General features: G+C 58.9%; 225 protein-coding genes, 2 tRNA genes and 5 pseudogenes (1 of these 232 only partly in view). 93 read left to right on the top strand and 139 right to left on the bottom strand.

Annotated elements, in window-relative coordinates; translation table 11 throughout:
• Positions 1–78 precede the first annotated feature (78 nt).
• Positions 79–843, bottom strand: coding sequence for an SDR family NAD(P)-dependent oxidoreductase (locus QPJ95_RS12705; RefSeq protein WP_270917878.1), 765 nt, complete (start codon positions 841–843; stop codon positions 79–81).
• 208 nt (positions 844–1,051) lie between these two features.
• Between QPJ95_RS12705 and QPJ95_RS12700 the strand changes: the two genes are divergently transcribed.
• Together QPJ95_RS12700 and QPJ95_RS12695 are read left to right on the top strand one after the other, a co-directional pair.
• On the top strand, positions 1,052–1,510 hold the full coding sequence (locus tag QPJ95_RS12700; protein WP_270917879.1) for an NUDIX hydrolase: 459 nt from the start codon (positions 1,052–1,054) through the stop codon (positions 1,508–1,510).
• A gap of 105 nt (positions 1,511–1,615) precedes the next feature.
• Positions 1,616–3,097 carry an inorganic phosphate transporter gene (locus tag QPJ95_RS12695; protein WP_270917880.1) on the top strand — a complete coding sequence of 494 codons (1,482 nt, stop codon included), beginning with the start codon at positions 1,616–1,618 and terminating at the stop codon, positions 3,095–3,097.
• Positions 3,098–3,389: 292 nt separating this feature from the next.
• On the opposite strand, the gene argF is transcribed toward QPJ95_RS12695, so the two are convergent.
• Complete coding sequence (argF, locus tag QPJ95_RS12690; protein WP_270917881.1) at positions 3,390–4,316, bottom strand: ornithine carbamoyltransferase; 927 nt, start codon at positions 4,314–4,316, stop codon at positions 3,390–3,392.
• A gap of 76 nt (positions 4,317–4,392) precedes the next feature.
• Entirely contained in the window at positions 4,393–5,592 is a 1,200-nt protein-coding gene (locus QPJ95_RS12685; RefSeq protein ID WP_270917882.1) for an aspartate aminotransferase family protein, read from the bottom strand.
• A gap of 223 nt (positions 5,593–5,815) precedes the next feature.
• Here QPJ95_RS12685 and QPJ95_RS12680 point away from each other — a divergent pair, with 223 nt between their 5' ends.
• Positions 5,816–5,950 (top strand): hypothetical protein, encoded by a 135-nt coding sequence (locus tag QPJ95_RS12680; RefSeq protein ID WP_286018115.1) that lies wholly within the window; start codon positions 5,816–5,818, stop codon positions 5,948–5,950.
• Positions 5,951–5,977: 27 nt separating this feature from the next.
• Positions 5,978–6,904, top strand: a complete 927-nt coding sequence (locus QPJ95_RS12675; RefSeq protein ID WP_270917883.1) for a DMT family transporter — start codon at positions 5,978–5,980, stop codon at positions 6,902–6,904.
• Here QPJ95_RS12675 and QPJ95_RS12670 read toward each other — a convergent pair.
• On the bottom strand, positions 6,870–7,682 hold the full coding sequence (locus tag QPJ95_RS12670; protein ID WP_270917884.1) for an ABC transporter permease: 813 nt from the start codon (positions 7,680–7,682) through the stop codon (positions 6,870–6,872). The genes QPJ95_RS12675 and QPJ95_RS12670 overlap by 35 nt on opposite strands.
• A 159-nt stretch (positions 7,683–7,841) precedes the next feature.
• Here QPJ95_RS12670 and QPJ95_RS12665 point away from each other — a divergent pair, with 159 nt between their 5' ends.
• Positions 7,842–8,426, top strand: coding sequence for a GcrA family cell cycle regulator (locus tag QPJ95_RS12665; protein WP_270917885.1), 585 nt, complete (start codon positions 7,842–7,844; stop codon positions 8,424–8,426).
• A 93-nt stretch (positions 8,427–8,519) separates the two neighbouring features.
• On the opposite strand, the gene QPJ95_RS12660 is transcribed toward QPJ95_RS12665, so the two are convergent.
• Complete coding sequence (locus tag QPJ95_RS12660) at positions 8,520–9,032, bottom strand: YHS domain-containing (seleno)protein (protein ID WP_270917886.1); 513 nt, start codon at positions 9,030–9,032, stop codon at positions 8,520–8,522.
• A 290-nt stretch (positions 9,033–9,322) separates the two neighbouring features.
• Here QPJ95_RS12660 and yghU point away from each other — a divergent pair, with 290 nt between their 5' ends.
• A complete protein-coding gene (yghU, locus tag QPJ95_RS12655) occupies positions 9,323–10,198 on the top strand; it encodes a glutathione-dependent disulfide-bond oxidoreductase (protein WP_270917887.1) in 876 nt (291 codons plus the stop codon).
• Positions 10,199–10,282: 84 nt separating this feature from the next.
• On the opposite strand, the gene QPJ95_RS12650 is transcribed toward yghU, so the two are convergent.
• Positions 10,283–11,074 carry an SseB family protein gene (locus tag QPJ95_RS12650; protein ID WP_270917888.1) on the bottom strand — a complete coding sequence of 264 codons (792 nt, stop codon included), beginning with the start codon at positions 11,072–11,074 and terminating at the stop codon, positions 10,283–10,285.
• On the bottom strand, positions 11,071–11,688 hold the full coding sequence (locus QPJ95_RS12645; RefSeq protein ID WP_270918039.1) for a uracil-DNA glycosylase family protein: 618 nt from the start codon (positions 11,686–11,688) through the stop codon (positions 11,071–11,073). Before QPJ95_RS12645 ends, QPJ95_RS12650 begins: the two co-directional genes overlap by 4 nt.
• A 271-nt stretch (positions 11,689–11,959) precedes the next feature.
• On the opposite strand from QPJ95_RS12645, the gene QPJ95_RS12640 reads away from it, so the two are divergent.
• From QPJ95_RS12640 to QPJ95_RS12625, 4 genes are read left to right on the top strand one after another with little or no spacing between them, the layout of a single operon-like run.
• Entirely contained in the window at positions 11,960–12,619 is a 660-nt protein-coding gene (locus QPJ95_RS12640) for an ABC transporter ATP-binding protein (RefSeq protein WP_270917889.1), read from the top strand.
• Positions 12,597–14,333 (top strand): capsule biosynthesis protein, encoded by a 1,737-nt coding sequence (locus QPJ95_RS12635; RefSeq protein WP_270917890.1) that lies wholly within the window; start codon positions 12,597–12,599, stop codon positions 14,331–14,333. Before QPJ95_RS12640 ends, QPJ95_RS12635 begins: the two co-directional genes overlap by 23 nt.
• A gap of 4 nt (positions 14,334–14,337) precedes the next feature.
• A complete protein-coding gene (gene kdsA, locus QPJ95_RS12630) occupies positions 14,338–15,171 on the top strand; it encodes a 3-deoxy-8-phosphooctulonate synthase (protein ID WP_270917891.1) in 834 nt (277 codons plus the stop codon).
• 23 nt (positions 15,172–15,194) lie between these two features.
• Positions 15,195–16,691: a phosphomannomutase/phosphoglucomutase gene (locus QPJ95_RS12625; RefSeq protein ID WP_270917892.1), complete on the top strand. Its 1,497-nt coding sequence runs from the start codon at positions 15,195–15,197 to the stop codon at positions 16,689–16,691.
• Between the two features lie 129 nt (positions 16,692–16,820).
• On the opposite strand, the gene QPJ95_RS12620 is transcribed toward QPJ95_RS12625, so the two are convergent.
• Both QPJ95_RS12620 and QPJ95_RS12615 read right to left on the bottom strand, forming a co-directional pair.
• The gene (locus tag QPJ95_RS12620; RefSeq protein WP_270917893.1) at positions 16,821–18,758 is read right to left on the bottom strand and encodes an AsmA family protein; all 1,938 of its coding nucleotides are present in this window, start codon (positions 18,756–18,758) and stop codon (positions 16,821–16,823) included.
• A gap of 68 nt (positions 18,759–18,826) precedes the next feature.
• On the bottom strand, positions 18,827–20,176 hold the full coding sequence (locus QPJ95_RS12615) for a hypothetical protein (protein WP_270917894.1): 1,350 nt from the start codon (positions 20,174–20,176) through the stop codon (positions 18,827–18,829).
• Between the two features lie 239 nt (positions 20,177–20,415).
• Here QPJ95_RS12615 and rimO point away from each other — a divergent pair, with 239 nt between their 5' ends.
• The 3 genes from rimO to QPJ95_RS12600 all read left to right on the top strand — a co-directional run bounded on the left by rimO (position 20,416) and on the right by QPJ95_RS12600 (position 23,094).
• Positions 20,416–21,819 (top strand): 30S ribosomal protein S12 methylthiotransferase RimO, encoded by a 1,404-nt coding sequence (rimO, locus tag QPJ95_RS12610; RefSeq protein ID WP_270917895.1) that lies wholly within the window; start codon positions 20,416–20,418, stop codon positions 21,817–21,819.
• The gene (locus tag QPJ95_RS12605) at positions 21,816–22,535 is read left to right on the top strand and encodes a hypothetical protein (RefSeq protein WP_270917896.1); all 720 of its coding nucleotides are present in this window, start codon (positions 21,816–21,818) and stop codon (positions 22,533–22,535) included. Before rimO ends, QPJ95_RS12605 begins: the two co-directional genes overlap by 4 nt.
• Positions 22,536–22,851: 316 nt before the next feature.
• The gene (locus QPJ95_RS12600; protein ID WP_270917897.1) at positions 22,852–23,094 is read left to right on the top strand and encodes a CDGSH iron-sulfur domain-containing protein; all 243 of its coding nucleotides are present in this window, start codon (positions 22,852–22,854) and stop codon (positions 23,092–23,094) included.
• 282 nt (positions 23,095–23,376) lie between these two features.
• Here the strand turns inward: QPJ95_RS12600 and QPJ95_RS12595 are convergent, their stop codons facing one another.
• The 3 genes from QPJ95_RS12595 to QPJ95_RS12585 form a co-directional block, all read right to left on the bottom strand.
• Positions 23,377–23,652, bottom strand: coding sequence for a DUF6455 family protein (locus tag QPJ95_RS12595; protein WP_270917898.1), 276 nt, complete (start codon positions 23,650–23,652; stop codon positions 23,377–23,379).
• A gap of 364 nt (positions 23,653–24,016) precedes the next feature.
• Entirely contained in the window at positions 24,017–24,442 is a 426-nt protein-coding gene (locus tag QPJ95_RS12590; RefSeq protein ID WP_270917899.1) for a YigZ family protein, read from the bottom strand.
• Between the two features lie 3 nt (positions 24,443–24,445).
• Positions 24,446–25,159: a M48 family metalloprotease gene (locus QPJ95_RS12585; RefSeq protein ID WP_270917900.1), complete on the bottom strand. Its 714-nt coding sequence runs from the start codon at positions 25,157–25,159 to the stop codon at positions 24,446–24,448.
• A 150-nt stretch (positions 25,160–25,309) separates the two neighbouring features.
• Here QPJ95_RS12585 and QPJ95_RS12580 point away from each other — a divergent pair, with 150 nt between their 5' ends.
• Positions 25,310–25,549, top strand: coding sequence for a hypothetical protein (locus tag QPJ95_RS12580; protein ID WP_270918040.1), 240 nt, complete (start codon positions 25,310–25,312; stop codon positions 25,547–25,549).
• On the opposite strand, the gene QPJ95_RS12575 is transcribed toward QPJ95_RS12580, so the two are convergent.
• The gene (locus QPJ95_RS12575; protein WP_270917901.1) at positions 25,525–25,812 is read right to left on the bottom strand and encodes a DUF167 domain-containing protein; all 288 of its coding nucleotides are present in this window, start codon (positions 25,810–25,812) and stop codon (positions 25,525–25,527) included. The two genes, QPJ95_RS12580 and QPJ95_RS12575, sit on opposite strands and share 25 nt — an antisense overlap.
• Positions 25,813–25,989: 177 nt before the next feature.
• Here QPJ95_RS12575 and QPJ95_RS12570 point away from each other — a divergent pair, with 177 nt between their 5' ends.
• A complete protein-coding gene (locus QPJ95_RS12570; RefSeq protein ID WP_270917902.1) occupies positions 25,990–26,568 on the top strand; it encodes a nitroreductase family protein in 579 nt (192 codons plus the stop codon).
• Positions 26,565–27,257: an EI24 domain-containing protein gene (locus QPJ95_RS12565; protein ID WP_270917903.1), complete on the top strand. Its 693-nt coding sequence runs from the start codon at positions 26,565–26,567 to the stop codon at positions 27,255–27,257. Before QPJ95_RS12570 ends, QPJ95_RS12565 begins: the two co-directional genes overlap by 4 nt.
• Before the next feature lie 46 nt (positions 27,258–27,303).
• Here QPJ95_RS12565 and QPJ95_RS12560 read toward each other — a convergent pair whose 3' ends face one another.
• Positions 27,304–27,579, bottom strand: a complete 276-nt coding sequence (locus QPJ95_RS12560; RefSeq protein ID WP_270917904.1) for a DUF1467 family protein — start codon at positions 27,577–27,579, stop codon at positions 27,304–27,306.
• A 36-nt stretch (positions 27,580–27,615) separates the two neighbouring features.
• On the bottom strand, positions 27,616–28,020 hold the full coding sequence (mce, locus tag QPJ95_RS12555; protein WP_270918041.1) for a methylmalonyl-CoA epimerase: 405 nt from the start codon (positions 28,018–28,020) through the stop codon (positions 27,616–27,618).
• Positions 28,021–28,196: 176 nt separating this feature from the next.
• Here mce and QPJ95_RS12550 point away from each other — a divergent pair, with 176 nt between their 5' ends.
• Positions 28,197–28,916 carry a response regulator gene (locus QPJ95_RS12550; protein ID WP_270917905.1) on the top strand — a complete coding sequence of 240 codons (720 nt, stop codon included), beginning with the start codon at positions 28,197–28,199 and terminating at the stop codon, positions 28,914–28,916.
• A 253-nt stretch (positions 28,917–29,169) separates the two neighbouring features.
• Here the strand turns inward: QPJ95_RS12550 and QPJ95_RS12545 are convergent, their stop codons facing one another.
• The 5 genes from QPJ95_RS12545 to QPJ95_RS12525 all read right to left on the bottom strand — a co-directional run bounded on the left by QPJ95_RS12545 (position 29,170) and on the right by QPJ95_RS12525 (position 35,666).
• Positions 29,170–30,384 (bottom strand): DUF1501 domain-containing protein, encoded by a 1,215-nt coding sequence (locus QPJ95_RS12545; RefSeq protein ID WP_270917906.1) that lies wholly within the window; start codon positions 30,382–30,384, stop codon positions 29,170–29,172.
• Between the two features lie 15 nt (positions 30,385–30,399).
• Complete coding sequence (locus tag QPJ95_RS12540; RefSeq protein ID WP_270917907.1) at positions 30,400–31,782, bottom strand: DUF1800 domain-containing protein; 1,383 nt, start codon at positions 31,780–31,782, stop codon at positions 30,400–30,402.
• A 188-nt stretch (positions 31,783–31,970) separates the two neighbouring features.
• Complete coding sequence (gene aspS / locus QPJ95_RS12535) at positions 31,971–33,824, bottom strand: aspartate--tRNA ligase (RefSeq protein WP_270917908.1); 1,854 nt, start codon at positions 33,822–33,824, stop codon at positions 31,971–31,973.
• Positions 33,825–33,906: 82 nt separating this feature from the next.
• On the bottom strand, positions 33,907–34,578 hold the full coding sequence (locus QPJ95_RS12530) for an aminotransferase class IV family protein (protein WP_270917909.1): 672 nt from the start codon (positions 34,576–34,578) through the stop codon (positions 33,907–33,909).
• Positions 34,533–35,666 (bottom strand): aminodeoxychorismate synthase component I, encoded by a 1,134-nt coding sequence (locus QPJ95_RS12525; protein ID WP_270917910.1) that lies wholly within the window; start codon positions 35,664–35,666, stop codon positions 34,533–34,535. The genes QPJ95_RS12530 and QPJ95_RS12525 overlap by 46 nt, the downstream gene beginning before the upstream one ends.
• A gap of 185 nt (positions 35,667–35,851) precedes the next feature.
• On the opposite strand from QPJ95_RS12525, the gene carB reads away from it, so the two are divergent.
• Positions 35,852–39,211: a carbamoyl-phosphate synthase large subunit gene (gene carB / locus QPJ95_RS12520; protein WP_270917911.1), complete on the top strand. Its 3,360-nt coding sequence runs from the start codon at positions 35,852–35,854 to the stop codon at positions 39,209–39,211.
• A 339-nt stretch (positions 39,212–39,550) separates the two neighbouring features.
• Positions 39,551–40,675: a beta-ketoacyl-ACP synthase III gene (locus tag QPJ95_RS12515; protein ID WP_270917912.1), complete on the top strand. Its 1,125-nt coding sequence runs from the start codon at positions 39,551–39,553 to the stop codon at positions 40,673–40,675.
• Between the two features lie 48 nt (positions 40,676–40,723).
• Here QPJ95_RS12515 and QPJ95_RS12510 read toward each other — a convergent pair whose 3' ends face one another.
• Entirely contained in the window at positions 40,724–41,182 is a 459-nt protein-coding gene (locus tag QPJ95_RS12510) for a hypothetical protein (RefSeq protein WP_270917913.1), read from the bottom strand.
• 374 nt (positions 41,183–41,556) lie between these two features.
• Between QPJ95_RS12510 and QPJ95_RS12505 the strand changes: the two genes are divergently transcribed.
• Positions 41,557–42,159 carry a thymidine kinase gene (locus tag QPJ95_RS12505; protein ID WP_270917914.1) on the top strand — a complete coding sequence of 201 codons (603 nt, stop codon included), beginning with the start codon at positions 41,557–41,559 and terminating at the stop codon, positions 42,157–42,159.
• A 74-nt stretch (positions 42,160–42,233) separates the two neighbouring features.
• Here the strand turns inward: QPJ95_RS12505 and QPJ95_RS12500 are convergent, their stop codons facing one another.
• The 5 genes from QPJ95_RS12500 to QPJ95_RS12480 form a co-directional block, all read right to left on the bottom strand.
• Positions 42,234–43,184 carry a 2-hydroxyacid dehydrogenase gene (locus QPJ95_RS12500; protein ID WP_270917915.1) on the bottom strand — a complete coding sequence of 317 codons (951 nt, stop codon included), beginning with the start codon at positions 43,182–43,184 and terminating at the stop codon, positions 42,234–42,236.
• Positions 43,184–43,522 (bottom strand): tRNA-binding protein, encoded by a 339-nt coding sequence (locus QPJ95_RS12495; RefSeq protein ID WP_270917916.1) that lies wholly within the window; start codon positions 43,520–43,522, stop codon positions 43,184–43,186. Before QPJ95_RS12495 ends, QPJ95_RS12500 begins: the two co-directional genes overlap by 1 nt.
• Positions 43,515–44,330 (bottom strand): pyrroline-5-carboxylate reductase, encoded by an 816-nt coding sequence (proC, locus tag QPJ95_RS12490; RefSeq protein WP_270917917.1) that lies wholly within the window; start codon positions 44,328–44,330, stop codon positions 43,515–43,517. The genes QPJ95_RS12495 and proC overlap by 8 nt, the downstream gene beginning before the upstream one ends.
• Before the next feature lie 39 nt (positions 44,331–44,369).
• The gene (locus tag QPJ95_RS12485) at positions 44,370–44,870 is read right to left on the bottom strand and encodes a type III secretion system chaperone family protein (protein WP_270917918.1); all 501 of its coding nucleotides are present in this window, start codon (positions 44,868–44,870) and stop codon (positions 44,370–44,372) included.
• A 315-nt stretch (positions 44,871–45,185) separates the two neighbouring features.
• The gene (locus tag QPJ95_RS12480) at positions 45,186–45,434 is read right to left on the bottom strand and encodes an accessory factor UbiK family protein (RefSeq protein WP_270917919.1); all 249 of its coding nucleotides are present in this window, start codon (positions 45,432–45,434) and stop codon (positions 45,186–45,188) included.
• 97 nt (positions 45,435–45,531) lie between these two features.
• Here QPJ95_RS12480 and lgt point away from each other — a divergent pair, with 97 nt between their 5' ends.
• From lgt to QPJ95_RS12450, 6 genes are all read left to right on the top strand, one after another.
• Complete coding sequence (gene lgt / locus QPJ95_RS12475; protein ID WP_270917920.1) at positions 45,532–46,455, top strand: prolipoprotein diacylglyceryl transferase; 924 nt, start codon at positions 45,532–45,534, stop codon at positions 46,453–46,455.
• Positions 46,452–47,519: a class I SAM-dependent methyltransferase gene (locus QPJ95_RS12470; RefSeq protein ID WP_270917921.1), complete on the top strand. Its 1,068-nt coding sequence runs from the start codon at positions 46,452–46,454 to the stop codon at positions 47,517–47,519. The genes lgt and QPJ95_RS12470 overlap by 4 nt, the downstream gene beginning before the upstream one ends.
• Entirely contained in the window at positions 47,516–48,271 is a 756-nt protein-coding gene (pgeF, locus tag QPJ95_RS12465; RefSeq protein WP_270917922.1) for a peptidoglycan editing factor PgeF, read from the top strand. Before QPJ95_RS12470 ends, pgeF begins: the two co-directional genes overlap by 4 nt.
• Before the next feature lie 276 nt (positions 48,272–48,547).
• Positions 48,548–48,715, top strand: a complete 168-nt coding sequence (locus QPJ95_RS12460) for a hypothetical protein (protein WP_270917923.1) — start codon at positions 48,548–48,550, stop codon at positions 48,713–48,715.
• 318 nt (positions 48,716–49,033) lie between these two features.
• Positions 49,034–49,822 (top strand): Hint domain-containing protein, encoded by a 789-nt coding sequence (locus tag QPJ95_RS12455; protein WP_270917924.1) that lies wholly within the window; start codon positions 49,034–49,036, stop codon positions 49,820–49,822.
• Between the two features lie 179 nt (positions 49,823–50,001).
• The gene (locus tag QPJ95_RS12450) at positions 50,002–50,430 is read left to right on the top strand and encodes a group III truncated hemoglobin (RefSeq protein ID WP_270917925.1); all 429 of its coding nucleotides are present in this window, start codon (positions 50,002–50,004) and stop codon (positions 50,428–50,430) included.
• 50 nt (positions 50,431–50,480) lie between these two features.
• Here QPJ95_RS12450 and QPJ95_RS12445 read toward each other — a convergent pair whose 3' ends face one another.
• The 3 genes from QPJ95_RS12445 to QPJ95_RS12435 are packed head-to-tail and all read right to left on the bottom strand — an operon-like array spanning position 50,481 to position 53,337.
• Positions 50,481–51,470 carry a YcjF family protein gene (locus QPJ95_RS12445; protein WP_270917926.1) on the bottom strand — a complete coding sequence of 330 codons (990 nt, stop codon included), beginning with the start codon at positions 51,468–51,470 and terminating at the stop codon, positions 50,481–50,483.
• Entirely contained in the window at positions 51,467–51,925 is a 459-nt protein-coding gene (locus QPJ95_RS12440) for a GNAT family N-acetyltransferase (protein WP_270917927.1), read from the bottom strand. Before QPJ95_RS12440 ends, QPJ95_RS12445 begins: the two co-directional genes overlap by 4 nt.
• On the bottom strand, positions 51,922–53,337 hold the full coding sequence (locus QPJ95_RS12435) for a YcjX family GTP-binding protein (protein ID WP_270918042.1): 1,416 nt from the start codon (positions 53,335–53,337) through the stop codon (positions 51,922–51,924). Before QPJ95_RS12435 ends, QPJ95_RS12440 begins: the two co-directional genes overlap by 4 nt.
• Positions 53,338–53,460: 123 nt before the next feature.
• Between QPJ95_RS12435 and truA the strand changes: the two genes are divergently transcribed.
• Positions 53,461–54,228, top strand: coding sequence for a tRNA pseudouridine(38-40) synthase TruA (gene truA, locus QPJ95_RS12430; RefSeq protein ID WP_270917928.1), 768 nt, complete (start codon positions 53,461–53,463; stop codon positions 54,226–54,228).
• Here the strand turns inward: truA and QPJ95_RS12425 are convergent.
• Together QPJ95_RS12425 and QPJ95_RS12420 are read right to left on the bottom strand one after the other, a co-directional pair.
• Complete coding sequence (locus tag QPJ95_RS12425) at positions 54,204–54,689, bottom strand: hypothetical protein (RefSeq protein WP_270917929.1); 486 nt, start codon at positions 54,687–54,689, stop codon at positions 54,204–54,206. The genes truA and QPJ95_RS12425 overlap by 25 nt on opposite strands.
• A gap of 162 nt (positions 54,690–54,851) precedes the next feature.
• Positions 54,852–56,087: an acyl-CoA dehydrogenase family protein gene (locus tag QPJ95_RS12420; protein WP_270917930.1), complete on the bottom strand. Its 1,236-nt coding sequence runs from the start codon at positions 56,085–56,087 to the stop codon at positions 54,852–54,854.
• 441 nt (positions 56,088–56,528) lie between these two features.
• Between QPJ95_RS12420 and QPJ95_RS12415 the strand changes: the two are divergent.
• A pseudogene (locus QPJ95_RS12415) lies at positions 56,529–56,714 on the top strand (IS5/IS1182 family transposase); the annotation flags it as partial.
• Between the two features lie 31 nt (positions 56,715–56,745).
• Here QPJ95_RS12415 and QPJ95_RS12410 read toward each other — a convergent pair.
• Positions 56,746–57,120, bottom strand: a complete 375-nt coding sequence (locus tag QPJ95_RS12410; RefSeq protein ID WP_270918046.1) for a cupin domain-containing protein — start codon at positions 57,118–57,120, stop codon at positions 56,746–56,748.
• Positions 57,121–57,377: 257 nt separating this feature from the next.
• Positions 57,378–57,608 (bottom strand): AraC family transcriptional regulator ligand-binding domain-containing protein, encoded by a 231-nt coding sequence (locus QPJ95_RS12405; RefSeq protein WP_286018114.1) that lies wholly within the window; start codon positions 57,606–57,608, stop codon positions 57,378–57,380.
• A 392-nt stretch (positions 57,609–58,000) separates the two neighbouring features.
• Between QPJ95_RS12405 and QPJ95_RS12400 the strand changes: the two genes are divergently transcribed.
• From QPJ95_RS12400 to QPJ95_RS12380, 5 genes and pseudogenes are all read left to right on the top strand, one after another.
• Positions 58,001–59,398 (top strand): metal-dependent hydrolase family protein, encoded by a 1,398-nt coding sequence (locus QPJ95_RS12400; protein ID WP_270917932.1) that lies wholly within the window; start codon positions 58,001–58,003, stop codon positions 59,396–59,398.
• Positions 59,399–59,484: 86 nt separating this feature from the next.
• Positions 59,485–60,498 carry a metallophosphoesterase family protein gene (locus tag QPJ95_RS12395; RefSeq protein ID WP_270917933.1) on the top strand — a complete coding sequence of 338 codons (1,014 nt, stop codon included), beginning with the start codon at positions 59,485–59,487 and terminating at the stop codon, positions 60,496–60,498.
• Positions 60,499–60,521: 23 nt separating this feature from the next.
• Positions 60,522–61,721: a carbohydrate porin gene (locus QPJ95_RS12390; protein WP_270917934.1), complete on the top strand. Its 1,200-nt coding sequence runs from the start codon at positions 60,522–60,524 to the stop codon at positions 61,719–61,721.
• 269 nt (positions 61,722–61,990) lie between these two features.
• Positions 61,991–62,482: pseudogene (locus QPJ95_RS12385) on the top strand (TolC family protein); the annotation flags it as partial.
• A 30-nt stretch (positions 62,483–62,512) separates the two neighbouring features.
• Positions 62,513–62,789: pseudogene (locus tag QPJ95_RS12380) on the top strand (hypothetical protein); the annotation flags it as partial.
• 149 nt (positions 62,790–62,938) lie between these two features.
• Here the strand turns inward: QPJ95_RS12380 and gcvH are convergent.
• From gcvH to QPJ95_RS12365, 3 genes are all read right to left on the bottom strand, one after another.
• Entirely contained in the window at positions 62,939–63,298 is a 360-nt protein-coding gene (gcvH, locus tag QPJ95_RS12375; RefSeq protein WP_270917935.1) for a glycine cleavage system protein GcvH, read from the bottom strand.
• A gap of 103 nt (positions 63,299–63,401) precedes the next feature.
• Positions 63,402–64,865: a glutamine synthetase family protein gene (locus QPJ95_RS12370; RefSeq protein WP_270917936.1), complete on the bottom strand. Its 1,464-nt coding sequence runs from the start codon at positions 64,863–64,865 to the stop codon at positions 63,402–63,404.
• Between the two features lie 25 nt (positions 64,866–64,890).
• A complete protein-coding gene (locus QPJ95_RS12365; RefSeq protein WP_270917937.1) occupies positions 64,891–66,207 on the bottom strand; it encodes an aromatic ring-hydroxylating dioxygenase subunit alpha in 1,317 nt (438 codons plus the stop codon).
• A gap of 153 nt (positions 66,208–66,360) precedes the next feature.
• Here QPJ95_RS12365 and QPJ95_RS12360 point away from each other — a divergent pair, with 153 nt between their 5' ends.
• Positions 66,361–67,137: an IclR family transcriptional regulator gene (locus QPJ95_RS12360; RefSeq protein WP_270917938.1), complete on the top strand. Its 777-nt coding sequence runs from the start codon at positions 66,361–66,363 to the stop codon at positions 67,135–67,137.
• Positions 67,138–67,240: 103 nt separating this feature from the next.
• Here the strand turns inward: QPJ95_RS12360 and QPJ95_RS12355 are convergent, their stop codons facing one another.
• On the bottom strand, positions 67,241–67,588 hold the full coding sequence (locus QPJ95_RS12355) for a hypothetical protein (protein ID WP_270917939.1): 348 nt from the start codon (positions 67,586–67,588) through the stop codon (positions 67,241–67,243).
• 189 nt (positions 67,589–67,777) lie between these two features.
• Between QPJ95_RS12355 and QPJ95_RS12350 the strand changes: the two genes are divergently transcribed.
• The 3 genes from QPJ95_RS12350 (at position 67,778) to QPJ95_RS12340 (ending at position 70,142) form a co-directional block, all read left to right on the top strand.
• Positions 67,778–68,599, top strand: a complete 822-nt coding sequence (locus tag QPJ95_RS12350; protein ID WP_270917940.1) for a bifunctional allantoicase/(S)-ureidoglycine aminohydrolase — start codon at positions 67,778–67,780, stop codon at positions 68,597–68,599.
• A 108-nt stretch (positions 68,600–68,707) separates the two neighbouring features.
• Entirely contained in the window at positions 68,708–69,022 is a 315-nt protein-coding gene (locus tag QPJ95_RS12345) for a hypothetical protein (RefSeq protein WP_270917941.1), read from the top strand.
• Between the two features lie 133 nt (positions 69,023–69,155).
• Positions 69,156–70,142: a type I glyceraldehyde-3-phosphate dehydrogenase gene (locus tag QPJ95_RS12340; RefSeq protein WP_270917942.1), complete on the top strand. Its 987-nt coding sequence runs from the start codon at positions 69,156–69,158 to the stop codon at positions 70,140–70,142.
• Positions 70,143–70,279: 137 nt separating this feature from the next.
• On the opposite strand, the gene QPJ95_RS12335 is transcribed toward QPJ95_RS12340, so the two are convergent.
• From QPJ95_RS12335 to puuE, 3 genes are all read right to left on the bottom strand, one after another.
• Positions 70,280–71,713: a uracil-xanthine permease family protein gene (locus QPJ95_RS12335; RefSeq protein ID WP_270917943.1), complete on the bottom strand. Its 1,434-nt coding sequence runs from the start codon at positions 71,711–71,713 to the stop codon at positions 70,280–70,282.
• A 63-nt stretch (positions 71,714–71,776) separates the two neighbouring features.
• Positions 71,777–72,262: an ureidoglycolate lyase gene (locus QPJ95_RS12330; protein ID WP_270917944.1), complete on the bottom strand. Its 486-nt coding sequence runs from the start codon at positions 72,260–72,262 to the stop codon at positions 71,777–71,779.
• Positions 72,259–73,677, bottom strand: coding sequence for an allantoinase PuuE (gene puuE, locus QPJ95_RS12325; RefSeq protein WP_270917945.1), 1,419 nt, complete (start codon positions 73,675–73,677; stop codon positions 72,259–72,261). Before puuE ends, QPJ95_RS12330 begins: the two co-directional genes overlap by 4 nt.
• A 155-nt stretch (positions 73,678–73,832) precedes the next feature.
• On the opposite strand from puuE, the gene uraH reads away from it, so the two are divergent.
• A complete protein-coding gene (uraH, locus tag QPJ95_RS12320; protein ID WP_270918043.1) occupies positions 73,833–74,189 on the top strand; it encodes a hydroxyisourate hydrolase in 357 nt (118 codons plus the stop codon).
• Positions 74,190–74,565: 376 nt separating this feature from the next.
• Here uraH and QPJ95_RS12315 read toward each other — a convergent pair whose 3' ends face one another.
• Positions 74,566–74,952, bottom strand: coding sequence for a DUF1761 domain-containing protein (locus QPJ95_RS12315; protein ID WP_270917946.1), 387 nt, complete (start codon positions 74,950–74,952; stop codon positions 74,566–74,568).
• A gap of 228 nt (positions 74,953–75,180) precedes the next feature.
• On the bottom strand, positions 75,181–76,122 hold the full coding sequence (locus QPJ95_RS12310) for a LysR family transcriptional regulator (protein ID WP_270917947.1): 942 nt from the start codon (positions 76,120–76,122) through the stop codon (positions 75,181–75,183).
• A 98-nt stretch (positions 76,123–76,220) separates the two neighbouring features.
• Between QPJ95_RS12310 and QPJ95_RS12305 the strand changes: the two genes are divergently transcribed.
• The 3 genes from QPJ95_RS12305 (at position 76,221) to QPJ95_RS12295 (ending at position 82,892) form a co-directional block, all read left to right on the top strand.
• Entirely contained in the window at positions 76,221–77,450 is a 1,230-nt protein-coding gene (locus tag QPJ95_RS12305) for a urate hydroxylase PuuD (RefSeq protein WP_270917948.1), read from the top strand.
• A gap of 208 nt (positions 77,451–77,658) precedes the next feature.
• On the top strand, positions 77,659–79,470 hold the full coding sequence (locus QPJ95_RS12300) for an autotransporter assembly complex protein TamA (RefSeq protein WP_270917949.1): 1,812 nt from the start codon (positions 77,659–77,661) through the stop codon (positions 79,468–79,470).
• Complete coding sequence (locus tag QPJ95_RS12295; protein WP_270917950.1) at positions 79,467–82,892, top strand: translocation/assembly module TamB domain-containing protein; 3,426 nt, start codon at positions 79,467–79,469, stop codon at positions 82,890–82,892. The genes QPJ95_RS12300 and QPJ95_RS12295 overlap by 4 nt, the downstream gene beginning before the upstream one ends.
• Before the next feature lie 79 nt (positions 82,893–82,971).
• Here QPJ95_RS12295 and QPJ95_RS12290 read toward each other — a convergent pair whose 3' ends face one another.
• Positions 82,972–83,916 carry a glucokinase gene (locus tag QPJ95_RS12290; protein ID WP_270917951.1) on the bottom strand — a complete coding sequence of 315 codons (945 nt, stop codon included), beginning with the start codon at positions 83,914–83,916 and terminating at the stop codon, positions 82,972–82,974.
• Between the two features lie 338 nt (positions 83,917–84,254).
• On the opposite strand from QPJ95_RS12290, the gene QPJ95_RS12285 reads away from it, so the two are divergent.
• Together QPJ95_RS12285 and QPJ95_RS12280 are read left to right on the top strand one after the other, a co-directional pair.
• On the top strand, positions 84,255–84,941 hold the full coding sequence (locus tag QPJ95_RS12285; protein WP_270917952.1) for a 4'-phosphopantetheinyl transferase family protein: 687 nt from the start codon (positions 84,255–84,257) through the stop codon (positions 84,939–84,941).
• Positions 84,942–84,953: 12 nt separating this feature from the next.
• Positions 84,954–86,822 (top strand): hypothetical protein, encoded by a 1,869-nt coding sequence (locus QPJ95_RS12280; RefSeq protein WP_270917953.1) that lies wholly within the window; start codon positions 84,954–84,956, stop codon positions 86,820–86,822.
• 70 nt (positions 86,823–86,892) lie between these two features.
• Here QPJ95_RS12280 and QPJ95_RS12275 read toward each other — a convergent pair whose 3' ends face one another.
• The 3 genes from QPJ95_RS12275 to QPJ95_RS12265 all read right to left on the bottom strand — a co-directional run bounded on the left by QPJ95_RS12275 (position 86,893) and on the right by QPJ95_RS12265 (position 90,951).
• Positions 86,893–87,903 (bottom strand): AraC family transcriptional regulator, encoded by a 1,011-nt coding sequence (locus tag QPJ95_RS12275; RefSeq protein ID WP_270917954.1) that lies wholly within the window; start codon positions 87,901–87,903, stop codon positions 86,893–86,895.
• Positions 87,904–88,319: 416 nt separating this feature from the next.
• Complete coding sequence (locus QPJ95_RS12270) at positions 88,320–89,333, bottom strand: helix-turn-helix transcriptional regulator (protein WP_270917955.1); 1,014 nt, start codon at positions 89,331–89,333, stop codon at positions 88,320–88,322.
• Between the two features lie 499 nt (positions 89,334–89,832).
• A complete protein-coding gene (locus tag QPJ95_RS12265; RefSeq protein ID WP_270917956.1) occupies positions 89,833–90,951 on the bottom strand; it encodes a THUMP domain-containing class I SAM-dependent RNA methyltransferase in 1,119 nt (372 codons plus the stop codon).
• A 263-nt stretch (positions 90,952–91,214) separates the two neighbouring features.
• Here QPJ95_RS12265 and QPJ95_RS12260 point away from each other — a divergent pair, with 263 nt between their 5' ends.
• The 9 genes from QPJ95_RS12260 to QPJ95_RS12220 all read left to right on the top strand — a co-directional run bounded on the left by QPJ95_RS12260 (position 91,215) and on the right by QPJ95_RS12220 (position 99,774).
• Entirely contained in the window at positions 91,215–92,948 is a 1,734-nt protein-coding gene (locus tag QPJ95_RS12260) for an ABC transporter substrate-binding protein (RefSeq protein ID WP_270917957.1), read from the top strand.
• Between the two features lie 143 nt (positions 92,949–93,091).
• On the top strand, positions 93,092–94,156 hold the full coding sequence (locus tag QPJ95_RS12255; protein WP_270917958.1) for an ABC transporter ATP-binding protein: 1,065 nt from the start codon (positions 93,092–93,094) through the stop codon (positions 94,154–94,156).
• 9 nt (positions 94,157–94,165) lie between these two features.
• Entirely contained in the window at positions 94,166–95,251 is a 1,086-nt protein-coding gene (locus tag QPJ95_RS12250; RefSeq protein WP_270917959.1) for an ABC transporter ATP-binding protein, read from the top strand.
• A complete protein-coding gene (locus QPJ95_RS12245) occupies positions 95,248–96,111 on the top strand; it encodes a carbohydrate ABC transporter permease (protein ID WP_270917960.1) in 864 nt (287 codons plus the stop codon). The genes QPJ95_RS12250 and QPJ95_RS12245 overlap by 4 nt, the downstream gene beginning before the upstream one ends.
• 14 nt (positions 96,112–96,125) lie before the next feature.
• On the top strand, positions 96,126–96,923 hold the full coding sequence (locus tag QPJ95_RS12240; protein WP_270917961.1) for a carbohydrate ABC transporter permease: 798 nt from the start codon (positions 96,126–96,128) through the stop codon (positions 96,921–96,923).
• A complete protein-coding gene (locus QPJ95_RS12235) occupies positions 96,923–97,201 on the top strand; it encodes a DUF2160 domain-containing protein (RefSeq protein WP_270917962.1) in 279 nt (92 codons plus the stop codon). The genes QPJ95_RS12240 and QPJ95_RS12235 overlap by 1 nt, the downstream gene beginning before the upstream one ends.
• Positions 97,202–97,359: 158 nt before the next feature.
• Entirely contained in the window at positions 97,360–97,755 is a 396-nt protein-coding gene (locus tag QPJ95_RS12230; protein WP_270917963.1) for a BlaI/MecI/CopY family transcriptional regulator, read from the top strand.
• Positions 97,745–98,878 carry a M56 family metallopeptidase gene (locus QPJ95_RS12225; protein WP_270917964.1) on the top strand — a complete coding sequence of 378 codons (1,134 nt, stop codon included), beginning with the start codon at positions 97,745–97,747 and terminating at the stop codon, positions 98,876–98,878. The genes QPJ95_RS12230 and QPJ95_RS12225 overlap by 11 nt, the downstream gene beginning before the upstream one ends.
• Positions 98,879–98,940: 62 nt before the next feature.
• Positions 98,941–99,774, top strand: a complete 834-nt coding sequence (locus QPJ95_RS12220; protein WP_270917965.1) for an amidohydrolase family protein — start codon at positions 98,941–98,943, stop codon at positions 99,772–99,774.
• 34 nt (positions 99,775–99,808) lie between these two features.
• Here QPJ95_RS12220 and QPJ95_RS12215 read toward each other — a convergent pair whose 3' ends face one another.
• Positions 99,809–100,309: an Lrp/AsnC family transcriptional regulator gene (locus QPJ95_RS12215; RefSeq protein WP_270917966.1), complete on the bottom strand. Its 501-nt coding sequence runs from the start codon at positions 100,307–100,309 to the stop codon at positions 99,809–99,811.
• A 225-nt stretch (positions 100,310–100,534) separates the two neighbouring features.
• On the opposite strand from QPJ95_RS12215, the gene trxB reads away from it, so the two are divergent.
• The 3 genes from trxB to QPJ95_RS12200 all read left to right on the top strand — a co-directional run bounded on the left by trxB (position 100,535) and on the right by QPJ95_RS12200 (position 105,285).
• Positions 100,535–101,479 carry a thioredoxin-disulfide reductase gene (gene trxB, locus QPJ95_RS12210; protein ID WP_270917967.1) on the top strand — a complete coding sequence of 315 codons (945 nt, stop codon included), beginning with the start codon at positions 100,535–100,537 and terminating at the stop codon, positions 101,477–101,479.
• Positions 101,480–101,661: 182 nt separating this feature from the next.
• A complete protein-coding gene (locus tag QPJ95_RS12205) occupies positions 101,662–103,374 on the top strand; it encodes an adenylate/guanylate cyclase domain-containing protein (RefSeq protein WP_270917968.1) in 1,713 nt (570 codons plus the stop codon).
• A gap of 195 nt (positions 103,375–103,569) precedes the next feature.
• Complete coding sequence (locus QPJ95_RS12200; protein WP_270917969.1) at positions 103,570–105,285, top strand: bifunctional sulfate adenylyltransferase/adenylylsulfate kinase; 1,716 nt, start codon at positions 103,570–103,572, stop codon at positions 105,283–105,285.
• A 113-nt stretch (positions 105,286–105,398) separates the two neighbouring features.
• Here the strand turns inward: QPJ95_RS12200 and QPJ95_RS12195 are convergent, their stop codons facing one another.
• Positions 105,399–106,067, bottom strand: coding sequence for a sulfotransferase family 2 domain-containing protein (locus tag QPJ95_RS12195; protein ID WP_270917970.1), 669 nt, complete (start codon positions 106,065–106,067; stop codon positions 105,399–105,401).
• A 478-nt stretch (positions 106,068–106,545) separates the two neighbouring features.
• On the opposite strand from QPJ95_RS12195, the gene QPJ95_RS12190 reads away from it, so the two are divergent.
• Positions 106,546–107,166: a sulfotransferase family 2 domain-containing protein gene (locus QPJ95_RS12190; RefSeq protein WP_270917971.1), complete on the top strand. Its 621-nt coding sequence runs from the start codon at positions 106,546–106,548 to the stop codon at positions 107,164–107,166.
• A gap of 41 nt (positions 107,167–107,207) precedes the next feature.
• On the opposite strand, the gene QPJ95_RS12185 is transcribed toward QPJ95_RS12190, so the two are convergent.
• Positions 107,208–107,432, bottom strand: a complete 225-nt coding sequence (locus tag QPJ95_RS12185) for a DUF1150 family protein (protein ID WP_270917972.1) — start codon at positions 107,430–107,432, stop codon at positions 107,208–107,210.
• On the bottom strand, positions 107,432–107,848 hold the full coding sequence (locus tag QPJ95_RS12180) for an Hsp20 family protein (protein WP_270917973.1): 417 nt from the start codon (positions 107,846–107,848) through the stop codon (positions 107,432–107,434). The genes QPJ95_RS12185 and QPJ95_RS12180 overlap by 1 nt, the downstream gene beginning before the upstream one ends.
• A 177-nt stretch (positions 107,849–108,025) precedes the next feature.
• On the opposite strand from QPJ95_RS12180, the gene QPJ95_RS12175 reads away from it, so the two are divergent.
• Together QPJ95_RS12175 and QPJ95_RS12170 are read left to right on the top strand one after the other, a co-directional pair.
• Positions 108,026–108,250 (top strand): YdcH family protein, encoded by a 225-nt coding sequence (locus QPJ95_RS12175; protein ID WP_270917974.1) that lies wholly within the window; start codon positions 108,026–108,028, stop codon positions 108,248–108,250.
• A gap of 135 nt (positions 108,251–108,385) precedes the next feature.
• Positions 108,386–109,318, top strand: coding sequence for a sterol desaturase family protein (locus QPJ95_RS12170; RefSeq protein WP_270917975.1), 933 nt, complete (start codon positions 108,386–108,388; stop codon positions 109,316–109,318).
• Between the two features lie 27 nt (positions 109,319–109,345).
• Here the strand turns inward: QPJ95_RS12170 and QPJ95_RS12165 are convergent, their stop codons facing one another.
• Positions 109,346–109,600, bottom strand: coding sequence for a hypothetical protein (locus tag QPJ95_RS12165; protein ID WP_270917976.1), 255 nt, complete (start codon positions 109,598–109,600; stop codon positions 109,346–109,348).
• Positions 109,601–109,912: 312 nt separating this feature from the next.
• On the opposite strand from QPJ95_RS12165, the gene purE reads away from it, so the two are divergent.
• Together purE and QPJ95_RS12155 are read left to right on the top strand one after the other, a co-directional pair.
• Positions 109,913–110,401 carry a 5-(carboxyamino)imidazole ribonucleotide mutase gene (gene purE, locus QPJ95_RS12160; protein WP_270917977.1) on the top strand — a complete coding sequence of 163 codons (489 nt, stop codon included), beginning with the start codon at positions 109,913–109,915 and terminating at the stop codon, positions 110,399–110,401.
• A complete protein-coding gene (locus QPJ95_RS12155) occupies positions 110,394–111,470 on the top strand; it encodes a 5-(carboxyamino)imidazole ribonucleotide synthase (RefSeq protein ID WP_270917978.1) in 1,077 nt (358 codons plus the stop codon). Before purE ends, QPJ95_RS12155 begins: the two co-directional genes overlap by 8 nt.
• An 87-nt stretch (positions 111,471–111,557) precedes the next feature.
• Here the strand turns inward: QPJ95_RS12155 and QPJ95_RS12150 are convergent, their stop codons facing one another.
• From QPJ95_RS12150 to QPJ95_RS12125, 6 genes are all read right to left on the bottom strand, one after another.
• Complete coding sequence (locus tag QPJ95_RS12150; protein WP_270917979.1) at positions 111,558–112,379, bottom strand: esterase/lipase family protein; 822 nt, start codon at positions 112,377–112,379, stop codon at positions 111,558–111,560.
• 84 nt (positions 112,380–112,463) lie between these two features.
• Positions 112,464–113,312 (bottom strand): DMT family transporter, encoded by an 849-nt coding sequence (locus QPJ95_RS12145; RefSeq protein WP_270917980.1) that lies wholly within the window; start codon positions 113,310–113,312, stop codon positions 112,464–112,466.
• Between the two features lie 164 nt (positions 113,313–113,476).
• A complete protein-coding gene (locus QPJ95_RS12140; RefSeq protein WP_270917981.1) occupies positions 113,477–113,707 on the bottom strand; it encodes a hypothetical protein in 231 nt (76 codons plus the stop codon).
• Positions 113,708–114,297: 590 nt separating this feature from the next.
• Positions 114,298–115,944 carry a chaperonin GroEL gene (gene groL / locus QPJ95_RS12135; protein WP_270917982.1) on the bottom strand — a complete coding sequence of 549 codons (1,647 nt, stop codon included), beginning with the start codon at positions 115,942–115,944 and terminating at the stop codon, positions 114,298–114,300.
• Between the two features lie 64 nt (positions 115,945–116,008).
• Positions 116,009–116,296, bottom strand: coding sequence for a co-chaperone GroES (locus QPJ95_RS12130; protein ID WP_270917983.1), 288 nt, complete (start codon positions 116,294–116,296; stop codon positions 116,009–116,011).
• Positions 116,297–116,444: 148 nt separating this feature from the next.
• Complete coding sequence (locus QPJ95_RS12125; protein ID WP_270917984.1) at positions 116,445–117,122, bottom strand: DUF2161 domain-containing phosphodiesterase; 678 nt, start codon at positions 117,120–117,122, stop codon at positions 116,445–116,447.
• Positions 117,123–117,269: 147 nt separating this feature from the next.
• Between QPJ95_RS12125 and QPJ95_RS12120 the strand changes: the two genes are divergently transcribed.
• The 7 genes from QPJ95_RS12120 to QPJ95_RS12090 all read left to right on the top strand — a co-directional run bounded on the left by QPJ95_RS12120 (position 117,270) and on the right by QPJ95_RS12090 (position 123,385).
• Positions 117,270–118,190 carry a manganese-dependent inorganic pyrophosphatase gene (locus QPJ95_RS12120; protein ID WP_270917985.1) on the top strand — a complete coding sequence of 307 codons (921 nt, stop codon included), beginning with the start codon at positions 117,270–117,272 and terminating at the stop codon, positions 118,188–118,190.
• A 196-nt stretch (positions 118,191–118,386) separates the two neighbouring features.
• Positions 118,387–119,262 carry a TIGR01459 family HAD-type hydrolase gene (locus tag QPJ95_RS12115; RefSeq protein ID WP_270917986.1) on the top strand — a complete coding sequence of 292 codons (876 nt, stop codon included), beginning with the start codon at positions 118,387–118,389 and terminating at the stop codon, positions 119,260–119,262.
• Positions 119,263–119,362: 100 nt separating this feature from the next.
• Positions 119,363–119,806 carry a MaoC family dehydratase gene (locus tag QPJ95_RS12110; protein ID WP_270917987.1) on the top strand — a complete coding sequence of 148 codons (444 nt, stop codon included), beginning with the start codon at positions 119,363–119,365 and terminating at the stop codon, positions 119,804–119,806.
• A 162-nt stretch (positions 119,807–119,968) separates the two neighbouring features.
• Positions 119,969–120,478, top strand: coding sequence for a hypothetical protein (locus QPJ95_RS12105; RefSeq protein ID WP_270917988.1), 510 nt, complete (start codon positions 119,969–119,971; stop codon positions 120,476–120,478).
• A 473-nt stretch (positions 120,479–120,951) separates the two neighbouring features.
• Positions 120,952–121,884 (top strand): bifunctional riboflavin kinase/FAD synthetase, encoded by a 933-nt coding sequence (locus QPJ95_RS12100; RefSeq protein WP_270917989.1) that lies wholly within the window; start codon positions 120,952–120,954, stop codon positions 121,882–121,884.
• Positions 121,881–122,351 (top strand): YcgN family cysteine cluster protein, encoded by a 471-nt coding sequence (locus QPJ95_RS12095; protein ID WP_270917990.1) that lies wholly within the window; start codon positions 121,881–121,883, stop codon positions 122,349–122,351. The genes QPJ95_RS12100 and QPJ95_RS12095 overlap by 4 nt, the downstream gene beginning before the upstream one ends.
• Positions 122,351–123,385, top strand: a complete 1,035-nt coding sequence (locus tag QPJ95_RS12090; protein ID WP_270917991.1) for a threonine aldolase family protein — start codon at positions 122,351–122,353, stop codon at positions 123,383–123,385. Before QPJ95_RS12095 ends, QPJ95_RS12090 begins: the two co-directional genes overlap by 1 nt.
• 113 nt (positions 123,386–123,498) lie before the next feature.
• Here QPJ95_RS12090 and QPJ95_RS12085 read toward each other — a convergent pair whose 3' ends face one another.
• Both QPJ95_RS12085 and QPJ95_RS12080 read right to left on the bottom strand, forming a co-directional pair.
• Entirely contained in the window at positions 123,499–124,314 is an 816-nt protein-coding gene (locus tag QPJ95_RS12085; RefSeq protein WP_270917992.1) for an alpha/beta fold hydrolase, read from the bottom strand.
• On the bottom strand, positions 124,311–124,913 hold the full coding sequence (locus QPJ95_RS12080; RefSeq protein WP_270917993.1) for a 2-hydroxychromene-2-carboxylate isomerase: 603 nt from the start codon (positions 124,911–124,913) through the stop codon (positions 124,311–124,313). Before QPJ95_RS12080 ends, QPJ95_RS12085 begins: the two co-directional genes overlap by 4 nt.
• A 108-nt stretch (positions 124,914–125,021) precedes the next feature.
• Here QPJ95_RS12080 and QPJ95_RS12075 point away from each other — a divergent pair, with 108 nt between their 5' ends.
• A complete protein-coding gene (locus QPJ95_RS12075) occupies positions 125,022–126,044 on the top strand; it encodes a ribose-phosphate pyrophosphokinase (protein WP_270917994.1) in 1,023 nt (340 codons plus the stop codon).
• 85 nt (positions 126,045–126,129) lie between these two features.
• Here the strand turns inward: QPJ95_RS12075 and QPJ95_RS12070 are convergent, their stop codons facing one another.
• From QPJ95_RS12070 to QPJ95_RS12035, 8 genes are all read right to left on the bottom strand, one after another.
• Positions 126,130–126,978 (bottom strand): LysM peptidoglycan-binding domain-containing protein, encoded by an 849-nt coding sequence (locus QPJ95_RS12070; RefSeq protein WP_270917995.1) that lies wholly within the window; start codon positions 126,976–126,978, stop codon positions 126,130–126,132.
• Positions 126,979–127,090: 112 nt separating this feature from the next.
• Complete coding sequence (locus QPJ95_RS12065; RefSeq protein ID WP_270917996.1) at positions 127,091–127,441, bottom strand: H-type lectin domain-containing protein; 351 nt, start codon at positions 127,439–127,441, stop codon at positions 127,091–127,093.
• Positions 127,442–127,671: 230 nt separating this feature from the next.
• The gene (locus tag QPJ95_RS12060; protein ID WP_270917997.1) at positions 127,672–128,088 is read right to left on the bottom strand and encodes a F0F1 ATP synthase subunit epsilon; all 417 of its coding nucleotides are present in this window, start codon (positions 128,086–128,088) and stop codon (positions 127,672–127,674) included.
• A gap of 11 nt (positions 128,089–128,099) precedes the next feature.
• The gene (atpD, locus tag QPJ95_RS12055; protein ID WP_270917998.1) at positions 128,100–129,524 is read right to left on the bottom strand and encodes a F0F1 ATP synthase subunit beta; all 1,425 of its coding nucleotides are present in this window, start codon (positions 129,522–129,524) and stop codon (positions 128,100–128,102) included.
• Between the two features lie 20 nt (positions 129,525–129,544).
• Positions 129,545–130,420, bottom strand: coding sequence for a F0F1 ATP synthase subunit gamma (locus QPJ95_RS12050; RefSeq protein ID WP_270917999.1), 876 nt, complete (start codon positions 130,418–130,420; stop codon positions 129,545–129,547).
• Between the two features lie 15 nt (positions 130,421–130,435).
• Positions 130,436–131,974 carry a F0F1 ATP synthase subunit alpha gene (gene atpA / locus QPJ95_RS12045; RefSeq protein WP_270918000.1) on the bottom strand — a complete coding sequence of 513 codons (1,539 nt, stop codon included), beginning with the start codon at positions 131,972–131,974 and terminating at the stop codon, positions 130,436–130,438.
• The gene (locus tag QPJ95_RS12040; protein WP_270918001.1) at positions 131,975–132,535 is read right to left on the bottom strand and encodes a F0F1 ATP synthase subunit delta; all 561 of its coding nucleotides are present in this window, start codon (positions 132,533–132,535) and stop codon (positions 131,975–131,977) included.
• A gap of 377 nt (positions 132,536–132,912) precedes the next feature.
• A complete protein-coding gene (locus QPJ95_RS12035; RefSeq protein ID WP_270918002.1) occupies positions 132,913–133,659 on the bottom strand; it encodes a class I SAM-dependent methyltransferase in 747 nt (248 codons plus the stop codon).
• Between the two features lie 62 nt (positions 133,660–133,721).
• Here QPJ95_RS12035 and gloB point away from each other — a divergent pair, with 62 nt between their 5' ends.
• The 3 genes from gloB to QPJ95_RS12020 all read left to right on the top strand — a co-directional run bounded on the left by gloB (position 133,722) and on the right by QPJ95_RS12020 (position 137,943).
• On the top strand, positions 133,722–134,489 hold the full coding sequence (gloB, locus tag QPJ95_RS12030) for a hydroxyacylglutathione hydrolase (protein WP_270918044.1): 768 nt from the start codon (positions 133,722–133,724) through the stop codon (positions 134,487–134,489).
• A gap of 179 nt (positions 134,490–134,668) precedes the next feature.
• Complete coding sequence (gene clpA / locus QPJ95_RS12025; RefSeq protein WP_270918003.1) at positions 134,669–136,990, top strand: ATP-dependent Clp protease ATP-binding subunit ClpA; 2,322 nt, start codon at positions 134,669–134,671, stop codon at positions 136,988–136,990.
• A gap of 65 nt (positions 136,991–137,055) precedes the next feature.
• Entirely contained in the window at positions 137,056–137,943 is an 888-nt protein-coding gene (locus QPJ95_RS12020; RefSeq protein WP_270918004.1) for a M23 family metallopeptidase, read from the top strand.
• Between the two features lie 7 nt (positions 137,944–137,950).
• On the opposite strand, the gene QPJ95_RS12015 is transcribed toward QPJ95_RS12020, so the two are convergent.
• The 3 genes from QPJ95_RS12015 to QPJ95_RS12005 form a co-directional block, all read right to left on the bottom strand.
• Entirely contained in the window at positions 137,951–140,368 is a 2,418-nt protein-coding gene (locus QPJ95_RS12015) for a peptidoglycan -binding protein (protein WP_270918005.1), read from the bottom strand.
• Between the two features lie 3 nt (positions 140,369–140,371).
• Positions 140,372–141,568 carry a biopolymer transporter ExbB gene (locus QPJ95_RS12010; protein WP_270918006.1) on the bottom strand — a complete coding sequence of 399 codons (1,197 nt, stop codon included), beginning with the start codon at positions 141,566–141,568 and terminating at the stop codon, positions 140,372–140,374.
• 73 nt (positions 141,569–141,641) lie between these two features.
• Positions 141,642–142,172 carry a gamma-glutamylcyclotransferase gene (locus QPJ95_RS12005; protein ID WP_270918007.1) on the bottom strand — a complete coding sequence of 177 codons (531 nt, stop codon included), beginning with the start codon at positions 142,170–142,172 and terminating at the stop codon, positions 141,642–141,644.
• Between the two features lie 66 nt (positions 142,173–142,238).
• Between QPJ95_RS12005 and QPJ95_RS12000 the strand changes: the two genes are divergently transcribed.
• The gene (locus QPJ95_RS12000; RefSeq protein ID WP_270918008.1) at positions 142,239–143,240 is read left to right on the top strand and encodes a DUF2125 domain-containing protein; all 1,002 of its coding nucleotides are present in this window, start codon (positions 142,239–142,241) and stop codon (positions 143,238–143,240) included.
• 322 nt (positions 143,241–143,562) lie between these two features.
• Here the strand turns inward: QPJ95_RS12000 and QPJ95_RS11995 are convergent, their stop codons facing one another.
• From QPJ95_RS11995 to QPJ95_RS11975, 5 genes are all read right to left on the bottom strand, one after another.
• Positions 143,563–144,315, bottom strand: a complete 753-nt coding sequence (locus QPJ95_RS11995) for an extensin-like domain-containing protein (RefSeq protein WP_270918009.1) — start codon at positions 144,313–144,315, stop codon at positions 143,563–143,565.
• A complete protein-coding gene (locus QPJ95_RS11990) occupies positions 144,312–145,274 on the bottom strand; it encodes a prephenate/arogenate dehydrogenase family protein (RefSeq protein WP_270918010.1) in 963 nt (320 codons plus the stop codon). The genes QPJ95_RS11995 and QPJ95_RS11990 overlap by 4 nt, the downstream gene beginning before the upstream one ends.
• On the bottom strand, positions 145,271–146,356 hold the full coding sequence (hisC, locus tag QPJ95_RS11985; protein WP_270918011.1) for a histidinol-phosphate transaminase: 1,086 nt from the start codon (positions 146,354–146,356) through the stop codon (positions 145,271–145,273). Before hisC ends, QPJ95_RS11990 begins: the two co-directional genes overlap by 4 nt.
• A gap of 88 nt (positions 146,357–146,444) precedes the next feature.
• On the bottom strand, positions 146,445–148,088 hold the full coding sequence (locus QPJ95_RS11980) for a peptidoglycan-binding protein (protein WP_270918012.1): 1,644 nt from the start codon (positions 148,086–148,088) through the stop codon (positions 146,445–146,447).
• A gap of 157 nt (positions 148,089–148,245) precedes the next feature.
• The gene (locus QPJ95_RS11975; protein ID WP_270918013.1) at positions 148,246–149,670 is read right to left on the bottom strand and encodes an aminotransferase class V-fold PLP-dependent enzyme; all 1,425 of its coding nucleotides are present in this window, start codon (positions 149,668–149,670) and stop codon (positions 148,246–148,248) included.
• 102 nt (positions 149,671–149,772) lie between these two features.
• On the opposite strand from QPJ95_RS11975, the gene QPJ95_RS11970 reads away from it, so the two are divergent.
• Positions 149,773–150,234 carry an Lrp/AsnC family transcriptional regulator gene (locus tag QPJ95_RS11970; protein ID WP_270918014.1) on the top strand — a complete coding sequence of 154 codons (462 nt, stop codon included), beginning with the start codon at positions 149,773–149,775 and terminating at the stop codon, positions 150,232–150,234.
• A gap of 112 nt (positions 150,235–150,346) precedes the next feature.
• Here QPJ95_RS11970 and QPJ95_RS11965 read toward each other — a convergent pair whose 3' ends face one another.
• The 9 genes from QPJ95_RS11965 to QPJ95_RS11925 form a co-directional block, all read right to left on the bottom strand.
• The gene (locus QPJ95_RS11965) at positions 150,347–150,919 is read right to left on the bottom strand and encodes a PA14 domain-containing protein (protein WP_390922029.1); all 573 of its coding nucleotides are present in this window, start codon (positions 150,917–150,919) and stop codon (positions 150,347–150,349) included.
• Positions 150,920–151,128: 209 nt separating this feature from the next.
• Positions 151,129–151,749: a 30S ribosomal protein S4 gene (gene rpsD / locus QPJ95_RS11960; protein ID WP_270918015.1), complete on the bottom strand. Its 621-nt coding sequence runs from the start codon at positions 151,747–151,749 to the stop codon at positions 151,129–151,131.
• Between the two features lie 284 nt (positions 151,750–152,033).
• The gene (locus QPJ95_RS11955) at positions 152,034–153,095 is read right to left on the bottom strand and encodes a Hint domain-containing protein (RefSeq protein WP_270918016.1); all 1,062 of its coding nucleotides are present in this window, start codon (positions 153,093–153,095) and stop codon (positions 152,034–152,036) included.
• A gap of 101 nt (positions 153,096–153,196) precedes the next feature.
• Positions 153,197–154,201 carry a lipid A-modifier LpxR family protein gene (locus QPJ95_RS11950; RefSeq protein WP_270918017.1) on the bottom strand — a complete coding sequence of 335 codons (1,005 nt, stop codon included), beginning with the start codon at positions 154,199–154,201 and terminating at the stop codon, positions 153,197–153,199.
• 587 nt (positions 154,202–154,788) lie between these two features.
• Complete coding sequence (locus QPJ95_RS11945; protein ID WP_270918018.1) at positions 154,789–155,688, bottom strand: NAD-dependent epimerase/dehydratase family protein; 900 nt, start codon at positions 155,686–155,688, stop codon at positions 154,789–154,791.
• A 496-nt stretch (positions 155,689–156,184) separates the two neighbouring features.
• Positions 156,185–156,715, bottom strand: coding sequence for a hypothetical protein (locus tag QPJ95_RS11940; RefSeq protein ID WP_270918019.1), 531 nt, complete (start codon positions 156,713–156,715; stop codon positions 156,185–156,187).
• 226 nt (positions 156,716–156,941) lie between these two features.
• Positions 156,942–157,103, bottom strand: coding sequence for a hypothetical protein (locus QPJ95_RS11935; RefSeq protein ID WP_270918020.1), 162 nt, complete (start codon positions 157,101–157,103; stop codon positions 156,942–156,944).
• Positions 157,104–157,458: 355 nt separating this feature from the next.
• Positions 157,459–158,475 (bottom strand): DUF1254 domain-containing protein, encoded by a 1,017-nt coding sequence (locus QPJ95_RS11930; RefSeq protein WP_270918021.1) that lies wholly within the window; start codon positions 158,473–158,475, stop codon positions 157,459–157,461.
• A gap of 58 nt (positions 158,476–158,533) precedes the next feature.
• The gene (locus QPJ95_RS11925; RefSeq protein WP_270918022.1) at positions 158,534–159,556 is read right to left on the bottom strand and encodes an AraC family transcriptional regulator; all 1,023 of its coding nucleotides are present in this window, start codon (positions 159,554–159,556) and stop codon (positions 158,534–158,536) included.
• 1,044 nt (positions 159,557–160,600) lie between these two features.
• Here QPJ95_RS11925 and QPJ95_RS11920 point away from each other — a divergent pair.
• The gene (locus QPJ95_RS11920) at positions 160,601–162,052 is read left to right on the top strand and encodes a methyl-accepting chemotaxis protein (RefSeq protein ID WP_313851471.1); all 1,452 of its coding nucleotides are present in this window, start codon (positions 160,601–160,603) and stop codon (positions 162,050–162,052) included.
• 711 nt (positions 162,053–162,763) lie between these two features.
• On the opposite strand, the gene QPJ95_RS11915 is transcribed toward QPJ95_RS11920, so the two are convergent.
• The 5 genes from QPJ95_RS11915 to QPJ95_RS11895 form a co-directional block, all read right to left on the bottom strand.
• Entirely contained in the window at positions 162,764–163,030 is a 267-nt protein-coding gene (locus QPJ95_RS11915; protein ID WP_270918023.1) for a hypothetical protein, read from the bottom strand.
• A gap of 222 nt (positions 163,031–163,252) precedes the next feature.
• Positions 163,253–163,534, bottom strand: a complete 282-nt coding sequence (locus tag QPJ95_RS11910; protein WP_270918024.1) for a hypothetical protein — start codon at positions 163,532–163,534, stop codon at positions 163,253–163,255.
• A gap of 160 nt (positions 163,535–163,694) precedes the next feature.
• The gene (locus QPJ95_RS11905; protein WP_270918025.1) at positions 163,695–163,868 is read right to left on the bottom strand and encodes a hypothetical protein; all 174 of its coding nucleotides are present in this window, start codon (positions 163,866–163,868) and stop codon (positions 163,695–163,697) included.
• A 150-nt stretch (positions 163,869–164,018) separates the two neighbouring features.
• On the bottom strand, positions 164,019–164,171 hold the full coding sequence (locus QPJ95_RS11900; protein ID WP_270918026.1) for a hypothetical protein: 153 nt from the start codon (positions 164,169–164,171) through the stop codon (positions 164,019–164,021).
• Between the two features lie 21 nt (positions 164,172–164,192).
• Positions 164,193–164,465 carry a hypothetical protein gene (locus tag QPJ95_RS11895; protein WP_270918027.1) on the bottom strand — a complete coding sequence of 91 codons (273 nt, stop codon included), beginning with the start codon at positions 164,463–164,465 and terminating at the stop codon, positions 164,193–164,195.
• Positions 164,466–165,429: 964 nt separating this feature from the next.
• Here QPJ95_RS11895 and QPJ95_RS11890 point away from each other — a divergent pair.
• The 4 genes from QPJ95_RS11890 to QPJ95_RS11875 all read left to right on the top strand — a co-directional run bounded on the left by QPJ95_RS11890 (position 165,430) and on the right by QPJ95_RS11875 (position 170,679).
• Positions 165,430–165,636, top strand: a complete 207-nt coding sequence (locus QPJ95_RS11890; protein WP_127747873.1) for a cold-shock protein — start codon at positions 165,430–165,432, stop codon at positions 165,634–165,636.
• A 108-nt stretch (positions 165,637–165,744) separates the two neighbouring features.
• Entirely contained in the window at positions 165,745–165,966 is a 222-nt protein-coding gene (locus QPJ95_RS11885) for a hypothetical protein (RefSeq protein ID WP_270918028.1), read from the top strand.
• A 504-nt stretch (positions 165,967–166,470) separates the two neighbouring features.
• On the top strand, positions 166,471–166,761 hold the full coding sequence (locus QPJ95_RS11880; RefSeq protein WP_270918029.1) for a helix-turn-helix domain-containing protein: 291 nt from the start codon (positions 166,471–166,473) through the stop codon (positions 166,759–166,761).
• A 3,030-nt stretch (positions 166,762–169,791) separates the two neighbouring features.
• Positions 169,792–170,679 (top strand): hypothetical protein, encoded by an 888-nt coding sequence (locus QPJ95_RS11875; RefSeq protein WP_270918030.1) that lies wholly within the window; start codon positions 169,792–169,794, stop codon positions 170,677–170,679.
• Positions 170,680–170,832: 153 nt separating this feature from the next.
• On the opposite strand, the gene lysC is transcribed toward QPJ95_RS11875, so the two are convergent.
• The 31 genes and pseudogenes from lysC to QPJ95_RS11725 all read right to left on the bottom strand — a co-directional run bounded on the left by lysC (position 170,833) and on the right by QPJ95_RS11725 (position 195,066).
• Positions 170,833–171,036 carry an Rz1-like lysis system protein LysC gene (lysC, locus tag QPJ95_RS24460; protein WP_449301417.1) on the bottom strand — a complete coding sequence of 68 codons (204 nt, stop codon included), beginning with the start codon at positions 171,034–171,036 and terminating at the stop codon, positions 170,833–170,835.
• Positions 171,017–171,319, bottom strand: coding sequence for a hypothetical protein (locus QPJ95_RS11870; RefSeq protein ID WP_270918031.1), 303 nt, complete (start codon positions 171,317–171,319; stop codon positions 171,017–171,019). Before QPJ95_RS11870 ends, lysC begins: the two co-directional genes overlap by 20 nt.
• Entirely contained in the window at positions 171,316–171,954 is a 639-nt protein-coding gene (locus QPJ95_RS11865) for an N-acetylmuramidase family protein (RefSeq protein ID WP_270918032.1), read from the bottom strand. The genes QPJ95_RS11870 and QPJ95_RS11865 overlap by 4 nt, the downstream gene beginning before the upstream one ends.
• A complete protein-coding gene (locus QPJ95_RS11860) occupies positions 171,951–172,184 on the bottom strand; it encodes a hypothetical protein (protein WP_270918033.1) in 234 nt (77 codons plus the stop codon). The genes QPJ95_RS11865 and QPJ95_RS11860 overlap by 4 nt, the downstream gene beginning before the upstream one ends.
• 144 nt (positions 172,185–172,328) lie before the next feature.
• Entirely contained in the window at positions 172,329–172,757 is a 429-nt protein-coding gene (locus QPJ95_RS11855) for a hypothetical protein (RefSeq protein ID WP_270918034.1), read from the bottom strand.
• On the bottom strand, positions 172,754–174,043 hold the full coding sequence (locus QPJ95_RS11850; RefSeq protein WP_270918035.1) for a hypothetical protein: 1,290 nt from the start codon (positions 174,041–174,043) through the stop codon (positions 172,754–172,756). The genes QPJ95_RS11855 and QPJ95_RS11850 overlap by 4 nt, the downstream gene beginning before the upstream one ends.
• Before the next feature lie 12 nt (positions 174,044–174,055).
• On the bottom strand, positions 174,056–175,870 hold the full coding sequence (locus QPJ95_RS11845; protein ID WP_286018113.1) for a fibronectin type III domain-containing protein: 1,815 nt from the start codon (positions 175,868–175,870) through the stop codon (positions 174,056–174,058).
• On the bottom strand, positions 175,860–176,285 hold the full coding sequence (locus QPJ95_RS11840; protein WP_270921161.1) for a DUF6950 family protein: 426 nt from the start codon (positions 176,283–176,285) through the stop codon (positions 175,860–175,862). The genes QPJ95_RS11845 and QPJ95_RS11840 overlap by 11 nt, the downstream gene beginning before the upstream one ends.
• Entirely contained in the window at positions 176,282–176,869 is a 588-nt protein-coding gene (locus QPJ95_RS11835; RefSeq protein WP_270921160.1) for a hypothetical protein, read from the bottom strand. Before QPJ95_RS11835 ends, QPJ95_RS11840 begins: the two co-directional genes overlap by 4 nt.
• Complete coding sequence (locus tag QPJ95_RS11830; RefSeq protein ID WP_270921159.1) at positions 176,866–177,528, bottom strand: hypothetical protein; 663 nt, start codon at positions 177,526–177,528, stop codon at positions 176,866–176,868. Before QPJ95_RS11830 ends, QPJ95_RS11835 begins: the two co-directional genes overlap by 4 nt.
• Positions 177,528–179,507 (bottom strand): hypothetical protein, encoded by a 1,980-nt coding sequence (locus QPJ95_RS11825; RefSeq protein WP_270921158.1) that lies wholly within the window; start codon positions 179,505–179,507, stop codon positions 177,528–177,530. Before QPJ95_RS11825 ends, QPJ95_RS11830 begins: the two co-directional genes overlap by 1 nt.
• Positions 179,507–179,788, bottom strand: coding sequence for a hypothetical protein (locus QPJ95_RS11820; protein ID WP_270921157.1), 282 nt, complete (start codon positions 179,786–179,788; stop codon positions 179,507–179,509). Before QPJ95_RS11820 ends, QPJ95_RS11825 begins: the two co-directional genes overlap by 1 nt.
• An 11-nt stretch (positions 179,789–179,799) precedes the next feature.
• Positions 179,800–180,144 carry a GTA-gp10 family protein gene (locus QPJ95_RS11815; protein ID WP_270921156.1) on the bottom strand — a complete coding sequence of 115 codons (345 nt, stop codon included), beginning with the start codon at positions 180,142–180,144 and terminating at the stop codon, positions 179,800–179,802.
• A complete protein-coding gene (locus tag QPJ95_RS11810) occupies positions 180,144–180,563 on the bottom strand; it encodes a phage tail tube protein (RefSeq protein ID WP_270921155.1) in 420 nt (139 codons plus the stop codon). Before QPJ95_RS11810 ends, QPJ95_RS11815 begins: the two co-directional genes overlap by 1 nt.
• Positions 180,556–180,948 carry a tail completion protein gp17 gene (gene gp17 / locus QPJ95_RS11805; RefSeq protein ID WP_270921154.1) on the bottom strand — a complete coding sequence of 131 codons (393 nt, stop codon included), beginning with the start codon at positions 180,946–180,948 and terminating at the stop codon, positions 180,556–180,558. The genes QPJ95_RS11810 and gp17 overlap by 8 nt, the downstream gene beginning before the upstream one ends.
• Positions 180,949–180,951: 3 nt before the next feature.
• On the bottom strand, positions 180,952–181,413 hold the full coding sequence (locus tag QPJ95_RS11800; RefSeq protein ID WP_270921153.1) for an HK97-gp10 family putative phage morphogenesis protein: 462 nt from the start codon (positions 181,411–181,413) through the stop codon (positions 180,952–180,954).
• Positions 181,410–181,694 carry a head-tail adaptor protein gene (locus QPJ95_RS11795; RefSeq protein WP_286018112.1) on the bottom strand — a complete coding sequence of 95 codons (285 nt, stop codon included), beginning with the start codon at positions 181,692–181,694 and terminating at the stop codon, positions 181,410–181,412. The genes QPJ95_RS11800 and QPJ95_RS11795 overlap by 4 nt, the downstream gene beginning before the upstream one ends.
• A 36-nt stretch (positions 181,695–181,730) precedes the next feature.
• The gene (locus QPJ95_RS11790) at positions 181,731–182,309 is read right to left on the bottom strand and encodes a head-tail connector protein (RefSeq protein WP_286018111.1); all 579 of its coding nucleotides are present in this window, start codon (positions 182,307–182,309) and stop codon (positions 181,731–181,733) included.
• A gap of 18 nt (positions 182,310–182,327) precedes the next feature.
• The gene (locus tag QPJ95_RS11785; RefSeq protein WP_286018110.1) at positions 182,328–182,768 is read right to left on the bottom strand and encodes a hypothetical protein; all 441 of its coding nucleotides are present in this window, start codon (positions 182,766–182,768) and stop codon (positions 182,328–182,330) included.
• Between the two features lie 69 nt (positions 182,769–182,837).
• A complete protein-coding gene (locus QPJ95_RS11780) occupies positions 182,838–184,142 on the bottom strand; it encodes a phage major capsid protein (protein WP_270921233.1) in 1,305 nt (434 codons plus the stop codon).
• A gap of 98 nt (positions 184,143–184,240) precedes the next feature.
• Positions 184,241–185,164 (bottom strand): S49 family peptidase, encoded by a 924-nt coding sequence (locus tag QPJ95_RS11775; protein ID WP_270921232.1) that lies wholly within the window; start codon positions 185,162–185,164, stop codon positions 184,241–184,243.
• Positions 185,161–186,438 (bottom strand): phage portal protein, encoded by a 1,278-nt coding sequence (locus QPJ95_RS11770; RefSeq protein WP_270921231.1) that lies wholly within the window; start codon positions 186,436–186,438, stop codon positions 185,161–185,163. The genes QPJ95_RS11775 and QPJ95_RS11770 overlap by 4 nt, the downstream gene beginning before the upstream one ends.
• Positions 186,435–188,102, bottom strand: coding sequence for a terminase large subunit (locus QPJ95_RS11765; RefSeq protein ID WP_286018109.1), 1,668 nt, complete (start codon positions 188,100–188,102; stop codon positions 186,435–186,437). The genes QPJ95_RS11770 and QPJ95_RS11765 overlap by 4 nt, the downstream gene beginning before the upstream one ends.
• Entirely contained in the window at positions 188,089–188,529 is a 441-nt protein-coding gene (locus QPJ95_RS11760) for a phage terminase small subunit P27 family (protein WP_270920481.1), read from the bottom strand. The genes QPJ95_RS11765 and QPJ95_RS11760 overlap by 14 nt, the downstream gene beginning before the upstream one ends.
• A gap of 53 nt (positions 188,530–188,582) precedes the next feature.
• Positions 188,583–189,020: an HNH endonuclease gene (locus tag QPJ95_RS11755; protein ID WP_270920480.1), complete on the bottom strand. Its 438-nt coding sequence runs from the start codon at positions 189,018–189,020 to the stop codon at positions 188,583–188,585.
• 367 nt (positions 189,021–189,387) lie between these two features.
• On the bottom strand, positions 189,388–190,140 hold the full coding sequence (locus tag QPJ95_RS11750; RefSeq protein ID WP_270920485.1) for an alpha/beta hydrolase: 753 nt from the start codon (positions 190,138–190,140) through the stop codon (positions 189,388–189,390).
• Between the two features lie 363 nt (positions 190,141–190,503).
• Positions 190,504–192,204 (bottom strand): annotated as a pseudogene (locus tag QPJ95_RS11745) (ABC transporter substrate-binding protein); the annotation flags it as partial.
• A 458-nt stretch (positions 192,205–192,662) separates the two neighbouring features.
• Complete coding sequence (locus tag QPJ95_RS11740) at positions 192,663–193,340, bottom strand: hypothetical protein (protein ID WP_270920479.1); 678 nt, start codon at positions 193,338–193,340, stop codon at positions 192,663–192,665.
• A complete protein-coding gene (locus QPJ95_RS11735; protein ID WP_270920478.1) occupies positions 193,337–193,921 on the bottom strand; it encodes a hypothetical protein in 585 nt (194 codons plus the stop codon). Before QPJ95_RS11735 ends, QPJ95_RS11740 begins: the two co-directional genes overlap by 4 nt.
• Positions 193,922–194,104: 183 nt before the next feature.
• Complete coding sequence (locus tag QPJ95_RS11730; RefSeq protein ID WP_270920477.1) at positions 194,105–194,743, bottom strand: hypothetical protein; 639 nt, start codon at positions 194,741–194,743, stop codon at positions 194,105–194,107.
• Complete coding sequence (locus QPJ95_RS11725) at positions 194,743–195,066, bottom strand: hypothetical protein (RefSeq protein ID WP_270920476.1); 324 nt, start codon at positions 195,064–195,066, stop codon at positions 194,743–194,745. The genes QPJ95_RS11730 and QPJ95_RS11725 overlap by 1 nt, the downstream gene beginning before the upstream one ends.
• 259 nt (positions 195,067–195,325) lie before the next feature.
• Here QPJ95_RS11725 and QPJ95_RS11720 point away from each other — a divergent pair, with 259 nt between their 5' ends.
• Positions 195,326–195,997: a S24 family peptidase gene (locus tag QPJ95_RS11720; protein WP_313860125.1), complete on the top strand. Its 672-nt coding sequence runs from the start codon at positions 195,326–195,328 to the stop codon at positions 195,995–195,997.
• Between the two features lie 193 nt (positions 195,998–196,190).
• Here QPJ95_RS11720 and QPJ95_RS11715 read toward each other — a convergent pair whose 3' ends face one another.
• Together QPJ95_RS11715 and QPJ95_RS11710 are read right to left on the bottom strand one after the other, a co-directional pair.
• Positions 196,191–196,514: a hypothetical protein gene (locus QPJ95_RS11715; protein WP_270920474.1), complete on the bottom strand. Its 324-nt coding sequence runs from the start codon at positions 196,512–196,514 to the stop codon at positions 196,191–196,193.
• 91 nt (positions 196,515–196,605) lie between these two features.
• Positions 196,606–197,997: an SIR2 family NAD-dependent protein deacylase gene (locus QPJ95_RS11710; protein ID WP_270920473.1), complete on the bottom strand. Its 1,392-nt coding sequence runs from the start codon at positions 197,995–197,997 to the stop codon at positions 196,606–196,608.
• Positions 197,998–198,386: 389 nt separating this feature from the next.
• On the opposite strand from QPJ95_RS11710, the gene QPJ95_RS11705 reads away from it, so the two are divergent.
• The 5 genes from QPJ95_RS11705 to QPJ95_RS11685 all read left to right on the top strand — a co-directional run bounded on the left by QPJ95_RS11705 (position 198,387) and on the right by QPJ95_RS11685 (position 201,375).
• On the top strand, positions 198,387–198,656 hold the full coding sequence (locus QPJ95_RS11705; protein WP_270920472.1) for a hypothetical protein: 270 nt from the start codon (positions 198,387–198,389) through the stop codon (positions 198,654–198,656).
• 447 nt (positions 198,657–199,103) lie between these two features.
• The gene (locus QPJ95_RS11700; RefSeq protein ID WP_270920471.1) at positions 199,104–199,376 is read left to right on the top strand and encodes a hypothetical protein; all 273 of its coding nucleotides are present in this window, start codon (positions 199,104–199,106) and stop codon (positions 199,374–199,376) included.
• Positions 199,377–199,433: 57 nt separating this feature from the next.
• The gene (locus tag QPJ95_RS11695) at positions 199,434–200,090 is read left to right on the top strand and encodes a hypothetical protein (protein WP_270920470.1); all 657 of its coding nucleotides are present in this window, start codon (positions 199,434–199,436) and stop codon (positions 200,088–200,090) included.
• Positions 200,087–200,335 (top strand): DNA-binding protein, encoded by a 249-nt coding sequence (locus QPJ95_RS11690; RefSeq protein WP_270920469.1) that lies wholly within the window; start codon positions 200,087–200,089, stop codon positions 200,333–200,335. Before QPJ95_RS11695 ends, QPJ95_RS11690 begins: the two co-directional genes overlap by 4 nt.
• A gap of 38 nt (positions 200,336–200,373) precedes the next feature.
• Positions 200,374–201,375, top strand: a complete 1,002-nt coding sequence (locus QPJ95_RS11685) for a tyrosine-type recombinase/integrase (RefSeq protein WP_270920468.1) — start codon at positions 200,374–200,376, stop codon at positions 201,373–201,375.
• 26 nt (positions 201,376–201,401) lie between these two features.
• On the opposite strand, the gene QPJ95_RS11680 is transcribed toward QPJ95_RS11685, so the two are convergent.
• The 3 genes from QPJ95_RS11680 to QPJ95_RS11670 all read right to left on the bottom strand — a co-directional run bounded on the left by QPJ95_RS11680 (position 201,402) and on the right by QPJ95_RS11670 (position 202,455).
• Positions 201,402–201,479, bottom strand: a tRNA-Arg gene (locus QPJ95_RS11680).
• 187 nt (positions 201,480–201,666) lie between these two features.
• On the bottom strand, positions 201,667–202,143 hold the full coding sequence (locus QPJ95_RS11675) for a GNAT family N-acetyltransferase (RefSeq protein WP_270920467.1): 477 nt from the start codon (positions 202,141–202,143) through the stop codon (positions 201,667–201,669).
• Positions 202,144–202,455, bottom strand: coding sequence for an ETC complex I subunit (locus QPJ95_RS11670; protein WP_270920466.1), 312 nt, complete (start codon positions 202,453–202,455; stop codon positions 202,144–202,146).
• Between the two features lie 173 nt (positions 202,456–202,628).
• Between QPJ95_RS11670 and uvrB the strand changes: the two genes are divergently transcribed.
• The 3 genes from uvrB (at position 202,629) to QPJ95_RS11655 (ending at position 206,282) form a co-directional block, all read left to right on the top strand.
• On the top strand, positions 202,629–204,824 hold the full coding sequence (gene uvrB, locus QPJ95_RS11665; protein ID WP_270920465.1) for an excinuclease ABC subunit UvrB: 2,196 nt from the start codon (positions 202,629–202,631) through the stop codon (positions 204,822–204,824).
• A gap of 226 nt (positions 204,825–205,050) precedes the next feature.
• Positions 205,051–205,674, top strand: coding sequence for a hypothetical protein (locus tag QPJ95_RS11660; protein WP_270920464.1), 624 nt, complete (start codon positions 205,051–205,053; stop codon positions 205,672–205,674).
• A 137-nt stretch (positions 205,675–205,811) separates the two neighbouring features.
• Positions 205,812–206,282, top strand: coding sequence for an aminoacyl-tRNA deacylase (locus QPJ95_RS11655; RefSeq protein WP_270920463.1), 471 nt, complete (start codon positions 205,812–205,814; stop codon positions 206,280–206,282).
• Between the two features lie 149 nt (positions 206,283–206,431).
• On the opposite strand, the gene QPJ95_RS11650 is transcribed toward QPJ95_RS11655, so the two are convergent.
• The gene (locus tag QPJ95_RS11650; RefSeq protein ID WP_270920462.1) at positions 206,432–206,839 is read right to left on the bottom strand and encodes a universal stress protein; all 408 of its coding nucleotides are present in this window, start codon (positions 206,837–206,839) and stop codon (positions 206,432–206,434) included.
• A gap of 391 nt (positions 206,840–207,230) precedes the next feature.
• Positions 207,231–207,551, bottom strand: coding sequence for an antibiotic biosynthesis monooxygenase family protein (locus QPJ95_RS11645; RefSeq protein ID WP_270920461.1), 321 nt, complete (start codon positions 207,549–207,551; stop codon positions 207,231–207,233).
• 164 nt (positions 207,552–207,715) lie between these two features.
• Between QPJ95_RS11645 and QPJ95_RS11640 the strand changes: the two genes are divergently transcribed.
• Both QPJ95_RS11640 and QPJ95_RS11635 read left to right on the top strand, forming a co-directional pair.
• Complete coding sequence (locus QPJ95_RS11640) at positions 207,716–208,381, top strand: hypothetical protein (protein WP_270920460.1); 666 nt, start codon at positions 207,716–207,718, stop codon at positions 208,379–208,381.
• Between the two features lie 25 nt (positions 208,382–208,406).
• Positions 208,407–208,889, top strand: a complete 483-nt coding sequence (locus tag QPJ95_RS11635) for a HugZ family pyridoxamine 5'-phosphate oxidase (protein ID WP_270920459.1) — start codon at positions 208,407–208,409, stop codon at positions 208,887–208,889.
• Here the strand turns inward: QPJ95_RS11635 and QPJ95_RS11630 are convergent, their stop codons facing one another.
• The 7 genes from QPJ95_RS11630 to QPJ95_RS11600 all read right to left on the bottom strand — a co-directional run bounded on the left by QPJ95_RS11630 (position 208,890) and on the right by QPJ95_RS11600 (position 217,102).
• Positions 208,890–211,175, bottom strand: a complete 2,286-nt coding sequence (locus tag QPJ95_RS11630) for a glycosyl hydrolase family 28-related protein (RefSeq protein WP_270920458.1) — start codon at positions 211,173–211,175, stop codon at positions 208,890–208,892.
• 110 nt (positions 211,176–211,285) lie between these two features.
• Positions 211,286–212,845, bottom strand: coding sequence for a long-chain-fatty-acid--CoA ligase (locus QPJ95_RS11625; protein WP_270920457.1), 1,560 nt, complete (start codon positions 212,843–212,845; stop codon positions 211,286–211,288).
• 283 nt (positions 212,846–213,128) lie between these two features.
• Positions 213,129–214,007 (bottom strand): glycosyltransferase 61 family protein, encoded by an 879-nt coding sequence (locus QPJ95_RS11620; RefSeq protein ID WP_286018278.1) that lies wholly within the window; start codon positions 214,005–214,007, stop codon positions 213,129–213,131.
• A 165-nt stretch (positions 214,008–214,172) separates the two neighbouring features.
• Positions 214,173–215,102: a UDP-glucuronic acid decarboxylase family protein gene (locus tag QPJ95_RS11615; RefSeq protein WP_270920456.1), complete on the bottom strand. Its 930-nt coding sequence runs from the start codon at positions 215,100–215,102 to the stop codon at positions 214,173–214,175.
• 953 nt (positions 215,103–216,055) lie between these two features.
• Positions 216,056–216,316 (bottom strand): hypothetical protein, encoded by a 261-nt coding sequence (locus tag QPJ95_RS11610; RefSeq protein WP_270920455.1) that lies wholly within the window; start codon positions 216,314–216,316, stop codon positions 216,056–216,058.
• 67 nt (positions 216,317–216,383) lie between these two features.
• Complete coding sequence (locus QPJ95_RS11605) at positions 216,384–216,728, bottom strand: hypothetical protein (RefSeq protein WP_270920454.1); 345 nt, start codon at positions 216,726–216,728, stop codon at positions 216,384–216,386.
• An 80-nt stretch (positions 216,729–216,808) separates the two neighbouring features.
• Positions 216,809–217,102: a hypothetical protein gene (locus QPJ95_RS11600; protein WP_270920453.1), complete on the bottom strand. Its 294-nt coding sequence runs from the start codon at positions 217,100–217,102 to the stop codon at positions 216,809–216,811.
• A gap of 252 nt (positions 217,103–217,354) precedes the next feature.
• On the opposite strand from QPJ95_RS11600, the gene QPJ95_RS11595 reads away from it, so the two are divergent.
• On the top strand, positions 217,355–219,661 hold the full coding sequence (locus QPJ95_RS11595) for a caspase family protein (protein ID WP_286018273.1): 2,307 nt from the start codon (positions 217,355–217,357) through the stop codon (positions 219,659–219,661).
• Between the two features lie 156 nt (positions 219,662–219,817).
• Positions 219,818–220,021 carry a peptidoglycan-binding domain-containing protein gene (locus QPJ95_RS24190; protein ID WP_390923743.1) on the top strand — a complete coding sequence of 68 codons (204 nt, stop codon included), beginning with the start codon at positions 219,818–219,820 and terminating at the stop codon, positions 220,019–220,021.
• Positions 220,022–220,164: 143 nt separating this feature from the next.
• On the opposite strand, the pseudogene QPJ95_RS11590 reads toward QPJ95_RS24190, so the two are convergent.
• Positions 220,165–220,294 (bottom strand): annotated as a pseudogene (locus QPJ95_RS11590) (IS5/IS1182 family transposase); the annotation flags it as partial.
• A 750-nt stretch (positions 220,295–221,044) separates the two neighbouring features.
• Complete coding sequence (locus QPJ95_RS11585) at positions 221,045–221,329, bottom strand: hypothetical protein (protein WP_286018272.1); 285 nt, start codon at positions 221,327–221,329, stop codon at positions 221,045–221,047.
• Between the two features lie 103 nt (positions 221,330–221,432).
• Between QPJ95_RS11585 and QPJ95_RS11580 the strand changes: the two genes are divergently transcribed.
• Positions 221,433–222,562, top strand: a protein-coding gene (locus QPJ95_RS11580) for an IS3 family transposase (protein WP_390922490.1) whose coding sequence is annotated in 2 segments (ribosomal slippage) — positions 221,433–221,676 and positions 221,676–222,562 — 1,131 coding nt in all. Because the reading frame shifts where the segments join, the coding sequence is not laid out codon by codon here.
• Here QPJ95_RS11580 and QPJ95_RS11575 read toward each other — a convergent pair.
• On the bottom strand, positions 222,480–223,154 hold the full coding sequence (locus QPJ95_RS11575) for a hypothetical protein (RefSeq protein ID WP_286018271.1): 675 nt from the start codon (positions 223,152–223,154) through the stop codon (positions 222,480–222,482). The genes QPJ95_RS11580 and QPJ95_RS11575 overlap by 83 nt on opposite strands.
• Positions 223,155–223,246: 92 nt before the next feature.
• Positions 223,247–223,332: transfer RNA gene (locus QPJ95_RS11570), tRNA-Leu, on the bottom strand.
• Positions 223,333–223,692: 360 nt separating this feature from the next.
• Between QPJ95_RS11570 and lipB the strand changes: the two genes are divergently transcribed.
• Complete coding sequence (gene lipB / locus QPJ95_RS11565; RefSeq protein ID WP_286018270.1) at positions 223,693–224,346, top strand: lipoyl(octanoyl) transferase LipB; 654 nt, start codon at positions 223,693–223,695, stop codon at positions 224,344–224,346.
• A gap of 21 nt (positions 224,347–224,367) precedes the next feature.
• Here lipB and QPJ95_RS11560 read toward each other — a convergent pair whose 3' ends face one another.
• A protein-coding gene (locus tag QPJ95_RS11560; protein ID WP_286018269.1) for an alpha/beta fold hydrolase crosses the window boundary here: on the bottom strand, positions 224,368–224,736 show its 3' portion. 1,083 nt of this gene lie beyond the right edge of the window; only the last 369 of its 1,452 coding nucleotides appear in the window; its start codon lies beyond the right edge, outside the window; it ends in the stop codon at positions 224,368–224,370.

Below are 224,736 nucleotides of genomic sequence, written 5' to 3'. Positions count from 1 at the left end.
GGACACCAGAACAACGGTGCCCTGACACTGGGCCCTGACACTGGGCCCTGACACTGGGCCCAGTCTCTCTGCCGGATATCAGCTTTCTTGCGCCGCCGCCCTCAGCGCTGGCAAGCCGATGCCCACGGCCTCAAAGCCGCCATCCACCGCCAGAATCTGGCCGGTGATGAAACTGGCCTTGTCAGACAGCATAAAATTGATCGCGGCGGCGATCTCGTCTTCCTTGCCATAGCGGTTCAGTGGCAGAGCATCGTGATAAGCGGCGATGATTTCAGGCGAATGCACTGCCATCGCCAGCTTGGTGGCCACCGGCCCCGGCGCCACTGCGTTGACGCGAATGCCCAGCTCACCCAGTTCCGCAGCCTGTTGCAATGTCAGCTGTGCCAGCGCCGCCTTGGAGGTGCCATAGGCCACCCGCAAAGTGCTGGCCCGCAACCCGGAAATCGAGGTGATATTGACCACCGCGCCACCGCCATCCGCTGCCAGCAGATCGGTAAACCCCTGGGTCATCAGGAACGGCCCGTCCAGATTGGTCCGCATCACCCGCTGCCAGCGCTCATATGTGGTGTCGCGGATGGGGCCAAAATCAGCCACACCGGCATTGTTCACCAGCCCGTCAAGACGGCCAAAGGCCTCGGATACCTCAGTAACGGCCCGTTCGACGTCCCCAGGGATGGACACATCCACATCCAGCCCAACTGCGCCCGGAAGATCCGTCAGTGCAGCGGCCAGTGCCTCGCTGTCCCGATCCAGGATCGCAACCTGCCAGCCCTCGGCCAGCAATCCCCTAGCGGTGGCAAATCCAATGCCCCGCGCGCCACCGGTGATCAGTGCAGATTTCATCGGGCTCTCCTATGCCTGTCAATATTTCGCGCATGGCGCCCCAGTCTTCCGGGATTGTCAATGCCGAAGCCCCCCTGTCGCCCGAACCGTCGAAAATGTAACAATCCGGAGCGTTCGCCCCAGCCCACATTGCATATTCCGACCTAGCCACTATGTATGCGACATCCAATTCCAAACTTAAGGCAAGCCTCAAAGGCTGCGAATAGACATGACCCCCTCCTTATCCCGGGCCTGGGAAGAAATTCTCAGGCCGATGCTCTTTCGACCCAAACGCCTGCAGGTGGCCGCCCTGTGTTATCGCGAAACCGACAATGGCATTGATGTGCTGATGGTCACCAGCCGCGGCTCCGGACGCTGGATTCTGCCCAAGGGCTGGCCGATCAGCGGCAAAGACGGCGCAGAATCGGCCCTGCAAGAAGCCTGGGAAGAGGCCGGCGTCAAGACGGCCACCATTCAGGGGGCGCCGATCGGTCATTATGAATACCTAAAAAACCTGGGCAAGGGACGCGCTGAAACGGTGCAGACGCTGGTCTATATTGCCAAGGTGACCAAATTATCCAAGTCCTACCCCGAGCGTCACCAGCGCAAGCGGCGATGGTTTCGCGCCGATGAGGCCGCCAATCTGGTGCAGGAGCCGAAACTGCGGGACCTGTTGCGCCAGTTGTAACCCTGCGCGCACAGAGACCTCGGGCAGAGACCTTGGACAAATCCCTTGCACCAAAGCCGGTGACGGTCTACCCGGCGTCCTATCCTTGGAACCGGGACTAAAACGATGACCGATGAACCGCAGCGCAGACAATGGAAGACACTTGATCGCGATCTGAACCGGATTGCGATTCTTGAAAATGCCACCGGCTATGTCTCAAAACCGATGGTCGGCCCGGGTATTGCGCTGGTCTTTATCGTGCTGGCGGGTCTGGCTGCCGCCATTCTTCTGGGCACCACGCCAATCAATTATGTTGTGGTCGCGGCGGCGGTCTTTGGCGCCTATATGGCGGTCAACATCGGCGCCAATGACGTGGCCAACAACATGGGGCCGGCGGTGGGGGCCAATGCGCTGACCATGGGCGGCGCCATTCTGATTGCGGCCATTGCCGAAAGCGCCGGTGCTTTGCTGGCCGGCGGCGATGTGGTGTCGACGATCTCCAAGGGGATCATTGACCCCAGCATCATGGCAACCACCGATATCTTTATCTGGGCGATGATGGCGGCGCTGATCTCTGCTGCGTTATGGGTCAATCTGGCGACCTGGCTGGGTGCCCCGGTCTCCACCACCCATTCGGTGGTTGGCGGCGTCATGGGCGCGGGTATAGCCGCTGCCGGCCTGGCCGCGGTGAATTGGCCAACCATGGCCAAGATTGCCGCCAGCTGGGTGATCTCACCGGTGCTGGGCGGCATTATTGCGGCGCTGTTTCTGGCGCTGATCAAATCCCGCGTCATCTATCAGGACGACAAGATTGCCGCTGCCCGCCGCTGGGTACCGATCCTGGTCGGCGTGATGGCGGGCGTGTTCTCGGCCTATCTGGCCCTGAAGGGTCTGAAACGGGTGATCAAGATCGACATGCAAGATGCATTGATCATCGGCGCTGCCATCGGGGCACTGTCCTATGCCATCACCCTGCCGCTGATCCGGCGGCAATCACAGGGCATGGAGAACCGCAACAAGTCGCTCAAGGTGCTGTTCCGGCTGCCGCTGGTGATCTCTGCCGCGCTGCTGTCCTTTGCCCATGGCGCCAATGACGTCGCCAATGCGGTGGGTCCCCTGGCCGCCATCGTGCATGCCACCGAATTTGGTGATTTCGCCGCCAAGGTGGTGATCCCAACCTGGGTGATGGTGATCGGGGCAATGGGGATCTCGTTTGGCTTGTTCCTGTTCGGCCCCAAGCTGATCCGCATGGTGGGCAGCCAGATCACCAAACTGAACCCCATGCGCGCCTTTTGCGTGTCCCTATCGGCCGCGATCACGGTGATTGTCGCCAGCGGGCTGGGCTTGCCTGTGTCGTCGACCCATATCGCCGTTGGCGCGGTCTTTGGCGTCGGTTTTTTCCGCGAATGGCATATGGAGCGGCGGTTGCGTAACTCCTCGGCCAAGCGGCCCCAGAAAAAAGCCCTCGCCCCGGAAGAGCGCCGCCGTCGCAAACTGGTCCGTCGCAGTCACTTCATGACCATCCTTGCCGCCTGGGTCATCACCGTCCCTGCCGCTGCCGTGATGTCCGCAGGCATCTACCTGCTGCTCACCACCCTGGTCGGATAAGCCGCCCTCAAGCGCGCTGCCTTTAGCGCTCCAACCTGCCTCGCATCAAATCCCCTGTTGCGAGGCAGGTTGGACCGCTCAGACCGCCGACGGCCAGCGCATGATGACATTCTCTGAGCGCCACAGCGGCCCTTTATCAAGGCTTGTCGCCACCGGGATCAAGGCTTGTCGCCACCGCAAGCGCGGTAAAAGCCAAGCGCAGAGAATGACGCCCCATGCCAAACCCGCTATCCGCATAGTCCCCCTGCATTGGCCGCAGCAGCAATTTCGGCTCGGTTATCGCAAAGCCGCCTTAGACCTCCAGACACCAGCGCATGATGGCCTTTTGCGCGTGCAGGCGATTTTCGGCCTCGTCAAAGATCACCGACTGCGGACCGTCCATCACCTCGGAGGTGACTTCTTCTTCGCGGTGGGCGGGCAGACAGTGCATGAACAGCGCGTCTGGCTTGGCATGGCGCATCAGCTCGGTGTTGATCTGGTAGCCGCGCAGCATGTTGTGGCGGCGTTCCTTGGAGGATTGGCTGTCGTGCATCGACACCCAGGTATCAGCCACCACCAAGTCGGCGCCTTCGACGGCTTTGCGCGCGTCGCGTTCGATCACCACCTTAGAGCCCGCCTTGCGGGTCAGGCCGACAAATTCATCCTCGGGGTCCAACTGGGCCGGGCCAGTAAAGGTCAGGTCAAAGCCAAATTGTCCGGCAGCATGCAGGAATGAGGCACAGACGTTGTTGCCATCGCCGGCCCAGACCACTTTTTTGCCTTTGATCGGGCCACGGTGCTCCTCGTAGGTCAGGATATCCGCCATGATCTGGCAAGGGTGGGTGCGGTCGGTCAAGCCGTTGATCACCGGCACCGAGGCGTATTCGGCCATTTCCATCAGCACTGTTTCGTCAAAGGTGCGGATCATGATCATATCCACATAGCGCGACAGCACCCGGGCGGTGTCGGCGATGGTTTCGCCATGGCCCAGCTGCATATCATTGCCCGACAGCACCATCGACTGGCCGCCCATCTGGCGCACGCCGACGTCAAACGACACCCGGGTCCGGGTTGAGGGTTTCTCAAAGATCAGCGCCACCATGCGGCCCGCCAGCGGTTGATCATCGTCCGGCGCGCCCTTGGGGCGGGTCAGACGGGCCTGCTTCATCGCACTGGCCTGGTCGATCATGCAGCGCAGCTCATCAGGGTTTGTCTTATGGATGTCTAGGAAATGATTCATAGTGTTTTCGCTTATTGTAGGGTCGGGGCGGGGGCGCTGCCCCCGGACCCCCGAGGTATTTTCAACAAGAAGAAGATCAGGCGACCGTGACCTGGACGGTGACCTGGGCTGCGACCTGGGTTGCAGCCTTGTCGAGGCGGATCACCGCCTCTGCGATGTCACCGTCGCTGAGGGTCAGCGGCGGCAGCAGGCGGATGACGTTATCGGCGGCGGGGACAGTAATGACCTGATTGTCGTAGCCCGCATTGACCACGTCAGTATTGGGAGCCTTGCATTTGAGACCCAGCATCAGGCCAGAGCCGCGCACCGACTCAAAAACCTCCGGGTGGCCATCGATCAGACCTTCGAGCTTTTGCCGCAACAGACCTGCCTTGCGGTTCACCTCCTCCAGGAACTCGGGGTTGGTGACATGGTCCATCACCGCACAACCAACCGCGCAGCCCAGCGGGTTGCCACCATAGGTGGAGCCATGGGTGCCGACGGTCATGCCCGAGGCGGCCTGTTCGGTGGCCAACACCGCACCCAGAGGAAAGCCGCCGCCGATGCCTTTGGCGACCATCATAATATCCGGGGTGATACCCGCCCATTCATGGGCAAACAACTTTCCGGTCCGGGCTACCCCGCATTGGACCTCGTCGAGGATCAGCAGTAAACCGTGCTCATCGCAGAGCCTCCGCAGCGCCTTCATTTCCGCGTCAGGAACCGCGCGGATGCCGCCCTCGCCCTGGATCGGTTCGATCATGATCGCCGCCGTCTGGTCGGTGATCGCATTGCTAACGCCGTCGAGATCGCCAAAGGTCAGATGCACAAAGCCAGGCAACACAGGGCCGAAGCCTCTGACCATTTTCTCGGAGCCAGCGGCGGCGATACCGGCCGACGAGCGGCCATGGAAAGAGCCGTCAAAGGTGAGGATCTCGATCCGCTGCTCTTCGCCTTTGTCGAAGAAATATTTGCGCGCCATTTTCACCGCCAGTTCGCAAGCCTCGGTGCCCGAATTGGTGAAGAACACAGTGTCGGCGAAAGTATGTTCGACCAGCCTGTCGGCCAGCGCCTGTTGCTGCGGGATCTGATAGAGGTTGGAGACATGCCACAGGTTTTGCGCCTGCTCGGTCAGCGCGGCGACCAGTGCCGGATGGGCATGACCCAACACATTCACCGCAATACCGGCACCAAGATCCAGAAAACGTCGGCCGTCCGCCTCGATCAGCCAGGCGCCTTCGCCTTTGATAAAGTTCAAAGGGGCGCGGTTATAGGTTGGCAGAACGGAAGCGATCATCAGGATCATCCTTTTCGGAAATAGAGGCCCAAGAAGTGCATTAGGTTGGGCAGTTGGTCAACGATGTTGATCGGGCTTTGCGCAGATATCAAGGCGCAAGGATCAAGGGGCCGGAACGCTAAATTAGCGTCGGCGTCGCAGGGCCGCAATTTGGCGGGTGATATGTGCGAGTTTGATCATAAGCGCAGCGCATATCGGAAGTTTATGGAAAAGGAAAGCCTTTTTGCGCAGCCTCACCCATCAATCCGGCAAGGCCCCGGTGCCGACCCCGAACAGCCGCCCCAAGGATCCCCTGTTCATCTGGCTGACAATATCCCGGGGTTTGGGGCAGAGCCCCAATAGCTTTGGTCTTGCATAAGCTGGCTAGCTATCGCATCGCAGAGTGATGAGCACAGCAAACACCGACAACCCCGCGCTGGCTGCCAGCTTTATTCTGGTGGCCACCACCTTCATTGCCGGCACCATGCTGATGGCCAAGACACTGGGCACTGATTTGCTGGGCCCGGCCTTGCATCCACTGCAGGTCAGCCATGGACGTTTTGTCTTTGCCTTTCTGGCCATTTCCTCGGTTGCGGCGGTGATGCGGCCGCGCCTGACGCCGCCTAGCTGGAGATTGCACATCGGCCGGACATCCTTCGGCTGGGCCGGGGTATCGCTGATGTTTGCCTCGGTGGCTTTCATCCCGCTGGCCGATGCCACTGCGATCACCTTTCTGAACCCGGTGTTTGGCATGATGCTGGCAATTCCACTGCTGGGCGAGAAGGTGGGCCGCTGGCGCTGGGGCGCTGCGGCTGTCGCGCTGATTGGCGCCATGGTGTTGCTGCGCCCGACCCCGGCCAGCTTTCAGCCCGCGGCGCTGCTGGCGCTGGCGGCAGCGATGATCATGGGGCTGGAGCTGATTTTCATCAAGAAACTGGCCAACCGTGAGCCACCACTGCAGGTGCTGCTAATCAATAATGCCATTGGCATGCTGATCGCCTCGGTGGCTGTGCTGCCGGTCTGGCAGATGCCCAGCCCGGCGCAATGGGCGGCGCTGGTCGCTTTGGGACTGTTGATGGCCTGTGCCCAGGCCTGCTTTATCAACGGGATGGCCCGTGCCGATGCCTCGTTTGTGGCACCGTTCAGCTATGCCACGCTGATTTTTGCCGCCCTGTATGACTTCCTTGGCTTTGGCGTCGCACCGGATGCGGTGACGATCCTTGGCGCCACCATCATCCTGACCGGAGCCGCCGTGCTGGCCTGGCGCGAAGGGCGGCAACGCCGTAGGGCCGCGCCTGTCACGCCTTCAGACGATAGCCCGAGCGCAGCATAGCCCAGCCCAGCAGCCAGATCACAGCCGTCGCGCAACTACAGACCAGCAGCCCCAGCCAGGGAGAGCTGTCGGAGGTGCCAATCATACCGAATCGCACGCCGTCAATCAGATAGAACACCGGATTGAGATGGGTCAGCGTCTTCAGAACTGGCGGCAGCGCCGCGACCGAGTAGAAGGTGCCAGACAGAAAGGCCAGTGGGGTTATGATGAAATTGGTGATCGCCGCCATCTGATCAAACTTGTTGGCATAGATGCCGGCAATGACCCCCAGCCCGCCCAGAAACGCCGCCCCCAACACCACAAAGACCAAGGTCACCGCTGGGTAGGTCGGCCAGATGCCCAGCGCCAGCCCAAGCCCCAGCGCAATGCCCAATGCGATACAGGTTCCGCGCAGGACTCCCCCCGCCAGATAGCCCAGCAAAAGTTCAAGTCCGGACAGCGGCGGCATCAGCGTATCAACGATATTTCCCTGTATTTTCGAGATCATGATCGACGAAGATGTGTTTGCAAAGGCGTTCTGAATCACCGTCATCATCATGATGCCCGGCGCCAGAAACGTCAGGAATGGCACCCCCATGACATCGCCACGACGCGGCCCAATGGCGATGGTAAAGATCAGCAGAAACAGCGCCGAGGTGACCAAAGGCGCCAACAGAGTCTGGGTCCAGACCACCAGAAACCGTTGGACTTCACGCCCTGCCATCGTGCGCAGCCCCAGCCAATTGACCCGGCCAAAGCGACGCTCGCCCAAGCCGATGCGATACCCGGTGTCTGACATAGCTACCTCCAGTTGCTGTGTCCGGCCTGCATAACCGCTGAGCCGTCAGGTGCAAGATGGCTTGTATCTCGCGGCGCAGTGACTAGAATAGGGGCAGATATAGAATACTATGGCGGCCGCAGGTTTCTTGGGGCCGCTTTTAGCTTGGAAAGGCAAGATATGTCCTGGACAGACGAGCGCGTTGAATTGCTCAAGAAAATGTGGGGCGAGGGTCAGTCGGCCAGCCAGATCGCCAAAGAACTTGGCGGCGTCACCCGGAACGCGGTGATCGGCAAGGTGCACCGGTTGGGCCTGTCCAACCGCAATTCCACCGGCGCTGCCAAATCAGCCGAGCCCAAGGAAAAGCCGGCGGTCGTGGCCAAGCCCGCCGTCAAGCCCAAGGTGCAGCCCAAGACCGAGCCCGCCCGCCCGATCCCGCCGGCTCAGCCCAAATCCGCAGACAGCAGGCCCAATCTGCCGGTGCGCAAGCAGATCATTCCGGCAGGCCAGCCGCTGCCACCGCAGCCCTCGGCCAATGAAATCAGCCCCGAGGCGCTGGCCAAGGTCAACGAGATCGAGAAGAAGGCAAAGCGCCTGTCGCTGATGGACCTGACCGAGCGCACCTGCAAATGGCCGGTTGGCGACCCCGCCACCGAGGATTTCTGGTTCTGTGGCCTGACCGTGCAACAGGGCAAACCCTATTGCGAAGCCCATGTTGGCGTTGCCTTCCAGCCGATGAGCGCGCGCCGCGACCGGAAACGGTAAGCCGACCAGCTTGGCAAAAATCCAACGCCCCGAACCCTGCGGTTCGGGGCGTTTTCTATTGGCAGCAGTCACATCTGCGTCTTTCAATCACCCCTAGTCAGGGGCCGCAGAGGTGAAGTTGGGGATCTTGTTGCCCGAGGCATCATCGCCCTCGATTCCCGGCCAGTTGCCCTCGGCCAGGTTGATATTGCCGGGAATGTCTTCCTCCCAGAAGCCAACCACCACCTTGGTAATGTTCAGGTACAGCTTGTCATCCACGATGCGCCAGAGGTTGGGATTGCCGGGCACCTTGCCGCCCTTGGAGACACCATAGGCGCAGTGGCCGTCATATACCGGCGCATAATACTCTGGGTTGTCCAGGAATTTATCCCGGTTCTCCTCACTCGCAAAGGCAAAGGTCGCGTCGTTGTATTCGGCGGTGATACCGGCCTGCCCTGCCACCCCCAAGGTCTGTTGGCTGCCCACCGCATTTGACGTCAGGCCACGGTAAGCCACCACATCATAGCCCGAGACGGCAAAGCCGGTGCCATCTATGTATTGCTCGCCGGCAAAGGCAGGCAGGCCAAGGGTGATTGCCGTGGCCGCCGCCAGAAAAAAACGTGTCATAAAGTCATCCTCTCGCAGATATCAGGTCTCAACTTCACCGACATTGACGTCGGGTTGCTGAGCACAATATGCACTCTGGCGGTGATGCGAAGGGGGTCTCACGCGGCTGTGTCCATCCATTAGGCGATGTGATCAAAATCCGCTAAATGTTTCAATTCGGGTTTTTAGTCATTGGAATTTCCAAAATGCATCTTAAGTCTGGCAACAATGCAAAAGACTGGCAACGATGCAATTTTCTGCAACACTGCTATAACTGCCCCAAACAAGACAAATAGGACAAGGCCCAACAGATGAGCGACACCTCTTATACACCGGCAAAAGTCTGGACCTGGTCACAGGAAAGCGGCGGCAAATTTGCCTCGATCAACCGTCCTGTGGCCGGCGCCACCCAGGATAAGGAGCTGCCGGTCGGCAAGCACCCCATGCAGCTCTACTCGCTGGCGACACCCAATGGGGTCAAGGTCACTGTGATGCTCGAAGAGCTGCTGGCCCTGGGCCACACCGGCGCCGAGTATGACGCCTGGCTGATCAACATCGGCGAGGGCGACCAGTTTGGCTCCGGCTTTGTCAACGTCAACCCGAACTCAAAAATTCCGGCCCTGATGGATCACAGCGGTGACAGCCCGCAGCGGGTGTTTGAATCCGGCTCCATCATGATGCATCTGGCCGAGAAATTTGACGCCTTCCTGCCCAAGAGCGGGGCTGAGCGCACCGAAGTGATGAGCTGGCTGTTCTGGCAGATGGGCAGCGCGCCCTATCTGGGCGGCGGCTTTGGCCACTTTTACGCCTATGCGCCAGAGAAATGGCAATACCCGATTGATCGCTTCTCGATGGAGACCAAGCGGCAGCTGGATGTGCTGGACCGTCAGCTGGCGGAGCACCAGTATATCGCTGGCGGCGATTACAGCATTGCCGATATGGCGATCTGGGCCTGGTATGGTCAATTGGTGCTGGGCCGCCTGTATAACGCGGCTGAATTCCTGGACGTGGAAAGCTATAGCCATGTGATGCGTTGGGCCAAGGCCATCGATGCCCGCCCGGCTGTCAGCCGTGGCCGCATGGTAAACCGTGCCTTTGGCGAGCTATCGACCCAATTGCGCGAACGTCATGATGCGTCGGACTTTGACAACCGCACTCAGGACAAGCTGGAAACAGCCGCCGAATAAATCCCTGTTGCCCGGCGACACCGCCGGGCAACACTTTAATCGACTAAGGCGCTGGCGCCTCTTTCAACACCCAGGCGCTGGCGCCTATTTCAAAACTGGCGGCTTGTCCGGGTTGCTGCCGGGAATTTCCGGCTGATGGAGTTTTGGCGCTTCCACCTGCGGCAAATCAAATCGCAACCCGACCTTGTCCAGTTTCGCGGTCATCACATCGGTGCTGGCAAAGAACCCCACATCCATCGCGCCAGCTTCGATCCCCGAAAAGGTCAGCGCCTCGCCCGCCGCCTTGGCCAGGGCCGATTGTGCGGCTGGCGAGGCGTCGATAAAGCCCAGCAAATGCCCCTGGCCGCCCCCGGCATAGCGAACGCTGACCAGATAGGCCGCGGTTGCCAGCCCAGCGGCGGTGGCCAGTTTACTGTCCAGCGCGGTCAACAGAACCTGCGGAAGGCCGGTCGGCGCGGCAACTTCGACCAGCGCCGCTTCGACCTGCTGCGGGCTGTGCTCCAGAGTCTGCTGCAGCCAGTTAACGGCTTCGGCTGGGATCAGGATTGACGACGGGGCCACCTCAAGGTTCAGCCCCAGGCCAATGCCCTGCCCCGCCAGCATCTGCACCACCACCCGGCCCGACAGCGCCGCATAGGGCACCGGGCGGTCGGCAAATTGTGCTAGCCGCTCTTCGCGATCAAACAGCAAGACAAAGGTGCCATCGGCCAGATCAAACATCTCGGGCGAGATATTGCCGTCGTCCACCTCTTTGGTGAGCATCATGAACAATTCGCAATCCGCCAGACGTTCATAAAACCGCAGCCGAGCGCCGGCATCTTCGGGCGCTTCGGTCATCGCGGCATGGGCGCGGTCCAGCGCGGTGATCTCGGTCATTTCAACACCTCTTTCACCCTGGCCCGCAGCTCCGGCAACAGCTCGGCCTCGAACCAGGGGTTTTTCTTCACCCACCCGGTATTGCGCCAGGACGGATGTGGCAAGGGAAACAGCTGCGGCGCATGATCCCGCCAGCCGCGCACCAGATCAGTGACCGGCTGTTTTGCCCCCAGATGAAAGCGCTGCGCATGGGTCCCGACCAGCACCGTCAGTTCGATGTTCGGCAAATGCTCCATCACCCGATGATGCCATGTCCGGTGACACAAAGCCGGCGGCGGCAGGTCACTGCCCTTGGCATTGTAGCCGGGAAAGCAGAACCCCATCGGCACCACGGCTATGCGGTCCTTGTCGTAAAATACGGTCTCATCAATCCCCAGCCACTGCCGCAGCCGATCCCCCGAGGCGTCGGTAAAGGGTCGGCCACTTTCCTGCACCCGCGCCCCCGGTGCCTGGCCGGCAATCAGCAGACGGGCAGAGGCTCGAAACCAAACCACCGGGCGCGGGACATGGGCCGTTGCGGTGGCGGCAAACCGGTCCGCACAGAGTCTGCAGCCCCGGATCTCGGCCTTCAAGTCACCACTGCTGTTCACTTCTTCGCGCTCCACTATGCCCATTATCGCCCCATCGGAAACAATCAACCGCGCCCGCTCCAGCGCCCTCACCCGGGAAATATCCTTACGGGCGTATCTTTTCTCTCATTGTGGCGATGATAATGGTTAATAGCCCATTGATAAACTATGCCGTAATTCGACATAATATGGCCAAATTGGCCGCGTAAGCCGTTAACACTCCTCTGTTATGGAGGGACAAGGTGCCACGTCACCTGATATATCATCCGTGAGAAGAGCCCAAACCAAGGGCCGTGCGGGCAGTACCGGAAAAACGATGCTTGAGTTTCACAATGTCAGCAAGTCCTTTTGGACCGGAAGCCAATACAAGGTGATCCTGGACAAGGTCTCCTTTCGTGTGGAGCTGGGCAAATCGCTTGGGGTGCTGGCCCCCAACGGCACCGGCAAGACCACTCTGATCAACATGATGGCCGGGCTGGAAAAACCCGACGACGGCGAGATCCTGCGGTCCAGCAAAGTGTCTTTTCCGCTGGGATTTATGGGCGGGCTGGTCACCCGGTTGTCGGCCTTGGAGAACGCCCGTTACATTGCCAAGCTTTATGGGCTGGATCCGGACTACGTCGAGGCCTATTGCCGCTGGCTCTGCGGTTTGGGTGAATATTTTGACCAGCCTGTCGGCACCTATTCCTCCGGTATGCGGGCGCGTTTCAGCTTCTCGTTGATGCTGGCGCTGGATTTCGATATCTATTTGATCGACGAAGGCATGCCAGGCACCACGGATGTTGAATTTAACAAAAAAGCAGGCGCGATCCTGGAAGAACGGTTGCAGACCACCACCATTATCATCGTCTCACATCAGGCCCAGACGCTAGAGAAATTTGCCCGCTCGGCCGCCGTATTGCTGGATGGGCACTTGCACATGTTTGAAACCTTGGAAGAAGCGAAACAGCTCTATGACTACGAAACCCAAGGCTAAAAAATTCCGCATCCGCCGCAATCCGGGCGCCCCCGGTGGCGGCCAGGCGGCGCCAACAGCGGCGGAACCGGACACCCGTCCGGCGGGCACTGCCAATGTGCAACCGGCCCGCGCCCGGTCGGTGCCCGGCCCAAGAGCCGAGGCCGCTGCCGCTGCCGCTTCGGCCCAGATGCAGACCAGCCCCGAGGCGCAATCACCGGTCCGCGGTCAGGCACCGGTCAGTGATCAGGCACCGGTCAGTGGTCAGGTCAGTTCAGCGCGTGAGACCGGTGTTGAAAATGATATCGCCTCGATCCGCCATGAGGGGCTGACAGGTCGTCAGCTGCGTATGGCCCGCCGGGTGGCGCAAAAGCACAATCTGCCTGCGACCTCGGATTTTGATGCGGTTCGGCTGCTGCGGGCAAAGGGCATCGACCCGTTCAAGCGCTCCAACATGCTGGAACTTGTGGTGCCACAGAACAGGGCCCGGGCCACCGGCAGCCCGGACGCGCCTGAAACCGTCCAGCTGCCGCAGACCATCCCCGCCGCCAGAACAAACCTTCCCTCAACCGAGATGAGCCCGGCAGAGCGGCGCAACCGCGACATCCAAACCATCCAGCGCGAGATCAGCAATCGCCGCCGCCGCAAGTTGGTGCTGCTGATGGGGCGTCTGGCCTTTTTTGTCATGCTGCCGACGCTGCTGGCTGGGTATTATTTCTACAGCGTCGCAACGCCGATGTATGCCGCCAAATCCGAGTTTCTGATCCTGAAAGCTGACAACACCAGCGGCGGCGCAATGGGGCTGCTCACTGGCACCCAATTTGCCACCAGCCAGGATTCGATCGCTGTGCAAAGTTTTCTGCAATCGAAAGAGGCGATGCTGCGGCTGGATCGGGACATCGGCTATAAATCCCATTTCACCCAGGCGTGGATTGATCCGATCCAGCGGTTGAACGACAATCCCAGCAATGAAGAGGCCTATAAGACCTACACCCGCTATGTCAAAGTTGGCTATGATCCAACCGAGGGGTCGATCCGAATGGAGGTCACCGCGGCGGACCCCGAGGTCTCGGCCCAGTTTTCACGCAGCCTGATTGCCTATGCCGAGGAAATGGCCAACAACCTGTCCATCAACAAGCGTGGCAATCAGATGATAGATGCCGAGTTGGCCATGGAAAGTGCCGAAAAAGCACGTCGTACGGCACAGGTGGCTCTGGTTCAATTGCAACAGAAAGGTTCCGTGCTGGACCCCGAAGGGGTGATCGTGTCGCTGCGCTCGCAGATCAGTACATTTGAGATACAAGTGCAGGAAAAGGAGCTGGAACTGGCAGCCCTGCTGGACAATGCGCGCCCCAACAAGGCCAAGGTCGCTGGCACCCGCGCCGACATCGCCCGGCTGCAGGCGGTCATTGACCGGCTTAATCAACGCATGATCAGCGCCTCGGCCGGCGAAAACTCGCTGGCCAGTCTTAGTGTGCAGATCCAAATGGCTCAGGCAGATCTGGCCACGCGTGATCTGATGCTGCAATCCGCCCTGCAACAGGTTGAACAGACCCGCATGGAGGCCAACCGGCAGGTTCGCTACCTTACAACCTCGGTTCAGCCTGTTCCCAGCCAGGAAGCCTCTTATCCACGGAAATTCGAAAATACGATTTTGGCTTTTCTGATTTTTTCCGGTATCTATCTGATGTTCTCGCTCACAGCGTCCATCCTTCGCGAACAGGTCTCATCGTAAGCTCATGAAAAATATTCAAATCGCCAACCTCACCATCGGCAACGACCGTCCCCTGACCCTGATTGCCGGTCCGTGCCAACTGGAAAGCGCCGATCACGCGCAGATGATCGCAGGCAAAATGAAAGAGGCCTGCGATGCCGTCGGGGCACAATATGTGTTCAAGGCCTCCTACGACAAGGCCAACCGCACCTCGATCAGCGGTGTCCGTGGTCCGGGCATGGAGGAAGGTCTGGCGATGCTCGACAGCGTCAAGCAGGCCATCGGCGTGCCAGTGCTAACGGATGTCCATACCGCCGAGCAATGTGCCCCCACCGCTGCGGTCTGTGATATCCTGCAGATCCCGGCGCTGCTGTGTCGGCAGACCGATCTGCTGCTGGCAGCGGCTGCAACCGGCGCCGCGATCAATGTCAAAAAGGGCCAGTTTCTCGCCCCCTGGGACATGGCCAATATCGTCACCAAAATCGAAAGCGCCGGCAACCATCGCATCCTGCTGACGGAACGCGGCACCTCGTTTGGTTACAATACCTTGGTCACCGACATGCGCTCACTGCCACAGATGGCGGCCACCGGCTATCCGGTGGTGATGGATGCCACCCACTCGGTTCAGCAGCCGGCGGCGCTTGGTGGCTCCACCGGTGGCCAACGTGAATTTGCCCCGGTGATGGCCCGTGCCGCCGCCGCCATTGGTGTGGCCGCCATTTTCATTGAAACCCATGAAGATCCGGACCGCTCGCCTTCCGACGGCCCCAACATGATTTATCTCGACCAGATGCCGCAACTGATCGAAACTCTGATGGCATTTGATGCTTTGGCCAAGGCCAACCCAATGACCTTTTGATTTAACGTAAAAGAGTTTTCCCGATGACCAGACCAACCACCTCAGTGACGCCCAACAGCTGGAATTTTCTGCGTGATCCGATGATCGTTCCAACCGGTTTTCGCGAGTATGACGCCCGTTGGAAATACCCGGACGAGATCAACCTGCCCGGCATCACCGCGCTTGGCCTTGGCCTCGCCACCCAGATGTTTGCGCGTGGCATCGACCCGGTGATCGCGGTGGCCAACGACTACCGCGACTATTCTCTCAGCATCAAAAACGCGCTGATGCTGGGGCTGATCCAGGGCGGAGTGCGGGTCAAGGACATTGGCCCGGCGGTGTCGCCGATGGCCTATTTCGCCCAGTTCCACCTGGATGTGCCCGCCGTCGCCATGGTCACCGCCAGCCACAACCCCAATGGCTGGACCGGGGTCAAGATGGGCTTTGAACGCCCGCTCACCCACGGCCCCGATGAAATGAGCGAGCTGCGCGACATTGTACTCAACGGCGAGGGCATCGCCCGCCCCGGCGGCGCTTACGAATTTGTCGACGGTGTCAAAGAGGCTTACCTTGATGATCTGGTTGGTGATTTCAAAATGACCCGGCCGCTCAAGGTGGTCTGCGCCACCGGCAACGGCACCGCCGCCGCCTTTGCCCCGGAACTGTTCGAACGCATCGGCGTCGAAGTGGTGCCCAGCCATAACGAGCTCGACTATACCTTCCCCCATTACAACCCCAACCCCGAAGCGATGGAAATGCTGCATGACATGGCCGACAGCGTGCGGGCCTCAGGCGCCGATTTTGCATTGGGCTTTGACGGCGACGGCGACCGCTGCGGCGTAGTCGACGACGAGGGCGAGGAAATCTTTGCCGACAAGGTGGGGGTCATCATGGCCCGCGACCTGTCCAAGATTTACCCCAATGCCATCTTTGTGGCCGACGTGAAATCCACCGGGTTGTTTGCCTCTGACCCCGAATTGCAGAAAAACGGCGCCAGCGCCGACTATTGGAAAACCGGCCACAGCCACATGAAGCGCCGCGTCAAGGAACTCGGCGCCCTGGCTGGATTCGAGAAATCCGGTCACTACTTCCTCGCCGAACCCCTTGGTCGCGGCTATGACTGCGCCATGCGGGTGGCGGTGGAAATCTGCAAGCTGATGGACCGCAATCCAGAGATGAAAATGTCGGACCTGCGCAAGGCCCTGCCGAAAACCTGGGCCACCCCCACCATGTCGCCCTATTGCGCCGATACCGAGAAATACCAGGTGCTAGAGCGTCTGGTCGCAAAACTGGTTGCCAAACACCAGGCTGGAGAATCTCTGGCCGGGCGCGCCATCAAAGAGGTGGTCACCGTCAATGGCGCCCGCGTCATCCTCGACAATGGTTCCTGGGGCCTGGTGCGCGCATCGTCGAACACCCCCAATCTGGTGGTGGTCTGTGAAAGCTCACACAGCGAGGCGGAAATGCGGGCGATCTTTGCGGATATCGATGCGGTTATCCGCAGCGAACCCTTGGTCGGCGACTACGACCAAAGCATCTGATGACTCCGTCGCGCCAGCTCCCCCCGGCGCGACCCCGCCTGTCAAACCACCGGATCCGAAACTTCATCTGGCCAAAAATATCCCGGGGTCTGGGGCAGCGCCCCAGCTTTACCCCCAGCCTCCCCCACATCAATTCCCCTGCAACAGCCGCAACAAACTATCCTTGGCCCGCTGCTCCAGTCCATCCTGGATCGCCTCGCCCAAGTCCTGTTCTGGCGCCATCTCAACCTCCAACTCTTCACTTAATTTCTGAAGCAACTGCTCAGTGGCTTGATCCTCGATCCCGTCGATCTCTGCCTCCAGCACCATGCTCAGGTCAGGGCGGATCTTGGGATCAGACCAGGGGCCTGTGATCCGCAGCGGAATCGACAGCCCCTGCCCCCCATTCGCCGCCGTCGCAGTTGGCGTGAACAGGTAATCCAAATCCTGCGCCCCCAAACCAATTCGTCCTTTCCCGTCAGCCCGCACCGCCTTCAGTGAAATCAGCAGATCCTGATTGTCCAGATTGCCATCCTTCAGGGTGTAGCTGGCGGTCAGCCCATCAAACACGGTGCTACCGCCATTGCCACCGCCAGACCGCATCAGCCCCTCCAGGTCAAATCCGGTAAGGAACCCCTTGCCGATCTCCAGCCAGCCCTTGCCGCTCAGCGAGCGCATGATGGCATCCTGCGTATTGCCAATGCCGAGAAACTGCACCTCGCCCAAGGCCTCACCGTGCAGCCGGTCATAGCCCGCCAGCTGCCCCAGCGCCTGCTCCAGACGGATGCCCGCATAGGTCAGCTTGCCGCCAACAGACAGGCCATTGCGATTGTTGGCCACCAGTTGCCCCTGCACCGTGCCGCCAAAAACCGAGAGTGGCAGAAAGCTCAGCACCGCGCGCGCATTGTCAATCGACAGGGTCAGCTTGCTGGCCCCCAGCTTGACACCGCCGGTATCCAGACTGGCGACGCTCAACTCCAGCGAGCCATTTGCCAGCGTCAGCCCCGAGGCATCAATGCGGTCCTGTGACCAGCCAGACCCCGCCGGGCTGGCAGCGGCATAGGCGCCACTGGTCGCGGTCAGCGCCGAAAAGTCCAGATCCTGCGCCTCTAGCTTGGCGGTGAAATGGGGCACCGCGCCCAGGGTCAGATCCACCGCGCCGGTTAGCAGATTGCCCCCCAGATCTAAGGTAAGATCCCGCAGCGTCAGACGTCCATCCGGAGTGTAGGTCAGGTCACTGCCCGCGGTTATGCGCTGTCCCAGCCCGCGCGGCAGCGAAATGCCCGCCAGTCCTGCCGCCCGCAGCGCCGCTGCGATGTTCTCACTCTTGACTGTCAACCGCCCCGAGGCCTCGCCATTGATCCCACCCCGACCGTCAAACCGCGCGACGTCCTTTGCCATAGTCACTGTCGCGCCAACCGAGGCCACCTGGCCATCCAGAAACGCCGCAAAGGTGCCAATCTCGCCTTTGATCTGCACCGGCGCTTCGGATTGATGCAGTGTAACCAGAAAATCAACGGTGCCATTGGGCTCCGGCCATTTCAGCTGCAGATCGATATTGCGCAGCTCGACCAGCGCTTCACCATGCGCGGCATAGCTGACACTGGCGCCGCTCAGCACCAGCGCCTCGACACTCAACGCGGCCCCAACGCCTTCGGCTGCCCCTTCCGCCTCAGCACCGAGTGATTGAGCGGCGTCAATGGCGGGTGTCAGCACCCAGTTGCCCTGACCACTGGCATCGGTGCTCAGGTTCAGATGCGGCGCCTTGGCAGTGATTGATTTGATCCGCACGTCACCATTCAGCAGGTCCGGGGCCGAGATGCCAATCGACAGGCTCTCGGCTGTCAACATCGGCTGATCCGCCGCCCAATCAGCGTTTGACAGGCTGACCCCATGCGCCTTGACGCCCAGCACCGGCCAGACCGACAGGCCCACCTCGCCGCTGACCGCCAACTTGCGCCCGGTCTGCGCCTCCAGCTGGTCCGAGACCAGCTCTGCCAGCTTATCCCCCGGCAGCAGCAACAGCCCGCCAATCACCACCACCACCGTGATCACCAGCGCCACAAATACCCGAAACAACAACCGCATGGCCCAATTCCCTGTCTGTTTGGACCTAGATTAACGCGCTGAGAGGTAGGTGCAATGTCTTGCGAGGTTCAACGCAGGCGAAACCGTTGTCGCAGCCCAAGGCCGAGGAAGAACAGCAGAGGCAGGCTGATGATGGTTTGCAGACCCGAAAGAACCGCCAGCGAGGTTGGAAGGTTTGGCAAGATCTCCCTGAGAAACGTGCGGCCAAAACCAAACAGCGGGAACAGGTTGGAAAAGCTAAGCGCCATGGCCGATCCCATCGGGTGATCTGTGACCTCAGCCGGAAAAGGAACGCAACAACTGGCCAGATAGCCCCAGAAACAAGCGAAGCCAAAGGTCCAGATAATGGCTAACCCTATCAGCGGCCTCGCGATGGAGTGGCCATAGTCGGAAATCAAACCAAACGCCCGATACGGCAGTTGCTGCCAGAATGAGCCGATTTCTCCTGAAATTTGCATTTCGCGGCGGAAGAAGAAGTGTTCATCCTCAGGGAGGCTTTGTTTGGCGAGAATGTGACGAACTGCGGAGCAGGTGTTCCGAGCCTGTTCTAATCGTTGGCTTGTGTGCTTGGGCCAGTATTCATTCCCAGCTGAAAACAGAGTGCGTTCATGAAGAACTACGCCATGAAAATCCGGGTAAAAACTCTTGAAAGTCGTCGATCGAAAATTCGTTGGGGCGTGAAACTCACAATTTTGAAACAAGCAATCATGGTCAGACTCACCGTGAGTTTGAAGAAACCTCGAACCTTCAAAATTGACTGCTCCTTTGAAACGAATATTAGAAAATGCAGCTTCACTCTTATAAGTATCGTGAAAGCTCGTCATCGCACTGTTGAACACGGCGGACCGAAAGTTCGCACCATGGCAGTATTCGTTTCCAGCTGCATAATACTCACCCAAAAATTTTGTGGAATAATAAGCTGCCTGTGTAAGAAACTTATTGTCCTCTAGCGTTAGCAATTTTGCAAAAATGGCTGCGCGAGCAGAGAAACTTGCGAAGGTGCACCCAGCGAGAGTAACCGGCTGGCAGAACAAGTAGCCCGTCAAGTTTAAGCCAAATGGGATATCCAACTTAGACAACCTAATCTCAGTTTCATGGGTTGGGACATCTGCCTGAGGGAATCCCCTTCTGGTGCATTCAGTACGGAAAAGCTTCTCCATTTCTGTTGACCAACGCAAGGGACAGAAACGGCCCAGCCAGTCAGAATTCCAGTGGGGTTCCATCTCGTCCGAGAGTTTTATTGAAATCCGGCTTGCCACCCAAGCGTTCCAGGCATCCCTATTCTTCTTTTGCAGGCCAGTATTTTTTGAGTCTTCATCCTGCTCGCCATACAGCGTCATCAGCACATACCAGGGGTTCGCGTTTGCGGGTTTCAGGTCGGATTTCGGCGCTGGCGCCCCCAGGGTCTCGTCACGCATGAATTCATCTCGTCATCAAAATGGCTTTGGCTACACGTTAAGGGTGAAAGCTGTTGCCTATCAACACATAACTGAGGGTCGCGCTTGACCTTGGGAAGGTGCAAAGCGCCTTCGCCGTTTTGCCAGAGGCAAACCTTCGGTTTGGCGGGAAGGTCAGGCGCGGCCCGCTGTGCCACTGGGCAGGTGCCATGCAAATTCCTCCATTCCCAAACGCGCCCAGCCATACTATATGGCCCCTCATGACCAGCAATCCGCCAGAGCTCCGCCCCGACCTTGCCCCGAAACTGCAAATCGGTGATGCGCCACGTGCCGGCCAGCCGACCATTGGTATGGTCAGCCTCGGCTGCCCCAAGGCGCTGGTGGACAGTGAACGCATCCTGACCCGGCTGCGCGCCGAGGGCTACGGGATCTCGCCCGATTACACCGGGGCTGATGCGGTGATCGTCAACACCTGCGGTTTCCTCGACAGTGCCAAGGCCGAAAGCCTGGAGGCCATTGGCGAGGCGCTGAAGGAGAACGGCAAGGTGATTGTCACCGGCTGTCTCGGCGCTGAACCCGATTATATCCGCGAGCACCACCCGCGCATTCTGGCGGTCACCGGCCCGCATCAATACGAACAAGTGCTGGACGCGGTGCATGCCGCCGTGCCGCCAGATCCCAACCCCTTTGTCGACCTGCTGCCCGCCACCGGCGTCCAGCTGACGCCGCGCCATTTCAGTTATCTGAAGATCTCGGAAGGTTGCAATCACCGCTGCAAGTTCTGCATCATCCCCGATATGCGCGGCCGTCTGGTGTCGCGCCCGGCCCACGCCGTTCTGCGTGAGGCCGAGAAGCTGGTCGCTGCCGGGGTGCGCGAACTGCTGGTAATCTCGCAGGATACCTCGGCCTATGGGATGGACCGCAAGCATGATCTGAACCCGTGGAAGGGCGCTGAGGTGCGCAGCCATATCACCGATTTGACCCGCGAACTGGGCCGCCTGGGCTCTCCGCAGGACCTGTGGGTGCGGCTGCACTATGTCTACCCCTACCCATTCGTGCGCGAGCTGATCCCGCTGATGGCGGACCCTGACACCGCAGTGCTGCCCTATCTGGATATCCCGTTCCAGCATTCGCACCCGGATATGCTGAAACGCATGGCGCGGCCGGCGGCGGGTGCCAAGACCCTGGACGAGATCGCCGCCTGGCGCGCCACCTGCCCCGACATCACCCTGCGCTCGACCTTTATTGTCGGCTACCCCGGTGAGACTGAGGCAGAGTTCCAGCACCTGCTGGACTGGATGGACGAGGCGCAGCTGGACCGTGTTGGCTGCTTTAAGTACGAAAACGTCGCGGGTGCGCGCTCCAACGCGCTGCCGGAACATGTCGCAGAAGAGCTCAAGCAAGAGCGCTGGGAGCGGTTCATGCAAAAGGCGCAGGCGATATCCGAGGCGAAGCTGCAGGCCAAGGTGGGTCAGGTGATGCAGGTGATCATTGATGACATCGACGAAGACGGCATCGCCACCTGCCGCACCAAAGCTGACGCCCCCGAGATTGACGGCAATCTGTTCATTGACGAGGGGACCGAGGGGTTGTCGGTCGGCGATCTGGTTACCGTTGAAGTTGATGAGGCTGGGGAGTATGACCTGTGGGGACGAACTGTTTGAGTGATAACTTTCCACCCTTTGAATTCTTGGGATTCGCAAATACTCTTAGAGATTCTCTTGGAGACGAAGAAGCCAATGTTGAAAAAGAGTTTCAGGTTTCGGAAGGACACTTAATAACGGCCTTTGACCTCTCCCTATCAGCATGTGGGTCCGTCATTTCTAGAGATGCAGCGTGTTTACGCTCACAGATATTACTCGACGACCAAAGGCGGGCCGCCATTCAGACCGCGATGTTACAGATTGCTCCGCTAACATTTTCTCTAATTGTAAAAGGTCACTACATCGCTGCTTCGACGCTGGTTAGACAATCTATTGAGGGGATTGAAGCTCTCCGAGGGATTCGACAAAACCGCCAAAAAGACGGTGAAACTCCTCGGTTAAAGGCTCTCCGCCATATTGGAAAATTATACGGTCAACTCTCCGGAATCGCCCATCTTTCAAAACACAATCTCCTAAGCACACTTCTGGGCAACATCCCGTTCAAAATCGAACCCGTTTTCAGTAAAGACACAGCTAGGCTTCTTGCTGGAGTTCACATTCAAACGTCCATATTTTTAGCGTTAGACATGGCAGAAATGGTTCCTTATTCGCCCACCGAATTCCTGTCTCCCGACGAAGGGAATGCCTGCTCTTCGAGCTTAGGCATTTTAGTGGCCGAAGGTATATTGGCATTCAAAAATCAGGATGAAACCTCAACTGCTCACCCCAGCGCCTGACCCTGGGTGGGTGCAAAGCGCCCTCCCGTGGGGAGGGTCGGGCGCTGACCAAATCGAAGATTTGGATTGTTAGTTAATTTTCCTTCCCAGAACCATCCCCCGCGGCTCCACTGCCCAATCAACACAACTGCCAACGCTGTTATCCCTACCGCCCGGATGCGCTCCCCGGTTTCAAACATTGCCACCGCGCAGGCACTGCCGGTGCAGCCCCCCTGCCGCCGAGGGCGACGAAAACCAAAACACCCGGCTTGACGTACCGGCCCCGCACCGCAAGGCTAAATCAACCCAACCAAACCAGCCAGGGAGACCCCAAGCCATGTCCGACGCCCCCAATATCGCCCAGAAAGCCCCCTTCCCTGTCGAGGTGACCGAGGGAAAGAGCTATTTCTGGTGTGCCTGTGGCAAATCCAGCAAGCAGCCGTTCTGCGATGGCTCTCACAAGGGAAGTCCCTTTGAGCCAGTCAAATACACCGCGCAGGCCACCAAAAAACTGTTCTTCTGCGGCTGCAAACACTCAACCAAGGCACCACTTTGCGACGGCAGCCACAGCAAGCTCTGATCCCTGAACCAATATCTCCCGCCCGCTGTCGGGCATCCAAGATGCCTCCAGCGGTTGGGCCAAGCGCCGCTGCGCGGCGCCGGGCCCAACGCCGCAACGGGGATTGGCGCAGCCAATGTCTGGCGCGGGGGCGGGAGAATTTGGGCGGCATAGGGGACGCAGAGCATGTCTGGCCGGTATTGGGCCTGAACAAAGACGCGCCAGTCTAGGGCTCTGGGATCTCCGGTCCATGACGCAGCAGATCTTCGCAAACGGCGCACAGAGGCGCCGAGGCATCCGTTGCTAGGGCTTCAGCCGCTCCAGGGCCTCTTTGTTGGCGCATAGGTCTGGCGGGCTGTTGGCTTGGCCCTGGTTCTTTGCCTGCCAGAGAACACAGGCTTTGTCACATCCGCCAAAGCGACATCCAGTCACCATCTGGCTGTACTCGGCCACCCCTAGGGTACCTTCAGCCATCGCCTGTGTCAGATCCACGCCTACTGCGTTCGCCATTGTTTTCAACAACCACAGGTGCCGGTAGATATCCCCTGTCGGCGCAGGTTGGGTTGCCCAGTCTTTCATAAGTTTGGTCCATTTTCATTCTTTTCTGAGCGTCATGAGCCTCATGAGCGGCTCTGTGTTTTACCCCATGGGCTGGGCAATTGATCATTTCATGCCCCTGAGACCCTGCAGGGCGCAGAGACGTCGCAGGGGCGCAGGACCGGCAGCTTGCGCCCGTCGCCATCCAAACGTCACGGTCGATCAATCCAGTCGTGAAAACCGGAACCGGTGTCGGGTTCACAGCACAGCTCATCCGGTCCGGCGGCCGCGCGGCAGTTGTGGCTCACAATGGCTATCAAGGCGGCCTCCCGATCCGTTGAGATGCCGGTGCAGGTAAACAGCTTAAACCAAACTCACTTTGATGTAGGTCAAGCTTTTTAGCAGGTTACCCCTCCTGCCTCTGACTGTGACTGTGACTGTGACTGTGACTGTGACTGTGATCCTCCAAATAGGCGCGGACAGCCTCCTGCACCCGCCGAAACCTGTCGCCGCCCAGTTTCTTGCCACCATACCATCGGGTGACGATAATAACGTGGCTTTGCAGCTCAGCCCGCTCCAGCATCCGCAGGATCACCATGCCGGCGCCGCTTTCGCCGTCATCCGCCTTGAGCCCGCCAGTGGGCAGCAGCGCCCCCCAGGTGTTGTGGGTGGCCTTGGCGTATGAGCGGTCCCGTTTCAGATCCTTCAGGACTGCGTTGATCTCATCCCGTGTTGTCACCGGCGCACCGGAGACCGCATAACGCGAGCCGCGATCGGTCAGGATTACACCCAGCTGAACAAGTTGTGGTTTGGCGAGGGAAGATTGGGGCATGGGTCAGTTCAGATTGTATCGGTGAATGGTCTGCTGCACGATTTTTACCCGGTCGTGGTTGGCCGGGTGGGAGCCCAGAAATCTGTCGCCGGGGTCAGGCAAGCGAGCAAAGAACATCACCCCGACGCTGGGGCGAAATCCTGCCTGGTGGGTGATAATGGTCCCCAGCTGATCGGCCTCTAGTTCGAAATCCTTCGAGTAGCTGCGGGCGCCCACCATGGCGCCCAGGTCCTGCGCATCAACGATATCACTGGCGCTGGCGCCCGCCATGGTCGCCAGTCCGGCAAAAATGATGGCGCCGGAAATGGCGTTTTGTTCCTGCCGGGCCAGGTGACCCCGGATGTGATGGGCCGCCTCATGCGACATCACAAAGGCCAGTTCATCCGGGTTGGCAAGCTCTGCAAGCATCTTGCGGGTAAAGGTGATCACCGGACGCCCTGAGCGGTCCAGGCTTTGATAGGCATTTGCGGGGGCTTTGGGGTCCGGGTCGATGCGGATCAGAAAATTGCAGTTCCGCGCCTGCGTTCGGGATCGACATTCGCGCTCGGCCACCGGTTCGACGGACCGGGCTACGGGCCCAAAGGCCGCGCTGGCCGTGCCACCGGCCAGGCCCTTTGTCCGGGCTTGCGGCACGCCGACACCCGGACCCGCAACTGGCGGTACGTAGATCTCGCACCCGGCAAGGGACAAGACCAACACTAGCAGAAAACGGTGCATGACACTCCCCCGGATCACTTTGCTCCATACTAGAGGATGTTTTGCTTTGGGATCAATTGCCCAGCGTCGCCCCGCCCTTGGTATCGGGCAAAAGATACCGGGATGTTGCAAAGCCTTGCCAGCGCGGCAGTCCCGGGGCAAGCTGATCTCATGTTTACCATCGAACATGAGTTTGACGCCACGGTGATCACCCTTCTGGATGAAGGCGAAGCGCCTTTGCAGGAAGATGTCACCATCAACTCCTTTGCCGAATGCGTCACCATTGAGCAATATGATCCACGCACTGACCGGGTGCATCTCATCACCCTTTCGCAGGACCAACTGCGCGATCTGTCGGTGGCGCTGGACCTGCCTGAAGGGGTGTATCAGCTGCGCGACGGGCCCGAATAGATAAACAGTTTCTCGCGGGCGCTGTGGCCGCGTTTCAGCTGCAGCTGAGAAGGCGCCACCCCCATCGCGGTGGACAATAGCCCTTGGACAGCCCCGTTGGCCTTGCCATTCTCGGGCACCACGGTCACCGAGACCCGCAGCTGTCCATCCCGCAGTTCAATAGCATTGCGCGCCGCTTTGGGGGTAACCCGCACCGCAATTTCCGCCCCGGTCTGGGCCAGGTGTCCAAGGTCCGGCAGGTTTTTGCGTTTTGGCTTTGCCATAAAATCAGTGTTGCCCTGCACTGAGAGGGATTGCCATGGTTTTCAGGCCTCCGGCGGAGATATTTTCAGCCAGATGAAGCGGATCCTCAAAAACGCCGAGGTGATTTTGCTTTTTGCCTTGAATTTCCCGCCCGGTCTGCCGAAATGGGAGAGATAGAATGTAAAAAGGCTTTACATATGCCCCGACAGAACTCTGCCGCGCTGAATTTTTTGCTTAACCGGCGGTCGCGCCCCGCCAAGACGCTGGTAGCGCCGGCCCCGACCCGGGCGGAACTGGCGCAGCTGCTGACGGCGGCGGCGCGCTGCCCGGATCATGGCAAGCTGGAACCCTGGCGGTTTATCGTGGTGGAACGCGGCGCAATGGCGCGACTGGCGGATCTGACCTCGCAGGCCGGAGAGCGGCTGGGCAAAGCTCCGGCGGATATCGCCAAGGGCCGCAGCCAGTTTGAACTGGGCCATCTGGCCGTCGTCGTTGTTGAGGTGCAGACCCCGAGCGAGAAGGTTCCACCCATCGAGCAGACCTATTCGGCGGGTGCCGTCTGCCTGAGCCTGTTGAACGCCGCCCTCGCAGCCGGTTGGGGCGCCAACTGGTTGTCGGGCTGGGCCAGCCATGATGCGGAGTTCTGCCGTGAAGGATTGGGGCTGGCGGGTAATGAACGCATTGCCGGGCTGATCCATATCGCCACCGAGAGCGCCCAGCCGCCCGAACGGCCGCGGCCCGATCTTGCCAGCCTCACAACCTGGGTAAGCGAATGATTTTTGAGTCCTTTTTCAAGGCCGTTGCGCAGGCAGGTGATCCAAGGTTCCGCCGGGTTTTGACCCTGGGCGTTGGCCTGACCCTAGCGTTACTGATCGCGGCCTATGCCGGGTTTCTGGTGCTGATCCAGTGGTTTGTTGGCCCGGACGCAACGGTTCCGGTGCTTGGAGACGTGCGTTGGCTGGATGATCTGCTGTCGATCGGGTCGCTGATTTTCATGCTGATCCTGTCAATGTTTCTGATGGTTCCGGTTGCCTCGGCGATCACCTCGATGTTTCTGGATGAGGTGGCGCAGGCGGTTGAGGACAAGCATTTCCCCTATTTGCCTGCGGTGGGCAAAACACCGTTTTGGGCGGCGCTGAAGGACACGGTGAATTTCCTGGGCCTGTTGATCACCGCCAATGTTCTGGCGCTGATCCTCTATGGCCTGATGCCACCGGCGGCACCGTTCATTTTCTGGGGGCTCAATGGATTTCTGCTGGGGCGGGAATATTTCACCCTTGCCGCGGCCCGTCGCATTGGCCTGCCTGAGGCCAAAAAGCTGCGCCGCAAACATCTGGGCTCCATTTGGCTGGCGGGCACGCTGATGGCAATGCCGCTGTCGATCCCGCTGCTCAACCTGGTGATCCCGATCCTGGGCGCCGCCACCTTCACCCATATCTTTCACGCGCTACAGAGGCGAGGCTGACCCTGATTTCGCCTTCACAGCAATAGCGCCGCAAAGACCTGCAGGATCATTCAGGGTCCGGATAGACATCCAGCCAGTCAAGGTCATTGATGCTGATCACCTCGGACAGGATGATGCCGACAATCAGCGCCCAGAGCAGCGCCGCCACCGCTGTGGTGATGAGGGCCTTTTGCTTGAGATAATGGGTTTCGGGCGCACTGGCGTGGGTGCCGGGCACCACGGTCCCCTTGTCGGCCTGGGTTTCCAGTCGGATCGGGATGATCACCAGAAAACTCAGGAACCAGATCACCGCATAAAGCACCAGTCCAGAAGTGATTGCCATGTCGCGCACCTTTCTTCAGTTTCGAGCTGTCTAACGTCAGACCTGTTCGAGTTCCACCAGGCAGCCGGTGAAATCTTTCGGGTGCAGGAATAGCACCGGTTTGCCATGGGCGCCAATTTTGGGCTCTCCCGAGCCCAGGATCCGGGCGCCCTTGGCCAGCAAATGATCGCGGGCGGCCAAGATGTCATCGACCTCATAGCAGATGTGATGGATGCCACCGGAGGGGTTTTTCTCCAGGAAACCGGTGATCGGCGAGCCCTCCCCCAGGGGAAAGAGCAGTTCGATCTTGGTATTGGGCAATTCGATGAACACCACAGTCACCCCATGGTCGGGTTCATCCTGTGGCGCGCCGACGCTGGCCCCCAAAGTATCACGATATTGTGCCATCGCGGCCTCGAGGTCTGGCACCGCAATCGCCACATGGTTCAACCGGCCAATCATCATCACATCTCCTGTCTGGGCTTTTGTGGCGTTTATGCCGGCTGTCAAAGGCCGCGGCAAGGGCGCCAATGCGCCCAGTCCCGCGAATTGTACCCCAGCCGGACCATTCGCGGCGTTAACCCGGAATTAGCTTCGATTCCATAGCCTCGGGGCGTCTGCCGAAAGGAGCAAGTGTTATGGACGATTCGGACCTGTTTGCCGCCGCACACCGCCAACCCACCACCCGGCGCCCCCTATTGGGGCTGACCATTCTTGTTATTGAGGATAGCCGCTATGCCTGCGAGGCGATGCGCCTGCTGTGCCTGCGCAGTGGCGCCCGCATTCGCAGGGCTGATTGTCTCAAATCGGCCCGACGACATTTGCAGGTCTATCGCCCCTCGGTTCTGATTGTCGATCTGGGATTGCCCGATGGGTCTGGTGTTGATCTGATCGAAGAAACGGTGACCGCCAGCCCCCGCGTCAGCGTCGTACTTGGCACCTCGGGGGATGACACCGGCCATGATGCGGCACTGGCTGCTGGTGCGGATGGGTTTCTGGCAAAACCAGTGACCTCGCTAGCCGTCTTTCAACAGGCCATTCTGACCCGCCTGCCTGCGGATCGCCAACCGATGGGCGCAGTGGATCTCCCGGATGAGGTGATCCACCCGGACCTGCTGGCCTTTCAGGATGACATGGCACATGTCGCAGACGTGCTGAATGTCTCGCAGGAAGACAAAATGCTGAACTATGTTGCCCAGTTTCTCGGCGGGGTTGCGCGCAGTGTTGGCGACAGTTCGCTGGCAGAGGCCGCTACCGGTTTGGCCCAGGCCCTGTCGACGGGACGTCCGGTGACCTCAGAGGCCGCCCGGATCGCTGGCTTGGTTCAGGAGCGCCTGAACCAGAAACTCGCGATCTGACGTGCTGGAAACCGTACTGATCGTTGGCGTCACCCTGGCTTTTGTCCTATACGGGCGGGCCAGAAACGCGGCGGATAAAATCCGCCGCAACAGATCTGAGAATGATCCGGATGGGTCCGAGTCTTTACTGGTCCTGCCATCAGACAACTGATCCGGTTTTCTGGCGGCTGCACCTCTGGCGATAACCAGGTATTACCGTCGTATGTTCAGGGCTCGGTGGCCCCATCGCGGATCGGCTTATCGGTATGCTCGGTCACCACAACAACCCCGGATCATCGCCCATGTCGAGCCCCGGAAACACGACCTGTTCCAGCTGCGCCCGGTCCACCCCAATCAGCCCCCGCAGGATCCAGGCCGCCTGTGACCGCACATCCGCAGTGGGCATCAGATCGCGGCGGTCAAACAAATCAACCTCGGCCAATCCCGGCCAGCGCCCATGAACCCGGCCACCGCGAATGGCGCCGCCCGCCAGCAGCATGGCGCCGCCGGTTCCGTGATCGGTGCCCCGAGAGCCGTTCTCGCGCACGGTGCGACCAAATTCAGTCATCGCCAGTATAGCCGTCTTGCCCCAGATCGCATCGCCAACCCCGCCGCGCAGGGCTAAAATCGTATCAGACAGCCGCCGAAAGGCCGTCCCTAACCCCTTTGCCTGATTGGCATGTGTATCCCACCCATTGATCGAAAAAGCCGCCACCCTAGTGTCGCCGCGCAACATTTCGGCGGCAAATTCAGCAACTTTCAAATGCGACTTGCCGCGCGTGGGCACAGGCATGGTCATGTCCTCCATGCGGCCGTCACTCGCGGGCAGCCCCAGCATCATGGAGCCGTCTTGCGACAGCTCCAGCGCCTCGGCCAGGGCGCCGTGAAACAACGGGTCATTCTGCATCATCTGCTCAGCCAGCAACTTGGCTTGGGGGCTTAGGGTCAATGCCGCGTCCGGGCTCCAGTCCGAGACCCGTGCGGCCCCGTGCAACAGTTTCATCTCGCCCTGGCCGATGGCAAATGCGGTACGGTTTTCGACGCCACCCATGTTTTGCAACATGCGGTTCAACCAGCCATCACCGCCCTGCCCCAACCCCGACGTTCCCGCCTCCAGCAGATCCTGGCCGTCAAAATGGCTGCGCCGGTTGCGGTACGGGGTCGAAACCGCCTGCACAAAGCCCAGGTCCTGCTGTTTCCACAGGGGCATCAGCGGTGCCAATCCACGGTGCAGCGCATAAAAACCGTCCAGATCCAGACCGCCGTTGTCAGGGCCGCCCGCCAGCGTCGGCCTTAGCCCGGCATAATTGACGTCGCCATAAGGCTGCAGCATATCCAATGCATCCAGACCGCCGCGCAAAATGATCACAACCAGCCGACTGTCCCAGGGCGCGGCGGCAAAACTGACCGGGCTCAGCAGCGGGCTGGCGGCGGCCGAGCATCCGATAGCGGCGGAACGGGCCAGAAAATGACGACGGGACAATGGCATCGATTTACCCTCCTGTTAACGGCGCTGAAAGGCGGGAGAGGACAGCACCAGTCCGATCGCCTCGGCCTGAGTTTCCGCCGCGCGCGCCGCAAACCGCACCGGCCCATCGGCATAACCGCCCAGACTGGTCTCGACAAATTTTTCGGGGGGTGGCAATCGGCCAGCCAACTGTCGGGGGGCTAGCATGGCCCAGCGCATCCGGGCGGCCAGACCCTGCGGCGTGATCCAGGCCGCGTCCTCTTCTGGCCAGCCATCGGGACCATTTGAGCGTTCCCAGGGTTGCCCCATCAGCACCATTGGCAGCAGCAACCCTTTGGCAAGCCGTTTGGGAGCCATTCGGTTCAGATGCGCCGGTCGCAGCGCCAGGGCGCGGCAGGCACTGGCGATAAAATCCAGTGGCGGCTTCACATTGCGCAGCTCTGGGCGCCAGGCGGCAGGATGTTCCAGCAGGGCTGCATAGACCTGGGCCAGATCGCCATCGGTGTCACGGAACCGCGCTGCAACGTGGCCCACCAGCACCGGGTCAGGCCTGTCCGAGACAAAGTGTACCACCAGTTTGCGGGCAACATGCTGGGCTGTCGCCGGGTGTAGCGCCAGATCTGCAAGCACCATATGGATAGCCTCCAACTGCGCCGGATCGCCGCCATATTCCGTCCCCAGCACCGTCTCAGGCCCCGGCTCGGCCATGTTGGGTTTGAACTGGAACCCTGTTTTGGGTTTGAAACCAAGCCCGGTGAACAGTTCCGCCAGTTGCCGTACATCGCGCTGAGTATAAGGCCCGCCGACACCCAATGTATGAAGCTCCATCACTTCACGCGCCAGGTTTTCGTTCAACCCCTTCTGCCCACTGGATTTTTCTGCAACCCGGCTATTGGGGCCAATAGATTTGTGCTGGTCCAGATAGTGTAACATCAGCGGATGGGTGACGGCCGAAATCAACAGATCGGCAAACCGTCCTGACACATAGGGCCGGATCGCCGCATCCACATATGGCGCACCCATCCGTTTCGCCAGGCCACTTTTGCCCTGCGCGGTAAAATGGTCGCCCCAGAACAGCGCCAATCTCTCGCGAAATCCGTCTTCGGTCTGGCTGTGGCGCAGAATGATCTGGCCAAACCAGCGGGTGTGTTCAAAACGGGCCTCTCGTCGCATCGCTTTATACTGAGCATTCAGATCGTCATAGGCATCGGTTCCCTCGGCGAGACCCCGCTTTTGACGAAGCGCCTTGAGCGCCGTCGATTGAGGCCAGAAACTGTCGAAATCCGCGGTCGGATGGGCTATAGCCATGTGGTCGGGACCGGCAAGCCTGTGCAGGATATCCTCGACCGAGCCTTTGGGCTGCAGATCAGGTGACAATCCACAGCCAAACCGGATCTCTGCCAGCACAGGTGAAAACATTCGGGTTTGCTCCCAAGCAATCAACGTCCGTGCTTCAGCCGACCTGATCAACGCCGATACGGATCACTTAGGGTTATACGCGCAGTTTCCCATATTCTGCCGGTTTTTTTATGGTCGGCTTATCTTTGCCCATGAAAAAGGCCCGGGAATTCCCCGGGCCTTTGTTCGTTTGGTCCATTTGGGCAGGATTACTGATCCTTTGGGATCAGCCGCAGGCCCAGTTCCATCAACTGATCCGAGGTCGGATCGCTGGGGGCGTTCATCATCTGGTCTTCGGCGCGCTGGTTCATCGGGAACATCACCACTTCGCGGATGTTGGCCTCGTCTGCCAGCAGCATCACGATACGGTCGACACCGGCGGCACAACCACCGTGTGGCGGCGCACCGTACTGAAAGGCGTTGACCATACCGCCAAAGCGTTTTTCGACCTCGTCTTTGCCGTAGCCAGCAATTTCAAACGCCTTGAACATGATTTCCGGGCGGTGATTCCGGATCGCGCCCGACACCAGCTCGTAGCCGTTGCAGGCCAGATCATACTGATAGCCCAGCACCTTGAGCGGATCACCCAGCAGTGCGTCCATGCCACCCTGCGGCATCGAGAACGGGTTGTGCTCAAAATCGATCTTGCCGGTTTCTTCATCCGCTTCGTAGATTGGGAAATCGACGATCCAGGCAAAGGCAAACCGGTCTTTGTCGGTCAGACCCAGCTCGTCACCAATGGCGGTCCGGGCACGGCCGGCAACCGATTCAAACGCTTTTGGCTTACCACCAAGGAAGAAGGCCGCATCGCCGACTTCCAGACCCAGCTGCTGCCGGATCGCTTCGGTGCGCTCAGGCCCGATGTTTTTGGCCAGTGGGCCTGCGGCCTCATTGCCCAGAACGATCTCGCCCGCTTTGACCATAGCGTTGACGTCTTTAACGGTGATCCCGCGCTCTTGCGCAATGGAATCCGCCGACTGCTTGCGCCAGAAGATATAGCCCATGCCCGGCAGACCTTCGCCCTGAGCGAATTTGTTCATCCGGTCACAGAACTTGCGGCTGCCGCCTTTGGGGGCCGGGATGGCACGGATCTCGGTGCCCGCATTCTCCAGCAGGCTGGCGAAGATGGCAAAGCCGGAACCACGGAAGTGATCCGAGACCACCTGCATCTTGATCGGGTTGCGCAGGTCTGGCTTGTCGGTGCCATACCACAGCGCCGCGTCCTTGTACGAGATCTGCGGCCAGACATCATCGACCTTGCGGCCCTTGCCGAACTCTTCGAACACGCCCTGCAGCACCGGCTGGATGGTGTCGAACACGTCCTGCTGGGTGACAAAGGACATCTCTAGATCAAGCTGGTAGAAATCGGTGGGCGAGCGGTCGGCGCGCGGGTCTTCGTCGCGGAAACAGGGCGCGATCTGGAAATACTTATCAAAGCCGGCCACCATCATCAGCTGTTTGAACTGCTGCGGTGCCTGTGGCAGCGCGTAGAACTTGCCGGGATGCTGACGCGATGGCACCAGAAAGTCACGCGCGCCTTCGGGGCTGGATGCGGTGATGATCGGAGTTTGATACTCGCGGAAGTCTTTTGCCCACATGCGCTTGCGCATCGAGGTGACAACGTCCGAGCGCAGCTTCATGTTGTCCTGCATCGCCTCGCGGCGCAGGTCCAGATAGCGGTACTTCAGGCGGGTTTCTTCCGGGTATTCCTGATCGCCGAACACCATCAGCGGCAGCTCTTCGGATTTGCCCAGCACCTCGAGATCGCGAATGAACACCTCAACCTCGCCGGTTGGGATCGCCTTGTTGATCAGGCTCTCGTCGCGCGCCATCACGGTGCCGTCGATCCGGATACACCACTCCGAGCGCAGCTTTTCCAGCTCGGCAAACACCGGGCTGTCGGGGTCGGCGATGATCTGGGTGATACCGTAGTGGTCGCGCAGATCGATGAACAGCAAGCCGCCATGATCGCGGACACGATGGACCCAACCGGACAGGCGAACGGTTTCGCCGACATTGGCAGCAGTCAGGGTGGCGCAGGTATGGCTGCGATAGGCGTGCATGATTTGACCTTTCGTCACTCGGGATCGGCGCTGCAAAGCGCGGAATTCGTCCGGGCCGATACACAGGGTTGCGACGCTATTGTCAAGCAAACTGGGCGAATTGACTGCACTGAGGCGCCCAAATCGCCTGGGTTGCCCCGCGCAGCGCGTTGACCAGGTAGATACTGTGGGCCTGTTTCAGATCCGCAAGGGTCAAAACAGCCTCGCGCAGCCCGCCCATATTCAGCTGGCTCTGCCGATAGACCCCCGGCAAACAGCCCGAGGTCAGCGGCGGCGTCAACTGGTCGCCGTCATGCGTGGTGATCACGATATTGGTGATCGTCCCCTCGCATACCTCATCCCGCTCATTCAGAAAGGCAGCCTCATCTATGCCCCTGGGCAGGGCCGCCCGCGCCCGGTCAAAGATCTCGCGACGGGTGGTTTTATGGCGCAGCAGCGCATCATCCGAGTGCAGCCGGGTGGCGGCAATCACAAACCGCATCCGCTCCAGTTTGGCGGGCATCGGCGCGGTGGTCAGCTGCAGATCCCCGGCCCGACCCAGCGTCAGCCGACAGCGCAAGCGCACATCTGAGGTGAGCCCCTGCATCTGCTGCACCACCGCGCGCCGATCGAAATCAAACCCCAGCGCGGCAGCCGAGGCCTGTAGCCGCTGCACATGCAGCGCGGCACGGGCAATGCCCTGATCAGGGCAATAGCCAAAGGTCTCAATCAGGCGAAAGTCGGGGTCATCTGGCGGGCAAATCTGGTTTTCCATAGGGCCTCCTCATACTCGGATTCGGCGGTGCTGTCCCAGACCACGCCGCCGCCGACATTTAGTGTGGCCTTGCCGCTCTCGACCATCAGGGTGCGGATCGCCACATTGAAACAGGAGCGCCCATCCGGGGCGGCCCAGCCAATGGTGCCGCAATAGATCTCGCGCGGGTCGGGTTCCAAATCGGCCAGGATCTGCATGGCACTGATTTTCGGCGCCCCGGTGATTGAGCCGCAGGGGAACAGCGCCGTCAGGATATCACCCAGCCCAACACCGGGCCGCAACTGCGCCCGCACCGTCGACACCATCTGATGCACCGTCGCGTAGGTCTCGACCGCAAACAGCTCAGGCACAGAGACCGACCCGGTCTGTGCCACCCGGCTGATATCATTGCGCAGCAGATCGACGATCATCAGGTTCTCGGCGCGGTTCTTTTCATCGCGCTGCAGAAAATCCCGCCGGGCGGCATCCTCAACCGGATCAGCGCTGCGCGGCTGGGTGCCCTTCATCGGCCGGGTTTCAATCATGCCGTCCGCATCGGTGCGGAAAAACAATTCCGGCGAGCGGGACAGCAGATCTGGCAGATCATCCTGCTCGACCAGAACCCCATGCCCCACCGGCTGAACATCCATCAGCGCCGCATAAAGGGCGTCGCTGTCGCCCAAAACCACCGCATCCAGCGGAAAGGTCAGATTGGCCTGATAGATATCGCCGGCGCCGATGGCTTGCTTCACCTGCGCAAAGGCGGTGGCATAGCGGTCAAAATCCCAACGCGGCGTCAGCCGCTGCAATCCCACTTCGCCCGGCACTGCAAGGCAGCGCCTGACCCTCCCCACGGGAGCATCATAGACACCAAAACAAATCAACGGCAGTCGCCGATCGGCGGGCATCAGCTCTGCCAGCTTCGGCTCCAGCGCATATCCCAGCTCGTAGCTGGCATAGCCTGCCAGCCACTTGCCGGCGGCGCGCATGGCATCCAGATCCGCTAGCGCCGCTGGCACCTGATGCGGCTGATCCGCCCGGATCACCCGCTGTGGGGAAGCAAAACAAGTCCCCGCCCCCTTGGGCCCCTGATCAAAGCGGATGCGCACTTTGGCTTACTCCATGTGTCGATAATCGGCTATATAGACGTTCACTATGCGAACAAAAGCGATTTTTGCGGCATTTTTGAACTCAGTTCCGATCCCCCTTGCACCTTTCCTCGCGGGGCCTATAACCCATGACAATTTGGCGCTTTGGGGGCGCCACGACTCGCGCACATCAAAGGAATATGGCCATGCCAAAAAGAACCGACATCCAATCGATCATGATTATTGGTGCGGGACCGATTGTTATTGGCCAGGCCTGCGAATTTGACTACTCCGGCGCTCAGGCTTGTAAAGCTTTGCGTGAAGAGGGCTACCGGGTCATTCTGGTCAACTCAAACCCCGCCACAATCATGACCGATCCCAATATGGCTGATGCCACTTATATTGAGCCGATCACCCCCGAAGTGGTCGCCAAGATCATCGAGAAAGAACGCCCCGACGCGCTGCTGCCCACCATGGGCGGACAGACCGGGCTGAACACCTCTCTGGCGCTCGAAGAGATGGGCGTGCTGGAGAAATTCGGCGTCGAGATGATCGGGGCCACCCGCGATGCCATTGAAATGGCAGAAGATCGCAAACTGTTCCGCGAGGCGATGGATCGTCTGGGCATTGAAAACCCACGCGCCACAATCGTCACCGCCCCCAAGCTGGACAGTGGCAAACCCGACCTGGACGAAGGCGTGCGCATGGCGCTCGAATCGATCGAAGACATCGGCCTGCCGGCCATCATCCGCCCCGCCTTTACCATGGGCGGCACCGGCGGTGGCGTCGCCTATAACCGCGACGATTACATTCACTTCTGCCGCACCGGCATGGATGCCTCGCCGGTCCACCAGATCCTGGTTGACGAGAGCCTGCTGGGCTGGAAGGAATTTGAGATGGAGGTGGTGCGCGACAAGGCCGACAACGCCATCATCGTCTGCGCCATCGAGAACATCGACCCGATGGGCGTGCACACAGGTGATTCGATCACCGTGGCCCCGGCGCTGACCCTGACGGATAAAGAATACCAGGCCATGCGCACCGCCTCGATCAATGTTCTGCGTGAAATCGGTGTCGAGACCGGCGGCTCCAACGTGCAATGGGCGGTCAACCCCGCCGATGGCCGTATGGTGGTGATCGAGATGAACCCGCGGGTCAGCCGCTCCTCGGCGCTGGCCTCCAAGGCGACCGGCTTTCCAATTGCCAAGATCGCTGCCAAGCTGGCGGTGGGCTATACGCTGGACGAGCTGGACAATGACATCACCAAGGTGACACCGGCCTCGTTTGAACCCAGCATCGACTATGTCGTCACCAAGATCCCGAAATTTGCGTTTGAGAAATTCCCCGGCGCCGAGCCCTATCTGACCACCGCGATGAAATCGGTGGGCGAGGTGATGGCGATTGGCCGCACCATCCACGAGTCGCTGCAAAAAGCTCTGGCCTCGATGGAATCCGACCTGACCGGATTTGACGAAGTCGACATCCCCGGTGTCTCGGTGGGCCTGTGGGACGATGCCGGTGCCGACAAGGCTGCGGTGATCAAAGCGATCAGCCTGCAGACCCCCGACCGCATGCGCACCATTGCCCAGGCGATGCGGCATGGCTTGTCGGATGATGAAATCCACCGCGTCACCATGTTTGACCCCTGGTTCCTGGCCCGCATCCGCGAAATCGTCGAGACCGAGGCCGAGATCCGCGCCAATGGCCTGCCCACCGACGAACGTGGGGTCCGCAATCTCAAGATGCTTGGCTTTACCGATGCGCGTCTGGCCAATCTAACCGGAACCAGCGAAACCACCGTCCGCAAGGCCCGCCGCGCCCTCGGTGTCACCGCCGTGTTCAAACGCATCGACACCTGTGCCGCCGAGTTCGAGGCGCAGACGCCTTATATGTACTCCACCTACGAGGCACCGATGATGGGCGAGGCGGAATGCGAAGCACGCCCAAGTGATCGCAAGAAAGTGGTCATTCTGGGCGGAGGTCCCAACCGCATCGGCCAGGGGATTGAGTTCGACTATTGCTGCTGTCACGCCTGCTATGCGCTGACCGAGGCGGGGTATGAAACCATCATGATCAACTGCAACCCCGAGACCGTCAGCACCGATTATGACACCTCGGACCGGTTGTATTTTGAGCCGCTGACCTTTGAGCACGTGATGGAGATCCTGGAGACCGAGAAGCAGAACGGCACCCTGCACGGTGTTATCGTGCAGTTTGGCGGCCAGACACCGCTGAAACTGGCCAACGCGCTAGAGGCCGAAGGCATTCCGATCCTCGGCACCACCCCCGACGCCATTGATCTGGCCGAAGACCGCGAGCGGTTCCAGGCCCTGGTCAACGAGCTGGGCCTGAAGCAGCCGATCAACGGCATCGCCTCCACAGACGCGCAGGCGCTGGAGATTGCCAAAGAGATTGGCTTCCCTCTGGTGATCCGCCCGTCTTATGTGCTGGGCGGTCGGGCGATGGAGATCGTCCGCGACATGGCGCAGCTGGAACGCTACATCGCCGAGGCGGTGGTGGTGTCTGGCGACAGCCCGGTGCTGCTCGACAGCTACCTGTCCGGCGCGGTGGAACTGGACGTGGATGCCATCTGTGATGGCAAAGACGTGCATGTTGCAGGCATCATGCAGCATATCGAAGAGGCCGGGGTGCACTCGGGCGATAGCGCCTGCTCGCTGCCGCCCTACTCGCTGTCGGATGACATCATCGCCGAGATCAAGACCCAGACCTATGCCCTCGCTAAGGGCCTGAACGTTGTTGGCCTGATGAACATCCAGTTCGCCATCAAAGACGGCGATATCTACCTGATCGAAGTCAACCCGCGCGCCAGCCGCACGGTGCCCTTTGTTGCCAAGGCCACCGACAGCGCCATTGCCTCCATCGCCGCCCGTGTGATGGCGGGCGAACCCCTCAGCAACTTCCCGCTGCGCGCGCCCTATAAGGAAGACGCCAAATATGACGACGTGTTGCCCTTGGGCGATCCGATGACGCTGGCCGATCCCAACATGCCGTGGTTCTCGGTCAAAGAGGCGGTGCTGCCCTTTGCCCGCTTCCCCGGCGTTGACACCCTGCTGGGGCCGGAAATGCGCTCCACCGGTGAGGTGATGGGCTGGGACCGCGATTTCCCGCGCGCCTTCCTCAAGGCCCAGTTGGGGGCGGGCATGGTGCTGCCATCAACGGGCAAGGCCTTCATCTCGATCAAGGACGCCGACAAGGGCGCGCTGATGCTCGAGGCGGCACAGGTGCTGGTGGCGCAGGGCTTTACCCTGATCGCCACCCGCGGCACCCAGACCTGGCTGGACGGTCACGGAGTGACCTGTGAGCGGGTCAACAAGGTCTATGAGGGTCGCCCGCATGTGGTTGATCTGCTGAAAGACGGCCATGTGCAGCTGCTGATGAACACCACCGAAGGTGCACAGGCGGTTGAGGACAGCAAAGAGATGCGCTCGGTGGCGCTCTACGGTCGGATCCCCTACTTCACCACCGCCGCCGGCGCCAACGCCGCCGCCCTGGCGATCAAGGTCCAGGCCGAGGGCGAGATCACGGTGAAGGCCCTGCAGGGGTAAGGCGCGCCCGGAAAACAGTCTGGCAGACTGTTGTCAGCGCCGAACGGGCGGAGCCCCGGATGTTAGAACCAAAGAACCCCGGTCCAAGTGGCCGGGGTTTTTCATTGCCGTCTTCAGGCCAATACCCACCCGGCAGCACCTGACCTGCGGATCTTCAGGCCAAAGCCGCAAAGCTGCGGAATGCTCTCTTCTTCTTGTTAAAAATACCTCGGGGTCCGGGGCAGCGCCCCGGCCACCTGCCCCGGCCACCTGCCCCTGCGGCACCCAGCCTCCACCTTGACCTCCCTCCCTGAAAATGACCAAATCACAGGCACCGTGAAAAACCCGGAGCCAAAGCCCATGCACACGCCCGCCATTACCGGTACCGGGGTCTTCACCCCGCCTCACATCATCACCAACGCCGAACTGGTACAGGCCTTCAACGCCTATGCCGACCGCATCAACGGTGAAAACGCCAAGGCCATAGCCGCCGGTGAGATGGAACCGATGGCGCAGTCCTCGGTGGAATTCATCCTCAAGGCCAGCGGCATCGAACAGCGCTATGTGATGGACAAGACCGGCATTCTGAACCCCGACATCATGTACCCGCAACTGCGCCAGCGCCGCGACGATGAGCCCTCGATCATGGCCGAAATGGCGCTGGATGCGGCTCATAAGGCGCTGGAGCAGGCGGGACGCAGCGCGGCAGATGTCGATCTGGTGATCTGCGCCGCCTCAAATCTGGAACGCGCTTACCCGGCGGTGGCGATCGAGATCCAGCAGCTGCTGGGCGCTCAGGGCTTTGCCTTTGACATGAACGTCGCCTGCTCCTCGGCGACATTTGGCATTCAGGCCGCCGCCGACATGGTGCGCGCGGGCTCGGTCCGCACCGCGCTGGTGGTCAACCCCGAGATCTGCTCGGGCCACCTGGAATGGCGTGACCGCGACTGCCATTTCATCTTTGGCGACGTCGCCACCGCCACCCTGATCACCCGCCAGGAGGACGCCACTGGCGCCCATTTCGAGATCCTCTCGACCCGCTGCGCCACTCAGTTTTCCAATAATATCCGCAACAACAACGGCTACCTGCGCCGCTCGCGCCCCGACGGGGTCAAGGATCGCCGCGACATGCAGTTCATGCAGAACGGCCGCAAAGTGTTCAAGGAAGTGCTGCCGATGGTCAGCCAGCACATCGCGGCTCATCTGGCAGACAATCACATCGCCAACACCGATCTGAAACGGCTGTGGCTGCATCAGGCCAACAAGGCGATGAATGATTTCATTGGAAAAAAAGTGCTGGGCCGCAGCCCGGACCCCGACGAGCAACCCAATATCCTGCAGGATTACGCCAATACATCCTCAGCCGGCTCGATCATTGCCTTCTCGCAGCATAGTGACGATCTGGACGCCGGCGACCTCGGTCTGATCTGCTCCTTCGGGGCCGGCTATTCGGTCGGCTCGGTGATCCTGCGCCGCCACCGGTAGCCCGTGCCGTGCCCGCCGCAAGCTGGCCGCCCGATCAGGTCAGCGACCTCAGGCGCTCTCTTCTTCCAGATGCAGCTTCATGTCGATCAGGACATGTTGCAAATTCACCGTTTCCCGCAGCAGCCGCTTGGCTTCATTGACGGTGATAATACCGTCCTCCATCGCAGTCTGGTATTCGCCCATCAGCATGGCGAACCGCTGGCTCAGGGCAATGACATCCGAATTGACGCCACCGCTGCTCGGCGCGTTGGGCCTGCGGTGGTCATAGGACAAGGCAATGTTCTTGAGATCAGCCAGCCCGGATGTCACATGCGGAAAAGACGATTCCTGCTCCAGCTTGGCCACCGCATCGACCGGCATAAACCGGTCCGCATGTTCCACATTGTCCGAGTAATACCGCCCCAGTGTCGCCTTGGATTTCCCGGTGATCTGGCAGGCTGCCTCGATCCCGACATCCTTAACGAGGGCTTCAGTATGCTTTTTTAGATAAGTTCCAATATCCGCCATCAATCACGCCCCGGCTTATAGTCCGGCGTTCCATGGGGAACCACCCGATCTTTTTCCCATTATCGTCTTCTATTCGAAATGCAATACCTTTGCTATCCCTCAGGTTTCAGGGACCTTAAAGAGTATAATAGTGGAATTTTCCCATTTGGTACCCAATGGGGACCAGGAGTGAGTGAGCATCCTGATCCTTGGCCGATTTTCGGCCATAAGCGTCGCTTGTATTGTCTCTATCCATCCATCCCCAGGGCTGTTCCGCCCGGTATGGAAAAAGCAGACAGGCGGCGCTTTATTTGCCGGGTCATAGGCTGCGCAAAATTTGATGCTGCGCTGCAATAATGGTTTCCACCCTGCCCCCCAGACGCTAAACCTCGCAAATGGCAAAACTCTACTTCAACTACTCAACCATGAACGCCGGCAAATCGACAGTGCTGCTTCAGGCCTCCCACAATTACCGCGAAAACAACATGGACACCTACCTGTTGACCGCCCGGGTTGACGACCGTGCCGGCGCAGGTCGCATTGCGTCGCGCATTGGCATTGGCGCCGAGGCGGATGTGTTTGTGCCGGCAGACGATCTGTTCGCCATGGTCACTGCGCGTATAGCGCAGGGAAAAATCGCCTGCGTTTTTGTCGACGAGGCGCAGTTTATGTCCTCTGATCAGGTCTGGCAGCTGGCCCGTGTGGTCGATGATTTAAACCTGCCGGTACTGTGTTACGGGCTGCGGGTTGATTTTCAGGGTCAGCTGTTTCCCGGCTCGGCGGCGCTGCTGGCGCTGGCCGACGAAATGCGCGAGGTCCGCACCATCTGTCGCTGTGGCCGCAAGGCCACCATGGTGATCCGCCAGGATGAAAACGGCAAGGCCATCACCAAGGGCGCGCAGGTGCAGATCGGCGGCAATGAAACCTATGTGTCTCTCTGCCGCCGCCACTGGCGCGAATCAGTTGGCGACCGCCCCCCCAGACATGCGGAAAAATAAGCCCGCCACGCCGCCCCCAGAGACGTTATAAAAAGGCCCCAATCCAACGCCCCAATCCAACACCCCAACTCGGATCAGACCGGATTGGGCAGCACCCGCCCGGCGGCAAAGGCGGCGACATTATCCAGCACCATATGCCCCATGTCGCTGCGCACCTCTTGTGTTGCAGTGCCCAGATGCGGCAACAGACTAACATTGTCCAACACCATCAAGGCCTGGGGCACCACCGGTTCGAACTCATAGACATCCAGACCGGCGCCGCCAATCTGGCCGCCCTGCAAGGCGGCAATCAGCGCCGCCTCGTCGATCACCTCACCCCGGGATATATTGATCAGATGGGCGCTTGGCTGCATGGCCTCCAGTACCTCCGCATTGATCAAATGTCGCGTTTCAGCGCCACCGGGCACCGCGACAACCAAAATGTCCACCTCAGAGGCCAGGGCAATCAGGCTCGCAGCGCGGTCAGCCGCAAAATCCAGCTCTTTGGCACTGCGGGCCAGATAGCTCACCCGCATACCAAAGCCATAATGACAGCGCCGGGCAATCGCCTGGCCAATCCGCCCCATGCCCACAATTCCAACCTGTTTGCCGCTCAGATGCAGGCCCAGCAATTGGGTCGGATGCCAGCCCTGCCACTGCCCCGAGCGCAGCAGCCGCTCGCCCTCACCGGCGCGGCGCGCCGACATCAGCATCAGCGTCATGGCAATATCTGCGGTGGCATCGGTCACCGCGCCGGGGGTGTTGCTCACCTCAATGCCCGCCGCCCTCGCCGCCACCACATCGATATGGTTGATGCCAACGCCAAAATTGGCCAGCAATTTGCAGCGCGGATCTGGAACCTTTGAAAACACCTGCGCGTCAAAGGCATCGCCCAGCGTTGGCATCACCACATCAAATTGAACCAAAGCCCGCTGCATTTCATCGGCAGACATCACCGCAGTGCTGCTGCGGATCTCGACATCAAACTCAGCCCGCGCCCGCGCCTCAACCTCAGCCGTCAGTGGCCGTGACAATAATACCCGCATCAATGCATCCTTCCGCCCAGTGGCACCGGACCATCAGGACCGATCAGGCGGATCTCGCCGCTGTCGTCCGGCAGCCCCAGCACCAGCACCTCCGACATGAATTTGCCAATCTGACGCGGCGGGAAATTCACCACCGCCATCACCTGTTTGCCCGCCAGCGTCTCGGGCTGGTAATGTTCAGTGATCTGCGCCGAGGTCTTTTTCTCGCCAATCTCACCGCCAAAGTCGATCCACAGCTTGATCGCCGGCTTTCGTGCCTCCGGATAGGGCTCTGCACGCAAAACCGTGCCCACCCGCACATCCACCTTCAAAAACTCATCCATTGAAATCTCAGCCACGCGACAATTCCTCAGATCTGGTGGTTGCGGCCCCGACAGCCCTGCTCAACAGCGCCGGAAAACCAGACTTTTCATCCATCAAGACCTCAAGTGCTGCCTGCGTGGTGCCGTTGGGGCTGGTGACATTGACCCGCAGCTGGCTGGGGCTGTCCTCAGATGTCTCGGCCAGCGCCCCGGCGCCAGCCACCGTGGCCTTGGCCAATTGCATCGCCAGCTCGGCTGGCAGCCCCTGCGCCACGCCTGCCGCCGCAAGGGTTTCGATCAGGTGAAAGACATAGGCCGGGCCAGAGCCACTGACCCCGGTCACCGCATCCATCTGCGCCTCGCTGTCCAGCCGCACCACCTGCCCCACCGCCGACAACAACAGCTCGGCAGCGTCCAGATCCGCCGCAGTGGCGGTCTGATTGGCGATGATTGCGGTGATGCCACGGCGGATCGCAGCGGGGGTGTTGGGCATGGCGCGCACAATCGGCGTGCCCGCGCCCAGAATATCTTCAAAAGTGGCAATCGAGGTGCCCGCAGCGACTGAGACAAACAAAGTCCCCCCACCGCCCAGCAATTGCAGATTGGGCAGCGCCGCGCCCATCATCTGCGGCTTGACCGCGATCAGCACAATGGCCGGTGCGGCGGGCAGCGGCTGATTGATCAAAACGCCACTGCTCTGCAGCCAATCAGACGGATAGGGATCAATCACCGAGACCGACGCCGCCGGCAATCCGCCATCCAGCCATCCGGCCAACATCGCCGATCCCATTTTGCCACAGCCCAGCAGCACCAGCCCCCGCGCTGCAATATCCGACATATCCATCTGCTCGCCCTTCCCTGACACTCAGTTCAGAGCCGAGTGTTACGCGCGACCATAGGCCTCTGCAATGGCCACCTGCATCGCATCCTCGGGTGAGCGGTCGCCCCAGACCATCAGCTGAATCGCCGGATAATAGCGCTCGGCACTGCTGACGGCGCAGTTGATCATGGTGTCGATCTGCTCCGGGCCTGCGATCTGGCCGCCGGTCAGCACCAAACCATAGCGATAGACCATCAGCTTTTGCTTGGCCCAATAGGTAAAGGCGCCCGTCCAACACTGGTCATTCATCTTGTTCAGCAGCTCATAGAGCTTGGGCAGCTTCGCCTCAGGCGGATCCATCTCAAAACTGCACACCATGCGCAATGTCTCGTCATAGCTTGACCAGGCCAGGATCAGCGCATAGGTCCGCCACTGGGCCTCGACAGCCATGGAGATCTGGTCATCGCCCACCCGGTCAAACTCCCAGTCATGATGCGAGGCCAGGGTCTCGACGATATCGATAGGGTGAAGATCATCGTCCAGGTGATGCTCGGAAAGGGTCACGGTGCCACCTCACAAAATCTCTAGTTGCAGAGGCCCGTTAGAACCCCATGACTAGTTGATTGCACAATTGACCGGGGAATTGCCCCCGTATCCACACCAAATATGGTGGGACTGAAGCGGCGCCGTGGCAACCCTTATTTTGGGGATAACTGCAATAAGTTGTGGATGAAAGACATCTAACCCCAAAATACAGGGCCTGTGTCCAGATCCTTGGCGTGATCCGCGGGATCTTCATCTTGTTTAGAATACTCAAAAAGCGACCCCGCAACCACGGGGCCACACCGGTGTGAGCAAACAGCCAGCGTCAGGGCGCTGTCAGTCTTTGGAGGGCTGCTCCAGCGCCGCCAGTCGAACACTCAGCGCCTCATTCTCTTCACGCGCCTTTTGCGCCATCGCCCGCACCGCGTCGAACTCTTCACGGGTCACAAAGTCGCGATCAGCCAACCAGCGGTCCATCAGACCTTTCATCGCGGTTTCGGCCTCGTCCTTGGCGCCCTGCGCCACGCCCATAGCGTTGGTCATAAGCTGAGAAATATCGTCGAGGATCTTATTTCGGGTTTGCATCATCTTCTCCATGGCTGGCTTGCTCCCTATATGGGCAAGCAATTGGTCGGCGGCAAGACGTTGACTTTATATCCTCAGCACGGGCATTCAGATTTACATGTATGCAATGATCCAATTCCCCGACCTCTCGCCCGATATCTTCTCGATTTCCATTGCCGGGTTCGAGTTTGCCCTGCGCTGGTATGCGCTGGCCTATATCGCTGGCATTGTCCTGGCCTGGCGGCTGGCCGTTGCGGCCCTGAAACGCCCAGCGCTCTGGCCCGGTCAGACCCCGCCCATGCGCCCCGATCAGGTCGAGGATCTGCTCACTTGGATCATTCTCGGCGTTATCCTCGGCGGGCGGCTGGGATATGTGCTGTTTTACCAACCCGGCGTCTATCTTGATGACCCGCTGCAAATCCTGCGGGTCTGGGAGGGCGGCATGGCCTTTCACGGCGGCTTGCTCGGCGTTATTGTTGCCAGCTGGATCTATGCGCGGCGCCATAACATCCCAAAACTGGGCATGGCGGATCTGGTGGCCCATACGGTGGCGCCTGGATTGCTGCTGGGCCGACTGGCCAACTTCGTCAACGCCGAGCTCTGGGGCCGCCCCACCGATCTGCCCTGGGGGGTCGCCTTTCCGGGCTATGCGGCACAGGATTGCGGTCAGGCCCTGGGCGAGATCTGCGCCCGCCACCCCTCGCAGCTCTATGAGGCGCTGCTAGAGGGGCTGCTGCTGGGCACCCTGCTAATATGGCTGGCCTATCGTCGCGGAGCCTTTCACAAACCGGGTCTGGTGCTGGGCACCTTCCTGTCAGGCTACGGCGCCGCGCGCTTCCTTGTTGAGTTTGTCCGCCAGCCAGACGCTCAGTTTGTCTCGCCCGGAAATCCTCTGGGACTGGCCTGGCAAATCGACGGGATCGGCCTCACCCAGGGCCAGATGCTGTCGCTGCCGATGATCATACTGGGCGTCTTCTTCATCCTGCGCGCCCAGGCCAAATCACAGGTCAAAACACAGTCAAAAACACCGGCCAAGCCATGAGTCTGCGGGATCACCTGATCGCACGCATCGACGCCGATGGGCCGCTGTCGGTCGCTGACTACATGGCCGAGTGCCTGCTGAACCCAAAATATGGCTATTATACCACCCGCGACCCGCTGGGCGCGGCGGGTGATTTCATCACCGCCCCCGAAATCAGCCAGATGTTTGGCGAAATGCTGGGCCTGTCACTGGCGCAAAGCTGGCTCGATCAGGGCGCCCCAGCGCCGTTCACTCTGGCCGAGCTCGGCCCCGGACGCGGCACCCTGATGGCCGACCTGCTGCGCGCCACCAAATCTGTCCCCGGCTTTCACCAGGCGGCACAGATTATTCTGGTCGAGGCCTCACCCACACTGCAAGCCAAGCAGCAACTCGCGCTAAGCGGCTACCCCGTGCAGTGGCAGGACACCGTGGATCTGCTGCCGGATCAACCCCTGTGGCTAGTCGCCAACGAATTCTTCGACGCGCTGCCCATTCGCCAGTTCCTGCGCGAGGACAAGCAGTGGCGGGAAAAGCGGATTGGACGCAAACAGGGTGAATTGACCTTTGGTCTGGGGCCACTAACCGCGCAACCGGCGCTTAACCATCGCCTGGCCGACACCGACGACGGCGATCTGGTCGAGATCTGCGAGGCGGCGACCCCTATCATAGCCTTGATCGCCCAGCGCCTCGCCAGACATGGCGGCGCGGCGCTGATTGTGGATTACGGAGATTGGCGCGCCCTTGGCGATACCCTGCAAGCCCTGCGCGGCCATGAATTCGCCGACGCGCTGACCGACCCCGGACAGCTGGATCTGACCGCACATGTGGATTTTGAGGCGCTGGCCCTGACCGCCAGAGCCGCCGGCTGCGCCTATAGCCGCGTCACTCCACAGGGGATCTTTCTCGACCGTCTTGGCATCACCACCCGCGCCCAGACTCTGGCGGCGTCCCTGTCAGGCAGCGATCTGGACAGCCTGATCGGTGCACATCAACGCTTGACGCATCCACAGGAAATGGGAAACCTGTTCAAAGTACTGGGTCTCTACCCAGATCAGGCGATTCCGCCACCGGGACTGAACGCATGACGCTGGAAATTCTCACCTCTGACGCCCTCTCGCCGATCCGGCACGGCTTCTTCACCCGTCGCGGCGGCGCCTCTTCGGGTATATTTCACGGGCTCAACTGCGGCACAGGCTCCTCCGATCAAACCGAGGCGGTGAGACTGAACCGCGCCCGTGTAGCCCAGGCCATGCAGGTCGCGCCCACCGCCCTGGCCGGGGTTCATCAGGTCCACTCGCCAAATGTGGTGACAGTCACAGCCGCCACAGCAGACCGCCCCCAGGCGGATGCCATGGTGACCAATGTTGCCGATATCGCCCTGTCGATCCTGACCGCCGACTGCCAGCCAGTGCTGTTTGCCGATACCCAGGCTGGTGTTATAGGCGCCGCCCATGCCGGCTGGCGCGGCGCTCTGGATGGGGTGCTCGAGGCCACTCTGGACGCGATGGAGGCCCTGGGCGCCGACCGCGCCAACACGGTTGCCGTAATCGGGCCCACCATCTCGCAACGCGTCTATGAGGTCGGCGAGGAGTTCTTTGAGGATTTCATGATGCAGGACCCGGGCCACGCCCGGTTCTTTGCCAATGGAGAGGCCGGAAAATACCTGTTCGACCTGCCGGGCCTGGGCCTGCAAAAGCTGCTCCAGGCCGGCATCGGTCGCGCCGAGTGGACCCGCCACTGCACCTATTCCGACCCAGACCGATTCTACTCCTACCGCCGCGCCACCCATTCCAAAGAAGCCGACTACGGCCGCCTGATTTCCTGCATTCGCCTGTAAGGCCCCAATCGAGCCCCCTGTTTAAACACGGTCCCCAGCGCCGCGCTCAGATTGCGGCTGCTTTGCAAAACCACCGCCACAATTGCCGCTGCCGACCGCGCCAAATTGCAACTGAGGCGGAAATAAATGTTTGTTTTCAGCGCCTGCCCGCCCGAAACCCTGGCTCCCTCAACTTAATGTCAAATTCCATCTATCAGCCACATTGGCGGCGCATTGCCGCTGCATAACGGAACCAGTCACAGCAACGGGTCCTAAAACCCCGGCAGGAGAAGCACCATGACCGCCAAGACCAGGTTTCTGAACTCAATCATCGCAGCGGCACAGAATCACCACGTCGCCATGCCCTGGACCCGTGGTCCGGCCCGGCAGGCCTCTATTGCCCGCCGCCGCAACCCGCGCGACACCACCGCCGACACCACCACCGCAGCAGTCAAAAGCGCCTGATCTCTGTCGGTCTCTGCGGTGCGAATTATTTCGGTGCTTCAACCCGACAGCTCCGTCGCCAGCCAGCCGTTGCGCCAGCGAAACACCGCCCGCGCCGCGCTTACCCGATATTAGGACATTATCGCGATATTGGCGCCAACGCGGGACGCCGTCCGGCGGTCACAGGGAAGCGGAACACATGTAAACTATATTTCTGCAGTGCTTTTGAAACATTGATGTAAATACCCCCGTTTTATCATCACAGCGATTTCAATCTGAGCATTCAGGGTTTCGGTGGGGGCCGGCCCAGATGCGTAACTGAAAAAGGTCTGACCACAAATGGCGATCCCTCACTCGTTACAGCGTGCAGCCAATAACGTGGCGAAATCCAGTGCCATTCTGCAGGATCCTGCCACCCTGCGGGCCTCCAACCGGCCCCAGTTGCGACGGTTTGAGGTTGCCAGCCTGCTGCCCAATGGCAATATTGCTGAAACCCACCACATCGCGCCAGCCCTGCCCCTGTTCGAAGAAGCCTTCAGCGCCTTTTGCCGTGGCTCGCTGGTGGACACCGAATCTGGCCCGATTGCGGTAGAGGATCTATTGCCAGGTGATCGCCTGATCACCCAGGATGGCAGTCCCCAAACTTTGATGTGGAAGGGCAGTACCAGCCTGATCCCCGGCCGGGCAAGCACCCGCGGGCGCAGCCACAGGCTCACCAGCTTCATGGCCGATTGTTTTGGCCTGCAGGGGCCAATGTCCTGCGTGATCACCGGACCTGCGGCGCGACTGTTGCGCACCCCGCCTCACCTGTTGGCGCTCGCAGGCACAGCACCACTGCTGACCCCGGTCCATGAATTCCACGATGGCATGAGCATCGTGGAAACGGCACCGCCCACCCCCGTCGAAGTGTTCCACCTCAGCCTCGACCGTCATGCGGTGATCAAAATTGGCGGATTGGAGTTTGAAACCTATCACCCGGGACCAAAGGCGCTACAGCTGACCAGTCACGCCATCCGAACCCTGTACCTGAACATGTTCAGCCACATCAATCAGTTGGGAGATTTTGGCCCGGTGGCCTATGCACGCGCGGGCGAAGGTCAGATCGCCGCAGTCCCATCCGGGCGCTGACAGCGCAAACGCGGTCCGCTCTTCATCTGGCCAAAAATATCCCAGGGGTGAATTGGCCGCATGGCCAAGAGGGGGCAGCGCCCCCTTACGCGGCACTTTGTGCCTTTTCCTCCGTCAATCAGACCTCTATCTAGGCTGCACAATACCAACCCCACCAAAAGTCACATACAGGCCCTGCCATGCCCGAAACCACCCCGGACAATCCGCTGAAACGCTTTGACATCACGGCTGATCAAATCACGCACGTGGTGAGCGTATTTTACGCGCAAATCCGGCGCCATCCGGTATTAGGCCCCATTTTCGCCGATCATATCAACGACAGCGACTGGCCCGCGCATGAAGACAAGATCGCTCGTTTCTGGCGCAATGCGATCCTGCGCGAAAAATGCTATAGCGGCAATCCAATGCGCCAGCACCTGACTCGCCCCGATATCAAAGCCGAGCATTTCCCGCTGTGGCTGGCGCTGTTTCATCAGGTGTTGCAGGCAGAATTACCCGCCCATCTGGCGCGCAGCTGGGCAGCGCTGGCCGATCGCATCGGCGAGGGGTTTCGCGCTGGCATCGTGTCGATGCGCCAGCCCAAGGATGCACCACCAAAGCTATTTTAGGCGCGCGGCCCTCTGCTCCCAGCCGTACCGCCCCCCGGTCAGTCCCCCAGTCAGTCCGCTTTGCCAAACAGCCCGGTCAGCGCCCGCTGGACCACCGCCCGCACCTTGGGCTTGCGGGTGGCGCCAAACGGCATCGGCCGGCAGACCTCCATCGCCGCAATCCCCACACGGGCGCTCAGCGCTCCGTTGACCAGCCCCTCGCCAAACCGCCGCGACAATTTCGAGAGCACCGTTCCGCCCAACACCGGCTCCAGCAGATCATCGCCCACCGCAACGGCGCCGGTGACCACCAGATGGGACAGCACCGCACGGGTCAGCCGCCATGAGCTAAAGAAACCGCCCCGGCCACCATAGATCTCGGCCACCTGCCGGATCATCCGCATCGACGAGACCAGCGCCGTCACCACATCTGCCAGCGCCAGCGGCACCAGCGCGGTCACCGTCGCCACCTGCCGCGCCGCCGCTTCAACCGCCCGCAGGGCTTCGGCGTCCAGCGGCGCCAACAGCTCGGTCTCGGTCAGCAACAGCACCGCATCCGCGTCCAGCAACTCCCCCCGCCGTTCAGCCAGCCGCGCCCGGCCCCAGGACAGTTCGGCCCGCCCGCCATAGAACCGCTCTATCCGCGCGGCAAAGGCATTTGCCGAAGCCAGATCATCGCCCACAGCCTCGGCCCCACGGCGCAATCCGTCCACCCGCCGCAGCCGCGCCAAGGCCGCCACCTCGCGCAGGCCCATCAGCAAGGCCAGCCCCAAAGCCACCCCCAGCCCAAAAGTCACCGCCCAGCCCAGCAGCGGCATCCGGACAATCAAACCACTGGCAAAATCCCATGCGGCAACCGAGACAACAGCGCCAATCAGAGCCAGCACAAGACCCCAGAACCACCGCGCCAGCCGCGACGGCTTTTGCGCTGCCAGTCGCGCCGCCTGTTGCATCGCCGCGCTTGGCGCCGCCTGTGTCAGCTCAGGCACCGCATCTGCCGCCGCCACATCCGGCGCCGCCTCGGTGTCCTCGATATCAAACAGCACCGGTTTGTTGCTCATGCTTGGTCGCCTTCCGGGCCAGCCGCCCATTGCAGGAATACATCTGGCAGCGATTCCTCGTTGGTTGATCCATCACTGCGGCCGATTTCGATAAACCCCTGCCGGTGATAAAACCGCCGCGCCGCTTCGTTGGCCACAAAAGTACGCAGCACCAAACGCGGGCTGGCGCCCTTGGCATTGGCCAGCAAAGCCCGCCCATAGCCATAGCCGCGCCTATGAGACAGCAGGTAGAGAGAGCAGACCTCTTCGCGATCGCGCGCCAGAAAGCCCACCACTCGGCCCTGATCCTCGGCCACAGTGACCCAGCCGCGATCAATCATTATTCGGCAAAGTCCGACCACCTCGCCCAGCGTGTAGAGTTTTGGCATCCAGACAGTGTCCTGCTGAAACTGGTACACGATTTCGCCGGTGGCCTGCACGTCGCTGCTGCGTGCCGCCCGGATCGTGACGCTCACAACAGATCTCCGATCAGAAATTCGGCGGCCCGGTCCAGCCGGATATGCGGCGGCCCATCGCCTGGTTTCATGCTCAGCCTGGCCGGCGCAAAATTCATCGCCCGGTAATCGCCATTCAGCCATTTGTCCGCCCCGGTCCGCGCCGGTCCCAGAAGATGCGCCGGATCATCAGGCAAGGCGCCCGGGTAAAACGCCGCCTGTTTGCCACTGTCCAACAAGGTGCCGCGCACGCAGCCCAGATCGGCGCCATCGTGGCGCCGCATCTCTTCGGTTGTGGCCCGCAACGCGGCCAGAGCAAGCGCCGAGGTCTTGGCCCCGGCGAACCTGGCCCGGTCCTGGGCTTCGCGAGTCAAAGCCTCAATAATAGCGGTCATCTGCGGGTGCTGACTGTGGTGCAAATGGTCTGCCTTGGTGGCCGCAAACAGAATTTTCTCAACCCGTTTGCCACGCAGAAGCCGCGACAGCAAACCGTTGCCACCGGGACGGAATGCACCCAGGATATCGGCCATCGCATGGCGCAGATCCTCTAGTGCGCGCGGGCCAGAGTGGATCGCACTCAGCGCGTCCACGAGCACCACTTGCCGGTCGATACGGGAAAAATGGTCGCGAAAGAACGGCATCACGACCTGGCGCTTATAGGCCTCAAACCGGCGCTGCATCTCGCGGTGGAGCGAACCGCGCTGTGATTTGCCCTGAAACGGGATCGGCGCAAAAGTCAGCACCGGCGAGCCCGCCAGATCCCCCGGCAGCAGGAACCGCCCCGGGGTGCAATCATAAAAGCCATCCTGCCGCGCAGCGTTCAGATAAGATGCGAATGTGCGGGCCAGATCCTGTGCCACAGTCTCGCCGTGGGCAGCACTCGCATCGACCGCCAGCGCCTGGGCCAGAAATTCGCGCGCACATCTGCGGCTCCTGATCCGCGCCAGCACCTCGGCGGACCAGCTGTCATAGGTTTTGTCCAGCAGCGCCAGATCCAACAGCCATTCGCCGGGATAATCGACGATATCGATATGCACTGTGCGCGGCCCCTGCAGCCCCGATAGCAATCCGACAGGCGCCACCCGCAGGCTCAGCCGCAGCTCTGATATGGCGCGGGTGCTATCGGGCCACTGTGGCGCCGGTCCGGTCAGCATCGCCAGATGGGTCTCGTAGTCGAACCGCGGCACGGTATCATCCGGCTGCGGCTGCAGGAACGCCGCATCAATCCGGCCGTCGCGCACTGCAGCCAGCTGCACCATCCGGCCCCGATCCAGCAGATTGGCCACCAGAGCGGTGATGAACACCGTCTTGCCCGACCTCGCCAGACCGGTCACGCCCAGACGGATTGTCGGCTCGAAAAATCGCTCCGATACAGAATCGCTTAGCCGCTCAACCCCGCGCGCAACTCCGTCGGCCAATGAAGAAATCATCAAAATCACGCCCCGTCTCAATACTATATCGCAAAATATAGGTAGCCAGTGGCACCGTTACCAGTCCGAACTTTGCCGCAAAGACAGGGCTTGTGCGAGACCTCTTGTCGCGTTAGGTGCGCCGCCATGCCGCGTTATGCTTTAAAAGTCGAATATCAGGGGGCGCCATTTTCCGGATGGCAGCGCCAGAAAGATCAGCCCTCGGTGCAGGGCGCGATTGAACACGCCTTGGCGCGGCTGGAACCCGGCCCCCATACCATCGGTGCGGCCGGCCGCACCGATGCCGGTGTGCACGCGCTGGGACAGGTCGCACATTGCGATCTGACACGCGACTGGGACCCGTTCCGGCTGTCCGAGGCGCTGAATTTCCACCTGAAACCCGCGCCAGTGGCCATCACCGCCTGTGTTCAGGTGGCTGACGACTGGCACGCCCGATTTTCGGCCCTGGAGCGGCAATACCTGTTCCGCATCATGGCCCGCCGCGCCCCTGTCACCCATGAGGATGGTCGGGTTTGGCACGTAAAGTCCGATCTGGACATCGTCGCCATGCAGGCCGCAGCAGATCGGTTGATCGGGCAGCACGACTTTACCACCTTCCGCTCAACCATCTGCCAGGCCAAAAGCCCGGTCAAAACCCTGGACGGGTTGCGTATTGAACGGGTTGATGGCTTCTCAGGCCCGGAAGTCCATTTCCACGTCCGCGCCCGCAGTTTTCTGCACAATCAGGTGCGCAGCTTTGTCGGCACCCTGGAACGGGTCGGCGCCGGGTCGTGGTCGCCGCAAGATGTCAGCGAGGCGCTGGCAGCCCGTGATCGCGCCGCCTGTGGCCCGGTCTGCCCCGGCCACGGATTGTATCTGGCGCGGGTGATCTATCCCGAACCGCTGTTCGACTGATCGGCCCTTATCACCCGCAAGGCCCGCCCCAGAAACAGCCCTGAACTGATCCCCAGCACCAGCGTAAACGGCAGCACAAACGACAGCTCGGCCAGCTGTCCGGGCGCCACAGCCTGCAGCACACCGCGCAGGAAATTCGCCCAGAACACCACCATGATGGTGATTAGGGTCAGCCACTCCCCGGCCAGCATCACTGTGTTTCCCTGACGATTGAGTATCCAGCGCCCTTGCAACCGGAACCCCAACAGGGTGGCCAAAGCATAGCCCGCCAGAAACCCGGCCCAGATCGACAGGCCAACCGGCAGCGCCAGCACCGTGCGCAGCCCCAGCAGCCCCAGTAGCGGCAGGATACAGACCAATTGCACCCTGGTGCTGCGCTCTCGGGTTGATTGCAGCCCCAAGAGAGTCAGCCCGGCCAACAGCGGCCAGACCCAGACCGGGGCACCGGTGAGAAATTCCATAAATCCAGTCCCTATGTTCAGATTGGTCAGCAACACCCCTTACCGACCTCGCTCAGGCTGCGCCAGCGCACAAAGCCCGCCCGGTCTCTGGAACCAAGCGGGCCTTTTCTAAGTGAGTTCAGCCAACACCAGCCGGGATAGACCCCAACTACAGCCTCACGGCTAGATCTTTTCCTGAGTGTATTTCTTCAGCTCAACCCGCGCCACCTGACGTCGGTGCACCGCATCCGGGCCATCGGCCAGTCGCAGGGTCCGCACATGGGTCCAGGCCTGCGCCAGCGGGGTGTCCTGCGAAATCCCCTGACCGCCAAACATCTGCACCGCCTCGTCGATCACTTTCAGCGCCACCCGAGGCGCCACCACCTTGATCTGGCTGATCCACGGCGCAGCGGCACGGGCATCGCCCTGATCCATATACCAGGCCGCCTTCAGACACAGCAGCCGCGCCATCTCGATCTCCATCCGGCATTCGGCGATGATATCGTAATTGGCTCCCAGCTGCGCCAATGGCTTGCCAAAGGCCTCGCGCGCCAAGGACCGGCGACACATTTGCTCCAGGGCAATTTCAGCCTGACCCACCGCCCGCATACAGTGATGGATGCGGCCCGGCCCCAAACGGCCCTGGGCAATCTCAAAGCCACGCCCTTCGCCCAGCAGGATACTCTCGGCCGGCACCCGGACATTGGTGAACCGAAGATGCATATGGCCATGCGGCGCGTCATCATGCCCATAGACCTGCATCGGCCGCAGCACCTCGATGCCCTCGGCATCCGCAGGCACTACAATCATCGACTGGCGCTGGTGCTTGGGCTTTTCCTCACCCGCCGTCTTCACCATGACAATATAGACCTTGCAGCGCGGATCACCGGCACCACTGGCCCACCATTTCTCACCGTTCAGCACATAACTGTCACCATCGCGCACACAGGACATCGCGATATTGGTGGCGTCTGAGCTGGCCACATCAGGCTCGGTCATCAGATAGGCCGAGCGGATCTCCCCCGCCAGCAACGGCTGTAACCACTGCTGCTTCATCGCATCCGAGCCGTAGCGCTCGAACACCTCCATATTGCCGGTGTCCGGAGCCGAGCAATTAAAGACCTCAGCCCCCAGTGGTGTCTTGCCCATCTGTTCGGCAAAATAAGCGTATTCCACGGTGCTCAGGCCAATACCCCGGTCACTGTCGGTCAGCCAGAAATTCCACAGACCTGCGGCCTTGGCCTTGGCCTTCAGCCCTTCCAGGATCTCGGCCTGACGAGAGGTATAAGTCCAGCGGTCGCCCTTGCCGATTTCAGCGTGATAGGCGTCCTCCAGCGGCATCACCTCGTCCCGGATCATTGCGCTCACCCGATCCAGCAAGGCGCGGGTTTCCTCCCGCATGCCAAAATTCATATCCATTGAACCTGCCTCCAAACAGCCGCTTGTTTCTCACCTGAAATCATGTCTCAGACCAGCGCCGCTTGTCCAGCGGGGTGACGGCACGTAACAGCAAATTTCAAACCAAACCCGCGCCGCTTCATCTGGCCCTAAATATCAACGCCAGCCCAAAAAAACCCATTGTGCGAAACCAAAGAAAGCCCTTACAGCGCAGTGCTATAAGCCGGGTTTGGCGTCAATTTTGATTCGGTGCAATTACCGGGGATTGTGGCAAGAATAGGTAGCAAGAACACGATGGCGCAGCCGAGTGTGAAAAACCTATTGTCTCCTCGGGTAGGGTGTCTCGTAACCGAAATCGAATGATTGGACATGAAAACCTCCTTTCGCTGGATTGAGAAGGTCCCAATTCAACGACAGTCGTGCCCATCCACAAGATCAACGGTCCAAATGACGCGCTACCAGAGCAACAGGACGAAATTCTCAGTTCGTGTCCGTGTCGAGCATGTGTTCAGCGCGCAGGCGAACGACATGGGTGGCACGCTGGTGCGAACCATCGGCCTGGCGCGGGCCAAGGCCAAAATCGGAATGAAAAACCTCGTCTACAACATCCGCCGACTTGGCCAGTTGCACCGCCTGAATCCGTTCCCGGCAATCACATTGCAGGGATTTAAAACGCACTTTATCCTTCAAGCTGAACGACCATCAGGTGTGCTGGCGCGTCGCTTGCAACGGACATGGTATATGTCGAGCAATCGGCTTTTTTCAATCGCGCAACGTTCCCGGGCACCAGATCTTGGGTGTCACCATCATCTGTGGAAATGCGCAACTTGCCAGATAGGCACACTACCATCTGGTCGATATCAGTAGATCGCGTCTCGCTGAAAAATCCAGGGGTCAACTCGATGAAAACCAGTAGTTTACAGTTTTCATGTGTCGACATTCTGGGCATTCCTTCAACCAGAGCATGGTCCCCAGATCTGAATTTTACCAATGCTTTATCAAACTGCGGAAGCCCATCTTCCCCTTTCAGAATTTCCAGAATGCTTAAGTCCAATATCTCTCTCCCTAATGTAGACCACTCGGTTGGAGTGGCTTGCTTGACATTGAAATGATCCGGCGACCTGGGCGGGTTCAGACTGTGCTATATGCCCCTTTGGCAATCTTCCAACGCCGACTTGTGCCAGCAACGGGATTGTCACGGTGCGAATGGTGGAAACGAGTGATGGTCTGGTTTCCGAAGCAAGCGAAGAATTTACTTTGGAGGCGTCGAATGCGAGATCCGCGAACAGAACTTCGGTAGGAAACTCGATTTCAAACGTCGCATTCGAATGAAATTCTATCGTCGCCTACCGTACGTGACGTTTCCAATGAGATCGCCAGAACTGGCCAACTATCCAAGCCCATGTCTTCTGCCACGTGCAGCCCCAAAAACGGGTCTTGTGCGGCGCGGGCCAGTTCATTCATCAATCCGTAAAAGACTTCAGAATGCACAAAGACATCCGGGTTTTCGGCCATGTCAGAAGTCAGGCCGAGTTGTTTCAAGGATTTTCCAGTAGAAATCCCTAAAGATTTTAGCCGCTCAAGAAACGGAGCGATCAACGACAATCGTATGAGCGGATAATGGGAGCAATTCGATGTTTCGAATATGCTGGGTGTGGGCATTCTGACACGATAGCACGCTTTGGCGCTGTGCAATTGTCACCTGGCGCCAAATTTTAGGTGACGCTTTGACCAAAAGTGACAATTTTTCGAGCCGCCATGGAGTATGCTAAGTTGCTTTCTTCGAAAGTACTCGCAAACGGCATATCTAGATCTACTTTACTGTTTTTGGCGGAAACTTAAGCCCATTGCAGCTGAAGATCACAACCTTCGAATGTTAATACGCATGCGCTTTTCTGGCACCAAAAATTCTCAGTCGAAAGGAAAATGACATAATGACGAACGTCAAAACCCTCGCCGCGGCTGCAGCCCTCACGCTGTCGGCTGGCGGAGTGTTGGCTCAGGAAGAGCCACGCCAAGTTCTGTTCACCAACGTCAACGTTTTCAACGGCGTGGATGACGGGTTGATGGAAAATGCAAATGTGTTGGTCGTAGGCAACCTGATAAAGACTGTTTCAACCGATACAATCAGTGCCGAAGGAGCGTATGTTGTTGACGGCGAGGGACGCACCCTGATGCCCGGCATGATCGACATGCATTCGCATCTGTGCCTGCGCGACGGCATGCTGACCTTTCGCGACAACTATGACCAGATGACGGCGGGTGCCAATACTGCTCATGTCCTGTTGGAATACCTCGATCAGGGGTTCACGACTGCGCGCGATGCAGGGTGCAATGTCCTGTCAATTGCCAAATCCGTGAACAACGGCATGTTCCCCGGTCCGCGCATATTCCCCAGCGGCGCGTTCCTCAGCCAGACCGGCGGCCATGCTGATACTGGCAGATTCAACGACCGGGTGGGAGAAGTGGACCCACTTGAGCATGTGGGCTTTGGCTACATCGTCGATGGTGTGCCAGAAGTTATAAAAGCGGCACGCCATAACCTGCGCGCCGGCGCGACCCAGATCAAGATCATGGCAGGCGGTGGCGTCGCCAGCGAGTTTGATCCGCTGCACATGACGCAGTTTACGCCGGAAGAAATGAAGGCGGCTGTCGATATTGCCGCCGATTACGGCACCTACGTGATTGCCCATGCCTATCATGATTCCTCGGTCAACCGGGCGATTGACGCTGGCGTACGTATGATTGAACACAATTTCCTTGTGTCCGAAGAAACCGTTATTCGTATGAAAGAGGAGGGTGTCGGACTGGACATTCAGGCTGTTATGTCGTTGCAGGCATTTGGCAATCCTGAGGCCATCACGTTCTTCAACGCAGATCAGAAAGCCAAGGCGACGCAGGTGAACTCAGGTGCTGCGCAAATGATGAAATGGGCGGTCAAGCATGAACTTCTCATGGTCACGGGCGGTGATATGTTTGGCCCTGACCTAGGTCGGCAGGCTGACAACATCATCTGGTTCAATGACGAAATTGCCAATAATCCGTATCTGTCTTTGAAAACCGCAACAGGAAACGCCGGCGAAGTGCTGGCTTGGAGCGGTGGGATGAGCCCCTACAAAGAGGGCACAATCGGAACAATTGTCGAAGGCGGTTACGCAGACATCATCCTGATCAACGGCAACCCTCTTGAGGACATTCACACTCTTGGCCGCAATACCGTTGATTTCGTGATGAAAGACGGATTGGTCTACAAAAACTGGCTGCCCGATGATGCGGCACCACACTTCCAACGACCCGGGCCAAAAGAGGGCGAAGTACATCTGCCTCTCTAAGAGTCTTGGCAACAAGATGTCCTCGACAAGAGCACTATCAACTTTTGTCGAGGACGTTTTCAACTCAACGGCGAGGGGTAATGTTGATGTCAAAAAACAGTATACTTGCTGGTGTGCTTGCTTTTGCTTTGGTGGGTCAAAGCAACGCCGGTGAACTCGACTTTGCACCCGGACCTGTGGCTGGTCCGTTACCATGGACTCACGAGAATTTTGACTCTGATCCACAAAAGTTCACCTTTGCTATCCACTCCGATCTGACCGGTGGAGAACGTCCGGAGATATTTGCGACAGCGATGGCGCAGCTTGCTCTGTTGCGGCCCGAATTTTTGATCAGCGTTGGTGACCTGATCGACGGCGGCGGCGATCGAGATGAGCTGATTGGCGAATGGGAGAGCTATGACGCTCGTATCGAAGGGGCACGTTTTCCAGTGCTGTACGTCAGCGGAAATCATGATGTCTCCAGCGAGCTGGAACGGGAGTTATGGGGGGAACGGTATGGTCCCATTTACTATCACTTCCGATACCGGGATGTGCTGTTCCTGGTGTTGGACAGCGAAGACATGACATCGGAACGACGGGTGGAACTCGTCAAGCAGCGGTTGGACGCGATTGAAATACATAAAACCCAAGGTGCTGAGGCGGCGCTGACAACGCCTTATGGTCAAAGTGCCGAGAAACAATCGGGGGCAATCAGCGAAGCGCAGGCTGACTACTTCGTGAAAGTTCTGGCTGATAATTCGGATGCCCGCCACACTTTTCTGTTCGTTCATAAGCCCGTCTGGGAAGCAAGTAGTAGTCCATATGCACGAATTGAAGGCACTCTGAAGGCCCGCCCTTTCACGGCCTTCAATGGGCATGTGCACGCCTATGCCTATACTCAACGGATGGGACGCGATCACATTCAGCTCGCGACAACGGGTGGTGGTTTTTTCCCCGATCTTGGCATGTCCGAGGATCATGTGACGCTGGTCACGGTTGGTGGTGAAGATGAGGTTAGCATCGCCAATCTGATGCTGGCAGGAATACGCGACAAAACAGGCGCCATTCCAAACAATGGGGACGCGCTGTGTTTTTCCGCCGCAGCCTGTGAAAGTAAATGACCGTGTTCCCAAGGCTTACTTTTATGGGTGAAGCAACCGGCATGCTTGCCGGGTTTCTTCTCATTGTAGCTTCACTGGCCCCATCAAATCTTTCAGCTCAGGGCCTTGGTGGCCCGTCTTCCGTCCAGGCGGACCTTGATCCCGGCGACGGCTTGACTGACCCGCGTTTCCGCTCCAACTTTCCACGCAACATCGCGCCTGAGTATTTTGCCTGGAAGGATCGCTTGGCGACCGATCACGGGTTTAGGTTCAACTTCGACTACCTTGCACTCGGCCAGTCATCGAATGCTGACATAGGGCAAGGTCAGGCCAGCGGCGGGATTGCACGGATCTATGGCAGCTGGCAGGCCACGGAAAACGGATCGCTGACTTTCAAGATTGAAAACCGCCATGCTTACGGCGCAGTGGCTCCGCAGTTCTTCGGGCTTGATGGCGGGGCATTGTCAATCACCGGAACGGCCTTTAACGATAATGGCACTCTGCTGACCAACCTCTACTGGACTCAACGCGCCGTCGACGGATCTTGGACGTTTCAGGCCGGTCAGATCGACGTGACCGACTTTGTCGATACCTATGGGCTGGTCAGCCCCTACAGCGGTTTTCAGAACCTTGCCTTCAACACCAACCCAACCATCAATGCCCCAAATCAGGGACTTGGGGTCGCGGCGGGGGCGAAGCTCGGGTCGAACTTCTATGCAGTTGCCAGCCTTGCTGATGCCAACGCTGACCCGGCCCACCCTGACCTGGATGTGTTCTCGGATGGGGATCTCTTCAAGTCTGTGGAAATCGGCTACACAAGTGGCTTTGACCGGCTGTATTTCGACAATGTCCACCTGACGCTCTGGCATGGAGATGCGGCAACAGACGGCAGTCGGGCTGAGGATTACGGCGCGTCCTTTTCGGCCGCCTGGTTTATTGACAACAAATGGATGCCCTTCCTGCGCGCCGGTGCGTCCAAAGGAACAGCGGCGCTTTATGACCGGTCAGTGTCTGCTGGCGTCGGATATTATGCTCGCAACACAGATTTGGCTGGTGCCGGTCTGAACTGGGCCGAGGCAAATGGCCTCCCAGGCAGTCAGGCGACACTGGAAATGTTCTATCGGTTTTCCATCTCACCCGGGCTGCAGGTCACGCCCTCGCTGCAATTCATCGACAACCCACTTTTGAACCCTGCCCAGTCGAGCATCACGTTGCTTGGGCTAAGGGTCAGGATGATCTTTTGAGAATGCTGGAAATAATCTGCGCCTTGTCACCGTTGCGGGCTCCACCCGAACGCACTGACGCTGGTGTGCAATGCCTTAAAGGCTCTGGCTGTAACGCCGACGATCTACCTTCTTTTGGCCTGAGTCTAAGGTTCAACCTGTGATGACCGCAATGAAACGAAGAGACTTCGCAGTTGGTTCCCTGGCATTTCTTGTACCGGAGTGCGCAGTGGGCCCTGAGTTCACAAAGCCGAACATGCAGATTGCAGATTGCAGACCAGTATGATGGTATGCGGGTATCTCCAACCGTCACAGTTACGGATGCCAAATGGTGGTCTGCGTTTCAGGATCCTGTGCTTGATAGACTCGTCGATGTTGGACTTAGCCAGAATCTCGACATTCGACGTGCTGTGGCACGGATCAAGCAAGCAGATGGCCTGTCAGCGGCTTCTGGTTACCCGATTATCGGTGCTGTTCGCGTGGGCGAAGGTAAAATCAGCAACCAAACTGGAGTTCCCGCAGATCTCATCCGAAACCGACCTGACATCAAACGCGCGGAAAAACGCTTAGAGAGCGCCCTGGCGGGTGTCGGAGCCACGAAGGCCGAACTCTACCCAGGTATCGTGCTGACCGGCAAAATCGCTTTGAACGGAAATTCAACCGGCCCAGCCGTAAACGCGGGGGTCTTTCGTGTTGGATTTGATCTGCCCATTTTTGACCGCCCCGTTCGAAAAGGGCGCCTGAAAGCATCTCTTGGTATTGCAGAAGAAAGGCCTGCCGAATGGGAAAAGGACGTTGTGCTTGCCGTTCAGGAAGTACGCAATGAAATCCTGAGAGCTGCCAAATACCTCGGGCGGGCCATTTGGCGAAGATTGAGTGGCTATCATCGCAGAAGCCTCGTCGAGACAACCCTCTCGGGATCATGCTTCGCATAACCCTGCCGGGCAGTGAATGCGCTGTGTCAAACTGCTGGGCGAGGGCATTATGGCGCGGGAGTTCAATCGCCAGGTCTCCGAGCTACAAGTTCGGGCCGCCATGCTCAACGGCTTCACCGCGCTTGGCATTCCCCAAACCCATCCCGTAGGATAACTCCGTCCGGGGAAAGGGGCGGCACGCCTTCAGGCTGAGTTGTGCAACAGAGCCCCGCCAGAGGCAAAGCGGCCATAAACACAGCGGCGGGCCCGCTTGGGCCCGCCTCCATTCTTTAACCCTGATCCGCCTGAGGACCCGCCGACGGCTCAGCCGATAAACTTCTGGTACTCGGCCTCGTCCATATAATCATCCATCACCGACAGATCCGAGGCTTTGATCTTGAAGAACCAGGCACCGCCCTGGGCATCCTCGTTGACCAGTCCCGGTGTGTCAGCCAGGCTCTCATTGACCTCAACAATCTCGCCGTCCAGCGGCGACAGGATGTCCGAAGCGGCCTTGACCGATTCAATCACCACAACCTCTTCGTCCTTGGTCACTTCCATGCCGGCCTCCGGCAATTCGAGAAACACAACATCGCCCAGTTGCTCGGCGGCATGCGCGGTGATGCCAACGATAATCAGATCGCCTTCAGGCAGCAGCCATTCATGTTCTTCAGTGAATTTCATCTTTGGTTTCCCTTTGACCCAAGGATTTTACTTTTGCGACAGGCTATCAATCGCGCCGCCCCCGATCAAGCCGCAAACGTCGCGAGCGCGCGGCACCCCACCCTCAATAAAGGTTGAAATATTCCGCCTGCTCCCACTCACTGACGGTGTTCAGATAGCGGTTCCACTCAAAGTGTTTGAGATGCAGCAGATAGTCGGCGAACTCATCCCCCAGCGACTGGCGGAACAGCTTTGAGCCCTCAAATGCCTGCAGCGCATCCCCCAATGAGCGCGGCAGTTGCAGATCGCTCCCCTCATAAGGCGACAATGTGGGGGCCGGTGCGACACGGCCATTGGCAATGCCCTCGGCGCCGGCAATCAGCTGCGCAGCAAGCGCATAATAGGGATTGGCCGAGGTATCCGGTGCCCGGTTCTCGATCCGGCTGGCAGGATCGCCCTCTTGCAGCAGCGCCCGCAGCATCGCACCACGGTTGTCCTGTCCCCACTGGATCCGGTTTGGCGCCAGCTGGAACGGCAGATAGCGTTTGTAGCTGTTCACACTGGGCGCAATCAGCACCGAGGCGGCGGCGGCGTGCTTCAGCAACCCGGCGATCCAGCCGCTGGCCTGCGGCGTCAGCCCGCCGCCCTCGTCCGGCATGAACAGGTTGCGGCCAGTGGTCAGATCCAGCAACGACTGATGGATGTGCCAGCCATTGGCACAGGTGTTTTCCAGCCGCGGCTTGGCCATGAAACTGGCATGCAGCCCCTGCGCCGCGCAGACCTGTTTGACCATGCTGCGAAACATCACCATGGCGTCGGCCTGGGTCATCGGATCCGCCGGGTCAAAGGTAAATTCAACCTGACTGGGGCCCATCTCCACCTCAACCGAGCGCACCGCCAGCCCCAGCCCCTGCGCCGCGCGCCGCAGGGTGTCGAGTATCGCCTCCAGCTCGCCATAGCGGGCCTCGGTCAGAAACTGATAGCCCTGCGCCAGATTGCGGGTCTCAACCGGGGTGCCCGGCATGCCGGACTGCTGATGCCCCCGGGCACTGTCAAGGCGCTCGAAGATGTGAAATTCAACCTCCAGCCCGATCACCGCTGCCATGCCCTGATCGGCCAGCTGGTCCATCGCCGAGCGCAGCACATGCCGCGAGCCGAACGGCACCGGGCGGCCATTGCGAAACACCACGTCACAAAAGATCCAGGCCGAATGCGGTGACCAGGGCAGCACCCGAAAGGTATCGGGACAGGGCACCAGCAGCACATCGCCGGCCCCCTGCATCGGCCCGGCGTCACAGGCACTGGAACTGGCACTGGCGGGGGACCACACATCAAAGGCGGTGCGGTGCGAGGTGTCTTTCAGCAACAGGGTCGAGGGCACCGCCAGCCCGGCGCCAAACACCGAGTCAAAGGCGCTGGCGACAATGGTTTTACCGCGCAGAATGCCGTGCTGATCGACAAACAGCACCCGCACGGTTTCAATACCCTCGGACCGCACCTGCGCCACAAGATCTGCCGCCTTGGCCCGGTCATCGTCAGACAACAGCCCCATCTGGGCCAGTTTCCCAGCCCTAAAATCATCACGCATGCTGCGCTCCCAGCGTTAGGTTGGCTTAGACAGTGGCGTCCCAGGGGCAAGCCGCACGGCGTGCCGCATCCGCCACGGCCGTGGCCTTGCTCCAGTCGCCGTCTTTGGCAATCGCATCATTGGACACTGGGCCAAACAGGGTGGTGAGGTCCAGACCCTTCTGCATCGGCAGGTCCTGATAGCGGCCCTCTTTGACCGCCGCAATGGCTGCGCGCAGCATTCGACGATAGCGAATAATGGCGATATCCGTCTTGCCAAGATGCTCCTGCGTGCGATCCTGTATCGCCCCCAGGCTCTCCACCGCCCACTGGTCGTGGACGTTGATATCCAGCCCCATGCCAGTATAGGTCTCGGTTGCCTGCTCAGCCGCATCATAGCCGTAATTGTTCGAGGCATCTTTCAGGGGTGCATAGTCGGGCAGCCGGTGTTCCTTTAACCGCTGTTGCCGCATCAGGTCTTTGTCGACCGGATCGGTGTAGCTGGTGAACATCGAATACCAATAGCAATTTTCGTCGTCGATCGGCACATGCCACTGGGTGATGATCATCTCACGCGACATCGGAATACTAATCGCTTCAGGGAAGATCTGGTTGGTGACACGCACATGGGTCTGGCCATTGTCCAGGTGACGCAGCGCGGTCAGCCGCAGACCATAGTCGGTCTCGTCAACACTGATATCCGGGCGCGGATAGTCGCGCAGCACCTTGGTGATCGGAATGCCGCTATCCGCCGCCGTGTCGCGAAACTGCTTGCCATAACTGTCAGCGCTGTCTTCGTCTTGCAGGAATCGGTGCAGAAACGAGGCATGCGCCGGGTCGATGCCAACCTCCAAGGCCTGCAGCCAGTTGCATTTCCACAGGCCCTTGAAGGCAAACACATGGCTGCTGGGGGCGCGAAAACAGTCGAAATTTGGGAAAGCCGGCGGCTCTCCCGGTCCCATATAGGCCCAGACAATGCCGTTCTTCTCAACCACCGGATAAGACACCGATTTGATCTTCTCGTGCATGCGGCTGCCTTCGGGCTCTCCCGGTTGCTCAACGCACTGGCCGTTGCGATCAAAATGCCAGCCATGAAACGGACAGCGCAGCCCGTTGTCTTCAAGTCGGCCGAAACACATATCAGCGCCGCGATGGGGGCAGTGACGGCCGATCAGCCCCAGTTCGCCCTCACTATCGCGGAACAACACCAGATCTTCGCCCAGCAGCCTCACCGGCACCACCGGGCGGCCCTGTTCCAGCTCGTCCAGCAATGCCGCGGGCTGCCAGTAACGGCGCAACACCTCTCCGGCGTCGCTTCCTGGTCCCACCCGGGTGAGACTATCATTCATTTCCTGGCTGATCATGGCTACCCCTGTTCGCTGGCAAGTCGAAAATGCTGGCTTGACGTTGTTCGTATGGCGAACTATTGGTCGTACCTTACGATCAAACTGCAAGAGCATTGCAAGGCTGTCAAGCATGGTCGGGCGTTTTTTACGGGGAAAGTTACGGGGACACTGATGTCAAACAACGGCCAAGATCGAAATATTTCATCCAGCTTTGCCAAAGGCTTGGCTGTATTGGCCGTTTTTGACGCCGCCAGCCCAAGCATGAGCCTGGCCGAGATCGCCCGCCGAACAGGTCAGGATCGGGCCACCGCACGGCGTGGCGCCCTGACCCTGGTACAGGCCGGCTATCTGCGTCAGGACGGGCGGATGTTATCGCTGACACCCAGAGTGCTGGAACTGGCCGGCGGATTTTTGCAGGCCAATCAATTTGGCCTGCGGGTCCAGCCGGTGCTGGATCACCGCGCCAGCAGCCTCGGCGCCGAAATCACCCTGGCCATGCTGGACAACGAGCAGGTGCTGCTGCTAGCCCAGTCTACCGTGGGTCACAGCCCAGTGACCTATGGTTTTACGGCCGGCGCCCGCATCCCGCTGATCCACACCAGTCTGGGCCGAATGCTGATGGCCTGCCTGCCGTCCGAGCAGGCTGCGGCTCTGGTCAAAAAAGACCCCAGCCCCGGCCACACAGATCTGTCGATTCAGGACCATGCCACCATCATTGAACGGATTGATCAGGCCCGTCAGGATGGGCTGGTTGTCACCGACAGCGAATTTGAATCGGGGATCATTGGCTATGCGGTTGTGGTGTCGCGCCCCGGTGACACGCCAGTGGTTGTCGGCAGCTCGGCGCCGCGCGGCTTGGGCGACCAACACCGACCAGAGAAAATCCTGCGTGAGCTCCAGTTATGCGCCGCCGAACTGCGCCAGACAAAAGCCGTCGTCGGGCTGTAACCGCCTGACCTGTAGTCACATAGCTCTGCCCAGGGCCCTGGCTAGGCTTCACCCCTCGAAGCCACGCTAGATCAGCTGCAGCTGCGGCTCGGGCTGCGGCCCATCAGGGCTGCAGCAGCCAGAGACCATCGGCGTTCTTGCAGCGCCGCACATGGATCAGCACCGGCTTGTCCTTGCCAGCCGCCATTGCCACGTGGCGCAGCGACACGCAATTGCCGCTGATCGCATCCAATGTCACCTTGCCCGAAGCGCCACTGCTGTCATTGGACCACTGCGCCACTGCCCCCACCCTGGGCGCGCCGCGCTCATACAACCCGCCAGCATACTGCCCCATCATGTCAAAATCTTCGCTGCTCAACCCCGAGTCAGCCAGCATCCGCGACAGCGGTTTGGCCTCGGCAACGCCGCTCATGGCAACCAGAATGGCACAGGCGCTCAGAATTTTTCTCATATTGGACCCTCGGAAATACAATGCCACCACGGCAGCTCTGCCTCTGCGATACACCGCGCCCCGCGTTTTGTCCAAAGCCAGCTGCGCGATATTCAAATAATTGCGAAGAATGCTATTGGCCAAGACCATCTTTCACCCACCCGGCGGCGCGGCCATAGTTACCGCAGACTCACAGAAAAGGATCTGCCAATGGCACAGCCCAGCTACCACACGCCTCAGGGCGGCCATCCGGGGCAAGACCAATTGCTGACCGACCGGGCGATGTTCACCGATGCCTATGCGGTGATCCCCAAAGGCACCATGCGCGACATCGTCACCTCGTTCCTGCCCGGCTGGGACGGCATGCGGATGTGGGTGATTGCCCGCCCGCTCAGCGGTTTCGCCGAGACCTTCTCGCAGTATATCGTCGAGCTGCAACCGGGCGGTGGCTCAGACGCACCAGAAAGCGATGCAACCGCACAGGCGGGGCTGTTTGTCACCCAAGGTACCCTGCAACTGACCATCGACGGCGCCGCCCACACATTGACCCCCGGCAGCTTTGCCTATCTCCCCGCTGCCAGTGACTGGTCTATCCGCAACAGCAGCGCCGACACCGCCGCCTTCCACTGGATCCGTAAACAATGGCAATCGGCCCCCGGGGTGCAAAAACCCGCCGCCTTTGTGGTCAACGAACAGGACATTGCCCCCAATGTGATGCCCGACACCGAAGGCCGCTGGTCCACCACCCGGTTTATGGATCCTGCGGACATGCGCCACGACATGCATGTCACCGTGGTCAACTTTGAACCCGGCGGCGTCATTCCCTTTCTCGAAACCCATGTGATGGAACACGGGCTGTTCGTGCTCGAGGGCAAGGCTGTCTACAAGCTGAACCAAGACTGGGTCGAGGTCGAGGCCGGCGACTTCATGTGGCTGCGCGCCTTCTGCCCTCAGGCCTGCTATGCCGGCGGGCCGGGCCGGTTCCGCTATCTGCTGTACAAGGACGTCAATCGCCACATGCCACTCGGCTAAAGGGGCTGGGCTAAAGGGGCTGGGCTAATTGAACTGAACCGTTAGCCATTGCATGTGCCGCAACCTGCGTTAGAGTTGCGGCACAGTGATTTTATGCGGAGAATTGGTATGTTGAAGCCCCTGATCCTGGCCGCCACATTGGCCCTGACGATGACCCCGCTGGCACAGGCCAAAGAGGCCGAGGGTAAGCAAGTCTCGATATTGGGCCGCATTTGGGTTGTGACCCCGGTCAAAGACGCACCGGGGCGGTTTCGCGCCACCCGGCTGAACGAGGAGCTGCTCCCGTTCCGCCCACCCGCCATGATCGGCTCCCGCCAGGCCGTACGCGCCTTCAAGGCGGCCACCGGTTGCAGCGCCAATATTGATACGATGGTGAAATCCATTGATGGCTCTTACGCTGCGCAGATGATCTGCCCCCGGTAAAGCCCATTCAGGCTCGGCTCGACTGTGCCCGACTGGGCTTTGGCAATGTTGAAACATTTGCCGCCCCAAAATGTGATCAAATTTCACCTCAAGGTGGATTGAGCCAGACCCTATCCCCTGCCATAGCTATCAGATGAAAATTGCAATCAACGGATTTGGCCGCATTGGCCGCGCCATCCTGCGCCAGCTGCTCACCACGCGCCGCGGCGAAGACATCGACGTGGTGCTGATCAACGACATCGCCCCCCTGGAGATGTGCGCCTACCTGTTCCAGTACGACAGCACCTTTGGCCCCTTCCCCGCACCGGTGGAGATGGGCAACAATACACTGCAGGTGATGGGGCGCTCGATCCCTGTCAGCCAGTTTGCCGACCTCACCCAGGCCGATCTGAGCGGCGTTGATGTGGTGCTGGAATGCACCGGCATTGCCCGCAGCTCGGACGTGGCCGAGCGCGGCCTGGCAGCGGGGGCCGGTAAGGTCCTGATCTCAGGTCCCTCACCCGCTGCCGAGCAAACGGTGGTGCTTGGCGCCAATGACGCAGCGCTGACAGGCGCCCGGATTGTCTCCAATGCCTCCTGCACCACCAATGCGCTGGCACCGCTGCTCAGTCTGGTGGACCAGATTGCCGGCATCGAAACCGCCCATATGACCACCATCCACTGCTATACCAACTCGCAGCCCATGGTGGATGCTCCGCGTGGTGATTTTGCCCGCTCCCGTGGCGGCGCCTTGTCGATGGTGCCGACTTCTTCCTCGGCGACCCAACTGATCGACTTGGTATTGCCCCATCTGGCCGGCCGCATCAGCGGCTCCGCAGTGCGGGTGCCCAGCGCCTCTGTCTCCGCCGTGGATCTGGTGGTGCAGCTGTCACAGCCCAGCCGCGAAAAGGAATTTCTGGCCACCTTGAAAGAGGCCGTTGCCGCCTCCCCCGTACTGGGCTGGACCGAGATGCCACTGGTGTCGTCCGACCTGCGCGCCCGCCCTGAATCGCTGATCATCGCCGCGCCGGAAACCCGCATGGTGGGAGACCATCAGCTGCGGCTGTTCGGCTGGTACGACAATGAGTGGGGCTTTTCCGCCCGCATGCTGGATGTGGCACAGCGGATGGCGGCTCAATAACAACGCCCGCTTAGCGCCAAAAAACAAGGGCCGCCTCCAGCAGCAACGCCCAGTCTTCCCCCAGTCTTCCCCCAGTCTTCTTCTTTGTCAAAATACTCCGGGGAGCGCGAGGGGCTGGCCCCTCGCACCCTCACTTCCTATTCGCCAGGCAGCGATCCTTCCCCCTGGCCCGCATGTCCACCGGACACTTCATCGGTGGCCTCATCCGGCAGCTCCTGTGGCAACACCAGGTTCAGCACAATCGCGAGCAGCGCGGCCGGCAACAGGCCTGAGGTCATCAGAATGCGCAAGCTGTCTGGCAGATGCTTCACCGCATCGGGCTCCAGCTGCAACCCCAGACCGATCGACAGCGAGATGGCAAAGATCACCATGTTGCGGCGGTTCCAGTCCACATCCGACAGCATCGAAATACCAGCGGCAACCACCATGCCAAACATCACGATGACACCGCCGCCCAGCACTTCGATCGGGATGGTGCGGATGATGGCGCCCACCTTGGGCACCAACCCGCAGATGATCAGAAAAATGGCGCCGATGGTCACCACATGGCGGCTCATCACACCGGTCATGGCGATCAGCCCGACGTTCTGGCTGAACGAAGTATTGGGCAGCCCGCCAAACACCCCGGCAAGTGCAGTGCCAAACCCATCCGCATAGGTCGCACCAGTGATTTCCGCGTCCGTCGCCTCACGACCCGCACCGCCCCGAGTGATGCCACTGACATCGCCAACGGTCTCAACCGCCGAGACAAAAGCCATCAGGCAAAAACCCAGGACCGCCGCCAGCGAGAACTCAAAGCCGTATTTGAACGGCATCGGCAGCGCAAAGACAGCGGCCCGCGACCAGCTGCTGCCAATCGCCTCAACCGAGACCATACCCATCATCAGCGCATAGCCATAGCCCACCACCAAGCCCAGCAATACGGCCGAGATCGACAACATGCCACGGGTAAAGAACTTGAGCCCCAGAGTGACCACAATCACCACCAGTGCCGCCGACCAGTTCAGCAACGAGCCATATTCAGCAGCGCCGGACATTTTTGCCGGCACCCCACCGGCAGCATACTGGATGCCAACCTTGACCAGCATCAGCCCGATCATCGTCACCACCAGTCCGGTCACCAATGGCGGCAGCGCAAAGCGGATCTTGCCGATCACCAGCCCCAGTGCCGCATGGAAAATACCGCCGATAATAACGCCGCCATACAGCGCCGCCAGCGCATCGACGCCGCGCCCCGCCACCAGCGGAATCATGATCGGCAAAAAGGCAAAGCTGGTGCCCTGCACAATCGGCAGCGCTGCCCCCACCGAGCCAATAGTCACCGTCTGCAACAGCGTCGCGACACCGGCAAACAGCATCGACATCTGGATCATATACAGCAGCTCGGGGAAATCGGGCGAATTCGAGCCAAAGCCAAAGCCCGCCGCCCCGGCGACGATAATGGCAGGTGTTACGTTTGATACAAACATTGCCAGCACATGCTGGATGCCCAGCGGGATCGCCCGCGACAGGGCGGGGGTGTAATTGGGGTCGCGCAATTGCTGCGGCGTCCCGATGCTTCCATGACTCATGTCTTTGTCCCTCTTGTTGGTTGGAATATTACCAAGCCACCTCTTTGGCGGGCAGCTTTGGTGTTAAATGCGTGATATGGTAAATGGAGCCTCGAACCAGTGCTCTTCCAGATTCATGCCGGGACCAATCCGGTCGACAACGGCAAACAACCCCGGCGCCGACAGCGGTGTCAAAACCCCGTGCCAGGTGCCCCTTGCCAAGTTGATCGCCTGCCCCGGCGTGGTCTCAAACGCCAGCGGTCTGCCCGGCTTGCCGCCCTCATCCGGCGCGACAATGACCAGAAAGCTGGTCTGCGACATCGGAATAAACGCCTGACTGCCATCTGGGTGACGCTCGACCATCTCCAGCTTATACGGCAGGCTGCGCGGTTCAGCATCAAACAGCGAGATCCCGGCCCGCCCTCCTGAGAAGGCCAGCGCCGCCAGATCGTGATGACGCCCACATAGCCCCTGATTGATCAGCTTGTCGGGCTGCGCTTTCAGCTCCAGCACCTCGCCAAAGCGAGCGAATTTTTCGGCACTCAGCGGTTGGATGATTATTTGGCTCATGACGGCAACACATCGCGCAGACGGAATTCGGCAATTCGCTCCACCTGTTTGCAGGCCTCGGCAAATTCCACCTCACGGCTGTTGTTGATGCGGCTGTGAAACGCTGCCAGAATACTGGGTTTATCGTAGTCGCGCACCGCAATGATAAAGGGAAAGCCGTGCTTGGCGACATAGTCGCCATTCATTCGGGTAAACGTCTCACGCTCATCGTCGGTCAGCAGGTCCAGCCCCGCCGCCGCCTGCTCGCCCGTGCTTTCCGCCGTCAGCCGCCCCGCCGCCGCCAGCTTTCCGGCCAGATCCGGGTGCGCCATCAATACACCCAACCGCTCCGCCTGACTGGCCGAGCGGAACATCCGCGCCAGCGCATTGTGCAGCCCGGTGGCAGTGTCATGCGCCGGGCCCAGCTCCAGCTCAAAGGCTCGCTCGGCAATCCAGGGCGAATGCTCAAAGATCGAGCCGTAATTGCCGACAAATGTCGCGCGGTCCATCCGGGTGGGGCGTGCGTAACGCTGATGCGGGTGGGTCTTGGCCCAATGCTCAGCGATCTCAATACGACGCGGACACCAGACCCCGTCAAAGCCCTGAATATAATCAATGAACCGCTTTAGCCCGGCGATCTTGCCGGGCCGGCCGATCAGTCGACAATGCAGCCCGATCGACATCATCTTGGCAGCGCCGGCCTCGCCCTCGGCATATAAAACATCAAAGGCGTCCTTCAGATACGAGAAGAACTGCTCGCCGGTGGTATAGCCCGGCGCGGTGGCAAAGCGCATGTCATTGGCTTCCAGCGTATAGGGGATGATCAGCTGATCGCGCTCGCCCTGCTCGCGCCAATAGGGCAGATCGTCGTCATAGGTGTCCGAGATATAATCAAACCCGCCCGCCTCCGTCACCAGCCGCACCGTGTTGACACTGCAGCGCCCGGTGTACCAGCCGCGCGGGCGGCTGCCGACCACCTCTGTGTGCAGACGCACCGCCTCGGCGATTGCGGCGCGTTCTTCATCCTCACCCATGTCCTTGTGCTCGACCCATTTCAAGCCGTGACTGGCGATCTCCCAATCTGCCGATTTCATCGCCGCCAGCTGATCGGGGCAGCGCGCCAATGCGCTGGCAACCCCGTAGATGGTGACCGGGATCTCCGCGCCGGTGAACAACCGGTGCAGCCGCCAGAACCCGGCCCGGGCGCCGTATTCATAGATCGACTCCATGTTCCAGTGCCGCTGCCCCTGCCAGGGCGCCGCGCCGGGAATATCGGACAGAAAGGCCTCGGAGGCGGCATCGCCATGCAGGATATTGTTCTCGCCGCCCTCCTCGAAATTCAGCACAAACTGCACCGCCACCTTGGCGCCGCCGGGCCACTGCGCATTTGGTGGCGTGGCGCCGTATCCTATCATGTCGCGCGGATATCTGGTCATAGTGCCTGGCCTTTCAACCTATGAGATCACCCCTTACTATGGCAGAAGATGAGAGCGGTTTTTCAAATTTTCCCGAAGACACTGTCAAAGCCGCCACGTTTGCAACTACTGCCGGTCTGCGTCAGGGGTTGGATCAGGCAAAAGGAGACCCCAAGATGACCGGTTATCTGACCACTCATGTTCTGGATACCGCCCAGGGCTGCCCGGCAGCAGGGCTGAAAATCACGCTCTTTCGCATTGAGGGCGACAGCCGCAGCCAGCTGGCTGAGATGCAGACCAACAGCGACGGGCGCACCAACACGCCGATCCTGCCGCAAGATGGGTTTGCCATTGGCACCTATGAGCTGGTGTTCCAGGCCGGAGATTACCTGCGTGCCAGCAGCCAAACCCTGCCCGAGCCGCTGTTTCTGGATCAGGTCCCCATCCGCTTTGGCATCAGCGACGCCAGCGCCCACTACCACGTGCCACTGTTGCTGTCGGCCTTTGGCTACTCCACCTACCGCGGCAGCTGACCCGCAAACCAGCGGTGTTCTCCCGCCCGGCAGGTGCGCATCAAAGATGCAACCCTGCCCGTTGGGCGTGGCACCTGCGGTGCCCGAAGCTTAATGCACCTGCGGTGCCCAAAGTTATCGTACCTGCCGTGCCCGGCACTGCGGCACCTGCGATGGGCAAAACCCTGGCAACCTGTCCACAGCGCGCGGCACGCGCGCTGCCACGCCCAACCCGGTAGGGGCAGGAGCCCCCCCTTTTGGCCTCTCCATCAGCTAGCACCCACCGGCAATCACCCGTCTTCAGTCAGTCATCACCCACCCGTCATCACGGGGGTGGCTTTCATCACCGAGCCCAGTTCCGCTGCGGCCAACCCGCAGGACCGCAGCAACCCCTGGGTCAGAAAATTCCCTGACAAATCACCATGACCACAACACTGGCCAGCCAATAACCGGCATCCACCCGGCGCGCATAGCGGCCGTTGTTGCGAAACATCCCGCCGGCATAGCCCATTACGGAAAACGCGACCACAGCCAGAATAATGGTCGCCAAGGCCTCCGAGACAGCGGTGACCCCAACCAGCCAGCTCACCAGAAACAGGCCCAGAACTTGGACCCCCATAGCGGCTTTGGGCATCTCATCAGCCGCGCCCATCCGGACCCCGACACCTTCGGCCCATTTTGCTCCAAACAGCTTCGGCGAATACCACAGCCAGCCCAGCAGGAACGCCGCAATAGCCCCTGAAACAACCCCCGCCCAGCTCACACCGTCAAAAAGCTCTGCCATAAATCATCCCCTTTTTAGTCACACCAAAATATCGCGCCGATCGCACCGTTTCATAATTAACCACGCCGTTAACAATGCAGTCAACCAATAGTTAACTCAGCCTGCCAAACGCCGCGCCCTTCAGTCCAATGACCGCAACAGAGTGCCGACGTTTCAGGATCTTGCACTGTCCCGCAGCGCGCCTGCGCGGTGCCATGCCCAAACTCTGCACGGGGCCGTCAGGCACCGTCAGAGGCGGGAGATCATCTTTGCCACCCGCGCCTCGGCCTCGCGAATGGTGCGCGCCATATGCTCGGTCATGAAATCCATGAACAGGCGGGTTTTGGGATCCTGGTGACGACGATGAGTATAGAGGCAGGCCATTTGAACAGGCAGCGGCGGTGTCTGGGTCGCCACCGGGATCAGCCGCCCCTCACAGAGATGATCCGCCACCTCGAACACAGGTTTCAGCGCAATGCCCTGGCCGCTCAGCGCCCAGTCGGTCAGAACATCGCCATCATCACATTCATACCGCCCCGAAACAGCATAGCGCTTTGGCCCCTCTGGGGTGTCCAGCATCCACTGAAATTCCGCCGCGCCGGGAAATCTCAGATTCAGACAGACATGGTTGCCACCGACCAGATCTGCACCATTGTTAGGCATGCCCTGTCGCGCCAGATAGCCCGGCGAGGCACAGAGAATGCGCTGACAATCCGCGATCTTGCGGATTCGCAGGTTGCTGTCCTCGGGCTGACCCAGGAAAAAGGCCAGATCCAGCCCCTCGGTGGTCAGATCCACCGACCGGTCCGTCAATCGCAGCCGAATGCTCATCTCGGGGTACTCGGCCAGAAAATTTGGCACCTGAGGTGCCAGCAATCTCCGCCCGGCCCCAAGTGGGGCCGCCACAAACAACGAGCCGCGCGGCACCTCGGTCAGATGCATCACCTTGGCCTCGGCGGCGTCCACGGTTTCCAGCACCGTCACCGCGCCGCTATAGAACGCCTTGCCCTGCTCGGTTGCAGTCAGATTGCGGGTGGTGCGCTGAAACAGACGCACCCCAAGATAATCCTCAAGCTGCGATATCCGCGCCGAGGTCACCGCCGGCGAAATCCGCAGATCCCGGCCGGCCGCAGACATCGAGCCCAGCTCATAGACCCTTACAAAGGTCCGAATGTTATCGAGATAAGACATTGTTCCATTTTTTTTGATACAGTTTGATAATATGCGGGAATACCGAATAATGCATGTCTTGCCTAGTGTGCAGACAAACAACAATGATGGGGCCTCCAATGTTTGAACTTCTGATGATGTGGGATTGGCTGGGCTTTGCCCTGCGCTGGCTGCATGTGATTACCGCCATCGCCTGGATCGGCTCCTCGTTCTATTTCATTGCTCTGGACCTTGGCCTGCGCAAGGCAGCCGATCTGCCCGCCGGCGCCCACGGTGAGGAATGGCAGGTGCATGGCGGCGGGTTTTACCATGTGCGCAAATACCTGGTGGCGCCATCTGAGATGCCCGAGCACCTGACCTGGTTCAAATGGGAGAGCTATTCGACCTGGCTCAGCGGTGCGGCGCTGCTGATGGTGGTCTATTGGGCGGGCGGAGAGCTGTTCCTGATTGATCAGTCCAAAGCCGACCTGATGCTGTGGCAGGGCATTGCCATCTCGGCGGCCTCGCTGTCGGTGGGCTGGCTGATCTATGACCGCCTGTGCAAATCCGGTCTGGCCGAGCGCCCGACCCTGCTGATGGTGCTGCTGTTTGTGCTGCTGGTGGTGATGGGCTGGGCCTTAAATCAGGTGTTCACCGGCCGTGCCATGATGCTGCATCTGGGCGCCTTTACCGCCACCATCATGACCGCCAATGTGTTCTTCATCATCATGCCAAACCAGCGCATCGTGGTGGCCGACCTGCAGGCGGGGCGCACCCCAGACGCCAAATACGGCAAGATCGCCAAACTGCGCTCGACCCATAACAACTACCTCACCCTGCCAGTGATCTTCCTGATGCTGTCGAACCATTACCCACTGGCCTTTGCCAGCCAGTACAACTGGCTGATTGCAGCCCTGGTGTTCCTGATGGGAGTGACCATCCGCCACTATTTCAACAGCCGCCACGCCCGCAAAGGCAACCCGACCTGGACCTGGCTGGTCACCGCCCTGCTGTTCCTCGGCATCATCATCCTGTCCACCCTTGGGCTGGAAAATGACGGCGACGGAGAGGACCAGGCGGCGCTGCGCGGCACCGCCCTGGTGATGGCGCGGGCCGATGGTTTTGAGGAGGTCCACGAGCTGGTATTGGGCCGCTGTTCCATGTGCCACGCGCGCGAACCGTTCTGGGACGGTATCCGCCGCGCGCCCAAAGGCGTGCTGCTGGAAAGTGAGGCCGATGTGGCCCGGCAGGCGCATGCCATCTATCTGCACGCCGGGGTGACCGATGCAATGCCCCCCGCCAACGTCACCTTCATGGACCCCGAAGACCGCGCCGCTATCCGCCGCTGGTACCGCGCAGCGCAGATGTAACCGGCGCCGATGTAACCGGCGCCGATGAATGGCCTGATCAATGCCCCAGCAATAGTCAGGCGCGGGTGCTGCTGCGGCTGAACAGGACCTGCATGCAATTTCACGCCTTCTACCGCATCCGCTGCTGTGCTAACGGTTATACCACCGCATAATCTCTGATATTTACCAGGGAGGTCGGTTTTTATTCAGGCAGCCCCGGAGCCCGCCGATGTTTTTGTTTCGTCGCCTGTGTCCCATCACACGCGCCTTGTTTGTCAGCCTTTGCGGCATTGCTCTGTCTCTGCCTGATACGGCAATCTCCGCCAGTACCAGCCTCACCGCTCCGGGCGCCGATGAAGACCTGACGCAACGGCTGCGCAGCGCCTCGGCGGTTCTGTCACTGCAACCGGATACTGATGTGCAGGGGCTGCTGGCCACCGCCCTGTCGGATTACCGCAGCTTGGTGCAGGTTCTTTACGACACCGGGCATTTCTCGCCGCAGGTGCATATCCGGCTCGACGGTCGCGAAGCCGCCTCTATCCAGCCGCTGTATCCACCGCGCACTATCACCGCCATCACCATTACCGTCACTCCGGGGCCAAAATTCACCTTTGGCAGCGCCAGCGTCACCCCGATGCCCGATCCCAGCGAAGTGGATATTCCCGACGCCTTTGCCCCCGATCGACTCGCCAGCACCGGCGCGATCCGCGATGCCAGCATGGCTGGCCTAAAGGCCTGGCGCCAGGCCGGCCACGCCAAGGTGGCGCTGCAGTCTCAGGACATCACCGCCAACCATGTGCAGGCCCGCATCAACGCCGCGATCCACCTGAACCCCGGCCCGCACTTACGCTTTGGCCAGCTGCATCAAACCGGCGAAACGGCGGTAAAGCCCGAGGCGATCCGCCGGATTGCCGGCTTTCCCAGTGGTGAGCCCTATCACCCGGATGATCTTGCCAAAGCCGCAACCCGGTTGCGCCGCACCGGCACCTTCTCCTCTGTCTCGCTGACCGAAGCCCAGCAGGCCAACCCCGATGGCACCCTGGATTTCACCGCCCGTTTCGAAGACCAGCCCCAGCGCCGCCTGACCTTCGGGGCCGAGCTGAGTTCCAGCGACGGGTTAGAGCTGACCGGCACCTGGATGCACCGCAACCTGTTTGGCAACGCCGAAAAACTGCGCTTTGAAACCCGTCTCAGCGGCATTGGCAGCAGCAGTGATCTGGATGGCCGTATCAGCCTGCGCCTGGACCGCCCCGCCACTCTGGGCCCCGACGACAATACCTATTACCTGCTCGAGGCCGAGCGGCTGGACGAAGAGCACTATACCGCCACCCACGGATTGGGTGCCATTGGTGTGCGGCGGGTGTTCTCGGATACGCTGTTTGCCGAAGGCTCAATCGGGTTTGACTCGATCCTGGCCGAGGACGTGTTTGGCAAACGCCGGTTCAAATATACCCTGGCCAACCTGCGGGTTGAAAAAGACGCACGCAACAACCGGGTCAGCGCCACCGACGGCTACTACCTGAATGCACGCCTGCTGCCGTTTGCCGGCATTGACGGCAGCAAATCCGGCGCTCAGGTCAGGTTGGACGGGCGCATCTTTTACAGTCTGGGCAGCTCGAACACGGTGGTGCTGGCGGCGCGGATGCAACTGGGGTCGGTCATAGGTCCTGACCTCAGCGAGGTGTCGCCGACGATGTTGTTCTTCTCAGGCGGCGCTGGATCTGTGCGCGGTCACGAATACCAATCGCTGGGGGTTCCGGTCACTGGCGGCATCGCCGGGGGTAAGGGTTACCTGGCCCTGTCCGGCGAGATCCGGGGCAAAGTGAGCGACAAAATCTCGCTGGTTGGATTCTATGATCTGGGGCTGGTGGACGAAAGCAGTTTTGTGTCTGGATCGTCACAACATCACTCGGGTGCCGGGCTGGGCCTGCGCTATGATGTGGCCGGGATTGGCCCGCTCAGGCTGGATCTGGCCTATCCCGTCGACGGCGGCAGCAGTGACGGGCTGCAGTTTTACATCGGCATAGGACAGGCATTTTGAACAGGCTCTTCGGATATATACTGGCGGGAACTCTGGCCACGTCCCTGGCCGCCACACCTCTGGCCGCACAGAACACCGATAGCGAAGAGGCCGGCGGATTTCTGGTTGGCTTTCTTGAGGACAGCCTGTCAGGCGACAACCGCCAGATCAGCGTGATCGGCATGCAGGGCGCCCTGTCCTCCTCGGCCACCATCAGGCAGATCACCGTCTCGGACGATGACGGCATCTGGCTGACCATCGACAACGCGGTGCTGGACTGGAACCGGCTGGCGCTGATCCAGGGCAGGTTTTCGGTCAATGCGCTGACCGCCGAAACCATCCGCATTGAGCGCAGCCCCACGCCCACAGCTCCAGACCCCGAACTGCCAATCCCCGAGGCCACCCCGTTTCAACTGCCAGAGCTCCCCGTCGCGGTAGAGCTGGGCGAAATCCGGGTGAGCCGGATCGAGTTGGGCAAAGACCTGCTGGGCAGCGCCGCCAGCCTGTCGCTGAACGGCGCGCTGCAACTCTCCGCAGGCGCTCTGGATCTCGACCTATCGGTGGCACGGCTGGACAAGCCCGGCGATCTGCTGCGGCTGGATGCGTCATTTGTCAATGAAACCAGCGTGATCACCCTGGATCTGGCGCTCAAAGAAGCGGCCAATGGGCTGGTCACCTCACTGCTGGATCTGCCGGGCCGTCCAACGGTGCGATTGTCCGTGATGGGCACCGGCCCGGTTGATGACTTCAACGCCAATCTGGAGCTCGACACCAATGGCACCCGACGTCTGGGCGGCCAGTTGGTGCTGGCGGCGCTGCCTTCAGGCGACTCGGAAACCCCGAACAGCATATCTTTTTCGGCGGATCTGAACGGCGATATCGACCCGCTGCTGCCGCCACCCTACCGGCCGTTCTTTGGGGCTGGCCTTCGCGCCAACCTAAAGGGTCACAGCGACCCGGACGGGCGTATCACTCTGGATAATCTGGTGTTGCGCAGCCGGGCGCTGCAGTTGACTGGCGCCCTGGCGCTGGCCCCCGGCGGCGTGATTGAGAGCGCCAATATCAAGGCCGCAATCACCCCGCCCAAGGGTCAGGCAGCGGTTCTTCTGCCCATTGCCGGCGGTGCCACCACATTGGCCGGGATTGAACTCACGGCGCAGAAAACCGCCGCTGGGGACTGGCAGGTCAAGGCGCTGCTGGACCGGCTGAGCCACCCGGGCCTGTCGCTGTCACGGGCTGACCTGACCGCCGCCGGAACGCTGGATCAAAGCGACGGCTTTGCCATCAGTGGTGACATCAACGCGACCCTGACCGGTGTCAAACCCGCCGATCCAGCCCTGGCGCAGGCGCTTGGCGATCAGGTCAGTTTTGCCGGCACTCTGGCGACGCAGGGCGACCTTGGGTTGACGATCCGTAACATGGCCCTGCGCGGCAGCGACTACCGCGCCAGCGGCGATGCCCGGATCGAGGGGCTGGACAGTGGTTTGAAAATCACCACCGATCTGCATCTGGAGGCCGCCGATCTGGCGCGGTTCTCGGGGTTGGCGGGACATCCCATCGGCGGCGCTGTCACGGGTGACATCAAGGGGTTCGCAGCGCCGCTGTCAGGCATATTCGATGTCGATCTGACAGTTCGGGCCGACCAGCTGACCACCGGCATTGCCGAAGTAGACCCGCTGATATCCGGTATCACCAGCCTGACCCTGCAGGCTGCGCGCGGTAGCGACGGTCTGCGCATCGACCATTTTGAGCTGTCCAACCCGGCGCTGTCGGCGCAGGCGCAGGGGCGGTTGGACAGCCGAGCGGGGTCGCTGACCCTGAGCGCCCGCCTGAACGACACTGGGCCGCTGCTGCCGCAGACCTCGGGGCCGCTTGAGCTGAGCGCCGATGTCACCCGTGACGGCGACACCCTTACCGGCTCTGCGCAGCTGCGGGGCCCGAATGCCTCGCAGGCCGTGCTGGAGGGATCCATTGACCGCAGCGGCACCGCCGATCTGACCTTCGATGCAACCCTGATGGATTTGCAACGCTTTCTGCCGGAACTGGCGGGCCAACTGGCGGCACAGGGCAGCGCCAGCCGCCGCGCTGGCCTGTGGCAGATCGACAGCAATGTCACCGGCCCGGCGGGCATCGACGCCTCCATCACCGGCAGCTGGGACGAAGCCCGGGCCAGCGCCGACCTGCGCGCCAATGGCCAGTTGCGTCTGGATGCCGCTAATCTGTTCATCAAGCCCAACTCGGTCCGGGGCCTGGCGAAATTCGACATGACCCTGATTGGCCCACCGGCGCTGGCCTCGCTCAGCGGCAGCATTTCAACCAGTGGCACCACATTGGCCATTCCAGCGGCCAAGCAACAGATCGAGGCGATTGCCGCCACCATTTCGGTGGCCCAGTCCAGCGCCCATATTCAGGTCTCGGCGCAGCCGCGCGCAGGCGGCGCCATTCGCATATCCGGCCCGGTCTCGCTGACCGCCCCCTTTGACGGCAATGTACAAGTGGCGCTGGACAGTGTGGTGCTAACCGACAACCTGATCTACAACACGGTGCTGACCGGCGCGCTTGGCTATAGCGGCCCGCTGGCAGGCAATGGCCGACTGGCCGGGCACATCAATGTCGGCGAGACCAATATCAACCTGGCCGCCGCTGGTGGCTCGGTGACCTCGGCGCCGATCCCGCCGATGCGTCACCTGAACGAACCCACCGCCTCGCGCCGCACTCGCGCCCGCGCCGGGCTGATAAACCAAGCCCCATCCGGCAGCGGCCCCGACATCGCGCTGGATATCATGATCAACGCCCCCGGCCATATCTTTGCCCGTGGCCGCGGATTGCAGGCGGAACTGGGCGGGCAGATCCATGTCCGTGGCAGCACTGCCAATCTTGCCCCCTCAGGGCAAATCGACCTGATCCGTGGTCATTTCAACCTGCTGGGCCGCAAATTGGAGCTCGATGAAGGCAGGGTCACCCTGCAGGGCAATCTGGTGCCCTATCTCGATTTCAAATCCACCGCCAGCACCTCCGAGGGATCGGCCACCCTGGAAATCTCCGGCTTGATCGACGCGCCAGTGATCAAGGTCCACTCGGACCCGGCCCGCCCCAGCGAAGAGGCATTGGCGCTGCTGTTGTTCGGCGAGAATATCGAGGATCTTTCACCCCTTGCACTGGCCCGCATGGCTGGCTCACTGCGCGAACTCAGCGGTCGTGGCGGCAATACCGAAGGCGCGCTGCGCGATGGAACTGGCGCCGACGAGGCGGCGCTGAGCTTCGATGGTCTGGGTCTGGGCGGCTATGTCGCCGACAATGTCTACACCGATTTCAACGTCAACACCCGGGGCGACAGCGAGTTGAACATTAACCTGGATATCTCCAGCAACGTGACGGTCACCGGCACCGTCGAAAGCGACGGCGACACCGGTGTTGGGCTGTTTTTCAAAAAGGATTATTAGCGCCGGGCCCCGCCCCTAAAGCCGGGCAAAGTCAGGCCAAAGGTCAGGCCAGGGATCGGGTCAGGGATCGGGCCAGAGGTCAGGCCCCCACCGCCTCCAGCGCCACCCGTGCCGAACCGCTGACACCGGCGGCATCGTCAGTGATCACCCACAGCGGGATCTGTCGGCACTGCTCTTGCAGCAAGCCGCCCCCCTGCGAGAACCCCTCAAGGAACTGCGTCTGTGCAGGCGAGCCCAGCACGGCCCGCGCCACGCTGCCTGCAAAGAACAGACCCTGGCCGGGCATATAGGTTGGCACCAGATTACACGACAGCAATCCCAGCAATTCGGCCCAGGTCTCAACCGTGCGGGCGGCGGCGCTGTCTGTATCGGCCAGATAGTCCTCCATCAGTTGCGCCCCGCCGGCAATCGCCACTCCGCTCATCGCCTGATGAAAGCGAACCAGGCCATGCCCCGAGAACAGATCTTCATTGGTGTTGAACCCCGTTGGGTCGCGGCCCAGTGCGGCCTGCAGTCTTTTGTAGACCGAAGCTGGCAGATCCGCATGGCCCATTTCCGCCCCGGCGGTATGTGTCCCGGCCACCAGCGACACGTTGAACCCGGTGCCAAGACCAACCACCAGCGACTGATCGCCCAGCTGCACCCCCGCCCGCAGCGAGGACAGCTGGCCGGGGCTGAGCACTGGCAGCGCATGACCCAAAGCCGCCAGATCATTGATCAGATCCATCCGCGCGCCCTGCGGCAATTGCAGCCGCGCCGCCAGACTGCTGGCATCGCCCTGCCAGGCCCGGTTGGTCAAACGATATTCATCCCCGTAAACAGGTCCGGCAACCGCGATACAGGCGCCCTGAAACGTCGGCAGGTCGGGCTGGGCACGATAGGCACTCAGCACGTCCTCAAGGCTGGTAAAGCTGTCGTTGTCAAAGGTTCGCAACCCGGTGACGCCGATTTCTGCTCCAGCCAATGCCAGCCGAGTATTGCTGCCGCCAACATCGCCGACCAGTACCGTGACATCCGTGTTCATTCAGCTGAGCCCTCATTCATTCTGTTTTCGCGCAAATGGTGCTGTAAAACGGTCCCAATTGCAAATACTCAAGGGATAGATGTTTGCGCTCACAGGCCATTTGCCCAATTTGACCACACTAGTCAACAACCGCCGGGCGCGGCGATGGCCCCATGAGGACAGCAATCGCGCGGCCAGGCCGGGCAATCAGGTCGGGCAATCAGGTCGGGCAATCAGGCCGGACAGCCAGGCCGGGCGGTCAAAGGGGTTGACCGCCGAGGGGACAATGGCCGAAGACCGCCCTATCGACAGCAAGTCACACACCGCGCCATGCGGTTAAGCCGCAAAGCAAGGACCGGATGAGCAACAGCAGGACGACACTGACAGCTGACCGGCAGGCCCTGATCCGCCCCTTGTTGCAACCGGATGTGGCCCTGGCGGTGACCGACCCGCAGGGCAGGCTGGCGGTGCCTTTTGCAACCGAGCTGGCCTGTCTGTCAGCCAATGCGGTGGCCAAGCGACAGCGCGAGTTTGCCGCTGGTCGCGCCGCCGCCCATGCCGCAATGGCGGACCTGGGCCACAGGCCACAGGCCATTGTGATCGGTAAAAACCGCGCCCCCCTCTGGCCCGAGGGGCTGACCGGATCCATCACCCATAGCCGCAGCTGCGCCATCGCCATTGTCGCCCGCAACCGCGATGTTCTGGCGCTTGGCATCGACGTCGAGGAAGACAGACCGCTGGCGGATAAATTACTGCCGGCGATCTGCTCGGATGCTGAACAGGAGTGGCTCATGGCTCAGGCCAATCCCGGCCAGCTGGCCAAGCTGATATTTTCAGCAAAAGAGGCCGCTTACAAATGCCAGTACAGCGTAAGCCAGCGCTACTTTGGCTTTGACGGTCTGGAACTGGCGCTGGATTTGGCGCAGGGTGGTTTTCAGGCCCGCTTTACCGCCGACCAATTGCCTTTCGTGCGGGGCGACGTGATTGACGGGCGGTTTGCCATCGGCGCCGGGGTGATTGTCACCCTGGCTGAGCTGCGCCCCTAAGGAGACACCGGGATGAGTTGGATCACAAGTGTTGGCTCGGTTGTCATGATCGGGCACAGCCTGTTTGGTCTGCAGCCCCCGCAGATGCTGGACCAGCTGGTGCAGGCCAACAGCGACACCCCGGTGACGGTCGAGGTGCAGACCCTCAATTATCCACTGCCGCCTGAGCCGGCGCCGTTGCCGGATGAGCCGCAAATGACGCGGCTCAACAGCCCGGCTATGGACCTGGCCGCCGCAGCGCCGGTGCTGTCACCCCAACCCGTTGCCATCAATCTGGCCGCGATTGCCGACTGGAGCCCGCAGGCGCCGTTTCTGGACCATTTCAAGACCGCCCGCCCCTGGATTGGCCATCTGGCAGGTCAGTGGGGCGGCGCCGGGCATTTGGATCTGGCGACGGCTGGCTATCTTGATCCCAACGGCTGGCCCACCGCCATGCCCCCCGAGCTGGGCTCCATTGGCACCCTGATCCTCACCGATCTGCCGGACACAGCCCACTCGCTGGCGGGGCGCTACCTGTTGCGCTTTGACGGCGACGGCATTGTCGAGGTGTCCGGCCGGGCTCGCAACGTGCGCTACCGGGATGGCGAGATCTGGTTTGACTTCACCCCCGGCCCCGGCTCGGTTGACATCCGCATCCAGCGCACCGACCGCGACCATAGCAATGACTATGTGCGCAATATCACCGTGGTCAAACAACAGCATCTTGAGGCCTATGCCCAGGGCGCCCTGTTCAACCCGCAGTGGCTAGGCCGGTTGCAGGGGTTTGCCGCGCTGCGGTTGATGGATTGGATGGCAACCAATGGCTCCACTCAGGTCACCTGGCAGGACCGGCCGCAGGTCACCGATTACACCTGGGGCCGCAATGGCGTGCCCGCCGAGATCCTGCTGGCGCTGGTCTCCCAGCTGGGCACCAATCCCTGGTTCACCATGCCCCATGCCGCTGACAACGCCTATTTCCGCCAGTTTGCCCAACTGGTAGCCAAGCAGCTGCAGCCCGGCCAAAAGGTCTATGTGGAATACTCAAACGAGGTCTGGAACCGCCAGTTCCCGCAGGCCCGATGGGCCGCTGATCAGGCCCTCGCCCGCTGGGGGGACGCCGAGCTGTGGATGCAGGTCTACGGCGGTCGCGCCGCCGAGATGGCGCAGATCTGGAGCCGGGTCTTTGGCGATCGCGCCGCCGATCAGCTGGTGCGGGTCATAGCCACCCAAACCGGATGGTTGGGGCTGGAACAACAGATCCTGCAGGCTCCGCTATGGGTGGCCGAACACCCTGCCTCCCCCGATCGCGCACCGCCTGCCAGCCAGTTTGATGCCTATGCGGTGACCGGCTATTTTGGCGGCCTGCTGGGCTACAAGGAGCAGGCAAATGTGGTGCGGGCCTGGATCGCCGACAGCACCGAACGGGCCATGGCTGAGGCCCGCCGCAGAGGCCTGAAAGGCGCCGCGCGGCGGGCATTCATCAAAGCCCATCGTTATGACATTGCCAGTGCTCAGGCCGGTCTTGAACTGCGCGACGGGCTGATTTCAGGCGACCCCACCGATACAGTGGAGGATCTTCTGGAACGGGTATTGCCCTACCACGCGGAGATTGCCGCTGCGCAAGGGCTGGATCTGATCATGTATGAAGGCGGCAGCCACGTGGTTGGCATCGGTCCCATGGTCGAGGACAAGGCCCTGACCGGCTTTTTCACCCATCTCAACTATACCCCTGAAATGGGCGCCCTCTACGCCGAGCTCTTGGCCGGGTGGCAGGCTCTGGGCGGGCAAATGTTCACCGCCTATGTGGATGTCGCGACGCCGGCCAAATGGGGCAGCTGGGGGACATTGCGAAGCCTCGACGACAACAACCCGCGTTGGAATGCGCTGGTCGAAGCAAAATGACCAATCCGTAAAGCCGCCACAGGTGGTGTTATACTGTCGGCGTTATACTGCCGGGATCATTCTGCCGCAGTCATTCTGTACGAAACTGTCCGGGGCTATGGCCGGTCCAGCGCTTGAACGCCTCATTGAAGCTCCCCAGCCCCGAATAGCCCAGCAGGAAGGCAATCTCCGCCAGCACCAGATTGGTATCACGCAGATAGCTTTTTGAGAGGGATTTGCGCAGGTTTTCCAACAGCCGGAAAAAGCTGGTCCCTTCGGCTGCCAGCTTGCGCGACAGGGTGCGCGGGCTCATCCCCATGCCGCTGGCAACACTTTCCAAGGTCACGGTTCCGGCCCCCAGCTGTTCGGATATTGCCCGTTCCACCGCGATCACCAGCCCCGGGCTTTGGCGCGCGATGTCCGCCAGCACCTGGTCGCCATATCTCTGCAACACGCTCAACAATTGCTCGTCGGCCGAGGTCAGCGGTAGATCCAGATCTTTCGGGTCAAAGGTAAAGCCGTTGGTGGCGGCGCCAAACTCCACCTTGCAGCCAAAATAAGTCTCTATTTCATTCAGCTGACTGCGCCGGTTGTGCTGGAACCTGACCAACCGCGGCGAGATCGGACCAATGGTAAACCGGCGCAGCGTGAACAACAGGCTTGCCGCCGCAAACTCGACATATTGGCGGCGTTTCAGACTGGGGGAAATCGCATAGTCCCAGCTGATCACCCCGCCCTGCTGCAAGTGGGACTTATCAACCTCCAGCGCCGGGCTGGCCACCCGTGAATAGCGGGCAAAATTGGCCAGAAAGCCTCCGGCCGTTGGCGCCGCCAATCCAACATAGCAAATCAGTCCAGCCCGCCGAATATCCTGTTCCATGCCCAGCTGAAAACCCAGATTTTCGTTCTTGGTCAACACCGCAGCCCGCTCAAAAAACTTGACGGTTTCAACCAGCGGATAGGTCGGAGCCTCTTCGGCCAGCAAGTTGGCATCAAAAGCGGTGCCGTGAAAAATATCCTCCACGGCATAGCCACGCTGTATCAGTTGATTGGCCAGCATACTGGCAAAAACTGCAGAGTGCTGTCCGGCGGCGCCTGCCATCTTAGATAGTCTCCTTAAAAAATCAGCCGTTCCGTCGTATGGTGATTTTCAAATGCATAGTCTGTCCTAAGTGTTCACCTGACCCGGGATTTTCAAGGCACTGGCATTCACCTAACGAGACAAAAGATCAGCACTCTGGACAGGGCCTATAAATAAGCTTTCAGGCAGGTCAACATGTTTGTCGGCCAGCCGGTCAGAAAATCCTACAGAGGTCTATTGCAGATCTGACGCCTAGAAGGAGACTCATTTAACGGAGAAAAATCAAGGGTTGATCGGCACCGCCCTCAATACCCGCAATCAGACGCGGCCTGTCGGGGGGGGGGGCACTGTCGGGGCCAGGATCGGGGCCACTGTCGGGGCCTGTTCCCAGCCACGCCCTTGCCCGTCCAGCCTCACTGGCGGCCTCACTGGTAGCCTCACTCGGCGCGGTACTGTCCGGGGCTGCAACCAGTCCACCGTTTGAACGCGTCATTAAAACTGCTAAGCCCAGAATAACCAAGCAAAAAGGCGGTATCGGCAAGCGTAAGGTCGCTGTCCCGGAGATAGCTTTTGGACAGGGATTTGCGCAGGTCTTCCAGCACCCGGAAAAAGCTGGTTCCTTCGGCGGCCAGCCTGCGCGACAGCGTACGGGGGCTGATCCCCATCGCGGCAGCAACATGATCCAGCGTTGCCGTCCCACGGGGCAGCATATCGGCGATAACGCGCTCGACCTCACAGACCACCCCCGGCAAGGCGCGGCCTTTTTTTTCCGCCAGCACCCGGTCAGCATAGCTCTGCAAGACCTTAAGCAACTGGTCGTCAGCAGAAATCAATGGCCGTTCCAGATCGCTTGCATCAAATTCAAAACTGTTTCGCGCAGCCCCAAAAGATATGTCGCAGCCAAAAAAGGCCTCCAGTTCGTCATTGTTTTTGCGCCGGTGGTGCTCAAAGCTTAGCTTTCGCGGCCGCATGTCAGAGCCGGAAAAATGGCGCAGGGTATTCAGGAAAACCGTGCTGGTGTATTCCACATACTGGCGCCGCGGCACGCTGGGGGAAATGCGGAACTGCCAGCCAACCAACCCGTTGTCCTGCAGGTGGGAATAGTCCAGCTCCAGCACGTCACTGTAGATCCGCGAATAGCGTGTATAATTGGCCAGGAAGGCCGCCACATTGGCCGCCGCCAACCCGACATAACACACCAGCCCGATGCGGCGACTGTCCTGGCCCTGCGCCAGATGAAACCCAAACAGATCATCCTGGGTCAGCAGGGCTCCCTGTTCAAAAAAGCTCATGACATCTGATGCCGCGGCAACGGGAGCCTCCTGTTGCAACAAAGAGCCGTCAAACGCCGTTCCGCGAAACACAGCCTCCGGGCCGTAGCCTTGCTCAATCAGACTGCGCGCCACCATTTTGGCAAACACTGCAGTATGTTGCTGGCCGACATCTGCCATATTGATACTCTCTTTCCATAAATCACCTGTCGCCCCATGCCTGCGGCGCCAGCCATCTCGGCTCCGTTGGTCCTGAACCGGCAACGGTGTCGGCGAAACAACCAACAGGCCGAGGACACAGCCACGGCGGCGGAAACGGGTTGACGCCGCCGGTCAGGATACCATTTAGGTCCGTTTCCCGCGTCGGCTGGCGCTTTTTCTGCCGCGCGGTGCCTGAAGACGGTTTTATCACCGCGAAATGGTGCAACCGATATCCACCCAGCGGCCGAACAGGCCGCACCGGAACCACCGCGTCCCTGCCGAGCCGCTGGCGATCACAGCCCGCCTCAGAGTCTCCCGCCCGTCGCCAGACATCCAGCGATGTCCGGCTCCCGTTGGGCCCGGCGCCGCGCTTGCGCGGCGCCGGGCCCAAGACCGCAAGGGAGATCTGCGACAGCAGATGCACCGCGCGGGCGCGGGAGCCTTTGGGGAACGACCACTAAGTCCTGCCCCTTTTAGTTTAGCGCAGCGGCGCGGTCTGGAACAAACGGATCTTGATGCCGCCATGAGCCACGGCGGCCCCTGTCGGCAGGAACGGCAGGTCGGTGGCCTTGGCCAGTCCGGCCTCGCTGGTGACAATGCCCACCCGCCAGCCGGAAAACCGGGCGCTCAGGGTTTTGCCCAGCGCGCCATACAGCGCATAAAGCAGTTTTTTATTGCCGATCCGGGCGCCATAAGGCGGGTTGACGATCACCAATCCCGGCGGCCCCTCTGGCGGCATCAGGTCACTGACCGCCTGATGGGTGAACAGCGTGCACCCCTCAACCCCGGCGCGCTCGGCATTGGTGGTGGCGGCCGCGACCACTCCGGCATCGCGGTCAGAGCCGTAAAACCGCAGCGCGGTCAGAGCCCCCTGCCCGGCACCACGCATCTGCTGCCAGGCTGCGTCGTCGAAATTGGCCAGTTGTTCAAAGGCAAAGCTGCGGCTGCGGCCCGGGATCAGCCCCATGGCGAGCTCGGCCGCTTCGATCACAAAGGTGCCAGAGCCACACATGGGATCGACCACCGGCTCACTGCCATCATAGCCACATTGGCGCAGGAACATCGCTGCCAGGTTTTCCCGCATCGGCGCCTTGCCCACCGAGGGTTTATGACCGCGTTTGTGCAGCGCCTCGCCCGAGGTATCGACACTGATGATACAGAGATTGTCGTCAATGCGCACCTTGATGCGCACCTCGGCCTCGGCCGAGATCGGCGCCCCCAGCTCCTCGGTAATGGCCTTCTCAAACCGCTGGATCGCGGCGCCTGCGTGATAGATTTTGGACTTCTTGTTGGTGACCACTTCGACCTTGACCGGCACATCCGGGCGCAGCACATCGCCCCAGGGAAACTTGCGGGCGCGTTTGTCCAACTGGGCCAGATGAAAGGCCCGTATCTCACCGATGCGCGCCAACACCCGCGCCGCGCCGCGCAGCTGCAGATTGGCCCGCCAGACCTCCTCCCAAGTGCCCCGTATGGTCACACCTCCGGGCAGGATAGAGGGCGATTTAAAGCCCTTCTCACGGGCTTCATCCCGTAGTGCCAGCTCGGTTCCCGGAGCCGCTACGAGGAAAATATCGAATTCTGTCTCTGTCATCATGGCCGCTACATAGACCTTAACCTGCAAGACAGCGACCGCTTTTTTGCAAGACCTGACTGTGACGCCCCCTCAGAGAATCCAGCCGTTCACTGTCGCGCGCCTTGTTTCCACCTTCGCAAGGTTGCGAAATTTAACATTTAAAAACAATAGAATAACAGAAACTAAAGAATTAGTTTGACAAAAACGAAGATCAAAGGAAATCTAAGAGACAGTCAGGTGCCGCAGAGCACTTCTGACATAATATACCTTAGGGAGGTGACAAGATGCGCAAGTATCTTCTCTCCGCTGTTGCGGCGACTGCTGTAACTGCGGGATCAATAGGGCATGCCGACGAGGCCGCTGCCAACAAATGGATTAACGAAGAATTCCAGCCCTCAGTTCTGACCAAGGACGAGCAACTGGCGGAAATGCAGTGGTTCATCGATGCGGCTGCGCCTTTTTCCGGCATGGAAATCAACGTGCTGTCCGAGGGCATTCCGACCCACAGCTACGAGAGCGAAGTGCTGACCAAGGCCTTTGAAGAAATCACCGGCATCAAGGTCAACCACCAGATTCTGGGCGAAGGCGAAGTTGTGCAGGCGGTTCAGACCCAAATGCAGACCCAGCGGAACCTGTACGACGCTTATGTCAATGACTCGGACCTGATCGGCACCCACTCGCGGCTGCAACTGGCCTATAACCTGACCGACTTCATGGCAGGCGAAGGCGCCGACGTGACCAACCCCGGTCTCGATCTGGACGACTTCATGGGTATCCAGTTCACCACTGGCCCGGATGGAGATCTGTACCAGCTGCCCGATCAGCAGTTCGCCAACTTGTACTGGTTCCGCAAGGACTGGTTCGACCGCGCCGACCTGCAGGAGGCCTTCAAAGCCAAATACGGCTATGATCTGGGAGTTCCGGTTAACTGGTCGGCCTATGAGGACATCGCCGAGTTCTTCTCCAAGGACGTCAAGGAAATCGACGGCACCACCATCTATGGTCACATGGACTATGGTAAGCGGGCGCCGGATCTTGGCTGGCGGATGACCGATGCCTGGCTGTCAATGGCCGGTGCCGGTTCCAAAGGCGAGCCAAACGGGGTTCCGATCGACGAATGGGGCATCCGCATGGAAGCCGGCTCCTGTAACCCATCGGGCGCAAGCGTCACCCGTGGTGGCGCTGCAAACGGTCCGGCTGCGGTCTATGCGATCCGCAAGTGGGACGAATGGCTGCGCGCCTATGCACCACCCGGTGCGGCCAGCTTTGACTTCTACCAGTCGCTGCCAGCCCTGTCGCAAGGCAACGTAGCTCAGCAGATCTTCTGGTACACTGCCTTTACCGCCGACATGGTGAAGCCACAGTCCGAAGGCAACAACACCGTTGACGAGAGCGGTACACCGCTGTGGCGGATGGCCCCCAGCCCACACGGCCCATACTGGGAAGAAGGCCAGAAGATCGGTTATCAGGACGTTGGCTCCTGGACCATCCTCAAGTCGACCCCACTGGACCGTGCCAAGGCGGCATGGCTGTATTCGCAGTTCGTCGTGTCGAAGACTGTGGACGTGAAGAAAAGCCACGTTGGTCTGACCTTCATCCGCGACAGTTCGGTCAACCACGAGAGCTTCTCGGAGCGGGCTGACAAACTGGGCGGTCTGGTCGAGTTCTACCGCTCGCCCGATCGTGTTGCCTGGTCGCCAACTGGCATCAACGTGCCTGACTATCCAAAGCTGGCCCAAATCTGGTGGCAGCAAATTGGCGACGTCAACTCGGGTGCCTTCACTCCACAACAGGCGATGGATCGTCTGGCCGAAGAAATGGACATCACCATGGGCCGCATGCAGCGCGCCGATGAGGCTGCCAATGTCTACGGTGGCTGTGGCCCACGTCTGAACGAAGAAAAAGACGCGGCCTGGTGGATGGCCAACGGTGGCGCCAAGCCAATGTTGGACAACGAGAAGCCACAGGGCATGACCGTCAACTATGACGCTCTGGTTGCCCGCTGGGCGTCTGAATAATCAGGCTCTTTCCTGATGGGCTGAACCCAGCAAGTTGTTCAGCCCTCCTAAGCCCCGGTGATCCTCTCGATCTCCGGGGCGCTTTTCCCCAAGACCGCGCGGCATCGCGCGCAACTGGCTGCTTGCCGGAAAGCCTCACCACGATGGCACTCGAACTAAAATCTGTGACCAAGCGCGTCGGCGCCAATCTGCACATCAAGGAAACCTCCCTGACCCTGCACACCGGTCACTTCAATGTCCTGTTGGGCGCAACCGGATCTGGTAAGACCTCTCTGATCAAACTGATGGCTGGGCTGGACCCGCTGGCCAGTGGCGAGATCTGGATGGATGGTCAGAACGTATCCAAGCTCAACACCCAGAAACGCAATATCAGCCTGGTGCACCAGTTTTTCATCAACTACCCGCATATGACCGTCTATGAAAACATTGCCTCGCCGCTGAAAGTCGCGGGCATGGCGAAATCTGAAATTCAGGGCCGCGTCGAAGAGGCCGCCGATATTCTGCAGCTGCGGCCGATGCTGAACCGGATGCCGCATGAGCTTTCCGGTGGCCAGCAGCAGCGCACCGCATTGGCCCGCGCCATTGCCAAGGAAAGCAAGGCGGTGTTCCTGGATGAGCCGCTGGCCAACCTCGACTATAAACTGCGCGAAGAGCTGCGCGATCAGCTGCCCGAGCTGTTTGCCGGCCGCGGCGCGGTGGTGGTCTATGCCACTTCGGAACCCGAAGAGGCCCTGTTGCTGGGCGGCCAGACCGCGCTGATGGAGGATGGTCATGTGACCCAGTTTGGCGTCACCGCTGACATCTACCGCAACCCGGCCAATGTTTCCGCCGCTGCGGTGTTCTCCAACCCGCCGATCAACACTGCAAAGATCACCAAGCAGGGCAGCAATGCCACCTTGGGATCAGGCGTCAGCTGGGATCTTCCCGGCGCGGCTGCGGGGCTGGCGGATGGCAAGTACACCATCGCCATCCGCCCCCACCATGTGCTGCCGCTGGCAACCGATAAAAACACCGTGCGCCTGTCAGGCAAGGTGCAGGTGACCGAGCTGTCCGGCTCGGAAAGCAGCGCCCATTTTGACATGGGGCACGGCAGCTGGGTGTCGCTGGCATCTGGCGTTCATCCCTACCATGTGGGTGAAACCCATGATTTTTATATGGACCCATCCGCGTGCTACGTTTTTGCACCCGATGGCTCCCGCGTGGCATGAGGCGCATCAATGGCTAAAATAACTCTCTCCAAACTGCGTCACAGCTATTACCCGAACCCGTCGACCCCTTCGGATTATGCGCTCAAGGAAATCGACCTCGACTGGAACGATGGCGGTGCCTATGCGCTGCTGGGGCCGTCGGGCTGTGGCAAATCCACCCTGCTGAACATCATTTCCGGCCTGCTAGTCCCGTCCGAGGGACGCATTCTGTTCGACGATAAAGACGTCACCGACCTGCCGCCAGACCAGCGCAACATCGCCCAGGTGTTCCAGTTCCCGGTGATCTACGACACCATGACGGTCTATGACAATCTGGCCTTCCCGCTGCGCAATCGTGGCCGCGACGAAGAGACGGTCAAAACCCGGGTCACGGCTATTGCCGAGATGCTGGAGCTGACCGATATGCTGGGCCAAAAGGCGGCAGGCCTGAGCCCGGACAACAAGCAAAAGATCTCGATGGGGCGCGGATTGGTGCGCGAGGACGTCAACGTGGTGATGTTCGATGAGCCGCTGACGGTGATCGACCCGCATCTGAAATGGAAGCTGCGCTCAAAACTGAAAGAGCTGCACCAGCGCATCAAGGCAACGATGATCTACGTCACCCACGACCAGACCGAGGCACTGACCTTTGCCGATCAGGTGGTGGTGATGCAGGACGGCGAAGTGGTGCAGATCGGCACCCCGGTCGAACTGTTTGAGCGCCCGGCCCACACCTTTGTCGGCCATTTCATCGGCTCACCCGGCATGAATGTGCTGCCCTGCAGCCTGCGTGACGGGCAGGCCTATTTCACCGACCAGCCGGTGGCGCTGGAAGGGGCGATTTCAGGCACCCCCAAGGGTCGCACCGAAATTGGCATCCGCCCCGAGTTTGTGACCCTCGCCAAAAGCGGCTTGCCGGCAACGGTGAGCAAGGTCTCGGACGTTGGCCGCCACACAGTGGTGGAATGTGACGCCGGCGGCTGCAAGATCCGCGCCATCATCAGCGGGACCGGCCCGGAAAAAGGCGCATCGGTGTTTCTCAACTTCCAACAAAACCAGACCCGGCTCTATGTCGACGGCTGGATAGCCACCCAATCGCAAGAGGCACAGTCATGAAAACCGTAAACCAGAAAGCCTGGTTCTTTGTGCTGCCGGTGCTGCTGCTGGTCGCCTTCAACGCGCTGATCCCGATGATGACCGTGGTCAATTATTCGGTACAGGAGACCTTTGGCAACAATCTGTTCCTGTGGGAAGGCCTGACATGGTTCGAGCAATTGCTGACCGAAGAGCGGTTCTACAAGGCGCTGGGGCGTCAGTTCATGTTCACCGGGCTGATCCTGGCGATCGAGGTGCCGCTGGGCATTGCCATTGCCCTGTCAATGCCACGTCAGGGCATCTGGGTGCCGGTCTGCCTGATCCTGATGGCGCTGCCGATGCTGATCCCGTGGAACGTGGTGGGGGCGATGTGGAACATCTTCACCCTGCCTGACATCGGCTTGCTGGGCTATTTCCTGAACAACGTGCTGGGTATCAACTATGATATGACGCAGGACCCGATTGCCGCCTGGGTGACGATCATCACCATGGACGTGTGGCACTGGACCTCGCTGGTGGTGCTGCTGGCCTATGCCGGATTGGTGTCGATCCCGGACGCCTATTATCAGGCCGCCAAGATCGACGGCGCCTCCAACTGGTCGGTGTTCCGCTTTATCCAGCTGCCCAAGATGAAACCGGTGCTGACCATCGCCATCCTGTTGCGCTTCATGGACAGTTTCAACATCTACACCGAACCGTTTGTGCTGACCGGAGGCGGCCCCGGCAACTCCACCACCCTGCTCTCCATTGATCTGGTGAAACGCGCCCTCGGGCAGTTTGACCTCGGCCCTGCCGCTGCGATGTCACTGATCTACTTTGCAATCACTCTCTTGGTTTCTTGGCTGTTCTATACGCTGATGACCAAAGACGACCTGAACTAAAGGAGACCGTGGAGATGAAAAAACGATCCATCGTCCCAATCATTTACATCCTGTTCCTGCTGCTGCCGATCTACTGGCTGGTGGCGATGAGCTTTAAGACCACAAACGAGATCCTCGGCGGCTTCTCGCTGTTCCCGCAGACCTTCACGCTGGAAAACTACCGGGTGATCTTTACCGATCCGACCTGGTACTGGGGCTATATCAACTCGATCTCTTATGTGACCCTGAACACGGTGATTTCGATCACCGTGGCGCTGCCGGCTGCCTATGCCTTTAGCCGCTACCGGTTCTTGGGCGACAAGCAGTTGTTCTTCTGGCTGCTGACCAACCGGATGGCACCGGCTGCGGTGTTTGCGCTGCCGTTCTTCCAGCTTTACTCAGCCGTGGGGTTGTTTGACACCTATCTGGCGGTGGCGCTGGCCCATTGCCTGTTCAACATCCCGCTGTCGGTTTGGATCCTCGAAGGCTTCATGGCCGGCGTGCCCAAAGAGCTGGACGAGACCGCCTATGTGGATGGCTATTCCTTCCCGCGGTTCTTTGTCACCATCTTCCTGCCCTCGATCAAAGCCGGGGTCGGCGTCGCCGCCTTCTTCTGCTTCATGTTCTCATGGGTGGAACTGCTGCTGGCCAAAACCCTGACCGCGGTGGCCGCCAAACCCATTGCCGCCATCATGACCAAAACCGCCTCAAGCGCGGGATATGAGCTGGGCCTGCTGGCGGCGGCGGGCACATTGACAATCATTCCGGGCGCAATCGTGATCTACTTTGTCCGCAACTATATCGCGAAGGGTTTCGCGATGGGGAGGGTGTAATGCTTTCATGGATGGCCTGGACCTGGCCCACAGCATTGGTCTTTATCGGTATCTTCTCGGCGATCGGCACGCTGATCATCCTCGAAATCCGCACCCCCGGCGGCGATGAACGCAAGGGAGTGCTGGGGCTGGTCACCACCCGTGGCGACCGGTTGTTCATCGCGCTGCTGGGCTCCAGCTATATATTCCTGGCCTGGCTGGGATTGTTTGGCACCCCGCTGTGGATACCGCTGCCAATGGCCATAGGCTGGGCCGTGTTCTGCTTTCGCAAGGTCTGACTTGCAGCGCGCGATCCGGGTCACCAATGACGCGGATCGCGCGCATATTTTGGCAACACGCGCCGCGGCAGGCGCAACATCTAAAAAATTAGTTTTCAAAATCATAGCCTTTGCCTAAGATGGCGAGACGCCAATAAACGGACCGGACACCAGACCCCATGCGAAAAAAGCAGGACAACTCGCTTCTGACCGAGGTTGAACTCGAATTCATGACCGTGGTCTGGGCAACCGGTGGCGGCACTGTGCGTGACCTTTTGGCCGAGCTGAACAAGCTGCAGGAACGGGCCTACACCTCGGTTGCAACCGTGCTCAAGATCATGGAACAAAAGGGCTTTCTGTCCAGCGAACGGTTGGATCGTTCACTGGTTTATCGCCCCGCTGTGCCCAAGGCAGAGTATCAAAAAACCACTCTCAAAAACCTTTCGAGCAAACTCTTCAACGATACCCCTGCAGCGCTGGTGGCGCGGCTGGTCGAGGACGAAGAGGTGACCAACGAAATGCTCGTGGAAATGCGGGCGCTGTTGACTGAAAGGCTGGGGGACAATGCAAGCTGATGCTCTGTTAAATGCCTATATCGATCTGAACCTGCTGCTGCTGGTTGGCGCCGGGATCTGGATCGGATTGCGACGATTGCTGACCCGTCATGGGCTTGGCAACGCCTTCTTGCCGCAGCTGAGGCTGCTCAACCGGCTGACCGTTTTGCTGGTTGCGGCGCCGCTGCTGGCGCTGGGGTTCACCACCTGGGTCATTCCGCACCCGCCGAACATCTCGGATATGCTGGTGTCGCAATTCCTGCAGGGCCACGTCAGCCTTAGTGCCACCCGCTTTGAGACCCTCATCGGCCTGCGCGAGGATCTGGTGCGCAGCCTGTTGACGCAACAGGCGGTCTGGGCCCGCGCATTGGTGCTGCTGTTTGCCATTGGCGCCGCGCTTTGCAGCCTGCATGTGATCACCTCTGTGCTGCGTCTGCGCGACTGCCTGCGCAGCGCCTTTCTGTGGAAGAAAATCGGCCGCGTTGAGCTGCTGATCAGCGATACCGCCTCGGTGGCCTATTCCACCCGCGGGCTGTTGCGCCTCTATGTGGTACTGCCCTCGGCGCTGCTGCATGACCCCCGCGATCTGCGGCTGACCATCGCCCATGAGTTGCAGCATTTCCGCCAGCGCGATATCGAATGCGAGTTTCTGCTGGAAATGCTGCGGCCGCTGCTGTTCTGGAACCCGGCCTATTTCCTGTGGCGCAGCGAAGTCCGCGTCCTGCGGGAATATGCCTGTGATCAGGCGCTGATGGCGCGGCCTCAGTTTGACGCCCGCGCCTATTGCGAATGCCTGATCCGCGCCTGTGCCATGGCGGCACAGGACCGGGTGTTGTTTCGCCGCCGCAGCCCCGCCGTCGCCCTGGTGGACCGCCGCGAGACCCGGCGCAGCGCCACCCTGGAGCAGCGCATTCTGGCGGTGACGGCCAAGGCCTCTCAGTCTGACCATCGGCTCAGCTGGGCGCTGCTGTCGGGCCTGCTGGTCGGCGCCGTGCTGGCCACCACGCTGCTGATGCAACGGCCCAGCGACTGGAGCCATGACCGGCTGATGCTGTCCACCATCGTCAATCTGGAACGCATGGCCAACCGCAATTCCTCCAGCAGTGACCCGGTGCAAAGCTTCGGCCTGGCGACCTTCGACTAACCGCCCCGACAGCTATAAACCTGACAGCCACAAGCCAGACAGCCCAAGAAAGACCCGAGCCCATGAGCCGTATTGATGCGCACCAACATTTCTGGTCTGTGGCCCGCGACGACTATGGATGGCTCACCCCTGAGCTGGAAACGCTCTATCGCGATTTCCTGCCAGCTGATCTTGCCCCGGAGCTGGAGCGCCATCAAATCGCCGCCACCATTCTGGTGCAGGCCGCCCCCAGTGTTGCCGAAACCCGGTTCATGCTATCGCTGGCCGACGATCACAGCTTTATCAAGGGCGTGGTGGGCTGGGTTGATTTCGAGCACCCCGGTGCGGCGCAGCAAATCTCTGAGCTGGCCGAACATGCCGCCCTGGTGGGCCTGCGGCCGATGATACAGGATATTGCCGACCCGGACTGGATGCTGCGACCCGACCTGACGCCCGCCTTTCAGGCGCTGATCGCCCAAGGTCTGACTTTTGATGCGCTGACCCTGCCGCCACATCTGCCCAATCTGATCCAGCTGCTGCAGCGCCACCCGGATATGCGGGTGGTGATCAACCATGGCTCCAAACCGCTGATCCGCGATGGGCTGATCCAGCCCTGGGCGGAAAACATGGCAGCTCTGGCGCGCGACACACAGGCCTACTGCAAGCTCTCGGGGCTGGTGACCGAGGCAAACGCCGACTGGACCACCGAGGATCTGAAACCCTATGTGGATCACCTGCTGAGCTGTTTTGGTCCTGATCGACTGATCTGGGGCAGCGACTGGCCAGTTTGCCTGCTCGCCAGCAGCTACGAGCATTGGATGGAAACCACCGACAGTTTGTTGTCGGGTCTCTCCGCCAGTGAACGCGATGCCATTTTGGGTGAAAATGCTGCCCGCGCCTATAGCCTGCGCGACTGATAGGCCCGGACTATTACCTGCCGAAAATGGCGGCTTAGGCCTTTTTGGCCAGACGTTGTTCCAGCACCTCAAACGGCACTCCGGGGTCGTCCTTGGCACCACGGATCACCAATGAGGTCTTGACCGAGGCCACATTGGGTGTGGTCAGCAAGCCACCGGTCAGAAAGTTCTGAAAGGTGCTCAGATCCGGCGCCACGCATTTCAGGATGAAATCCACCTCGCCGTTCAGCATGTGGCACTCCCGCACCAGAGGCCAGCTGCGGCATTTTGCTTCAAAGGCGCTCAGCTCCACCTCGGCCTGGCTTTCCAGCCCCACCATGGCAAACACCTGCACCTCGAATCCCAGCTCGCGGGCGTTCACCTCAGCATGGTAGCCGCGGATAAAGCCGGCCTCCTCGAGGGTGCGCACCCGGCGCAGACAGGGCGGTGCCGAGATGCCCACCCGTTTGGCCAGCTCCACATTGGTCATGCGCCCATCGGCTTGCAGCTCCGAAAGTATCTTGCGATCAATCGGGTCCAGGCGTGTCGTGACCATGTTCAGCTCTCCCTCAAATGAGGGTTTCTTATAGCACCGCTGGCAAGCCGCGCAATTATATTTCGTGTTAGCGCAATTATATTTGCCTGATGGCATTATCCCCCTGTGTCACCGCAGTTTGACCAATCCGCGCCCTTCCGGGGGTTTAAGAGATAACCCGGGGCGGCTATATGAGTTGCCAACCGGCGGCTTACCCGCTTTGCCATCAAATTTGGGGATACATCGATGACTGACACGCGCCACACCAAGGTTCTGATCATTGGCTCGGGACCTGCGGGATACACCGCCGGCGTCTATGCCAGCCGCGCCATGCTGGAACCAATCCTGGTTCAGGGCATTGAACCCGGCGGCCAGTTGACCACCACCACCGAGGTCGAGAACTATCCCGGCTTCACCGAGGTGCAGGGCCCGGACCTGATGGTCAAGATGCAGGACCACGCGCAGGCAATGGGCTGTGAGATCATCGGTGACATCATCACTGAACTGGACACCAGCAAACGCCCCTTCACCGCCAAGGGCGACAGCGGCACGGTCTATACTGCAGACGCGGTCATTCTGGCCACTGGTGCGCGCGCCAAATGGCTGGGGCTGGAGTCTGAGGAGAAGTTCAAGGGCTTTGGCGTCTCGGCCTGCGCCACCTGCGACGGGTTCTTTTACCGGGGTCAGGAGATCGTGGTGATCGGCGGCGGCAACACCGCGGTTGAGGAAGCACTGTTCCTGACCAAGTTCGCCTCCAAAGTCACGCTGATCCACCGCCGCGACGAGTTGCGCGCCGAAAAGATCCTGATCGACCGGCTGATGAAAAACGACAAGATCGTGCCGCTGTGGTTCAACACTCTGGAAGAGGTGATCGGCACCGAGGACCCACTGGGGGTTGAGGGGGTCGTCGTCAAAAACGTCAAGACCGGCGAGATCACCGAGATCCCCTGCAAGGGTGTCTTTGTCGCCATCGGCCATGCCCCGGCCAGCGAGCTGGTCAAGGACTCGCTGGAGACCCATGCGGGCGGCTATGTGGTGACCAAACCGGGCAGCACCGAAACCAGCATCCCCGGCGTGTTTGCCGCCGGGGATCTGACCGACCACATCTATCGCCAGGCGGTGACCTCGGCCGGTATGGGCTGCATGGCGGCGCTGGACGCGGAACGGTTCCTGGCTGAACAGGACGACTGATTGCCCCCTGCCCCCTAGAACAAGTGACCCAGCCGACCGGGCTTCCTCCCGGTCGGCTGAAACTGACAAGACGGCTCTGACCCGTGGCGCCGCGCCGGCTCTGCTGTGGGTCTTGGGGAAAAATCTTGACCTGAACCGCAACATCCAGCACCCTGACCGGATCAACCGGAAAGATAGGTCCATTGGCGCAGGCAATCTGGCAGGGCAATCTGGTTCAGCGCAGCCGAACCGTGAGCGGGATTTTCCTGCTGGTCTATGCATTCTTCCATTTCCTGAACATCGCGGCCGGTCTTGTCTCCCCTGATTTTATGATTCAGGTGCAGGAGGCGCGCGCACTGGCCACCGGCCACCCTCCCGGTCAGATCCTGCTGTTTGGCGCGCTGTTGCTGCACGGTGGGCTTGCCCTTTGGCAGGTCGCCAGCCGCCGTACCCTGCGGATGACGGTGGCCCAGGCGGTGCAGCTGTTCTTTGGCCTGGCGATCCCGCTGCAGCTGATCCAGCACGTCGTTTTCACCAACTACGCCGACCGGGTCTTTGACGTCGAAGACCAGATGTCTTCGGTGATCCTGTTGCTGTGGAACTCGCCGGAGATCTGGCACCAGTACCTGCTGCTGCTGGTGGTCTGGGTGCATGGCTGCATCGGCATGCACATGTGGCTGCGGATCACCTACTGGTGGCGCCCGATTGCACCCTATCTGATCGGCGTGGCGGTACTGGTGCCCACATTGGCGCTGGCCGGGCTGATCACCGAAGGCCGCAGGATGTGGGCTATCTATCTGGTGCCCGGCAATGCCGAGGCCATCCAGGAAGATTTTAACTGGCCCGACCTGACTGAATTGGCGCATCTGACCCGGGTATATGAGATCAGCCTCTGGGTGTTTTTCGCCCTGTTGGGGATGGCCATCAGCGCCTTCTATATACGCCGGTTTGCCCGCAAGCGGCAATCGGTCAGGATTCACTACGTAAACGGCCCCGACATAACCGTCGAGCGCGGCTTGACGCTGCTGGAAATCTCGCAGCTCAACGGCGTTCCCCACACCTCGCTGTGCGGCGGCAAGGGGCGCTGCACCACCTGTCGGGTCGCCGTCACCAAAGGTGGCGACAGCCTGCCCGCTGCCAGCCCAGCCGAGGCACGCGCGCTGCGGGCGGTAAAAGCACCCGGGGATGTCCGCCTGGCCTGCCAGATCTACCCGACCGCGGCGCTGACGGTGAAACGAGTCTATCGGCCCAAGGGGCGACGCCGGGTCCATTCGGCGCAGGGCGAGGAGAAGACCATCGCGGTGCTGTTCCTCGACATCCGCGGCTTCACCGCCCGCTCGGCCGATCTGCTGCCCTATGATGTGGTCTTTCTGCTGAACCGGTTCTTTGACGCCGTGGTGCCCGAGATCACCCGCGCCGGCGGCACGGTGGACAAATACATGGGCGACGGGCTGCTGGCCCTGTTCGAGATGGACAGCTCCGCCGCCTCATCCAGGGCCGCCATAGAAGCCGTCAGCGACATCGGCGTCGCGCTGGCCCGTTTCAACAGGCTACTGGCCTCAGAGGGGGATGAGCCGGTGCGGATCGGCATGGGCCTGCACACTGGCACCGTTGTGCTGGGTGAAATCGGCACCACCAGCAATGCGCCACGCACCCTCATTGGTGCCACCGTCAACACCGCCAGCCGCCTTGAGGCCAAGACCAAGGATCTTGGCGTCGAACTGCTGATATCCGAACAGGTGGTGCAGACCGCGGGCCTCATGGCTGCGACGGCAAAATTCCACACCTTCGAGCTGCGCGGAGTCGAGCAACCGCTCAACGCGCTGCCGGTGCAACAGGCCTCGGCTCTGGTCATGCTGCTATCGGCGCCGCCAGAGCCAGTGGACACGGTTACAATTCTGTCTGAACAGGTGTAAAAGACACGGATGTTTTCCTTAGCAACTGAGATCAGGCCGGAAACATTCCCGTCTGACACCAATTCGGCACATTCCATCCTTATTCCGCCCATACGCTAGACTTTAGTCACCTCTCCGGGGTATTTCGCCCCAGAAAACCACCGCGATCAAGCCAAATCCAGGACAACCCCCTGTGCAAGTGATGAGAGATTTCACATGAAAATGAATAGTAATCTGGCCCCCATTCCAGAACTTTATGTTTCCTACGACTCGGCCCAGAAGTTGAAGTCCGAAGCGGGCAACCTCAAAAGCCACGACCTGTCTCCACGCCAGATCTGCGATCTGGAATTGCTGATGAATGGTGGGTTCAACCCCCTGAAGGGCTTCCTGTCCGAGGCCGATTACAACGGCGTTGTCGACAATATGCGGCTGGCAGATGGTCAGCTCTGGCCGATGCCGATCACCCTGGACGTTTCCGAAGATTTCGCCGCATCGCTGAAAGATGGCGAAGACATCGCCCTGCGCGATCAGGAAGGCGTCATTCTGGCGACCATGACCGTCACCGATAACTGGCAGCCAAACAAGGCGCATGAGGCCGAGAAGGTGTTTGGCGCTGACGACGACGCCCACCCGGCGGTCAACTACCTGCACAATCAGGCGGGCAAGATCTACCTTGGTGGCCCGGTCATCGGCATCCAGCAGCCGGTGCACTATGACTTCCGCGCCCGCCGCGACACCCCAAACGAGCTGCGCGCCTATTTCCGCAAACTGGGCTGGCGCAAGATCGTGGCGTTCCAGACCCGCAATCCGCTGCACCGCGCCCACCAGGAGCTGACCTTCCGCGCCGCCCGCGAGGCGCAGGCCAACCTGCTGATCCACCCGATTGTCGGCATGACCAAACCCGGTGACGTCGATCACTTTACCCGGGTGCGCTGCTACGAGGCGGTGCTGGACAAATACCCGGCCGCCACCACCAGCATGAGCCTGCTGAACCTGGCGATGCGGATGGCTGGCCCGCGTGAGGCGGTCTGGCACGGGTTGATCCGCGCCAATCACGGCTGCACCCACTTCATCGTTGGCCGCGACCACGCCGGCCCCGGCAAGAACTCAGCCGGTGACGACTTCTATGGCGCCTATGACGCCCAGGATATGTACCGCGAGAACCAGTCTGAAATCGGCTGTGAAATGGTTGATTTCAAACATATGGTCTATGTGCAGGAACGCGCCCAGTACGAGCCCAACGACACCATCGAAGATCGTGATAACGTCACCATCCTGAACATCTCGGGCACCGAACTGCGCCGCCGTCTGGCTGAGGGTCTTGAGATCCCCGAGTGGTTCTCGTTCCCTGAGGTGGTCACAGAGCTGCGCCGCACCAAGCCCGCCCGCTCCAAGCAGGGGTTCACCGTGTTCTTCACCGGCCTGTCCGGCTCTGGCAAGTCCACCATCGCCAACGCGCTGATGGTCAAGCTGATGGAAATGGGCGGTCGCCCGGTGACGCTGCTGGATGGCGACGTGGTGCGTAAAAACCTGTCCTCGGAACTCGGGTTCAGCAAAGAGCACCGTGACCTGAACATCCGCCGCATCGGCTATGTTGCCTCCGAGATCACCAAGAACGGCGGCATCGCCATCTGCGCACCAATCGCGCCTTATACCACCACCCGGCGTCTGGTTCGCGAAGACATCGAAGCCTTTGGTGCCTTTGTCGAAGTGCATGTGGCCACCACATTGGAAGAATGCGAACGTCGCGACCGCAAGGGACTGTATGCGCTGGCGCGCGCTGGCAAGATCAAAGAGTTCACCGGTATTTCCGATCCCTATGAGATGCCGACCAAGCCGGAGCTGTCGGTGGAAACCGAAAACGTCGAGGTCGACAACTGCGCCCATCAGGTGCTGCTGAAACTGGAAAGCATGGGTCTGATCTCAGGCTGATTTACGCCTGCGATCTGCCCCTACAACGGCCCGCCCAACAGGTGGGCCGTTATCGTTTAAAGACCTATGTTTGCGCCAGCCCCGGCGGATTTGCCCGGCAGCGGCTGCACGCCTCAGGCCAAGGGGTTTCGAACTGGTTTTCCAACCTCGAAATCATAGCCAAACAAATCAAAATCACGCGCATAAAGAGCCTCGACGCGCCGCTTTGAATCCGCCGAATAATAGGTCCGGTAATCCTTACGTTTCGTCGCATTGACCCGAGGCAGCGCTCCCTCATGTGGAATATTTAGAAATCCGCAAAGCTGCGCAAATCCATTGTCCAGCTCTTCTTGAAAAAGAAGACGGTCAACCTGCAAATCGCCCGCGCGGTTCACCAGCCATGTGGTTTGATTGCGCGGCAATATTCTGTCTTTTTTCTCCAGATAAGACAGGAAATCCGAAAAGCTCCAACTCTGTGCGTCCCTATGGCGACGGCCATGAGTATTGGACTGCGTGAACACATAGCTGGACACCGCATGATCATAGGGATTGCGCACGATGGCAAATTTGTGAAGCCTCTGAAACAGCGCAGGATCCAGTTTGGATTTGAATACCGCCGATGTGGAATGTCCACGAATATAGGCTTTCTCGGGGTTCTCTTTCACCGGAAGCCACGAAACCGCACGCCGCAGCAAGGTTCTGTTGCGGCTCACACAATAGGGTCGCAAAGCTGCGTGTACAGTGCTGCCGGCAGTTTTTGGGATATGCACAAACAAAAAGTTTTTGCTCAGGGAAATCGGCATCGGCGCAAGCCCTCTTTATCGGCAATGGAAGAATTAAGTCAATTTTTTCAGATTACTATCAGATAAACCGCCTTGGTCAATGGGCCGCCACAGAGAGCCAACCCGGGCCCTGTGGCCACCCTGGGATTGAGACAACAGCACCGGAAATACCCCTTTGAACTGCAGCACGGCAGGACATCACAAATAAGCGCGGGGTGCTGTTCGGGCCAATGCATAATGTTCCCTTTGCAGCGGCAAAGGAAGACGCCGAAATCGCGAGCTGACAGCTGGGGTCTGCCGCTGTTTTCCACCACCTCGGCGCTGAAATCAGCGGCGCCCTGCGATGTCCCTCGTTATCGAAACATCGCAGGGATGAGGGCGGGCGGCTGCAACATTCGCCATCTCCCAGCGTTAAAACGCAATTGGGAAATCTTGGCGGAGGATCGAAAATACATTACGATAGGAAACAGCTCCCCTGACCTCAGGTAGAGGACTGTGAATGCCCATTTACAAAAAGAACGGCAAGGCTGTTCTGTTCGTTCATATCCCCAAATCTGCGGGGACAACTGTTGATCACATATTCCTGTCCAACGGCTGGCAGGTTACCTTTCAGGATGGTGGTGGCCGCGCCGATACAATCCTGCGCCATCTGAAATGCTCCTTTCAGCATTTTCACGCCACCCTGCTGACACAAATGATCAATCCAAACAGTTTCGATGCGGTGTTTACCATTCTTCGCGATCCCATATCCCGGCTGCAGAGCGAATATCGCTGGCGTATGGAACATGGATCCGGGCCGCAGATGGAGTTCAACGCCTGGGTCACCCGGATGTTTCGCGCCTATTACAGGAACCGCTTTGTGCTGGACAACCACATCCGCCCGCAGCGCCAGTTCATCTTGCCCGGGGCGCAGATTACCGCCTTGGAGAATGGTCTGGAGCACACCATCTCGGGCCTGTCGGCGCGGCTTGGAGAACAGCTTCAATACGATCCGAACAGCCGCCGAAACACCTCAAAACGGGGCGCCGCCGAAATCTCCACCTCAGCCATGACCGCCTGGCTCATTCGCCGGTTCTATGCCCGCGACTTTGCCTTGCACCGCCGGGCACTGGGTCGCTAGGGACAGCCGCGAACAGGGGAAATCCAGCCGAACCAATTGGATCAGTGGACCGGAACCGGCACATAATCGTTCTGACGCGCCAGCACAAAGGCCATGTGGCGCTCGGCAACCACGGCCAGTTGCTTGCCCTCGGCGTCGTGCAACGCATAAAGATGGCTGCGCCCCTTGCCACCCTTCTGCATCTCTTCGGGCAGATCGGCGACATCGACGGTTTTCACATAGGCTGCGCGCGATTGAGACTCGCTGTGTTCACGTGTTCGCTGCATCATTCGCTCTTTCTGATGTTGATGGTCTGCACCACGGTTTCCGGACGTGAGCGGGTCAGGTCCACATGCAGCAGGCCGTTCTCTATGATGGCATCGCCAACTTCGACACCATCGGCCAGCACAAACATGCGCTGGAATTGCCGCGCCGCAATTCCCCGGTGCAAAAACACCCGTTCTTCGCTGTCTTCGCCCTGGCGGCCACGGATCACCAATTGGCGGTCCTCGATGGTGATGGCCAGATCACCCTCGGCAAACCCGGCCACGGCCAGGGTAATGCGATAAGAAAAATCGGATGTTTGTTCGATGTTATAAGGCGGATAGCCCTCGTTGCCCGACTTGGCCGAGCGTTCGAGCAGGCGTTCCAGTTGCTCGAATCCCAGCATATGTGGGTAAGAGCCCAGAGTGAGTTTTGACACGTATTTCGTCCTTCAAAGCGTAAGCGACGGTGAGAGCAGACCCCAAGGTGGCAGCCTGCGCAGTGAATATGGGAAGAAACTATCATTTTAACAAGAGCAAGACCTACAGGGTCTAGGCGAAAACATCGTAAACGCCTATCCTGCGCCAAGGTCTTTTCCACTTCAGTCGAGTCGCCAATGAACGCCCCCACCGATATTTCCATGAAAACTGATGACGTGCTGAAGGTTGAACTCGAAGTGTTCCGCCGCCAGCACCGCGATCTGGACGAGGCAATACATGCCTTGCAGGACAAGGGCACCGGTGATCAGCTGACCATCCGCCGCCTGAAAAAGCAAAAGCTGTGGCTCAAGGATATCATCGCCATGATCGAGGACCGGCTGATGCCGGATATTATTGCCTGAGGCATCCGGCGCAGGGCTTACAGGGTCTGGGCCTATTGGGTCTGGCCGAAGAATGCGCCAGAATGCTCCACACCACTGACTGATTTTTCCAGTGAATAGTCGTCCCATTTTCAGCGCTTGTCAGAACGGCATCTAATGATTGAAACGCTTTCAGACCTCTACATAAATTTCTTTGGCGCATCGGTTGCCGTGGCCCCGGAATTTCTGCTCCTGTCAATACTGGCCGCCTGGATCATCTACCGCTTGCGCAGGCAGACAAACGGCTTCTGGACATGGTTGCTGCCAAAAGAGATCTATACGCATGAGTCTCACTGGCTTGATCTGAAACTCTTTGCGATTGGCCGGCTGGCCGCCTTCAGCGGGTTCTTTGGCCGGATCTCCCTGCTCACGGTCTCAGCCTATGGCAGCTCGCAGATCTTTTCCGATGGCCTGCTCGGCTCGAACCCTCCCAGTCCCATCGTATTGGCCCTGATACTGTGGATCGTGTCCGATTGCGCAGCCTATTGGATTCACCGCATCCACCACAGTCAGCGGGTTCTGTGGTCGCTGCATGCGGTTCACCACAGCGCCCAGGTGATGTCGCCGTTCACCGCCTACAGACAACATCCACTTGGCTATCTCATCACCGTGCCCCTCCACTCCGTTCTGATCGGGGTCGCTCAGGGCCTGCTGATTGGTCCGCTGGCGCCAGAGACCGCAATTGCGCAAATCGCTGGGGTCAATGCCTTTATCGTCCTGGCCAATATTGCGATGGCGAACTTTCACCACTCTCACATCTGGATCAGCTTTGGACCCCTGTTAGAGCGGATCATCATATCGCCGGCCCAGCACCAGATTCACCACAGTGACCAGTCGGCGCATTACAACAAGAACTATGGTCAAACTCTGGCCCTGTGGGACTGGATGTTTGGGACGTTGTTTGTGATCCGGCGCAAAGAGCAGCTGAGCTTTGGTCTGGGCGATATGGAAACAAAAAAAATGGGCGACCACCGTTTGGTGGCCACCCTTTTATACCCGTTTCGCAGCCAATTTCGCCGCTTTGGGAAATCCGGGTCTACCCCGGAATAGTCTTTTGGTATTGATCAGAACTTGAGCTCAGAACTTGAGCACGGTGAAATTGCCCGAGGTACTGCTGCCGTTGCGGGTGACTGTCGCGCCAGAAGACGCAGTGGAGCCGGTGGTAATCCATGCAATCAAACCAATAAGCGCGACGCTGATCAGCGCCTTTTCACCATTGCTGGGGCCACTTGATGTCGGTGCAGTAACCGTTCCAGCAGCAGCTGGCGCAACGCTGGCCAGGGTCAAGCTGGCGGCAACAGCGGCAGCTGTGAAAAATCTTGGTAGGCTCATATAATATATTCCTAGAAACGTCTGAGTGTTACGGGAAAACTCTTTCGAGTTGCCGCATAAATAGTGAAGCCCTTTTTTAGGTCGTGACGAGATCATAAATCAAGAGTGTTGACGTGTCGTTATGAACCGCCTTCCCCTTTTAAGTGTCGCCGGTTTTTCATGTCAGATTGCTGCTGGCTGAATTTGCCGGCGCTCCTAATGCCGCCCCAATGCCGCATTGCGCCGGCCTGTGTTTTCCCTATAGTGCCCGCTTCTCTTTCACCCCGGCGGAGGCATCCCGCGCACCGCAGTAAGACAAGGGACGAGGCACATATGGCCGACATCAAAGTGGGTATCATCATGGGCAGCCAGTCGGACTGGCCCACCATGAAAGAAGCCGCCAATATTCTCGACGAGCTGGGCGTGGCCTATGAGGCCAAGATCGTCTCGGCCCACCGCACCCCCGACCGGTTGTGGAGCTATGGCAAATCCGCCGCCGACCGGGGCTTGCAGGTGATTATCGCAGGGGCTGGTGGCGCCGCGCATCTGCCCGGTATGGTGGCCTCAAAAACCCGCATTCCCGTGGTTGGCGTGCCGGTGCAGACCCGGGCGCTGTCCGGCGTCGACTCGCTCTATTCCATCGTACAGATGCCCAAGGGCTTTCCGGTTGCCACCATGGCCATCGGCGCTGCCGGGGCTGCCAATGCAGGTCTGATGGCGGCTGGCATTCTGGCGCTGCAGGACGCTGCCCTAGCTGACCGCCTGACCGCCTGGCGCGACGCCCTGTCGGCCTCTATCCCCGAGGAGCCAGTGGATGACTGATGCCCTGAAACTCGGTGCCACCATTGGCATTCTTGGCGGTGGCCAGTTGGGCCGGATGCTGTCGGTTGCCGCATCACGGCTTGGCTTTGTCTGCCATATCTATGAACCCGGTGCCAATCCGCCCGCCGGTCAGGTGGCCGATCGTGTCACCACCGCAGGCTACGATGACGTCGAGGCCCTTACGGCCTTTGCCGCCTCGGTAGATGTGATCACCTATGAGTTCGAGAACATCCCCACCGAGGCGCTGGACATTCTCGAACGCCAATGCCCGATCCGTCCCGGCCGCGAGGCGCTGCGGATCAGTCAGGACCGGCTGACCGAGAAGAATTTCCTGCAAGGTCTGGGGCTCAACACGGCGCCTTTTGCCGATATCAGTGATCAGGCCAGTCTGGATGCCGCACTGGCAGAGATCGGTGCGCCCGCGATCCTGAAAACCCGCCGCTTTGGCTATGACGGCAAGGGGCAGGCGCGGATCAAGACACTCAACGATGCGCCACAGGCGCTGGCGGATATGAGTGGCGCCCCGGCGCTGCTTGAGGGCTTTATCACCTTCAGCCACGAAATATCGGTGATTGCCGCGCGCGGCTTGCAGGGCGATGTCGCCTGCTATGATCCGGGTGAGAACGTCCATACCGATGGTATTCTGGACACCACAACCGTGCCAGCCAAGCTAAGCGGCAGTCAGCGCATGGATGCGGTTCTGCTGGCCGGGCGGATCCTGAACGAGTTGGATTATGTCGGTGTTCTGGGGGTTGAGCTGTTTGTGACGCCCGCCGGTCTGGTGGTCAATGAAATCGCCCCGCGGGTTCATAACTCAGGCCACTGGACTCAGAACGGTTGCAGCGTCGATCAGTTCGAACAGCACATCCGTGCGGTGGTCGGCTGGCCTTTGGGCGACGGTCAACGGCACAGTGACGTGGTGATGGAAAACCTGATCGGCGACGATATGGACCGGCTGCCGGAGCTGGCGAAAGAGGCCGATTGTGCCCTTCACCTATACGGCAAGGCCGTGACCAAACCGGGCCGCAAGATGGGCCATGTGAACCGCATCATCCGCAAAAAGGGCTGATGATCGCCAGAGCCGGTGCCCGCAACACCCGCCAACCGGCGGGTGTTGCGGGCACCGGCCACAGCTGAGGGCTCTCAGCCAAACAGATTAGTCCGCTTCCTCTGTCTCGCCGATCGCATCATCCCCGCGACCGCAGCCCAGCCCCTTGCAGGCCTCCTCGATAACGCCCAGTACCGAACCGATCCAACTCATCGTTTCGTCGAAGCGGCCAAATTCGATAAAATGCAGCACCTGCACGATGACCTTGGAGTTGTTCATCATGAAGGTATGGGTGACCGGAAGCGTCAGATGCTCGGTCATGCCCTCGACCATAGTCGAGCGGACCGAAACCTTGCCATCATCCGGCCCCTCAATCAGCTTGGAGAACACCGGGTTGATTGAATTTTCACCGGCGATCACCCCTAGGGGGAAATCCACCGCAGGCAGCTGTTGCGGCACCCCATCCGGGCCGGTGCCCAACTGCATCCCCGCCGGGCCGTTCAGCAGACCAAACACCTCCCAGTCGCCCAGTTCATCCACCAGTTCACTGCCGTGATTGGGCGGACCCAGCATGACCGCGCGGCCCATGTTGCCGGGGTGGTTGTCCTGCAGCCAATAGCGCAGCAGGATGCCGCCCATGGAATGGGTGACAAAATGCACAGGCCCGTCACCGCAATCTGCCACCGCTTTTGGCAGGGTCAGATCTGCCAGCGCCGGGATCGGCAGATCGGTCGAGGGGTAGCCGGGCACCACCACCCGGTAGCCGCGCGCCTTGAACACCTGCTCCATCACCGCAAATGAGGCCTCGCTGCGCGCCAGCCCGTGCAGCAGGATCACACAGTCCCCAGGACCGGTACCGGTACCGGCACGGGCCGGTGACAGCGGCAGCAGCAAGGTGATGGCCAGCAGGCCGGATCTGAAATCTATCATACTGTACAAATAATCCTAAACTGGCCCCTGGGAAACCCCAGTGAACCCCTGTGAAACCCTGTGAAACCCCAGTGCCCCCCCTGTTCAGCCTGCGGGCCGCGGTGCCCGCGTGATAACCAGCGCGATGCCGCCCAGCACCGCCAGCGTCCCGATCAGTAATTGCACCGACAGGCTCTCTCCCAATCCGATCGCCCCGACCAATATGGCAATCACCGGCACGCTCAGCTGCACCGTGGCCGCCACTGCCGGTTGCAACTGCGGCAGCACCCGGTACCACAGCGCATACCCCAGCCCCGAGGTCACCGCCCCCGACACAATCGCCAGGCCTGCGCCAGTAACAGATATCGCCAGCGGCTCGGCCAGCCACCAGGTCAGGGGCAGCAGCATCACACTTGCCCAGATGAAATTCTGCGTTGTGGCCGCCAGCGGCGATTTCACCTGCCGCCCCAGCAGACTGTATATCGCCCAGCCCAGACCCGCCGCCGCCATGAAGGCCGCGCCGCTCAGAGGCACCTGCACCGTTCCTGTCGGCCACAGCACATAGGCCAGCCCCCCAAAGGCCAGCAGCGCCCCCAGAGCCTGCGCCGGCGCCACCACCGCCCCCCGCAGCGCGCCCCAGCCAAACATGGTGATCTGCACAACGCCAAACAGGATCAGCGCCCCCAGCCCGGCGTCCAGATTGCGATAGGCCAGCGAGAAGCCAATCATATACAGCGCCAGCGCGCCCCCGCCAAACAGGCTCATCCGGGGCGATTGCGACAGGCTTTGCCGGCGCCAGTGACACAGGCCCAGCAACATCACCACCCCGGCTACCAGCCGGATCTGCGCAAAACCCATGGCGCTGATATCCCCCGATCCAACCGCCAATCGGTTCAATATGGAATTGCCGGCAAAGGCCAGCATGACCACCCCTGTCAAAAATATAAGCCGCATATTCGACCCTCGCTATAGGCCTGTTAAGTCTGGCCAAGGTGTTCAGAATACGTAACTTGGTAACACCTGGGCCGCAGGTATAACAGCAATCATCGAACCCCGAACACCCATGCTACTACCCCCAGATCGCGACAAAAAGGGCCGCCCCAAGGCGACCCCAATTGTCAAATCCAATGCGGTAAACCGCGCGGCGGCCGGTCGTTTATCACCGGCAATCCGATATCTTTGCGCATATGGTCGCTCATCGGCGGCGACAGCATGGCCACCGGAGTCTTGCGCACCATCAGATGTCGCAGCAAGGCGCTCAGCACCTGCCACTTGCCAAAGTCGGCGGTGATTTGCAGTAACGCGGTATTCAGATCCGCAAACGGCGATCTGGATTCAAGTCGTGTCATGATGTTTAGCCCCTGCATAAAACACAGGGCTCCTTGGGTTGAGTTGAGATTTGGTTGGGCAGAGAGCAGACGGCAGATAGCCGCGGCTCAGGCCCAATTCAGGCCCGGTCAGGCTTCAGATGTGAAGAGACGTGTTGCCGGTAAGGCAGGATCAGCAGGTTCGCTGGGCCTGCGTTATGACCCATCGGCCAGCAAAGCGAAGACGAGAACATGTTGCAATATGGATCATGAGACGCCTCCTGTGGCTATGGGTTGAACACAAGGACGCGGATAGCAGAAAAGGCATCACAACCATAGGGGGAAAATAACTGAGGGTGAAAAATGTTGCCCATGCGCAACAGGCGCCCGCGACAATGGGCCGACGTAAATGCACCATCCCAGTTGCTTTTGGTGTCTATTCCCTGACCTGAAATTTCTTCTTTGTAAAAATACTCTCGCCGAAGGCAGCCCGGCCTGGCGGGCTCAAACAAAAATGGGGCCGCCCGAAGGCGACCCCAATTCATCCGGTAGGATGGCGTGATTTACCCGCCCAGCAGGCCTGCCAAAAGGAAGGCCGCCTGTCGGGCTTCATAAGTCCAGAGGACTTGTGATTACATCATGCCGCCCATGCCGCCCATGCCGCCCATGTCAGGCATGCCGCCACCGGCGCCCTCTTTGGATGGCTTGTCAGCGATCATTGCTTCGGTGGTGATCAGCAGACCAGCAATCGAAGCCGCATCTTCCAGAGCGGTGCGAACCACTTTGGCCGGATCGATCACGCCGAATGCGAACATGTCGCCATATTCTTCGGTCTGAGCGTTGAAGCCAAAGGTGACATCGTCGCTCTCGCGCACTTTGCCAGCCACAACCGCACCGTCAACACCAGCATTTTCGGCGATCTGACGCAGCGGAGCTTCCAGAGCTTTGCGCACGATGACGATACCTGCGTTCTGGTCAGCATTGGCGCCTTCCAGACCGATCAGACCTTTGCCAGCCTGAACCAGAGCAACACCACCACCAACGATGACGCCTTCTTGCACAGCAGCGCGAGTCGCGTTCAGTGCATCGTCAACGCGGTCTTTACGCTCTTTGACTTCCACTTCGGTCATGCCACCAACGCGGATAACAGCAACACCGCCGGCCAGTTTGGCAACGCGCTCTTGCAGCTTCTCTTTGTCGTAATCCGACGAAGTTTCTTCGATCTGGGTGCGGATCTGAGCAACACGTGCTTCGATCTCAGCTTTTTCGCCAGCACCGTCGATGATAGTGGTCTCATCTTTGGTGATTTCGATCTTCTTGGCAGTGCCCAGCATGTCCATGGTGACGGACTCAAGCTTCATGCCCAGATCTTCGGAGATCACCTGACCACCGGTCAGAATGGCGATGTCCTGCAGCATGGCTTTGCGGCGATCGCCGAAACCAGGTGCTTTGACAGCCGCAATCTTCAGGCCGCCGCGCAGTTTGTTGACAACCAGAGTTGCCAGCGCTTCGCCTTCGATGTCTTCAGCAATGATCAGCAGCGGCTTCTGGCTCTGGATCACCTGCTCGAGCAGTGGCACCATCGACTGCAGCGACGACAGTTTCTTTTCGTGCAGCAGGATCATGCAGTCTTCGAGGTCTGCAATCATCTTGTCAGGATTGGTGACAAAGTAAGGCGACAGGTAGCCGCGGTCGAACTGCATGCCTTCGACAACATCGGTCTCTGTTTCCAGGCCTTTGTTCTCTTCGACGGTGATAACACCTTCGTTACCAACCTTCTGCATCGCATCCGCAATCTGCTGACCAATGGCGGCTTCGCCGTTGGCAGAGATGGTGCCGACCTGAGCAACTTCAGCGGTGTCTTTAACTTCACGTGACGCCGCTTTGATCGCTGCAACAACGTTGGAAGTTGCCAGATCGATGCCGCGCTTCAGATCCATTGGGTTCAGGCCAGCAGCAACCTGCTTCAGACCTTCGCGAACAATCGCCTGGGCCAGAACGGTGGCAGTGGTGGTGCCGTCGCCAGCTTCGTCGTTGGTGCGCGACGCAACTTCTTTGAGCATCTGAGCGCCCATGTTTTCGAACTTGTCTTCCAGTTCGATTTCTTTGGCAACGGTCACACCATCTTTGGTGATGCGCGGTGCGCCAAAGGATTTGTCGATAACCACGTTACGGCCTTTGGGGCCCAGGGTTACTTTGACAGCGTCAGCCAGAATGTTGACGCCGGCCAACATACGGTTGCGGGCATCGGTGTCGAATTTGACGTCCTTAGCAGCCATGTTTTATTCTCCTCGAGAAAATCTGTGTTTGTGAGCGATAGTGGGATCAGAGACGCCGGGTGGCTTACTCGATGATACCCATGATGTCGCTTTCTTTCATCATCAGCAGCTCTTCGCCGTCGACGGTGACTTCGGTGCCGGACCATTTGCCGAACAGGATCGTGTCGCCTGCTTTTACCGACATGTCGATCAGCTCACCGCTGTCCTTGCGAGCGCCTTCGCCGATTGCGACGACTTGGCCTTCGCTTGGCTTTTCCTTGGCGGATTCAGGAATGATCAGTCCACCAGAAGTTTTTTCGTCACTTTCAGTGCGACGAACCAGAACGCGGTCGTGAAGCGGTTTCAATGCCATCTTTGCAGCTCCTTTAAAGGATCAAAGGTTATAATTCCAAGACACCCTACGCCGTGGCAGGGGCCGTTATCACTCACATCAAGTGAGTGCTAACGAGGGATAGCTAGGCAGTGCATAGGCAGGTGTCAACATCACCCGCGCAGTTTTTTCAGACCTTTGCCTGCTGCCAGCTGTAAGCCCAGTGCTTCAAGCCGTCCGAGCCCTGCGGCGCCAGCGCATAAACGCCGATCGAGACCTTCTCGAACCAGCCATAATGGTTATCGCGCATTAAACCTGTGGCCGCGGCAACGCCGGTGGCTGATGCCACGTCCCGCCCCCTCGCCGGGCTGTTTTCGGCCAGATAGGCAGCGCAGCGCAGGGCGTCCTGCCGGTAACCGGTGACAATGCCATGCCGGGTGGCGCCGCCGGCATTGGGGTCGCCCTGAAGGCGGTCGAACTCGCGCAGCAGCCGCGTCTGTTTCTTCTTGGACTTGCGCGGCGCATAGGGGCCGGGATCGCAGTGCACCTCGGCGCGGCCATCACCCAGCACGGTGATCAGCCCCAGCCCCAGCCGGCGGCACATCGCCAGATTGTCCTTGAGCATCCGCCGCGCCTGTTTGCCCGTAGGCTTGGGCACCGCGATATAGACCATATCTGTAATCGCCATACGGGTGATTGCCTGATGGAACAGCGACAGCGAAAACCGCAGCTTCAACTCGACCACCACCACCGGGTCATCGCCGCGCCGCGCCACCACATCGGCAGCCCCTACCTCGCCCTTGACGGTATAGCCCTGACGTTCCAGCAGTGCCTTGACCGGCGGGTAAAGTTGATCTTCGCGATTCATCCGCCGACCTTATCCGCATGCGGCGACGGGAAACACACTAAACTCAGCGCTGCAAACTCTGGACTGCAGGGCAGCCTCGGCGGGGTGACAAGTGGGTTCACCCTGTTATAAGGCGCGCAAACTCTCCGTTGACGATAGGATCGCATGATGACCATTCAGATTTTTGGACATAAATCCCCCGATACTGATTCCACCGGCTCGCCCATCATCTGGGCCTGGTACCTGAACGAGATCAAAGGCATTGACGCCGAGGCCAAACTGCTGGGCGAGCCCAACACCGAAGCCCTGTTCATGTTGGACCGCTGGAACCTGGACAAGCCGGAAATCATCACGGATGTTGCCGACGACCAGCCGGTGATCATCGTTGACACCAACAACCCGGCTGAGTTGCCCGCTAATATCAACGGCGCTGATGTTCAGGCCATCATCGACCACCACAAGCTGGTTGGCGGGCTGGAGACCAAAGGCCCGATCGACATCACCATCCGTCCGCTGGCCTGTACTGCCACCATCATGCTGGACCTGATCGGCGATGACGCTGCCAAGATGCCAAAGGAGATCATGGCAGCCGCCCTGACCTGCATCCTGTCCGACACCCTGGAGTTCCGCAGCCCCACCACCACCGATCACGACCGCGCCGTGGCCGAGACGCTGGCCGCCGATCTGGATCTGGACATCCCGACCTACGCCGCTGAAATGTTCGCCGCCAAATCCGACGTCTCGTCGTTCTCGGATGCAGAACTGCTGCGAATGGATTCCAAGGAATATGCTGTCGAGGGCACCAAGTTCCGCGTCAGCGTGCTGGAAACCACCGCTCCGGCTGTTGTGCTGGACCGCAAGGCCAGCCTGATGGACGCCATGAAAACCGTGGCCTCTGAGGACGGTGTCGAGCAGGTTCTGCTGTTTGTCATCGACATCCTGAACGAAGAGGCCACCCTGTTGGTGCCCAACGATCTGGTCAAAACCCTGGCCGAGAAAAGCTTTGGCGCCACTGTCAGCGGCGACACCGTGGTGCTGCCCGGCGTGATGAGCCGCAAAAAACAGATCATCCCCAACCTGAAGGTCTGATTGGCGGCCTTAAATTTGAATACTGAATAGGCGCCTTACCGGGCGCCTATTTCATTTTGGTCCAGATATGGTTGCTGCGCCAACAGGGTCACGCCCAAAGCCAAACCCGGTCATGCAGACAGATCCCCCCATCTGCGCATGGATATTGACAGCGGATTGCGCCATATGTCGATTTGAACCAGCTCAAGGACGCATCATGACCCAAATCATCTCCGCCCTCCCCGAGGTCTCTGATCGTTACAAGGCGTTGTTTGTTGATCTTTGGGGCTGCGTTCACAATGGCATCACCGCCTACCCCGAGGCGGTTGCCGCGTTGCAGGCTTACCGCGCTGCCGGTGGCATTGTGGTTCTGGTCACCAATTCGCCGCGCCCGCGCGCCGGGGTGGCCCAGCAACTGGCTGATTTCAACGTGCCCACAGACGCCTATGACACCATTGCCACCTCGGGCGATTCTGCGCGTTCAGCTATGTTTCGCGGCGCGGTTGGTGAGAAAGTCTATTTCATGGGGGAATGGGACCGGGACGCCGGCTTCTTTGAACCGCTGCATCTGTTGGAAAAACCCTGCGAGATCACCTCGGTTCCGCTGGCCGAGGCCGAGGGCATCGTGTGCTGCGGTCCGTTTGATCCCACCGCAGACCCTGAGGTAAACCGCGCCGATTTCCTGTATGCCAAGCAAAAGGGCCTGAAATTGCTCTGCGCCAATCCCGATATTATTGTCGACGTGGGCGAGACCCGCATCTGGTGTTCCGGGGCCTTGGCGAAACTCTACACCGAGATGGGCGGAGAGAGCCTGTATTTTGGCAAACCGCACCCGCCGATCTATGATCTGGCCCGCCGCCGGTTGCTGGAACTGGGCCTCGACATTCCTGACGCCGACATTCTGGCCATTGGCGATGGTCCCCACACCGATATCTCTGGTGGCATGGGCGAGGGCATCGATACCCTGTTCATCTCGGGTGGGCTGGCCGCAAAAGAGACCAGAACCGCCACTCAGCCCGATCCAGAGGCACTAAAGACCTATCTGGAGCAGCAGGGCTCAGCCCCGACCTATACCATTGGGCGCTTGCGATAGCCCAATTGGCTCTTGATTTTCTGCAGCTGCGAAGTAATAAAGTTGCGAAACGTTGAGGTCTGACGTTTGATAATTTCAAGAGCACCGAATCGGAGGCGATATGTTGGACAACCAGCCACGCGGAACCATCTGCATCGAAGACATCGAAATGGGCATGACCCGCTCGTTGCAAAAAGTGGTAACAGATCGCGACATCGAGATGTTCGCCGAGGTCTCGACCGACCGGAACCCGGTGCATCTGGATGATGACTATGCCCGCGACACCATCTTTCAGGGCCGGATCGCCCATGGGATGCTGACCGCCGGGTTGATCTCGGCGGTGATAGGCGAGCAACTGCCCGGACATGGCACCGTCTATATGGGCCAGACGCTGAAGTTCCTGGCGCCGGTGCGCCCCGGTGATCTGGTCCATGCCGAGGTCCAGGTGATCGACATTGATATCGCCAAGCGGCGGGTCAAGCTGGACTGCCATTGCAGCATCGACGGCAAAAAGGTTCTGATCGGCGAGGCCACGGTGCTGGCCCCCTCACGCAAATTCGACTGACCCCGGTGGTGGTGCGTGCCAGCACGCACCCTACGGCTGCGGCGGGTCAGCGTTTAGCTGCCGAGTATTGCAATACCGGTTGCCCCGGTGCCTTTCTCCATTACACTTCTTTGTGCCCGGCCCCTACCCCCCGGGGCCGTTATTGGATTTTGAGGACTGGACATGTTTGATCTAAAGACACTTTTTATCGGCGCAACACTGGCTGGACTGGCCACCACCGCAAGTGCTGGCGATGCACCGTTTTTACAATACGGCGAGGTTGACGGCTGGGTGGTCATTATCGACACCGAAAAAAGCTCTTGTCTGATCGAGAAGGCCGATGATCTGGGCCATGTGGTGCAGATGGGTCTGACCAAGGACCGCGGTATTGGCTATGTCGGTGTGTTCACCACCGCAGAGACCGACATCAAGAAGGGTGATACTCAGGCGGTGCTGATTTCGCTGGATGGCAACCTGTATGTCGGTCAGGCAACTGGCATGCGCGGCAATATCACCAAGGGCTACTCGGGTGGCTATATCCTATCTGATGACCCGCAATTTGTGGACGATCTGGCCCGCAAATATGTCATGGATGTGTTCCCAGAGAAGGCCTATGGCTTCGCGGTCGATCTGACCGGAACCTATAAAGCCATCGAACTGGCCCGCACCTGCAACCAGGAACAGCTGGGCTAATCCCTCGCATGACGAGCTGCGCCCGGGGATTGGGCACAGTGAACCGCCGCCTCGGACCTCTCCGGGGCGGTGGTTTTGCGTTTATCAGTTCGGCATTTCTATTTTCAGGTGGATGAAATGGCGGCGCCGCCCTGTGCGGAAATCGGAACAAGGCGTTACCCCCGCCCGGCCAAACCGGTTGGTCGGAGCCCGTGCCACCGGGCCCTGTTTCCTGCCTGTACGACACCGGGCGCGTAACTGCCCGGCGAAGGATCGATCAGCGACAACAGTGACAGCTGGGGATGAGGGTCCGGTGAAGGGGGCGTTCGCCCGGTTAACAGGCAATCAGGACCGAGCCGGTGCCCCAACAGCCCGGCTTCCCCCTGCCGCCAACCGCCCGGCCATGCCCCTGCCGGGCTTGTGCAGGTCCGGACCATTGTTTTTCCCTGACAGGCGACTTGAACCGTGCGGCCACTGCGGGTACGGATGCCCCCATGCGCACCATCCGAGACTATCAGTTTATAGAACCCCAAGACCGCGGCGCCAGCGTTGCGATTGGCAATTTCGACGGCCTCCATCGCGGCCATCAATCGGTGATTGATCTGGCCCGACAGGCGGCGCCTGACGCGCCGCTGGGGGTGATGTCGTTCGAGCCGCACCCGCGCGAGTATTTCGCGCCGGAGGCACCACCGTTCCGGCTGATGTCGCCCGAGGCCCGCGCCTCGCGGCTGGAGAAGCTGGGGGTGGACCGACTGTATCAGCTGAACTTTAACGCGGCATTGTCCGGGCTGACCCCTGAACAGTTCGCCCGGGATGTGATCGCCGAGGGTCTGGGGCTGGCGCATGTGGTGGTTGGAGCGGATTTCTGCTTTGGCAAGGGCCGCAGTGGCACGCCGCAGGATCTGCAACGCTTTGGCGCGCAGTTTGGCTTTGGCGTCACCATCGCGCCGCTGATGGAATATTCGCAACATACCGTGTCCTCGACCGCGATCCGACAGGCGCTGAGCGAGGCGCGACCGCGCGATGCCGCCGCGATGTTGAGCCATTGGCACCGCATCGAAGGTCGGGTGATTGGCGGTGAACAGCGTGGCCGAGAGCTGGGCTTTCCGACCGCCAATATGTCAATCGACGGGCTGCACCCACCGGCCTTTGGCGTCTATGCGGTGCTGGTGGATGTGCTGGATGGCCCCCATGCGGGGTCATACCACGGAGCTGCCTCAATGGGGGTGCGGCCGATGTTCGATGGCGATCACCCCAATCTGGAGACCTTCATCTTTGACTTCTCTGGTGATCTGTATGGGGCAACCCTGTCGGTTGGGCTGGTTGAGTTCCTGCGACCTGAATTGAAATTTGACGGGCTGGAGGCATTGATCACGCAGATGAATGCGGACTGCGCCACTGCCCGCGAGATATTGGCCAAGACATGACTGACGTGATCGACCGCACCGGGCTTGCCAAGCGTTTCTGGGAAAAGAAACCGCTGAACAAGATGAACCAAAAAGAGTGGGAAGCGCTGTGTGACGGCTGCGGCAAGTGCTGCCTGAACAAGCTGGAAGACGAAGACACCGGCGAGGTGGCGCTGACCCGGGTGGCCTGCCGGTTGCTGGACGATGCCAGCTGCCTCTGCGCCCAATATGACATCCGCCATAACTTTGTCCCCGAATGCATCGTGCTAAAGCCAAGCAACCTGGACAGTCACGCCTACTGGATGCCGCAGACCTGCGCCTACCGGCTGCTGTGGGAGGGCAAACCGCTGCCCGACTGGCATCCATTGCTGACCGGCACGCCGGACTCTGTGCACGCCGCCGGGGTCTCGGTCAAAGGCTGGACCGTATCGGAATTCGACACCCCGGAAGAAGACTGGGAAAACCATATTATCGAGGAACCAATCTGATGTATTTTGCCTCTGACAACTCTGGCCCGGTTCACCCGCATATTCTGCAGGCGCTGACGCAGGCCAATACCGGCTATGCCTTGGGCTATGGCGCCGATGCCCAGATGGAGACCTTGCGCGATACTCTGCGCGAGGTGTTTGAGGCGCCTGAGGCGGCGGTCTTTCTGGTCGCCACCGGCACCGCCGCCAATGCGTTGGCGCTGGCCACCCTGAGCCAGCCCTATCAGACCGTATTCTGTTCCGATGTGGCGCATATTCATGAAGACGAGTGCAACGCGCCCGAGTTCTATTCCGGTGGCGCCAAGCTGACCCTGGTGCCCTGCGGTGACAAGATGACCGCGCAGGGCCTGCGCAAAGCCATCGAGGCAGAAGAAACCCGCGGCGTACACGGGCCGCAGCGCGGCCCGGTGGCGATCAGTCAGGTGACCGAACGAGGGTCGGTCTATTCGCTGGAGGAATTGCGGGCGCTGACTGCGGTGGCGGCTGAGTTTGACCTGCCGGTGCATCTGGACGGGGCGCGCTTTGCCAATGCCATGGTGGCGCTTGATTGTACGGCGGCTGAGATGAGCTGGAAGGCCGGGGTAGATGCGGTCAGCTTTGGCGGCACCAAAAACGGCTGCATGGGGGTCGAGGCGGTGATCTTCTTTGACCCGAAACATGCCTGGGAATTTGAGCTGCGGCGCAAGCGCGGCGCACATCTTTTCTCCAAGACCCGCTATCTGGCGGCGCAGATGCTGGCCTATCTGCAACAGGATCTGTGGCTGGACAACGCCCGCAAAGCCAATGGCAACAGTGCCTATCTGGCTGAGCGGCTGCGCCAGGCCGGGGCTGAATTCCTGCACCGGCCCGAGGCCAATATGATCTTTGCCTCCCTGCCCCGCGCCAGCCACCAGCGCGCCTTTGACGCGGGCGCGTCATATCATCTGTGGGATGCACCGCTGCAAGGTCCCGGCGACGAGATGGTCGGCGCCCGGTTTGTTTGCGACTGGTCGATCAGCAGAGAGCAGATTGACCAATTTCTGGCGTTGATCTGAGATCGAGATCGAGGGATGGGGGCCAGCCCCCAAACCCCCGGGATATTTTTGGCCAGATGAAGAGCGGATCGGGCTGATAGGCCTGCGCCTCCAAAGCGGAGCCTGTGGAGCAACTAGGTGCTCCACAGGCTCCGCAACGCGGCGGCCACCTCGGCTGGGTGTGAGATCGACACCATATGACCGGCTCCTTGGATTACTGCAACGCGGGCATTTGGCAGCTGCCGCAGCAAGCCGGCATTGACCGATGGGATCACCGGGTTGGTCTCGGAGCCATGCAGCAGCAAGATTGGCATCGCAAGGCAATCCGCCCCGCCCGGAGCCAGCAATCCCCCGCGATCGGTGTGAACCGCCGGATCACAGGCCGGCACAATTTCAATCGCCCGCACCATTGCCGCACGGGTGGTCTCTGTCAGATCCGGCCATTTCGGCGCCCCCGAGCTCCACATCCGATTGAACAGGCGTGCGGCCAGCGCCGGGTCCCCCGCCATGAGCGCCTCGGTAAAGGGCCGGCTCTGCTCCTTTAGATCCCGCAGCAGGCCGACATCCTCAGCGGCGGCAAAGAACACCGGCTCGATCAGCGTCAGGCTGCGCACAAGGTCCGGCCGCCGGAGCGCCATCTGCAGCGCCACCGTAGCGCCAAAAGAATGGCCGACCAGATCCATCGGCTGGCTCAGCAGCGACAAGCCGGCTGCGACATTTCGATCCTGGAAATCACCCTGCTGATCCCAGTCCGGGCTCTTGCCATGGGTCAGCAGGTCAAAGGCCGTCAAGGTTGCCTCCTCGGACAGCTCAGCTGCCACCCCCCTCCAGGTGCCGGAATGGGCCAGCGAACAGTGCAAGGCCAGCACCGGCCTGGGGCCGGACCCGAAGCGGCGGCTGAACACCGGTTGCGGCACCGGTTGCGACACTGTGCGGCTAGCTATGTTCATGGCGCGCGGTCCGACAGGTGCTGATCCAGCTCCTCTAGCCGGTCCTGCCCCCAGAACCGGGCCCCATCATCGGTGATATAAAACGGCGCGCCGAACACCCCAGCGCTGACAGCTTCCTCGAGGTTTTGCGCATAGGTCTCGGCGCCGGTCAGCAATCCACTATCCGCCAGCGCGGCGTCGAAACCGGCGCTTTCGAGACATCCACGGATCACACCGTCCTCGGCGATGTTCTTGTCTTCAGCCCAGACTGCGCGGGTCAGGGCGTGATGCAGTTTGCCCAGATCGCCACCACCTGCGGTCTGCGCCGCAATAAAGGCATAAGACGACGGTGCCGGGTTGGTGGGCCAAAAGGCCGGTTTCAGGTTCAGCATCAGCCCGGCCTTCTTGGCCTGGCGCTGCATTTCGATCAGCCGGTATTGCTGACGCGAGGGATGACGATCCTTGGGAGGGCTGCCGCCGGTGCGGCCAAACAGCGCCATGATATCCAGCGGCTTATAGAGGATCTCGGCGCCATGCCGGGCTGCGATCTCCTCCAGCCGGGTGCCCGCGAGATAGGTAAAGGGCGACAGGGTGGAAAAATAGAAGGTGATCCGGGACATATTGGCTTTCTCCTGCCTAAGAACTTTGCGTGACGGTACGCCCATGCTAAGCGGTGTTCAATATCACGAATCCGTCACATTGCTTAGCTGCCTGGGGATATTCAGCTCATGCCGACACTAAACGAACCCAAACTCATATCTGGGAACGCAAACCAACCACTTGCCGAATCCATCAGCCGACGAATGAGCCTGCATCGCGGTGTCGATCAGGGTCTGGTTGATGCCCGCGTTGAACGGTTCAACGATGGTGAAATCTTTGTCGAGGTCTATGAAAATGTCCGCGGCGAGGACATGTTCATCATTCAGCCGACATCGAACCCGGCCAATGACAACCTGATGGAGCTGCTGATCATCGCCGACGCGCTGCGGCGCTCATCCGCACAGCGGATCACTGCGGTGATCCCCTACTTTGGCTATGCCCGTCAGGACCGCCGCACCAAGGCGCGCACCCCGATCACCGCCAAGCTGGTCGCCAATATGCTGGTCGAATCCGGTATCGAGCGGGTGCTGACCATGGACCTGCACGCGGCACAGATCCAGGGGTTCTTCGACATTCCCGTCGATAACCTATATGCCAGCCCGATCTTTGCGCTGGACGTCAAGAACCAGTTCAAGGACCGGATGAGCGAGCTGATGGTGGTGTCACCAGACGTGGGCGGTGTTGCCCGTGCGCGTGAGCTGGCCAAGCGCATCAATGCGCCGCTGTCGATCGTCGACAAACGCCGGGGCAAGGCAGGTGAAGTGGCCGAGATGACGGTCATTGGCGACGTCAAAGACAAGATCTGCCTGATCATCGACGATATGTGCGACACCGCCGGCACCCTGTGCAAGGCAGCCCAGATCCTGATGGATAACGGCGCCAAGGAAGTGCATGCCTATATCACCCACGGCGTGATGAGCGGCCCCGCAGTGGAACGCGTGACCAATTCGGTGATGAAGTCACTGGTGCTGACGGATTCGATCCAGCCGACCGAGGCAGTCCGAAACACACCCAACATCCGCATCCTGCCGACCGCACCGCTGTTCACCCAGGCGATCCTGAACATCTGGCACGGCACTAGCGTGTCGTCGCTGTTTGACGACAAGACGCTGATCCCGATCTACGAGTCGCTGTATGCCAACAATATCTGATCCGGACTACAATCCGATCAACGACCCCGTGCAGGTGACTGCGCGGGGTTTTGTTTTTTTGGGAGGGGGTAGCGTTCCCAAGCGACTACTTTGAAGCGAGCCCTTTTAGGCCTTGCAAGAGCTTCTTGTTCTCAGCGATCAAAATATCCAACTGTTTGACCTGTTTTTCAGACTGCGCCTTCATATTCGTCTGCATACGATCAAATTCCGCAAGAGGATCCCAAGTCACAGCCTTCGACCAAGCGTCCCAGCCCTGTCCGAATTTTCCCTTGATGATCTTGTCCAACAGCTTTTCATCCTGCGCTTTCATATAGGTTTTCGCCCAAAAGGATGGGCTGGATAAGTTAAAGAATGAGTCCGCAAGAATGCCAATTACGGCGATTCCCTTGCTCGAAGAAGAGGCCATTTTGCCAGCTCCCGCCCCTAACGCAGGCTCTACTGCAGTCAAACTCATTTTCCCAATCTCTTTGAGAATTTCCTTGTTGGCCTTGGCAAGTTCCGTCGTAGTCTGGGTTGCCGCCTTCAAGCCTATTGCGGAAATTTTTGCTACTGATAGCAATAAGGTAATGATCAGGGCAGCGCCATCAGCAGCATTCTTGGTCTTTTTGAACTTGCTCTTATAGGTACTGATCTCGCCGGCGAATTCTTTGGTGGTCGCAATCAGATCTTTGCGATTCCTCTCCAGACGCGAAAGACGTGCCTCTACGGTAGAAATCAAGGTTTTCAGATCCTTGCGTTTGTCAGGAGTTAACGCGAAATTCGGAATAACGACTTTATCACCTGGCTGGATCAAATCAGGTTTAGGTCGCGTCTTCCTGAACTTTGCGTTGACGGGATCCTTGTAGATCAATTCAAAATTTCTCACGCCGTAAAGTTGTGCAATCTTGGAAAGATTTTCACCTTTTTTAACCGTATGTATAGTTGTAGTTACCATTAAAATGAGCCCTAAAACAAATGATTCGCCAGTTACAGCTTTAAGTAGTTTAACCGTGGCGCACGATTAAGTACAAATGCTAATCCCAATGGGACTGGATTGTGCCAACGCCCTACTCCACGTCCCAGTCATCCTCAAACGCCAGTTCACCAATCGCCATCCACGAGACCCTGACGCGGGCGACTCGGCTGTCGGCCCAGGTTCGGAACACGATGTCGAAGCCGGCTGTTGTCACATTCTCAGCCACCAGTTCGGCGCGGATCGCCGCCGAGGTGTCCATATCCCACAGCGACATCGACAGCTGCACCGCCGGGGATGAGGCGAAGCCCTCGTCAAAGCGAACGGCCTTGCGGCGTTCGCGCTCGCCGGATCCGGTCCACATGGTACCGCCGGTTTCAAACTCGGCGAAAACCATCTCGTCGCCCTGAGCGATACCTGTGCGTGGGTTTCTGAGTCGCTTCATGTCATATCTGTTCCGCTTTCCCCCATCACAACCATAAAAGATAAATCAGGCAAGACTAGGGTAACGCCGAAAAAATCGCGCCGCAGTGACAGCCCTGAGCGGCCCGCCCCCTACCCCGCTTCACGGCCCCGTTTCACTGGCCCACTTCACTGGCCCACTTCACTGGCGGGCCAACAAAAAAGCCGGCCCACAATGGGGCCGGCTTTTGTATCTGTTCAAAACACAAACCCTTACAGGTTGATGTGCTCGCCCAGTGCTTCCATATCGGCCAGCAGCTTGGTGGCGTCGTCAACCAGAGAGTGATGCTCCTCTTTGGTCTCCTGCGCCGCTGCCTGGGCTGCGCGCGCAGCCTCGATCAGCTCGTCCAGGTGCTCCCGGGTCATCTCGGTCACCGGGATGGCCTTTTCAGCCAGCACCGACAGACCGTCCGCCCCGATTTCAGCAAAACCGCCCGACACAACATAGTCCGAGTTGCCCGCAGGGCTTTCGACCCGCAGAAGACCTGGACGCAGGGTGGTGATGGTTGGCGCATGCATCGGCATCGCCGTCATATCACCATCCGCACCAGGGATCTGAACCGCGGTCACCTGAAGCGAAGCTAGGCTTCGCTCCGGGCTCACGAGGTCGAATTGCATGGTATCAGCCATTACGTCCCTCCTTAGGCCGCGTCAGCAGCCATTTTCTCGGCTTTTGCGATCACGTCATCGATGCCGCCAACCATATAGAAGGCGCCCTCGGGCAGGTGATCGTATTCGCCAGCCACAACAGCTTTGAACGACGAGATAGTTTCTTCCAGCGGAACCTGCTTACCGTCAGCGCCGGTAAAGATTTTTGCAACGTCAAACGGCTGCGACAGGAAACGCTCGATCTTACGGGCCCGGGCGACGGCCAGCTTGTCGTCTTCTGACAGCTCGTCCATGCCGAGGATCGCGATGATATCCTGCAGCGATTTGTAACGCTGCAGGATCTGCTGCACGTCGGTCGCAACCGCATAGTGCTCTTCACCGATAACCAGCGGATCCAGCAGACGCGAGGTCGAGCCAAGCGGGTCCACAGCAGGGTAGATACCCTTTTCCGAGATCGAACGGTCCAGAACGGTGGTCGCGTCCAGGTGAGCAAACGAAGTCGCAGGTGCCGGATCGGTCAAGTCATCCGCAGGCACGTAAACGGCCTGAACGGAGGTGATCGAACCGGATTTGGTCGAGGAGATCCGTTCCTGCATCGCACCCATGTCGGTGGCCAGTGTTGGCTGGTAACCCACAGCAGATGGAATACGACCCAGCAGCGCCGAAACTTCGGAACCAGCCTGAGTGAAGCGGAAGATGTTGTCCACGAAGAACAACACGTCCGAACCGGATTCGTCGCGGAACTGCTCGGCCAGGGTCAGACCTGACAGCGCAACACGCATACGGGCACCTGGAGGTTCGTTCATCTGACCGTAAACCAGAGCAATCTTGGATTTCTCCAGATCGTCAGGAACGATAACGCCGGATTCGATCATCTCGTGGTACAGGTCGTTCCCTTCACGGGTCCGCTCACCAACACCGGCGAACACGGACACGCCCGAGTGCACCTTGGCGATGTTGTTGATCAGTTCCATGATCAGAACGGTTTTACCAACGCCGGCACCACCGAACAGACCAATTTTACCACCCTTGGTATAGGGCGCCAGCAGGTCGATGACCTTGATGCCGGTGGTCAGAATTACGGTCTCGGTGGACTGCTCGGCAAACGTTGGAGCGTCGCCGTGGATCGGGCGGGTTTCAGTCGCCTTGACCGGGCCTTTTTCGTCAACCGGATCACCGGTCACGTTGAGGATACGGCCCAGGGTGGCAGTGCCAACTGGCACCTGAATCGGAGCGCCTGTGTCTTCGACAGGGGCGCCGCGAACCAGACCTTCGGTCGCGTCCATTGCGATGGTACGGACGGTGTTTTCGCCCAGGTGCTGAGCAACTTCCAGCACCAGTTTCTTGCCATTGTTGACGGTGGTTACCGCGTTCAGGATCTGTGGCAGATCATCCTCGAACTGTACGTCAACAACGGCGCCAATGACCTGAGTCACTTTGCCTTTTGCATTAGCCATGTTTCGTCTCCGGTTGTCTCTTAGAGCGCCTCAGCGCCCGAAATGATTTCAATCAGCTCGTTGGTGATCGCAGCCTGACGTGTACGGTTGTACTTGATTGTCAGCTGGTCGATCATGTCACCCGCGTTGCGGGTTGCATTGTCCATCGCGCTCATCCGGGCACCCTGTTCGGACGCCCCATTTTCCAGCAGCGCAGCAAAGATCTGAGTGGCCACACCACGCGGCAGCAGGTCAGCCAGAATGGCCTCTTCGCTGGGCTCGTAGTCGTAGACCGCACCGTCACTCTCACCTTCCACCGCCTCGAAAGACGCCGGGATGATTTGCTGTTCGGTCGGGATCTGGGTCACCACGTTGACGAACTCCGAGAAGAACATCGTGGCAACGTCGAAGTCACCCGCATCAAAGCGGCCCAAAACGTCCCGAGCGATGTCCTGCGCGTTGACATATCCAACACGTTTGACCTCACTCAGATCGACGTGACCGACATAAGCGTCGCCCAGATCGCGTTTCATGTTGTCACGGCCCTTTTTACCAACGGTCAGGATCTTGACCGTCTTGCCCGCAGCTTTCAGGTCTTGCGCCTTCAGCCGCGCCAATTTGGCGATGCTGGAGTTGAAGCCACCACAGAGGCCCCGCTCGGAGGTCATGACGACCAGGAGATGGGTCTGATCACTGCCCGTTCCACGCAACAACAGCGGCGCCGAGGCGCTACTGCCGACCGAAGATGCCAGCCCTGCCATCACGGCGTTAAACCGTTTGGTGTAGGGGCGTGACTCTTCGGCAGATTCCTGGGCGCGGCGCAATTTTGCGGCCGCGACCATCTGCATGGCTTTGGTGATCTTGCGGGTCGATTTGACCGACTCGATCCTGTTTTTAAGGTCTTTAAGATTTGGCATTGCCGCCTCCCTTCCTTAAGCGAAATCAGCGGCGAATTCGTCCAGCGCAGCTTTGATCTTGGTCTCGGCGTCGCCCTTGATTTTGGGGTCTTCCTCGGTGATCCAGTCCAGCAGATCCTGGTGCTTGCTGCGCAGGTGCGCCAGCATACCAGCCTCATAGCGGCCGACCTCTTTGACGTCGACCTTGTCCAGATAGCCTTTGGTACCGGCAAAGATGACGCAGACGATTTCAGAGTTGGTCAGCGGCGAATACTGCGGCTGCTTCATCAGCTCGGTCAGACGGGCACCCCGGTTCAGCAGCTGCTGAGTGGAGGCATCCAGATCGGAACCGAACTGCGCAAATGCAGCCATTTCACGGTACTGAGCCAGTTCCAGCTTCACCGGACCAGCAACCGACTTCATGGCGTTGGTCTGCGCGCTTGAACCCACACGAGACACCGACAGACCGGTGTTCACAGCCGGACGGATGCCCTGGTAGAACAGTTCGGTTTCCAGGAAGATCTGACCGTCGGTGATCGAAATCACGTTGGTTGGAATAAACGCCGAAACGTCGCCACCCTGGGTTTCGATGATCGGCAGCGCAGTCAGCGAGCCATTGCCGTGGTCGTCGCCCAATTTGGCCGAACGCTCCAGCAATCTGGAGTGCAGATAGAACACATCGCCAGGATAGGCTTCACGGCCCGGTGGGCGACGCAGCAGCAGCGACATCTGACGGTAGGACACAGCCTGCTTGGAGAGATCATCATAGACGATCAGCGCGTGGCGGCCGTTGTCGCGGAAGAATTCAGCCATTGCAGTGGCGGCATAAGGTGCCAGGAACTGCATGGGGGCTGGGTCGGACGCGGTTGCGGCCACCACGATGGTGTATTCCATCGCGCCGGATTCTTCCAGCTTCTTCACCAGCTGTGCAACTGTCGACCGCTTCTGGCCGATGGCTACATAGATGCAGTACAGCTTCTTGCCTTCGTCGTCGCCAGCGGCTTCGTTGGAGGATTTCTGGTTCAGGATCGCGTCCAGAGCCACGGCGGTTTTGCCGGTCTGACGGTCACCAATGATCAGCTCACGCTGGCCACGGCCAATTGGGATCATCGCGTCAACCGACTTCAGGCCAGTTGCCATCGGCTCGTGAACCGATTTACGCGGGATAATGCCAGGCGCTTTGACGTCGGCAATGCCGCGCTCGGTAGCTTCGATCGGACCCTTGCCGTCGATCGGGTTGCCCAGACCGTCCACAACACGACCCAGCAGACCATTGCCGATTGGCACGTCCACGATCGAGTTGGTGCGCTTGACTGTGTCGCCTTCTTTGATGTCCCGGTCGGAGCCAAAGATAACGATACCGACGTTGTCGCTTTCCAGGTTCAGCGCCATGCCCATGATGCCACCGGGGAATTCGACCATTTCGCCAGCCTGAACATTGTCCAGACCGTAAACGCGGGCGATACCATCACCGACGCTCAGCACGCGACCGATTTCAGCCACTTCGGCTTCTTGACCAAAGTTCTTAATCTGGTCTTTCAGGATTGCAGAAATCTCTGCAGCTTGGATACCCATTTATCCGACCTCTTTCATTACATTCTGGAGGGAATCGAGCTTGGAGCGGATCGAGCTATCGATCATCTTCGAGCCGACTTTGACGACGAGACCGCCGATGATGCTCTCATCGACAGTTGCATTTATAGTAACTTTTTTGCCCACGCGGGCGGTCAGCGTCTTGGCCAACTTTTCGCTTTGGGTCTTGGTCAGCGCCTTGGCCGAGGTCACATCTGCTGTGACTTCACCACGGGCCTCTGCCAATTGGCTACGCAGCGCCACAATCAGCGCCGGAAGAACAAACAGGCGGCGGTTTTCAGCCATCAGTGCCAGCGCATTGCTGATCATGGGATCGAGCCCCATTTTGGCAGCAATCGCAGTGATCGCACCGCCCTGCTCGTCGCGCGATACAAGCGGCGAGTTGATCAGGTTGCGCAGATCAGCACTATCAGCCAGCGTGGCGTCCAGATCATTGATGCTGGTTTCAAGACCACTCAGGGCCTTATTCTCTTCTGCAATCTCAAAGATCGCAGTGGCATAGCGCGCGGCAATGCCTGCGGAAATCGAAGCTGGTTCGGACACATCCACCCTTCCGATACTGGCCCCGGTTAGCTGACCTTGCGGCGGCATCCGGGGGCGTGAGTCAGCCCTCCCATCACGGAAGGACGATAAAATCAGCGTGGATGTAACAGAGCCATAGCCACCAAGCAACATTATATAGCGGTGACGCCAAAAGTGCTTAATTGAATATTTTCAACATGTTAGGCCAAGTGCGACCCTTTGCACCCCCCGAATGGACAGAAAAAGGTAACACTTTTGCAAGTTTTTTCCGGCTCCAGGGGGCACAAAAGCCAAACATCGGTTGTGGATAACACGTCCCGGGCCCCATTCTCTGGCCACAGCGGCCCGTTTCAAGCGGATCGCGGCGCAAACGGGGAATCAACCGCGAGGGGGGCGGGTCACGCCGGTTTTGGCATTGGATTGGACAGCCCCTCCAGCACCCGGATGCGGCTGCGCGCCTTGACCTTGGTTGCCAAGCCGCGCGGCTGATGGATCTGTTTGCTGACCTCGACCAGAAACACGCCGCCAGCCAGCACCGTTGGCAATTGCCGCCCCATCTTTTCGATCGCCGGCCCGGATTTCAGCCAGAATCGCCGCATTGATGGCAATTGGTACAGGGCGGCGGCATGACGTTCGGTGGTGAACTGATGCGCCCTGAGCTGGCTTTCCAGCTGGCCAAGCGTATAGGGGCGCCCATAGCCAAACGGCGTCTTGTCTGACCGCGACCAGAGCCCGGCCCGGTTGGGCACCACAAAGATGGCGCGACCACCCGGCCCCAGCACCCGCCAGCATTCCTCGAGCAGTTTGGCAGGATGATCCGAGGTCTCCAGCCCATGCATCACCAGCAGCCGATCCACCCGGCCGGTATCCAGCGGCCAGCGAGTTTCTTCGCACAGCACCGAGACATTGGGCAGTCCGGCGGGCCATTGCATCACCCCCTGCGGCCCCGGCATCAGCGCCACCACCCGGCGGGCCTCGGGCAGATAGGGACGCATCAATGGCGCCGCAAAGCCAAACCCCGCCATGGTCTGCCCCATCGCATCGGGCCACATTTGCAGCAACCGCGACCGGATCGACGCCTGTGCCGCCCGCCCTAAGGTGCTGCGGTAGTAAAAATTTCTCAAGTCCTGCACATCAAGATGCATTGCGGGTGTCCGTCGATTCAGTCAATCTGACCCACAGTTTAACCATGAAAAGGCGAATGACCATGCCTCTTGAGATCATCACTGTCCCCTGCCTGTCAGATAACTACGCCTTTCTGCTGCACGCAGCCGATAGCGGCCTGACCGCTCTGGTCGATGCCCCCGAAGCCGCCCCCATCAGGGCTGAACTCGACAAGCGCGGCTGGCAGCTCGATTTTGTGCTGCTGACCCATCACCACTGGGATCACATTGATGGCCTGGAGGAGTTGCGCCAGATCTACCAGCCCAGCGTCGTCGGCGCCGAGGCCGATGCCCACAGATTGCCGCCGCTGGATCTGGCGGTGAAAGAGGGCACTGCCTATTCGTTGCTGGGAGAGGACGTGCAGGTCATCGAGGTGCCGGGCCACACCATTGGCCATGTCGCCTTTCACCTGCCCAAGTCGAAGGCGCTGTTTACCGCTGACAGCCTGATGGCTCTGGGCTGCGGGCGGCTGTTCGAGGGCAGCGCGGCGCAGATGTGGCAGAGTCTGGGTAAGCTGGCGGCGCTGCCGTCTGAAACCGTGGTTTATTCAGGCCATGAATACACGCAGTCCAACGGCGCCTTTGCCTTGACGATCGAACCGGACAACCCCGCATTGCAGGCCCGCGTCGCCGATATCGCCAAAGCACGTGCAACCGGCAAAGCAACGGTGCCCTCATTGCTGTCGCTGGAATTGGCGACAAATCCGTTCCTGCGCGCCGGACAGGACAAGTTAAAGCAAGCCATTGGCATGGAAGGCATTGATTCAGAACTGATTTTCACTGAGATCCGCAAACGGAAAGACGCCTTTTGACGGATCCCCCAGCTGTGAAAAAAAGCACGTCTCCAAGGAATGTGACCATTATTTACAAGAAAAGCCTTGAAGCTACGGCTGTATCAACCAAAATCTAACACTATGAGGACATGGTTGGTACTAGGGAAGATTGGTAAACCTACGATCTCTCCACCGACCCAAGACAGAGGAGCACGCCCGTGCCTTCATTCTCGAGCACACTAGAAACCGCCATCCATGCCGCGCTTGCGCTGGCCAACGAAAGGCGTCACGAATTCGCCACCTTGGAGCATCTGCTGCTGTCGCTTCTGGACGAGCCAGAAGCCGCCCGCGTCATGCAGGCCTGCAGCGTTGATCTGACTGAACTGCGCAAGACCCTGGTGGAATTTGTCGATGAAGACCTGGCCAATCTGGTCACCGACATCGACGGCTCCGAAGCGGTGCCAACGGCCGCCTTCCAGCGGGTGATCCAGCGCGCTGCGATCCACGTTCAAAGTTCAGGCCGCACCGAAGTGAGCGGCGCCAATGTGCTGGTGGCAATCTTTGCCGAGCGCGAAAGCGACGCCGCCTATTTCCTGCAGGACCAGGAAATGACCCGCTATGACGCGGTCAACTATATTGCCCATGGCGTCGCCAAGGATCCCGCCTTTGGCGAGCCACGCCCGGTAACCGGCGCCCATGACCCGGATGATGAAATCCAGACCGTCACCGAAGAGGACAAAAAGGAAAGCGCGCTCGACAAATACTGCGTCGACCTGAACGCCAAATCGCGCGAGGGTGAAATCGACCCGTTGATCGGCCGCGACCAGGAGGTCGAGCGCTGCATCCAGGTGCTGTGCCGCCGCCGCAAGAACAACCCGCTGCTGGTGGGCGACCCTGGTGTTGGCAAAACCGCCATCGCCGAAGGTCTTGCCCGCAAGATCGTCGCCGGTGAAATCCCAGAGGTGCTGTCGAAAACCACCATATTCTCGCTCGACATGGGGTCGCTGCTGGCCGGCACCCGCTATCGCGGTGATTTTGAGGAACGCCTGAAAGCAGTGGTCACCGAGCTGGAGGCCCATCCGGACGGGGTTCTGTTCATTGACGAGATCCACACGGTGATTGGCGCCGGGGCCACCTCGGGCGGGGCAATGGATGCCTCGAACCTGCTGAAACCCGCGCTACAGGGTGGCAAGCTGCGCACCATGGGGTCGACCACCTACAAGGAATTCCGCCAGCACTTTGAAAAGGACCGCGCCCTGGCGCGTCGGTTCCAGAAAATCGACGTCGATGAGCCCTCGGTTGATGATTCAGTAAAGATCCTGCGCGGGTTAAAACCGTATTTCGAGGAGCATCACGGCACCAAATACACCTCGGAAGCTATCAAGACGGCGGTGGAATTGGCGGCGCGTTATATCAATGACCGCAAGCTGCCCGACAGCGCCATTGACGTGATCGACGAAGCCGGCGCCGCCCAGCATCTGATCATCGAAAGCAAGCGCCGCAAGACCATCGGTGTCAAAGAGATCGAGGCGGTGGTGGCCAAGATTGCCCGCATCCCGCCCAAGTCGGTTTCCAAGGACGATGCCGCAGTGCTGAAAGATCTGGAGAAATCCCTCAAACGGGTGGTGTTTGGTCAGGACAAGGCCATTGGCGCCCTGTCCTCGGCGATCAAACTGGCCCGTGCCGGCCTGCGCGAACCGGAAAAACCCATTGGCAACTACCTGTTCACCGGCCCCACTGGCGTCGGCAAAACCGAGGTGGCCAAACAGCTGTCCGATATGCTGGGGCTGGAACTGCTGCGGTTCGATATGTCCGAATACATGGAGAAACACGCGGTCTCACGCCTGATCGGTGCGCCTCCGGGCTATGTCGGCTTTGATCAGGGTGGCTTGCTGACCGACGGTATTGACCAGCATCCGCATTGCGTGTTGCTGCTGGACGAGATCGAAAAGGCACATCCGGATGTGTTCAACATCCTGCTGCAGGTGATGGACCACGGCGAGCTGACCGACCACAATGGCCGCACGGTGAATTTCCGCAATGTGATCCTGATCATGACCTCTAACGCCGGCGCTTCGGAAATGGCAAAATCGGCCATTGGCTTTGGCCGGGACCGCCGCGAGGGCGAGGATACAGCCGCGGTTGAACGCACCTTCACGCCAGAGTTCCGCAACCGTCTGGACGCGGTGATCTCCTTTGCGCCGCTGCCCAAAGAAGTGATCATGCAGGTGGTCGAAAAATTCGTGCTGCAACTCGAAGCGCAATTGCTGGATCGCCATGTCTCGATCGAGCTGACCCGCCCGGCCGCCGAATGGATTGCCAACAAGGGCTATGATGACAAGATGGGGGCCCGGCCACTGGCCCGCGTCATCCAGGAGTACATCAAGAAACCGCTGGCCGAAGAGCTGCTGTTTGGCAAGCTCGCCAAAGGCGGGCTGGTCAAGGTTGGCATCAAGGATGGCGCCCTGGATCTGCGCATCGAAGGCCCCGTCAAGCCAAGGATCTCGGGCGACAAGCCACCGCTGCTCACCGCGGATTGATGCTACGGCTTGCCCTTCTGGCCCTGATACTCACGCTCGCCCCCCCTGTGGGGGCGAGCGATTTTATGTTGCGCCTGCCCCTTGACTGCACCCTTGGCCAGACTTGTTTCATCCAGCACCAGGTTGACCGGGATCCCGGCCCGGCTGTGACCGACTATCACTGCGGCGGGCTGAGCTATGATGGCCATAACGGCACTGATTTCCGCCTTCCCACATTGGCCGACATGGAGCGTGGCGTTGCTGTGCTGGCTTCCGCCCCCGGTGTGGTGCGCGGAATGCGCGACGGGGTGGCAGATGTCGGGCCAACCGCTGCCACGGCAGGCAAGGAATGTGGCAATGGCGTGGTGTTACGCCACGCAAATGGCTGGGAAACCCAGTATTGCCATATGAAATCCGGCTCGCTCCGGGTGGAGCCCGGCCAGCGGCTGACAGCGGGCACCGTTTTGGGCCAGGTCGGGCTAAGCGGCAAATCCGAGTTCCCGCATCTTCACCTGACCCTGCGCCGGGATGGCACTGTGGTGGATCCGTTTGATCTGTCGGATTTTCCGACCTGTGGTGAACAGGGCGCAAGCCTGTGGCAGCAGCCGATGCCCTATCAGGCCGGCGGGTTGTTGGGGGTGGGTTTCAGCACCGCGGTGCCACAGTATTCAGAGATAAAGGCCGGAACCGCGGCTCAAGGTCCGCTGCCCGCCGATGCACCCGCCCTTGTGGTCTGGGCGCATGCCTTTGGCGGCCAATTGGGCGACATTCTGAGCTTGACTGTCGACGGGCCCACGGGGCGATTGGTCGATCACCGCGCCCCGCTGACCAAGAACCAAGCTGAATTCTTTCGGGCGGCAGGCAAACGGCTAAAAGGCGACACATGGCCCAGCGGAGACTACGTTGGAGCCGCGACGCTGATCCGCTCAGGCGCCGAAGTCAGCCGTTCTGAAAGTCTGATGCGCATTCCCTGAGGCCGCCCTATTTCTCGGTGAATTTCAGCTCAATCCGGCGATTTTGTGCCCGGGCCTGGGGGGTGTCATCCGTGTTAACGGGCTGGTATTCGCCAAAGCCATTGGCCGATAACCGACCCGGAGGGATGCCCAGGATTTCAACCATGAACCGCACCACCGACAGCGCCCTGCCCTGACTGAGCTCCCAGTTGTCGGAATATTTGGAATGGCCAACCAGCGGCCTGTCGTCGGTATGGCCGTCAACCCGGATCACCCAGTCGATACTGGCCGGAATATCGCCTGCGACACTGCGCAATATATCGGCCACCTTGGCAATCTCCACCTCGCCTTCGGACGACAAATTGGCACCCCCCGGCGGAAACAGAACCTCAGAGGAGAACACAAAGCGATCGCCTTCGATGCGGACGCCCTGCTGATTGCCCAACACATCGCGGAGACGGCCGAAAAACTCTGACCGGTAGTGTTCCAGATCCTCGGCCCGGCTCTCCAGATCGGCAGCCCGGTTTGCCAATTCAATCGCTTCGGCCTGCAGCCGCTTGCGCTCGGCCTCTTCCAGCAGGCGGCTTTTGCGCTCTTCCGAGGCCGCCCGGGCCAAGGCAGTGTTCAGATCCTTGCCCAGGTTTTGCAATTGCACCTGCTGCGCCACATCACGGGCCTGACCGTCATCCAGCAGCGTCTGCAAACTGCCAAGCTGGTTTCGCAACGCTGCGACCTGCTGGTTCAGCAATGCGGTCTGGCGCTGCGCCTTGGCTGAGATTTCTTTTTCTCCCGCCAGTGTCGCGCGAGCCTGTGCCAGCAGCGCGGCGCGTTGTTGCGCCAGCGACAGCTGCTCGGCGGCGCGGGTCTCGGCGTCGGATTGCTGCGCAAGGGCGGCCAGCAGGCGGCTTTGCAACACCTCCTGATCCGAGGCCGAGACCTGCGCCCGCTCCAAAGCGTCCAGAGCCTCCAGAAGACGGCTTTCCACCGCCGCCCGCTCTTGCTGGGTTGAACTGGCGGCGGATCGCATCGCCGCAAGGTCGGCGCGCGACTGATCCAGTTGTGACAAAAGCCCGGCCTCGGCGCTGGCGGCATCCGCCTGCACCTGCGCCAGACGCTGTTGCAACCCCCGCTGTTCGGCCTCTGCCGTCGCCTGCAGCGTGGCAATCTGGGCTTCCAATCCGGCCCGCAGCGCCGCCTGTTCGCTCTGCAAGCGCTGCAATTCATCCTGATAGTCGGACTGCGACTGCAGGCTGCTGGCGCGCTGGCTGGCCAGTTCTGCCGCCAGCGCATCCCCGGTCTGCGCCGCCTGTTGCCGGGCCAGAGCCAGCTCTGCTGTCAACCGCTCACGGCTGGCGGCGCTGTCAGTGCGAATGCGGCCCAGCTCGACCTCCAGCGCAGTGACCCGCGCCGCCGCTGCGGATTGGGTGACCTGCATCTGGGCCAGCACCCGGGTCAGCCGCTCGGCCAGCTCATCGCGCTCGCGGGTCTGTGCCCGCGCCGCCTCGATTGCAGTCAGCGCCTCGGCCAGTTTTGTATCCAGCGCCTTTTGCGCCACATTTGCGGCCGCCAGCAGGGTCAGCGTGTCTTCGGCATCCTGTCGCTGAGCCTCAAGCGCCAGTGTCATCGCGGTGAGTTCGCTGTCGGCATTGGCCAGTTTTTGACGCAACGCCTCGGCGGCGGCGGCTTCGACCAGCCGCGCTGCCTCTTCGTCGCTGAGCTGTTGTCGCGCCTGTGCCAAGGCCGCGGCGCGCTCGTCACTGAGCTGTCGGGATCCGGTCAGTTCGGCGTCGCGCACGTCACCTTCTTGCTCAAGCCCGGCGATCAGCGCCTCAAGCGCCTCACGTTTGGCCGCCGCCAGACGCGCCGCTTCAACTTGTAAATCAATTTCACCCCGGCTCTGCGCCAGCGCCAGATTAAGTGCTTCTTGCTCGGACAGGAGATCCGCGCGGGCCATTTCGAGCGCCTGTTGGTCGGCCTGCAGGGTGGCAATATTGGCATTTGCCTGATCCCGGTTCGCCAACAAAGTCGCCACCTGGGCCTCAAACGAGGTGATCTGTGCCGAGGCATCCGCCAGCTCTGACGCCTGGCGGTCGCGCTGCGAGGTCAGCGAGGCAATCAGCGTCGCCTGTTCGCCCAGTTGCGCCTGACTGCGGTCCAGATCTGTTTGGGTGTCATTCAGAGTGGCATTCAGCGCCCCCAGCCGGGCGTCCAGCTGGTTGTTGGCGCGCTCTTCCAGTCCCAGCGCACTGGCCAGCGCCCCCACCTCACCGGCCAGCGAGTCCAGCTCGGTTTCCTGATTTGAAATGGTATCGCGCAGCACAAATTGGACGATCATGAAAATCGTGATCAGGAACATCAGCACCAGCAACAGCCCGGTCATCGCATCGACAAACCCCGGCCAGATCGAGGCCTGGAATCGTTGTCCGGAGCGCCGAGACAGGCCCATGGGTCAGACCTCTCCGCTGTCTGGGGCCACCTCGGCCCGGGCACGGGCGCGGCCGCGCGGGCGGGCAAAGGTCTTGACCAAAACGTCGATGTCGCGGCGCAGCTCTGCCAGGCTTTCCTGACGCCCCGCCGAGATTTCCTCGAGGATCCGCAGCATCTGCACGTCGATGGAGCGCAGGCGCATCCGGCTTTCGGCGTCGATACCCGCATCGCTGCCATAGGCGCGCATCACTTCGGTCAGCGCCTCCTGGCCAATCGCCACCCGCTCGAGAGAGGCGGCAACGGTGTCGCTCTGGTCCTGGCGGTCGTTCATCGCAGAGATACTGTCGACCAGTTCAGTGAGCTTGTGATTGACCATGTCGCCGCCTTCGGCGGACTGCACAAACAACGCCTGCAGCGCATCCATCTGTTCGGCCATGGTGTCCAGCACCTCGGTCACCACACCGGTTTCGCTGGTGCCTTCTTCCCCCGACGAGAAACTGACTCGGGTAAAGCTGGACAGCCATTCCTCCAGCTCGCGGTAGAACCTGTTTTGACCGTGGCCGGCGAACAGCTCAAGCAGGCCCACGATCAGCGAGCCGGCCAGGCCCAGCAGCGACGAGGCAAAGGCGGTGCCCATGCCGCCCAGCTGGTCCTCAAGCCCGCTCATCAGCCGCTTGAACACCGCAAGGCTTTCTTCGCCATCCTTGGGCGACAGGCTGCGAATGGTCTCCACCACAGCCGGAACCGTTGTCGCCAAGCCGTAGAATGTTCCCAGAAGTCCAAGGAAAATCAGCAGATTGACGATATAGCGGCTGATCTCGCGGTCTTCGTCGATGCGGTTGGCAACGCTGTCCAGGATCGAGCGGGTCGAGGACGAGCCCAGCTGCATCCGCGCCGCACGGGTTCTGAGCATGGTCGCCAGCGGCGCCAGAATGGAGGGTGGCCGGGCCGCGTCACGGATCTCGCCGGCGGCAAACCGTTCAATCCACCGCACCGAGCCAATCAGCTGGATCACCTGCCAGAAACAGGCCAGCACGCCAAAGACAAACACCAGCAGGATAAAGCCGTTCAGCCAGAGGTTGGATTGGAACACCGGCAGCACCCGCGGCAGGGCCACAAAGGCGCCAAACCCCGACAGGCCCAGCGCGATCAACATCATCATGATTTGGCGGACCGGCTGCGAAAATTGCACTCGGGCCTCGCTATGTGGCTGCGCCATTCGTCGGTGTTCCTGAAATCTACTCTGCTCTTTCACCAGAGACTACAGACTAATATTCCAAAGCGCCAAGGCTTTATGCAGTCAGGGCCTGGACCCGCCGCGTCAACCAGTCAAGATCCGCATCCCTGAGGCCAATCTCGGCCAGATGCGCCGCCGTGTTGAACAGATATTCCGGGTTTGGCCCGCGTCCGCCCACCGCAACGGCGATAATGCGGGCCTGAGCTTCCAGGCTTAGATCGCCGCAATACTGCACGTGGTCCGGGTCGATCACATAGGTGACGGCGGTCACCGTTTCGCCACTGGCCAGATCGACCGCCAGATCGCGCTCCAGATAGGCCGACGAAATCAGCTCCCGCTCGCGCAGCTCGGCCAGGGTTCTGTCCTCGTGTCCGGCTTCAACCGCCAGCGCCAGCCCGGTGCAATGGGCCGCCTCGACGGCGTCCAGCGCCAGCACCAGCCCGGGTGTCTCCTCGCTGCCACGATGATGGATCGAGCTCATGCAGAACGAGCGCGCATAGCCTTGCAATGTCGCGACCTCTTGCCGGGCCACCGGAAAGCCGGGATTCCACAGCAAAGATCCATATCCAAACACCCACATCGTCATTGCACTGGCCCTCTCTGGTTTCGGGTCTATAAACAGCAAAACCGGTTTGGACAAAAGAGGCTGTTGATGCTGCGCGTGATGAAATTGCTCTTGGTTGCGGCGCTGCTGTGGTCAATGTACTGGTTCGCGGCGGGCTGGGGCCTGCGCAGCGGCATCAGCAGCTGGTTTTCCGAACAGCAGCGCCAGGGCTGGCAGGCGGAATATGGCGCGTTGAACAGCAGTGGCTATCCCAGCCACCATGTGACCCGGATCAGCCAACCAACCCTGGCAGACCCCGGCACCGGCACCGCCTGGAGAGCCGACTGGCTGGAGATCGAAAGCCCGGCGATCTGGCCCGGCCGTCAAACCCTGCGATTTGCCCCAACGCCGCAACGGCTGTCCTATTTTGATCAGACCGTGGTGATCGAGGCCCAGGCGTTGCAGGCGCGGTTGCATCTGGCGCCCGGGCTGGCTCTGGGGCTGGAAGAAATGGCGCTCAACAGCGCCACATGGCGGATCAGCGACGGCGCCAAAACAATCATCGGGGCCGAGACGCTGCAGCTGGCGATGCGCCAGACGGCACAGCCTGAGCGCTATCAGCTGCTGATTGACGCCACCGGGTTTACCCCCGGCACCGAATTGCGCCAGCTGATGGCCGCCGCCGATACCCTCCCCGACAGTTTTGACGCCCTGTCGCTGGATATGGAGGTGACATTTGACACCGCCTGGGACCGCTCGGCGCTAGAGCTGCGCCGCCCGCAGCCCCGTCACATCACCCTCAGGCTGGCCGATGCCCATTGGGGGGCGCTACGGCTCAAGGCGACGGGCACTCTGGAGGTCAACGAGGCCGGGCTGCCCACCGGGGAAATATCGCTAAAGGTGGAAAACTGGCGCCAGATGCTGGCGATGGCCGAGGGTGCAGGGGCGCTGCCTGCCACCGCCCGCGATGGCATCGAGCGGGTGCTGGGCCTGTTCGCCGGGCTTGGCGGCACCCCAAACGATCTCGACACCCAATTGAATTTTCGCAATGGCTATATCGCCCTGGGGCCGATCCCACTGGGCGCCGCACCGCGGCTCATTCTACGCTAACAGGCGCTCCCGCCCGTCGTCTGGCATCTTTGATGCCCTCCTCCCGTTGGGCGTGGCGCCGCTGACGCGGCGCCCGGCGGCCCTATCGCAGGTCCATGATCGCCGCAGGCCACCGCGCCTATGGCGCGGGTGCAGCCCGTAACGCGAGAGGGGAGTGCAATAGCCTGGAACAGGCGCCTTGAGGGGCAGATTTGCCCTCAAGCATGTCTTGGCACTGTCTTTTTCTGTTTCGCCGTGCGCAGCACGGCGCCACGCCCAAGCCCATTGGGGGATCGGCGCAGCCGATCATCCCTAGGGGCGCGGGAGCCCAGCGTGGCAAGGCTTACCGGCAGTAGGGACCGCTGCGGTACTGGGCGGTATCGAGATGAAAATGGTCACGGTGATGCCGGTCTGCCTCAGGTCCCAGAACGGTGCCAAAGGGGCCGCAGGCGGCCGACCAGGCCTTGCGCAACCGTTTGGCGACGCCCTTGGCGTTCCAACCCTCGGCGACCGTGATCTTGTCGCCGTTGGCCAGGGTAAAGCCGGAAATGTCGATCGCCTTGCCCTTGCCATGTTCCGATATCCGGGCGCCGGGGCGATTGTTGCGGGTGCGGCAGGCGTAATGCGCCGCGACGCGCAGGCTGACCACCTTGTTCCTGCGGCGAAAGGCCGGTTGCAACCCTTTATCCACCCAAGCGTTCAGCGCCTGCGCGGTTTCACATGTCATCACTGCCGGCTGGCTGAGCGTCACCCCAGCCACCGAGCGCACTCGCACCGCATTTTGCGCCCCGCAGCCGCTCTGATTGGCTGCAATCGTGCCGACCTTTTCACCCTGAATACTGATATCTCCGCAGACCGACCCTTTGCGCAGCCTGCGGCGTTTGAACAGGGCCTGTTCAACCACACTGTCTGGCCGCAGAGCCGGGCGCAGAGACAGCATTGGCCCCAAGGAGTGCAGGTCTGCGGGCCGGGCGGCGGCCAGCTGGAGATCCGCGACAGGGCGCGGTGTGGGGCGCAGAGCCCCCTCGGGCGCAGCTGCAAATGCCGGCATGGTCAGCGCCACCAGTAAGCCACATATCGCCGCTCGTGTGATCATTTTTCTTGCCCGGTTTCTGGCCCGTCCGTCTTTGATACCGCTTGCCCACGGCCAAAATCAGGCGCGTCGGTGTCCTGCCCTGCCTCGATGATACCACGGCGGATAGCGCGGGTATGAGTGAAATAATCGTGCAGGTGATCTCCGTCGCCGGTGCGGATGGCGCGTTGCAGCGCAAACAGCTCTTCGGTGAAACGCCCGAGGATCTCCAGCGTGGCCTCTTTGTTGCTCAGAAAGACATCGCGCCACATGGTTGGGTCCGACGCCGCAATGCGGGTGAAGTCGCGAAAACCGGCCGCCGAGTATTTGATCACTTCGCTATCGGTGACCCGGCGCAGGTCGTCAGCAACGCCAACCATCGTATAGGCAATCAGGTGCGGCGTGTGGCTGGTGACGGCCAGCACCAGATCGTGGTGATCGGCGTCCATCTCGTCCACATTGGCTCCCATGCCCTCCCATAGTGCCCGCAGTTTGGCGACGGCGTCTGGGTCTGAACCTTCCACCGGCACCAGCAGGCACCAGCGGTTGTCATACAGCTCGGCAAAACCGGATTCAGGGCCGGAATGTTCGGTCCCCGCCAATGGGTGCGCCGGTACAAAATGCACGCCCTCAGGGATATGCGGCAGCACCGCCTCGATCACATGGCGTTTAACCGAGCCCACATCAGAGACCGTTGCCCCCGGCTTCAACGCCGGGGCAATGTCCTGCATCACCGGGCCCATCGCCCCAACCGGCACACAGAGCACCACCAGATCGGCGTCCTCGACCGCGGCGGCGGCACTGTCACAGACCCGGTCACACAAGCCGATTTCGCGGGCTTTATCGCGGGTTTCGGGTGATCGGGCATAACCGGTCACCTCGCCCGCCAGCCCCGAGCGTTTGATCGCCCAGAACATCGACGAGGCAATCAGCCCCAGCCCGATCAGGGCAATGCGGTCATATATTGGTACTGGCTGGTTCATATGGCACCATTCTTGAATTCTTTCACCGCCTGCGCCAAGCGGCGGCAGGAGGTCTCGTCGCCGATCGTGATGCGCAGGGCTTCGGGCAGGTTATAGCCTGCCACCCGGCGCACGATCAGGCCTTGTTTTTGCAAATACAGATCACAGGCTTCGGCCTCGGCCTGGCTGGCAAAGCGGGCCAGGATGAAATTGGTGCAGGAGATGTCCGAGCTGACGCCGACCTCAGCCAGCGCCGCGGCCAGCCAGCTGCGCCATTTGCTGTTCTCGGCCCGGCAGCTGGCGACATAGTCCAGATCCCGGATCGAGGCCTCGGCGGCGGCCAGTGCGGTGGACGATACATTGAACGGTCCGCGCACCCGGTTCAGCACGTCAATGATGGCCGCAGGGCCATAGCCCCAGCCGATCCGCGCACCACCCAGCCCGTAAAGCTTGGAAAAGGTGCGGGTCATAACAATATTGGAGCGGGCCTCGACCAGTGCAGCACCCGCGTCAAAGCCTTCGACATATTCCGCATAGGCGCCGTCCAGCACCAGCAAGGCGCCTTTGGGCAGACCGTCGGCCAGCCGGGCCACCTCAGCCTCGGAAATCATGGTGCCGGTGGGATTGTTCGGATTGGCAATGAACACCAACCTGGTGCGCCCGGTGCAGCCGCCCAGCAGCGCGTCCACATCCGTCACCCGCTCGCGCTCGCGGACCTCAACCGGGGTTGCCCCGGCGGCCAGTGCGCTGATGCGGTACATCGAGAACCCGTGTTCGGTATAGAGAACCTCGTCCCCCGGCCCCGCATAACACTGGCACAAAAAGGCAATAATCTCGTCGCTGCCGGCACCGCAGATGATCTGCTCGGGATCTAGCCCGTGAACCTCGCCAATCGCGCGGCGCAAGCTGGCATGATCCGAGCTGGGATAGCGGTGCACCTGCGCCGCTGCGGCCTGCATCGCCTCAATCGCCCGCGGGCTGGGGCCCAGCGGGTTTTCGTTCGACGACAGCTTTACCACATTGCTGACGCCGGCCACATGAGCAGCGCCGCTCTGGTAGATAGCGATGTCCATAATACCGGGCTGCGGTGTGATCTTGTTCATGTCTCGGGCTCCTTGTCGGAGACCCTAATAGCCGCCTGCGCCATATTGGGGAAGCGGCAAGATCATGACGATCCTGAAAACGCCGGGTTTAGCGCGCCGGTTGCAGCTTTTTGACCCGGCGCTTGGCCTCGGATTTGATGATGGCCTCGATTCTCTTGCGCAGATCTGCATCCTTGCGCATCGATTCATTGGCCAGTTTCTGCATCACTTTGGCGGATTGCGAGCCGTCCGAGCCATTGATCGCCTCAACCGCTGCCTTATCGACAATTTTGCCGCCCAGCATATCGGCAACCTTCATATACATTTCGTCACCATGTTTGGCGATCAGCCGGTTCACCGTGTCTTCGTCATATAATTTCACCAGATCCTTGCGCATGCCCGCCATCACCTTGGGAGACAGGGTTTTTGCAAGAAACGTTTCTGTTGCCGCCGGCAGATGCGTGGTGAAACTCTCAAGCGCCTTGAACGAGGCATGGGTCAAAATGCCAGCCGACAGGGTTTTGGCGACGGCCTCTTTGATCTCTTTCGAATTTGGCGGACGGCCCTTTTCGATGGCGGGTTTGAACAATCCGATGGTCTCTTTCAACGCTGTGACCACCATCGCCTCGCCCGCCTTGGAGGTCAAAAAGCGGGTAAAAAACGCCGTGCCCACCTTTTGAGAGATTTTGCCTGACAGTTTGGGCAGCACCTTGGCGGCCAGTTTTCCGGCCAGCCCCTTGCTGAGCGCCGCCCCCAGCTTGCCGCCTGCAGCCCCGGCCAGACCGGCAATGAAACTGTCGATAAAGACCTTCTTGGCGGCGCTGTCCCAAGTGACCTTATTGCCAGCGGCATATTCGCCAAATTGCCCAGCCCCGGATTTCAACGCCTCGGTGCTGGCGGCGGCTATGGCATTGGCCTTGGCAGGTGACATGCCTTTGGTGACAATCAGCTTAGCGGTCACATAGGCCTCGACCACGGTGAACGCGGTGTCGCGGACAATTTCGAGACCACCCACAATCTTGCTGGCAGTGCTGATCCGTTCGTCGATGAATTTGTGGAAGGCCTTGCCGCCAGCCATATAGGCCTTGGTCGCCTTTTTGTCCTGTTTGAGAACCTTGACCCAGTCCGGCTTGGCCCGGTCAATGGTGGATCTCAGGATCGAGGCCTGGCTGCGCGCCTCTAGGATTTTATTCCAGGGCGGGTCGGTTTTGTCATTGACCATGCTGACCGTAAATTCAGCCAAGGCCATCATAAACCCGTCCGAGGATTGGCGGGTCTGTTCTACATCGGTGCAGAATTCGGTCCAGGCCTCAGCCTGATTATACATCATATTGGCCTTCGACAGCATCTCGTGCTTCAGGGCCTTTTCCCCGGCCTCATATTCAGCCTTGGACACAAATTTGGTCTTGCCACCCTCGGTGACCTGATAGACCTCGATCTTGGCATCTGCTGACACCTGCGCCGCCAGCTTCGCCAGTCCAGCGCCCCATGTGCGCCCGCCCGGATCAACAATGCCATCAGGTTTCTTAAACCCAAGCTTCTTTTTCTGGAAATCGCGGATCATGGCGATCAGCCCGGCATCACATTTGGCGTGGACTTCGATCGTATAGCCGTTCGCCCTGAGCATCAGCCGCACCAGTTCCACATCAGCGGGCAGGTTTTTGACATTGGCAAATTTGCCCTTGTCCGTCTTGGGATCGGGTTTGGTAATGCGTTTCTTATCGCCAACTGCAGCGGATAATTTGAGCGCCATAGGACAAAGCTCCAACCAATTAAAATCAACTGGGTATCAATGTAGGTTGGCCCCCCTGCCCGAGCAAGGTTAGGATTCCAATTCGCTTAATCAACTACAGACATGTCTGACCCCGGCCAACTGCCCCCGCTGTTATTTTGCAATCAAGTTATGTGGCTCAGGCAACCAGCGCTTTGAACCGGGCGGTGCTTTGATCCACCGAGTATTGCTGGGCCATCTCCTCAGCATTCCGGGCCAGCTCGTTGACGCTGTCGATTATGTAGCGCGCGGTGTCATCGCTCATCAGGTACGAGAAATTCAACCGCACCCAGCCCGGCTTGCGCATCTCTTTGCCGGCCTTCAGATCAGCAAACAGCGCCTCCGAGGCCGCATGGTCGATGCCCAGCAGGCGATGCGCATAGGGTCCGGCGCAGGCACAGCCGCCACGGGCCTGAATGCCGTAGATGTCGCTGAGCATGCGGGTGAACAATTGCTGATGCACCGGCGCCCCCGAGGCACCAGTGACCAGAAAGGAAAAGATCGGCAGCCGCTCGGCACTGGCACTGCCCAGCAGGTTGAGATGGGGATTATCATCCCAGCCCGCCCGTGCCATGGCGGTGAAGTGTGCCTCTTTTGCCTCGATCTCGGCCTGGCCAACCGCCTCTTTGACCAGAAACACCAGGGCAGCGCGGATATCGCCGATCACATTGGGGGTGCCGGCCTCTTCGCGGGCGGCCAGATCCTCGCTGTAGTCATGCGACCAGGGCGACACAAAGCTGACGGTGCCGCCGCCGGGCCAGGACGGGCAGCGACGGCGCACCACCTGACTGTTGACGATCAGCACTCCCGAGGCACCGGGACCGCCGGGGAATTTATGCGGCGAGACCACCACCGCATCCTTGCGGGCGGCGCCATTGCCGCCCATGTCGATGGGCAGATAGGGTGCCCCGCCGGCATAGTCCCAGATCGCCAGGGCGCCATGGGCGTGCAACAGGCGGCTGATCGGATCCGGGTCGGTCAAAATTCCGGTGACATTGGACGCAGCTGAGAAGCTGCCGATCTTCAAGTCGCTATCCGCGTGGTCAGCGAGGGCCCGGTGCAAGGCCTCCATGTCCACGCCACCCTCAGCGGCTTCGGGGATTTCCACCACCCTGGCCTTGCTTTCGCGCCAGGGCAGGATGTTCGAATGGTGCTCATAGGGTCCGATAAAAACCACCGGATCTTGTGCCTCTGCGACCCCCAGAAGACTGACCAGACGGTTCAGCCCGGCAGTGGCCCCTGAGCCGGCAAAAATCACCGTATCCGCCTGCATCGCGCCGGTGAGCCGGGCGATCTCAGCCCGGGCCTGGCGGCGCATCCGGGTGACATATGACCCACAATAAGAGGCTTCGGTGTGTGAATTGGCATAGAAGGGCAGCACCTGAGAGCTGATGAAATCCTCCACCTGGCGCAGCGCCCGGCCCGAGGCGACGTAATCGGCATAGACCAGCGGCACATCGCCGTTCAGCCCCGGTATCATCACCCCGTCGCCAATCACCCCCGCCTGCAGGCTGCCGTCACCGGCGGCGATCTGGATCGATGTTTTGAAATCTGCGAGGGTCATTGGGCGCTCCTGTCCGTTACCTGACAGAATGAACGAAAATCACCGCGAAAACCTCACTGAATTCCCTGTGGAATTGGCTAAACTTGTGTCGTATGATCGTATATGAGCAAAAATGTAGATCAAATTGACCGTGCCATCCTGCGCGCCCTGCAACAGGACGGTGGCATGTCTCAGCGGGATCTGGCCGAGACCGTCGGGCTGTCGCAGAACGCCTGCTGGCGCAGACTAAAGGGGCTGAACGAGCGCCGCTTGCTGATGGGATCAACCGCCCGCGTTGACCGCAAGCAATTGGGGCTGGATCTGGTGGTCTTTGTGATGCTGCGCACCCGGCATCACTCAACCGAATGGTTGCAGCAGTTTCGCCGCCATGTGCTGGCCATCCCCGAGGTGGTGGATTTTCATCGCATCGGCGGCGATTATGACTATCAGCTGAAAGTGGTGACCGAGGATATGACCAGCTATGACCGGGTCTATCAGCGGCTGATCGAGGGGGTCGAGCTGGACAGCGTCACCTCGTATTTTGCGATGGAGGCCATTGCCGAGGGGCGCCCGTTGCCGCTGTAGAAGCGGCAGCGGAAAACGCCAGGGAAAACGCCGGGGAAAACGCCGGGGGCCAGCCCCCAAACCCCCGGGATATTTTCAGCCAGATGAAAGGCGGACCAACAGGGGCCGGAGCCTAACGGCCAAATGCCGCGTTTGAGATCCAGGTCACGCGCTGGCCTGCCGCGCCACGGCGCATATGCAGGCAGGCGGTTTTCTTACGTTGAAAGTAAAGGATTTTCACCGGGTACCAGCCTGCCCTGGGCACCTCGACATCAACCGCAATGGTTTCTTCGCAGGTTTGTCTACCATCGAATTTTCCCACCAGCTGACCGCCAACCATTGCCTCAAGACCGTCGTTTGTCAGGAAATCAATTGTATAGACCCCGGGCGCATCAAACCGGACATAGCCGCTGATATCCGCCGCGACAGTTTCCGAGCGCTTTGAGGTCAGGGCCTTTTCGCCGATGCTTGTGGTGCTGTAATCCAGCCCGGTCAGAGGCGGGCCCGCTTCGGAGCGGTGCTTCAATGCGTTTCGCGCCTGGGCCAGGCTCTTGATGTCGCTGGGATAGGCGTAACGCACATTCAGCCCCGGCTGCAATCCGCTTGGCTGCGGGCTGGCCGGCGTCAGGGTCAGCGGCGCCGCCGCCAGCATGCTCCCTGCCAGCATGGCAACAGCTGCAATTGCAGCGGTGATAATCGTCTTCACATCACACTCCCAAATAGATCGAGACTGTTTTTGCCTCTGGTCATGAGCAGAGTACCGACCCCGGCAGCAAAAAGACAAATCAATTTGTGGTCAAATGGCCTTAATGGGGCGCATTGCAGCCCTTTCGCCAAAAAATAAACCCGCCACCCGGACAAAAAAAGGGCCGCCCATAGGCAGCCCTTTGATCTGAACTCTGACGATGGTCAGACTTAGTTTTTGGCGTAGAATTCCACCACCAAGTTTGGCTCCATAACAACCGGGTACGGCACATCGCCCAGACCAGGTGTGCGCACGAAGGTGGCAGTGAATTTGGAGTGATCCGTGTCGAGATAGTCCGGAACGTCACGCTCGGGCAGCTGAGTTGCCTCCAGCAGAGCGGCCATTTGCTTGGACTTCTCGCGCACTTCGATCACGTCGCCTTCTTTGACACGGTACGAAGGGATGTTGACGCGCTTGCCGTTCACCAGCACGTGGCCGTGGTTGACGAACTGACGGGCTGCAAACACGGTGGCCACAAACTTGGCGCGGTAAACAACAGCGTCCAGGCGGCGCTCCAGCAGACCAATCAGATTTTCACCGGTATCGCCCTTAACACGCTCGGCTTCGCCGTAGATGCGGCGGAACTGCTTTTCGGTCAGGTCGCCGTAGTAGCCCTTGAGCTTCTGCTTGGCGCGCAGCTGGATACCGAAGTCGGAAATCTTGCCCTTACGGCGCTGACCGTGCTGGCCGGGGCCATATTCACGGCGATTGACTGGCGACTTTGGACGGCCCCAGATGTTTTCGCCCATGCGACGGTCAATTTTGTATTTGGCAGCTGTACGCTTAGTCACGGCTGTTCTCCTTCTTTAGTGGCATCGCAGCTTAATCCGAAAACCGGTCCCCACTTTTCGGGCTGCAATCGCGTATGCGATCTTACCGTCGAGCAAGGGCGGCCCAAAGGGCTGCGACATTGAAGGGCGTTGTCCTCTTGCCCAAAATCAATCCGATCCCGAACATGACAGGGTTCCCCTTGCGGGGTCCACCAACACCAATAGAGCGGCGCTTATATGGGGATGGGGCGCAGAGTCAACAGCGCGCCCCGGCCTAATTCAACCGGCGGCAGGAATTGCCGCGATTATGCGGCTTGATGTGCCAGAATGGCGGCCTCTGGGGCGCTGAGGTTGCGACGGGCGTAGCCGCCGTAAGACAGCGGATCCCGGTCCAGCCCCGGCAACAGCTGCAACAACCGCAGCCGATCGCTGTCATCCAGCGCTGATAAGGCGGCATTGGCGGGGTGGAAGCTTTCGGTTTCAACCCCGTTGGCCCAGAGCACCTGATGGCTGCTGAGCAGCAGATGCACATAGGTGACCTCGCGCACTGCCAGATCGGTGATGATGGTGGTGCCATTGATCAGGTCGCGCGCCGCCACCAGCACTTCGGGGGTGTTGAACAGCGCCTGCGCCGTGGCGCCGCGCACCAGCATCCGGTGCTCGGGTGAGACCAGCAGCTCTTCCTCGGGGCGATCAATGCCCAAGGCGCCGGCCTTGATTCGCACCGGCCGCAGCTTGGGCATCACAAACAAGCGCGCACCGCTCATCCGGCGGGCACCGATCCACAGGATCTCCTGGGCACCGCTGTCGCGGGTTTGCACCCAATCGCCTTCACGCAGACGCTCCACCAGCCGCGGACCTTCGGGCGTGGCAATGCGGGTGCCGGGGGTGAAACAAATGACACCGCCGTCGGCGGGTTGATCCGGCGCGGCAATGGAGCCCAGCGAGTGATGCACCACCCATAGATCGGTATTGCACGGTGGCAGTTCATCAACAAACATCAGCAGCGGCCGCTGCGTCGGCCCCACCTCAATCAGGGTGACAGTGTAGCTTTGCACCCCATTGGTGACCACAAAACTACTGTCCCTCAACGGGTCATCAACGTCGACTGCGTCAATATCCGTTCTGCATTGTACCGCCGCCCCTACCAGACGCCGCACGGATCGTGCGGCGCGCCGACGGAGGTCTGTCTCACCTTTTGCCATATCCAGCCGCAACAGTTCCGTTGGCCCATCTACGCGCACAGCTTCGCCATGCCAGGACCAGGCCGCCCCCACGTCAAGGGCGTCTATAGGGGCGGCCGAAAGACCGTCCACATCTGTTTGTGACCAGGAGATGACAAACGTGCCCTTGAAGCCCGTTTTCATATGCCTGTATGCCTGCTCGTTATTTTTTTTATTAATAAATCGTTAACACAGGCATTTGGATCGGCAAAGATCAAAGTTTAACAGGGTATTACAGCGTGTTCTTAAAACCTCATTTTCAACCGGACCGACCCTGTCACCTGGCCCTCACTCTGCCCTAGGAATTCTTCCCCCAGGTACGTAAGGCCATAAAAAGCCGAGGCCTTCTTGCCTTGCCAGTGCAGGCCGACCCGTGCTCGGTCACGACGATTGGTCAGTTGGTATCCGCGCTCTTCGGGCAGGTAGACCGAGTCGGCCACATAGGCAATGTCGCCGCCAAGGGTGACGCTGTAGCCCGGAGCCGAATCGTAAACCGCCCGGTATCTTTGCCCGGTCACCGATTCGCGCACCAGCAGCTCGCCCCGGCCAACCGTTCCAAAACTGAAGTCGGCGCCAACCCGCACCAGGGTCTCATCGCCGGCGCGTGCCTCGGCAAACGGGCGCAGCGACACGGTGCCCCCCAATTTCATCACCTGCCCCGCCTCAAACACCAGAGTCGGTCGGATTTTGTCAGGGATCTGCTGCGCCAGCATGGCATCGGTCGGCCGCGGCGCCCCCAGGGCCCCGTGCAGCGCGTCCTGCAGCCGATCCAGACCGGTCTGCGGACCGATGAAGACAAGATCAGCCCCCAGCGCAATTTCAGTATCATCGCGCTGCATGTGACTGTGCAGGCCAAAGGACAGGGCCCCCGCCCAGGGGCGATCGCTGGCATTCACCGTCGTCAGATCTGCCGGCGCAATGATTTGTCCCTGCATACGCAGCTCAAGCAGCTCTCCGAATCGCGCCGGGGCGGCGCCGTCCCAGCCAAAGCCATAAATCCGCGAGGTGGTAATCGAGCCGGTGCGCCAGCGATCCTGGCCGTCGCCAATCAGATCATTGGTGGTCAGACGACCATAGCCGATGCGCTGGCGATGGCCCGCCGCAGCCTGCCATGACGCCTCAGGGGCCTCGCGATCCACCTGCGCCACGTCGACATCACCGGCAGCCTGGGCCACGCCGACAGACTGGGCCTGCGCGCCAGCTGACATCACAATCGCCCCGGCCAAGGCCACCAAAATAATCCGAACCATAGTTTTTCCTGCTCAATGCCCTCAGGGGGTTTGGTTAACCTTGATAAACATCACCTCCCGGTGGGGCTAGTGCAGCAAAGCCACAACTCAAGGGAATAGACCCGAGCGCAACCCTCGTTTCACCCCAGTGTCGCCCCAGTGCTGCCACATTGCGAGCCGGACCGGGCCGAAAGCTAGTATGCCGGTAGTGTCCAAAAGAAGTCGCTCGCCTGCATTTCTTGAACCGGATCACCCGTATGTGCTTCTATCCCGGTAATCGGATACTTCCCTGTACCGCTGCAACTGACCAATAGAAACAATACCGCGCAAAAAGCGGCCCCCCGCTTTAGGTTCTTTCCAAAATATAGTGTAGACTGGACAGACATTGGCACACCTCGCTGTTTGTTCAAGCCAGCTGAGAATAGTGTCAAAGGAAGTAGCGCAAAATTCGATTTGGCCAATGGCCCGATCTTAAAGGCGGGCCGCATCCAAGGGAGAAAATGTTCCTGTGCCTCCCCCTCTGAGGGCTGCATGCCTCCTTAGTTGGAGTGGCAAGGCATGGCCGACACGCGGCCAGCATCCCCGTTGAATCTGGGCTCGAGTGGCGTTTAAATCGGCTCCTGCTTCGGGACATAGCTGCGCCAGTTATGTTGCTCTTTGAAACTCAGCATGTCCCTGATTTTCTGGTTGGAGAACAACGCTTCGTGTTCGCCAAGTTCTCGGGTCACAGGCACGCCCGGAAAAAACCGCTTGATGATCTCGCCATTAGAGATGTCCACAGAATTGGTGTCGTTGCCGGCGTTAAAGATCTGAAAGCCAAGACCGTCGGTCTTGAGGCACCGATCCACAATCTGGCCAAGGTCGCGGGCGTCAATATAACAAAACAAGTTCCGCCGACGCACAACCGGATCGGCGAAGAACCCAGGAAACCGTTCATATTCATCCGGCTCGATCACATTGCCGATGCGCAGCCCATAGATATCAATGCCTGAGCGGCGCTGGAAAGACCGGCCAGTTTTCTCATTGACCACTTTGCTCAACCCATAGCTGTCCATCGGGTTGACGTCGTAATCTTCTTCAACGGGCAGGCTATCCGGATTGAGTATTCCGTCGGCAAAACAGACACCATAGGTGGTTTCAGACGAGGCAAAGATGATCTTGGGAATGCCCAGTTTTACCGCCGCCTCAATCACATTGTAAGTGCCAATGGTATTGACTCGGAAGGTCTCTTGATCGGGTTTGAGAAGGATGCGCGGAATAGCCGCAAAATGCACCACAGCATCAAACTTGGGCACTCCGGCCCCCGCTTCAAGCTCGTCGAAATCGGCGTAGCTGGTCATCACGTTGAACATAGAACCGGAATCGGTGATGTCGGCTTGCAAATTGTCGATTCCAGCCTCATCCAGCGGTGTCAGATCGACATTGACCACCCGGTGCCCTTGGTCACGCAAGTAGCAGCACACATGGCGCCCGGCCTTACCTGAACCGCCCGTAAACAGAATACGCATTGTAAGTCGCCTCTTTTTCGCGCGCGCTTGTCCTGCCTTATGGCATAGGAAAACATGGCATCTCGCTCTCCGCGCGACGGTGATTTTTCCGCAAATAAATTATTGCCAACCGATATGCTCGCTGGCCGCGGACGTTTGGCAATAATTAGATGTTCCACCGCAGTGCAACAACCGATTCGTTGACACCCATGGTTTGGATCGACAGTCCCCAGGGAGAAGGCCAGCGCTGAATTGGCCCGTCCGCTGGTGCCAAACATTAACATCATCGGTGAGTTTTCTGAGTGTCTCATTAATCTGTGCGTCGAGACCTAGGCGGTTGGTTCATGCCCAAGCATCATCGAGATCCTGTCCGGAGACAGATCCTCGCCGAACACCCTCCTTTGTTGGACTTCACCTACCCGTTTCAGTGTTCGATCATTGGCTGATACGTGCCTTTGCAACGCTTGTAGCACCATACAATTTCTGAGGGCCTGACCCGGCCCTCAGAATGCATTGGTTAGATGCACTTCCCTGAGACATCAAATTTCGGCGGAATGATCGAAATCGTGAAATCGAGTTCGGTTGCCTGTTTCTTGATCGCGCATTGTGTTAGAATTGGCATTACGGTGGATTCTATGACTCCTTCAAGTGCAGCCACACAAATGGGCGCGGTAATTTCAAAATCCGCCGCGTCGATAATAAGGCAAATCGCAGAAGTGGCCGCGATGGCACTGCCTTGGATCAGCGCTTCGGCCGCTGCCGGAGTGGCGGTAATTGTACAGTGCAGAGGAACAAGCGTGCACTTCGCGTCCAGCCCTAAAATCGACAGACTTTCCATATAGCCGTCACGTTTACGCAATTCGTTGACGACCGCATATTTTTGCATATTCGTCAGGTTTTGATCGGCTGACAGAGCCTCGTAATCAGTGGAAAACCCGCCTCCGTCTTGCGGTATGGTAAACGGCAGATCAACGGCCTCAGCAGTTGCCGCCCCGGACAATAAAACGAGCGAGATAACAGCCCATAGGTTTTTGAATGCCCTTTGCATTTATAATCTCCCTTTAATTTGCGTTGATAATTCTTATTTCCCAATAGCAAGGGTGACTATAGACTTCCCACATCAAAAATTTAGATCAAGCGGAATGGTTAAAATTTATCGAGCGCATTGGATATTTTCACTACCTACAGCTGTTTCGTGACATTATTACACCTTATGCGTGCATTGGTGTTTTCAAGTATCCCTCCCAAAACTGCAATGCGCAGTCATTCACTCCTTACTTGGACTGTTCCTGGATCCAGCGCTTGCCCTCGGCGAACTCACGGTTCAGTTGAACCACCCTGGCCTCGAGCATCGCCCGGTCTGCAGGGTGATGCCAATCACCATGCCCGCACAGATGGGAGATGCGGATCGCGCTTGGTGGCTGGCCATCAAACATGCAGGAAGCTTCTTCTCTGTCACATCAGCCAAAGCTCGGCCCTCCTTTGATGGATCATCCGACCCATCTGCTGCTATCGTGCGATGTGCGATGTGCGCTCATTGTGATCAATGCTGCTGCCGCAGAAACTTGTACGGAAGGGCGGATTGCGGCCCTTCGCTGTAACGATCGAGGACAGGTAAATTGCGCAGCAAAACCCGCCACCAGCAACGGCCAGATCCGCAATCTTTGTTCAGCTATTGAAGCGGAACAGCACCCGTATGGGAACGGATTTAAGTCAGTAAAATGCCTGCAAAACTCAGCCCGACGGTATCAAGACCACAACAAGAATTGCGCTGCGGTCTTGATGATATTTCTATTCAATCGGGGTGGCGTCGGGGAACGTCCAGCTTTTGTCCAGAACGACCTCTTGTGGTTGATACAGCCGCACGAGGTAGTTCCAGCCCGGAGTTGTCGGGATGCAATTCTCGCGGCCATCCTCACAACCACCAAAATGGATTACTGCGCCGCCGTCTGCGCTTGGCTTTGCGGTCAGGTTGTTGATCGCGTTAACCCCCAAGTCATTTATCTCCATAAACCCCTTCGAATTATACACAGTTACAGAGGCAAAACCGTCAACGGGGATGTCTTTGACAATCAACTCATAGTTCTGCTTTCCATCGTTATTTTCAGGAACAATACTGAAATACATGGCATCCTTTTTGGGGTTTCCGCCCCAACCCATCGCGGTGCCAAGCAGGTGCTGAATTGGATCAAGCTCGTCCTTGTCACCGAGCATTCTCGAGGTGTCGGTAAGGGTCGCGGCAAGCACATTAACCGCCTCGCGCACTTTGGTCAGCGATACCTCGTCCCAGTCTGGAATATCCAGCGTACCGATGTCTGCCTGCGTTACCGTTATCTGGTCCTGCAGTGCATTTGCCTGTTTGATGTCCGCAGGTTCGTTGGCGTTCACAAGCGTGCGGAACGCGACGGTCACGTATCTGGTGCCGATTTCTTCCTGAGTTAGCGTGTATGAGCCTGCTTCATAGATCGCGGGCGGGATCGAATGATCCTGGGTTACAAACATCATCGACTGCCAACGGTCGGATTCAGGCTTGGTAATTGTGACTGGGGTCGTCAAATCGAAAATACCAAAAGAATACAGGGTATCGTGGTTCATGCGAATGACGTTCTGTTCATCCAACGGTGTCGGTTGGCGAATATGGGCGAACTTGCCAAATCCGCCAATATCTGTGTAACGCTTCATCGTCATATCGGTTTCAGCCCGGACAAAACTATCGACAGTGACGGTCACAGGGTCGGCCAGTACTGGCAGGGTGAACAGAGCGCAGCCAAGTGCGGTTGCCGTTAAAAAATGGTGTCGTAATTTCATGTGAACAAAAGCTCCTTTGTCAATTTGAGCGAACGGTAACTTGGTTCAGCACATCCCGTTAGCCATTTCCGGCCAGTTTGGATGAAACGCCGAAACCGCGCATCTCTGAGGGCGAAAGCCCCGTCAACCGTCGAAACGCACGGCCAAAATGCGACGGGTCGGAATAGCCCACATGTTGGGATATCTCAGTGACGTCCAGCTCACCTTCGATAAGAAGCTCGCGCGCATAATCTATGCGGACCTTTCGGGCCAGATCGCGAAAGTTCGTGCCGCTCTCATCCAGACGGCGGCGCAGTGATCGTTGCGAACGATCAAGCTGGCTTGCCACTTGGTCAAACCCAATTGCAGCGGAAATGTTAGCCCGCAGGATCGCCTCTACCGAACCGACCAAATCAGAGGGGGCTGGTCCCATTGCATCACGCATTACATCGCCTGCGGTCACCCGTCTGGTGGGGTTTTTGCACAGTGTTTGCTGTGCCGCTTCGATGTCAAACAGGATCGAAAATTCGGGCTGGTCAAAAATAACCGGGCAACCGAACAGGGTTTCATAAGGAGCGGTCTGGCGCGGTCTGGGGAAATTAAATGCAATTTGTCGCAGGTAACACCGTTTAAAAAAGGGTTCTGCAATGCTCAGCATCGACGAGGCGGCAATTGTCGCAAAGTGGTAATACCCCGGCGCATGTCGCAGCGCCGAGTGATAGGTAAGCTGCAGAATATCGCCTTTTCGCCGCAGGGACATCCGGTCGTGGGACGAATGGTACACCATCATATCGCGGGTCAGGCACAACGCATCGTGGAATGTTTGCGCAGAGGTCACGTAGTCACCAAACAGCCCATAACGCCGGACATCAGCGTCGGCAGCAAGAACAAAGCCCAGGTTATCCACTCCGATGTCAGAGGCCGAGCGTTCGAAGAACCGAAGCTGGGCCAATTGCGGAATATAGGCACGGGTTGTATCCAGAGCAAACGCAGGAAGGTCTTCGGTCGATAAAGCGGAGAGGGTGGCCTGCGGGCTGGTGACCTGTTGTAAGCCACCCTTGAGACCGACCATTGTCCGTGTGGAGATAAATGGCGGTGGCATTTGGCCTGAATGATATCCTGGATAATTCGCAATATAGGTGGCTGTCAATCTACCAGCAGTTGCCGGCAAAACAATACTCAACCAAGCAAATTGGCATTGGATGCTTTCCAGAAGTTTGAAATTTGGGCTCCAAATCGGCCTGTCGCCTCAGTGATCACAAGGGGCAACTAAGGGCTGAGAGCTGCCATTGGACGCTAAACGCACCAACAGGACCGAGCCGACTGTAGGCTTGAAGGCCCCGGGTCGCCGCCTTTGCCCAGCCTCCCTTTCTGCATTTTGACTTCGCTTTTGCTACACCGACCAATCCGGGCTGCTTTTACGACATCGCCGTTTCGCTCGCAGTTCATATGGGTTTCGCCAAGGAACCATGATCAAGAAACCGAAACAGCCAACCCCCGAGACACAGACAATGCATCAGTGTCAGACACGCTCTCGGATGCATCGATAGCTGCGCCACGTCCAGAAACAGGATGGATCGGACTTCATGATCGTTTCAACTTGAACCACATGGCGGTTCATTTGGGGTATGTCGGTTAGCTGAAAATTAATCCCCGCCTCCTACCACTGCCCTCAAAGACCATATGTAGTAGATTGGAATGCACGATGATATCCCAAGCCTCTGTTCGGGCCCGCATCTTCTTTAGTGTTGGCTTGTCGCTCGCGGCATTGCTGATCATAGCTGCCGTTGGTACTATTGGGTTGATATCCAGCAATTCAGGGTTGATGGCAACAAGCACCGCAACCTCCGCTGTGCTTCACCAAAAACAAGCAGATATGATGCATGACGGCCTGCGCGCAGATGTTCTGTTTGCTCTCCTCACAGGGCCTGACGGCTCTCCTGCGGATCGTGCCTCTGCCAGCGACAGCTTGACCAGCCACGCCGAGGAATTCACGTCTTCTATCAAGTCACTGCAAGCTCTGCCTCTCGCTCCGGAGATACGCCAAAAAGTTGACAACATTGTGCCGACTCTCAATGCCTATCTTGAATCTGCGCGCGTCCTCTCAGGGCTTGCCTTAAACGATCGTGAGGCTGCAGAGGCGCGTATGCCTGAGTTTACAAAAGCCTTCACCCAACTCGAAGACGGGATGGAGCTGCTTGGCGAAGCCATCGAGTCCTTTGGCAGTGCAGCCGGTGCCGACGCGCAGTCGAGCAACTTGGTTCTGATCTATGTGCTTGTTGCCCTGTCTGTGCTGTCCATTGCCGGGACACTTGTCGGCAACATTTTGATTACCAACAGCATTACCCGGCCTCTCGCTTCGGTCAAGCTGGCCATCGAAGAGGTCGCCCAGGGCCAGCTTGAACAGTCCATCGAAGCCATGGAGCGCACCGACGAGATTGGTGACATCGCCAAGGCGTTGGATGCCCTGCGACAGGATCTTATCCGCGCGCGTGAAGCCGAGAAAGAACATCGCGAAGGCATGCAGCACCGCGTGGTCTCGGAACTCGGCATCGGCTTGCGCCATCTCTCGAAGGGTGTGTTGACCAAGCAGATCAGAGAACCGTTTTCAGAGGAATACGAGCAACTGCGGATTGACTATAACAACACGGTTCAGACCCTAAGCCAGACCATTTCCCGGGTTATTGATGTCTCGGGCGGCATCTTGCTGCGGTCGAGCGAGATCGGCGAGGCTTCCACTGATTTGTCACACCGGACTGAAAGTCAGGCCGCCACGCTGGAGCAGACAGCGGCAGCACTGGAAGAGATGACCACCAGCGTTAAATCCGCAGCCGATGGTGCCCGCAGCGTCGAAAATATAGTCAACCAAACCCGCGCAGAGGCTGAGATCAGCGGCGGCGTTGTACAGAACGCAGTGGCGGCGATGACAGAGATCGAACGGTCGTCGGCCCAGATCTCGCAGATCATCGGGGTGATCGACGACATCGCTTTCCAGACCAACCTGTTGGCGCTGAACGCAGGTGTCGAGGCGGCGCGAGCTGGCGAAGCGGGCCGTGGCTTTGCGGTGGTCGCTTCTGAAGTGCGGGCGTTGGCGCAACGCTCGTCAGACGCAGCACTGGAGATCAAGACTCTGATCAGCGACAGCTCGAAACAGGTTGATCAGGGTGTCGATCTGGTCGGCAAAGCAGGCGCGGCGTTGGAAAATATCGTCTCTCGGGTCAGCCATATCTCGCAATTGGTTTCGGAAATCACCGTAGGCGCCGCTGAACAGTCCACCGGGCTGGCTGAGATCAACATCGGAGTATCACAACTGGATCAGGTGACCCAACAGAACGCGGCGATGGTGGAGCAGGCCACCGCGGCCAGCCAGATAATGAACTCAGACGCCACCACACTTTCAGAACTGGTCTCTCATTTCAACATTGATGGCGGCATCACCTCCCTGCCTGCAAGGGCTGGGGCTCGTCGCGGCGCCGGAGGCCGCAAACCCAGTTCTCACGGGGAAGGTTGGGACAATGTCGCAGCCATAGCCCCGCGCCCAATCGCTGTAAACGAAAGCCCAACCGCCGCGACCAAGGCCAGCTGGGAGGATTTTTGACCCCAGCAAAGGCGGAAAAGAATGCTGATTTCAAACCGGGTGGGGTGAACCCCACTTCGGTGCAGAAATCGCATAAAAACCCCGGTTGCAGAAAAATCTAGCGCGGCCCGTTCAGCTGCATGATGTCAGCTTCCATGCCACCGGTATTGTCCCGTAGCTCACTGGCGTCTGCGCTTTCGATGTAGCTCCATTAAAGCTGTAGTCGCCGCCACGCTTGGACGCCGAGAACGACTAAAAAGGGAAGTGGCGAGCCGTGGAGGACGGTTCTAATCAATATATTTCAATGTCTTACGCTGTAAAACACCCCCTTAGTGCTTCATTGATTTTCAACGATTTATTTTTCGAATTGTAAAACATTGCGGAGAAACTTCGCCCGGTCATTCAACTAGGTTTTCCTCCCGCCCCCCGCATCGCACCCCATGACCCACCCACATAGGTGATCCGGTAATCCTTGATCTGCTTTGTACGGCAGGCCGAGCACCGCAGCCGCGCGATCGCCTCGCCAACCGTTATCTGATCGCCCCATTTGGCAATGATGTCGACGACCTGGACAGGTCCGTTGTGGCCGCAGGCGCATTCAAGCCACAGCTGGTGTTCGGGGATGACTGATAGGCGCGTGCCGCCGCGTTTGAGCATGGGCTGGGGATATCGGAGGTCAGTGAGTCGGGAAAACCCCTACGGGAACATTTCCAGAACCCTCCACTTCTGGACTCAGAGCAGCTTCATAGTGAGTTTCGATCTTAGCTTGGAACGATACCACCACCCCTTACCCTTCAGTTTCGAGTCTATTCTTACATAGCCCTCGATAGACACTTCGATTTCTTTCTTTGTGTACCCGAGTTCCGAACCAGAGGCTTTCTGGATCTCTGTCTCGGCGAACATATCTTCAAACTCGAATTTCAAATTATCCAAGTCTTCACAGGAAAGCCTTTCAAGGCTTGATACGACTATATAGTGGTCGCCAACTGTCATCGCCATAAACCATTCCCTTATAGAATGCTCATCTGGAATAATCAGTTATCCACCGGCCATCCACAGAGTCGCCCACACCATCACAACATATTGTAGCCGCAATTTAGTCCGCAACAAACTACTGTGGGGGCAAGCGCGAGAAATCGCCTATTCCGTGGGCAATGAGAGCGACCTACATACAATTCACTCCAAGCCTTATGAGCGCGGGTCTCTCCTTATGTAGATTTTCTATTGATGATTTCTGCCCATGGAGCTCACTGAGTAGTTAAGCCGCTCCATGATTGCTTTGACATCACCATCATCGGTAATCACAACAACGCGGAAGCTCCCGCCACTGTCTACTTTGATACGAAAATCTGGGCCGCCTTCCAATTCCACTTCAGCAAAACCCACCGCTTCTTCATAGGTTGCAAAATTCTGTGGATGTTCCCTCATCAACATTTTTTTCTCCTGATTTGCTTTCGAGCGCACCGCACCCCAGCATGAAATTTGTACAGTAGTCACCTTCAATCATTCGCCTGACCAAGCGGCCTCAGAAAAAGCGCTTCCTTTTCTGGACCCGTATTATTTCTGTACTAGTTTCTCAAAAATCCGCCTGCGCCTTAGGTGGGGAGAGCGGTCCGCGCCTAGCACCCGAAATAGCGCTGCGGGCCGCTCCTTTGTTGGACGTTTAGTTTCCGTAGGTTTCGGCTTTGAGCAACGGCCAGGCTTCTTCGTAGGGCATCACATCATCATGCCTTGCGCGCCAATGCGCATCGATTCCGTCCCACCCATTACCTTGAAATACATGACCGCACTCTGGGCAAACCTTGGGTTGTTTTTGTGGATGTTTCTGTTCAGTCACCTATTCGCTCCCTTTACAAAATTCTCTTCAAAATATGCACGCCATTATGCGGGCTCCTTTACTGGATTTCTGTCATCACAGGCGGCACGACATACTCGCGCCTGTGCATGTACCGGAAAATATTGGTCCGACAGAAATAGGGGCCATAATTCAACAATTGCTGGGCTCCCATATCTCGGCATCCCACGGGAAGGGCAGCGAGAACTGGCCGAATGCCTCCATCACGGCCAGAGCAAATTCGTTGTGCTCTGACTGAAAGACCAGCGCTGGCCCGCCGTCCACCTTGATCTTGAAACCGAACACGGAGCCTCGCTCGCCCGTTTTCTAGAAGATATCCCAATCGTTAGCTTGATCAGGCAATGTGACGGGCGGTTCCCAGTCCTCATCGTGCCCTGCACCCTTCGCTGCAGTTCCCATAATAGGGCCGGGAGTGTCTGAAGAATCGGGAAGAATATCAACCAGTTCCTCAGAGAATTCACCTCCCTTCAGACTAGTGCCTTTCCACTCAGATGGTGAACCTGGGTCCGCAGGAGGGGTGAATTCAAAAAATTCCACACCCAGCAGAGCTCTAACATTGTTTGCGATTTCGTTTTTCAAAACCTATCTCCAGTGTTGACGCACAAAACAACACACCAGCAAAAAAACAACACACCAGCTAGTGTGACAATTTCACTATAACACACCTTCCGTTGCTACTCAAAAATCACGAAAACCATAGACAGAATCCTGCCCTAACGAAGTGCATGCAATCCTCTATCCCTCGGAACGACCGTCTTGATGCCGGTTGCGATCGAACGGGGTGACCGCTCAATTACCCGCACACGGTCCATGGCACGGACGAAAATGAGGCGCAGAGGCTTCAAGATTGACCTATTCGGCCTCCTTTTATGGACGCCCTGCGCGTCTGAATTTCTGCACTGCATCAGGCAACCAGGACACGACGAGGCAAACAGCAACACCCCAAAGCGACCACGTCCACCAAATTGCCTGCACCAGGAACACTGGCGCCAGAATGATCGCGAACAACGCCAAAGTCTTTAGCAGGTTCATCCCTCACTCCTTTTCTGGACCAGAATTTCAATCGTACTATTCTATATGAAATCCGCCACTGGGGAGGATGGGAGAGCGATCCGCGTCCAAAACCGTACCTAACTGCGCACGCGGGTCGCTCCTTTTCTGGACTACTACACGCTATGCGCCCAACCAAGAGCGGCCATGCCAAATATACCCCAAAATACGTACCTGGCGCGGGGAAAGCGTTTCCACGGGACAAAATAGAAGCCGATTACAAATGCGTAGGTAAGATAGATTTCCATTGCAACGCTCCTTTTCTGGACTGCGTAAGATCCGCATTGAGCGGTTATCTCGGGACTAGGTCCATCTGCGTTAATCTTGAAGTAGACTCTTGAAAGCGCCGCCGCCGCACCTATCATAATTCGGCATAGCGTTATTCTTTTTCGACCTACTGTCTCCCTTTCTTCGGCGTTCAGTCTTTCGATGTAGACCTAACACGCCGGGCTGCCGCACCCACGAGGGCAGCAAACAATAGGAGACTACGGATATGGCTAATGGCACTGTAAAATGGTTCAATTCTACCAAAGGCTTCGGCTTCATCGCACCCGATGGAGGCAGCAATGACGTGTTCGTCCACATTTCCGCTGTTGAGCGTTCCGGTCTGACCGGTCTGGCCGACAACCAGAAAGTGACTTTTGATATCGAGCCCGGCCGTGACGGTCGAGAGTCCGCTGTGAACCTCGCACTGGCATAAGCCATTACGAGGAAGAGTTCCTGAAACGCGGCCCCTTTTCTGCGGGCCGCTCGCAGAATATTTCAAACCAATGCCTACTTTTTTTGTTTTATGAGTTGGGGAGTTAACATGAGCGACGAAATTTCCTTTGAGTGCACTTTTTGCGGGCACAACATCGTAATCGACGAAAGCAAACCTCCCAAGAGTGATGCTTTCCTTACCTGTCATGGCTGCGGGCATGGGTTCAGTGATTCCTCTGCAATCAGAGACGCCTTGGTAATAGAATCCCGGGCCGAAGCCGCCGAAATTATTTCTTTGACTTTGGGAAATACGCCCACTTGGGAGCCCTAGACCCCCGGTCAGGTGGGGGCTCCCTAGTTCCCGTACTACTAATACAACTCGCTTATTCCGTGGGCGGAGTAGAGCGGCCCGCAACACTGACATTTTGTTGTGCATGTTGTGCGGGTCGCTCTTGCAAATAAACGCAGTTGTCGGACTTCGACTAGGCTACAATCTATTGCGAAAGTCGCCTGTCGATCGTTCATGAGTAGACAGATAGCCACTATTCACTCTAACCTTGGATCATGGCCAATTTGGCTGTTGCGGCTATGAAAGTGCGCAATTTTTGGAAGTATTTATCAATAAATTGTGCGGCGCCCTAAGACACCGCACGATCGTAATAAAATACAGTTCGGCCGCCACCACTCACAGGTACAATTAGCGGCCGAACACCATAAAGCTTGCCAATTTTTCAGTTAGTGTCAACATGAGACTTGCATAACTTAGCAATTTTTGAAACAAAAGGGTCTGTTTTGCTCCGACTTAGCAGAACCAAATTTGTGTGAGTTGCACCGAATGTCAGATATCTCCAAGTTGACAGAACTGCGGAAGTTGATGCTGGATATGGAGCGTTCCGTAGGGCTTCAGGACCTATCTTCGGCCGAACGCGACATCTACTACGCTGCAACAGAGCTTTCAGAAGCGCACGGTGGTGTTACTACTACCTATTTGCTTAAACATATGTTGGTTGCAGATGTGTCTCGCCCCACATTTTTTCGAGCACTTAAATCTCTGGTAGGCAAAGGCTATCTTGCTCCGAGCGAAAATTCTGGGCGCGGTCAATATACTGTGAAAACACCCAAATGAAAATCAGTTTGCCCCCAGTGGCACAAAGATGAAATTACCCGCGTTGGCGAGAGATACGTTGGTGGTTTCGATCGCATATCTCTTGGCCATCTTAGCAACTTTCGAAGTCGTGATACCAGTTCAGGACATGTTTTTCCCGGTGTTCGCAAGCCACGCCAGCCTGTTGTTCCTACCTAGCGGAGTGCGGGTGCTGTCTGCTTGGCTATTGGGGTGGCGTTCCGTAGTTGCGCTGGCTCCAGGGGTGTTTCTGGCCTTTTTCTATGTAGCTGGCATTCGGGCGTTAGAGCCGAGCCGTATCTTCGCCATCTTAATTGCCATAACCGTACCAGCGGCCACGTTTCACGCATTTCAGCTACTGAGGTGGAACATTGCGCCGCAACCGGACCAAAGGCCATGCTGGCCCTGTGTGATGGGTGCGGGGATCGTTATTTCGATCCTTAGTTCAGTGCTCACAAATTATGCTCTCGGAAGCCCGTCAAACGATTATCTGGCCTACTTTATCGGTGATTTTTTCGGACTGCTCTTCTTGATGATGGGTTTGATGTTCGTTTTTCGGGCTATGCGAAGACGCGGGCTATAATTGCGATATGGATAGTTTTTCACTTGGGAATAGTCAGCTTGGGGTCCTTCCTGCCGTTCGCCTCGCCTTCCACGAAGGCCCGGTTAGGGCCGGAAGCACCAATTGACCTATTCTGAGTGACGCCCTGAAGGTCCCGCATAGCCGCCCTTTCCCGGCCTCTCTTTCTGGATCTTGACTTCTCTTTTTCTACACAATCCTGCATTCGTCGCCATAGTTTCTGGACTACTTTCTGGACTCATCATCTCCAAAAAAGCCGCCCAAAATCGCGGAATTCATCGGTCGCTGAATCGCAGTTGCACCATATGTCCAACTAACCCCCGTCAGACGGCGGCTATGCAGCGCCTTGCGGTCATTCACTGTTACTGACCCAACTGTCACTAACGGCCCTGACCTGTCGTTCGTGACAAACCCGTCTAACGGCCGGTTCCAGCCCTTCTACGACATTCGTGCCGGGTGCAGCATGACGCGGCATATGGGGCACTAAGGGCGGAGAGCCGCCGTTCGCTGCGGTCTGTTTGGAGGACCGCACTGCGGACTTAGTGAGCATTCGCTACGGTTGCGCCAATGTCGACTTTAGGGAAGTTGTTCAACAAACGGTGGTTTTGAGAAGCTTGGGGCGGTCAGTCAAAACCCATTTGGATCTCCCTTTAGTATTTGTCTATTATCTCCTCAAACTCACCGAAAGAAACTTCGGTGAAGTTAGTGTCGGATGCGTGGATAAGACGGGCACGAATCGCCAACTCGTCAAACAGTGAGATCCATTTCCTATTGAAAACGCCATAATTAAGACCCTCAACAAGAGGAAATATCGAGCGGCTTGGGTAGCGCCCATGTCCATTTTCAACTGTAGTTCTACTATTTATGCGTACTAGAAGTTCCCTCCTGCTGCAAAATACATAGCTGATTTCGCATAGTCGAGGATCTTCTAGAAGACGGCTCAGTACACTGTCACAAAAGAAACTACGGTGAGCATGTTCCAATTTGTTGTTGGCGTATCGAAGCGTATTGTAGTGCACTAAAGTGGTATTGCCGAGAGCATACGTATCGCTAACAGAGCTGGGCAACACGATGCTTTTGTCAGTTTGAGTGTTAATGAATGTAGATTTTCCTGAAGAGGAAATTCCAGCGACTATTGAATAAGGCATAGCGTTACCAATTTTTAAAAATTTTTCGACATAAGATGGGGGCATTTATGGGAAGTCAAGTTGCAATAATTATATTGATGTTATCAACAGCTTTAACATTGGTGCTATCAGTTGAAATTGCTGTACGCGGCAGTATAAACCTGCACGATTGCCATCCAAGACCGTTCCGAGAACACTCCTTTTTTGGAACACTCGCAAACAACCTCTTTTGACGCCACCAAAAATTGCGTTAAAACCCAAGCAGTTGTTGACGGTTTTTGCCTCTCTCGTGATAGCGGCCATTCGCGGCACTGCAACAAATCGGTATAGTGGGCTCTGATCTGCCGTTAGCTGCGGATTGTTCGAGGGTCCGCTGAGGGCCGTTCGCGTCCTATCAGGGCGAGCCGCGACCAGACTTTGCAAAGGTCGCAATCTGCGCATAGCTGCCGCTGGAGTTGACCGCAGCGAAGGTCCGGAAACCGCCCTTAGTGACGGATGCTGCACAATGCACCAAGGTCGCGAAAATGCAGTTAGCCGACATTGCGGAGATGTGTCCAACAAACCCCCGACAGGAAAAAGCCCCACCGCCTTTCAGCTGCGGGGCATGAGGGAAATAACAAAACGAAAGATCTAATCAAATTCCCTCATAACCGTGAGTGCGGCAGTACCGATCAATAATCCCATACTAGCCATACCAAACACACTACCTTAAGCTGAATTAGAAAGCATCCATCACCCTCCCCGTCAGATCACTCCCCTGACAACCACCCCAGGGCGCGCTGCCCTGCCCCTGGCTCAATAGGCTGCACAATCACCACCAGCTTGGTTGGATCAGCCTGGGGCGGGGGACCATCGCAGGCCCAGACCACCAGCAGTGCCCACATGGCTTCGACAGCTACAGGGGCAGCCTCTTTCTCTCGACCTTGGCGGTCAGGTCTACCTGCGGCACATAGATGAATGGCGCCAATGGGCGGAGCCGGATCGAAGCGGCACGGTTTGGCCCTCCGAAAATGGACAGCATGTCCGGGATCATTGAGCAACTGGGCAACTTCCAGGTCACAATTGAAGCGCAACTAGATCTAATTGACGACAAAGTGTGGGAAATTCAATCCGGTGCAGGTGTAATCCCCCCATTAAAAATGGGGGATTACACAGGCCAGCTTAGTAGTTGTGAACCAGTACTCTGCATCGAGACCAGCGCAAAACTCCTGTCAGCTATTAACGCTATCTTACGCCGGTCGCACCACTGATACCTGCCATATTTCAAACGCATTGCTGCTCTAAACATTAATGCGATCCAGTTAGAATCATGGGAAGGGACCTGAGATGAGACTCATAAATGTACTTACTATTGCTTCTGTTGCAGTGATGGGGCCAACTTTGGCGACAACCATCGATATTACAGGGTCTCAAGGTCCGGGCGCGGCGTGGGCTGCTGGCAATGGCAATGGCGGCGGCAATGGTGGCGGCAATGGTGGCGGCGGTGGCAATGGCGGTGGCAATGGCGGCGGAAATGGCGGCGGCGGCGGCAATGGCGGCGGTGGTAAGTCAAGTGAACGTGGAAGTAGTCACGCGCATGGAGGTGGTAAAGGGCTGGTGTCATCCTCTAAACGAGCCCCACAACGCAATCTTCATTCCGAGCTTAAAGGTCTGAATTCCCTGAAACGCAACATCAACGGGTTGATGAACAGCTCCGACCCAAAGATGGCCGCATTCCGTGATTTCGTTTCCGCCAGCGCGGATCTGGCACTGACCAAAGAAGCGCTGGCCAAGGTGCAGAGTGTATATACTCAAACTTCTGCTGACTTTCTGAGAATGACCTCGGATATGGGGCTTTCTTCTGATCCGTCCACAGCGCAGGCGGAGCTTGATAGCCAGATGGCAGGATTGCTGGCCAGCGAGCCCGAGGCTAATGATCCGGCTTATGCAGAATGGGCGGAAGACGTAGCCGCTGTAACTGACGCGCAATCAGTAATGACGCAGTTAAATGAAGACTGGGCATCATTGCAGGACGCGGAAAGCGAAGTTGAGGGAGCTACCGCCGGAACGAGCGAAGCCGCTATGATGGATGCGATTGTTGCAGCGATAAATTCGACTGGTGCGGGACCTGTAACCGAAGCCGATGTTACTCCGGAAATGGCTGACTGGGTGGCAGCGCAGCTTGGAGTTGGTGACAGCAGCGGCGCCATTGACGCTTGGCAGTCGACCCTTTGAAGTAAGCACCCTGGCGTTCACTCTCTGGCAACAGATTTTCACGGCATCAGCTTGTTGATTTTGTGATCTGCTTTGCGGTTTCGTCGCCCGTGCCCTTCGCGCAATGATCGCGAAGGGCCGCAAACCGCCGGTCGTTTGGATGTTCTTTTGCTTCTATTGCGGGCCAATTAGTTTCCCGACGCTCCGCAACTTGTCGGCGTTGCACCCCGCTGTTGCTTTCCAGCCAAGGGCGTATTCGGCAAAGGCGCCTTCGCTGGGTGGGCCTTTCACAGGCACAGCACAGGGGGTGACCAGCTCTTTTGACACCACCGGCCCCACATAGACCGGCGCAACAGGATCACATGCGGTCAAAAGCATCGCGCATAAAATCAGACAGTGGCGCATTGTATCCCTCCTGCTGGCGAAGGTGATTAAACTCTACATCGAGCCCGGACCGTTCATCACGCATCCGGCCCAGGTGCGCATCGAGGACGCGACCAGCCTCCTGCGATTGCTCAAGCTGCTTGTCACGCACCACAATGGTTTGCTGTGCCACACCCAGCGCCGCGCTCAGGCGGGTGTTGCGCCACTGTAGGAACCCAGCGTAGCCACCGACCCCCAGCAGGGCGCAGAGCGCCACTATGAGCGCGTAGCGGGTCACGCTGCCGACCGCAGGAAGATACCACTTGCCGCGCCGCGCTTCATTTTGGTGTCTGGGATCTTGGCCCACTTCTCGAAGGCGGCCTTCAGACGGTGATGATATTTGTGCTTGGCATAGGCTGGGCCGTTGTAGCCACGCGCGAACCCGGCCCAATCATGGCGGCGCAGCTCATCATCCAGCCCAGCCGAAAGCATGAATTGAACCATTGCTTCCAACTGCGCGCCCTCGCTGTCCAGGAAATCAGTCACCATGGCCTTGGCTGATGAATACCGGCACAAGGAGCAATTAAATCCCATGACCTGGCCAAGCCCCCAGGAGGCCGACCGCAATGCGGCCTCGCCATTGATCTTCATCGCCTCGATCAGACGCGGGTAACTGTCCTTGGGGTAGTTCCTGCGCCATTTGGGGTAAGCTAGGCCCATTTTCACGGCGCTGTCGCGCTCAGACCCGTCTAACTCACGATAGAAAATATGCGGCTCAAACAACATGACCGGGCGGCTCTGTTTGTCAAAACCACGACCGCGCGCTTCCACATCGAGAACCGCATGGATTTCATCTTCCCCAACGCCGATCAGCGCGCCAACGCGCGGCAGATCAAAATCGGAAAGCCGTTGTGCTTTGCCAGTAAAATTCATTTCTCACTATCCTCTTCTTGGGAAATGCGGGCAGTCCCGCGAACAACTTGCATGAGCAGGCGGCCAACCGCTGGACCTTCAATGCCCAAAGCCAGCAGGCCGGGCACCAGATAGGCCCACCATGGCGGGGGTTTGGCCAGAATATTGAAGGCGTAATCCGCCACAAACAGGGCGATGATCGCTGCAATTGCGATAGCGCGCACCCAGGGAAAACCTTTGGTTTCAGCCATGCCCCAAGGCCCTCACGAATGCCCACATCAACAGAAACAAAAGCGCGCCGCCAAGACTTGTGGGCGTCATGACCATAACCAGGAATAGCGGTACTCCAACGTGGTACAGGTCCGCACGGTTTCGGGCGCTATTCAGAAAAATACTCATGTTCCCACCCGCGCCACGGTTTCTTTCCAGGCCGCTGTGATGGTTGCATCGCTCAGCCCGTCGGTCAGATCCGTGCCGGGGTACAGCGATTGTGCGTAAGAGCGGAACTTTCCGACCATCTTTAGCGTGCCTGCTAGCGTGTAAAAATCCTTGCTCCGGTTTGCGGCCAGCGCAAAACGCATATCCTTGGAGGCCGTGTCAGCCTTGCCCTTGAGATCCGCCCGCATCGCATCCCAGACATCGCCAAGCAATTCCTCACTTGCCAGCATTCCCCGGAACTCAGCCGGGGACAGGTCGCGGATTTGCAGTGCAACTGCGCTTTGCTCGGCGCGCCGGGCTTTATCTGCCAGTTCGTCCTCGGATAAAACCCGCGCGCTTGTTACCCGAACACCGTCATCGCCGACACGTGAAATAAAAGAAGTCATGACCTGAACCCCTGAATATTGACGGAACATAATTCCCAGTTAAAAACGCCAGTATCCACGTCGATCATAAGCTCATCAAAGACTTCATCGAATGTGGATATACCTGCGTTCATGTTGCCACTAGAATTCCCAGAGAAGGCAGCATTCAGAACCAGTATGCCGGTCCCGCCACGCGCCAAGACCTGCCCGAACTTGAACACTGTGCCATCAGCCTGGTTGAAGTTCGACGCTTGGAAAGTGTTCATAATGAACTGACCTCCGCCACGAGAGTGTCCACGCGCTATCTCGCGCCACGTACCAGCAGGCTCCCGTCCTGAGCAACTGATGCGGCCCGAACTGCCTGTGTTAGAACTGGCCAACTGAACCCGCAGTTCCGAATACTGCGACAGCCCGGTGATAATGAGCGACGACCAATCCGCCCCCGGAAGGGTCACGGGGATGTCATGCCAGCCAGCAGAAGCATGGGTGTCGATCATCTGTTTGACGCCGAGAACGCTGGGAAAGCGGTTATCTACTGTTGCACCGTTATTCTGCGCTGAGGTTGAGCGCTGGACCACACCGTATTGAGTGTCGTCGGCCTTGGCCATGTTCCCACCCGGCAGCACGCCGGTCACATCAGATGTGAGATCCACCGTGTTTACCTTGCCTGCCGGATCAACGCCAAGGGCAACGCGGGCGGCGGCGGCATCGACAATATCCGACAGGTTGTTGGCAGCCTGCAGCAGGTCGGATTTGTCAAAAGCGGATCCCAGCAAGACAGCCGCTGCAGAGAGGTTCTGATAGATCTTCGTTGCCGAGCCCGACTGAACAATAAACACCTCACCCTCAACGGTGGCGGCAAGCCCAGCCGCTTCACTCGCAAAAATCCTGGCGCCAGCCGCCAGCGCCGCCAGCTCAGCCTGCGCCTTGAAACTCTCGGCCTCACTTGAAGCGGAGGCAGCCTGCGCCTCTGACAGAGCAGCTGCAGCGGCACTCTCCACCGCCAGGTCGGCAAAGGCACTTTCGAGGAACAGCGTCGGGATCGCGGCATTCTTTACCCAAGCACCCGCAATGCGCTCATATACCCCAGCCTCATCTGACGTGTTCAGCACCAGCCCGAACTGATCATCTACGGCACCGGCGCGCGCCTGCAGATCAACAAGAGCCCCATCGATGTAAGCAAGACCGCCACCGGCGGCGATGCTCTCATATTCCTGCATCCAGTCGGCGATATCCGACTTTCGCGGCTCATACCCCGCGCTCGGCGGGTTGCCGGTCATGATTGTTTTTGGAGAAAGTGCGACCATTTTGCGCCTGCCCTAAGCTGTGAATGTTACAGAAGACGACCAGTCGGAAACCCCGAGGCCGTTGGTTCGATTGCGGATCTGGATCTCGTGCTCAGCGCCGGACAACAGGCCGGAGACCTGCAAGGAGCTTTGCCCTGCAGCCGCAGACACCAGCACCCAGGCGGAAGACACCGCCGTTTGTCGGTATTGCAGATCCATCACATAGGCTGCGTCCTGCACATCCCACTGGATCGTTGCCGACCCCGTAGCTGCTGCTGACACCGCAAGGCCGCTGGGGACCGGAATGCTGGCGTCACTCACCACCCCGTCGTAGACCGGGCGCTGCGGCTCTTCAGTTGCCGCGTCAAAGTCAAAATCTTCCGGCCTCACCGAATTGGCGGTCAGGGTGAATATGCCGACGCTTTCGCGCGCCAGCTCGCCAACCTCGATATTGATATCAATGCCCATTTCCGGGTGAATGACCCGCACAAATCGATGCGCCCGCCCCCCGGATCGCCCGCCGAGGATTTCATACCCCTTCATGCCAAGAGTGCCGCGCAGCTGGTATTGCGACAGTTTGGTGCGGGCCAGACGCTTGTTCAGGCGCGACACCTGATTGTGGTTTGTCACCATAAACAGCTGCGGCTCATCGCGCACCGGCATGGCAACCTGACGCTCCACCCATGTGCCGCTTGGCGTCTCGCGCCAGCCGTTATCCGGTTCGGTATAGACTGCTGCCACCTCGTCCGGAGCATCGGCGCCCCACTGGCCCTCGATCAGCTCCAGGGCAAGAAAGTCCTCCGGCCCAAGCGTCAGCTCAGGCTCGATCCAGCGGCCAACGGTAAACCCGACTTTGCCGTCGATCCGCTCATAGACAAAGGCATCGCAGGCCGCTGCCATCTGTGCGCGCTGTGCCTCAAAGGTCTGATCATCCGAGATGGTGCCGTTTATTTCCCAGCGCTGGCGCGGTATTCCCTCGCCGTCCAGCGCCACCACATCGCTGGCGTCGGCCTCATCAGCCACTTCCGCCCAGTCCACGTCACGGCCCAGAACATTGACAACCCAATCGGCAAAGACCAGCGCCGCGTTGGAGGTGAAGCGGCTCTGACCGTCACGCGGATCGTAAATATCCTTCTTGCCATCAAAGACCGGCGCATAGGCCCACTGGCGGCCATCCGGGTAAATCTGGGTAAAACTCGATTGCGGTGGCCGCGCCGCCCAAAGAACAGCCCCCGACAGGCCCTTAAAATCATGCGCCGCGGTTATCTCGGCAAAAGCCGCATCCAGGCCAGGATCTGCCAGCTGACCGGGATCGCCGGTGAACGCGGTAATCCGGCCATAGCCTTTGATCGGGCTTTCCGCGATATTGCTTTTGGCCGCGTCGGCCTCGCTGAACAGCGTCACAATCCGCTCATCCAGCCAGTGCTGCACGATGCCCTCAATCGGGTGCGCCGCCAGGATCGGCACATAATACCGCTTGCCCTCTGCAAACCCGGTAAAGCCCAGCGGTCCACCCTTGCGCGATCGCCCATAGACCCATTCGGCATAAGCCACCGGCTGAGCAAAATTGACCATCCGCGCACCAGGACTTGGAATAGAGGGGGTCGGAGCTAGTTGCGCCGCAAGGGCTGACAGGCCGATGGCCACAACAGTTTTGACAACAAAGCCGCCTATGACCGTCCCCGCAAAGGCGACGCCTGCCCCATATGCAGCGGTCGCAGCCAGAGCCGAGCCGCCAGCGATACCCAACGAGCCAGCGATCCAACCGACAACCATCGCGGCCTCAGCCCGCTGCGGTGTCAGCATGGTGCTACCCAGCAGAGCGGCAAACAGCAGGTTACGCCTCATAGCCGACACCCCAGATTGCCAGCACATCGCAGACAGCCTGCGGGCTGAGTGTTGTCGCCCCCTGCGGCCCCTTGCAGCCCCAGGCCGATCCAAGCCAGAGCGCACCGCAGGGCGAGCACCGCCCATCCGGATCCCGCACCATCAACACAGCCATATCGCCGGGCTGGGGCGTGTCCACACGCGGCAATCCCCCAATGGTTGCCAGGCAGGCCTCAACCGCCATGACCGGATCACGCAAAAACCCGGTTTCGCGCTGGCAACTGCCACGGCTGTCATAGACACCGCGAACCGCCGCCGCCGGATCACGACCCGTCACCCGCAGCACCCAGTCCGCCAGACAGAGCATGCAATCCGTTTCGCCCCAGATGAACGGCTTGGCGGCCCATCTGTGCAACTCTTGATATAGTGGCGTCATCCGAACAGTTTCTCTTCTTCAAAATCAGTAGTGGGCATGAATTCCAGCGATGGGTTTGACTTTCCGATCAGCTTGGCGTGGCCTTCGGTGTTCAGCACAATCCGGCGCGAGGCCCGGCGCTTTTCGGTCCAGGCTTCAAATCCAAGTGAGATCGATCGGTCCTGCGCGCCGCTGGCCGATATCCCAAGGGTCCGCATGGTGCGCTGCATCCATTGGACCGGTGCCACCTTGGGCGCGTAAAACTCAGCCATTGAACTGATGGGCTGCACCAGGAAGGTGATGGGTCGGCCTTCGATGTAGGCCAGACCAAGGGCGCGCACCTGGGTGATCAGATCATCCGCGTCCGGATCCTGGAAATAGGACAGGGTAACATTGCCCTCTGGCGCCTGACCTTCCATGGCGCTGCCCAGACTGGAGACACTGGCCAACTGGGTGCCGAACCAGCGGTTGCCATCTGTATCAACAAAGACACCGTCAGTGCCGATGATGAACCGGGCCGGACCATCCGGGGTGTCGATCTCGCACAGGTCAAGAGCCCCGTGGATCGCTCCGCCGAGGTCATAGCCTTCCGGAAAAAAGCTCATCGGTTCAAAACCTCACGGAAGTTCAAACGCGGCCGCGCAACCAGGTCGAGATCATAACCAGCCCGCCCCATGCTATCCTCCACCGCCTCAAACAGCCCTTCCCCCTGCAGCTTGATGGTATCGCCAGCTGCAATCGCCGCCCGCAATGGCATTTGAATACCCAACTCATACACCCCCGCTGAGACCTCAGAGACCCAGGTCACAGTAAACGGCCAAAGCTTGTGGCTCATGATCTGGCCAATGACTGGTGCAACCTCGGCGTTTTCCACCCGGATTTGCACAGCTCCAGCCGCGGCCCCAGCCGCCGCAAAACATGCGGGCTCAGCGGCAAAGCCAGTGCCGGAGGCAAAAGTTGCGCCGCCTTCAAACGAAGTTCCACCGGTCAGCGCAGAGCTCACAAAGCCCACCGGATCAACCATGGGCAGCCGGTAGATCCCCACCCGGCCCTGCGCCTGCGCCCGGATCGCCCGCCACTGCGCGATTCCGTCACCCTGCAGCAGGATGCTTGGCGACCCAATCCAGCGGGGAAACCGATTATAGACCACCGATGTGCCGCCGCCAGTGTCATTTCCCGGCGGTTGCCCACGCCAGTCGATATCCCAATCCACCTCCAGCAGCTGCAGAAAACCTGCCGGGATTGTCACAATTGGTCGCTGCATCAGCCCTTCCTATTCAGGTGAGTTTGCAGGTTCACCGTGGTTTTACGGTCCTGCATCTGCATGGCGGTTGCAGCGGCACTGGCCGCACTGCGGTTGGAAATCCCCTCGACAGCCGCCTGCCAATTGCCGTCCTGATCGACGTAGACCCTGACATCCAATGCGCCGCTGCCGCCAAGCATTGCCTTGGTATCCTGGGCATTGGTCACTTTCGAACCACGTGGCAGACTGACCAGCTCTTTCCCCCGCTCGCCCACCACAGCCAGACCACCGGGCGCCGAGAACGTGCCATTGGCAAATCCGGGGATGGCGGGGAACAATGAGCCAAACAGCGATTCAAAGGCACGATTGGCAAACATCGTCGCCAGACTGACGGCCACATCGCTCACAGCATCTTTCAGACTTTTCGCCCCGGTCACCATCCCAGCAAAGGCAGATTTTGCCGAGGACTTCACGCTCTGCAACTCCTTGGCCAGTTCACTGATCGCACCCTTGGTCTTTTTGACCCCACCCGCCCCACCTTCCCCGAGATTGCCCAGGGCGGTGTTGAACCTGTCCGCCGCATCCGATGCGCCTTCGGTTTCTTCCCGCGCCGCTCTGAACGCCTCGCGCAGCGCTTCGATACTGCTTAGCGGACGTTCCGCCGCCCGCGCCAATGCATCCGCCCGCGCTCTGGCCTGATCTGCGGCACCAAAATGATCATCCGCTGATTGCGATGTTTCATAAGACCCCGACCGGGCCGCCACAGAGGCACCGTGTAAATCCAGCGCCACATCCCCGAGGCCCGGAACATCCTTTACCGCTCCGGCAAGGTTGCGCAGAAACGTCGACCAGCGGTCCTGCAAGGTGGCCAGCATCGATAGAAACCCACCTGCCACTGTGTCCCAGGTCGCATTCAGCGAGGCCCCCATTGATGAAGCTCCCAGCCCCATGCGGCTCCAGACCTCTGCGGCCACGTCCTTCAACAGCGCCAGCGCATTGCCAAAACCGCCTGCGCCCTGAACCAACCTGGTGAACTGGTAAACCAACTCGCCAGCGCCGACGATCAGGATGCCGATACCCGTGGCAATCAATGCACCGCGCAGGAGTAAAAGCGATCCCGACAGGGTGGCAGTGGCAACCCGCGCTGCAATCAGCGCCCCAACATAACGCGCACCAAACCCTGTGACGGCAACCGCCACATAGGTCATCAGCCGCTGTAAATTATTGGCCAGTCCGTCGATCACTCCGCGCAGGGTTCCGCCCTCGCGCAGGCTCTCCGTCATGGCGCGGGCCAACCTGCCCATGGCTGGTACCAGTTCCAAAGCAAGCTGCTGACCGGCGTATTTTCCAATCAGCGCCAGTCGCGAGATCGCATCATTGGCGCTCTCAATTTGGGCCGCATCAACGCTGCTGACCGCGAGGCCATAGTCCTCGATATCTTGGCGCGCCGCGCGAATGGCATCGCCACCGTTGATCATCAAAAGGACCATTTCCCGATTGCGCACTCCAAGGTCGCGCAAGACAGCCGAGGCCTCACCAGTGGTCAGCCCGAGGGCCTTCACCCGGTCAGCAATGATCGCCAGCTTCTCATCAGCATCCGTGCCCGATAGATCCTCAACCGACAGGTTCAGCGCCTCCAGCGCCCGCTGGGCATTGCCTGAAACACCAATGGCAGCAATCTCGCGATCGATGGTTTGAATGTCGTTTGTCAGGCTGGACAGGCTGACCCCGGCCTCATCCGCCGCCAGTTCCAAGGCCCGAAACCCGCCGATCGATGCGCCCAGACGACGGGCTGATTTCGCCGCCTTGTCAAGATCCCGCGCCCCGGCAAGGGCCATCGCAGAAATGGCCGCGCCTGCCGCAGCCGCCACCTTGGCAACCGCAACAAAATGTTTTTTCATCGAAGCCAGCGGGGATTTGACCCGCTTGGCGCCACGCTCGAATTTGGCGCTGTCGAGCCCCAGATTTACCCGCAGGGCTCCAATAACAGATTTTGACATTACAGCTCCTTTGCCCCCCAGGCCTGCGCCAGCGTTTCGCACATCGCCTGCAGGTGCTCTGGCGATTGTGGCTTAACCGGGCTTTCGCCTACGAATTTTGAGAAATCAGGCACGGTTTCCGCCCGCGTCAGCACGGCGGTGTGCCATGCCAGCCAGGCGCGATCCTTGTGTTCCCGCTCCAGGCGCACGCTGGCCCCCTTCATCTGGGCCAGGTACAGACGCGATGTCAGGGACCAGAACGCCGCCGGATCAAACCCGGCAGACACGTAGCTCTCCAGCATATCGAGATAGTCTAGCCGGTTCGGTTCCCCGACGTCTGAGCGTTTCCCAAGTCACCCGCCTCAGCTGCGGTCGGGCTTGCTGCCGCCAACACACTCGCGACGATTGCAACATCCTCGCTCATGACATTGCCTGCATCCCGCAAGGTAGCCTCAGGGTGGTGCAGTTTCAGGAAGGCATGAACCATGTGACGTAGATCCGCGATAGAGACCTCGCCCCCTTCCGCCTTCTCGAAAGCAGCCATCGCATCCATGCCAGTGGCCTCTTCAAACTCTGCCATAGCATTGAAGTCGCAGACCAGGGTCCAGACCTTTCCATCAATGGTGATAGAGACTTCGCCTTTGAAACGATTGGCCATTATACCACCGCCAGAACTGGCTTGCCGGATGGCTTCACCGTCAGCGTTGCCGTCATCTTGTCATTCACCAGCTCGCCGTATTCCAACCCGGTAATCACCGCCTTTGATGTGAGCGTTGTGGTCTCATCTGGAAAGGTGATCCGGAACCATGTCTCGCCCACCTCAAAGGCAGCATCGAGGGCCGCCGCCACTGACGGTGCAAAGTTGAGGCCGATCTTTGCCTCGCCGCCTTCCTTCATTCCAGGAAAGTATTCCTTATAGCGATCGGGGCTTTTCAGATGCGTCTTATCGACCGCTTCCCGCGATTTGCTCGGCGGCGTGATGCTGATGACCCCAGCGATCGCCGGGAATGGCCCGATCTCCACATCCGCCATCCCGAAGGTGGAATTATAGCCAATATCGGCGTCTAGTTCAGACATTGCTGCTTCTCCATTTTGTCAGAAAATCCATGGTCACGCGAAACGGCCTGTCAGCCTCATTTGCTCCGCGCTCTGTACTGTCCCGCCTGGCGTCCAAAAAGATCCCGCGAAACCCGTCTTGCCGATAGCCATCCAGCACCAGGCCCACAGCCGTGGCCAGATCTGCGGCATCTGCATAACCCTCGGCGTAGCAGTCCACCTGCACCCGCCCACGCGACAGCCCATCTGATCCGGTCAGGGTATGCCCTGCGACATCCCCGATCAGATGCATCAGGATGGCCGGATAAGGGTCATCTGGCAGCCGCGCGCCCCAATCAATTCGCCCGCCGCAAAACGCGGTGACGGTCGGCGCCCCCTGAAGGATGGCGCGAAATGCCCGTTGCATAATTTATCCTTTCGCCGCGATGCGCGCAGCCTTGCGCTCAGCCCGCGCGATCGACTTGCTCAGTTCGGCCCAAAGATCTTTGCCCAACCGGTCCAGCAAGGCCCGATGATCCTGATCCCAGGCAGGGCGGACAAACGGTGCAGGCGCGTTATGGACTGATCCAAATTCGGACAGATGCGCCTGCGGCAGCGGCCCGGCGCCGACGAACATTTCGACAGACGCGCGGTCATCGCGAAACATCTTTCGATGCGCTGTCGCCTGGCGCTTCGACAACTTTGTACTGACCGCCACGCTGTCTCGCAGATCGCCTTGATCCTCAGAGGCCTTGTCTCGCATCAGCTTGGCCATCGGCTCTGCAGCTTTCTTGAGCCCGCGCCGCAACACACCTTTTCCCGCAGCTTTGCTCACCTGGTCCAGCGCGTCTTCAAGTTCGCTGAACCCTTCCAATTGCATATCGATACTCATGTGCCTGCCTTCGCGACGGCTGTGATCTCCAGCGTTCGGCGGCGGCCCTGCCCCGCTTTGATACCGATGATTTCATAGGCGACACCCGCGCATTGCAGTCGATGTTTTGGCGTGATGCTGGATGCGAGAACGCCACAGCGCACCACAAACCGAGATGTGATCCCGGAGGACACCAGACCCGATCGCCATTTTTCACTGACCTGCTCATCAAACCGATCCATCCAGATGGGATCACCAACAGGCGCAGTGGCTTCCTTGCGGCGCAGCCCGTCATCACTCATTGAAGGCGCCAGAATCTGAACTTTCAATCGCACCGATCAGCCCCCCGAAAATTCGCAGGGGCGGCGATATCGCTGCTGGCGGATCAGCGCCCGAAACCCAAAGGACAGGCGCGGCGGGTTCGCCGGGTCCTCAACGGCAATCCCAGCCTCAAACCATTCTTTCGTCAGCAAAATCACCGCATGGCGCATTGGCGCAGCTGCGGCAACATCCGGTGCATGGCCCACTGTAGCCACCAGGCGCAGAGTCTCCGCACCTGTCGGCAGCGCCTGCCTCAGGACCAGCTGCGGTTCATCTGCCTGTCGGGAAAGACGGTATTTTGAGGCGTCCAGCGCCACCAGGCCAGCATCAGGATCTTCAATCTCAACACTGGTGATCGAGACCACCGGCATGCACGGAAACCACCACCGGCTCCAGTCGCCAGCCGGGATATAGAACGCAAATTTCAGTGGTGAGAATGGGCGGCCAGTGGCAGTGACAACAACCTGTTGCGCGGCCACCAGCAGCAATGCAATTGCGGCGTCATCGTCCGCATCGCAGTCCACCATGTGAACGGACCGCTTAAAGCCTTCAACGGAAACCGCCTCCGGGATTGCTTCTTCACCGATGTATTCCACTGCGCCGCCCTCGCTCGATTACGTCTTTGCGCCCTGCTCAGGCGGCTTGCCGCTGGCCTTTTTGCCACCAGTTTTTACCTTGGTGTCAGCGGGCTCCACTGTTGCGATCAATGCGGCCTCGCGATTGGCCAGGTCGGCCTCGCGGGTTGCCAACGCCGCTTCACGATCGAACAAGACCTGCTCCCGCTGACCTAGGGAGTTTTCGCGTTCATCCAGCGTCTGCGACCGGCCCTGCAATTCGGTGCGCGCCTGATCTACGATTTCCTGCACTTCGCGGGTGTCCACTTTACCAATGAGGACAGATTTGCCCGCGTCCGGATCAGCGGCATCGCCCATCAGTTTGGCGACCTTGCCTTTGCCCTCGCAAAGTTTTCGCGCCACATCCGCTCCAAAAGCGGCGGTGTCGCCCTTGTTGTAGCGGGAATATCCTTGGGTGAATTTCACCAGTAGTCGTGCCATGTCCTGGCCTCCGTCATTTGAGAATGGAAAAGGGCGGCCCGTCAGGCCGCCCGTGTCAGGTCAGGGGGATTACAGACCCCAGCTGGTGCCGGTCAGAACCGAGATGGCTTCATCATGGGCCGGGGCCAGATCGTGGCGAGACACCGCCCGCATCAGCGTCAGGTCACGCTGGAATGCCGAAACGGTGTCGCCGCTGGTATCGACAAAGGATGCTTCACTTGAGGACGCGATGCGAATGTCCTGATCGTCGCCGATCATAATCTCCGAGAAGTCCGCAAAAGTGATTTCAGTGTCATTACCAGTGCCGAGGTTGTTCGGCACCTGCGAGGTCGTCTCAATCGGATAGCCAAACAGCATATTGCTGGCCTCGATCGACGGGAACATCTTAGTTCCAGCTGCATTGATCAGGCTGGCCAGGAAATGTTTCGTCGCCCCCCGCATGATCCAACCGCATCGCATCATCGGCACATTGGTATCTTCGACCACGCTGACCATCCAGCGCAGCTTGGCCTCCACAACGGACGGAGTGTTGGCAATGGCGGATTGCTTGTGACCGGCCAGGCACCAGTTCAGCAGACCTTTGGGCGTGTTGCTGGTGCCGTCACCGCGCAGGAAGGCCAGATCTTCGCGCAGCGCCATATAGTTCAGCAACAGATCGCGCACCATGACACCAATGCTGGCGCTGGAATGCGCCAGAAGCGCGTTGCCGAGCGGCACCAGAGCGGTCAGGGTTTTGAAATCCTGATCGACATTGTCAAAGCTCGGCTCGCTTTCGACAATCGGGGCGTTCTCACCGATATAGCCAGCGGTCGGAGCGGTTGCCACCCGGCCATGGCGCAACTTACCTGCGGGCATGTCATGGACAACTGCACCGAGTTTGCGAACCACGACCTTGGGTTTCAGCAATTCGATCAGAACATTGCTCTGAGGACGCGGGATCAACACGCCGCCGGCGCTTTCAGTTGCCCCCGACAAAGTGGCCGCAATCTGGCTGTGCCCCTGTTCTTCCAGAAGGGTCGCGGCCTTGTCTTTGTCGCCCCGGGAATTGGCCAGAGCCGCCACCATCAGGCCGGTATCAGCGCCCTTGAGATCCGCATTGGCTGGCTGTGCAGGCAAAGAACCACCGCCACCCGTGCCGCCATCAAGTTCCGAAACGGCAGTGGAGGCTTTTGCGGCCTCGACTGCCTCGGCCCGTTTTACCCGCACCTGCAGTCCCTCGAATTCTTTCTGAGCCGCAGTAAACTCAGCAACTGCAGTGTCGATTGCGCTGGCCTCGGCGGTGCCGCTGGCTTGCAAGTCCTCGATCAGTTTGGCCGTGGTTCCCATAGTGTCCGCCGACGCTTTCAGCATGCGGCGCAGATCATTGATATCCATGGTTGTTTCTCCTGTTCTCATGGAAGGCTGGCAATTGCGCAGCCCAAAGACCCCGCCGCAAATGCGCAGGGCAAAACACTCAGCAGGTGCTGGTGAAATCAGATGTTGGCTGTCGCCTGCGCAGCTGCTGCTATGGCAGCATAGGCGCTGGATTTGGGGCGTGGCTTGGGCGCATATTGCCCGCCGATCCGCCCCATGAATTCGGCCATGGTCTCGACGCTATTACACAGGCCACGCGCCAGGGCGTCATCGCCCCAGAACACATCGCCGCCGTCGCGATTGCTCTCAGTGCGGCTCATGCGCCCCGGTAGATCCTCAACGCCAATACCGCGCCCTCGCGACACGTCAGCCAGAAATTCGGCTTCCATTTGATCCAACCGCAGCTGCGTCAACTCTTTGCCGTGATCGCTGGACAGGTCCGGACGCTTGGCCCCGGCATGGGCCGAGGTCTGAATGAATTCCTGATAGCCCCCCATGCCCGGCTGCATTGGTTGCACCGCCGTGGTCATAGTGCCGACAGACCCAACCCAAGACCCTGGCGTCAGGGCAATGTCACTGCACTGGCTGGCCAGCCAATATCCAGCCGAGGCCGCCAGTGGATGCACCAGAGCATGAACCGGCTTGGCCGCTGCGGCCTGGCGAATGGCTTCAACCGCGCCCTGAATACCCAGAACGGCGCCGCCGGGGGTGTCGTAAATCATCACGGTGGCCTGCACCTCATCGCTGGCCGTGATCGCGCCCATGGTTTCCACAAGCCCATGATAGGTGGCCCAGCCGAGGTATCTTTCCAGCATCGCTGAATTGGGCGTTATGATGCCGCGCACCGGCACATAGGCCACGCCGCGATGAATGGCGAAGCGCTGGCCGCGCTCGATCGTGATCTCCTGCGCCGAGGTCTCAATCGCCATTGGTTCATGGGCGGCCTCTTTGGGCAAATCCATTTGCAACATGGGCAGGCCATGTTCTGCCGAAATGGCAAGTGGCGAGGCCCCGATCAGGGCGGCAATACTGGTGCGGCTCATTCCTCTTTTCCTTTCGGTGTCTTGCTGTCATCGCGAGTCATATTTGGCGCGGGGTTCAACTTGTCGTCACCTGCAGTCACAGGAAGCCCCAGCACCTTCTGGCCGTGGTTTGGTGTCATAAATGGCCCACCAACAGCCTTGCCGATGGCTTCGTATTGATCCTTGATCGTCGGCTGCAACAGCGCCCCAAAATCATGGCGCAAGAACATACCACGTTCCCGTTCCGCCCGGGTCAGCACCGTCATCTCTAACTGCGCCTCGGCCTGCCCAGACCAATGCAGCAGACAATCGGTCAGATAGTCGATCGCCTGTTGTTCGCCGTTGGCCTTGACGCCGTATTCCAGCATCTGCAATTTGCTCGGCGGCATCCGGTACAACGCGGCCAAAATCTCGCGGTCATACTTCAACGTGGCCAGGAGCTCTTGATCCGCAGCCGTGAGATCCAGACTTTTGATATCGTCATCGGGGCCAAGAACCGGCATGCCGTCTGAATCGGGCCGGGTGATTTGATCTTTAACCCGCCGGGCATTGCGCAGCCTGGCGTCGTCATCTTCGTAGTTATCGCCCAACTTGATAAACGCTTTGGCCATCGCCCCAGAAACCGATCGCGCCGCGGCGTCCTGTCCAGCGATCGCCAGACCAACACTCTCAGAGGCAACCTGCAAAGGTGATCGCCCGGTCCATCCGTCCAGCGCCATATAGCGCATATGCACCATGGACCGGCTCGGCACCCGGCGCTGCACCCCCGCCCCATCTTCAAAATCATAAAACCGTTCCCGCCCGGCCCGCAACATCGTGCAACCGCCCTGCGGTGCCAACTCGATCATTTCCAACTCACCGCCGCCGTCACGCGGGCTGTAAGCATAAGAATTGCCGCGCAGGGCCCAGGCATAGACAAGGGCAAACCGGGTCAATTTTGCAGGAACACCTGGTGCGGATTCCCGGTTCAGCAAATAGGCAGCGGGATGATCGCGAACCCGGACCTCTTGCCCGTCATCCTTGCGCTGATAGAGTTTCAGCGGCACCTTGGACAGATCACCGCCGATGTTATTGCAGCAGGCAAATATGGTGCCATTCTGTTCGGCCCGCTGCGGTGTCACCCGTGGCAGGCGTTTGTTCGGGCGTGATCCACCCCAGCCGATATCCTGCAGCCAAGGTTCGGGGTTCAGGGTGCCCGAGGTCTCAGCCGAGGCATCCATGACCGGCGGTTCAACCCGTGCCGCCACCGGCTCAACCTGCCCGGCGCGAGAAATGTCCAATCCAAAGAATTTCATACCACCTCGATTTCCCGTGCCTTGCGTTTCTGTTCGCCATGTTCAGCGCGTCCCAGCGCCATGATGGCGGCCACCGCCGCATCGATGCGGCCGGTGGATTTCTTCTTGTTTGGCTTCACGTTCTCGGCGGCATCCTCGTCGCGGTGAACATTGCCCACCTGCCAGGCCAGCACCGGGTTGCCACCGTGGCGGATCTTGTTTTCCATCACCCGTTCCTCAAACCGTTTCATCGGGTTTGACATCGACTGATAGCCCTGCCGATGCTCGACCATTGGAAAGCGGCGCTTGTCCAATTTGTCGGCCAGGTACTTCATGCCCCAGGGATCATAGGCCACTTCTTGCAGGTCAAAATTCTGCCGGATCCATTCCAACCGGTTGGCCAACAGCTCTTCGTCAATCGTGCCGCCCTTGTGGATCTCCAGCCAACCCTGGTCGCGCCAGCCGACATATTCCCGCTTTTCACTCTGTGCCCGCTGGATAAATCCCTTTGGGCCCTCCGGCAGAAAGGTGTAGGCGATCATGTAAATCAGTCCCCCAACCGGCACCGCCACTACGATCGCAGTGGTGTCGATCTTGTTGGACAGGTCCAGACCGACCCAGGCTTTGCGACCATACAGCTTGCGCTGATCAAACCGTGCGCAGGCTGTGCCCTTGTCCCACACATCGCGGGCAATCCACGTTTCTGCGCCCTCAGTCCACAGGTTCAGGTGGAACCGCTTGAAGTTCGGCATTCTCCCTGCGATCGCCTGCGCCTTTTTCAGAGTGTCCTGCATGGCCTGAACAGGTTTGCTTACCCCGAGGTTGGGGTTTCCCATGGCCCAGAATTTCGGGTCAGCCGGATCACAGTCAGCTGGCGGCTCAGCGATAAAGCCAAAGAATGAATCATCATCGACCGCGCCGCGCAAAACACTTTCACCGTAATCGCGCAACTCACCGCACAGAGAGGCGCGGTCCTGCCCTGCAGTGGTGATCACCCAGTCGATCGGTTGGGCGCGGGCGATCATGCTTTCGACAATGGTGTCGGCCAGTTCACGATCCGTCCAGCGGTGCATTTCATCGCGCGCCAGAAAGCTCGGGTTGATCCCATCCGATGAATCACCATCGCGGCTTAGACAAGCAATCAAACCGTCCGTGCGCGGTGCCTCAATCGAGGTCCGGGACACATCCAGAAATTCTTTTAGAAACGCCGATCGCTTGATCATCCGCTTCATTTCCTTGAACAGCAGCCCCGCCTGGTTCTTTGTGGTGGCGGCGCAATAGCCCTGCGGCGCCGCCTCACCGTCAAACAGCTGCGTGAACAGCATCGGCACCGCCGTGTCGGTGGTCTTGCCGTTCTTCTTGCCCACCTGGTGATACGTGGACTGAAACCGGCGCAGCCCCGTTACCGATCGCTTCCATCCAAACACTGAGCCATGGCGAAACTCTTGCCAGGGTTCCAGTTTTAGCGGCATTCCCGCCATTGGCCCAGTGGTGTGCTGCAGCATTCCGCCCCAACGAATGATCCGGCTTGCGGCTTGGCAATCAAAGTACAGCCCGCGATCAGCGCCGGTTTCAAGATCCATCAAATGGCGTTCACAGGCCATCCGCACCAGATCCCCAGCAACGATATCTCCCTCAATTACTCCGGTGGCGTAGCGGGAAACCGGGTGATCAATCGGTTCCATTCAGCTGCTTCATCACGTCGTCAAACAAATCGCCCTGACCACCGGTATCCAATCGTGCCGCATCAACCGGCGACAGACCAAACAGCGCCGAATCCCGCCGCATATTTCCCATCGCAGTTTCTTGCACCGCGACCGCTGGGTGGCGGCGCTTTTGATTACCGTTCCGGCCTTTGCCGGTTGAGTAATACAGACCCTCCAACGCCAGTTCGTTTGTCGCGGAAATGAAGTTCGCAACAGAGGCGCAATAGGTTCCAAACTGATATTTGTAGAGCAGTTCTAGCCGCCCCTTTTTTGCCAACTCAGGTGCCAGCTCGCCCCAAACATCCCGAGCAAGGTCACACAAGAAATCCGGGGCAGTTGGGATTTCACGCTGAATATCCTCCTTCATCGGAACGACATTCTGAAGGTTTGGCTTTCTACCTTTCATCTAAATCCCTCCTTTCCAGAGTGGGTCTTTTACCCCAATTACGCGCTCGCGAATCAAAAGGTTATGCCGCCGGTTTGCTGTCTGGGGCCTCTGTTTTGAGATACCCCCCCCTTGTGGTGGAACACCTCATGCGCGGTTTTGCGGCTGTGACAGCTATGGCAGAGCGCCTGCCAGTTGCTTCGGGTCCAGAACTTCTTCCGATCGCCCTTGTGAGGCTCGATATGGTCAACGTCCGTTGCCGCCTCAACCACGTTCAACTCCAGGCAATCGACACACAGCGGATTGTCCCGCAGGAATGCCTTGCTGGCGCGCACCCACTTTGGATCTGCATAGAGACGCCGGGCCATGACAGCTGCCGGTGAGGTCTGCGCCTTGGCGCGCTGTTGTTTCAACCGAGCCTTGCGGCGCTGCTCATGCTCATCGCAGTGAGACAGCCCAGGCGTTGATATCTCTTCGCAGCCAGCAGCTGCACAAACCTTGAGCTGCGCCATAGTCCCACCAGCAGTTTTTGAAAGCCCCAACGCAAAAGCGCCCGGAAGGCGGGTAGCCTCCAGACGCAATTAGGTTGAGTGCCATATGTCAACAGGGGCTGTTTTTTGTCAACCCTCCTTTGTTAGACACATCCTACCTACTCATCTGCTGCGATCGAGCAATGTCGGCACCGAACCCCATTGTGACCTATGCTGCACTGCGCAGAAACTCGTCAGTATGGGCGGTAAGGAGCCGTTCGTTGCGTTTTCCTCCGATGTCCGCTTTTGAAATGCGCAGATCCGGCAAAGCCTGTTTGAAAATGCATCATGGAATTTGGCAGTTTCATGCTTTTCCACCAACTTTACTGTTTCGCCCCTGACAATTTGATCAATTTGGAAAAATCCAATACGGAATTCCGTCCGAGTTTCGCAATTGTCGCACGGTATTATTTCGGCGATTCGGTGGGTGTATCCCTCTATCAATAAGCCGACCAATATCCTCCATGAGCACACGATTTTTAACATAGTCATTATGGCCAAAAGAAAATAGAGCCGTATTAAGTGCTGTCGCATTGATAGATTCAATTTCACTTGTAATTATAGGAGATCCATTTTCCAATACACTTCCCGCACGGGGCTCTCCCCCCGCGTAGAGTTCTGCAACTTCAAGCGCCCAATCTTTGCCAGATGCGTATAAAGTCACGTTTTCAGAGAGCTGGACTAAATGCTCCGCCATTTCCAGAAATACATCCCAATCGACGTCCGGAGCGGCAAGAATTAGCTCATTAAATAATACAGCTGAATCCTCTCTCATTTTTAAATTCATATCTTTAATTGCCTCCAACAAGGGATCGCTTCCTAGACTGTGTGCAATTATGTTTATCTCATCGAATTCGTTAGTGCCTGTTACTATCTCCAAAAATTCACCTAAATATTTCCGTGCTTGCCTAGCGCTTTGCTGGTCATACTCGTAGTCAAACAATCCTGCTCTTGATGGCAGGCTATAAAAAAATGGTACTCCGTCGTACTGCAGGTCGTGCGTGATTTGCGCGAGTCTAAATGCCGCTTGGTCAAAACCAACGTTGTAGCCATGAATGTAAAGGATAGCTGACCTCGTTTCTCCTGAAATGCGTGAGGACATCTCTTTGACTTCGTCTTCAAATTCTAAAGCAGAGCGAATTACTGTTGAGCGGATTGTAAAGTGCTTCAGATCTTTCGGATTTCGCTCCCAAAGAAAACTTCCAATTGGTTTTTCGATCCTTCCTAGTTCGTGACTTAGAGGAATAGTCACTATTGTAGAGCCGACATGCAGGTTTCGATCTCTACCAGAGGAGAATTTCGGTGTCGTTGAGTCTCCAGTATTTTTACGATTAGTACCAAAGAATAACTTTACCGCATAATAGTCAGAAGTTGACGTATCTGGATCTTCACCATTTTCAGTGCCCGATTGATGTTGGGTCTGTAACGCTGGGTATTCCGAAGGTGGAAGCGCCCCCTTGTCTAGCCACTGGGAAACCAAATCATCGTAATTCGTGGTCATGCCCTGTGGCTTCTCGTTGTCCAACATTGGCTTGGCGCCACCATTGGCCATCCACCAGGCTGCGTCTTTTTCTTCATTCAGACGTGGACCACAGCCACCGTAGACATTGGCAACCTCATCGGCGCGCTGCATGCGGCCCATGCTGATGTCCATTTCTTCGGCCAGACGATCCATCGCCTCTTGTGGGGTGAAGACACCCGAGTTGACGTCACCAATTTGCTGCCACCAGATCTGGGCCAGCTTTGGATAGTCGGGTACGTTGATACCAGTCGGCGACCAGGCAACACGATCAGGTGAGCGGTAGAACTCGACCAAGCCACCCAATTTGCCAGCGCGCTCCGAGAAGCTCTCGTGGTTGATCGAGCTGTCGCGGATGAAGGTCAGACCAACGTGGCTTTTCTTCACGTCCACAGTCTTTGACACGACGAACTGCGAGTAGAGCCATGCTGCCTTGGCACGATCCAGTGGAGTAGACTTGAGAATCGTCCAGGAGCCAACGTCCTGATAACCAACCTTCTGGCCTTCTTCCCAGTATGGGCCGTGTGGGCTAGGCGCCATCCGCCATAGTGGCGTGCCTTCGGCGTCAACAGTGTTGTTGCCTTCGGACTGTGGTTTCACCATGTCGGCGGTGAAAGCAGTGTACCAGAAGATCTGCTGAGCAACGTTGCCTTGCGACAGGGCTGGCAGTGACTGGTAGAAGTCAAAGCTGGCTGCACCTGGAGGTGCATAAGCCCGCAGCCATTCGTCCCACTTGCGGATTGCATAGACCGCAGCGGGACCGTTTGCAGCCCCACCACGGGTGACGCTTGCGCCCGATGGGTTACAAGACCCAGCTTCCATGCGGATGCCCCATTCGTCGATCGGCACACCGTTTGGCTCGCCTTTGGAACCGGCACCAGCCATTGACAGCCAGGCATCAGTCATCCGCCAGCCGAGGTCCGGCGCGCGTTTACCATAGTCCATGTGACCATAGACTGCAGTACCGTCAATTTCCTTGACGTCGTTCGTGAAAAACTCTGCGATGTCCTCGTAGGCAGACCAGTTGACCGGAACGCCCAGATCATAGCCGTACTTGGCTTTGAACGCTTCCTGCAAGTCCGCACGGTCGAACCAATCCTTGCGGAACCAGTACAGGTTGGCGAATTGCTGGTCCGGCAACTGATACAAATCCCCATCCGGGCCAGTAGTGAACTGGGTGCCCATGAAGTCGTCCAGATCCAGACCGGGGTTGGTCACGTCAGCGCCTTCGCCTGCCATAAAGTCGGTCAGGTTGTAGGCCAGTTGCAGACGCGAATGAGTGCCGATCAGGTCCGAGTCATTGACGTAGGCGTCATAGAGGTTCCGCTGCGTTTGCATTTGGGTCTGAACCGCCTGCGCAACTTCACCTTCGCCCAGAATCTGATGGTTCACCTTGATCCCGGTAATTTCCTCAAAGGCTTTGGCAAGCACTTCGGACTCATAGTTGTGCGTCGGGATGCCCTCGGACAGCACGTTGATTTCCATGCCGGAAAAAGGCGCTGCAGCCTGAATGAACCACTGCATTTCCTCTAGTTGCTCTTCAACCGTGAGCGAAGAAGGTTGGAATTCATCATTAACCCACTTTTTGGCAGCAGACAAATCTGCAAGTGATTGACTGGCAACACAAAAAAGCAATGCAAGGGTCATGGAAATGAGTTTCAAATCACTATCCTCCAATTGGCGGTGGAAATTGAATGTATCGAAATTCGTTCCGTAAATGTACCATTTTTCCGAGATTTAGCAATGCATTTACAAACAGATGGCTCTTTGTTCTTCGTGTGTGGCTCACTCCAAGTTAGGCCCGAAAGTAATTTTCCTAGACGTTCGTACAAGTTACACGATTGGATTACTGACCGAAACTCACCTCAGGCTCTACGCGTCTTGATCCGCCAAATAAAGGAAATTGAATCGTCGGTAGAATCCTTGAAAGGCCCTTGGGTATAACCGTTCGAAAAGGTCAAATGCTGCGCAGCGTTAAAATGTCTGGATAAACGGGCAGAACCGCGATGTGTCCCAGTGCTGGCGAACGGCCGCATAGGGCCCCAATGGCCTATCCTGAGTGAAGGTCTGAAGGCCCTGCATAGCCCGCCTTTGCCCGGTCTCCATCAAACCTCTTTCCATGGCGCTCGTGGCGGCATGCTATTGGTGACCACATGCGAGGTCATATGACAGTGGATTTGAAACACATGGCGCAGCTCTAACAGCGCACCAAACCAGTCAAGATAACACCGTCGCGCCGCAGCCACATCGCGGGCCGTGTCAATGTACGTCACCGGACAGCAACGCATTTCAACCCGTTGGATACGACCGCGCCGCAGCATTTCAACAAACCCACATTGTTCGGTGGCTGAATGCCAGCCGTGCTGGTTTTGCTTCCACTCACGCGGAACACATCTGTGCTTGGCACCAATCATCCAATTGGGACGCTGCCCGGCGCGGGCTAGCTCGGCAATCTGCAACGCCATGCGGCGCCCGCCATAGACCTCGGGCAGTACAGCCAGAGCCGAAGCAACGATTTCGGCATCATGGTGCGGATCTGATCGGCCACCGCCATCGACCCGACAGCCGAGTCTCTTGCTCTCCATCAGATGCCAGATGGTATCAACACCGGGGCGCGCACCCGTCTCGCGGGTGATCTCATCAAACTCAACACTCGCGTGCTCCCGCTGGAACGCCCATTCGATCAGCTGCAACACCCCGATCTGGCGCTTGCCTGTGCGCGCGGCGGTGATCGCCACCGGGCTGACCTTGCCGCTTATGTCCAAACCCTCAATCCCCATCATGCGGCACCCCGCGCCTGCGTCTGGTCGGCGATGTCCTGGCAGCGCTGGATTGCGACACGGCGCTGGCTCCGCCATTCCAAATCCTCTTTTGAAATGACATCACCGCGCGCCAGACGCATCTCGATATCCGGAAGCCGGCGCATGGCATCATCGGCGCTGAATTTGATCTTCGATATGGTGAACGGGCCCGGCCATTTGCGCGCACCGCGGATGTTTATCAGCAGCTCCGGCGCCCAGCCCTTGGCCAGTGCCTCCTGACCCAGATCGTCGCGAAAGATGTTGATCATCAAAGGTGACGGCCCGACCTCTGGCTGCTGGATTTTCCGCGCCCATTTCAGGATCTTCAATGCGATCGGAAAGCGGTCGCCCTCCTTGCCACCCGGGCGGCACTCCACCTCTTCGCGCAACCGCACCAGATTGTCAGCCGACATATAGGCCAGCATCTGCCGCAGCTCTTTCAGCATAGTCTCAAACCCCGCCTGACGCAGCATCGACGGCCTGGCCAACCCCAACGCCAACAGCGGCGCTATCAGCACATCCTGCACCCGCTTTTCACCTGCTGCCTGCTCAATCGCTTCCATTTCTATGCCCTCACTCTTTCTCAGCAATTCCGAGTTATCCACAGGCAGGACCGCTGCTGTGTCGCGTAACTGTCCTGCTGTCTTGTTATGTCCCTGTCTGTGTCCCTGTCGTGCAGGACAGTCCCAGACTGTCCGAGACTGTCTTGAAGTGTCTTTCGGACAGTCTCGGACAGTTCAGGACAGTCATGCCGGTCCCTGCCCGCGCATCCGCCCCAGATCGAACATGTGATCTGACCAGGCGCGCATTGCCCGCTCGATCCACTCGCCACCGCGATAGTTGCAGCCCTCTTTGCTCAGCCATTCATCCATCCAGCGCACCGCCGCATCATTCTTGGCCAGGTCAACCTGATAGCCTGCCACTGTGACCCGCAGGCGTTGCAACCGCTTGGCTGTATTGGCCGCCTCATTGCGAGCCCGGTTGTCCTCTTTGCGGGCGATGGCCTCATTCAGGGATTTCAGCACCATCGGATGCATCAGTCGGATCTCGCCCCCCTCGCACAGGCAGCGCCGCCACTTGTGCAGTGGCCCGTATTCAAGCGCGCACAGCGCCTTAAAATGGGAGGCATCGACAAATATCATCTTTGCCAGCGCATCCATATCGTCCGGCAAAGTGCCAACCGGCGAATGGTCATAGGCGATGTTAGTCAGATCGAAATACAGCGCCCGGCACTCTGGTGTGCCTTTCAGGCGCATGTCCGAATTGAGCCAGCGGCGGCGCTCCCAGACCATAAAATAGTGACTGTCCAGCCGGTCATCTGACGTCAGCGGGTATTCCGGAAGGTCGTCGACCGACACCGGCTGCACATGCTGCATTCTCTGCATTATGCCACCCGCGCTATTTCAGCTGCGAAATACGCGGGCGCGTCCGGGTCGGTCAACATCACCAACAAAGCGATATGGCTGGTTGGTGCAGTCACAGCCCCCCACCAGTTCAACGCGGTTTGGAAACTGACATCGCAGAACAACGCCACCTCACGCGGGCTGTTGAACCGAGAGCGAAAGTAGCCCGACCAAAACTCAGCCGCACTGGCCTTAAGCGCATATGGGTCTAACTTATTTGACCAAGACTTTTGCACAGCGCGAGGCGCATCCTGTGAACATGAATGATCATTATTTACAATCAGGGTCAGACGGGGGCGGCTCATGCTGCGTCCTCCGCTATTGGAGCGGGTGCTGGGTTGTCGCCCATGTATTTGCGGATCTTGTCCACGGTATTCAGCGTTGGACTCGACTGCCCATCCACCCATGACCTCCACTGCAACCAGCTAGCACCTACGGCTTGGCGCAGAATGTGCTGTGGGCTTCGACCTACGGCATCAGCATAGGTCTTCATATCTTCAAGAAACTGTTCCATGTCGCTAAAGGGGGTTAATTTACCCCGCAGGTCAAGGGTAAATTTACGCCATGCATAAGCCTTCACATTGGGGTAATTTACCCCTCATGCAACAAACCTTCAGAGACGCATTTCTCACGGCTATCAAAAACAGCAGTAAATCAATGCGCCAAGTCGCTCTGGACGCAGGTGTCTCATATGAACAGCTCAAGAATCTCGCCCAAGGTAAAAGCAAGTCCACCAATGTCGATGACGCTGTCCGGATAGCCGCATCTTTCGGCACCAATCTCGAGGGTTTCCTTGAAGGGCAGATGACCCCAACGAAACGCCCTACTATTGCGATAGCTGGCAGAGTCGGCGCCGGAGCCCTGGTGCCAGTGTTTGACGCCTATGAGAAAGGCGACGGCCCCCAAATTGAATGCCCGCCCGGCCTATCTCCACATGGCATTGTCGCCGTTGAGATTGAGGGCGACAGCATGGAGCCGGTCTATTCCGCTGGGGATCTTCTACTCTACACCCGGAATGGCCATGACGCCGTGCTTTTCGACGACATTGGCCACCGCTGTGTCTGTGAAGACGAAAACGGTATGGGCTGGGTCAAGCAGATCAAACCAGGTGAAGAGCCAGGGCTATTCCATCTAATTTCATTGAACCCCAGCGCCAGCAATATGTGGAATGTACGTCTGAAATGGGCAGCCAAGGTGCGCCTCCATTGGCCAGCAGAACTGATCAAGAAGATCTAGAAAGCCCCCGTCTGGACGCAACGAGCATCCATACAAGTCATTCGCCACATCGGGGAGAACGACTAGTTCGAGCCTTTTGTCCTCGGCTGACCACTTCACTGGACGGCAGCAATGCGCAGGGAGTGGACTTTTCAAAGTCGCGCCAGCGACCCTTTGCTGTCGTTCGGGCCGCACTAATCACTCACCGAGCAACTTATGTCGCAATAGCTTCGAGGGCTTTGTCGATGCTGAAAACACTTCTTTCACCTGAGATCTTCACAATGAATAGCGCTTTGGTTTGCATATAATTTCCGACTGGTCGCTTGCGATTATCCCAATGTGCCATCACATCCACCGCAGTCTCAGCGGGATAGTTAGTCGCATCGCAGTAGCGGCGATAAATATCCAAAATGTCGGACCGTTCCGGTTCTACCAGTATCTCCTCTATGCCCAGGTTTTCCCGAATAGTTTTGTAGTAAGCTTTTGCTTTCGTGAGTGTGCTGAACACTCCGCTTTGCGTAATGACCTGTTTTACCATTCTCTTATCCTAAACGATAAATTGACAAAGGTTGAGTTTTGCTTTTCCTAGCCTCATGTAGGATCACCCCATAATTTACCCTCTTGGAAATTCACACGTCCACCTCATATTCTTCGCCGTCGCGCTCCTTCCTTAAAAGCTCGATCGCGTCTTCGCTGTATTTATGAAAGACTGTTTTGTTCACCTTCTCTGCCCGGTGATAACGGTTGTCGGTCTTCTTTATGTTGACCCCCTTTTTCTGCGAGATTTGCTCGATGAGGCCATTGGCTGAATTCCAGCTATTGTAGCCTAGCGCCTTCCCAACTTCAGTGAGACTCAACGGGTGGAGTGCCCCTGCGGCGCTAAAATCGCTGATGTTTGCAATGCCGAAAAGTTTAGCAAAGGACGTTGGACTTTCGACAGCTGAGTTCAGCATCTTGAAGTCAGCTTCTATCTTCATCTTTGGGATGTCGCTTCTGACAAAATCATACGATCTGGCCATAAGCGCGCGAAGCACCTTCACGTTGACATGTTCAAGCGCGGGACTCGCAGCGAACGCATCATAGACCCAGCTGAAATCCGACGCTGCGATCATCTTAACTCGGACACTGCGCCCGCCTTCCGTTAGTATGATTTTGTCGCGCTCCGGCCAACTTTCGTCCTTTAGGCTAGGTTCCCACTGGAGGATGTAGACATTCGGAATCACGCCTCCTTTCTCTGGGATGGCTTCATCTATATCTGAAAGGATAGCTTTGATGTTCGGATCACCAGCGTTGTATCCGATGAAAATTAGCGGATGCTCATTGAAAAAGGTCAAAAGCTTTGCACTGAGAAATTTCTTCTTTTTCTGCCATTCATCGTAGTCATCTTCCGTGAAGACGAGGCTGTCATGATCCGTCACGCAACCGTGGATTTTATAAAGCTCGCCGATGCAAACCTGCTGGCCTCGCAGAATCTGTTGCCCGACTATCCTCTCATGGTCCGGGAAGATCTTTTCTAGCATTTCATCATAGTTGGTTGTAATAATCGCATGCGGCTTAATCTTAGCCAGCGCCTCAATCTCAATCAGATAACCGGCGTTCAAACCGGTGATGTCTTCCGGCTCGAGATCCTTGAAGAACTCAACTATTTTGTATTTGATGTATGAGTGCTTGTTGACATCATCGCCGAACATGACTTTGGGGAATTCATTGCTGCCTGCGGCCCACGCCCAGTCCTGATAAAGCTTTGAGAACTCTTGACCGATCTGGATCGGATGGCCCAAGGACTGCTTGTAAAAGCCTAGCCCCTTTTCAATCGCCGAGCACTTGTCAGCGAGATAGGCGAGCAGCTCTTCCCAAGAAGGTCCGTCCATGTAGCGCTTGGAGAGGCCTGAACCGACGAAGAGGATTGGCTGAACTCCGAATTCTTGCACAGTGTTTGTGATGTCTTCGGTGATCTCCTCGACGTATCGCTCATAGCGGGTCTGTTTCGGTTCCTGTTCGACCAATGTTTTTTCCGTCATATTATTCTCCGTCCAAAATCGTCGCATTCGGTAGAATGACATCACCCATGAAGCTGATACAAGCGCCAATCTCCGTTAACAAAAGGCGCTTCCAACTTGGCGGCATAACTGGCTCGCACCTGCGGGGAAGGTCTGCTTGTCGCCCTACCGACCCGTCGAACGCCCATGGCCGCTATGGGCTGATACCGGTCATCCAACCAAGCTACCAACTGATGGCACCTAAGTCCGCTCAGCGCGGGTTTTTCCTAACGTAACAGCGCCATTCACTCACAACAGCATCGCTGTCAGCGCGTCACTCATCAGTACATGTGGGGTTTTTCTACCCCAAATGTGTTGACGGGGTAAAATTACCCCACTATCAATCATCACATCAACCGATGGAGGATTGAATGAACGACATTATCAACGCTGCCCGCCGGATCGTCGGCTCGCCAGAAGATCACCTGCACGACACCAGTCTATTTATTGCTGCCTGGGCTACAATGAAGGCCGCACGCGGGCAGGGATTTGACCCACAGTACCTTCGCCCGCAGCACCTGATAGGATGCCCATCACCAGCGCCAGAGCCAATCGACCAAACTCTGATCCGGGTTGGTGAAACCGTGCGCAGCTATGCAGCCAAACAGGGGTACAGGATTCAGCGCCGCCATGCCGCGTGATCTGACACGCCGCGTTACTCAAGCAGGTGCTGCAATCCGGCGCGAACAGCCCCTGCAGGCCAGCCAGCGGGCACCCCCGCACCACCAATAGGAAAGTCGGACAGCGCTAGGAGGACAGCGCCGGTCACAGCCTTTCAGAATTCCGCGCATTCATCCCGACTGCGCGGAGTGGCGCGGACGGGTCAGTCCTCCTCCAAAGTTCCCCGTCCGCGCATCAATCAACAAGAGGAAACCATGTCGCAGTTCCGCCCTCACATAAGGCTACCCGCTGCGCCCAATGCTATCCCTGCGGGCCTCATCGCCCCCACTTGGCTAAGGGTCAAAGTTGCCCCCGGCCCTTTCCCCACACCAGCGGCGCGAGCGTCGCGCAGGGCGCGCGAAAGCCACTCACGGACTTCGCCAACATGTCCCCGCCAATCATCCAACAGAGGAACCCAAGTGGACGCTATGCCGGCACAAATTGAAGCCAACCTTTGTACACCGGCAACTGGTGCACAGCAGCGCCGCGAAATGGCAGGTGACGCCACGACCACCACAGAGCCATTTGGCCTGAGGGCGGCATGGCTTCACTTCGCAAACCAAATCGAGATCCGGCGACTGGCAAAGCTTCATGTTCGCATTGAGCGCAAGAAAGCTGCCTTGGCTGAGCTTGTGGACGAACGGCACACCATCATGAGGCGCTGCATCCGCCGGATGCGCCGAGCTGGCGGAAAACACTGATCTCTCTTTGTGGCCCTTCTCGATTGAAGGGACAGCGACGGAAACCAGGAGGACAGCATGAAATCCCTACGCGTTCTAATCGGCTGCGAGACCTCGGGCGAGGTTCGTCGCGCATTCCTCGATCGAGGACACGACGCATGGTCTTGCGATCTGCTACCTGCCGACGATCGCAGCAACCGCCACATGCAATGCGACGTGCGCGATGTGCTGAATGATGGCTGGGATCTGCTGGTAGTAATGCACCCGCCCTGCACCCGATTGTGCAACAGCGGTGTGCGATGGCTGCATACGCCACCACCCGGGCGAACCAAAGCCGAAATGTGGGCCGAGCTGGATGATGGCGCCGAGTTGTTTTCGGCATGCTGGAACGCGCCAGTGCCGCGTGTAGCGGTGGAAAACCCAGTGATGCACAAACATGCCAAGGCGCTGATCGAGAACTTCCAGCCTGCCGCCCAGACTGTGCAGCCTTGGTGGTTCGGCGAAGAGGCGTTCAAGGGCACCGGCTTGTATCTACGCGGCCTGCCTGCACTCACCTCGACAAACTGCCTGACCCCGCCTGATCGTGGCACAAAAGAGCACAAACGCTGGTCAGCCATTCACCGCGCATCACCTGGCCCCGATCGCTGGAAAATACGTTCAAAGACCTTCACCGGAATCGCCAAGGCAATGGCCAGCCAATGGGGCGAATACGCTATGGAGAAAATGACAGCATGAGTTATGCGTTTATTCCCCGTTTACTGCCCAGCCCTGCGGCGGCAGCCTATCTCGGGGTGTCCGAAAGCATGCTGCGCAAGCTGGGAATTCCCCGCAAGGAACAAGGCGCAAAGCGGCTATATGACCGCTCTGACCTTGACGCCCACGCGGATGAGTTGCCCTATGAGGGCCAGCCAAACGATGGCGAAGACAAGGAACAGGCGGCAGTCAGCAAATGTGACGACGCCTTTGGTGTTAAAAAATGAAGCTACCACGGGTGCATAGGGTTATATCCAGAGGGGCGATGTACAAGTATCACCGCCGCACTCGCGCCGAATTGCCCAACGACGTGCCCGAAGATCACCCTAAATTCATTACAGCCTGGTCAATTGAAGAACAGAAGACGCCAGAACCCAAGTCACGTGCCAAACCCGGCTCGATCGGTGCCGGATGCGAAACCTACTTGAAGTCCGGATCTTACCGCGACCTTACAGATTCATACCGCCCTGTTATCCGTCGCCATGTCGAAGCAATCAGAGACGCCCGAGGCAAAGCCCCTATGGCAGGACTTCGCTCCTACCACATAAACGCAGATCTGGACCCGCTGACCCCATCTGTGGCCAGATCCCGGCTAAAGGCTTGGCGAAAGCTTTGCGGGTTCTGGACCGGCCAAGGAATAATCCCAGACGATGTGTCCCGTGCAGCAGTGGGTAAAAAAATGCCCAAATCCGAAGGGCACAAAGAATGGACACGGGATGATCTGAGGAAGTTCCGCGATCACTGGCCAATAGAGACACCTCAGCGCCATGCCTGTGAGCTTCTGCAATGGACAGGCGTTCGCTGTGTGGACGCAGTAAAGCTTGGACCTGGCATGATTGACCGGGATGGCCTGCTGACCTTCAGGCAACAGAAAACCCACGTATTGGCACATATTCCATGGACGTGCCCTGCTCTAGGACTAGAGAACGAACGCGAGACCCTTCTCAGTTACCCGTCGACGCACATGGTGTTTCTAACCACCATTCACGGAAAACCACGCTCGCACAAAAGCTTCTCGCAATGGTTCTCAGCTGCCAGCACAGAGGCAGGCTTGCTGGACCTCGCTGCACATGGTTTGCGCAAATATAGAATGAACGAATTATCAGAAAACGGTGCGTCTGTGCTGCAAATGCAGGCATGGGTCGGACACACCACACTAAACGAAATAGAGGCATACACCCGGAAAGCAAAACGCCGAATAGCGTTCTTGGGAACAGAACAAGACCAGAACCCTGTAAAACAATCCGAAACCAAGCGTAAACATTGAGGATTTTCAATGCCTTAAAAGGGAAGTGGCGAGCCGTGGAGGACTCGAACCCCCGACCTGAGAATTAGAAGTTCCCTGCTCTAATCCAGCTGAGCTAACGGCCCGCGTGTCGCTGTAGTGTCGTTAAACTGCGGCGATGTCAACTTGCTACCTAAGAGGCGCGCATCTCATCTATGCACCTATAAAAATGCGTTCACAATCAACGGTATACGACCAGATATCGGATGGTAGGTGGTATTTCTATCTGCCCGGTGGTGTTCACCGGCCGCTTGGGGGCTGTTTTGCAACGGGTTAAACCGCGCCGTGCAAGTCCAGGTGCATATATACCGACCAGGGGTCTTCCTGGTAATCCGAAAACGGCGGGCATTCGACAAATCCAAGCGACGCATAGAGACGGCGCGATGCCATGAATTCATCCTTTGAGCCGGTTTCGAGATAGACCCCCGTCGCAGCCTCATTGCGGGCAAGGGTCAATAAATGCTGCAGCATCGCCCGTCCGGCACCGCTGCCGCGGGCCTCGGAAACTGTGTGCATTGATTTCAGCTCAAGCGCCCCATCCGCAAGGGTCTTGAGCGCCCCCATGGCAATCGCCACGCCGCCGCGCTGCAGCAGAAACAGCCGCGCATCCGGGGCGTCCAGATCAGATTGGCCCTCGGCGTGACAGCTCTCAGCCGGGGACTGCGCCGCCATCTGGGCAAGGTGGCGGCGAATCAACCGCGCCGCCTCCGGATCACCGCTTGGCGCCAGCCTGATTTCAAATGCCGACATTTAGTGGGTCCAGACGCCGCGCCTGAAGGTGGCGAAATTCTCGCCATAGCCGCCGGGGCGGACATTGACCTTGCGGGGCGTGGGTTCAACAACCTGTGCGTCAATGCCATGGGCAGCGGCATAATCCACCGCAGCCTCTTTGCTGTCAAAGCGCAAACGAATCTGGGTCTGGGTGTCATCGGACGAGGTCCAGCCCATCAGCGGGTCAACTTCACGCGCGTTGGCCTGGGCATATTCCAGCACCCATTTGCGTGTCCGTGCCATGCCCGAGGTCATCGCATTTCTGGCTGGCTTGAAAATCCGCGCTTGCATTGCCGTCTCCTGCTCATTCACTGCACCCGTTATGCGCAAAAGCGCCCGGCGCGGCAAGCTGCCTTTTACCTCACATTGCCGGTGATTTCCGTGGCTTTGCCCACATCCGTACGAATCCGCTTGAACAAGAACAAAAACAGATCAAAATCCGCCACCAGACAGGAGAGCCACTTATGCCCTATGCCCATTCCGACAGTTCCACCCCCAGCATGGGGTCAACGGATGTGCGCGAGCGGCTTAAGCTGGAGGGCGGTAAGGCTTTTGTGCTCAATACCACATTTGAACCGGCCGGCGATCAGCCCACTGCCATTGCCGAACTGTCTAAGGGCGTGTTCGACGGCGAGCGTGATCAGGTGCTGCTGGGGGCCACCGGCACCGGCAAGACATTCACCATGGCCAAGATAATCGAAGCCACCCAGCGCCCCGCCATCATTCTGGCCCCGAACAAGACACTGGCGGCGCAATTATACGGCGAATTCAAAGGCTTCTTCCCGGACAACGCGGTCGAATACTTTGTCTCCTTCTATGATTACTACCAGCCCGAGGCCTATGTGGCGCGCTCTGATACCTTCATCGAGAAGGAGAGTCAGATCAACGAACAGATCGACCGGATGCGCCACTCGGCCACCCGGGCATTGCTGGAGCGCGACGACGTGATCATCGTCGCCTCGGTGTCCTGCATCTATGGTATCGGTAGCATCGAGACCTATGGCGCCATGACCCAGGATCTGAAGGCCGGTGAGACCTATGACCAGCGCCAGATCATGGGCGATCTGGTGGCGCAGCAATACAAACGCAACGATCAGGCGTTCCAGCGCGGCTCGTTCCGGGTGCGCGGTGATTCCCTGGAAATCTTTCCCGCCCACCTGGATGACCGCGCCTGGCGGCTGTCGTTTTTTGGTGATGAGCTGGAGGCGATCACCGAATTCGACCCGCTCACCGGCGAACGCACCGGCACATTTGAGCAGATTCGCGTCTACGCCAACTCGCACTATGTGACCCCCAAACCGACCCTCAATCAGGCCATCATCAAGATCAAGGAAGAGCTGCGGCTGCGGCTCGACCAGTTCGTCAACGAGGGCAAACTGCTGGAGGCACAGCGGCTGGAACAGCGCTGCAAGTTTGATCTGGAGATGCTGGAGGCCACCGGCCATTGCAACGGCATCGAGAACTACTCGCGCTACCTAACCGGCCGCGCCCCCGGTGAGCCGCCCCCCACCCTGTTTGAATTCATCCCCGACACTGCCATCGTCTTTGCCGACGAGAGCCACGTCTCGGTGCCGCAGATCGGCGGCATGTACAAAGGTGACTTTCGCCGCAAAACCACCCTCGCCGAACATGGCTTCCGGCTGCCGTCGTGCATGGACAACCGCCCCCTCAAATTTGAGGAATGGGACGCCATGCGGCCGCAATCGGTGTTTGTCTCGGCCACCCCGTCGAAATGGGAGCTGGAGCAGACCGGCGGCGTGTTCACTGAACAGGTGATCCGCCCCACCGGGCTGCTGGACCCGCCGGTGGAGATCCGCCCTGTGGAAATGCAGGTCGATGATCTGCTGGACGAGGTGCGCATTGTCACCGGCAACAACATGCGCACCCTGGTCACCACCCTGACCAAACGCATGGCCGAGGATCTGACCGAATATATGCACGAACAGGGCATCAAGGTGCGCTATATGCACTCGGACATCGACACCCTGGAACGCATCGAGATCCTGCGCGATCTGCGCCTTGGCGCCTTTGACGTGCTGATCGGCATCAACCTATTGCGTGAGGGTCTGGATATCCCCGAATGTGGTCTGGTTGCGATCTTAGACGCCGACAAAGAGGGTTTCCTGCGTTCCGAGACCTCGCTGGTGCAGACCATCGGCCGTGCCTCACGCAACGCCGAAGGCCGGGTGATCATGTATGCCGACAAGATCACCGGCTCGATGGAGCGCGCGTTGAACGAGACCAACCGCCGCCGCGCCAAGCAAGAGGCCTATAACATCAAGCACGGCATCACCCCGGAGACGGTGAAGAAAAACGTCGAGGATGTGCTGGCCGGTCTCTACCCCGGCGACACCGACCAGTCCCGCGTCACCGCCAGTATCGACAAACCGCTGCACGGCGCCAATCTGGAGACCGTTCTGGCAGGGCTGCGCACCGATATGCGCAAAGCGGCTGAGAACCTTGAGTTCGAAGAAGCCGCCCGCCTGCGCGACGAGGTCAAACGGCTGGAGGCGGTGGACCTGACGATTTCCGACGACCCAATGGCGCGTCAGTATGCGGTTGCGAGGGCGTCTGAGGCAGCAGTGAAGTCGCGCGGCCGGTCCACGGCGGGGAAAGGTGGGACGCGAAACTACCGGGGCAAGTCGCAGAAGAAGTTCTAGTGTAAAATAGGGCAGCGCCTGACCTTGGGTGGGCGCAAAGCGCCTTCCCGGGGGGAAGGTCAGGCGCGGCCCGTGCTTTGCACGGGCATTGGTGGATTACTCCCGCCCTCCGCCGCCGCCGCCGGATCAGCCTCGCCCGCCAAGGGGCACAAATAGCACCAACCATCGCAAAACTGCGGGCCAGGCTGGCAAACCATGCTAGGCTCACTGCAAAGGAGCCATTGTAATGTTAAAGCATTTTTTAAGTGTCATTCTGATTATTCCCTTTCTTGCTTTGCCGCTGACCGCCTCCGAATACGGCGGTGGCGAAGGTGGCAGTGAAGGTGGCAGTGAAGGTGGACGCGGCGACGAGGGCACCGGCCTGCAAAACAGAACCACGCGGCTCATTGTCAATATTCTGACCAATGATTTCGGCCGCTGCCGCAGAGAGAAAAAGATCTATCGCTGGGACTGCTATCGCAAGACCTACCGCTTTGCGGTCAGCCAGTTGAACGGCCGCCTCAGCTACTCCCACGCGCAGGATGCATTGCGCCACGTCGAGCAGGAGCTGGACCAGATCATCGCGCAGCACCGCGACCGGACCAAGCCCAAGAAGCGCCGGATGCTGCAGAGCTACGTCGCCATCAAACCCGAGGCAATTCCCGCCGCGCGGGCCCGCACCGAACGGGCGATGGAACAGGCACAGACCATGTTGCTGCGGGCGCCCTCGCACACCCAGTCGCACTATGTTCGCATTGCCGATGCCATCAATTCCAACAAGGTCCTGCTGCGCTCGGCGCTGCTGATGCTGCCGAACCGGTTGATCCGCCTGGCGCTGGTGTTTGCCAAATCCACCAAGCTGTCACTCTAATCCGGCCGCAGGGCTTGCCCTTACCGGGCAACAGGGGCACAGTGGAGCCCCACTCGAAACCTCAGGGCGCCCAGGCCGCGCCGCTGATTTATGAGCCGTGCGGCCATGGGGCACCCGTCATCCCGACGGAGAAGCCAATGACCATTGCCGCACGCCTGAAACATCACCTCGAGGCCCAGGGTCTGCCGTTTGACATGATCGCCCACCCCTATGCCGCCACCGCCAGTGGCTGCGCCGAAGCGGCGCATGTGCCCGGCGACCATCTGGCCAAATCGGTCCTGATCCATATGGAAGAAGGTCCAATTCTGGCCGTTGTGCCCTCGAACCACCATGTGGATCTGAGCCAATTGCAAGCCATGCTGGATCGCCGCCTGGGGCTGGCCGCCGAAACCGAGATCCAGATGCTATTTGACGACTGCAACCTAGGCGCCGCGCCGCCCGTCGGCGCGGCCTATGACGTCCCCACCATCGTCGACAACAGCCTGTCGGGCCTCGACAAGGTCTGGTTTGAGGCTGGCGACCACCAAACACTGGTCGAAATGCAGGGTCGGCATTTCGACCAACTGATGCAGGGGGCAAAGCACGGCTCATTCTGCACCCTGCACTAACCGGAGCACGAACCGGTGCACGAACCGATGCCAACGCCAAGCGCCAACCGCTCAGAAGCAGCTGGCGCTTGATATTTTGTGCGGACCCGAATGATCCTCGCTTATGGCAGGATCATGTAAGCGCGGGCTGAAATTTCAACAGCCACGATTTAGCGCAAGACATGCACAGCGCAGGCCGCGTGGCGGACCACTTGCGAGGCGGTGGAGCCCAGCAGCAGATCCTGCATTCCCGGACGATGCGAGGCAATGATAATCAGATCCGGATTGTTGGTTTCAGCCCAATCCAGAATGGAGCGTCCCGAATGGCCCTCGATCACCACACCGATAGCATGCGGCAGAGTGGCGGCCAGGCTGTCCAGCTCGGTCTGCAGCGCTAAGCGGGCCTGGGCCAGATAATCAAGCGGCATATAAGAAATGGCATAGGCCGGTATGTGCTCAACCACATGCAACAGGGTGACCGCGCCACCGGAGGTGCACAGGGTCTTGGCCAGTTTCAAGGCGCCGGTGATATCGCGATCGGGATCAAAGGAAATGGGCACCAGAATTTTGTGATACATCAAAGGTCTCCTTGTGTTTTCTCCTCACAGACTGCGCCGAAATGCCGACTGTTTCCTTGATCCAAGTCAACCCGGTTATTTGAGCCAGGCCAAGCATTTAGCAGCAGGCACACCGCCCCATAACACCGCCAGAGACCTGTCCTCTGACAGATAGCGCATCCGAGCCTCTGACAGATAGCGCATCCAAGCAAATAACCCAGTCGCCAGTCAGGTTTTATTGCGGCTCACACCGGTATCCAAGGCGAATTCAGAGGCGGTTTCAGAGGCGGTTTCAGGGCCTGGCTGCAAGGCAGCATGGGGGCCAGCCCCCTTTTGGCCTGCGGCCAATTCACCCCCGGGATATTTTTGGCCAGATGAAGCCCCGCAGGAGAGGCATCGAAACGCGCCGCCGTTACCCGAAGGTGTCGGCGACATCATACATCACCGGCTCAAAACTGCGGCACAGCCCGTTAAGCTTGCGGTTTCGCTGGCGCATTTCCGGGGTGCGGAGCATGGCCAGAAAATCCTCGCGTCTTTGCCATTGGGAATAATTGGCAATCCGGGTCTGTGCGTCATTGACATGCAGGCCCGCTGCGATGAACCCCGGTTGCAACGAGATAAACTCGGAATAGGCTGCGGTCAGGGCGTCCAGCAGGTCCTGGCAGGTGCCTGGGGTCATTTCAAACGTCGTGATGACAGTCTGGATATCAGCGGTTTTGGCTATTGTTGGCATTGGCTCCTCCGTTGAAGATCTTCAGCCTAGCCGGGTTTTCATCGCAAACAGAAGTGTTTTCAGCAATCTGTGCGTTAAATCCCTGGCGACTGGCCACGCGGCTCCGACAAAGTAACCTTTTGTTAACCGCGCGTATCACCCAATGGACGCTGGGATTATTTGTCATGTTGCGTGGTTTTATCCTTATCTGGCTCTTGGTTCTGGGCCCGACCGCGGCCCGGGCCGGCGCCTGGATGCGTGATCAGGGCAGCGGCTTTGCTGCGGCCAGTGCCACTTTGCGCCACAGCTTTGGCGCCTGGTCGTCGGAACTTGGATTTTATGGAGATTTTGGCCTGTCTGCTGGGCTGACACTTGGCATCGACCTGAATGACACCGATAATTTGTCCGGGCATGCGCTGGTCTTTGCCCGCATACCGCTCGAACTCCTGCCCTCTGGCCACCATCTGGCAACGGAACTGGCCCTAGGCGGAGCCCATTCGCAGAACCGATGGAGGCCGATGCAGCGGCTGACACTGTCCTATGGCCGGGGTTTTGACAGCGCCTGGGGGCCGGGCTGGCTGGCGGTCGACGGCGCTTATGAAATGCGCGGAACCAGCCCGGATCCGATCCTCAAACTGGACGCCACCATAGGCCTGACGGAGCAGAGACGCCTGCGACCGATGCTGCAGATTGAAACCGCCAAGATCTCAGGTCAGCGCCTGTTCTACAGCATCACGCCTTCGCTGCAGATCCCGCTGCCACAGCAGGTTCAGCTGCTAATTGGCCTCGAGCATCGGGTGGCCCCGCAACGCAGTCTTGGCCTCAAAGTCGGAGTGTGGCACAGGTTCTAGAGCATCGACGAGGACCCAAGACACAATGACCAGCCCAATCCGCCCCACCGACGACCAGGCCCGTGCTCTGGCGCAGAGCCTGATGAGTAAGGCCCGATTTGCAGCACTTGCGGTGGTGCTGGACAGCGGCGCACCACTGGTGACACGGGTGGGTTTTGGGGTTGATCCCGAGGGCCGCCCGCTGAGCCTGGTGTCATCGCTGTCGATGCACAGCGGTGCCTTGCAGGCCAATCCGCTCTGTTCGCTGCTGGTGGGGGAGCCCGGCGTCAAGGGCGACCCGCTGACCCATCCGCGTCTTAGCCTGATCTGCCGGGCCTCGTTCCTGCGTCACGCGGATGACGGCTACGGCGCGTTGGCCGCGCATTACCTGCGCGACCATCCCAAGGCCAAATTATACATCGGCTTCGCCGATTTTGCCTTTGTCCGCTTTGATATCCGCGAGGCCCATCTGAACGGCGGCTTCGGCAAGGCCTTTCATCTGACGCCGCAAGACCTGAACCAAGGCTGATCATTTATCCATCCGCAGGGTCAGTTGCACCTCACCCTTCACCGATTCCTCCCAGACCAGATCAACCTGATCCTTATTGCTGCCCTGTTCCAGATTGGCGTAAGGCATGGCATGGCGGGTTGAGCCGCCGCTGGTGGTGATCGGTCCCAGCGCGATGACACTGTCCACCCCGCGCGAGCGGCCGCCAAAGGGCAGCGCATCCACCGGATCAACGGTCCATGTCTTGGCCGCCGAGGATTGCACATGGCGGATCCGCGCTGGGTTGGCCACCAGGGCATCGACGTTGTGGAAGCTATTGCCCGCGAAGAACACGTTTTTCGAGCGGCTGAAATCAAGCCCGGAGAAGCTGGTGTCCACCCGCTCAGCCCGGTCGATGTTGCCGTTGATCGAGCGGAATTTATTGCCACCCACCGAGACTCCGTTCAGGAAATGGCCGCTGCCATGCGGCTTGACCACGATATAGCTGAACCAAGGCGCCACATCCCCCGACAGGAACACATTGTCCGAGATCGACAGTGAGCTGAACGAAAACCCGGAGGTGAAATCCGGGGTTGGATCCTGCTCGTTGGTCCATTCAATAAAGCAATTGTCGATATAATTGTCCGACACCGTGGTGGAACAATAGGTGCTGGCCAGGATCAGACCCGCTGTGCGCACACCACCCGCAACTGAATCTCCCTGAAAGAAGTGATTGCCGGCCACCGTATTATTGCCCCCGGCCAGCAAGGCAAAATGGCGAAACTTGGTGACCCGGTTGTTGCGCAGCTTGGCGTCATTGGCGTTGACGTTCAGCGCCACCGAGCTGCGGTCCGGGACATCTTCGGCTTCCTCGGATGACAGGAACTGGCAATGGTCGACCAATATGCCCTGACAGCCGGTGCCAATCGATGAAATGCCGCGATCCTTGGGGCGGGAGATAAAGCAGTGATCCAGGCTGAACACCGACCCGGCCGGCGACAGGCGAATGGCGCTGCAATGGCTGTTGCACTGCAGTTCGACCTCAGTAAGGCCAAATTTGCTGAGCGCGCTGAAGCCGCTGAAATCCAGCATGTATTTGAAATCCCTGAAGGTGAACACCTGTGTGCCCGCCGCATCATAGAGCGGCGCATTCAGGGTCAGTTCACCGGCGCCGGTGTTCTTTGATTTCACATAGATCTCGCGGCCGACCCCGGCGCCCTCGACCAGGGCCCCTACCGGGACATTGGCGATGTCCGCCACCAATGACAGCGTGCGCGAGTCATTGGGGTCATAGGTGGCCTGAGAGGTCACCGTCACGCTGTCCCAGGCCGCCCCCGACTGCGCCTCGATCTGGCCATTTCGGATCACCCGGCGGGTGGCGTAACTGGTCTTGTTGGGCACTGCCGCCTGCATATCTATCGGCGCGCTGAGGCTGACCTTGCGGCCTCCCAGATCCAGCGATTCATGGTCCGCGTTGTTGAGCAGCGCCTGAAACGCTTTTTTAAACCCCAGCTCCTCGTTGCCAAAGGCCGCTGCATAGGTGGGAAAGTCAAAATCCCTGGTCAGCAACAGCATCTTGTCGGAGGCCATGGTGACGGTGCCCTCAAACACCACGCGGTGGTTCAGCGACACCGTGTCATCCAGCTGAAACACCCCGGCAGGCACCAGAATACGGCGACCATCGGCGGCATCATCTGCCGCCTCAAAGGCTGGGGCATCATTGCTCACTCCATCGCCAACAGCGCCAAAATCGGTGACATCCACCAGGCTGAGCATATCGCGCAGATAGGCGCTGGTGATGTCGGTGATTTCGATATCATCAATCCGCAGCACGCCGCCGCTGGCGCCGGTCAGGTCCAGCCCCATATGGCCGTAACTGGCATTGCGCCCCCAGGCCATATCGACGCCGCCGCGGGCGCCGGTGCCGACAATGGCACTGATCTCGACCACCTCGCCATAGTTGGTGAGCGTGGTGCTGGGGCCGGTTTCCACCACCCCACTGATATGGCTGCTGCCGGAGCCGCCAGCCCAGGCGGCGATCCGCACGCTGGGCAGCGCGCCACTGACCGCTTTGATGCGCGCCTTGATCTGCAGGTAACATCCCGGCAGCAGCGGGGTTTGCCCCATGTGGCGCAGTTTTTGGGTGGCCTCGGTCTTTTGCAGCTCCAGGCAGCCACCAAAATCGGCATCCGCAGGCACAAAACCCGCGTTCACCGCATTGTCGTATGTATCAGACCCCGGCGTGCCGTCGCCACTGGACCAGACATCCAGACCACCCGAGAATGCGGGTGGCATCAATACTATGCCCTCGGTGATGACTTTGTTCATGGGAAACCCTTTCCTGCGGCGCCGATGCGTTTGGCAGAGAGGGTTTAATGCGGCACTGTTAATTCAGCGCCAGCAGGGCGTGCGCCAGTTGCGCAACGCCCTGCCCCGTTTTAGGAAATCTGCCGCGTCTGGCCCTGCCAATAGGGTTTGCGCAACTCGGTCTTGAGCACCTTGTTGGCGCCCGAAAGCGGCAGCGGGTCACTGCGGAATTCAACGCTTCGCGGGCATTTGTAGCCGGCGATCAACTGGTGACAATGGGCCTGCAATTCAGCCGGGGTGACCGTGGCATCGGGATGCAGGATCACAATGGCATGGACGCTTTCGCCCCATTGATCGCTGGGGATACCGATCACCGCACTGGTGGCCACTGCCGGGTGCTGCCCCAGCGCATTTTCCACCTCGGCGGAATAGACGTTTTCGCCGCCCGAGACGATCATATCCTTCAGCCGATCCATCAAAAAGATGAACCCTTCGCTATCCATATAGCCGGCATCGCCCGTCAGCAGCCAGCCATCGCGGATGGTCTCGGCGGTGACTTCGGGATTGTTCCAATAGCCCAGCATGGTGATTGGCCCCTTGACCGAAATCTGGCCCACAGAGCCCTGCGGCAGTTCATTGTTGTCTTCGTCCACGATACGGATTTCGCAGACCCGTGTCGGCCGCCCAGCCGAGCGCAGCTTGCCGGCCTTTGGCCCCTCCAGCACATGATAATCCGTTTGCAGAATGGTCGCCACCGGGCTGAGCTCGGTCTGGCCAAAGGCCTGCAGGAACGCCACATTGGGGAATTTCCCAAACGCCTCGATCAAAACAGATTCCGTGATCGGCGACGCCCCATAGGCAATCTGGGTCAGCGACGAAATATCAGTATTGGCCAGCTTGTCACTGCGCAGGATCATTTGCAGCATCACCGGCACCAGCAGGGTCTGGCTAGGGCGATGTTTTTCAATCGCCTCCAGCGTCCCATCGGGGGTGAACGTCGGGATCACCACATGGGTGCCGGCCATAAAGGTAAGGGCGGTGAACCAGATCAGATCGGCAATGTGGAACATCGGCGCGGCATGCAGATAGACGGTGCCGTCGCGCATGTTCATTTCATGCGCGTTTGACACGCCACCGACATAGAAATTGGTATGCGACAGCATCACCCCCTTGGGAAAGCCTGTGGTGCCGCCGGTATAAAAGATACCCGCCAGATCATCGCCGCCGCGCCCGGCATCTACCGCCGGCTCAGCCGCCGCCAGCATGTCCTCGTAGTTTTCCATGCCCGCAGGGGTGTCACCATCGCCGCAGTAAACAATTGTCTTCAGCCCCGGCACCAGCGGCTTGATCGCCAAGGCTGCGTCTTTGAAGGCATCGTCCACCAGCAAGATCTCGGCACCGGCATCGTTCAACGCGTAGGCGCATTCGGCCGGCGCCCAGCGGGTGTTCATCGGCATCATCGCCCCACCACCCCAGACGGTGGCATAGAAATACTCAAGGAACCGATCCGAGTTCAGCGACAGCAGTGCCACCCGGTCGCCGGGCCCCATGCCCAGAAGCTGCAGTGCGCCCGCCAGCCGGGCCACCCGATCCGCCATCTGGCGCCAACTTTGCTGGCGCTCCTGAAAGATCGTGGCAATGCCATCCGGGTTGATTTGAGCGGCCCGTCTGAGGAGGGATGAAATCTGCATTTGCCTGACCTTTCAGCCTGTTGCGTGTTTTGTGTCGCGATAGATTGCGGTGTTCCTTGTCGCCATGTCAACGGCTCAAATACAGCGGCAAGACCTCTAGCGGTTCTCCGAGTGATTACCCTAGGTCGCGGACAGTTCACCATGCAAACGACATCATGGCGGGCCATTCGGGAATGTTTCCCAGATCCGTCAACCGGCGCTTTCGGCCCGCAGTACCGTCAGGGAAGCGAACGAGCGGCTCGCTCAACCGGACATCGGCGGGCGGCGCAGCATTTGGCTGTGCTCACGGTCTGTTCTGCGGGATAAATCCACCTCCTGTAGCCACAGTCCCGGAGTGCTGTATCAGGTGACCGGGGCAAATATCATGTGACTGCGCAAGTGCATCCATCAGAACAGCAAAATCTTTCACGCAGACAGGGCCGTGGTCGCTGGGTTGGTGAATTACATCATGATGAAGCCCCATTGCTGCCGATAGATCCGAGAAAAAGAACGGGACAAATTTATGCCCGATATGCCTGCTCGACAGGATCTCTACAACATTGGCACCGCTGCGCGCCCAAAGCAGGTTGGCCAAGGCAGCGCCATGTTGCGCAACAATGATATCAGCCATGGAAAACATGGCCATCTGATATGCCAAGCTTCGCCCTTCCAGCGTAACCACTGCCACTGAAGTGAACCGGCTACGCGCCAGATCAGCCAACTCGCTCATGTTTTCAACCGAACGCCTTTCGGAGCCCGCGCCCTTCGATTCACAATCTCTGGAGCTGTAGAAGGGGTCAGGCGGCAACCGGTCGATGATGATAACCCTTGGCCCATCTCCTTTGAACATCGGCTCCAGCAAAACCCGCTCTGCCGCGATTTCGACGGCAAGCTGATCAAATAACTTAGCCCGCACTTCCAAAAATACTTCGGCATCATATTCAGCAGGCGTGTCGAAGCCCGGCACCGATACATAATCCAACCGATGCCCGGCTTTGCGTAGCTTTTTGGCATTTTGCTTTAGCGACCGGTGTTTCGATAGCGGAAGGATGCACAGTCCCTCTAGCTTAAGCGCCTTTAGGATCGGGTCCATCACAGCACAGCTGCGCACATAGATCGGTCGCCCCGCGGCCCTGGCAACGACCTCGGGCCAGACATGGACCAGCGGTACGACGAAACCCATCATGAAGTGATAGTAATGCTGAACCGAACCATGGCGATTCAGCGCGCTCAGATGCACCCCGTCAAAATTCGGTTCTATGACAAGCTCGGGCCGCGTGAGGAAATCACGAATTGACGCTAGCATTTCAAGATCTCTTTTTCGCCAGCAACCGCCCCGGCACCGTCTTCAAGCCGCATCAATCAAGCGACCCCGATAATAGGTGATCGTCCGGTCAAGCCCGTCCTTGAGAGACACCTGCGGTTGCCAGTCAAGAATTTCGCGGGCCAGGGAAATATCGGGCAGACGTTGCCGAGGATCGTCCACTGGCAGCGGGCGGAAGGCAATTTTGGATTGTGACCCGACTTTGGTCAAAATCTGCTGCGCCAGTTCCACAACGGGGATTTCATGCGGCATTCCCAGGTTAACCGGCCCAGTCACCTCTGGTCCGGTCCCCATCAGGTCGATCAGCGCGGTCACCATATCCTCGACATAGCAAAAGGACCGCGTTTGAGAGCCGTCACCGAATATACTGATGTCCTCATTTTGCAGGGCCTGAAGCACAAAAGACGAGACCACCCGCCCATCATCAATACTCATCCTCGGCCCATAGGTGTTGAATATACGAGCGATTTTGATCTGCACATTGAGCTGTCGATGATAATCCATGAACAGCGTTTCCGCGCAGCGTTTTCCCTCATCGTAACAGGCTCTGGGCCCAAGCGGGTTCACATGCCCCCAATAGCTTTCCCGTTGCGGATGCTCCTTCGGATCGCCATAAATTTCGCTGGTTGAAGCCTGCAATACTTTGATATCGAGACGCTTGGCCAAATCGAGAATGTTGATTGCCCCCAACACCAGGGTTTTCATGGTGTGGAGCGGATCGCGCTGGTATTTCGCCGGAGATGCTGGGCAAGCCAGATTATAAATCTCGTCCACCTCGACATGCAGCGGGTTTGTCACATCGTGGCACAGATACTCGAAACGGGGATGACCCAGCAGATGCTCAACATTTTGCTTGTTGCCGGTCAGCAAATTATCGACACATAGCACCTCATGACCCGCCTCGATCAGACGATCAATGAGATGTGACCCAATAAACCCACAGCCGCCTGTCACCAGAATCCTTCTGTTTCGAACTGCCGGTTGGGGCGCGCTGCTCTTCGCCGCTGCTGCAGTGTTCGAAAGTTGCAATGTTTGCGCGCCAAAATCATTGTTATCTGCTGCCTGCGGCATAGAGTGACACCTGTGGTAAACTATTTGAAGGAAACGAAAATTTCCGTTCCGGCAGCTAAATCACAAGTAAAAATGGAAGTCGAAGCCAAAGTGTCAGTTTAAAGCTGAGTTACTCAGCGTTTTTTCGCAGGATTCCAACACACTAATCGGTGGCGATACCGCCGCTTCCCTGGCCTGCCCACCGCCCCCTGGCCAGCGGGACGGGGTAATTTCGCAGGTTGGTGCCGTATCCGACTGCGACCACATCTCCTGACCCATCAGCACCCTATGATCCGCAATCAACTGGATCACCCATCAGGCCTGCGCGCCCATCTGCGCCGCAGCGATAGCAAACGCAGCGGCGACCCAATCTGTGGGAGTTTCTGATGTCGCGGTCGCCAAGGTGCTTCGTAAAATTGCGCCGGGCGCCACACCACATGGCATGCGGACAAGTTTCAGGACATAGCTGCAGGATCCTGATGCAGTCATGGGCTGATTTCGTGGCAGGCGCGGTGTCTAAAGTTGTTCCTTCGAGAGCGCTTTGATAGGGAGCAACCGCCTACTCTATCGGCTCTGCTTTGACCTTTGTTATAGCGCGGCGCAGCCTTCCGGACGCATCGCCGAAGTTTACCGGACAGATATAGCGCCCAATGCTGCTGGCCGAAGACTTGTTAGAATGGGCGGGAACCGGTCATTCTCTGCGCGTAGCACCGATATTTCAGATTCGGAAAATTCCGCCGTTTAGAAATCAATCATAGGGTGCCGCGACGGCTCCAAGAGCCAGCCGGGGGGCTGATTACCACTACAGTCGCGTTAGCTAGCTTTACGCGGGCAAAGCCCAAGCCATCAGCGTCACGTCAACGCATAGCGCTCAAGTTTGCAATTAGCATAGCGCGTTTTTTGTCCATTTGCTCTTGAATCTTGTGGGCTAGATCGGCCTCAGGGCCACAGCAGACAACTGCAGTTTCTTTCATCTCGCGGTGTGTGCGACTGGACGCGTCGAGCATCGCTCGCTGAACGATTTCAAAAATCGCCTCCCGTTCAGTGGCCGGAAGATCGGCGGAAAGCGCAACTTCAAGCTCTTGCTTCACTCGTTTTGAAAGTTTCTCGAGATTCATCTGGTGTCCCTCATTTCATGCTTGTTTTATAACCCGAATGCAGGCTCCGTAGGTCAGTATTACACGTTCATACCTTGCACACCGATTTTCTCCAAGCACCATGGGCTGAGGGCCTTGGTTCTGGATCCATAAACAGCCAATGAATGCAACGCCCCCTTTCTTGCTGCCATTCGCTGCAGTAGTCACAAATGGCATCTGAGGGGTGTTCGGCCGCAAAGCGGTATTCCTGCAGCGCCTCGAAGGCGATTCTCAGTTTGCCGGCTGTTTTAGCGACAGTGTCACCATAGGCCGCGGTTGAAGTGGTCAGGGCAAAAATACCCACTCTGGCGGCGGTCAGGCCAACACCCATGCGACGCCCCATGCGGCCAATATTCGAGGTCATTCTGCCGAAAGTTTCACCAACGCGGGTCACCCGCATTCCTGTAATTTCTGCCTCTGACCACCCGGTGAAACGCGCCAGGGACAGAACCCCGGCAGGTGCCACATCAGGCGTCAGCCACTCATAAAAGCCAGCGCGGCCGGAAAAGGCGGTGTAAAGTCGAAGTAGAAGCAGACCTGCCCGTTCTGGATGCTGGCGGCGGCGTTGAGGTCCGGGTTCGCCCAGCACTTGCCACCCAGCAAGGCGCCCTGCGCGACCAGCCCGGCAATAAAGCCACAGCCAACATCGCCTCGCTGCGCCGCGATGTTTATCAACACCATGGTGCCGAACCAGAACTTATTCAGAGAACTTTGCCATGTATGTCGTTCTGTACGTTGACAAATATTGCGGCACTTCACCAATTGCAAAAACAATCTCTTAATGTAATATCATACAAAATTGCTTAGCGACCTCCATCCGAGCTCGATACTTCGATACTCCTAAGTGAACCGAAACGATTTAACTTGAAGTATTTATACAATGAATTTCTCTGGCATTTCGCCACCGCGTTGGGCCTGCATAAGCCTTTATGGAGTGCCAGTGATATCCGCATTAGTAGTCGCCCCTATTTTGACGGTCACAGCAGCTTTGCCGTTTTTCAGCGCCGGGTCTCTAAGTAAATGACAAAACACTATTCGCAGGCAGCGGCTGCCTTGAAAATCATGCTATTGGCGTTCCTGGGTTTGATGTCGCTTCCAGCCCCACTGATGGCTGAGAACCGGCATGCTCTGGTGATTGGCAACTCCGCCTATCAAAATATTACTGTGCTGGACAATACCATTGCCGATGCTGAAGCTTATGCCGAAACCTTTGCTGAACTGGGCTATCAGGTAACGAGCCTTAAGGACCTTGATCGCAACGGCATGGAATTTGCCCTGGCTGATTTCCTCGAGCAGATTCAGCCAGGGGACACCGCAGTTTTTGTGTACTCAGGCCACGGTTGGTCTGACGGTAAAACCAATTTCCTGCTGCCAACCGATGTTACATTACAAAGCACAGAAGGGCGCATGCGCTCAATGTCGATCCCGCTGCAAAATGGGGTGAACGGGATCGTTGACCAGATCCGCCAGGCTGGGGCTGCGGTGCAGGTGGCGATCATTGACGCCTGCCGCAATAATATTTTTGGCAAAAGCGGCACCAGGAGCGCCGGCATGACCCGTGGCTTGTCAATAGAGGTGGCACCGCAGGGCGCATTCCTGATCTTCTCAGCCGGTGCTGGCGAACAGGCACTGGATGGCCTGAGAACCGATGACAGCAGCCAAACCCTATCAGTATTCACCCGGTATTTCCTGCCCCGCCTAAAGGCTGGCATGTACCTGGAAGACGCGATCAACGACACACAATTGGAGACGGCCAGGGCTGCGCTAGGCGATCGCAACCACAAGCAGAACCCGGCCTATTACGACCAGATCAATGGCAAATTCTGCCTGTCCGGATCTTGCATCGGTAATGTTAGCCTCGCCCCACCAACCAGCTGCTCCGACGTCCGTGCGGTTTGGGCCGATGTAAAGGACGCCCAGGATGCCAGTGTTCTAGCGGCATTTAAAAAGAGGTATGCCGCATGTGACATCTACGCAAACCTGGCCCAGTCCCGGATTGACCTGCTGGCACCGCCGCAACCAATTAGCGCACCGCCGCTAGAGGATCTTCAAACCCGCATGTCACGCAGCGCCGCCGTGCGCCAGTGCGATAGGCTTGGATTATTCCCCGGCCATCCGGATATTGCTGCGGGTCTGGCGTTTGGGACAGGACCGGATTGGGCTGATTTGAACGGTGCCGCGGCGGAAAGTGCATGTGGCGCGGCGCTGAAGGAATACCCGGATCACCCACGACTGTCTGCATCATTAGGCCGAGCCTATGATAAACAAGAACAATACGAGGCAGCACATGCAGCCTATTTGATAGCCGCGAACCAGGGCGATCTCGCCAGTTACAACAATCTAGGTATTTTATACGAAGATGGCGAAGGCGTTTCCCAAGACTATGCGTTGGCAATGCAATGGTATCGCAAAGCCGCAGAACAGGGGTATGCATACGCGCAGAACCGGCTTGGCTACATGTACCAAAATGGACTTGGCGTTCCGGAAAGCGACAGAGAAGCAGCTACCTGGTTTCGCAAAGCCGCAGAACAAGGGCATGCAGAAGCTCAGTACGGTCTTGGCCAGATGTACCAAAAGGGACGTGGCGTTCCGGAAAGCGACAGAGAAGCAGCTACCTGGTATCGCAAAGCCGCAGAACAAGGGCATACAATGGCTCAGAACAGTCTTGGCTACATGTACTTCATGGGACTTGGCGTTCCGCAAAGCTACATGGAAGCAGCTGCCTGGTATCGCAAAGCCGCAGAACAAGGGATTGCAGACGCTCAGTACAATCTTGGCCAGATGTACCGATTGGGACGTGGCGTACCGCAAAGCGACAGAGAAGCAGCTACCTGGTATCGCAAAGCCGCAGAACAAGGGGATGCAGAAGCTCAGTACATTCTGGGCGAATTGTACGACAATGGACGTGGCGTTCCGCAAAGCGACATAGAAGCAGTTGCTTGGTATCGCAAAGCCGCAGAACAGGGGCATGTAGTTGCTCAGAACAATCTTGGCTACATGTACCGAAAGGGACGTGGCGTTCCGCAAAGCGACAGAGAAGCAGTTGCTTGGTATCGCAAAGCCGCAGAACAAGGGCATGCAGACGCTCAGACCAATCTTGGCTACATGTACTTCATGGGACTTGGCGTTCCGCAAAGCGACATAGAAGCAGTTGCTTGGTTTCGCAAAGCCGCAGAACAAGAGAATGCAATCGGTCAGAGCAATCTTGGCGAAATGTACCGAGACGGACGTGGGGTTCCGCAAAGCGACATAGAAGCCGTTGCTTGGTTTCGCAAAGCCGCAGAACAAGGGAATGCAACCGCTCAGAGCAATCTTGACAACATGTAGGGCGAGGGACGTGGCGTTCCGCAAAGCGACAGAGAAGCAGTTGCTTGGTATCGCAAAGCCGCAGAACAAGGGCATGCAATCGGTCAGTACAACCTTGCCTTTACATACCAACATAGTGACGTTTTCGCCGATATTGACAGGCTTGAGATCGCCCGATTGTACCTAGCGGCCAAAGCGGGTGGCAACCAATCCGCATCCAGGAATTTGGAAAATTTCTACGAAAATTCGGGTAATGCACGTAAATTGCAATCACACCTCAAGCAGCTTGGATACCTGGATGGCCCCATCGATGGGAATTTTGGCCCAGCATCACAGGCTGCGCTCCAATCATTTTTTGCCGACGCAACCAAGGTGCGCTGATCCCGGCACCAGCAAATAACCCCATGTCACGCCCACGGATCATCCCGTTTGCGGTGCGTTATGTCATCGACAAGAACGGCGACCGCTTCGATCCTTTCCCAGCGCTGGGGCTGGAATTGCACCCCCATGAACTTCAACCGCTTGGCCCCGGGCGAGTCTGCCTTCCAGAGCTTGGCGTTCTTACGGGGTGGAATAACAGCATGGGCATTCCGAGCTGCCAATCTCTTGGTCTGGCGGGATTTGATCGAGCAGATCGGGCAACATAGGGGCATCCGCTGCCCGGCAGGCGCATCCGCAGGATGCTGCCGAGAGGGGCCGATGCTTTCCATCTCTCATGATATTCTCTACCGAGCAGAGAAGCGTGGCGAAATCGAAATTTACAAGGCAAGCACGCGCTCGCTCGTCAAGATTTCAGAAATTGAATCATGGATCGAAAAGCGCATTTCTAGCGCCCAAACAATGTGGGGCCAGTTGTGGGGCCGAAAACTAAAGTTGTTCATTGAGTTGAACAAAAACAAGACCTTAAGTCTTGGTGTTGGTGCGGTCGAGACGCCTTGCCAGCGCAACCATCACACCTGTAACGCTTTGTTTTCCAACGACATTAACAAGAAGCGCCGCCCCTCTGTGTCCCATTGCGGGTCCGTTCTGTGTCCCATAAAGGGGGGGCAGAAGGCAAGTATCTTCGCGTCAGCCCAGACAAATTTGAAGGCATGCCTATAAATTTGCTCATCCGCCCTTTGCCAAAGCAGTAATCGGTCCATAGTGCAGCATTTGTTGAAGCTTGACTGTTTTTATTGGGAAGATCTTTCTTGGGAACTGCAACTTTTACGATACCAAGCGATGGACTCGAACGGCTTTACAAGCGATGAAGCACAGATGCAGGGTCAAGCTAAACATTTGCAAGAAAAGGCCATTCATCCTTCTAGGATGTGACAGGTAGCAAAAAAACTTGAACAATCACCGGTGGATTAGCGAAAAAGACTATGAGCTCGGTTTCCCACATTTACTAGCGAGATGCTGATGTCAGACGAAGAAGATTTTTTTCAAGCGATTTCTGATTTTATCAAAGGCAAAGGCGGTCTGCCTGATGCCCACTCTGCGATCGTTTCTTTGGATGAAGACTTTGACCCGGAGAATTTCGTTCCACCCAAGCAGAGCCATTACTTCAAAGATTACGGTGCAGAATACCCAGTCGTCCGGAGAGCACTTACGAAATGTCGTTTTCATGATTGCATTGCGACCCTTGGCGGCATGACGACTTTGCCTGAGCTGCAATCCAATGAGTTCCGCTTGGATGTTCTCATCCATCTGACATTTATGTATGCAAAAGGGAAGAATAGACCCAAACTGGACCTGTCACGGTATTGTTCCGCCCCTTTGAGAGCATATTCTGCCCCAAAGGAGATACACCATGGCACCACGACCATCCGAAGAATTCAAACGCGACGCAGTGCGGATCGCACTGACCAGCGGGCTGACCCGCCGACAGGTGTCCTCCGATCTTGGGGTTGGTATGTCCACCCTGTGCAAGTGGATCAGAACCTATCGTGACGCGGACGTTGTTTCGAAAGAGGATCAGGAACTGGCCAATGAGAACGAGCGCCTTCGCCGGGAAAACCGCCTTCTACGTGAGGAGAGGGAGCTGCTAAAAAAAGCAACAATCTTCTTTGCGGACCAAAGCAAATGAGGTTTTCATTTGTTGAAAAGCACCGCAATAGCATTCCCACAGAGCGACTTTGCCGGATTGTGGATGTCACCCCACGTGGCTACCGAGCCTGGCGCAAACGCCCTGCCTGCCAGCGTCAACGTGGGGATATGGTTCTGTTGGCCCACATCCGGGAGCAGCACCGCCTGAGTTTGCAGAGCTACGGCCGACCGAGAATGGTCGAAGAACTGAAAGAGCTTGGTCTGGATATTGGTCACCGCCGTGTCGGCCGATTGATGCGCCAGAACGGCATATCTGTTGTCAGAACCCGTAAGTACAAGGCCACAACGGACAGCAATCACAAGTTCAACATCACGCCAAACCTGCTGAACCGGAACTTCTCAGCAGATCGACCCAATCAAAAATGGGTTGTTGATATCAGCTACATCTGGACCCGCGAGGGCTGGCTCTATCTGGCCGTGGTTCTGGACCTGTACTCCAGGCGCGTGGTCGGTTGGGCTGTCAGCAACCGGATGAAGCGCGATCTGGCCATACGGGCGCTGAACATGGCCATAACCCTGCGCAGGCCGCCCAAAGGATGCATCCATCATTCTGATAGGGGCAGCCAATATTGCTCGCAGGATTACCAGAAAATCCTGCGCCGGTATGGCTTCAAGGTATCCATGAGCGGCAAGGGTAATTGCTATGATAACGCCGCAATGGAAACCTTCTTCAAAACCATCAAAGCGGAATTGATCTGGCGGCACTCTTGGCAAACCCGCAGGGCTGCTGAGATCGCCATCTTCGAGTACATTAATGGGTTCTATAATCCCCGCCGGAGACACTCGGCATTAGGCTGGAAAAGTCCCTTGGCTTTTGAAAAGATCGCCGCCTAAATGAGCACAAGGGGCGGAACGAAAGCGGGACAGGTCCAAGGTCCACTAATGCGATCTTGTTAAGAGGCCCTAAGGAACCCTCCATGCGCCTGCAGATACGTTCTAAACGATTCTTTTGATTTCTTCCGCTCGCACCGTCCATGCGCTCGACACGATACATCTCCTTGGCATCAAGCATTGTTACCGGAGGTTCTTTCGCCTCAGGTTCAACAACAGCCCTATAAAGGAAAGGGTCAGCACCTCGGCGCTCAAGCTCATCAGCTACCACTTGGCGAGCTTCGTCCTCATTCCGGGCACCAGAGACATCCGCCACGAGTCCTTCGGCCTCCTTCACGGCTTCACGCCAATGTTCAAGGGGGGAAAGTTGCCCCTGTCCTGCTGCAGCGCGTTGGGCCTTGGAGACGATTTTCTCATATTCGGCGAGAAGCTTCGCGTGCTCAGTGAAGAGATCAGCTCCATCTCGTGCCGTCATGGCCACCTGAAAAACCGCCTCTCCCAGAGTCTGAACTAGCGACTGAGGATACCGGCGACGGAAACGCATACGGCCCCCAGACAATTCATCAACGTATTTGAGCTTCATAACAACAACCATGCTTAATGTCCCCAAAGTGTCCCAACTTGTGTATCAGGAGGCGGGCTAACGTCATGTTATTGTTGAAAAACAGCCCCTTCAAGGGGCTAGTTTGGTGCGGTCGAGAAGACTCGAACTTCCACGGGTGTTACCCCACAGCGACCTCAACGCTGCGCGTCTACCATTCCGCCACGACCGCACTGTCAGGCTTGGTAGGGCGCCGTATAGACGAGCCGCGCGGTGATGTGAAGTCAAAAACCACCCGCTTTTGCAGTTTCTGCACAGATCCCTGACGCCGCCAAATTCAACCGCCATCTCAGCTTGCCGACAAGACCTCAAAACCGGGTGGACAGCACACAATTGAAGCCGGGAAGAGCTCTGGTCGCGTGTGGGTCTGGTCCTGAGCCTTCGAAAGACTCTCAAATCCTTTATCGGCTGGCAGCGCACCACCCTGCCCCATCTCCCTGCCCCATCTCCCTACCCCACCATCTCAAAAAAGACTGGCAACCATCGCCCGAATGCCCCTATCACGAGGAACAAGCAAAAATGCGGGCAGAACATGGTTGAATGGATTACCAGTGATGGGCTGACGGGCTATGAAGCCGCGGTCGACTTTATGGAGGCCCGGGTTGCCGCCATCGCGGCCGGCGAGGCCCGTGAATGCATCTGGCTGGTTGAACATCCGCCGCTGTATACGGCCGGCACCTCGGCCAAGCCTGCGGATTTAACCGACCCGGATCGTTTTCCCGTCCACGCCAGCAAACGCGGCGGTCAGTATACCTATCATGGACCGGGGCAACGGGTGGTCTATGTGATGCTTGACGTTGGCAAGCGCGGCCATGACGTCCGGCGTTTTGTGCAACAGCTTGAGCACTGGGTGATCCTTGCGCTGAGCCAGTTCAACGTGACCGGGCACATCCGCGAAGGCCGGGTTGGTGTTTGGGTGGAGCGGCACGACAAGCCTCTGACGCCCGCTGGCGCCAAACCCGAGGACAAGATTGCCGCCATCGGTATCCGGTTGCGGAAATGGATCAGTTTCCACGGCATTTCGATCAACCTGGACCCTGACCTGAGCCATTTCGACGGCATTGTGCCCTGTGGCATTACCGAGCACGGGGTGACCAGCCTGATTGATCTGGGCCTGCCGGTGTGCATGGATGACCTCGACCTCGCCCTGCGTCACAGCTTTGAACAGGTCTTCGAGACGCGCTGACCAAAGCAGGCAAGCCCGGACCTAAGTCCCGGCCAGCTCTTCAAGCGCGGCAAGCACCAGTTCCGGGCGCGAGTATAGCAGCATCGAGCCACCGTCCCGGCAAAGCCGCACCTGCACATTTTTGCGCCCGCCCATAGCCTGCTGCAGCCGTTCAACCGACGTCACCTGATCATCGTCGCCATGCAGATAGACAACCGGCGCTGAATGCCCGTCAATGTGACGGCACCAGTCGCTCACAACCCAATGGGCATCTGCTATCAAACCAGCTCCGCCCTGGTGCAGAGTCAGATCGTGACTGGCCTGCAAAAGCGCCGCCAACTGGGGATCACTGTGGCAATCCGCCCGTTTGGCGGCAGGCCGCGATTTCTGTCTCAACAGGGTCATCGGCCC

This window comes from Parasedimentitalea psychrophila (assembly GCF_030285785.1).
Lineage (GTDB): Bacteria > Pseudomonadota > Alphaproteobacteria > Rhodobacterales > Rhodobacteraceae > Parasedimentitalea > Parasedimentitalea psychrophila.
The sequence above is the reverse complement of the archived record's forward strand: the minus strand, read 5'-3'. Positions and strand labels throughout refer to the sequence as shown.

Excerpts from the sequence above, each read along its gene's own strand:
- QPJ95_RS12705 (WP_270917878.1), bottom strand. The coding sequence starts at position 843 with ATGAAATCTGCACTGATCACCGGTGGCGCGCGGGGCATTGGATTTGCC.
- QPJ95_RS12700 (WP_270917879.1), top strand. The coding sequence starts at position 1,052 with ATGACCCCCTCCTTATCCCGGGCCTGGGAAGAAATTCTCAGGCCGATG.
- QPJ95_RS12695 (WP_270917880.1), top strand. The coding sequence starts at position 1,616 with ATGACCGATGAACCGCAGCGCAGACAATGGAAGACACTTGATCGCGAT.
- argF (WP_270917881.1), bottom strand. The coding sequence starts at position 4,316 with ATGAATCATTTCCTAGACATCCATAAGACAAACCCTGATGAGCTGCGC.
- QPJ95_RS12685 (WP_270917882.1), bottom strand. The coding sequence starts at position 5,592 with ATGATCGCTTCCGTTCTGCCAACCTATAACCGCGCCCCTTTGAACTTT.
- QPJ95_RS12675 (WP_270917883.1), top strand. The coding sequence starts at position 5,978 with ATGAGCACAGCAAACACCGACAACCCCGCGCTGGCTGCCAGCTTTATT.
- QPJ95_RS12670 (WP_270917884.1), bottom strand. The coding sequence starts at position 7,682 with ATGTCAGACACCGGGTATCGCATCGGCTTGGGCGAGCGTCGCTTTGGC.
- QPJ95_RS12665 (WP_270917885.1), top strand. The coding sequence starts at position 7,842 with ATGTCCTGGACAGACGAGCGCGTTGAATTGCTCAAGAAAATGTGGGGC.
- QPJ95_RS12660 (WP_270917886.1), bottom strand. The coding sequence starts at position 9,032 with ATGACACGTTTTTTTCTGGCGGCGGCCACGGCAATCACCCTTGGCCTG.
- yghU (WP_270917887.1), top strand. The coding sequence starts at position 9,323 with ATGAGCGACACCTCTTATACACCGGCAAAAGTCTGGACCTGGTCACAG.
- QPJ95_RS12650 (WP_270917888.1), bottom strand. The coding sequence starts at position 11,074 with ATGACCGAGATCACCGCGCTGGACCGCGCCCATGCCGCGATGACCGAA.
- QPJ95_RS12645 (WP_270918039.1), bottom strand. The coding sequence starts at position 11,688 with ATGGGCATAGTGGAGCGCGAAGAAGTGAACAGCAGTGGTGACTTGAAG.
- QPJ95_RS12640 (WP_270917889.1), top strand. The coding sequence starts at position 11,960 with ATGCTTGAGTTTCACAATGTCAGCAAGTCCTTTTGGACCGGAAGCCAA.
- QPJ95_RS12635 (WP_270917890.1), top strand. The coding sequence starts at position 12,597 with ATGACTACGAAACCCAAGGCTAAAAAATTCCGCATCCGCCGCAATCCG.
- kdsA (WP_270917891.1), top strand. The coding sequence starts at position 14,338 with ATGAAAAATATTCAAATCGCCAACCTCACCATCGGCAACGACCGTCCC.
- QPJ95_RS12625 (WP_270917892.1), top strand. The coding sequence starts at position 15,195 with ATGACCAGACCAACCACCTCAGTGACGCCCAACAGCTGGAATTTTCTG.
- QPJ95_RS12620 (WP_270917893.1), bottom strand. The coding sequence starts at position 18,758 with ATGCGGTTGTTGTTTCGGGTATTTGTGGCGCTGGTGATCACGGTGGTG.
- QPJ95_RS12615 (WP_270917894.1), bottom strand. The coding sequence starts at position 20,176 with ATGCGTGACGAGACCCTGGGGGCGCCAGCGCCGAAATCCGACCTGAAA.
- rimO (WP_270917895.1), top strand. The coding sequence starts at position 20,416 with ATGACCAGCAATCCGCCAGAGCTCCGCCCCGACCTTGCCCCGAAACTG.
- QPJ95_RS12600 (WP_270917897.1), top strand. The coding sequence starts at position 22,852 with ATGTCCGACGCCCCCAATATCGCCCAGAAAGCCCCCTTCCCTGTCGAG.
- QPJ95_RS12595 (WP_270917898.1), bottom strand. The coding sequence starts at position 23,652 with ATGAAAGACTGGGCAACCCAACCTGCGCCGACAGGGGATATCTACCGG.
- QPJ95_RS12590 (WP_270917899.1), bottom strand. The coding sequence starts at position 24,442 with ATGCCCCAATCTTCCCTCGCCAAACCACAACTTGTTCAGCTGGGTGTA.
- QPJ95_RS12585 (WP_270917900.1), bottom strand. The coding sequence starts at position 25,159 with ATGCACCGTTTTCTGCTAGTGTTGGTCTTGTCCCTTGCCGGGTGCGAG.
- QPJ95_RS12580 (WP_270918040.1), top strand. The coding sequence starts at position 25,310 with ATGTTTACCATCGAACATGAGTTTGACGCCACGGTGATCACCCTTCTG.
- QPJ95_RS12575 (WP_270917901.1), bottom strand. The coding sequence starts at position 25,812 with ATGGCAAAGCCAAAACGCAAAAACCTGCCGGACCTTGGACACCTGGCC.
- QPJ95_RS12570 (WP_270917902.1), top strand. The coding sequence starts at position 25,990 with ATGCCCCGACAGAACTCTGCCGCGCTGAATTTTTTGCTTAACCGGCGG.
- QPJ95_RS12565 (WP_270917903.1), top strand. The coding sequence starts at position 26,565 with ATGATTTTTGAGTCCTTTTTCAAGGCCGTTGCGCAGGCAGGTGATCCA.
- QPJ95_RS12560 (WP_270917904.1), bottom strand. The coding sequence starts at position 27,579 with ATGGCAATCACTTCTGGACTGGTGCTTTATGCGGTGATCTGGTTCCTG.
- mce (WP_270918041.1), bottom strand. The coding sequence starts at position 28,020 with ATGATTGGCCGGTTGAACCATGTGGCGATTGCGGTGCCAGACCTCGAG.
- QPJ95_RS12550 (WP_270917905.1), top strand. The coding sequence starts at position 28,197 with ATGGACGATTCGGACCTGTTTGCCGCCGCACACCGCCAACCCACCACC.
- QPJ95_RS12545 (WP_270917906.1), bottom strand. The coding sequence starts at position 30,384 with ATGCCATTGTCCCGTCGTCATTTTCTGGCCCGTTCCGCCGCTATCGGA.
- QPJ95_RS12540 (WP_270917907.1), bottom strand. The coding sequence starts at position 31,782 with ATGTTTTCACCTGTGCTGGCAGAGATCCGGTTTGGCTGTGGATTGTCA.
- aspS (WP_270917908.1), bottom strand. The coding sequence starts at position 33,824 with ATGCACGCCTATCGCAGCCATACCTGCGCCACCCTGACTGCTGCCAAT.
- QPJ95_RS12530 (WP_270917909.1), bottom strand. The coding sequence starts at position 34,578 with ATGGAAAACCAGATTTGCCCGCCAGATGACCCCGACTTTCGCCTGATT.
- carB (WP_270917911.1), top strand. The coding sequence starts at position 35,852 with ATGCCAAAAAGAACCGACATCCAATCGATCATGATTATTGGTGCGGGA.
- QPJ95_RS12515 (WP_270917912.1), top strand. The coding sequence starts at position 39,551 with ATGCACACGCCCGCCATTACCGGTACCGGGGTCTTCACCCCGCCTCAC.
- QPJ95_RS12510 (WP_270917913.1), bottom strand. The coding sequence starts at position 41,182 with ATGGCGGATATTGGAACTTATCTAAAAAAGCATACTGAAGCCCTCGTT.
- QPJ95_RS12505 (WP_270917914.1), top strand. The coding sequence starts at position 41,557 with ATGGCAAAACTCTACTTCAACTACTCAACCATGAACGCCGGCAAATCG.
- QPJ95_RS12500 (WP_270917915.1), bottom strand. The coding sequence starts at position 43,184 with ATGCGGGTATTATTGTCACGGCCACTGACGGCTGAGGTTGAGGCGCGG.
- proC (WP_270917917.1), bottom strand. The coding sequence starts at position 44,330 with ATGGATATGTCGGATATTGCAGCGCGGGGGCTGGTGCTGCTGGGCTGT.
- QPJ95_RS12480 (WP_270917919.1), bottom strand. The coding sequence starts at position 45,434 with ATGCAAACCCGAAATAAGATCCTCGACGATATTTCTCAGCTTATGACC.
- lgt (WP_270917920.1), top strand. The coding sequence starts at position 45,532 with ATGTATGCAATGATCCAATTCCCCGACCTCTCGCCCGATATCTTCTCG.
- QPJ95_RS12470 (WP_270917921.1), top strand. The coding sequence starts at position 46,452 with ATGAGTCTGCGGGATCACCTGATCGCACGCATCGACGCCGATGGGCCG.
- pgeF (WP_270917922.1), top strand. The coding sequence starts at position 47,516 with ATGACGCTGGAAATTCTCACCTCTGACGCCCTCTCGCCGATCCGGCAC.
- QPJ95_RS12460 (WP_270917923.1), top strand. The coding sequence starts at position 48,548 with ATGACCGCCAAGACCAGGTTTCTGAACTCAATCATCGCAGCGGCACAG.
- QPJ95_RS12455 (WP_270917924.1), top strand. The coding sequence starts at position 49,034 with ATGGCGATCCCTCACTCGTTACAGCGTGCAGCCAATAACGTGGCGAAA.
- QPJ95_RS12450 (WP_270917925.1), top strand. The coding sequence starts at position 50,002 with ATGCCCGAAACCACCCCGGACAATCCGCTGAAACGCTTTGACATCACG.
- QPJ95_RS12445 (WP_270917926.1), bottom strand. The coding sequence starts at position 51,470 with ATGAGCAACAAACCGGTGCTGTTTGATATCGAGGACACCGAGGCGGCG.
- truA (WP_270917928.1), top strand. The coding sequence starts at position 53,461 with ATGCCGCGTTATGCTTTAAAAGTCGAATATCAGGGGGCGCCATTTTCC.
- QPJ95_RS12425 (WP_270917929.1), bottom strand. The coding sequence starts at position 54,689 with ATGGAATTTCTCACCGGTGCCCCGGTCTGGGTCTGGCCGCTGTTGGCC.
- QPJ95_RS12420 (WP_270917930.1), bottom strand. The coding sequence starts at position 56,087 with ATGGATATGAATTTTGGCATGCGGGAGGAAACCCGCGCCTTGCTGGAT.
- QPJ95_RS12400 (WP_270917932.1), top strand. The coding sequence starts at position 58,001 with ATGACGAACGTCAAAACCCTCGCCGCGGCTGCAGCCCTCACGCTGTCG.
- QPJ95_RS12395 (WP_270917933.1), top strand. The coding sequence starts at position 59,485 with ATGTCAAAAAACAGTATACTTGCTGGTGTGCTTGCTTTTGCTTTGGTG.
- QPJ95_RS12390 (WP_270917934.1), top strand. The coding sequence starts at position 60,522 with ATGGGTGAAGCAACCGGCATGCTTGCCGGGTTTCTTCTCATTGTAGCT.
- gcvH (WP_270917935.1), bottom strand. The coding sequence starts at position 63,298 with ATGAAATTCACTGAAGAACATGAATGGCTGCTGCCTGAAGGCGATCTG.
- QPJ95_RS12370 (WP_270917936.1), bottom strand. The coding sequence starts at position 64,865 with ATGCGTGATGATTTTAGGGCTGGGAAACTGGCCCAGATGGGGCTGTTG.
- QPJ95_RS12365 (WP_270917937.1), bottom strand. The coding sequence starts at position 66,207 with ATGATCAGCCAGGAAATGAATGATAGTCTCACCCGGGTGGGACCAGGA.
- QPJ95_RS12360 (WP_270917938.1), top strand. The coding sequence starts at position 66,361 with ATGTCAAACAACGGCCAAGATCGAAATATTTCATCCAGCTTTGCCAAA.
- QPJ95_RS12355 (WP_270917939.1), bottom strand. The coding sequence starts at position 67,588 with ATGAGAAAAATTCTGAGCGCCTGTGCCATTCTGGTTGCCATGAGCGGC.
- QPJ95_RS12350 (WP_270917940.1), top strand. The coding sequence starts at position 67,778 with ATGGCACAGCCCAGCTACCACACGCCTCAGGGCGGCCATCCGGGGCAA.
- QPJ95_RS12345 (WP_270917941.1), top strand. The coding sequence starts at position 68,708 with ATGTTGAAGCCCCTGATCCTGGCCGCCACATTGGCCCTGACGATGACC.
- QPJ95_RS12340 (WP_270917942.1), top strand. The coding sequence starts at position 69,156 with ATGAAAATTGCAATCAACGGATTTGGCCGCATTGGCCGCGCCATCCTG.
- QPJ95_RS12335 (WP_270917943.1), bottom strand. The coding sequence starts at position 71,713 with ATGAGTCATGGAAGCATCGGGACGCCGCAGCAATTGCGCGACCCCAAT.
- QPJ95_RS12330 (WP_270917944.1), bottom strand. The coding sequence starts at position 72,262 with ATGAGCCAAATAATCATCCAACCGCTGAGTGCCGAAAAATTCGCTCGC.
- puuE (WP_270917945.1), bottom strand. The coding sequence starts at position 73,677 with ATGACCAGATATCCGCGCGACATGATAGGATACGGCGCCACGCCACCA.
- uraH (WP_270918043.1), top strand. The coding sequence starts at position 73,833 with ATGACCGGTTATCTGACCACTCATGTTCTGGATACCGCCCAGGGCTGC.
- QPJ95_RS12315 (WP_270917946.1), bottom strand. The coding sequence starts at position 74,952 with ATGGCAGAGCTTTTTGACGGTGTGAGCTGGGCGGGGGTTGTTTCAGGG.
- QPJ95_RS12310 (WP_270917947.1), bottom strand. The coding sequence starts at position 76,122 with ATGTCTTATCTCGATAACATTCGGACCTTTGTAAGGGTCTATGAGCTG.
- QPJ95_RS12305 (WP_270917948.1), top strand. The coding sequence starts at position 76,221 with ATGTTTGAACTTCTGATGATGTGGGATTGGCTGGGCTTTGCCCTGCGC.
- QPJ95_RS12300 (WP_270917949.1), top strand. The coding sequence starts at position 77,659 with ATGTTTTTGTTTCGTCGCCTGTGTCCCATCACACGCGCCTTGTTTGTC.
- QPJ95_RS12290 (WP_270917951.1), bottom strand. The coding sequence starts at position 83,916 with ATGAACACGGATGTCACGGTACTGGTCGGCGATGTTGGCGGCAGCAAT.
- QPJ95_RS12285 (WP_270917952.1), top strand. The coding sequence starts at position 84,255 with ATGAGCAACAGCAGGACGACACTGACAGCTGACCGGCAGGCCCTGATC.
- QPJ95_RS12280 (WP_270917953.1), top strand. The coding sequence starts at position 84,954 with ATGAGTTGGATCACAAGTGTTGGCTCGGTTGTCATGATCGGGCACAGC.
- QPJ95_RS12275 (WP_270917954.1), bottom strand. The coding sequence starts at position 87,903 with ATGGCAGGCGCCGCCGGACAGCACTCTGCAGTTTTTGCCAGTATGCTG.
- QPJ95_RS12270 (WP_270917955.1), bottom strand. The coding sequence starts at position 89,333 with ATGGCAGATGTCGGCCAGCAACATACTGCAGTGTTTGCCAAAATGGTG.
- QPJ95_RS12265 (WP_270917956.1), bottom strand. The coding sequence starts at position 90,951 with ATGATGACAGAGACAGAATTCGATATTTTCCTCGTAGCGGCTCCGGGA.
- QPJ95_RS12260 (WP_270917957.1), top strand. The coding sequence starts at position 91,215 with ATGCGCAAGTATCTTCTCTCCGCTGTTGCGGCGACTGCTGTAACTGCG.
- QPJ95_RS12255 (WP_270917958.1), top strand. The coding sequence starts at position 93,092 with ATGGCACTCGAACTAAAATCTGTGACCAAGCGCGTCGGCGCCAATCTG.
- QPJ95_RS12250 (WP_270917959.1), top strand. The coding sequence starts at position 94,166 with ATGGCTAAAATAACTCTCTCCAAACTGCGTCACAGCTATTACCCGAAC.
- QPJ95_RS12245 (WP_270917960.1), top strand. The coding sequence starts at position 95,248 with ATGAAAACCGTAAACCAGAAAGCCTGGTTCTTTGTGCTGCCGGTGCTG.
- QPJ95_RS12240 (WP_270917961.1), top strand. The coding sequence starts at position 96,126 with ATGAAAAAACGATCCATCGTCCCAATCATTTACATCCTGTTCCTGCTG.
- QPJ95_RS12235 (WP_270917962.1), top strand. The coding sequence starts at position 96,923 with ATGCTTTCATGGATGGCCTGGACCTGGCCCACAGCATTGGTCTTTATC.
- QPJ95_RS12230 (WP_270917963.1), top strand. The coding sequence starts at position 97,360 with ATGCGAAAAAAGCAGGACAACTCGCTTCTGACCGAGGTTGAACTCGAA.
- QPJ95_RS12225 (WP_270917964.1), top strand. The coding sequence starts at position 97,745 with ATGCAAGCTGATGCTCTGTTAAATGCCTATATCGATCTGAACCTGCTG.
- QPJ95_RS12220 (WP_270917965.1), top strand. The coding sequence starts at position 98,941 with ATGAGCCGTATTGATGCGCACCAACATTTCTGGTCTGTGGCCCGCGAC.
- QPJ95_RS12215 (WP_270917966.1), bottom strand. The coding sequence starts at position 100,309 with ATGGTCACGACACGCCTGGACCCGATTGATCGCAAGATACTTTCGGAG.
- trxB (WP_270917967.1), top strand. The coding sequence starts at position 100,535 with ATGACTGACACGCGCCACACCAAGGTTCTGATCATTGGCTCGGGACCT.
- QPJ95_RS12200 (WP_270917969.1), top strand. The coding sequence starts at position 103,570 with ATGAAAATGAATAGTAATCTGGCCCCCATTCCAGAACTTTATGTTTCC.
- QPJ95_RS12195 (WP_270917970.1), bottom strand. The coding sequence starts at position 106,067 with ATGCCGATTTCCCTGAGCAAAAACTTTTTGTTTGTGCATATCCCAAAA.
- QPJ95_RS12190 (WP_270917971.1), top strand. The coding sequence starts at position 106,546 with ATGCCCATTTACAAAAAGAACGGCAAGGCTGTTCTGTTCGTTCATATC.
- QPJ95_RS12185 (WP_270917972.1), bottom strand. The coding sequence starts at position 107,432 with ATGCAGCGAACACGTGAACACAGCGAGTCTCAATCGCGCGCAGCCTAT.
- QPJ95_RS12175 (WP_270917974.1), top strand. The coding sequence starts at position 108,026 with ATGAACGCCCCCACCGATATTTCCATGAAAACTGATGACGTGCTGAAG.
- QPJ95_RS12170 (WP_270917975.1), top strand. The coding sequence starts at position 108,386 with ATGATTGAAACGCTTTCAGACCTCTACATAAATTTCTTTGGCGCATCG.
- QPJ95_RS12165 (WP_270917976.1), bottom strand. The coding sequence starts at position 109,600 with ATGAGCCTACCAAGATTTTTCACAGCTGCCGCTGTTGCCGCCAGCTTG.
- purE (WP_270917977.1), top strand. The coding sequence starts at position 109,913 with ATGGCCGACATCAAAGTGGGTATCATCATGGGCAGCCAGTCGGACTGG.
- QPJ95_RS12155 (WP_270917978.1), top strand. The coding sequence starts at position 110,394 with ATGACTGATGCCCTGAAACTCGGTGCCACCATTGGCATTCTTGGCGGT.
- QPJ95_RS12150 (WP_270917979.1), bottom strand. The coding sequence starts at position 112,379 with ATGATAGATTTCAGATCCGGCCTGCTGGCCATCACCTTGCTGCTGCCG.
- QPJ95_RS12145 (WP_270917980.1), bottom strand. The coding sequence starts at position 113,312 with ATGCGGCTTATATTTTTGACAGGGGTGGTCATGCTGGCCTTTGCCGGC.
- QPJ95_RS12140 (WP_270917981.1), bottom strand. The coding sequence starts at position 113,707 with ATGACACGACTTGAATCCAGATCGCCGTTTGCGGATCTGAATACCGCG.
- groL (WP_270917982.1), bottom strand. The coding sequence starts at position 115,944 with ATGGCTGCTAAGGACGTCAAATTCGACACCGATGCCCGCAACCGTATG.
- QPJ95_RS12130 (WP_270917983.1), bottom strand. The coding sequence starts at position 116,296 with ATGGCATTGAAACCGCTTCACGACCGCGTTCTGGTTCGTCGCACTGAA.
- QPJ95_RS12125 (WP_270917984.1), bottom strand. The coding sequence starts at position 117,122 with ATGAATCGCGAAGATCAACTTTACCCGCCGGTCAAGGCACTGCTGGAA.
- QPJ95_RS12120 (WP_270917985.1), top strand. The coding sequence starts at position 117,270 with ATGACCATTCAGATTTTTGGACATAAATCCCCCGATACTGATTCCACC.
- QPJ95_RS12115 (WP_270917986.1), top strand. The coding sequence starts at position 118,387 with ATGACCCAAATCATCTCCGCCCTCCCCGAGGTCTCTGATCGTTACAAG.
- QPJ95_RS12110 (WP_270917987.1), top strand. The coding sequence starts at position 119,363 with ATGTTGGACAACCAGCCACGCGGAACCATCTGCATCGAAGACATCGAA.
- QPJ95_RS12105 (WP_270917988.1), top strand. The coding sequence starts at position 119,969 with ATGTTTGATCTAAAGACACTTTTTATCGGCGCAACACTGGCTGGACTG.
- QPJ95_RS12100 (WP_270917989.1), top strand. The coding sequence starts at position 120,952 with ATGCGCACCATCCGAGACTATCAGTTTATAGAACCCCAAGACCGCGGC.
- QPJ95_RS12095 (WP_270917990.1), top strand. The coding sequence starts at position 121,881 with ATGACTGACGTGATCGACCGCACCGGGCTTGCCAAGCGTTTCTGGGAA.
- QPJ95_RS12090 (WP_270917991.1), top strand. The coding sequence starts at position 122,351 with ATGTATTTTGCCTCTGACAACTCTGGCCCGGTTCACCCGCATATTCTG.
- QPJ95_RS12085 (WP_270917992.1), bottom strand. The coding sequence starts at position 124,314 with ATGAACATAGCTAGCCGCACAGTGTCGCAACCGGTGCCGCAACCGGTG.
- QPJ95_RS12080 (WP_270917993.1), bottom strand. The coding sequence starts at position 124,913 with ATGTCCCGGATCACCTTCTATTTTTCCACCCTGTCGCCCTTTACCTAT.
- QPJ95_RS12075 (WP_270917994.1), top strand. The coding sequence starts at position 125,022 with ATGCCGACACTAAACGAACCCAAACTCATATCTGGGAACGCAAACCAA.
- QPJ95_RS12070 (WP_270917995.1), bottom strand. The coding sequence starts at position 126,978 with ATGGTAACTACAACTATACATACGGTTAAAAAAGGTGAAAATCTTTCC.
- QPJ95_RS12065 (WP_270917996.1), bottom strand. The coding sequence starts at position 127,441 with ATGAAGCGACTCAGAAACCCACGCACAGGTATCGCTCAGGGCGACGAG.
- QPJ95_RS12060 (WP_270917997.1), bottom strand. The coding sequence starts at position 128,088 with ATGGCTGATACCATGCAATTCGACCTCGTGAGCCCGGAGCGAAGCCTA.
- atpD (WP_270917998.1), bottom strand. The coding sequence starts at position 129,524 with ATGGCTAATGCAAAAGGCAAAGTGACTCAGGTCATTGGCGCCGTTGTT.
- QPJ95_RS12050 (WP_270917999.1), bottom strand. The coding sequence starts at position 130,420 with ATGCCAAATCTTAAAGACCTTAAAAACAGGATCGAGTCGGTCAAATCG.
- atpA (WP_270918000.1), bottom strand. The coding sequence starts at position 131,974 with ATGGGTATCCAAGCTGCAGAGATTTCTGCAATCCTGAAAGACCAGATT.
- QPJ95_RS12035 (WP_270918002.1), bottom strand. The coding sequence starts at position 133,659 with ATGCATCTTGATGTGCAGGACTTGAGAAATTTTTACTACCGCAGCACC.
- gloB (WP_270918044.1), top strand. The coding sequence starts at position 133,722 with ATGCCTCTTGAGATCATCACTGTCCCCTGCCTGTCAGATAACTACGCC.
- QPJ95_RS12020 (WP_270918004.1), top strand. The coding sequence starts at position 137,056 with ATGTTGCGCCTGCCCCTTGACTGCACCCTTGGCCAGACTTGTTTCATC.
- QPJ95_RS12015 (WP_270918005.1), bottom strand. The coding sequence starts at position 140,368 with ATGGGCCTGTCTCGGCGCTCCGGACAACGATTCCAGGCCTCGATCTGG.
- QPJ95_RS12010 (WP_270918006.1), bottom strand. The coding sequence starts at position 141,568 with ATGGCGCAGCCACATAGCGAGGCCCGAGTGCAATTTTCGCAGCCGGTC.
- QPJ95_RS12005 (WP_270918007.1), bottom strand. The coding sequence starts at position 142,172 with ATGACGATGTGGGTGTTTGGATATGGATCTTTGCTGTGGAATCCCGGC.
- QPJ95_RS12000 (WP_270918008.1), top strand. The coding sequence starts at position 142,239 with ATGCTGCGCGTGATGAAATTGCTCTTGGTTGCGGCGCTGCTGTGGTCA.
- QPJ95_RS11995 (WP_270918009.1), bottom strand. The coding sequence starts at position 144,315 with ATGATCACACGAGCGGCGATATGTGGCTTACTGGTGGCGCTGACCATG.
- QPJ95_RS11990 (WP_270918010.1), bottom strand. The coding sequence starts at position 145,274 with ATGAACCAGCCAGTACCAATATATGACCGCATTGCCCTGATCGGGCTG.
- hisC (WP_270918011.1), bottom strand. The coding sequence starts at position 146,356 with ATGAACAAGATCACACCGCAGCCCGGTATTATGGACATCGCTATCTAC.
- QPJ95_RS11980 (WP_270918012.1), bottom strand. The coding sequence starts at position 148,088 with ATGGCGCTCAAATTATCCGCTGCAGTTGGCGATAAGAAACGCATTACC.
- QPJ95_RS11975 (WP_270918013.1), bottom strand. The coding sequence starts at position 149,670 with ATGACCCTCGCAGATTTCAAAACATCGATCCAGATCGCCGCCGGTGAC.
- QPJ95_RS11970 (WP_270918014.1), top strand. The coding sequence starts at position 149,773 with ATGAGCAAAAATGTAGATCAAATTGACCGTGCCATCCTGCGCGCCCTG.
- QPJ95_RS11955 (WP_270918016.1), bottom strand. The coding sequence starts at position 153,095 with ATGAAAACGGGCTTCAAGGGCACGTTTGTCATCTCCTGGTCACAAACA.
- QPJ95_RS11950 (WP_270918017.1), bottom strand. The coding sequence starts at position 154,201 with ATGGTTCGGATTATTTTGGTGGCCTTGGCCGGGGCGATTGTGATGTCA.
- QPJ95_RS11945 (WP_270918018.1), bottom strand. The coding sequence starts at position 155,688 with ATGCGTATTCTGTTTACGGGCGGTTCAGGTAAGGCCGGGCGCCATGTG.
- QPJ95_RS11940 (WP_270918019.1), bottom strand. The coding sequence starts at position 156,715 with ATGCAAAGGGCATTCAAAAACCTATGGGCTGTTATCTCGCTCGTTTTA.
- QPJ95_RS11935 (WP_270918020.1), bottom strand. The coding sequence starts at position 157,103 with ATGTTTGATGGCCAGCCACCAAGCGCGATCCGCATCTCCCATCTGTGC.
- QPJ95_RS11930 (WP_270918021.1), bottom strand. The coding sequence starts at position 158,475 with ATGAAATTACGACACCATTTTTTAACGGCAACCGCACTTGGCTGCGCT.
- QPJ95_RS11925 (WP_270918022.1), bottom strand. The coding sequence starts at position 159,556 with ATGCCACCGCCATTTATCTCCACACGGACAATGGTCGGTCTCAAGGGT.
- QPJ95_RS11920 (WP_313851471.1), top strand. The coding sequence starts at position 160,601 with ATGCCTGAGTTTACAAAAGCCTTCACCCAACTCGAAGACGGGATGGAG.
- QPJ95_RS11915 (WP_270918023.1), bottom strand. The coding sequence starts at position 163,030 with ATGGCGATGACAGTTGGCGACCACTATATAGTCGTATCAAGCCTTGAA.
- QPJ95_RS11890 (WP_127747873.1), top strand. The coding sequence starts at position 165,430 with ATGGCTAATGGCACTGTAAAATGGTTCAATTCTACCAAAGGCTTCGGC.
- QPJ95_RS11885 (WP_270918028.1), top strand. The coding sequence starts at position 165,745 with ATGAGCGACGAAATTTCCTTTGAGTGCACTTTTTGCGGGCACAACATC.
- QPJ95_RS11880 (WP_270918029.1), top strand. The coding sequence starts at position 166,471 with ATGTCAGATATCTCCAAGTTGACAGAACTGCGGAAGTTGATGCTGGAT.
- QPJ95_RS11875 (WP_270918030.1), top strand. The coding sequence starts at position 169,792 with ATGAGACTCATAAATGTACTTACTATTGCTTCTGTTGCAGTGATGGGG.
- lysC (WP_449301417.1), bottom strand. The coding sequence starts at position 171,036 with ATGCTTTTGACCGCATGTGATCCTGTTGCGCCGGTCTATGTGGGGCCG.
- QPJ95_RS11865 (WP_270918032.1), bottom strand. The coding sequence starts at position 171,954 with ATGAATTTTACTGGCAAAGCACAACGGCTTTCCGATTTTGATCTGCCG.
- QPJ95_RS11860 (WP_270918033.1), bottom strand. The coding sequence starts at position 172,184 with ATGGCTGAAACCAAAGGTTTTCCCTGGGTGCGCGCTATCGCAATTGCA.
- QPJ95_RS11855 (WP_270918034.1), bottom strand. The coding sequence starts at position 172,757 with ATGACTTCTTTTATTTCACGTGTCGGCGATGACGGTGTTCGGGTAACA.
- QPJ95_RS11850 (WP_270918035.1), bottom strand. The coding sequence starts at position 174,043 with ATGGTCGCACTTTCTCCAAAAACAATCATGACCGGCAACCCGCCGAGC.
- QPJ95_RS11845 (WP_286018113.1), bottom strand. The coding sequence starts at position 175,870 with ATGAGGCGTAACCTGCTGTTTGCCGCTCTGCTGGGTAGCACCATGCTG.
- QPJ95_RS11840 (WP_270921161.1), bottom strand. The coding sequence starts at position 176,285 with ATGACGCCACTATATCAAGAGTTGCACAGATGGGCCGCCAAGCCGTTC.
- QPJ95_RS11835 (WP_270921160.1), bottom strand. The coding sequence starts at position 176,869 with ATGAGCTTTTTTCCGGAAGGCTATGACCTCGGCGGAGCGATCCACGGG.
- QPJ95_RS11830 (WP_270921159.1), bottom strand. The coding sequence starts at position 177,528 with ATGCAGCGACCAATTGTGACAATCCCGGCAGGTTTTCTGCAGCTGCTG.
- QPJ95_RS11825 (WP_270921158.1), bottom strand. The coding sequence starts at position 179,507 with ATGTCAAAATCTGTTATTGGAGCCCTGCGGGTAAATCTGGGGCTCGAC.
- QPJ95_RS11820 (WP_270921157.1), bottom strand. The coding sequence starts at position 179,788 with ATGCTGGAGAGCTACGTGTCTGCCGGGTTTGATCCGGCGGCGTTCTGG.
- QPJ95_RS11815 (WP_270921156.1), bottom strand. The coding sequence starts at position 180,144 with ATGGCCAATCGTTTCAAAGGCGAAGTCTCTATCACCATTGATGGAAAG.
- QPJ95_RS11810 (WP_270921155.1), bottom strand. The coding sequence starts at position 180,563 with ATGTCTGAACTAGACGCCGATATTGGCTATAATTCCACCTTCGGGATG.
- gp17 (WP_270921154.1), bottom strand. The coding sequence starts at position 180,948 with ATGCAACGGGCATTTCGCGCCATCCTTCAGGGGGCGCCGACCGTCACC.
- QPJ95_RS11800 (WP_270921153.1), bottom strand. The coding sequence starts at position 181,413 with ATGAGTATCGATATGCAATTGGAAGGGTTCAGCGAACTTGAAGACGCG.
- QPJ95_RS11795 (WP_286018112.1), bottom strand. The coding sequence starts at position 181,694 with ATGAGTGATGACGGGCTGCGCCGCAAGGAAGCCACTGCGCCTGTTGGT.
- QPJ95_RS11785 (WP_286018110.1), bottom strand. The coding sequence starts at position 182,768 with ATGGCACGACTACTGGTGAAATTCACCCAAGGATATTCCCGCTACAAC.
- QPJ95_RS11780 (WP_270921233.1), bottom strand. The coding sequence starts at position 184,142 with ATGGATATCAATGATCTGCGCCGCATGCTGAAAGCGTCGGCGGACACT.
- QPJ95_RS11775 (WP_270921232.1), bottom strand. The coding sequence starts at position 185,164 with ATGAGCCGCACCAGTATTGCCGCCCTGATCGGGGCCTCGCCACTTGCC.
- QPJ95_RS11770 (WP_270921231.1), bottom strand. The coding sequence starts at position 186,438 with ATGAAATTCTTTGGATTGGACATTTCTCGCGCCGGGCAGGTTGAGCCG.
- QPJ95_RS11765 (WP_286018109.1), bottom strand. The coding sequence starts at position 188,102 with ATGGAACCGATTGATCACCCGGTTTCCCGCTACGCCACCGGAGTAATT.
- QPJ95_RS11760 (WP_270920481.1), bottom strand. The coding sequence starts at position 188,529 with ATGAAAGGTAGAAAGCCAAACCTTCAGAATGTCGTTCCGATGAAGGAG.
- QPJ95_RS11755 (WP_270920480.1), bottom strand. The coding sequence starts at position 189,020 with ATGGCGCAGCTCAAGGTTTGTGCAGCTGCTGGCTGCGAAGAGATATCA.
- QPJ95_RS11750 (WP_270920485.1), bottom strand. The coding sequence starts at position 190,140 with ATGTCCTCACGCATTTCAGGAGAAACGAGGTCAGCTATCCTTTACATT.
- QPJ95_RS11740 (WP_270920479.1), bottom strand. The coding sequence starts at position 193,340 with ATGATGGGGATTGAGGGTTTGGACATAAGCGGCAAGGTCAGCCCGGTG.
- QPJ95_RS11735 (WP_270920478.1), bottom strand. The coding sequence starts at position 193,921 with ATGGAAGCGATTGAGCAGGCAGCAGGTGAAAAGCGGGTGCAGGATGTG.
- QPJ95_RS11730 (WP_270920477.1), bottom strand. The coding sequence starts at position 194,743 with ATGCAGAGAATGCAGCATGTGCAGCCGGTGTCGGTCGACGACCTTCCG.
- QPJ95_RS11725 (WP_270920476.1), bottom strand. The coding sequence starts at position 195,066 with ATGAGCCGCCCCCGTCTGACCCTGATTGTAAATAATGATCATTCATGT.
- QPJ95_RS11720 (WP_313860125.1), top strand. The coding sequence starts at position 195,326 with ATGCATAAGCCTTCACATTGGGGTAATTTACCCCTCATGCAACAAACC.
- QPJ95_RS11715 (WP_270920474.1), bottom strand. The coding sequence starts at position 196,514 with ATGGTAAAACAGGTCATTACGCAAAGCGGAGTGTTCAGCACACTCACG.
- QPJ95_RS11710 (WP_270920473.1), bottom strand. The coding sequence starts at position 197,997 with ATGACGGAAAAAACATTGGTCGAACAGGAACCGAAACAGACCCGCTAT.
- QPJ95_RS11705 (WP_270920472.1), top strand. The coding sequence starts at position 198,387 with ATGAACGACATTATCAACGCTGCCCGCCGGATCGTCGGCTCGCCAGAA.
- QPJ95_RS11700 (WP_270920471.1), top strand. The coding sequence starts at position 199,104 with ATGCCGGCACAAATTGAAGCCAACCTTTGTACACCGGCAACTGGTGCA.
- QPJ95_RS11695 (WP_270920470.1), top strand. The coding sequence starts at position 199,434 with ATGAAATCCCTACGCGTTCTAATCGGCTGCGAGACCTCGGGCGAGGTT.
- QPJ95_RS11690 (WP_270920469.1), top strand. The coding sequence starts at position 200,087 with ATGAGTTATGCGTTTATTCCCCGTTTACTGCCCAGCCCTGCGGCGGCA.
- QPJ95_RS11685 (WP_270920468.1), top strand. The coding sequence starts at position 200,374 with ATGTACAAGTATCACCGCCGCACTCGCGCCGAATTGCCCAACGACGTG.
- QPJ95_RS11675 (WP_270920467.1), bottom strand. The coding sequence starts at position 202,143 with ATGTCGGCATTTGAAATCAGGCTGGCGCCAAGCGGTGATCCGGAGGCG.
- QPJ95_RS11670 (WP_270920466.1), bottom strand. The coding sequence starts at position 202,455 with ATGCAAGCGCGGATTTTCAAGCCAGCCAGAAATGCGATGACCTCGGGC.
- uvrB (WP_270920465.1), top strand. The coding sequence starts at position 202,629 with ATGCCCTATGCCCATTCCGACAGTTCCACCCCCAGCATGGGGTCAACG.
- QPJ95_RS11660 (WP_270920464.1), top strand. The coding sequence starts at position 205,051 with ATGTTAAAGCATTTTTTAAGTGTCATTCTGATTATTCCCTTTCTTGCT.
- QPJ95_RS11655 (WP_270920463.1), top strand. The coding sequence starts at position 205,812 with ATGACCATTGCCGCACGCCTGAAACATCACCTCGAGGCCCAGGGTCTG.
- QPJ95_RS11650 (WP_270920462.1), bottom strand. The coding sequence starts at position 206,839 with ATGTATCACAAAATTCTGGTGCCCATTTCCTTTGATCCCGATCGCGAT.
- QPJ95_RS11645 (WP_270920461.1), bottom strand. The coding sequence starts at position 207,551 with ATGCCAACAATAGCCAAAACCGCTGATATCCAGACTGTCATCACGACG.
- QPJ95_RS11640 (WP_270920460.1), top strand. The coding sequence starts at position 207,716 with ATGTTGCGTGGTTTTATCCTTATCTGGCTCTTGGTTCTGGGCCCGACC.
- QPJ95_RS11635 (WP_270920459.1), top strand. The coding sequence starts at position 208,407 with ATGACCAGCCCAATCCGCCCCACCGACGACCAGGCCCGTGCTCTGGCG.
- QPJ95_RS11630 (WP_270920458.1), bottom strand. The coding sequence starts at position 211,175 with ATGAACAAAGTCATCACCGAGGGCATAGTATTGATGCCACCCGCATTC.
- QPJ95_RS11625 (WP_270920457.1), bottom strand. The coding sequence starts at position 212,845 with ATGCAGATTTCATCCCTCCTCAGACGGGCCGCTCAAATCAACCCGGAT.
- QPJ95_RS11620 (WP_286018278.1), bottom strand. The coding sequence starts at position 214,007 with ATGGGTTTCGTCGTACCGCTGGTCCATGTCTGGCCCGAGGTCGTTGCC.
- QPJ95_RS11610 (WP_270920455.1), bottom strand. The coding sequence starts at position 216,316 with ATGAATCTCGAGAAACTTTCAAAACGAGTGAAGCAAGAGCTTGAAGTT.
- QPJ95_RS11595 (WP_286018273.1), top strand. The coding sequence starts at position 217,355 with ATGACAAAACACTATTCGCAGGCAGCGGCTGCCTTGAAAATCATGCTA.
- QPJ95_RS11585 (WP_286018272.1), bottom strand. The coding sequence starts at position 221,329 with ATGGATGAGAACATCCAAGCGGAACTCATTGGATTGCAGCTCAGGCAA.
- QPJ95_RS11575 (WP_286018271.1), bottom strand. The coding sequence starts at position 223,154 with ATGGTTGTTGTTATGAAGCTCAAATACGTTGATGAATTGTCTGGGGGC.
- lipB (WP_286018270.1), top strand. The coding sequence starts at position 223,693 with ATGGTTGAATGGATTACCAGTGATGGGCTGACGGGCTATGAAGCCGCG.